Annotated in this window: 173 protein-coding genes, 2 tRNA genes and 3 pseudogenes; 96 read left to right on the top strand and 82 right to left on the bottom strand. The window is 72.1% G+C overall.

The features are described from left to right. Window positions 1-9: 9 nt before the first annotated feature. Window positions 10-84 (bottom strand) — tRNA-Gly (locus AB9M23_RS13690). Window positions 85-275: 191 nt separating this feature from the next. Here AB9M23_RS13690 and AB9M23_RS13685 point away from each other — a divergent pair. From AB9M23_RS13685 to AB9M23_RS13665, 5 genes are all read left to right on the top strand, one after another. Beyond that, on the top strand, window positions 276-857 hold the full coding sequence (locus AB9M23_RS13685; RefSeq protein ID WP_372425111.1) for a prolyl-tRNA synthetase associated domain-containing protein: 582 nt from the start codon (window positions 276-278) through the stop codon (window positions 855-857). 102 nt (window positions 858-959) lie between these two features. Beyond that, a complete protein-coding gene (trxA, locus tag AB9M23_RS13680; RefSeq protein WP_372425110.1) occupies window positions 960-1892 on the top strand; it encodes a thioredoxin in 933 nt (310 codons plus the stop codon). A 104-nt stretch (window positions 1893-1996) separates the two neighbouring features. Next, window positions 1997-2671 (top strand): LON peptidase substrate-binding domain-containing protein, encoded by a 675-nt coding sequence (locus tag AB9M23_RS13675; protein WP_372425109.1) that lies wholly within the window; start codon window positions 1997-1999, stop codon window positions 2669-2671. Between the two features lie 16 nt (window positions 2672-2687). Then, window positions 2688-2918: a Trm112 family protein gene (locus AB9M23_RS13670; RefSeq protein WP_372425108.1), complete on the top strand. Its 231-nt coding sequence runs from the start codon at window positions 2688-2690 to the stop codon at window positions 2916-2918. A 103-nt stretch (window positions 2919-3021) separates the two neighbouring features. Further along, window positions 3022-3306 carry a hypothetical protein gene (locus AB9M23_RS13665; RefSeq protein ID WP_372425107.1) on the top strand — a complete coding sequence of 95 codons (285 nt, stop codon included), beginning with the start codon at window positions 3022-3024 and terminating at the stop codon, window positions 3304-3306. 27 nt (window positions 3307-3333) lie between these two features. Here AB9M23_RS13665 and AB9M23_RS13660 read toward each other — a convergent pair whose 3' ends face one another. Further along, window positions 3334-4284, bottom strand: a complete 951-nt coding sequence (locus tag AB9M23_RS13660; RefSeq protein WP_372425106.1) for a DMT family transporter — start codon at window positions 4282-4284, stop codon at window positions 3334-3336. Window positions 4285-4325: 41 nt separating this feature from the next. Here AB9M23_RS13660 and AB9M23_RS13655 point away from each other — a divergent pair, with 41 nt between their 5' ends. Further along, window positions 4326-5189 (top strand): type 1 glutamine amidotransferase, encoded by an 864-nt coding sequence (locus tag AB9M23_RS13655; protein WP_372425105.1) that lies wholly within the window; start codon window positions 4326-4328, stop codon window positions 5187-5189. 28 nt (window positions 5190-5217) lie between these two features. Here the strand turns inward: AB9M23_RS13655 and AB9M23_RS13650 are convergent, their stop codons facing one another. The 10 genes from AB9M23_RS13650 to rpsA form a co-directional block, all read right to left on the bottom strand. Then, window positions 5218-6960 carry an ABC transporter permease gene (locus tag AB9M23_RS13650; protein ID WP_372425104.1) on the bottom strand — a complete coding sequence of 581 codons (1743 nt, stop codon included), beginning with the start codon at window positions 6958-6960 and terminating at the stop codon, window positions 5218-5220. 2 nt (window positions 6961-6962) lie between these two features. Further along, window positions 6963-7922, bottom strand: a complete 960-nt coding sequence (locus AB9M23_RS13645) for an ABC transporter substrate-binding protein (RefSeq protein ID WP_372425103.1) — start codon at window positions 7920-7922, stop codon at window positions 6963-6965. Further along, window positions 7919-9031, bottom strand: coding sequence for an ABC transporter ATP-binding protein (locus AB9M23_RS13640; RefSeq protein ID WP_372425102.1), 1113 nt, complete (start codon window positions 9029-9031; stop codon window positions 7919-7921). The genes AB9M23_RS13645 and AB9M23_RS13640 overlap by 4 nt, the downstream gene beginning before the upstream one ends. A gap of 120 nt (window positions 9032-9151) precedes the next feature. Next, complete coding sequence (locus tag AB9M23_RS13635) at window positions 9152-9964, bottom strand: phosphodiesterase (protein WP_372425101.1); 813 nt, start codon at window positions 9962-9964, stop codon at window positions 9152-9154. Then, window positions 9961-10962: an ABC transporter ATP-binding protein gene (locus AB9M23_RS13630; RefSeq protein WP_372425100.1), complete on the bottom strand. Its 1002-nt coding sequence runs from the start codon at window positions 10960-10962 to the stop codon at window positions 9961-9963. The genes AB9M23_RS13635 and AB9M23_RS13630 overlap by 4 nt, the downstream gene beginning before the upstream one ends. Beyond that, entirely contained in the window at window positions 10959-11810 is an 852-nt protein-coding gene (locus tag AB9M23_RS13625; RefSeq protein ID WP_372425099.1) for an ABC transporter permease, read from the bottom strand. Before AB9M23_RS13625 ends, AB9M23_RS13630 begins: the two co-directional genes overlap by 4 nt. Beyond that, window positions 11807-12619 (bottom strand): ABC transporter permease, encoded by an 813-nt coding sequence (locus AB9M23_RS13620; RefSeq protein WP_372425098.1) that lies wholly within the window; start codon window positions 12617-12619, stop codon window positions 11807-11809. The genes AB9M23_RS13625 and AB9M23_RS13620 overlap by 4 nt, the downstream gene beginning before the upstream one ends. 77 nt (window positions 12620-12696) lie before the next feature. Then, the gene (locus AB9M23_RS13615; RefSeq protein ID WP_372425097.1) at window positions 12697-13719 is read right to left on the bottom strand and encodes an ABC transporter substrate-binding protein; all 1023 of its coding nucleotides are present in this window, start codon (window positions 13717-13719) and stop codon (window positions 12697-12699) included. After that, complete coding sequence (locus tag AB9M23_RS13610) at window positions 13716-14813, bottom strand: LacI family DNA-binding transcriptional regulator (protein ID WP_372425096.1); 1098 nt, start codon at window positions 14811-14813, stop codon at window positions 13716-13718. Before AB9M23_RS13610 ends, AB9M23_RS13615 begins: the two co-directional genes overlap by 4 nt. A 275-nt stretch (window positions 14814-15088) precedes the next feature. After that, complete coding sequence (rpsA, locus tag AB9M23_RS13605; RefSeq protein WP_372425095.1) at window positions 15089-16789, bottom strand: 30S ribosomal protein S1; 1701 nt, start codon at window positions 16787-16789, stop codon at window positions 15089-15091. A 515-nt stretch (window positions 16790-17304) separates the two neighbouring features. Here rpsA and AB9M23_RS13600 point away from each other — a divergent pair. From AB9M23_RS13600 to rpsU, 12 genes and pseudogenes are all read left to right on the top strand, one after another. Further along, window positions 17305-18498, top strand: a complete 1194-nt coding sequence (locus AB9M23_RS13600; RefSeq protein WP_372425094.1) for an ABC transporter substrate-binding protein — start codon at window positions 17305-17307, stop codon at window positions 18496-18498. A gap of 62 nt (window positions 18499-18560) precedes the next feature. After that, window positions 18561-19424, top strand: a complete 864-nt coding sequence (locus AB9M23_RS13595; RefSeq protein WP_372425093.1) for an ABC transporter ATP-binding protein — start codon at window positions 18561-18563, stop codon at window positions 19422-19424. Beyond that, on the top strand, window positions 19421-20125 hold the full coding sequence (locus AB9M23_RS13590) for an ABC transporter ATP-binding protein (protein ID WP_372425092.1): 705 nt from the start codon (window positions 19421-19423) through the stop codon (window positions 20123-20125). Before AB9M23_RS13595 ends, AB9M23_RS13590 begins: the two co-directional genes overlap by 4 nt. Window positions 20126-20131: 6 nt before the next feature. Beyond that, entirely contained in the window at window positions 20132-21145 is a 1014-nt protein-coding gene (locus AB9M23_RS13585; protein WP_372425091.1) for a branched-chain amino acid ABC transporter permease, read from the top strand. After that, window positions 21142-22479: a branched-chain amino acid ABC transporter permease gene (locus AB9M23_RS13580; RefSeq protein WP_372425090.1), complete on the top strand. Its 1338-nt coding sequence runs from the start codon at window positions 21142-21144 to the stop codon at window positions 22477-22479. The genes AB9M23_RS13585 and AB9M23_RS13580 overlap by 4 nt, the downstream gene beginning before the upstream one ends. A 55-nt stretch (window positions 22480-22534) precedes the next feature. Beyond that, window positions 22535-23011: pseudogene (locus AB9M23_RS13575) on the top strand (HIT family protein); the annotation flags it as partial. 3 nt (window positions 23012-23014) lie between these two features. After that, window positions 23015-23374 (top strand): TA system antitoxin ParD family protein, encoded by a 360-nt coding sequence (locus AB9M23_RS13570; RefSeq protein WP_372425089.1) that lies wholly within the window; start codon window positions 23015-23017, stop codon window positions 23372-23374. Window positions 23375-23382: 8 nt separating this feature from the next. Then, window positions 23383-24093 (top strand): ATPase, encoded by a 711-nt coding sequence (locus tag AB9M23_RS13565; RefSeq protein ID WP_372425088.1) that lies wholly within the window; start codon window positions 23383-23385, stop codon window positions 24091-24093. Then, complete coding sequence (gene grxC / locus AB9M23_RS13560; RefSeq protein ID WP_372425087.1) at window positions 24090-24347, top strand: glutaredoxin 3; 258 nt, start codon at window positions 24090-24092, stop codon at window positions 24345-24347. The genes AB9M23_RS13565 and grxC overlap by 4 nt, the downstream gene beginning before the upstream one ends. 10 nt (window positions 24348-24357) lie before the next feature. After that, window positions 24358-25197, top strand: coding sequence for a carbon-nitrogen hydrolase family protein (locus tag AB9M23_RS13555; RefSeq protein ID WP_372425086.1), 840 nt, complete (start codon window positions 24358-24360; stop codon window positions 25195-25197). A gap of 52 nt (window positions 25198-25249) precedes the next feature. Further along, window positions 25250-25777: a DUF1178 family protein gene (locus AB9M23_RS13550; protein ID WP_372425085.1), complete on the top strand. Its 528-nt coding sequence runs from the start codon at window positions 25250-25252 to the stop codon at window positions 25775-25777. Window positions 25778-26041: 264 nt separating this feature from the next. Beyond that, complete coding sequence (gene rpsU / locus AB9M23_RS13545) at window positions 26042-26284, top strand: 30S ribosomal protein S21 (protein ID WP_372425084.1); 243 nt, start codon at window positions 26042-26044, stop codon at window positions 26282-26284. Between the two features lie 100 nt (window positions 26285-26384). Here rpsU and ubiG read toward each other — a convergent pair whose 3' ends face one another. Then, complete coding sequence (gene ubiG / locus AB9M23_RS13540) at window positions 26385-27161, bottom strand: bifunctional 2-polyprenyl-6-hydroxyphenol methylase/3-demethylubiquinol 3-O-methyltransferase UbiG (RefSeq protein ID WP_372425083.1); 777 nt, start codon at window positions 27159-27161, stop codon at window positions 26385-26387. A gap of 80 nt (window positions 27162-27241) precedes the next feature. After that, a complete protein-coding gene (locus tag AB9M23_RS13535) occupies window positions 27242-27505 on the bottom strand; it encodes a DUF1674 domain-containing protein (RefSeq protein WP_372425114.1) in 264 nt (87 codons plus the stop codon). A 156-nt stretch (window positions 27506-27661) separates the two neighbouring features. On the opposite strand from AB9M23_RS13535, the gene htpX reads away from it, so the two are divergent. Both htpX and AB9M23_RS13525 read left to right on the top strand, forming a co-directional pair. Next, window positions 27662-28573 (top strand): zinc metalloprotease HtpX, encoded by a 912-nt coding sequence (gene htpX, locus AB9M23_RS13530; protein ID WP_372425082.1) that lies wholly within the window; start codon window positions 27662-27664, stop codon window positions 28571-28573. Between the two features lie 75 nt (window positions 28574-28648). Then, window positions 28649-29986 carry an RsmB/NOP family class I SAM-dependent RNA methyltransferase gene (locus AB9M23_RS13525; protein WP_443726252.1) on the top strand — a complete coding sequence of 446 codons (1338 nt, stop codon included), beginning with the start codon at window positions 28649-28651 and terminating at the stop codon, window positions 29984-29986. Between the two features lie 96 nt (window positions 29987-30082). Here AB9M23_RS13525 and AB9M23_RS13520 read toward each other — a convergent pair whose 3' ends face one another. Then, window positions 30083-31468 carry a class II 3-deoxy-7-phosphoheptulonate synthase gene (locus tag AB9M23_RS13520; protein ID WP_372425080.1) on the bottom strand — a complete coding sequence of 462 codons (1386 nt, stop codon included), beginning with the start codon at window positions 31466-31468 and terminating at the stop codon, window positions 30083-30085. Between the two features lie 217 nt (window positions 31469-31685). Between AB9M23_RS13520 and AB9M23_RS13515 the strand changes: the two genes are divergently transcribed. Together AB9M23_RS13515 and AB9M23_RS13510 are read left to right on the top strand one after the other, a co-directional pair. Continuing rightward, window positions 31686-32318: a TetR/AcrR family transcriptional regulator gene (locus AB9M23_RS13515; RefSeq protein ID WP_372425079.1), complete on the top strand. Its 633-nt coding sequence runs from the start codon at window positions 31686-31688 to the stop codon at window positions 32316-32318. A gap of 83 nt (window positions 32319-32401) precedes the next feature. Next, a complete protein-coding gene (locus tag AB9M23_RS13510) occupies window positions 32402-33589 on the top strand; it encodes a DUF418 domain-containing protein (RefSeq protein WP_372425078.1) in 1188 nt (395 codons plus the stop codon). Between the two features lie 21 nt (window positions 33590-33610). Here the strand turns inward: AB9M23_RS13510 and gor are convergent, their stop codons facing one another. The 3 genes from gor to rpiA are packed head-to-tail and all read right to left on the bottom strand — an operon-like array spanning window position 33611 to window position 36320. Beyond that, window positions 33611-34993 carry a glutathione-disulfide reductase gene (gene gor, locus AB9M23_RS13505; protein WP_372425077.1) on the bottom strand — a complete coding sequence of 461 codons (1383 nt, stop codon included), beginning with the start codon at window positions 34991-34993 and terminating at the stop codon, window positions 33611-33613. 28 nt (window positions 34994-35021) lie between these two features. Continuing rightward, window positions 35022-35585 (bottom strand): DUF2059 domain-containing protein, encoded by a 564-nt coding sequence (locus tag AB9M23_RS13500; RefSeq protein WP_372425076.1) that lies wholly within the window; start codon window positions 35583-35585, stop codon window positions 35022-35024. Between the two features lie 36 nt (window positions 35586-35621). Continuing rightward, window positions 35622-36320 carry a ribose-5-phosphate isomerase RpiA gene (rpiA, locus tag AB9M23_RS13495; RefSeq protein WP_372425075.1) on the bottom strand — a complete coding sequence of 233 codons (699 nt, stop codon included), beginning with the start codon at window positions 36318-36320 and terminating at the stop codon, window positions 35622-35624. Between the two features lie 227 nt (window positions 36321-36547). On the opposite strand from rpiA, the gene AB9M23_RS13490 reads away from it, so the two are divergent. Together AB9M23_RS13490 and AB9M23_RS13485 are read left to right on the top strand one after the other, a co-directional pair. Further along, on the top strand, window positions 36548-37333 hold the full coding sequence (locus tag AB9M23_RS13490) for an SDR family NAD(P)-dependent oxidoreductase (RefSeq protein ID WP_372425074.1): 786 nt from the start codon (window positions 36548-36550) through the stop codon (window positions 37331-37333). A gap of 302 nt (window positions 37334-37635) precedes the next feature. Beyond that, window positions 37636-37848 (top strand): hypothetical protein, encoded by a 213-nt coding sequence (locus AB9M23_RS13485; protein WP_372425073.1) that lies wholly within the window; start codon window positions 37636-37638, stop codon window positions 37846-37848. 57 nt (window positions 37849-37905) lie between these two features. On the opposite strand, the gene AB9M23_RS13480 is transcribed toward AB9M23_RS13485, so the two are convergent. Next, on the bottom strand, window positions 37906-39135 hold the full coding sequence (locus AB9M23_RS13480) for an NAD(P)/FAD-dependent oxidoreductase (protein ID WP_372425072.1): 1230 nt from the start codon (window positions 39133-39135) through the stop codon (window positions 37906-37908). 169 nt (window positions 39136-39304) lie between these two features. Here AB9M23_RS13480 and AB9M23_RS13475 point away from each other — a divergent pair, with 169 nt between their 5' ends. The 4 genes from AB9M23_RS13475 to AB9M23_RS13460 all read left to right on the top strand — a co-directional run bounded on the left by AB9M23_RS13475 (window position 39305) and on the right by AB9M23_RS13460 (window position 43114). Beyond that, on the top strand, window positions 39305-39784 hold the full coding sequence (locus tag AB9M23_RS13475) for a UPF0262 family protein (RefSeq protein WP_372425071.1): 480 nt from the start codon (window positions 39305-39307) through the stop codon (window positions 39782-39784). Between the two features lie 4 nt (window positions 39785-39788). Continuing rightward, window positions 39789-40232, top strand: coding sequence for an arsenate-mycothiol transferase ArsC (locus tag AB9M23_RS13470; RefSeq protein WP_372425070.1), 444 nt, complete (start codon window positions 39789-39791; stop codon window positions 40230-40232). Between the two features lie 201 nt (window positions 40233-40433). After that, the gene (locus tag AB9M23_RS13465) at window positions 40434-42062 is read left to right on the top strand and encodes an HsdM family class I SAM-dependent methyltransferase (protein ID WP_372425069.1); all 1629 of its coding nucleotides are present in this window, start codon (window positions 40434-40436) and stop codon (window positions 42060-42062) included. Between the two features lie 2 nt (window positions 42063-42064). Further along, on the top strand, window positions 42065-43114 hold the full coding sequence (locus AB9M23_RS13460; protein WP_372425068.1) for a hypothetical protein: 1050 nt from the start codon (window positions 42065-42067) through the stop codon (window positions 43112-43114). Between the two features lie 141 nt (window positions 43115-43255). On the opposite strand, the gene AB9M23_RS13455 is transcribed toward AB9M23_RS13460, so the two are convergent. The 5 genes from AB9M23_RS13455 to galU form a co-directional block, all read right to left on the bottom strand. Continuing rightward, window positions 43256-43552, bottom strand: a complete 297-nt coding sequence (locus AB9M23_RS13455) for a nucleotidyltransferase family protein (protein ID WP_372425067.1) — start codon at window positions 43550-43552, stop codon at window positions 43256-43258. 45 nt (window positions 43553-43597) lie between these two features. After that, on the bottom strand, window positions 43598-43933 hold the full coding sequence (locus AB9M23_RS13450; RefSeq protein WP_372425066.1) for an AzlD family protein: 336 nt from the start codon (window positions 43931-43933) through the stop codon (window positions 43598-43600). Beyond that, window positions 43926-44645 (bottom strand): AzlC family ABC transporter permease, encoded by a 720-nt coding sequence (locus tag AB9M23_RS13445; RefSeq protein WP_372425065.1) that lies wholly within the window; start codon window positions 44643-44645, stop codon window positions 43926-43928. The genes AB9M23_RS13450 and AB9M23_RS13445 overlap by 8 nt, the downstream gene beginning before the upstream one ends. Window positions 44646-44759: 114 nt before the next feature. Next, the gene (gene rhuM / locus AB9M23_RS13440) at window positions 44760-45791 is read right to left on the bottom strand and encodes a RhuM family protein (RefSeq protein WP_372425064.1); all 1032 of its coding nucleotides are present in this window, start codon (window positions 45789-45791) and stop codon (window positions 44760-44762) included. A gap of 188 nt (window positions 45792-45979) precedes the next feature. After that, entirely contained in the window at window positions 45980-46840 is an 861-nt protein-coding gene (gene galU, locus AB9M23_RS13435) for a UTP--glucose-1-phosphate uridylyltransferase GalU (RefSeq protein ID WP_372425063.1), read from the bottom strand. A 163-nt stretch (window positions 46841-47003) separates the two neighbouring features. On the opposite strand from galU, the gene galE reads away from it, so the two are divergent. From galE to AB9M23_RS13415, 4 genes are all read left to right on the top strand, one after another. Beyond that, a complete protein-coding gene (galE, locus tag AB9M23_RS13430; RefSeq protein ID WP_372425062.1) occupies window positions 47004-48008 on the top strand; it encodes a UDP-glucose 4-epimerase GalE in 1005 nt (334 codons plus the stop codon). A gap of 97 nt (window positions 48009-48105) precedes the next feature. Next, window positions 48106-49401 carry a lytic murein transglycosylase gene (locus AB9M23_RS13425; protein ID WP_372425061.1) on the top strand — a complete coding sequence of 432 codons (1296 nt, stop codon included), beginning with the start codon at window positions 48106-48108 and terminating at the stop codon, window positions 49399-49401. Between the two features lie 38 nt (window positions 49402-49439). After that, complete coding sequence (locus AB9M23_RS13420) at window positions 49440-50687, top strand: SGNH/GDSL hydrolase family protein (RefSeq protein WP_372425060.1); 1248 nt, start codon at window positions 49440-49442, stop codon at window positions 50685-50687. A 50-nt stretch (window positions 50688-50737) separates the two neighbouring features. Next, window positions 50738-51160 carry a PilZ domain-containing protein gene (locus tag AB9M23_RS13415; RefSeq protein WP_372425059.1) on the top strand — a complete coding sequence of 141 codons (423 nt, stop codon included), beginning with the start codon at window positions 50738-50740 and terminating at the stop codon, window positions 51158-51160. Window positions 51161-51187: 27 nt separating this feature from the next. Here the strand turns inward: AB9M23_RS13415 and AB9M23_RS13410 are convergent, their stop codons facing one another. Next, window positions 51188-52309 (bottom strand): TadE/TadG family type IV pilus assembly protein, encoded by a 1122-nt coding sequence (locus AB9M23_RS13410; RefSeq protein WP_372425058.1) that lies wholly within the window; start codon window positions 52307-52309, stop codon window positions 51188-51190. Between the two features lie 145 nt (window positions 52310-52454). Between AB9M23_RS13410 and AB9M23_RS13405 the strand changes: the two genes are divergently transcribed. Next, window positions 52455-53264 (top strand): SDR family NAD(P)-dependent oxidoreductase, encoded by an 810-nt coding sequence (locus tag AB9M23_RS13405; RefSeq protein WP_372425057.1) that lies wholly within the window; start codon window positions 52455-52457, stop codon window positions 53262-53264. A 10-nt stretch (window positions 53265-53274) separates the two neighbouring features. Here AB9M23_RS13405 and AB9M23_RS13400 read toward each other — a convergent pair whose 3' ends face one another. Further along, entirely contained in the window at window positions 53275-53571 is a 297-nt protein-coding gene (locus tag AB9M23_RS13400; RefSeq protein ID WP_372425056.1) for a 4a-hydroxytetrahydrobiopterin dehydratase, read from the bottom strand. A gap of 232 nt (window positions 53572-53803) precedes the next feature. On the opposite strand from AB9M23_RS13400, the gene rpmF reads away from it, so the two are divergent. Beyond that, entirely contained in the window at window positions 53804-53989 is a 186-nt protein-coding gene (gene rpmF, locus AB9M23_RS13395; RefSeq protein WP_372425055.1) for a 50S ribosomal protein L32, read from the top strand. Between the two features lie 90 nt (window positions 53990-54079). On the opposite strand, the gene AB9M23_RS13390 is transcribed toward rpmF, so the two are convergent. The 4 genes from AB9M23_RS13390 to AB9M23_RS13375 form a co-directional block, all read right to left on the bottom strand. After that, window positions 54080-55060, bottom strand: a complete 981-nt coding sequence (locus AB9M23_RS13390; RefSeq protein ID WP_372425054.1) for a helix-turn-helix transcriptional regulator — start codon at window positions 55058-55060, stop codon at window positions 54080-54082. Window positions 55061-55092: 32 nt separating this feature from the next. After that, window positions 55093-57249 (bottom strand): xanthine dehydrogenase family protein molybdopterin-binding subunit, encoded by a 2157-nt coding sequence (locus tag AB9M23_RS13385; RefSeq protein ID WP_372425053.1) that lies wholly within the window; start codon window positions 57247-57249, stop codon window positions 55093-55095. Next, window positions 57249-57758 (bottom strand): (2Fe-2S)-binding protein, encoded by a 510-nt coding sequence (locus tag AB9M23_RS13380; protein WP_372425052.1) that lies wholly within the window; start codon window positions 57756-57758, stop codon window positions 57249-57251. Before AB9M23_RS13380 ends, AB9M23_RS13385 begins: the two co-directional genes overlap by 1 nt. Before the next feature lie 98 nt (window positions 57759-57856). Continuing rightward, window positions 57857-58057 carry a hypothetical protein gene (locus AB9M23_RS13375; protein ID WP_372425051.1) on the bottom strand — a complete coding sequence of 67 codons (201 nt, stop codon included), beginning with the start codon at window positions 58055-58057 and terminating at the stop codon, window positions 57857-57859. A 191-nt stretch (window positions 58058-58248) separates the two neighbouring features. On the opposite strand from AB9M23_RS13375, the gene AB9M23_RS13370 reads away from it, so the two are divergent. Next, window positions 58249-60033, top strand: a complete 1785-nt coding sequence (locus AB9M23_RS13370; protein ID WP_372425050.1) for an EAL domain-containing protein — start codon at window positions 58249-58251, stop codon at window positions 60031-60033. 24 nt (window positions 60034-60057) lie between these two features. On the opposite strand, the gene AB9M23_RS13365 is transcribed toward AB9M23_RS13370, so the two are convergent. Then, window positions 60058-60975 carry a LysR substrate-binding domain-containing protein gene (locus AB9M23_RS13365; protein WP_372425049.1) on the bottom strand — a complete coding sequence of 306 codons (918 nt, stop codon included), beginning with the start codon at window positions 60973-60975 and terminating at the stop codon, window positions 60058-60060. A 210-nt stretch (window positions 60976-61185) separates the two neighbouring features. On the opposite strand from AB9M23_RS13365, the gene AB9M23_RS13360 reads away from it, so the two are divergent. The 4 genes from AB9M23_RS13360 to AB9M23_RS13345 all read left to right on the top strand — a co-directional run bounded on the left by AB9M23_RS13360 (window position 61186) and on the right by AB9M23_RS13345 (window position 65332). Continuing rightward, entirely contained in the window at window positions 61186-61920 is a 735-nt protein-coding gene (locus AB9M23_RS13360; RefSeq protein WP_372425048.1) for an SDR family oxidoreductase, read from the top strand. A gap of 2 nt (window positions 61921-61922) precedes the next feature. Further along, window positions 61923-62909 carry a DMT family transporter gene (locus AB9M23_RS13355; protein WP_372425047.1) on the top strand — a complete coding sequence of 329 codons (987 nt, stop codon included), beginning with the start codon at window positions 61923-61925 and terminating at the stop codon, window positions 62907-62909. A gap of 215 nt (window positions 62910-63124) precedes the next feature. After that, entirely contained in the window at window positions 63125-64141 is a 1017-nt protein-coding gene (locus tag AB9M23_RS13350) for a fatty acid desaturase family protein (protein ID WP_372425046.1), read from the top strand. 93 nt (window positions 64142-64234) lie between these two features. After that, on the top strand, window positions 64235-65332 hold the full coding sequence (locus AB9M23_RS13345) for an ornithine cyclodeaminase family protein (protein WP_372425045.1): 1098 nt from the start codon (window positions 64235-64237) through the stop codon (window positions 65330-65332). Here AB9M23_RS13345 and AB9M23_RS13340 read toward each other — a convergent pair. Beyond that, a complete protein-coding gene (locus tag AB9M23_RS13340) occupies window positions 65260-66237 on the bottom strand; it encodes a LysR family transcriptional regulator (RefSeq protein WP_372425044.1) in 978 nt (325 codons plus the stop codon). The two genes, AB9M23_RS13345 and AB9M23_RS13340, sit on opposite strands and share 73 nt — an antisense overlap. A 223-nt stretch (window positions 66238-66460) precedes the next feature. Here AB9M23_RS13340 and polA point away from each other — a divergent pair, with 223 nt between their 5' ends. The 3 genes from polA (at window position 66461) to AB9M23_RS13325 (ending at window position 70755) form a co-directional block, all read left to right on the top strand. Next, window positions 66461-69466, top strand: a complete 3006-nt coding sequence (gene polA, locus AB9M23_RS13335) for a DNA polymerase I (protein ID WP_372425043.1) — start codon at window positions 66461-66463, stop codon at window positions 69464-69466. 76 nt (window positions 69467-69542) lie between these two features. Further along, window positions 69543-70070 carry a DUF488 domain-containing protein gene (locus AB9M23_RS13330; protein ID WP_372425042.1) on the top strand — a complete coding sequence of 176 codons (528 nt, stop codon included), beginning with the start codon at window positions 69543-69545 and terminating at the stop codon, window positions 70068-70070. Continuing rightward, window positions 69994-70755, top strand: coding sequence for a DUF8758 domain-containing protein (locus tag AB9M23_RS13325; protein ID WP_372425041.1), 762 nt, complete (start codon window positions 69994-69996; stop codon window positions 70753-70755). Before AB9M23_RS13330 ends, AB9M23_RS13325 begins: the two co-directional genes overlap by 77 nt. A 181-nt stretch (window positions 70756-70936) precedes the next feature. On the opposite strand, the gene cysK is transcribed toward AB9M23_RS13325, so the two are convergent. The 4 genes from cysK to coaBC form a co-directional block, all read right to left on the bottom strand. After that, window positions 70937-71917 (bottom strand): cysteine synthase A, encoded by a 981-nt coding sequence (gene cysK, locus AB9M23_RS13320; protein ID WP_372425040.1) that lies wholly within the window; start codon window positions 71915-71917, stop codon window positions 70937-70939. Window positions 71918-71994: 77 nt separating this feature from the next. Further along, complete coding sequence (locus AB9M23_RS13315) at window positions 71995-72450, bottom strand: RrF2 family transcriptional regulator (RefSeq protein ID WP_372425039.1); 456 nt, start codon at window positions 72448-72450, stop codon at window positions 71995-71997. 56 nt (window positions 72451-72506) lie between these two features. Next, a complete protein-coding gene (dut, locus tag AB9M23_RS13310) occupies window positions 72507-72959 on the bottom strand; it encodes a dUTP diphosphatase (RefSeq protein ID WP_372425038.1) in 453 nt (150 codons plus the stop codon). Then, window positions 72956-74194: a bifunctional phosphopantothenoylcysteine decarboxylase/phosphopantothenate--cysteine ligase CoaBC gene (coaBC, locus tag AB9M23_RS13305; protein WP_372425037.1), complete on the bottom strand. Its 1239-nt coding sequence runs from the start codon at window positions 74192-74194 to the stop codon at window positions 72956-72958. Before coaBC ends, dut begins: the two co-directional genes overlap by 4 nt. Window positions 74195-74412: 218 nt before the next feature. Here coaBC and AB9M23_RS13300 point away from each other — a divergent pair, with 218 nt between their 5' ends. From AB9M23_RS13300 to AB9M23_RS13290, 3 genes are all read left to right on the top strand, one after another. Then, window positions 74413-74922: a L,D-transpeptidase gene (locus tag AB9M23_RS13300; RefSeq protein WP_372425036.1), complete on the top strand. Its 510-nt coding sequence runs from the start codon at window positions 74413-74415 to the stop codon at window positions 74920-74922. Between the two features lie 324 nt (window positions 74923-75246). Continuing rightward, window positions 75247-75630 (top strand): hypothetical protein, encoded by a 384-nt coding sequence (locus tag AB9M23_RS13295; protein WP_372425035.1) that lies wholly within the window; start codon window positions 75247-75249, stop codon window positions 75628-75630. A 100-nt stretch (window positions 75631-75730) separates the two neighbouring features. Next, a complete protein-coding gene (locus AB9M23_RS13290) occupies window positions 75731-75982 on the top strand; it encodes a hypothetical protein (RefSeq protein WP_372425034.1) in 252 nt (83 codons plus the stop codon). Between the two features lie 25 nt (window positions 75983-76007). On the opposite strand, the gene AB9M23_RS13285 is transcribed toward AB9M23_RS13290, so the two are convergent. The 3 genes from AB9M23_RS13285 to aroC form a co-directional block, all read right to left on the bottom strand. Then, on the bottom strand, window positions 76008-77240 hold the full coding sequence (locus AB9M23_RS13285) for an MFS transporter (protein ID WP_372425033.1): 1233 nt from the start codon (window positions 77238-77240) through the stop codon (window positions 76008-76010). Window positions 77241-77343: 103 nt separating this feature from the next. After that, window positions 77344-78423, bottom strand: coding sequence for a 3,4-dihydroxy-2-butanone-4-phosphate synthase (gene ribB, locus AB9M23_RS13280; RefSeq protein WP_372425032.1), 1080 nt, complete (start codon window positions 78421-78423; stop codon window positions 77344-77346). Window positions 78424-78464: 41 nt separating this feature from the next. Then, window positions 78465-79589, bottom strand: coding sequence for a chorismate synthase (gene aroC, locus AB9M23_RS13275; RefSeq protein ID WP_372425031.1), 1125 nt, complete (start codon window positions 79587-79589; stop codon window positions 78465-78467). 229 nt (window positions 79590-79818) lie between these two features. On the opposite strand from aroC, the gene AB9M23_RS13270 reads away from it, so the two are divergent. After that, window positions 79819-80433: a LysE family translocator gene (locus AB9M23_RS13270; RefSeq protein ID WP_372425030.1), complete on the top strand. Its 615-nt coding sequence runs from the start codon at window positions 79819-79821 to the stop codon at window positions 80431-80433. Window positions 80434-80566: 133 nt separating this feature from the next. Here AB9M23_RS13270 and AB9M23_RS13265 read toward each other — a convergent pair. Then, window positions 80567-80641: transfer RNA gene (locus AB9M23_RS13265), tRNA-Thr, on the bottom strand. A 138-nt stretch (window positions 80642-80779) separates the two neighbouring features. Beyond that, entirely contained in the window at window positions 80780-82009 is a 1230-nt protein-coding gene (hemA, locus tag AB9M23_RS13260; RefSeq protein ID WP_372425029.1) for a 5-aminolevulinate synthase, read from the bottom strand. A 199-nt stretch (window positions 82010-82208) separates the two neighbouring features. On the opposite strand from hemA, the gene AB9M23_RS13255 reads away from it, so the two are divergent. From AB9M23_RS13255 to AB9M23_RS13240, 4 genes are all read left to right on the top strand, one after another. Further along, window positions 82209-82391, top strand: coding sequence for a hypothetical protein (locus tag AB9M23_RS13255; RefSeq protein WP_372425028.1), 183 nt, complete (start codon window positions 82209-82211; stop codon window positions 82389-82391). A gap of 84 nt (window positions 82392-82475) precedes the next feature. Beyond that, window positions 82476-83765 carry a UDP-N-acetylglucosamine 1-carboxyvinyltransferase gene (murA, locus tag AB9M23_RS13250; protein ID WP_372425027.1) on the top strand — a complete coding sequence of 430 codons (1290 nt, stop codon included), beginning with the start codon at window positions 82476-82478 and terminating at the stop codon, window positions 83763-83765. Window positions 83766-84124: 359 nt separating this feature from the next. Beyond that, window positions 84125-85141: a DUF1828 domain-containing protein gene (locus AB9M23_RS13245; protein WP_372425026.1), complete on the top strand. Its 1017-nt coding sequence runs from the start codon at window positions 84125-84127 to the stop codon at window positions 85139-85141. 14 nt (window positions 85142-85155) lie between these two features. Further along, entirely contained in the window at window positions 85156-85521 is a 366-nt protein-coding gene (locus tag AB9M23_RS13240; protein WP_372425025.1) for a DUF5367 family protein, read from the top strand. A 22-nt stretch (window positions 85522-85543) separates the two neighbouring features. On the opposite strand, the gene AB9M23_RS13235 is transcribed toward AB9M23_RS13240, so the two are convergent. The 5 genes from AB9M23_RS13235 to AB9M23_RS13215 are packed head-to-tail and all read right to left on the bottom strand — an operon-like array spanning window position 85544 to window position 90466. Then, the gene (locus AB9M23_RS13235; protein WP_372425024.1) at window positions 85544-86503 is read right to left on the bottom strand and encodes a DMT family transporter; all 960 of its coding nucleotides are present in this window, start codon (window positions 86501-86503) and stop codon (window positions 85544-85546) included. A 45-nt stretch (window positions 86504-86548) separates the two neighbouring features. Continuing rightward, a complete protein-coding gene (locus AB9M23_RS13230; RefSeq protein ID WP_372425023.1) occupies window positions 86549-87481 on the bottom strand; it encodes a spermine/spermidine synthase domain-containing protein in 933 nt (310 codons plus the stop codon). Beyond that, the gene (locus tag AB9M23_RS13225; protein WP_372425022.1) at window positions 87478-88350 is read right to left on the bottom strand and encodes an SAM-dependent methyltransferase; all 873 of its coding nucleotides are present in this window, start codon (window positions 88348-88350) and stop codon (window positions 87478-87480) included. Before AB9M23_RS13225 ends, AB9M23_RS13230 begins: the two co-directional genes overlap by 4 nt. Continuing rightward, the gene (locus AB9M23_RS13220; protein ID WP_372425021.1) at window positions 88347-89291 is read right to left on the bottom strand and encodes a spermine/spermidine synthase domain-containing protein; all 945 of its coding nucleotides are present in this window, start codon (window positions 89289-89291) and stop codon (window positions 88347-88349) included. The genes AB9M23_RS13225 and AB9M23_RS13220 overlap by 4 nt, the downstream gene beginning before the upstream one ends. Then, entirely contained in the window at window positions 89291-90466 is a 1176-nt protein-coding gene (locus AB9M23_RS13215) for a diaminopimelate decarboxylase family protein (RefSeq protein ID WP_372425020.1), read from the bottom strand. Before AB9M23_RS13215 ends, AB9M23_RS13220 begins: the two co-directional genes overlap by 1 nt. 218 nt (window positions 90467-90684) lie before the next feature. On the opposite strand from AB9M23_RS13215, the gene mmsB reads away from it, so the two are divergent. From mmsB to AB9M23_RS13190, 5 genes are all read left to right on the top strand, one after another. Then, entirely contained in the window at window positions 90685-91581 is an 897-nt protein-coding gene (gene mmsB, locus AB9M23_RS13210; protein WP_372425019.1) for a 3-hydroxyisobutyrate dehydrogenase, read from the top strand. 111 nt (window positions 91582-91692) lie between these two features. After that, window positions 91693-92565: a CAF17-like 4Fe-4S cluster assembly/insertion protein YgfZ gene (gene ygfZ / locus AB9M23_RS13205; RefSeq protein WP_372425018.1), complete on the top strand. Its 873-nt coding sequence runs from the start codon at window positions 91693-91695 to the stop codon at window positions 92563-92565. 71 nt (window positions 92566-92636) lie between these two features. Next, a complete protein-coding gene (locus AB9M23_RS13200) occupies window positions 92637-93452 on the top strand; it encodes a MipA/OmpV family protein (RefSeq protein WP_372425017.1) in 816 nt (271 codons plus the stop codon). Window positions 93453-93457: 5 nt separating this feature from the next. Next, window positions 93458-94066 carry a DNA-3-methyladenine glycosylase I gene (locus AB9M23_RS13195; RefSeq protein WP_372425016.1) on the top strand — a complete coding sequence of 203 codons (609 nt, stop codon included), beginning with the start codon at window positions 93458-93460 and terminating at the stop codon, window positions 94064-94066. 4 nt (window positions 94067-94070) lie between these two features. Further along, the gene (locus AB9M23_RS13190) at window positions 94071-94685 is read left to right on the top strand and encodes an HD domain-containing protein (RefSeq protein WP_372425015.1); all 615 of its coding nucleotides are present in this window, start codon (window positions 94071-94073) and stop codon (window positions 94683-94685) included. Window positions 94686-94695: 10 nt separating this feature from the next. Here AB9M23_RS13190 and AB9M23_RS13185 read toward each other — a convergent pair whose 3' ends face one another. From AB9M23_RS13185 to AB9M23_RS13170, 4 genes and pseudogenes are all read right to left on the bottom strand, one after another. Then, a complete protein-coding gene (locus AB9M23_RS13185) occupies window positions 94696-97317 on the bottom strand; it encodes a TIGR02302 family protein (RefSeq protein ID WP_372425113.1) in 2622 nt (873 codons plus the stop codon). A 28-nt stretch (window positions 97318-97345) separates the two neighbouring features. Next, a pseudogene (locus AB9M23_RS13180) lies at window positions 97346-97468 on the bottom strand (hypothetical protein); the annotation flags it as partial. A 64-nt stretch (window positions 97469-97532) separates the two neighbouring features. Next, entirely contained in the window at window positions 97533-99224 is a 1692-nt protein-coding gene (locus AB9M23_RS13175) for a glycoside hydrolase family 13 protein (RefSeq protein ID WP_372425014.1), read from the bottom strand. A 29-nt stretch (window positions 99225-99253) separates the two neighbouring features. Further along, window positions 99254-100153: a S49 family peptidase gene (locus AB9M23_RS13170; RefSeq protein WP_372425013.1), complete on the bottom strand. Its 900-nt coding sequence runs from the start codon at window positions 100151-100153 to the stop codon at window positions 99254-99256. A 187-nt stretch (window positions 100154-100340) separates the two neighbouring features. Between AB9M23_RS13170 and hutI the strand changes: the two genes are divergently transcribed. Genes hutI through hutU form a run of 3 tightly spaced genes read left to right on the top strand, consistent with a single transcriptional unit; the run spans window position 100341 to window position 104820 of the window. Next, window positions 100341-101591: an imidazolonepropionase gene (gene hutI / locus AB9M23_RS13165; protein ID WP_372425012.1), complete on the top strand. Its 1251-nt coding sequence runs from the start codon at window positions 100341-100343 to the stop codon at window positions 101589-101591. Beyond that, the gene (hutH, locus tag AB9M23_RS13160; RefSeq protein ID WP_372425011.1) at window positions 101588-103150 is read left to right on the top strand and encodes a histidine ammonia-lyase; all 1563 of its coding nucleotides are present in this window, start codon (window positions 101588-101590) and stop codon (window positions 103148-103150) included. Before hutI ends, hutH begins: the two co-directional genes overlap by 4 nt. Beyond that, the gene (hutU, locus tag AB9M23_RS13155) at window positions 103147-104820 is read left to right on the top strand and encodes a urocanate hydratase (protein WP_372425010.1); all 1674 of its coding nucleotides are present in this window, start codon (window positions 103147-103149) and stop codon (window positions 104818-104820) included. The genes hutH and hutU overlap by 4 nt, the downstream gene beginning before the upstream one ends. Window positions 104821-104873: 53 nt before the next feature. Here the strand turns inward: hutU and AB9M23_RS13150 are convergent, their stop codons facing one another. Together AB9M23_RS13150 and AB9M23_RS13145 are read right to left on the bottom strand one after the other, a co-directional pair. Beyond that, window positions 104874-105941, bottom strand: a complete 1068-nt coding sequence (locus AB9M23_RS13150; RefSeq protein WP_372425009.1) for an ABC transporter ATP-binding protein — start codon at window positions 105939-105941, stop codon at window positions 104874-104876. After that, entirely contained in the window at window positions 105938-106747 is an 810-nt protein-coding gene (locus AB9M23_RS13145; RefSeq protein ID WP_372425008.1) for an IclR family transcriptional regulator, read from the bottom strand. Before AB9M23_RS13145 ends, AB9M23_RS13150 begins: the two co-directional genes overlap by 4 nt. 163 nt (window positions 106748-106910) lie before the next feature. Between AB9M23_RS13145 and AB9M23_RS13140 the strand changes: the two genes are divergently transcribed. The 12 genes from AB9M23_RS13140 (at window position 106911) to AB9M23_RS13085 (ending at window position 119392) form a co-directional block, all read left to right on the top strand. After that, window positions 106911-108167 (top strand): ABC transporter substrate-binding protein, encoded by a 1257-nt coding sequence (locus AB9M23_RS13140; protein ID WP_372425007.1) that lies wholly within the window; start codon window positions 106911-106913, stop codon window positions 108165-108167. Window positions 108168-108246: 79 nt separating this feature from the next. Continuing rightward, window positions 108247-109194, top strand: a complete 948-nt coding sequence (locus AB9M23_RS13135; RefSeq protein WP_372425006.1) for a carbohydrate ABC transporter permease — start codon at window positions 108247-108249, stop codon at window positions 109192-109194. Then, entirely contained in the window at window positions 109194-109553 is a 360-nt protein-coding gene (locus AB9M23_RS13130; RefSeq protein WP_372425005.1) for an MmcQ/YjbR family DNA-binding protein, read from the top strand. Before AB9M23_RS13135 ends, AB9M23_RS13130 begins: the two co-directional genes overlap by 1 nt. A gap of 1 nt (window position 109554) precedes the next feature. After that, complete coding sequence (locus AB9M23_RS13125) at window positions 109555-110403, top strand: carbohydrate ABC transporter permease (RefSeq protein ID WP_372425004.1); 849 nt, start codon at window positions 109555-109557, stop codon at window positions 110401-110403. Next, window positions 110400-112460: an alpha-galactosidase gene (locus tag AB9M23_RS13120; protein WP_372425003.1), complete on the top strand. Its 2061-nt coding sequence runs from the start codon at window positions 110400-110402 to the stop codon at window positions 112458-112460. The genes AB9M23_RS13125 and AB9M23_RS13120 overlap by 4 nt, the downstream gene beginning before the upstream one ends. Then, complete coding sequence (locus tag AB9M23_RS13115; protein WP_372425002.1) at window positions 112457-113263, top strand: SDR family NAD(P)-dependent oxidoreductase; 807 nt, start codon at window positions 112457-112459, stop codon at window positions 113261-113263. The genes AB9M23_RS13120 and AB9M23_RS13115 overlap by 4 nt, the downstream gene beginning before the upstream one ends. Further along, window positions 113260-114216, top strand: coding sequence for a 2-dehydro-3-deoxygalactonokinase (locus tag AB9M23_RS13110; protein ID WP_372425001.1), 957 nt, complete (start codon window positions 113260-113262; stop codon window positions 114214-114216). The genes AB9M23_RS13115 and AB9M23_RS13110 overlap by 4 nt, the downstream gene beginning before the upstream one ends. Continuing rightward, complete coding sequence (locus AB9M23_RS13105; protein WP_372425000.1) at window positions 114213-114857, top strand: 2-dehydro-3-deoxy-6-phosphogalactonate aldolase; 645 nt, start codon at window positions 114213-114215, stop codon at window positions 114855-114857. Before AB9M23_RS13110 ends, AB9M23_RS13105 begins: the two co-directional genes overlap by 4 nt. Then, complete coding sequence (locus AB9M23_RS13100; protein WP_372424999.1) at window positions 114854-115141, top strand: hypothetical protein; 288 nt, start codon at window positions 114854-114856, stop codon at window positions 115139-115141. Before AB9M23_RS13105 ends, AB9M23_RS13100 begins: the two co-directional genes overlap by 4 nt. Window positions 115142-115147: 6 nt before the next feature. Continuing rightward, the gene (locus tag AB9M23_RS13095) at window positions 115148-117088 is read left to right on the top strand and encodes a beta-galactosidase (protein WP_372424998.1); all 1941 of its coding nucleotides are present in this window, start codon (window positions 115148-115150) and stop codon (window positions 117086-117088) included. A 29-nt stretch (window positions 117089-117117) separates the two neighbouring features. Beyond that, window positions 117118-118941: an ABC transporter ATP-binding protein gene (locus tag AB9M23_RS13090; RefSeq protein ID WP_372424997.1), complete on the top strand. Its 1824-nt coding sequence runs from the start codon at window positions 117118-117120 to the stop codon at window positions 118939-118941. A gap of 133 nt (window positions 118942-119074) precedes the next feature. After that, window positions 119075-119392 carry a DUF6916 family protein gene (locus tag AB9M23_RS13085; RefSeq protein WP_372424996.1) on the top strand — a complete coding sequence of 106 codons (318 nt, stop codon included), beginning with the start codon at window positions 119075-119077 and terminating at the stop codon, window positions 119390-119392. 31 nt (window positions 119393-119423) lie between these two features. Here AB9M23_RS13085 and AB9M23_RS13080 read toward each other — a convergent pair whose 3' ends face one another. The 4 genes from AB9M23_RS13080 to AB9M23_RS13065 all read right to left on the bottom strand — a co-directional run bounded on the left by AB9M23_RS13080 (window position 119424) and on the right by AB9M23_RS13065 (window position 124739). Continuing rightward, window positions 119424-120329 carry a DUF2865 domain-containing protein gene (locus AB9M23_RS13080; RefSeq protein WP_372424995.1) on the bottom strand — a complete coding sequence of 302 codons (906 nt, stop codon included), beginning with the start codon at window positions 120327-120329 and terminating at the stop codon, window positions 119424-119426. A 155-nt stretch (window positions 120330-120484) separates the two neighbouring features. Continuing rightward, window positions 120485-121846, bottom strand: a complete 1362-nt coding sequence (gene glcF, locus AB9M23_RS13075; RefSeq protein ID WP_372424994.1) for a glycolate oxidase subunit GlcF — start codon at window positions 121844-121846, stop codon at window positions 120485-120487. A 254-nt stretch (window positions 121847-122100) separates the two neighbouring features. After that, window positions 122101-123279 carry a glycolate oxidase subunit GlcE gene (glcE, locus tag AB9M23_RS13070; protein WP_372424993.1) on the bottom strand — a complete coding sequence of 393 codons (1179 nt, stop codon included), beginning with the start codon at window positions 123277-123279 and terminating at the stop codon, window positions 122101-122103. After that, on the bottom strand, window positions 123276-124739 hold the full coding sequence (locus AB9M23_RS13065) for an FAD-linked oxidase C-terminal domain-containing protein (RefSeq protein ID WP_372424992.1): 1464 nt from the start codon (window positions 124737-124739) through the stop codon (window positions 123276-123278). The genes glcE and AB9M23_RS13065 overlap by 4 nt, the downstream gene beginning before the upstream one ends. A 143-nt stretch (window positions 124740-124882) precedes the next feature. Between AB9M23_RS13065 and AB9M23_RS13060 the strand changes: the two genes are divergently transcribed. Continuing rightward, window positions 124883-125788, top strand: a complete 906-nt coding sequence (locus AB9M23_RS13060; protein ID WP_372424991.1) for a LysR family transcriptional regulator — start codon at window positions 124883-124885, stop codon at window positions 125786-125788. 174 nt (window positions 125789-125962) lie between these two features. Then, on the top strand, window positions 125963-126769 hold the full coding sequence (locus AB9M23_RS13055; RefSeq protein ID WP_372424990.1) for an SDR family oxidoreductase: 807 nt from the start codon (window positions 125963-125965) through the stop codon (window positions 126767-126769). A gap of 95 nt (window positions 126770-126864) precedes the next feature. On the opposite strand, the gene ileS is transcribed toward AB9M23_RS13055, so the two are convergent. Next, on the bottom strand, window positions 126865-130002 hold the full coding sequence (ileS, locus tag AB9M23_RS13050; protein ID WP_372424989.1) for an isoleucine--tRNA ligase: 3138 nt from the start codon (window positions 130000-130002) through the stop codon (window positions 126865-126867). A gap of 184 nt (window positions 130003-130186) precedes the next feature. Between ileS and AB9M23_RS13045 the strand changes: the two genes are divergently transcribed. Continuing rightward, entirely contained in the window at window positions 130187-131434 is a 1248-nt protein-coding gene (locus AB9M23_RS13045) for an allantoate amidohydrolase (protein WP_372424988.1), read from the top strand. On the opposite strand, the gene AB9M23_RS13040 is transcribed toward AB9M23_RS13045, so the two are convergent. Both AB9M23_RS13040 and AB9M23_RS13035 read right to left on the bottom strand, forming a co-directional pair. Next, window positions 131431-132027 carry an RloB family protein gene (locus tag AB9M23_RS13040; protein ID WP_372424987.1) on the bottom strand — a complete coding sequence of 199 codons (597 nt, stop codon included), beginning with the start codon at window positions 132025-132027 and terminating at the stop codon, window positions 131431-131433. The two genes, AB9M23_RS13045 and AB9M23_RS13040, sit on opposite strands and share 4 nt — an antisense overlap. After that, window positions 132020-133573 (bottom strand): AAA family ATPase, encoded by a 1554-nt coding sequence (locus AB9M23_RS13035; RefSeq protein ID WP_372424986.1) that lies wholly within the window; start codon window positions 133571-133573, stop codon window positions 132020-132022. The genes AB9M23_RS13040 and AB9M23_RS13035 overlap by 8 nt, the downstream gene beginning before the upstream one ends. Between AB9M23_RS13035 and AB9M23_RS13030 the strand changes: the two genes are divergently transcribed. The 4 genes from AB9M23_RS13030 to AB9M23_RS13015 are packed head-to-tail and all read left to right on the top strand — an operon-like array spanning window position 133517 to window position 136865. Further along, on the top strand, window positions 133517-134902 hold the full coding sequence (locus AB9M23_RS13030) for a DUF3422 family protein (RefSeq protein ID WP_372424985.1): 1386 nt from the start codon (window positions 133517-133519) through the stop codon (window positions 134900-134902). The genes AB9M23_RS13035 and AB9M23_RS13030 overlap by 57 nt on opposite strands. Then, on the top strand, window positions 134899-135219 hold the full coding sequence (locus AB9M23_RS13025; protein ID WP_372424984.1) for a YbaB/EbfC family nucleoid-associated protein: 321 nt from the start codon (window positions 134899-134901) through the stop codon (window positions 135217-135219). The genes AB9M23_RS13030 and AB9M23_RS13025 overlap by 4 nt, the downstream gene beginning before the upstream one ends. A 32-nt stretch (window positions 135220-135251) precedes the next feature. After that, entirely contained in the window at window positions 135252-135857 is a 606-nt protein-coding gene (recR, locus tag AB9M23_RS13020; protein ID WP_372424983.1) for a recombination mediator RecR, read from the top strand. A gap of 42 nt (window positions 135858-135899) precedes the next feature. After that, on the top strand, window positions 135900-136865 hold the full coding sequence (locus tag AB9M23_RS13015) for a CAP domain-containing protein (RefSeq protein WP_372424982.1): 966 nt from the start codon (window positions 135900-135902) through the stop codon (window positions 136863-136865). Window positions 136866-136890: 25 nt separating this feature from the next. On the opposite strand, the gene AB9M23_RS13010 is transcribed toward AB9M23_RS13015, so the two are convergent. Both AB9M23_RS13010 and mdoH read right to left on the bottom strand, forming a co-directional pair. Further along, on the bottom strand, window positions 136891-137637 hold the full coding sequence (locus tag AB9M23_RS13010; RefSeq protein WP_372424981.1) for an FkbM family methyltransferase: 747 nt from the start codon (window positions 137635-137637) through the stop codon (window positions 136891-136893). Continuing rightward, window positions 137634-139553, bottom strand: a complete 1920-nt coding sequence (gene mdoH / locus AB9M23_RS13005) for a glucans biosynthesis glucosyltransferase MdoH (protein WP_372424980.1) — start codon at window positions 139551-139553, stop codon at window positions 137634-137636. The genes AB9M23_RS13010 and mdoH overlap by 4 nt, the downstream gene beginning before the upstream one ends. 68 nt (window positions 139554-139621) lie before the next feature. Here mdoH and AB9M23_RS13000 point away from each other — a divergent pair, with 68 nt between their 5' ends. The 4 genes from AB9M23_RS13000 to AB9M23_RS12985 are packed head-to-tail and all read left to right on the top strand — an operon-like array spanning window position 139622 to window position 142956. Further along, complete coding sequence (locus AB9M23_RS13000) at window positions 139622-140611, top strand: zinc-dependent alcohol dehydrogenase (RefSeq protein ID WP_372424979.1); 990 nt, start codon at window positions 139622-139624, stop codon at window positions 140609-140611. 22 nt (window positions 140612-140633) lie between these two features. Further along, window positions 140634-141032: a 6-pyruvoyl trahydropterin synthase family protein gene (locus tag AB9M23_RS12995; RefSeq protein WP_372424978.1), complete on the top strand. Its 399-nt coding sequence runs from the start codon at window positions 140634-140636 to the stop codon at window positions 141030-141032. Window positions 141033-141034: 2 nt separating this feature from the next. Then, window positions 141035-142117 carry a glycosyltransferase family 4 protein gene (locus tag AB9M23_RS12990; protein ID WP_372424977.1) on the top strand — a complete coding sequence of 361 codons (1083 nt, stop codon included), beginning with the start codon at window positions 141035-141037 and terminating at the stop codon, window positions 142115-142117. Continuing rightward, window positions 142114-142956 carry a class I SAM-dependent methyltransferase gene (locus tag AB9M23_RS12985; protein ID WP_372424976.1) on the top strand — a complete coding sequence of 281 codons (843 nt, stop codon included), beginning with the start codon at window positions 142114-142116 and terminating at the stop codon, window positions 142954-142956. Before AB9M23_RS12990 ends, AB9M23_RS12985 begins: the two co-directional genes overlap by 4 nt. A 107-nt stretch (window positions 142957-143063) precedes the next feature. Here AB9M23_RS12985 and AB9M23_RS12980 read toward each other — a convergent pair whose 3' ends face one another. Further along, window positions 143064-143387 carry a DUF2293 domain-containing protein gene (locus AB9M23_RS12980; protein WP_372425112.1) on the bottom strand — a complete coding sequence of 108 codons (324 nt, stop codon included), beginning with the start codon at window positions 143385-143387 and terminating at the stop codon, window positions 143064-143066. A 219-nt stretch (window positions 143388-143606) separates the two neighbouring features. Here AB9M23_RS12980 and AB9M23_RS12975 point away from each other — a divergent pair, with 219 nt between their 5' ends. Next, entirely contained in the window at window positions 143607-144107 is a 501-nt protein-coding gene (locus AB9M23_RS12975) for a DUF427 domain-containing protein (protein ID WP_372424975.1), read from the top strand. A gap of 15 nt (window positions 144108-144122) precedes the next feature. Here AB9M23_RS12975 and AB9M23_RS12970 read toward each other — a convergent pair whose 3' ends face one another. Continuing rightward, entirely contained in the window at window positions 144123-144923 is an 801-nt protein-coding gene (locus AB9M23_RS12970; protein WP_372424974.1) for an SDR family NAD(P)-dependent oxidoreductase, read from the bottom strand. Window positions 144924-145031: 108 nt separating this feature from the next. On the opposite strand from AB9M23_RS12970, the gene AB9M23_RS12965 reads away from it, so the two are divergent. Next, complete coding sequence (locus tag AB9M23_RS12965) at window positions 145032-145472, top strand: DUF1810 domain-containing protein (protein ID WP_372424973.1); 441 nt, start codon at window positions 145032-145034, stop codon at window positions 145470-145472. Between the two features lie 22 nt (window positions 145473-145494). Here AB9M23_RS12965 and AB9M23_RS12960 read toward each other — a convergent pair whose 3' ends face one another. The 5 genes from AB9M23_RS12960 to AB9M23_RS12940 all read right to left on the bottom strand — a co-directional run bounded on the left by AB9M23_RS12960 (window position 145495) and on the right by AB9M23_RS12940 (window position 154250). Further along, window positions 145495-148665 carry an efflux RND transporter permease subunit gene (locus tag AB9M23_RS12960; RefSeq protein WP_372424972.1) on the bottom strand — a complete coding sequence of 1057 codons (3171 nt, stop codon included), beginning with the start codon at window positions 148663-148665 and terminating at the stop codon, window positions 145495-145497. Between the two features lie 4 nt (window positions 148666-148669). Beyond that, a complete protein-coding gene (locus AB9M23_RS12955; protein WP_372424971.1) occupies window positions 148670-149830 on the bottom strand; it encodes an efflux RND transporter periplasmic adaptor subunit in 1161 nt (386 codons plus the stop codon). Window positions 149831-149894: 64 nt separating this feature from the next. Continuing rightward, window positions 149895-150332, bottom strand: coding sequence for a universal stress protein (locus AB9M23_RS12950; protein ID WP_372424970.1), 438 nt, complete (start codon window positions 150330-150332; stop codon window positions 149895-149897). Between the two features lie 35 nt (window positions 150333-150367). Next, on the bottom strand, window positions 150368-153133 hold the full coding sequence (locus AB9M23_RS12945; RefSeq protein WP_372424969.1) for a TRAP transporter permease: 2766 nt from the start codon (window positions 153131-153133) through the stop codon (window positions 150368-150370). Window positions 153134-153260: 127 nt separating this feature from the next. After that, a complete protein-coding gene (locus AB9M23_RS12940) occupies window positions 153261-154250 on the bottom strand; it encodes a TAXI family TRAP transporter solute-binding subunit (RefSeq protein ID WP_372424968.1) in 990 nt (329 codons plus the stop codon). 273 nt (window positions 154251-154523) lie between these two features. Here AB9M23_RS12940 and AB9M23_RS12935 point away from each other — a divergent pair, with 273 nt between their 5' ends. From AB9M23_RS12935 to rnhA, 7 genes are all read left to right on the top strand, one after another. Next, window positions 154524-155282 (top strand): SDR family oxidoreductase, encoded by a 759-nt coding sequence (locus AB9M23_RS12935; protein WP_372424967.1) that lies wholly within the window; start codon window positions 154524-154526, stop codon window positions 155280-155282. Between the two features lie 46 nt (window positions 155283-155328). After that, window positions 155329-156312 carry a D-erythronate dehydrogenase gene (gene denD, locus AB9M23_RS12930; RefSeq protein WP_372424966.1) on the top strand — a complete coding sequence of 328 codons (984 nt, stop codon included), beginning with the start codon at window positions 155329-155331 and terminating at the stop codon, window positions 156310-156312. A 277-nt stretch (window positions 156313-156589) separates the two neighbouring features. Beyond that, window positions 156590-157117 carry a putative pterin-binding protein gene (locus AB9M23_RS12925; protein WP_372424965.1) on the top strand — a complete coding sequence of 176 codons (528 nt, stop codon included), beginning with the start codon at window positions 156590-156592 and terminating at the stop codon, window positions 157115-157117. Between the two features lie 4 nt (window positions 157118-157121). Further along, a complete protein-coding gene (locus tag AB9M23_RS12920) occupies window positions 157122-159101 on the top strand; it encodes a putative bifunctional diguanylate cyclase/phosphodiesterase (RefSeq protein ID WP_372424964.1) in 1980 nt (659 codons plus the stop codon). Between the two features lie 55 nt (window positions 159102-159156). Further along, window positions 159157-160116 (top strand): 4-hydroxy-3-methylbut-2-enyl diphosphate reductase, encoded by a 960-nt coding sequence (gene ispH / locus AB9M23_RS12915; protein ID WP_372424963.1) that lies wholly within the window; start codon window positions 159157-159159, stop codon window positions 160114-160116. Between the two features lie 2 nt (window positions 160117-160118). Further along, the gene (locus tag AB9M23_RS12910; protein WP_372424962.1) at window positions 160119-161084 is read left to right on the top strand and encodes a homoserine kinase; all 966 of its coding nucleotides are present in this window, start codon (window positions 160119-160121) and stop codon (window positions 161082-161084) included. Further along, window positions 161081-161539: a ribonuclease HI gene (gene rnhA / locus AB9M23_RS12905; protein WP_372424961.1), complete on the top strand. Its 459-nt coding sequence runs from the start codon at window positions 161081-161083 to the stop codon at window positions 161537-161539. Before AB9M23_RS12910 ends, rnhA begins: the two co-directional genes overlap by 4 nt. Here the strand turns inward: rnhA and AB9M23_RS12900 are convergent, their stop codons facing one another. From AB9M23_RS12900 to AB9M23_RS12885, 4 genes are all read right to left on the bottom strand, one after another. Continuing rightward, window positions 161540-162121 carry a winged helix DNA-binding protein gene (locus AB9M23_RS12900; RefSeq protein WP_372424960.1) on the bottom strand — a complete coding sequence of 194 codons (582 nt, stop codon included), beginning with the start codon at window positions 162119-162121 and terminating at the stop codon, window positions 161540-161542. It abuts the gene before it with no gap. Then, the gene (locus tag AB9M23_RS12895) at window positions 162118-163419 is read right to left on the bottom strand and encodes a TRAP transporter large permease (RefSeq protein WP_372424959.1); all 1302 of its coding nucleotides are present in this window, start codon (window positions 163417-163419) and stop codon (window positions 162118-162120) included. Before AB9M23_RS12895 ends, AB9M23_RS12900 begins: the two co-directional genes overlap by 4 nt. A 3-nt stretch (window positions 163420-163422) precedes the next feature. Further along, complete coding sequence (locus AB9M23_RS12890) at window positions 163423-163980, bottom strand: TRAP transporter small permease (RefSeq protein ID WP_372424958.1); 558 nt, start codon at window positions 163978-163980, stop codon at window positions 163423-163425. A gap of 178 nt (window positions 163981-164158) precedes the next feature. Beyond that, a complete protein-coding gene (locus AB9M23_RS12885) occupies window positions 164159-165133 on the bottom strand; it encodes a TRAP transporter substrate-binding protein (RefSeq protein ID WP_372424957.1) in 975 nt (324 codons plus the stop codon). 203 nt (window positions 165134-165336) lie between these two features. Between AB9M23_RS12885 and AB9M23_RS12880 the strand changes: the two genes are divergently transcribed. After that, window positions 165337-168999 carry a hydantoinase B/oxoprolinase family protein gene (locus AB9M23_RS12880; protein ID WP_372424956.1) on the top strand — a complete coding sequence of 1221 codons (3663 nt, stop codon included), beginning with the start codon at window positions 165337-165339 and terminating at the stop codon, window positions 168997-168999. Window positions 169000-169024: 25 nt separating this feature from the next. Here the strand turns inward: AB9M23_RS12880 and AB9M23_RS12875 are convergent, their stop codons facing one another. Together AB9M23_RS12875 and AB9M23_RS12870 are read right to left on the bottom strand one after the other, a co-directional pair. Continuing rightward, window positions 169025-169858, bottom strand: coding sequence for a cyclase family protein (locus tag AB9M23_RS12875; RefSeq protein WP_372424955.1), 834 nt, complete (start codon window positions 169856-169858; stop codon window positions 169025-169027). A gap of 83 nt (window positions 169859-169941) precedes the next feature. Continuing rightward, window positions 169942-170124, bottom strand: a pseudogene (locus tag AB9M23_RS12870) (cupin domain-containing protein); the annotation flags it as partial. Window positions 170125-170327: 203 nt separating this feature from the next. Between AB9M23_RS12870 and AB9M23_RS12865 the strand changes: the two are divergent. After that, window positions 170328-172100 (top strand): acyl-CoA dehydrogenase family protein, encoded by a 1773-nt coding sequence (locus AB9M23_RS12865; RefSeq protein ID WP_372424954.1) that lies wholly within the window; start codon window positions 170328-170330, stop codon window positions 172098-172100. A 58-nt stretch (window positions 172101-172158) separates the two neighbouring features. On the opposite strand, the gene AB9M23_RS12860 is transcribed toward AB9M23_RS12865, so the two are convergent. After that, entirely contained in the window at window positions 172159-172635 is a 477-nt protein-coding gene (locus AB9M23_RS12860) for a hypothetical protein (RefSeq protein ID WP_372424953.1), read from the bottom strand. A gap of 179 nt (window positions 172636-172814) precedes the next feature. Here AB9M23_RS12860 and AB9M23_RS12855 point away from each other — a divergent pair, with 179 nt between their 5' ends. Further along, the gene (locus AB9M23_RS12855) at window positions 172815-173654 is read left to right on the top strand and encodes an SDR family NAD(P)-dependent oxidoreductase (protein WP_372424952.1); all 840 of its coding nucleotides are present in this window, start codon (window positions 172815-172817) and stop codon (window positions 173652-173654) included. On the opposite strand, the gene AB9M23_RS12850 is transcribed toward AB9M23_RS12855, so the two are convergent. Then, window positions 173611-174240 (bottom strand): vitamin K epoxide reductase family protein, encoded by a 630-nt coding sequence (locus AB9M23_RS12850; RefSeq protein WP_372424951.1) that lies wholly within the window; start codon window positions 174238-174240, stop codon window positions 173611-173613. The two genes, AB9M23_RS12855 and AB9M23_RS12850, sit on opposite strands and share 44 nt — an antisense overlap. Window positions 174241-174355: 115 nt before the next feature. On the opposite strand from AB9M23_RS12850, the gene AB9M23_RS12845 reads away from it, so the two are divergent. The 3 genes from AB9M23_RS12845 to AB9M23_RS12835 all read left to right on the top strand — a co-directional run bounded on the left by AB9M23_RS12845 (window position 174356) and on the right by AB9M23_RS12835 (window position 175756). Beyond that, window positions 174356-174754, top strand: coding sequence for a methylglyoxal synthase (locus tag AB9M23_RS12845; RefSeq protein WP_372424950.1), 399 nt, complete (start codon window positions 174356-174358; stop codon window positions 174752-174754). A 227-nt stretch (window positions 174755-174981) separates the two neighbouring features. Then, window positions 174982-175170: a hypothetical protein gene (locus AB9M23_RS12840; RefSeq protein ID WP_372424949.1), complete on the top strand. Its 189-nt coding sequence runs from the start codon at window positions 174982-174984 to the stop codon at window positions 175168-175170. A 10-nt stretch (window positions 175171-175180) separates the two neighbouring features. Continuing rightward, window positions 175181-175756: a Fic/DOC family protein gene (locus AB9M23_RS12835; RefSeq protein ID WP_372424948.1), complete on the top strand. Its 576-nt coding sequence runs from the start codon at window positions 175181-175183 to the stop codon at window positions 175754-175756. Between the two features lie 134 nt (window positions 175757-175890). Here AB9M23_RS12835 and AB9M23_RS12830 read toward each other — a convergent pair whose 3' ends face one another. The 6 genes from AB9M23_RS12830 to AB9M23_RS12805 all read right to left on the bottom strand — a co-directional run bounded on the left by AB9M23_RS12830 (window position 175891) and on the right by AB9M23_RS12805 (window position 182823). After that, window positions 175891-176916, bottom strand: coding sequence for a class I fructose-bisphosphate aldolase (locus tag AB9M23_RS12830; RefSeq protein ID WP_372424947.1), 1026 nt, complete (start codon window positions 176914-176916; stop codon window positions 175891-175893). A 46-nt stretch (window positions 176917-176962) separates the two neighbouring features. Beyond that, window positions 176963-178168 (bottom strand): phosphoglycerate kinase, encoded by a 1206-nt coding sequence (locus AB9M23_RS12825; protein ID WP_372424946.1) that lies wholly within the window; start codon window positions 178166-178168, stop codon window positions 176963-176965. Window positions 178169-178256: 88 nt separating this feature from the next. Continuing rightward, complete coding sequence (gene gap / locus AB9M23_RS12820) at window positions 178257-179264, bottom strand: type I glyceraldehyde-3-phosphate dehydrogenase (protein WP_372424945.1); 1008 nt, start codon at window positions 179262-179264, stop codon at window positions 178257-178259. A gap of 95 nt (window positions 179265-179359) precedes the next feature. Then, a complete protein-coding gene (gene tkt / locus AB9M23_RS12815; RefSeq protein ID WP_372424944.1) occupies window positions 179360-181390 on the bottom strand; it encodes a transketolase in 2031 nt (676 codons plus the stop codon). Between the two features lie 351 nt (window positions 181391-181741). After that, window positions 181742-181909 carry a 50S ribosomal protein L33 gene (gene rpmG, locus AB9M23_RS12810; protein ID WP_372424943.1) on the bottom strand — a complete coding sequence of 56 codons (168 nt, stop codon included), beginning with the start codon at window positions 181907-181909 and terminating at the stop codon, window positions 181742-181744. 146 nt (window positions 181910-182055) lie between these two features. Beyond that, window positions 182056-182823, bottom strand: coding sequence for a protein phosphatase CheZ (locus tag AB9M23_RS12805; protein ID WP_372424942.1), 768 nt, complete (start codon window positions 182821-182823; stop codon window positions 182056-182058). Between the last annotated feature and the right edge of the window lie 406 nt (window positions 182824-183229).

Raw genomic sequence — 183229 nt, 5'->3', positions numbered from 1 at the left:
AGGAGAATTTGGAGCGGGCGAAGGGATTCGAACCCTCGACCCCAACCTTGGCAAGGTTGTGCTCTACCCCTGAGCTACACCCGCTCGCTCCGGACCGCGGGGCGCGCCCGCCGTCGAGGCCGGTGATATGAACCACCCGAAAACGGATTGCAAGCGGAAAAATGCGGGCTGCGCGGGACGCCCCGGGAGGCGCGCGCGGGGAGGGGTGGGGAGGCGCCTCCGGGTTCGTCGCGGACCCTTGAGCCTCTCCCCCCGGATCGCGTAGAACCGGCGGCATGGACGACACCGCCCCCCTTTCCTCGGCCCCGCCTCCTCCCGCGACGCCGCTCGACCCGCCGGCGCTGTTCGCGCTCCTCGATCGCCACGGCACGCCCCACCGCACCGTGGCGCACGAGGCGGTGTTCACGGTGGCGCAGTCGCAGGCGATCGAGCGGGATCTGCCCGGGGGGCACACCAAGAACCTCTTCCTCAAGGACAAGAAGGGCAGCCTCTTCCTCGTCACGGCGGAGGCGCACGCGGCGGTGGACCTGAAGCGGCTGCACGGTCCGCTCGGTGCGGCGAGCCGGCTGTCCTTCGGCTCGGCCGACCTGCTGCGCGAGACGCTGGGCGTCGAGCCCGGCTCGGTGACGCCGCTCGCGCTCGCCAACGACCGGGCGGGGCGGGTGCGCTTCTTCCTCGACCGCACGCTCGCGGCCTGCGACACGATCAACGTCCATCCGCTCGTCAACACGATGACGACGACGATCCCGACGCCGGCGCTCGTCGCCTTCCTCGCCGCGATCGGTCATCCCCCGACGCTCGTCGACCTGCCGGCGCCGCCGGACGCCGGGGCGACCGTCCAGGCGGGCGCACCCTAGGGAAATTCCTCTGGCGGCCCAGAGCGTCGCACCCCATCTTGAGCCCCAGACCCGCGGGCCGCGCGACGTGCGCCCGCAGACCCGAACCGGAGCCGAAGCCACATGCTCTCAGACGCGATGAACCCGGGCGGCGGCCTGCCCGAGAGCGCCCCGGCGGACCTGATCAAGGACGCGACGACGGCGAGCTTCCGCGAGGACGTGATCGCCGCGTCCATGCGCACGCCCGTCCTGGTCGATTTCTGGGCGCCGTGGTGCGGCCCCTGCAAGCAACTGACCCCCGTGCTCGAGAAGGCGGTGCGCGCCGCCAAGGGCAAGGTGAAGCTCGTCAAGATGAACATCGACGAGCACCCGGCCTACTTCCAGCAGATCAGCCAGGCGCTCGGCGTGCAGTCGATCCCCGCCGTGATCGCCTTCGTCCAGGGCCAGCCGGTCGACGGCTTCATGGGCGCCCAGCCCGAGAGCCAGATCAAGGCCTTCATCGACAAGCTCTCGGGCGCCGCCGGCCCCTCGCCGATCGAGCAGGCGCTGGAGGAGGCCGCGACCCGCGCGGCCGCCGGGGACGCGCAGGGCGCCGCCGAGCTCTTCGCCGCGGTGCTGCAGCGCGAGCCCGACAACATGGTCGCGCTGGGCGGCATGGCGAAACTGCACGTCGACATGGGCGACCTCGAGGGTGCCGAGCGCGTGCTCGCCATGGCCCCGCCCGAGAAGGCCCAGGACCCGGCGCTCTCCCCCGCCCGCCTGGCGATCGAGCTCGCCCGCCAGGCGGCGGCGCTCGGCGACGCCGCCGAGCTCGAGGCCCGCGTCGCGGCCGACCCGGACGACCACCAGGCCCGCTTCGACCTCGCGCTGGCGCTCAACGCCCGCAACGCCCGCGTACGCGCCGCCGAGGCACTGGTTGAAATCGTGCGCCGCGACCGTAGTTGGAACGAGGACGGGGCCCGCAAGCAGCTCGTGGAGTTCTTCGAGGCGTGGGGTCCCAAGGACGAGGCAACCCTGGCGGGCCGGCGCAAGCTCTCCTCGGTCCTCTTCCGCTGAGATCGCGGGCTCCGAGATCGCGGGCTTTCGCGATCGCGGCGGGGCGGCCGGCGCCGACCGTCGGAACACCAGAGCGCGGGGTAACCGGACATGGGTGAGCGGACATGGCGATGAACGCCACATATCGCGGGCCGCAGGACTGCCCGGGCACGTTCCCCGTGTTCCCGCTGCCCGGCGCGCTGCTGCTCCCGCGCGGGCAGATGCCGCTCAACATCTTCGAACCGCGCTACCTCGCGATGGTCGACGACGCGATGCGCACGGACCGCATCATCGGCATGGTCCAGCCGGACGCCGAGGCGGGCGGGCAGGGCGGCGCGCCCCGTCTCTACGGCATCGGCTGCGCGGGCCGGATCACCCAGCTCGCGGAGACCGGCGACGGACGCTACCTGATCACGCTCACCGGCATCGCACGCTTCCGCGTCGTGAGCGAGCTCTCCGCGATGACGCCCTACCGCCAGGTGGAGGCGGACTTCGCGCCCTTCGCGCAGGACTTCACCGCCCGCGCCGGCGAGGACGCGGTCGACCGCGAGGGCGTCCTGCGCACGCTGCGCCAGTTCGTCGAGGCGATGGAGGTCGAGGTCGACTGGCGTGGCGTCGAGCAGGCGCCGAACGAGGCGCTCGTGAACGCCCTGTGCATGATGACCCCCTTCGGCGTGCGCGAGAAGCAGGCGCTGCTCGAGGCCCCCGACCTGAAGAGCCGCGCCGAGGCGCTGATCGCGCTCACCGAGATCGAGATCGCCCGCTCGGGCGACGACGACGGCGAGCCGACCCTGCAATGACCGTTCGAGGGACACCATGACCGACGAGACCCCCGCCCCGTCCGCCGGCCCCGAGGAGGCGGGCGCGGCCGCGCTGCTGGCCATCGACCCCAAGCTCCTCGAGATCCTCGTCTGCCCGTTGACCAAGGGCCCGCTCGAGTACGACAAGGCCGCCCAGGAGCTGGTCTCCCGCCAGGCCAAGCTCGCCTACCCGATCCGCGACGGCATCCCGATCATGCTGCCGGAGGAGGCGCGCCCGCTCGGGTGAGGGGCGGGGCCTGTCCTTCGCCGGCTTTGCGTCTCGTCAATGCGCCGGGGCGCGGACGGGTGTATTCTCCTCGAAAATCAACGATGAACCGAGGAGACGACCCATGATCAGCCTGATCGACGCCATCGGCCTGTCGGACCTCACCGAGGAGGAGATCGCCGCGCTCGCCGAGCACGAGCACGTGCCGGAGATGGTCGCCGCGACGCTGGGCGCCTACCTGCTGCACGAGGCCCACGGCCCCGAGCGCATCCGCGACATGATCCTCGACGACGTGCGCGCCGCCGTCCGCCGCAGGGACGTCGGCCACGCCCGGCAATTGATGGGCGCGCTGCGCCATTTCCTGGCCGAGCACCCGGAGGCGGCGCTTCGCCCGCACGACGGGGCGTGAGGGGCCCGCGCCTCTGCCTGCCGGCTCTCAGCGCCCCTTGCCGCGCTCCGCCAGCGCGATGCCGCCGAGCACGAGGGCGAGCGCGGCGGCGTGGTAGAGCCGGAAGGGCTCCGACAGGATCGCCACCGCCAGCATCGCGCCGAACACCGGCACGAGGTTGACGAACAGCCCCGCGCGGCCGGGCCCGATCAGCTCGACCCCGCGCATGAAGCACAGCTGCGCGATCAGCGAGGGGAACAGCGAGACGTAGGCCAGGATGAGCCAGCCCTCCGGCCCCGGCCAGAGGACGCGGCCGGTGGCGATCTCGAAGCCGAGCAGCGGCAGCGAGGTGAGGAAGGCGATCGCCGCCATCGCCGTGAAGAAGGCGAGCTGCGGCATCGCCGGGCGCGCGCGCAGCGCCAGCGTGTAGCCGGCATAGGCGAGGCTCGCGACGATCATCAGCACGTCGCCCGGGTTGAAGGAGAGCGCCATCAGCGCCGCGAGGCTCCCCTGCGCCGCCACCACGGCGACGCCGGCGAGCGTCACCACCATGCCCGCGATCTGGAGGGGCGTGATGCGCGTGCCGTAGACGACGAGCGCGCCGACGAGCACGACGACGGGAATGCCGCCCTGGATGATGGTGAGGTTCACCGCGCTCGTGTAATGCGCCGCGACGTACATGAGCGAGTTGAACGCCGTGAAGCCGATCGCCGCCATCAGCGCGATGCGCCGCCAATGCGCCCGGATCGTGGGCCAATGCGCGACGAGGTCCCGGCGCGCCAACGGGGCGAGGATCGCCACGACGAGAAGCCAGCGCAGGGCCGTGAGCGCCATCGGCGAGATCTCGCCCACCGCGAGGCGCCCGGCGACCGCGTTGCCGCCCCACGACAGCGCCGTGATCGTCAGGAGCAGGTAGGCCCGGCCGGAGGCGCCCGCCGGCAGGCGGGACGCTCTCGCCGCGGGCGTCTGCGCTTCATTTCGCTTGCGGGCGTCCGCCATTGCGCTATGTCACCGCGTCTCACGGGAGCGTTCGTCAACTCATGGCTCTACGGTTTCTCGTCGTCGAGGGCAACGCGCGCGCCGAGCGCGAGATGCACGAGCGGGTTTTCGGAACCACCTATGCGGCCGGCTATGCCGCCCTGGTCGGGGCGCTGGTGCCCGGCTCGGCGTGCGAGATCGTCTGCCCGGCGGACGCGGACGCGCACCTGCCCGATTCCGGCGGGCTCGAGGGCTGGGACGGCGTCTTCCTCACGGGTTCGGCACTCAACCTCTACGACGGCGGGCCGGCGGTGACGCGCCAGATCGACCTGATGCGCGCGGTCTACGCCTCGGGCACGCCCGCCTTCGGCTCGTGCTGGGGTCTCCAGGTCGGCGCCGCCGCCGCGGGCGGCACGGTGGTGCGCAACCCCGCCGGCCGCGAGGTCGGCTTCGCCCGGCGTATCGTTCCGACCCCGGCGGGCCGGCAGCATCCCATGCTCGCCGACAGGCCCGCCGCCTACGAGGCGCCCGCCGTGCATCTCGACATCGTCGAGACCGCGCCCGAGGGCACGACCGTGCTCGCCGGCAACCGCCTCGCGCCGATCCAGGCGGCCGAGATCCGCCATGCGGGCGGCCTGTTCTGGGGCGTGCAGTATCACCCGGAATTCTCGCTGTCCGAGCTCGCCGCGATCGTCGATCGGCTGGCCGAGCCGCTGACCCGCGAGGGCTTCTTCGCCGATGTTCCCGGCGCGCGCGCCTATGCGGCGGACCTGCGCGCGCTCGACGCCGATCCCGCCCGCTGCGACCTCGCCTGGCGCCACGGCATCGACGCGCAGGTGCTCGATCCGACGCGCCGCACCGCCGAGATCACCCGCTTCGTCGCGCACGCGGTGGTGCCGACCAAGGCCGCGCGAGGCCGCCGGTGAGGCCGCCGGGGCCGATCTCGGCCTCCGCTCACCCCGCGAATGCGCCGCCGCCGCCCCGCGCGAGCCGGAGGTTGACGGCGAGCAGGATGCCGGACGTGATCGCGATCGCGATCACGCTCATCGCCATGCCGGTCTGCACCGACCCCTGCTCGAACTGCGAGAAGACGTAGGTCCCGACCGTGCGCATGCCCGCCGGAGCGAGCATGATCGAGGCGACGAGCTCCCGCGATGCGATGGCGAAGACGAGCATCATCGCCGCGATCAGCGAGGGCGCCATCAGCGGCAGGGTGATGTGGCGCATGGTGCGCGTCCGGCTCGCCCCCGACACCCGGGCCGCGTCGTCGAGCGAGCCGCTGATCTGGCGCAGGCGCGCGACCGCGTACCGGATCGGGTACGGCAGGAGGATGCCAACGTACGCCACGAGCAGGATCGCCGCCGTGCCGTAGAGCGTCAGCGGCAGGAAGGGGCTGTTCCACGCCAGGATGACGCCGACCGCCAGCACGATCGCGGGGATCGCGTTGGGCAGGACGGACAGCCCGTCCATCACGGCGCGCCCGCGCCCGGTCCCGCGCACGACGATGTGCGCGACGACGCCGCCGATCAGCGCCGTCGCGAAGGCGGTGGCGACGGCGAGCCAGCCGCTCGTCGCGAGCGCCTGCGCGGCCCGCGACCCCGGCGAGAGGATCGGCGCGTAGTGGCGCAGGTCGAGATTGCTCCAGGCCAGCCCGCCGGAGATCGTGCCGAGCATCGAGGTCGCGACGATGGCCGCGAGCGGGATCACGACCCCGACCGCCGCGACGAGGCCGAACAGCGCCAGGACCGGCCAGCGCCACGGCCCGAGCCGCGCCTTCTCGACCACGGCGGGCTTGCCGGTCTGGCTGACGTAGGAGCGCCGGGTCGCGATCCAGTTCTGCAGCACGAAGGCCGCGAGGACGAGCGCCATCAGCATCACCGATCCCACCGCCGCGCCCGACAGGTCGATCGGCCAGTCCGACAGCCGCGTGTAGATGCCCGTGACGAGGACCTCGAAGCCCGTCCGGGCCGCGAGCGCGGCGGGGGTGCCGAATTCCTCGATCGACAGCGCGAAGACGATCAGCAGGCTCGCCGCGATCGCCGGGATGCTCAGCGGCAGGGTGACGAGGAAGAACGCCCGCCAGGGGCCGGCCCCGTGGACGCGCGCCGCGGCCGCGAAACGTCCGCCGACGGCCTCGACGGCACGCGAGACCGCGAAATAGACGAGCGGGAACAGGTTGAGCGTCATCACGAAGGCGACGCCGACGAAGGTGAAGAGGAGGTCGCCGAGATCGACGCCGGTGAACTGCTCCAGGTAGCCGCGGGGCTGGAGGGTCATCATCCAGGCGATCGCGGCGATGAAGGGCGGGATCAGGAAGGGGACGAGGAACACCACGTCCCAGATCCGCGCGCCAGGCACGTCGAAGAGGCCGCGCAGGATGCCGATCGGCAGGCCGAAGACGACGCATCCGACGAGGACCGCGCCGGCGAGGAGCAGCGTGTTGCGCGCCTGCGTCAGGAGGCGGTCGTTCTCGGTGAGGATCGCCAGCCGCGAGAACGGCTCCGCCAGCGATCCGCGGGCGAAGTCGGGGAAGACCGCCTGCAGGAGGATGAACAGGACCGGGATGCCGACGAGCACGAGGAGCGCGAGCGCGGCCGCCGCGGTGACGACGTGCTCGGACCGGGGGAGCCGGCCGAGGATTCGATCGGTGCGTGCGACCCCGGCCGGAGGGCCGGGATCGATCGGTCGGGTGCGCATGCTCAGCGGCGCACGACGGTCTCGTCGAAGCGGGCGAGGATCTCGTCGCGGCGGGCGGAGACGGCATCGGCGTCGGTCTCGATGACCTTCAGCTCGGCGATGCCCGGGCGCAGCCCCTCGACGTCCGTGCGCGCCGGCATCAGGTAGGTTTGCGCGACGAGCATCTGGCCCTGCTCCGACAGCACGAAGTCGACGAACGCCTTCGCCGCATCGGCATTGTCGGTCGACTCGAGGATCATGATCGGGCGCGGCGCGATCACCGTGCCGCTCTCGGGCAGGACGACCTCGATGGTCTCGCCGCTCGCCGCCTGACCATAGCTGATGTAGTCCACGGCGCCGAACACGACCGCCTTGGCGCCCTGGAGGACGGGGTTCAACGCCGCGGCGTTCGGGCCGGGGACGATCATGCCGTTCTCGGCGAGATCCGCCATGAGGGTCCAGGCCTCGTCGCCCATCGACGCCTCGAGCCCGGCGACGAGATCGAAGGCCGAGCCGGACTGCGCGGGGTCGGGCATGGTGACGAGATCGCGGTACGCCTCGTCCGTCAGGTCCGACCAGTCGCTCGGGCGCGGCGTCCCGCTCTGCGTGTTCCAGGCGATCGCCAGCGCCGAGACGCCCTGGGCCGCGTAGTGGCTGTGCTTGAGGAAGTCGGGGATGGTCTGCGCCTGCGGCGAGACGTATTCCATCAGGAGCCCGCGCGCATGCATGTCCTCCGCGGAGCTCCAGCTCGCGGAGACGACCACGTCGGCCTGCGGGTTGGCTTCCTCCGCCTCCAGGCGGGCCATGACCTGGCCGGTCGTGCCCTGGAAGACGTCGACGGCGATGCCGGTCTCGGCGCGGAACGCCTCCGCCAGCGCGTCCGCGAGCCCGCCCGGGCCGGCGGTGTAGAAGGTCAGCGTCTGCGCCTGGGCGGAGACGGCCCCGAGCCCGAGCGACGCGACGAGGATGGCCGTGCGGATCATGATGCGTGTCCTTCTCGTAGTGGTTGCGATGTTTGCGGGAACAGGCGCAGGCGCGCGCGGTCCAGGGCGAGGGCGATGCGGGCGCCCGGCCGGGCCGGCGTATCCGACGGACAGACGAGACGGCGTTCGCCCGACCCGAGCTCGAGATGGAGGAGGTAGCGGTCGCCCTGGAACTGGCAGCGCGCGACCCGCGCCTCGAGCGGGCCGTCGGCCGCGGGGCCGACGGCCGTGCGCGGGATCAGCAGCTGCGCGGGGCCGTCGGCGCAGGCCTCGCCCGGCGTCTCGACGCAGATCGCGCCGGTTCCGCAACGGAACCGGCGCGCCGACACCTCGCCGTCGATCAGCGCGCCGATGTTCAGGAACCGCGCGACCTCCGGCGTCGCGGGATCGGTGAAGAGCGTCTCCGGCGTATCGAGCTGGGCGATCGCGCCGTTCAGCATCACGGCGACGCGGTCCGCGATCGTGAAGGCCTCGGCGTGATCGTGCGTGACGTAGACCGCCGACAGTTTCAGCTCGCGCAGCAGCGCCCCCATTTCGAGGGCGAGGCTCTCGCGCAGCTCGCGATCGAGATTGGACAGGGGCTCGTCGAACAGCACCAACGGAGGCTCCGCCACGATGGCGCGCGCCAGCGCCACCCGCTGCTGCTGCCCGCCCGAGAGCGTTCCGGGATCGCGCTGCGCCAGATGCGCGAGCCCGACCCGCTCGAGCGCGCCCATCGCGCGCCCGCGCCGCTCGCCGACGGCGACCCCGCGCATGCGCAGGGGGAACGCCACGTTCGCCAGGACGCTCAGGTGCGGCCAGAGCGCGTAGTCCTGAAACACCATCCCGATCCCGCGCGCCTCGGGCGGCAGGCCGTGGCGCTCGCCGTCGGCGACGAGGACGCCGTCGATCGACACCCGTCCGCTGCTGGGAGCGAGCAGTCCCGCGGCGATCCGCAACAAGGTCGTCTTGCCGCATCCCGACGGTCCGAGAAGCGCCAGGACCTCGCCGCGCGCGATGGTGAGGTCGATACCCCGCAGGACGGGTGCGTCGAAGGACTTGCCGACGCCGCTGGCCTCGAGGGCCCAGGCGCCCGTACGACAGCGATCGTCGGCGGCGATGTGTTCCATGCGGGCCCCGAGCACGACCGAACGCCAAGCCGCATCGGATATCGGAGCTGCGCAACGTTTCGATGACGGCGCCGCGGAATTCGGGCTCGGACCGTCGTGCGTCTCGCGCGGAGCCCGCCGTCACGACCCGACGAGCCGTCCGCCCTCCGTGAAGAAGGGGTGCGGCCCCGGGAAGGGGCCGACGAACGAGAGGTGGGTGACGAGACGGCCCCCCGAAACCGCGTGCAGCAGAACGCCCGGCGGGTCGAGATGGAAGGTCGACGGCGCGTCGGGCGCGAGATCGAGCGTCACCGCGTGGGCCGGCGAGGGTGCGACGATCACCGGCGCGTCGCCGAGCCGACCGACGATCATGCGGTGGATGTGCCCGCACAGGATCGCGAGCGGCGCCGGCCCGGCGGCGAGGGCCGCCTCGAGCCGATCGACGCCCGCGAGGCCGATCGCGTCCATGTGCGCGATGCCGGTGCGAATCGGTGGGTGGTGCATCACGAGGAGGGTCGGCGCGTCGCTCTCCGCCAGGCGCTCCGACAGCCAGCGCGCCCGCGTCTCGTCGATCGCGCCGCCGAGTGCGCCCGCGACCCGCGTGTCGAGAAGGACGATGCGGACGTTCCCGACGCGGGCGACCCAGCCGACGTCGGGCACGGGCGCGCGCATCCGGTCCGCGCACGCCACCCAGAAGGCGTCCCCGTCGTGATTGCCGGGGATCGGCAGCCACGGCATCGCCAGGCGATCGAGCTCGGCGCGCGCCACGGCGTATTCGGACGCCGTCCCCAGGTCGACGAGGTCCCCCGAGACGACCACCGCGTCGGGCCGGGGCGCGAGCGCGTTCAGGTGATCGACGGCGCGCGCCAGGAAGCCGCGGGTGTCGACGAGGCCGTAGGCGAGGGCGCCGCCCTCGCGGATGTGCAGGTCGGAGAGCTGGGCGACGAGGGTCAAGACGGTCGGGGCTCCGGCATGGGCTGCGTGGGAAAGGTCATCACCCGGCTCTCGTCGACGAGGACGCCGATCGCGTCGCCGGGCGCGAGGCGGCGCACCTCGTGGTCGAGGACGCGGATCGGCCCGGCCTCGCTGTCGAGGGTGACACGGGTCGTCGCCCCGAGATAGGTGGTCGACACCACGCGGGCGGCCAGGCCCTCGCCCGGGGGAACGAGCCGCATGTGCTCGGGACGCACGAGGCGGATGCGTCCGTCCCCGTCGGGCAGGCGGTTCGTCTCGCCGAAGAAGGTCGCGACGAAGAGGTTCTCGGGGCGCTCGTAGACCTCGCGCGGCGTGCCGATCTGCTCGATCCGCCCGGCGCTCATCACCACGATCCGGTCGGCGATCGCCATCGCCTCCGCCTGGTCGTGGGTGACGTAGACGGAGGTGACGGAAAGCTCCGCGAGGAGCGCGGCGATCTCCTCGCGCAGGGTCTCGCGCAGGCTCGCGTCGAGCGCCGTCAGCGGCTCGTCGAGAAAGAGCGCGCGGGGCTCGGCGGCCAGCGCGCGGGCGAGGGCGACGCGCTGGCGCTGCCCGCCGGAGAGCTGGTCGATGCGCCGCGCGCCGAGCGCCTCGATGCGGCACAGGCGCAGGTAATGCGCCGCGCGCGCCTCCCGCTCGGCACGCGAGACGCCCTTCAGGCGCAGGCCGTAGGCGACGTTCTCGGCCACGCTCATGTTGGGGAAGAGCGCGTAGGACTGGAACACCATGCCGACGTCGCGCCGCTCGATCGGCAGGTCGGTGACGTCGTCCGCGCCGAACAGCACGCGCCCGCCCGGATCGGGGCGGTCGAGGCCGGAGAGGATGCGCAGCATGGTCGTCTTGCCGCAGCCCGAAGGCCCGAGCAGGACGAGCCGCTCGCCGGGCTCGACGCCGAGATCCGTGGGATGCAAGGCGCGCGTGCCGTCGCGATGGGTGCGGGCGCAGGCCCGCGCCTCGATGCGGGTCGGGCCGATCATCGCGGCGCCCTCCCGCCGGGCGCGCCGAGGCCGCCGAGCCATTGGATGGCGACGAGGAGGGGTATGATCATGACGAAGAACACCAGCGTGTAGGCGGAGGCGACCTCGAGCCGCATCGAGGCGTAGGCATCGGCGAGGCCGACGGGCAGCGTCTTTGTCAGCGGCGTGTGCAGCATCCAGGTGAGGTTGAACTCGCCGACCGACAGCGTCGTCACCATGAGCGAGCCCGCGAGGATCCCCGGGCGGGCGTTGGGGACGATCACCTCGACGAAGCGCCGCCACGGCCCGGCGCCGAGCGAGGCGGCGCCCTCCTCCAGCGTGCGCGCGTCGATGGACTGGAGGTTGGCCGCGACCGCGCGCACCATGAAGGGCAGCGTGAACAGCACGTGACCGATCAGGATGAAGACCCAGGACCTGCGCAGGTCGCCCACCCCGCCCCAGACCAGGATCATGGCGAGCGCGATGGCGAGGCCGGGCACGGCGATCGGCAGGGTGAGGAGTTCCTCGATCGCCCGGCCGATGCGAGAGGGGTTGCGCACGAGGAACCAGGCCGCGGGCACGCCGAGCACGAGCGTCGTCGCCAGCGTCGCCAGCGCGAGGCCGATCGTGAGGACGAGGGTGTCGGAATACAGCGCCAGCACCTCCCCGACCCAGCGCAGCGTGAGGCCGGACGAGAGGCCGCGGAAGTAGTTGACGGTGACGCCGGCGAGCATCGAGAGGATCGCCGGCAGGATCAGGAAGCTCGCGATGGCGAGCGTCAGCGCGAGGCCGGCCGCGAAGGAGAGGCGCGAGCCGTAGCCCTCCCGTCGCCGCGCCGGCGTCTCGTCGGGGAACGGCGTGCCCGTCATCCGGCGGCCGCCACGCCGGCGCCTCCGAACGCGCGGGCGACGAGGAGTGCCGCCCAGGTGACGAGGCCGAGCACGATGGCGAGCGCGCCGGCGGTGGCGAAGTTCGCCTGCAGCGTGAACTCGGTGTAGATCAGCATGGGCATCACGTCGATGTTCGTCGCCAGCGTGAAGGCGGTGCCGAAGGCGCCCATCGCGGTCGCGAAGGCGATGGCGCCGGCCGCGACGAGGGCGGGCTTCAGAGCGGGGAGGGTTACGTCACGCAGGACGTGCAGAGGCGTCGCCCCCAGCGAGCGCGCGGCCTCCGGCAGCGCCGGGTCGATGGTTTCCACGCCCGACATCACCGTGATCAGCACGCGCGGCAGCGAGAAGTACAGGTAGCCCGCGAACAGCCCGGCCATGGAATAGGCGAAGACGATCTTCTCGCCGATCATCGCATCGCTCACCTGCCCGACGAGGCCCTGCCGGCCCGCCAGGAGGATGATCATGAAACCGATCACCACCCCGGGGAAGGCGAGGGGGAAGGTCAGCATCGCGACGAGCAGCCCGCGGCCGGGAAAGCGATGGCGCGCCAGGAACAGCGCGGCGGCGGTGGCGAGGACGAGCGTCGCGACCGTCACCGCCGTGGAGAGCGCGAGGGTGGCGAGCATCACGTCGCGATGGCGCGGATTCGTGACGACGGAGAGGTAGGCGCCCAGCCCCTCCGGCCCGGAGGCGCCCACGAGCGCGAGGCGCGCCATCGGCACGAGGAAGAAGGCGAGCGCGAACAGCCCGGCCGGCAGGATCAGGAGGAGGTCGAAGCGGGTGCGCATCGCGCGGCTCTCGGCGAAGGGTTCGGGAGGGCTCGCGGCGGAGCCCTCCCGGATGGCGATGGATCAGCGGACGTTCGTCAGCGCACTTCGGCGAGGTAGCGCTCGCCGAAGGCGGCCTGGACCCGCTCCATCTCGGCGTAGTCGACCGGCGTCGCGCGCTCGTACTCGGAGGCCGGCAGGAAGCGCGCCGCGACGTCCTCGGGCAGCTCGATCGGGCGCGCGGGGCGCAGGTAGGCGTTCGTCCAGATCGCCTGGCCTTCGTCCGACATGATGAAGTCGAGGATGCGCTTCCCGTTCTCGGCGTTGGGCGCGCCCGCGACGAGGCTCATCACGTAGGGCACGACCACCGAGCCCTCGCAGGGGAGGACGAACTCGAAAGTGCCCTCCTCGGTGTACTTGGCGCGGTAGGCGTTGAAGTCGTAGTCGAACAGGATCGGGATCTCGCCCGAGACGACGCGGGCGTAGGACGTCTGCTTGGGAACGATCGGGTCGTTCTCGGCGAGGCGGGAGAAATAGTCGATCGCGGGATCGAAGTTCGACAGGTCGCCGCCGAAGGCCTGGTTCACCGCCACCGCGCCGGCATAGCCGACGAAGGCGGAGGAGGGGTCGAGGTAGCCGACCATGCCGCGATACGCGGGATCGAGCAGGTCCTCGAAGCAGGCGGGCACCGGCGCTCCGCCGAGGGCGTCGACGTTGACGAAGAGCCCGAGCGTGCCCTGGTGGATGGTGAACCAGCGGCCTTCCGGATCCTTGAGGCCGTCGGGGATGTCGTCGAAGCCGGCGGGCATGTAGGGCTCGACCACGCCCTCGGCGCCGGCCTTGATGCCGGTCGTCACGCCGTAATAGGCGACGTCGGCCACCGGGTTGCCCCGCTCGGCCAGGAGCTGAGTCAGGGTCTGGCCGGAATTCTTGTTGTCGTGGGGCACGACGAGGCCGAGCTCGGTCTCGATGGCGGAGAGCATGGACGCCCAGTCCGCCCATTCGGGCGGGCAATTGTAGCAGATCGCGTCGGCGGCCTGCGCCGAGGGGGCGGACAGCGCGAGGAGCGCGCCGGCGGCGAGGCTCGCGGCGAGGTTCGCCTGGAGAAGCTTGCGGGTCATCTGGGGCTCCGGTTGGGCTTCGTTGGTCTGAGGACGTGCGCCGATCCGGCTCGCAACGGATCGGCATCCGCGCGGGCGGCTGCGAGCGTGCCCCCCTCGAGGAACGTGTGCGGCAGGATCAGCTGGCGGGGCGGCCCGCCGGCGATCAGGCCGAAGAGGAGATCGACGGCGGCCTCGCCCATGCGGCGCGCCGGCTGCGCCACCGTCGCGAGGCTCGGCTCGGCGATGCGCGCCATCGGCATGCCGTCGAAGCCGACGACCGAGAGGTCGCCCGGCACGGCGAGGCCATGGCGCCGCGCGGCCGCCACCGCGTGGAGGCCCAGCAGGTCGTTCGAGCAGATCAACGCCGTCGGTGCCGCGAGCCGCCCGATCAGGTCGCCGAGTGCGGCCTCGTAGGCCTCGTCCTGCGCGTCGAAGGGGATCTCCACCGCGTCCCAGGCCGGCAGCCCGGCCGCCGTCATGGCCGCGCGATAGCCCTCGTAGCGGGCGCGCGAGCGGTCGGACGAGGCGAACGCGCCGCCCAGGAAGGCGATGCGGCGATGGCCGAGCGCGATCAGCCGCGCGGTCGCCTCGAGCAACGCCGCGCGGCTGTCGACCGTCGCGAGCGCGAACGCGGGCGGGCCGGCGTTCGGCTCCGGCTGGTTGTAGGCGAGCACGAAGGGGACGCCCTGGCCGGCGACCGCGGCGATCCGATCCGGTCGCGTGTCCGTGAGGGTGAGGACGAGCCCCTCGACGCCGCGGGCCACCAGCGTCGCCACGACGTCGAGTTCGCGCGCCGGGGCGTAGCCGGAGCTCGCGATGATGGTCGAGAAGCCCCGCTGCGCGGCGGCTCGCTCGATGCCTTCGAGCGAGCGCGCGAAGATCGGGTTCGAGAGGGTCGGCACGAGGACGCCGATCGCGCGGCTCGCGCCCGAGCGCAGCGACCGCCCGGCGGCGTCCGGCATGAAGCCGAGGACCGCGATGGCCTCGCGGACCCGGGTCGCCGTCTGCGGGGCGACGGCGCCGGACCCGTTGAGGACGCGAGACACCGTGCCGACGGCGACACCCGCCGCCTGGGCCACCTCCCGGATCGTCGCCTTCTTCCGCCTCGACATGTCGCCGCCTATGGAACCGTTTCCATAGACGACCCTACGCCGTCCGGGTGACGCCTGGATGACGCTTCGGACGCTCCGGCCCCCGCGATGCCGGGCGCGTCGATCGAGCGGCGGTCGCGCAGGCGAGCCCCCGAGACGAGCGAAGGCCCGAGACGAGAGAAGCCCCGAGACGAGAGAAGCCCCGAGACGCGAAAAGCCCCGCGCGAGGGACGCTCGCGCGGGGCTTCTTCGCGTGGTCGAGGCCAGCCGCCGCGCCGGGGCGCGGCGGCGTCGGCTCACTTCTTCTCGCGGGCCTTGAGGGCGGCGCCGAGGATGTCGCCGAGCGAGGCGCCCGAGTCGGTCGAGCCGAACTGGGCGATCGCCTCCTTCTCCTCGGCCATCTCGAGGGCCTTGATCGACAGCTGGACGCGGCGCGCCTTGCGGTCGAACTGGGTGACGCGCGCGTCGAGCTTCTCGCCGGGGGCGAAGCGCTCGGGGCGCTGGTCGGCGCGGTCGCGGGCGAGTTCGGCGCGGCGGATGAAGGTGCCGAGATCGGTGTCGACGATCTTCACCTCGATGCCGGCCTCCTTCACCTCGACGACCTCGCAGGTGACCACCTGGCCCTTGCGGATCTCGCCGGCGTCCGCGAAGGGGTCGCCCGCGAGCTGCTTGATGCCGAGCGAGATCCGCTCCTTGTCGACGTCGACGTCGAGGACCTGGGCGCGCACCATGTCGCCCTTCTTGAACTCCTCGATCACCTGCTCGCCGGGACGGTTCCAGTCGAGGTCGGAGAGGTGGACCATGCCGTCCACGTCGCCCTCGAGGCCGATGAACAGGCCGAACTCGGTCTTGTTCTTGACCTCGCCCTCGACCTCGGTGCCCGGGGGATGCGCCTCGGCGAAGGCGTCCCAGGGGTTCTGGAGCGTCTGCTTGAGGCCGAGCGAGATGCGGCGCTTGACCGGATCGACCTCGAGGATCTGGACCTCGACCTCCTGGGAGGTGGAGACGATCTTGCCGGGATGGACGTTCTTCTTCGTCCAGGACATCTCGGAGACGTGGATCAGCCCCTCGATGCCCGGCTCGAGCTCGACGAACGCGCCGTAGTCCGTGATGTTGGTCACGCGGCCCTTGAAGCGGGCGTTCACGGGATAGCGGGCGGCGATGCCCTCCCACGGATCGGCGAGCAGCTGCTTGATGCCCAGCGAGATGCGGTGCGTCTCGTGGTTGATCTTGATGATCTTGACCTTCACCGACTGGCCGATCTGCACCACCTCGGACGGATGGTTGACGCGGCGCCACGCCATGTCGGTGACGTGCAGCAGGCCGTCGATGCCGCCGAGGTCGACGAAGGCGCCGTACTCGGTGATGTTCTTGACGACGCCCTCGATGACCTGGCCTTCCTCGAGGTTGGCCACCAGCTCCGAGCGCTGCTCGGCGCGGCTCTCCTCGAGCACGGTGCGGCGCGACACCACGATGTTGCCGCGGCGGCGATCCATCTTCAGGATCTGGAACGGCTGCGGCACGCCCATCAAGGGGGTGACGTCGCGCACCGGGCGGATGTCGACCTGCGAGCGCGGCAGGAACGCCACGGCGCCGTCGAGGTCGACCGTGTAGCCGCCCTTGACCTGGTTGAAGATCATGCCGGAGACGCGCTCGTTGGCCTCGAAGGCCTTCTCGAGCTTCACCCAGCTCTCCTCGCGGCGAGCCTTCTCGCGCGAGATCACCGCCTCGCCGAGCGCGTTCTCGACGCGGTCGACGTAGACCTCGACCTCGGAGCCGACCTCGATCGGCTCGTCCCGGCCGGGACCCATGAATTCCTTGAGGGCGACGCGCCCCTCGGTCTTGGCGCCGATGTCGATGACGGCGACGTCCTTCTCGATCGCGACGACCTTGCCCTTGACGACGGAGCCCTCGGCCACCTCGTTCTGCTGGAAGGACTCCTCGAGCAGGGCCGCGAAATCCTCGCGGCTGGGCGCGTTCTGCATGGAAGCGGACATTCAATCTCCTAGTGCCCTCGTCGGGCGTGCACCGGCGGGCTCGTGCTGCGTTGCGCCACCTACCGCCGCACCCGGGGGCGCGCGCTCTCGCGAAACCCGTCGGGCTGCCGCTCCTGCTTCATCAGGGAGCGGGCCGGCGCGACGACGGCGGGCGGTGACGATCTCTCGTCCGCGCGAACCGTCCGAGACGGTCCCGCGCCGGCGCGGGCGCCCTGCGGGCGGGCGCGACGCCGGACGGGTCCTCGCGGAGGTCCTCACGGATCGCGGCGTCTTAACGGAAAACACCTGGACAGGCAAGGCGCGGGCGTGCTCTTGCGTGCTCTCGGGCGCGACGGGCGGCGGCCGGGGCGCGGCTCCGGCCGTCCCGCCGCCGCGTGGTGCGAAAAACCGGGAGAATCCGGGCGTTGCGCCGTAGCGCCGGGCGAAGCCTTGCATTAGGACTGTTCCCGACCCCGTCGGAGCGCGTGGGAACGGCCGATGCCCGGCGGGAGAGAGAAACGTATGGGAGAGCCAACATGAAGAAGCTCATTGCGGCCACCGCCTTTGCCGCGCTGGTGACGGCGCCGGCCCTGGCGCAGGACGACGGCATCCCCGTCGGCATCATCCTCGGCTTCACCGGGCCGCTCGAGTCGATCATGCCGAACATGGGCAACGCGGCCGAGCTCGCCTTCACCGAGGCGTCCGAGTCCGGCCAGCTCCTCGGCGGGCGGACGCTGAACGTGATCCGCGCCGACTCCACCTGCATCGACGCGGCCGCGGCCACGGCGGCGGCGGAGCGCCTGATCACCTCCGACGAGGTGGTCGCGCTGATGGGTCCGGACTGCTCGGGCGTCACGACCGCGGTCGTCAACAACGTCTCCGTGCCCAACGGCGTACCCACGATCTCGCCGTCGGCGACCTCGCCGGCGCTGTCGACGATCGAGGACCAGGGCCTGTTCTTCCGCACGGCGCCGTCCGACGCCCGCCAGGGCCAGGTCATCGCCGAGCTCCTGAACGAGCGCGGCGTGAACCAGATCGCCGTCACCTACACCAACAACGACTACGGCAAGGGCCTCGCCGACTCGTTCGCCGCCGCCTTCGAGGCGCTCGGCGGCTCGGTGCTGATCTCCGCCGCGCACGAGGACGGCCGGGCCGACTACTCGGCCGAGGTGGGCGCGCTCTCCGCCTCCGGCACGGACACGCTCGCCGTGTTCGGCTACGCCGACGGCGGCGGACGCGGCATCGTCCAGGCCTCGCTCGACACCGGCGCCTTCGACCAGTTCGTCTTCGGCGACGGCATGTTCGGCGAGAGCATCATCGAGGCGATCGGCTCCGAGCTCGACGGCCGCGTCATCGGCGCGGTCCCGGGCACGGACAACGACGGCGCCCGGATCTTCGCCGAGATGACCGCCGGCTCCTCCGTCGACTCCACCGGCACCTACGCCGGCGAGAGCTACGACGCGGCGGCGCTGATCGTGCTCGCCATGCAGGCCGCGGGCGAGGCCACCCGCGCCGGCATCGCCGCCAACGTCATGAGCGTCGCCAACGCGCCGGGCGAGCAGATCGGCCCCGGCGAGATCGCCCGCGGGCTCGAGATCCTCGCCGGCGGCGGCGAGATCGACTACGTCGGCGCCACCGGCATCGAGCTGATCGGGCCCGGCGAGGCCTCCGGCTCGTACCGCATCTTCGAGATCGACAACGGCGAGATCGTCACGCTCGGCTTCCGCTGATCGCGACCGCGCGCCGGCCCGGGCCTTCCGCCCGGGCCGGCGTCGCTCGGAGCACCGCATTCATGATTCGCGTCGACGACCTGCATCTCGGCTTCGGCGGCATCAAGGCCGTGAACGGAGCGAGCCTGGAGATCGCCAAGGGCTCGATCACGGGGCTGATCGGCCCCAACGGCGCCGGCAAGACGACGTTGTTCAACGTCATCGCCGGGCACTACACGCCGACCGCCGGCCGCGTCACCCTCGACGGGCAGGACGTCACCGGCCTTCCCCCCCACGAGCTCTTCCGCCGCGGGCTCCTGCGCACCTTCCAGATCGCCCACGAATTCTCGACGCTCAGCGTGCGCGAGAACCTGATGATGGTGCCGCCCCGGCAGTCGGGCGAGACGCTCTGGAACACCTTCTTCCGCCGCGGACAGATCGCCGCCGAGGAGCGGGCCCTGTGGGAGAAGGCGGACGAGGTGCTGCACTTCCTCCACCTCAACCACGTCGCCGACGAGCTGGCGGGCAACCTCTCCGGCGGGCAGAAGAAGCTGCTCGAGCTCGGCCGCACGATGATGGTCGACGCCAAGATCGTCTTCCTCGACGAGGTCGGCGCGGGCGTGAACCGCACGCTGCTCAAGACCATCGGCCACGCCATCGAGCGGCTCAACCGCGAGCGCGGCTACACGTTCTGCATGATCGAGCACGACATGGACTTCATCGGGCGCCTGTGCGACCCCGTCATCGTCATGGCCGAGGGCAAGGTCCTGACCCAGGGCCACCCGGACGTGGTGCGCGCCGACGAGCGCGTGATCGAGGCCTATCTCGGCCGCGGGCTGAGGAACCGGCGCAGGGAGCCGGTCGGGCCCGACGCGCCGGCGGCCCGGTCGGCGGCGACCGCGGGGAGCACGGGAGAGCCCGCCGCCGACCCGGGAGCACCGGCATGAGCTTCCTCTCCGGTGCGCACATGACCGGCGGCTACGGCGGCGCCGACATCCTGCACGATTGCACGATCGGCGTGGAGAAGGGCGAGATCGCCGTGATCGTCGGCCCCAACGGCGCCGGCAAGTCCACCGCCATGAAGGCGATCTTCGGCATGCTCGGCCTGCGCCAGGGCACGGTGACCCTCGATGGCCGCGACATCGGCGGTCTCTCCCCGCAGGAGCGGGTCGTCGCCGGCATGGGCTTCGTGCCGCAGACGAACAACGTCTTCCGCGCGCTCACCGTCGAGGAGAACCTCGAGATGGGCGCCTACATCCGCACCGACGACCCGCGCGAGACCATGGAGCAGGTCTACGGGCTGTTCCCGATCCTGCGCGAGAAGCGCCGCCAGCCGGCGGGCGAGCTCTCCGGCGGCCAGCGCCAGCAGGTGGCGGTGGGCCGGGCGCTGATGACGAAGCCCAAGGTGCTGATGCTCGACGAGCCCACCGCCGGCGTCTCGCCCATCGTCATGGACGAGCTGTTCGACAAGATCCTCGACGTCGCCGCCACCGGCATCGCCATCCTGATGGTCGAGCAGAACGCCCGCCAGGCGCTCGAGATCGCCGACAAGGGCTACGTCCTCGTCCAGGGCCGCAACCGCTACACCGACACCGGCGCCGCGCTGCTGGCGGACCCCGAGGTCCGCCGCACCTTCCTGGGAGGCTGACGACCCGTGGAGAGCTTTCTCAACGCCCTCGTGGTGCTGGCGAACTTCGTGCTGATCCCCGGGCTCGCCTACGGCGCGCAGCTGGCGCTCGGCGCGCTCGGCGTGACGCTGATCTACGCGGTGCTGCGCTTCTCGAACTTCGCCCACGGCGACCTGATGGCCTTCGGCACGATGGCCACGATCCTCGGCACCTGGTGGCTGCAGTCGATGGGCGTCGGCTTCGGGCCGCTGCCGACCGCGCTGCTCGTCCTGCCGCTCGGCATCCTCGCCGCGGTGCTGCTGGCGCTGGGCACCGACCGGGTGGTCTACCGCTTCTACCGCCAGCGGCGGGCGGCGCCGGTCGTGTTCGTCATCGTCTCCGTCGGCGTGATGTTCATCTACAACGCGCTGGTGCGCTTCTTCATCGGCGTCGAGGACCGGCGCTTCGAGGACGGCGAGCGTTTCGTGATCCGCCCGCGGGAGTTCCAGGAGTTGACCGGCCTCGCCGAGGGGCTGGCGCTGCGCACGAGCCAGGTTCTCACGGTGGTCGTGACGCTCCTGGCGGTGACGGCGCTGTTCTGGTTCCTCCAGCGCACCCGCACCGGCAAGGCCATGCGCGCCTTCTCCGACAACGAGGATCTGGCACTGCTCTCGGGGATAGATCCCAAGCGGGTGGTGTTGATCACCTGGGCGCTCGCGGCGACGCTCGCGACGCTGGCGGGCGTGCTCTACGGCCTCGACAAGAGCTTCCGGCCGTTCAACTACTTCCAGCTCCTGCTGCCGATCTTCGCCGCGGCCATCGTCGGCGGCATCGGCAAGCCCTTCGGGGCGGTGATCGGCGGCTTCGTCGTCGCCTTCTCCGAGGTCGGGCTCACCTACGCCTATCGGCGCGTGCTCGGCCACGTCGTGCCGGAGGACTGGATGCCGAGCGGGCTCGCGCAGCTCCTGTCGACGGACTACAAGTTCGCCGTCTCCTTCATCATCCTCGTCCTCGTCCTCCTGCTCCGACCCACCGGCATCCTGCGGGGGCGCGTGATATGAGCCTGTCCGTCAAGACCGTCGTCTGCTTCGCCGCGATGGCCGCGGCGCTCTTCGCCGTGGGCGTCTTCCAGAGCTGGACGCTGGCGCTGGCGATCCTCAACCTGTCGCTGATCTCGGCGATCATGGCGCTGGGCGTGAACATGCAATGGGGCTACGCCGGCCTGTTCAACGTCGGCGTCATGGGCTTCGCGGCGCTGGGCGGCATCGCCGCGGTGCTGGTCTCGATGCCCCCCGTCCCGGGCGCCTGGGCGGCGGGTTCCTGGAACCTGCTCTTCGCGGCGCTCGCTCTCCTGGGCACCATCGCCGCCGCGATCGCCGTGCGGCGCATGCTGCCCAAAGGACCGCACAAGGGCCGGCGCACGGCGGCGACGATCCTCGTCGTCGCGGTGGGCTACTTCGTGATCCGCTATTTCGGCGACCAGGCCACCGACGCGATCGAGGGCTACGATGCCGCCGCGACCGGTTATCTCGGCGGGCTCGGCCTGCCGATCCTCCTCGCCTGGATCGTCGGCGCGCTGTTCGCGGCGGGCGCCGCCTGGCTCATCGGCAAGGTGGCGCTGGGGCTTCGCTCGGACTACCTCGCCATCGCGACGCTCGGCATCTCCGAGATCGTGATCGCGCTCCTCAAGAACGAGGCTTGGCTCACCCGCGGCGTGAAGAACGTCAGCGGCCTGCCCCGCCCGGCGCCGTACGAGATCGACCTCCAGCGGGAGGCCTGGTTCGTCGATCTCGCCGCCGATCTCGGCATGCGCGCGACGACGCTCTCCTCGGTCGCCGTGTCGCTCGTCTACACCGCGCTGTTCGCGACCGTGCTGATCGTCCTCGTGGTGCTCGCCGAGCGGGCGCTGAACTCGCCCTGGGGGCGGATGATGCGGGCCATCCGCGACAACCGCGACGCGGCCGCCGCCATGGGCAAGGACGTCACCCGCCGCCACCTGCAGATCTTCGTCATCGGCTCGGCGGTGGTGGGGCTGGCGGGCGCCATGCTGGTGACGCTCGACGGCCAGTTCACGCCCGGCACCTACAATCCGCTGCGCTTCACCTTCCTGATCTGGGTGATGGTGATCCTCGGCGGCTCGGGCAACAACCTGGGCGCCGTGCTCGGCGCCTTCGTGATCTGGTTCGTCTGGGTCCAGGCCGAGCCCGCCGGCCTGTGGCTTATGAACACGCTCACCGCCGGCATGGAGCAGGGCGACGCGCTGCGCCGGCACCTGCTCGATTCGGCGCCGCACCTGCGCCTCTTCCTGATGGGCGTGATCCTGCTCACGGTGCTGCGCTTCTCGCCGCGCGGCATCCTGCCGGAGAAGACCGGGGTCGCACGGCCGCCGGTGTGAGAGGAGGGAGTTCGATGACGACGGGCGACCGCACGATTCCACGTGCCTCTTCTGCCGCATCGCGCGCGGGGAGATCTGGGCGAGCATCGTGCACGAGGATGCGCGCCTCGTCGCCTTCCTCGACATCAAGCCGATCCGGCCCGGTCATGTGCAGATCGCCCCGAAGGCGCATTACGACACGCTCGAGGTGCCGCCGCCCGATCTCGCGGCCGAGATCCTCGTCCTCGGCCAGCGCCTGGCGCGGGCGATGAAGCGCCTCTACGGGGTGGACCGGTTGGCGTTCCTGTTCTCGGGCGGCGACAGCGCGCACGCCCACGCCCTTCTCGTGCCCATGCACGAGAAGACCGGACATCACCTCGCGCCGCTACATCGTCGACGCCGCGCCGACCTTCGGGAGCCTGCCGCGGGCGTCGTCGGAAGAGCTCGCCGAGACCGCGCGCGCGCCGCGCGACGCACTGGAGGGGGAGGGCGACGTGGCTCGCTGATGTTGACGTTCGGGTGGCGAAAGGCTACCTTTTGCGTTCGGAGGTGACCCATGGCTCGATCGGTGAAGTTCGCAGACGACGCATTCGTCGACGATGCGCGCGCGGCTGCCGAGATTCAGAGCAGGTCCCTCGCCGGCCAGATAACGCACTGGGCGCGGATCGGCCGCGCCATCGAGCGATCGGGCGGCATGGACCACGTGACGCTTTCTCGGGTGCTCGCGGGCGAGCTCGAGACGACTGCTCTCAATGCGGAGGAGAGAGCGGTCTGGGCGGACCGGTTTCTCGCGAAGATGTCCGAGCCCGGTATCGGCGAGGAAGCATTCTTCGCGGAACTGCGCGCGAGCGGCAGGGCCGTCGGTCTCGATCCTTCCGGGAGAATCGTCTACGCGGAAGCTCGGCCTGAAGAATGAGCCCCACGATGATCGTGCTCGCCGGCCCGAATGGAGCCGGCAAGTCGACCCTCTACCGGACCCGCGTGGCGCCCGCCTTCGCGGGTCCTTTCATCAGCGCCGACATCATCCAGCGCGAGGAGATGGGCGACGACAGTCCCGATGCCGCCTACAGGGCCGCAGAGATCGCGACGAGGTGGCGGAGCGAAATTCTGTCCAAGGGAGGCGACTTCGTCACCGAGACCGTCTTCTCGCATCCCTCGAAGCTCGACCTCGTACGAGAGGCGCGCGGACGGGGATATGCCGTCTGGGTGCTGCACGTCGGCGTCGATAGTCCCGACCTGTCGGTGGCGCGCGTCGCGCATCGGGTCGAGACCGGTGGACACGGTGTTCCCGAGGTCAAGATCCGAGAGCGATACGATCGTTGCGCGCCGCTCATCCGGGAGGCCGTCCGACTCGCCGCGATGGGCCTCGTCTACGACAACTCCGTAGCGGGTCGGCCCCCCCAAGCTCGTGCTGACCTTCGAGCGTGGAGTGCTCGTCAAGGTCCGGCCCGGTCCGCCGGAATGGATCGCGCGCGTCTACGCGCAGGACCTTGCGCTCTAGAGTCTCGTTGGGAGCGTCATCTCGCCCTGGAACTGAATTCCACTCGGCTGGATGATGCTCCAGGCCGCGCGCTTGGCGGACGGAGCGATGTTCCCCATATCGATGGCTGCGAACGAAGGATCGACACCCGATGAAGCCGATCGAGATCTACCTGCGCTCCTGGTGCCCCTACTGCACGGCCGCCCGGGCGCTCCTCGACGAGAAGGGCGCCGACTACACGGTCGTCGACATCGAGCGCGAGCCCGAGCGCCGGCGCGAGATGATCGATCGCGCGGGCGGCCGCACGACGGTGCCGCAGGTCTTCGTCGGCGAGACCCATGTCGGCGGCTTCGACGACCTCTCGGCGCTGGATCGCGCCGGGAGTCTCGACCCGCTGCTCTCCGCGTGAGGAGGCCCGCATGAGCCGTCTCGTCGTCGCCTGCGTCCAGATGCGCTCCGGGCGCGACCCCGTCGCCAACCGCGAGGCCGCCATCGCCGGCGTCGTCGCGGCGGCGGACGCCGGCGCGGCCTACGTCCAGACGCCGGAGATGACCGGCCTGCTCGAGCGCGACAAGGCCGCGCTCCTCGACAAGATCCGCACCCAGGACGAGGACGAGACCATCGCGGCGCTGCGCGCCGTGGCGCGTGCCCGCGCGCTCACCGTCCACATCGGCTCGCTGGCGATTCGCGTCGGCGACAAGGTGGCGAACCGCGCGGTGCTGATCGGGCCCGACGGGGAGATCCTCGCCACCTACGACAAGATCCACCTCTTCGACGTCGATCTCCCCAACGGCGAGACCTGGCGCGAGAGCGCGACCTACCTCGGCGGCGAGCGCGCGGTGCTGGCGCACACGCCGGTGGGCGCCATCGGGCTCGCGGTCTGCTACGACATCCGCTTCCCCTATCTCTACCGCGCCTATGCCGAGGCCGGCGCCGAGATCCTCACCGCGCCCGCCGCCTTCACCCGCCAGACAGGCGAGGCGCATTGGCGCACGCTCGCCCGGGCGCGGGCCATCGAGAACGGCGCCTTCTTCGTCGCCGCCGCGCAGGGCGGGCGGCACGAGGACGGGCGCGAGACCTTCGGCCACTCGATCGTGGTCGACCCGTGGGGGCGCGTGCTCGCGGAGGGCGACGCCGAGCCGGGGCTCGTCCTGGCCGAGATCGATCGCGAGGCGGTGGCGGAGGCGCGCCGGCGCGTGCCGAGCCTGCGCCACGGTCGCGCGGCCCCGCTCGTCGAGGTCGGCGGGGCGCCGGCATGAGGGACGCACGCCGCTTCAGGACCTGTTCGCCGACGTCGCGCATGCTTCCGCCATGATCCGCTACGCGTTGGCCTGCGCGTCCGGCCATCCCTTCGAGAGCTGGTTCCCCTCCTCGGAGTCCTTCGAGGAGCAGGCGGCGCGCGGGTTCGTGGCCTGCCCCGTGTGCGGGGAGACGCGGGTCGAGAAGCAGATCATGGCGCCCTCCGTCGCCCGCACCGATCGCGGGGCGCGGGAGACGGCGATCGAGCCGTCCGCGCCGGCGGTGCCCGCGCCGTCCGCGGACGCCACCCCGGCCGATGTCCCTCCCGCGCCGGGAACGCCGCCGCCCGCGCCGCCGGTGGTGCTCCTGTCGGAGGCGCAGCGCGAGATGCGCGCGGCGCTGAGGCGCCTGCGTGCCCACATCGAGGCGACCGCCGAGAACGTCGGGCGCGCCTTCCCGGACGAGGCGCGCCGCATCCACGCGGGAGACGCCCCCGAGCGGCCGATCATCGGCCAGGCCGATCGCGACGAGGTGGCGGAACTGATCGAGGAAGGCGTCCCCATCGCCCCGCTGCCGATCCTGCCCGACGAGCGGAATTGAGCGCGGGGCGTCACGGCTTGCATTTCCCGCCCGAAAGCCCATAATCGAGCTTTCCCGCACGGCCCGTCCCGCGCGGGTTTCGTGCCGGCTCGCTTCTCGCGGCCGGCTGGAGCCGTAGGCGGCTCCGATCCACGGGTCCGTCGGACCCCCGCCCGCGCCTCGACTCGTTCGCTCATCCGAGTCCGGCCGCCCGGCAGCCGCCGGGAGCGCGACCGTCATCGATTCCGTCGGCGCCCGGCGCCGCGCACCACGAGGAGAGAGTTTTTGCAGGTACTCGTTCGCGACAACAACGTCGACCAGGCACTGCGCGTGCTCAAGAAGAAGATGCAGCGCGAAGGCGTCTTCCGCGAGATGAAGAAGCGCCGCTCCTTCGAGAAGCCCTCCGAGAAGCGTGCCCGCGAGAAGGCCGAGGCCGTGCGCCGCGCCCGCAAGCTCGCCCGCAAGCAGGCCCAGCGCGAGGGGCTCCTGCCCGTGCGCAAGAAGGCTGCCGTCCCCGGTCGCCGCTGACGCGCCCGTTTCCCGGCGCCGTCGCGCCCCGCCGGCCCGGCCGGCGGCGCGGCGTCCCGGTGGCGGCGTCCCGGTGGCGGCGTCCCGGTGGCGGCGGGTCTCAGCCGGCGGAGCGCTCCGCGAAGGCCATGTAGTTCACGGCCGTGTCGCGGGAGAGGCCCCAGGCGTCCTTCAGCGGATCGTAGGTCACGCCGGTGACCTCGCGCACGGCGAGCCCGCCCGCGCGCATCGACGCCTCGAGTTCGGCCGGCGTGACGAACTTCTCCCACTCGTGCGTGCCTTTCGGCAGCCAGCCGAGCACGTACTCCGCGCCGACGATGGCGAGCCCCCACGCCTTGAGTGTGCGGTTGAGCGTCGCCATGAAGAGCAGCCCACCCGGGGCGACCGCCTGCGCGCAGGTGCGCACGAAGGCGTCCGGGTCCGGAACGTGCTCCACCACCTCCATCGAGATCACCACGTCGAAACGTTCGCCCCGGGCGACGACCGCCTCCACCGTCTCCTGCGCGTAGGAGACGGCGACGCCGGCGCGCTCGGCGTGGAGGCGCGCGACCTCGACGTTGGTCGGCGCCGGGTCGAGCCCGCGCGCCCGCGCCCCGAGCCGGGCGAGGGGCTCGGTGAGGAGGCCGCCGCCACAGCCGACGTCGAGCAGCGTGAGGCCGTCGAGCGGCGCGGCGTCCTTCGGGTCGCGCCCGAAATGGGCGGCGACCCGATCGCGGATGTAGGCGAGGCGCACCGGGTTGAACTTGTGGAGGGTGCGCATGGGCCCCTTCGGATCCCACCAGGTGCGCGCGATCTTCTCGAAGCGGGCGACCTCCTGCGGGTCGACGGCGGGATCGTGCGCCGCCTCGTGCGTCTCGTCCTGCGCGGCTCGGCTCATGATGGGATCTCCTGGAACGCGACCGCGCCTCGTCTCGCCCGCACGCCCCCCGCGGTCGAGGGCGCGCCGGATGCCGTCGGTCAGGAGAAGTCGCAGGCGATGCCCTTGATCTCCCAGTCGGCGTAGCGCACGGGCTCGAGGCCGCCGCGCCCGGCCGTCTCCGGCTGCGCGGCGATCTCCGCCGCGCGGGCGTCGATCGCCGCGCGCCGCGCCGCCGCCTCCTCCAGGGCCCGGCGCGCGGCCGGGGACAGGGCCTTGCCGGGAGCCGCGCCCGGTGGCTCCGCCGTCTCGACGGGCCTCGAATCGACCGGCCGCGTCTCGACCGGCCGCGCCTCGACCGGCATCGTCCCCAAGGGCGCCGTCTCGTCCTTCCCGTCCTGCATCGCTCTCACTCTCGCGCTCGGGGCCGGCCGCCCGAGGGGCTTGCCGGAACCGTCCCGCCGATACCACATTCTCGCTCTGGCCTGGATATAGGCGTCCGCCCCCGGAGGTACACCACGATGAACGTCGTGAAGACGGCTCTGCTCCTCGCTGCGCTGACCGCGCTGTTCGGCGTCGTCGGCTACTGGATCGGCGGCTCGGGCGGAATGCTGATCGCGCTCGGCCTCGCGGCGGCGACGAACCTCTACGCCTGGTGGAACTCCGACCGCCTCGCCCTGAAGGCCCACCGGGCCCGCGAGGTCGACGCGCGCACGGCGCCGGAACTCGTCGGGCTCGTCGAGGAGCTCGCCCGGCGCGCCGGCCTGCCGATGCCGCGGGTCTACCTCATCGACAATCCTCAGCCGAACGCCTTCGCCACCGGCCGCAACCCGGCGAACGCCGCGGTGGCGGCCACGACGGGCCTCCTGCGCGTCCTCTCGCGCGAGGAGGTCGCCGCCGTGATGGCGCACGAGCTGGCGCACGTGAAGAACCGCGACACGCTGATCATGACGGTGAGCGCCACGCTCGCCGGCGCGCTCGCCACGCTCGCGCAGTTCGGCTTCATCTTCGGCGGGCGCGAGCGCCAGAACCCGCTCGCCCTCCTCGCGATGATGATCCTCGCCCCGCTCGGCGCCATGATCGTGCAGATGGCGATCTCCCGGGCGCGGGAATACGACGCCGACCGGATCGGCGCGGAGATCTGCGGCAATCCGCTCTGGCTCGCCTCGGCGCTCGAGAAGATCGCCGGCGGCGTCTCGCGCACGGTCAACCAGGACGCGGAGAACCACCCGGCGACCGCGCCGCTCTTCATCGTCAACCCGCTGAAGGGCGGGGCCATCGACGGCCTGTTCTCCACCCATCCCGCCACGGCGAACCGCGTCGCGGCACTCGTCGCCATGGCCCGTGAGTCCGGAATGGGCGCGCCCGCGGCGTCCGCGGCTCCCGCGCCGGGTCCGTGGGGCGGGAGGCGCTCGCGCGGGCCGTGGGGATGAGGTAGAGGGCGGGGAGACATCGCCGCCGTGCCGTGCGCGGCATCGGCGCACGACCCATCCGAAGGAGACGGACCCATCGTGGCGGATACCCAGCCGGGCCTCGGCGCACGCCGGCTCGCCTTCTCGTCGCTCGAGGAAACCCTGCGCGCACGCCGTGCCCTCGACGACGTGCTCGCCGTCCGCGCCCCGGCGGCGGCGCTCGAGGCGCGCGACCTCGGGCTCGCCCGCGCCATCGCGGTCACGGCGCTGCGACGGCTCGGCACGATTCGCGCCGCGCTGGCGCAGTGCCTGTCGGCACCGGTGAGCGATCCGCGGCTCGAGGCGCTGCTCGTCGTCGGCGCCGCCCAAGTGCTGTTCCTCGACGTGCCGGACCACGCCGCGGTGGGCACCGCGGTCGACCTCGCGCGCGAGGAGAAGCGGCTCGCGAAGGCGGGCGGGCTCGTCAACGCCGTCCTGCGCCGCGTCGTGCGCGAGCGCGACACCATCCTCGCCGAGGCCGAGGCGGACGCGATGCGCGACGTCCCCGCCTGGCTCGCCGCGCGCTGGCGCACCGCATGGGGCGCGGAGACGGCGGCGGCGATCGCCCGCGCGCATCGCAGCGAGGCGCCGCTCGACCTCACGCCGAAGGCGGATGCCGCCGCCTGGGCCGAGCGGCTCGACGCGCGGCTCCTGCCCACGGGCACGTTGCGCGTCGGCGCCCGCGCGCCGGTGCCGGAACTCCCCGGCTACGACGAAGGCGCCTGGTGGGTGCAGGACGCCGCCGCCGCGCTCCCCGCGAGGCTGCTCCATGCCCGGGCGGGCGAGCGCGTCGCCGACCTGTGCGCGGCGCCCGGAGGCAAGACCGCCCAGCTCGCCGCAACCGGCGCATCCGTGCTCGCCGTCGACCGGTCGGCGAAGCGCCTCGCGCGCCTCTCCGAGAACCTCGCGCGCCTCGGGCTCTCCGCCGAGACCCGGGCGGTGGATGCGCTGGCGCTCGAGCCGGGCGACGGCTTCGACGCCGTCCTGCTCGACGCGCCCTGCTCCTCCACGGGCACCCTGCGCCGCCATCCGGACGTCGCCTGGACGAAGAGCAACGAAGACGTCGGCAAGCTCGCCGGCCTCCAGGCGCAGCTCCTCGACAAGGCGGCCGCGCTCACCCGGACGGGCGGGCGGCTCGTCTATTGCACCTGCTCGCTCGAGCCGGAAGAAGGCGAGGCGCAGATCGAGGCCTTCCTCGCGCGCCATCCGGGCTTCGCGCGCGACTCCGTTCGGGCCGAGGAGATCGGCGGCGCGGCGGCGCTCGTCGACGCGGCGGGGAACCTGCGCGCGCTCCCGCATCTGGGGATCGCGCCGGATGCGCCGGGGCTGGACGGCTTCTTCGCCGCCCGCCTGGTCCGCGCCACGGGCGCCGGCGGCTCCACAGAGCCGACGTGAAGCCGCGGGCGGCGAGCGGGCGCACCGGATCCGGCGCGCCCGCCGGGTTACGTCACACGCGAGGCCCCGCTGCGGAAGGCCCCGCTGCGGAAGGCCTCACTCGGCGGCCTCGACCCGCGGCCGCTCGCGGCCGAGCCGCTCGCGCTTGATCAGCTCCGCGGTCAGGAAAGCGATCTCGAGCGCCTGCTCGGCGTTGAGCCGCGGGTCGCAGTAGGTGTGGTAGCGATCCGACAGGTCCGCGTCGCCGAGCCCGCGGGCGCCGCCCGTGCACTCGGTGACGTTCTTGCCGGTCATCTCGAGGTGGATGCCGCCGGCATGCGTCCCTTCCGCCTGGTGGACGGCGAAGAAGTTGCGCACCTCCTGCATGATCCGGTCGAACGGCCGGGTCTTGTAGCCGGAGCCCGCCTTGACCGTATTGCCGTGCATCGGGTCGCAGGACCAGACCGGCGTGCGTCCGGCCTTCTTCACCGCACGCACGAGCGCCGGCAGGTGGTCGAACACCTTGTCGGCGCCGAAGCGGCAGATCAGCGTCAGTCGCCCGGGCTCGTTCTTGGGGTCGATGGCGTCCATCAGGCGCAGGAGGTCGTCCGCCGCCAGCGAGGGGCCGCACTTGAGGCCGATCGGGTTCTTCACGCCGCGTGCGTATTCCACGTGGGCGTGATCCGCCTGCCGGGTGCGGTCGCCGATCCAGATCATGTGGCCGGACGTGGCGTAGTAGTCGCCGGAGGTCGAGTCGACGCGGGTGAGCGCCTCCTCGTAGCCGAGCAGCAGCGCCTCGTGGCTCGTGTAGAACTCGGTGTTCTTCACCTCCGGATGGCGGTCGGCCTCGATGCCGATCGCCTTCATGAAGGCGATCGCCTCGGTGATGCGCTCGGCGACGTCGGCGTAGCGCGAGCTCTGCGGCGTGTCCTTCACGAAGCCGAGCATCCAGCGATGCGCGTTCTCGAGGTTGGCGAAGCCGCCGGTGGCGAAGGCGCGCAGCAGGTTGAGCGTCGCCGCCGACTGGCGGTAGGCGTCGAGCTGACGCCGGGCGTCGGGCTTGCGGCTCTCCGGCGTGAAGGCGATGTCGTTGACGATGTCGCCGCGGTAGCTCGGCAGCGTCACGCCGTCGACGGTCTCGTCGTCCGACGAGCGCGGCTTGGCGAACTGGCCGGCGACGCGGCCGATCTTCACCACCGGGCAGGACCCCGCGAAGGTGAGGACCACCGCCATCTGCAGGAAGACGCGGAAGAAGTCGCGGATGTTGTCGGCGGAGTGCTCGGCGAAGCTCTCGGCGCAGTCCCCGCCCTGGAGCAGGAAGGCCTCCCCGCGCGCCACCGAGGCGAGGCTCGCCTTGAGCTTGCGCGCCTCACCCGCGAAAACGAGGGGCGGAAACCCCGCGAGCTGACCCTCGACCTCGCGCAGCAGGTCCTGGTCCTCGTAGGCCGGCACCTGCCGAATGGGCTTGCCCCTCCAGCTGTCGGGCGTCCAGCGCTCGCTCATGGTCCTCGCTCCTCGAAATCCGCGCGTCCCCGCGCGTGCCGTGTCGTCCCTCGTGACGGGATGCGCCCGGCAGGTCGGGCGCCGCGGCGTTATAGCCGCTTTGGGAAGCCGACGCGAGCCTTCGTCGCGCCCTCGCGGAATACTACCGAGGGACGCAACATCCATGCGCGGAACGATGCTTATTTACAAGAGCGAGCGCTCATGTATATGAAGGCGCATGATCACGCCCGCCCCCACGCCGCGCCGCGGCCGCCCCGTCGACGAACGCGCCCGCGCCGAGCGCCGCGCCCGCATTCTCGCGGCGGCCCGGCGGCGATTCCTCGCGAGCGGCTTCCATGCCGCGAGCACGGCGGACATCAGCCGCGAGGCCGGGGTCAGCGTCGCCAACCTCTACCAGTACTTTCCCTCGAAGGAGGACCTCGTGCTCGCCATGGTGGAGGAGGACCTCCAGTCCGACCTCGCCTTCTTCGCGGAGCTGTTCGAAGGTGCCGATTTCCTCGCCAGCGTCGAGGCCGCCCTGGCGGCGCTGGCGCATGCCGGCCGCGAGCGCCGCGCGCTCGGGCTGCGGGCGGAGATCTTCGCCGAAGCCCTGCGCAACCCCCGGGTCCACGAGGCGCTGGCGGCGTCGCAGGAGCGGCTCGTGGCGGCGCTCTCGGAGCGGGTCTCGGACGCGCGGGCGCGCGGCGAGATCGCGCTCGCCGACGGTTTGGAAGCGCGCGACGTCGGCGTCCTCCTGTTCGCGCTGGCCGACGGGGTCTATTCCGCCGGCGGCCTCGACCTCCTCGACGGCGCGACGTCGGCGCGGCGCACCCGCCACCTCCTCGCCCGCGCGCTCGCGGCGGACGGGTGACACACGCGTCCGAAGAGAACGCCCGTCGCCAGATATGAGCGAGTCCTCGCTGATATCATTTCATCTCGAAATCGGAGCCTCCGATGTCGGCATTCGCAGTCCCGCCCGCCCCCGCCCCCGCCCGGGATCGCGGCATCGACGCCCTCCGGGGCTTCGCGCTGATGGGCGTCATCGTGGTCAATGCACCGATCTTCGCCATGCCGATCGACGCGGGCCCCGCGCTCGCCGCGCCGGCCGACCGGATCGCGGCCTGGGCGACGCTCGCCTTCGGCGCGGGCAAGTTCTTCCTGATCTTCTCCTTCCTCTACGGCTTCGGCCTCTCGGTCGCCCTCGACCGCGCGGCGCGCCCGGGCGGATCGGGCGCGCCGCTGCGCCGGCGGCTCGTGGCGCTCCTCGCCATCGGCGCGGCGCATGCGACGCTCCTGTTCTACGGCGACATCCTGATGCTCTACGCGCTGCTCGGGGTGGCGCTCGTCGCCCTGCGCGACGCGGCGCCGCGGCGGCTGGCGGCGATCGCGGCGGGGAGCCTCGCGCTGGCGGTCTGCGCCCAGGCGGGAATCATCGCGCTCGCGCTGGCGGAGGCCTCCGGGGGCGGCCCGGTGGAGCGGATCGCCGGCGTCGGCTATCTCGGCGGGCTCGGCGAGACGGTGGCCGCGCGGCTGGCGGACCTGCCGAGCGCCCTCGTCTTCCTGCTCGCCTTCAACGGCCCGGCCGCCTTCGCGATGGTGCTCGCCGGCAGGCTCGCCGCGCGCTCCGGCGCGTTCCCGCCGAGCCCCGAGCGGCTCGCCGCCTGGCGACGCCGCGCGCCCCTCGCGCTCGCGCTCGGCGGCCTCGCGAGCGCGGCCGCGGGGGCGGCGCTGGTATCGGCCCTCGTTTCGCCGGGGGCGCTCGCGCCGGCGGCGGTGGTCGCGGCGGCGGGCATCCTCGGGCTCGCGGCGCCGATCCTGTCGTTCGGCCTCGCCGTCGTCGTCCTCGACGCCGCGCGGCGCCGGCCGGACGCGCTCCTGGTGCGCGCCTGCGCGATCGTGGGGGAGAGCGCGCTGTCGGGCTACCTCCTCCACTCCGTCCTGCTCGGGGGCGTGTTCCTCGGCTGGGGGCTGGGCCTCTGGGGCGCCCTCGACGCGGCGGCGATCCTCGCCGTCGCGCTCGCGTCCTACGGCGCGATCGTCGCGCTCCTCGCCCTGTGGCGGCGCGCCTTCGCGCGGGGGCCGATGGAGATCGTCATGCGCCGGATCGTGCGCGGCGGCGCCCCGCGCGCCGCCGGATCCTGAAACCGCCGCGAGCCCGAGCCGTCAGCGGGCCCGCGTGCGCATGGTGACGAGCTCCTCCGCGGCCGTCGGATGCACGGCGACGGTGCGGTCGAAATCGGCCTTGGTCGCGCCCATCGTCACGGCGACGCCGGCGAGCTGGATCATCTCGGCGGCATCGCGCCCGAAGACGTGCAGCCCCATGACGACGTCGCTCGTCGCGTCGACCACGATCTTCATGTAGACTGGGTCGTCGCGGCCCGACAGCGTCGCGCGCATGGAGCGGAACGACGTCTCGTAGATGGCGACCTCCCCCGTGCGCTGGCGCGCCAGCGTCTCCGAGCAGCCGACGGTGCCGATCTCGGGCGTCGAGAACACCGCGGTGGGTATGATCTCGTGATCGACCATGCGGGGCCTGCCGCCGAACACCGTGTCCGCGAAGGCGTGCCCCTCGCGGATGGCGATGGGCGTGAGCGCGGCGCGGTTCGTCACGTCGCCCACCGCCGAGATCGAGGGCACGAGGGTGCGCGAGTAGCCGTCGACGACGATCTCGCCGCCGGCGCCGAGCGCGACCCCCGCCGCCTCGAGCCCGAGGCCCGCGGTGTTCGGCTTGCGCCCGGTGGCGACGAGCACCCGGTCGAACGTATCGCTCGACCCGTCGGAGAAGGTCGCGGCGATGGCACCGTCGGCGTCCTTCTCCAGTCGCTCCAGTGTCGTGCCGAAGCGCAGCGCGATCCCCTTGCGCCGGTAGGCCGCGCCGAGGCGGTCGCGCAGGTCCTCGTCGAAGCCGCGCAGCAGCTTGTCGCCACGCAGCGACATCGTCACCCGCGAGCCGAGCCCGGCGAAGATGCCGGCGAACTCGACGCCGATGTAGCCGCCCCCGACGACGAGGATGCGCCGCGGCTGCTCGGGCAGGTCGAAGATCTCGTTCGACGTGACGCCGAACTCGCCCCCCGGGATCTTCGGCTCGAGCGAGGGCCGTGCGCCGACGGCGACGAGGATGTGGCGCGCCCGGAAGATCTCGCCGGTCGCGGTCAGGCGTACGACGTGCGGCCCCTCGATCACGGCGCGGCCGTGGAGCACGCGCACGCCCGCCTTCTCGAGGTTCGTGCGGTACACGCCCTCGAGTCGGGTGATCTCGCGCTCCTTGGCGGCGACGAGCGCATGCCAGTCGAAGGTCGGGGTGCCCACGTCCCAGCCGTAGCCGGCGGCGTCCGCGAAGTCGTCCGCGAAGCGCGAGGCGAGAACCATGAGCTTCTTGGGAACGCAGCCGCGAATCACGCAGGTGCCGCCCCAGCGGAACTCCTCCGCGATCGCGACCGTCGCGCCGTGGCCCGCGGCGATGCGCGCCGCGCGCACGCCGCCGGAGCCGCCCCCGATGACGAACAGGTCGAGATCGTAGGCGCCGCCGTCGTGCTCGCCGCTCATCGCGTGGGTCTCCTCGCGTGCACGCCGCTCACTGGGGCGCCGGCGCCGCGCCGCCGCCGGCGGCCTGCGCCTCGCGGCGCGCGACCATCTCCGCCTGGACGCGGATCTGGAGGTACTGGTTGAGCTCCTGCGACCAGACCTGCATCTCGGAGATCAGCCCGTCGAGGATCGCCGGCTGGACCTCGACGTAGCGGCGCCCCGCCTCGCTCTCGAAGAAGGCGGCCACCGCGGTCAGCTCCTCCTCCGCGAGGCGCGAGGCGATGACGCGCGCGGCGCGGTTGAGCATGGCGCGGCGCTGGAGCTCCATCTCCGGCCCGAGGTCGCGGATCACCGCGCTCGCGTCCTCGAGGAGCGTGGGGTTGCGGCCGTACTGCCGCAGCAGCCCTTCCTGCATCTGCGGGATGACGGCCTCGAAGGAGCGCGTCATGCCCGAGGAGGCGACGACCTCGCGGGCGATCGCGAGGTGGCTGTCGGTGAACTGCGCCTGGGCGGCGGGGGTCGCCTCCGTCTGCGCGCGGGCGCCGGTCGTCGCCACGCCGGCGAGCGCGAGGGCGACGGCGAGCGTGGAAGCGGCGAGAAGGGGTCTCAACATGGTGCGGATGGCTCCGGATTGTCGGGATTGTCGGTGTCAGAGGTCGCCCAGGGTGACGAGGCCGTCCTCGGTCGCGATCACGGCCCCGGTGGCGAGCCCGAGGAAGAGGCCGTGCTCGACGACGCCGGGGACGGTGGCGAGCGCCGCGGCGAGCGCGTCCGGGGCGTCGATTCGGCCGAGCCGCGCGTCGAGGACGAAGTGGCCGCCGTCGGTGAGGTAGGGCGTGTTGTCCGTGGCGTTTCTGAGGCCGAGCGTGCCGGACGCGCCCGCCGCGGCGATCGCCCGCTCCACCGCACGGCGCGTCGCCCCGAGCCCGAAGGGCACGACCTCGATGGGGAGCGGGAAGGCGCCGAGCACGGCGACCCGCTTCGAGGCGTCGGCGATCACCACCATGCGGCGCGAGGCCGCGGCGACGATCTTCTCCCGCAGCAGCGCCCCGCCCCCGCCCTTGACGAGGTTGAGCGCGTCGTCGAGTTCGTCCGCCCCGTCGACGGTGAGGTCGAGCTCGGGGTACTCGTCGAGCGTCGCGAGGCGGATGCCTTCCGCCCGTGCCTGGGCCCGCGTCGCCTCGGAGGTCGGCACGGCGACGACGTCGAGGCCGCCGCGGACCTTCTCGCCGAGGAGCGCCACGAAGTGCTTCGCCGTCGAGCCGGTGCCGAGCCCCAGGCGCATGCCGGGCTCGACGAGGGCGAGCGCGCGCGCGGCGGCCTCGCGCTTGAGGGAGTCGGCGCTCATGAGGGCGCTCCTTTCGTCGCACGGAGGCTCGAGGGCATGGTGGCGGGCATCCCGGTCTCGTCCGGTCTCGTCGGATGCGGGTCCTTAACATGCGCGGGGGACGCGGGGAAAGCGCCTGGGGCGGTCGTCCGGCCCCCGCGCGCCCCCCCGCGCGCGCCACACCCGTCCGCACCCCCTTTTCCCGCACCCGCGCGCGGGCTAGACCGGGCGCGACACGGAGGATTTCCATGCAGCTCTCAGACGTCTCCGCCGCCATCGTCACCGGCGGCGCTTCCGGCCTCGGCGAGGCCACGGCGCGCCGGCTCGCGCAGGCCGGCGTGAAGGTCGCGGTGTTCGACCGCGACGCCGCCCGCGGCGAGGCGGTCGCCGGCGAGATCGGCGGCCTGTTCTGCGCCGTCGACGTCACCGACGAGGCGACGATCGACGCCGGCCTCGAGACGGCCCGCGCGGCGCACGGCGTCGAGCGCCTGCTCGTCAACTGCGCCGGCGTCGCCCCGGGCAAGCGCACCGTCGCCAAGAAGCGCGACACCGGCGCGCTCGTCGCCCACGACGTCGAGACCTTCGCCCGCACCGTGCAGATCAACCTCGTCGGCACCTTCGCGATGATCGCCAAGTGCGCCACCGCCATGGCCGGCCTCGACCCGGTGACCGCCGACGGCGGGCGCGGCGTGATCGTGTCGACGGCGTCGGTCGCGGCGCAGGACGGGCAGATCGGCCAGGCGGCCTACGCCGCCTCGAAGGCCGGCGTCGTCGGCCTCACCCTGCCGGTGGCGCGCGATCTCGCCGGGGTGGGCATCCGCGTCGTGACGATCCTGCCCGGCCTGTTCGAAACGCCGATGTTCGCCTCCGTGCCGGAGGACATCCGCAGGGCGCTGGAGGCGGGCGTGCCCTTCCCGTCGCGCCTCGGCAAGCCCTCGGAATACGCCGCGCTCGTCGCGGCGATCGTCGAGAACGACATGCTCAACGGCGAGACCATCCGCCTCGACGGCGCGCTGCGCATGCAGCCGAAGTGACGCACGTCGGGTGGCGGGCGCCGCGTCCCGCTCCTTCGAGGCCGGGGACGGCGAGCGCAGCGAGCCAGGGGCGGGGTCCCGCGGGAGGACGCGTGGGAGTTCGGCTGCCGCCGAAGCGCCTTTCGACGCACCCCCTCCGTCTCGCCGCTGCGCGCCGATCCACCTCCCCCGATGGGGTAGGAGCGCTCCCGCCCCATCGGGGCGGGGCCGCGTGCCCGAGCGCGGCTTGATCTCGCTCAACGCGCGGGGCGGCGAGCCTCGCCATGGTGATGTCGGGTTCGCCACCACTCCGTGAGGCCGCCATGCTCAAGCTCGCCGTGCTGATCTTCATCCTCACCGCCCCGACCTTCGCCGGGACGCTCGTCATCGGCGTCCTCACCGCGGACACGTCGCTCGCCAACGCGATCCCGATCGTCGCCGCCGCCGCCGTCGGCGTCCTCGCCGCGGTGCCGGCGAGCTGGGCGATCGCGCGGGCCATTCTCGCCGGCCAGAAGCCGCGCACGACGTCCGAGTGAGGCGGCGCCGCAGACCGACTCGCGCCTCCCGGCCGCCCGCCGTCGGACGGCGCGCCGTCAGATGACGTTGCGCTCGACGTCGCGCCGCCCGTCCATCACCCGCGCGTAGCCGAGGTCGGAGAGGTCGAGGGTCGCATAGCCGCCCTCGACGATCCATTCGGCGAGCCCGCGGCCGACAGCCGGGGCCTGCTGCAGGCCGTGCCCGGAAAAGCCGTTGCAGACGAGGAAGTTGCCCGGGCCGAACGGCGCCACCGGGCCGATCAGCGCGTTCGAGTCGAGCGCGCACATGTCGTATGGGCCCGCCCAGGCCGCGCCGGGGCGGATCGCCTCGAAGGCGGGGACGCGCGCGGCCAGGGCCGGCCAGATCCGCTCCTCGAAATAGGACCAGTCGACCGCCTGGGTCGCCGGATCGTCGTCGTGCCAGGCGAGGCCCTCGTCCTCCGCCCGGCCCGGCGAGACGCCGCAGATGAACCGGCGCCCCTCCGCGCTCTCGCCCTCCGGGCGCACGTAGACGCCCGACGTGTCGATCATCAAGGGGCAGTTCGGCACGTCGCCGCGGCAGGAGAAGGTGAAGACGTAGCGCGGGCGCGCGAACACCGGCAGGTCGACGCCCGCCATCGCCGCCACCGCGCGCCCGCCGGCGCCGGCGCAGTCCACCACCGTCCCGCAGGCGATCCGCTCCCCGTCGGCGAGCACGGCCCGGGTGATGCGCGAGCCGTCACGCACGAGGTCCACGACCTCGCCCGCGACGTAGTGCGCGCCGAGCGCCTTCGCCTTGCGCCGGAACGCCTGGAGCAGGCCCCAGCCGTCGAACCAGCCCTCGCCGGAGAGCCCGAGCGAGCCGAGCACCACGTCCTCCCCCGGGTTCAGCCAGGGGAAGCGGGCGAGGAGGGCGGTGGGGTCGAGCAGCGCCACGTCCGCGCCCTCGGCGCGCTGGAGCGCATGGGCCGCGCGCATCCCCGCTTCCTGCGCGGCGTTCGCGAGATAGAGGTAGCCGCCCTCCGTCAGCCCGATCTCCGGCGCCTCGCCGTCGACCGCGAGGTGCTCGCCGATCGACCGGAGGAAGCGGATGCCGTGGAGCGAGATGCGCACGTTCACCGCGCTGGTGAACTGGCTGCGGATCGAGGCGGCGGAGAGCGCCGAGGCCGAGCGGGCGTAGGTCGGGTCCTTCTCCACCACGACGACGCGGCCGGAGAACCCGGGATGGGCGAGGAGATGATAGGCCAGCGAGGAGCCCATGGCGGCTCCCCCGACGATGAGGACGTCTGCGGTCTGCGGGCTCGGCACGATGGGGCTCTCGGGGTCCTGTCCTGATTCTCGACGCGACGGGAACACGGAACGGGCGCGCCGCCAAGGCGCGAAAATCGCGCGTCCCGGTCGCCACGAGAGCGCGGGCCTTTGCGCGGGCGGCGCCGGCGCGCTAGGGTCGCCTCGCGCGAGGCGGGACGGAGCGACCATGGGCGACGGCAAGGGAAAGGGGCTCGTGCGCGTCGTGCTCGACGAGGCCTCGATCGGCCGCGGCAACCCCGATCAGGAGCACGAGCGCGCGGTGGCCATCTGGGACATCGTCGAGGCGAACCACTTCGCCGTGCCCGGGCGCGACGACGGGCCCTACGCGCTCAGGCTCGGCCTCGTCGAGAGCAAGCTCGCCTTCGAGATCCAGACGCAGGACGGCGCGCCGGTGATGACGCACCTGCTCTCGCTCACCCCGTTCCGGCGCGTGATCCGCGACTATCGCACGGTGTGCGAGAGCTACTACGCCGCGATCCGTACCGCCTCCCCGCAGAAGATCGAGGCGATCGACATGGGCCGGCGCGGCCTGCACAACGAGGCGGCGGAGCTGCTGGTGGAGCGCCTCTCCGGCAAGGTCGAGATCGACTTCGACACGGCGCGGCGCATCTTCACGCTGATCTTCGCGCTGCACTGGAAGGGCTGAGCCCGTGGCGTCGGCGGGCGAGCGCGTCCATTCCGTCCTGTTCGTGTGCAACTTCAATGCCGTGCGCTCGCCGATGGCGGAGGGGCTGGCGCGCCACTTCTTCGGCCGCTCGACCTACGTCCAGTCGGCGGGCGTGCGCAAGGAGGAGGAGCCCGACCCGTTCATGATCGCGGCGATGGACGAGCTCGGCATCGACGCCACCCGCCACAAGTGCCGCACGCTCGACGAGCTGGAGGAGTACGAGGGGCTGAGCTTCGACCTGATCGTCAGCCTCACCCCCGAGGCCCACCACGCCGCCCTGGAGCTGACCCGCTATCTCGCCGCCGACGTGGAATACTGGCCCACCCCCGACCCGACGCTGGAGACCGGCACCCGCGAGCAGCGGATGGACGCCTATCGCGCGACGCGGGACTGGCTGGTCGAGCGGGTGAAGGCGCGGCTGAGGTGAGGTGGGGCGAGCTGGCGGGATCAAAGCTTGCGAGGCCAAAAAAGGGTCTTGCACATTCCAGAAAAACGGGTTGCCCTTTTTTCGGCGTGCTCGTATCTATCTCGCAGAAAAGGGTGGCCCATGAAAATGCATTGTGAGGCTGAATCGCAAGGGGCGCATGCGGATCCCCGCCCGAAGCTAGAGGAGGCGGTTCGACAGAACGTGATAAAGGAGTTGCTCCGTTTGGGGTGGCTGGAAGCTCAGCTTCGATGGAAACCGGAGTGGCCGGTGCCGAAAACGCCGCACGATCTGACAAAGCGCGAGCGCGGCCAGAAATACGAGATCTGCGGCACAGCTGACTTAGTCGCCTTCGCTGATGCGAGCGGCGAGGCGCACGCGTTGCAAGTAATCTTCGAATTCAAGGAGCCCGATATCGACGCAGGCAAGACTCAGTTGATGCGCTACCTCAGCTCTGAGCCGATGGCCAGGATGGGTTTTTGGACCAATGGCTCCGAGACGTTGGCGATCTATAAGCGCCATACGGCAGAATGGGTCGAGGTACCGGGTGCGAAGATGCCCGACCCCGATGACGATTTCACTCAGGCGCCCGACGAGCCGCCAACCTGGAACTCCATCCGTGAGCCGACCGAGGCCGAGCTTTCGGCTGTGCTCCGGCGGATTGTTGCAACTGTTGTTGTTTCGGACTCGGCCGTCACGCGGCGCGAAGACCAGCTGCGCGAATTGCTGCACATCGTGCTGGTCAAGCTTGAAAATGACGCCATCTACAGCCGCTCAGCTCGGCAAAGTGACGAAATGGAGTTCCGTCTATATGGCGCGCCCGCCGAGCGCGTGACGCGCACGGCCGAGAAGATCCGCGCGCTGTTCAGGGATTATTTCAGGCGGCAGCGCACGCGCATCTTTCTCCCGCACGATCGCGACGAGCTGCTGCTGACCGATCAGACGATTCATGCGGTCGTCGCGGAGCTGTGGCCGTTCCGCATCATGGGCGACGGCATCGACATGCTGGCCAAGGCCTTCCAGACGTTTCGCACCTCGGCGCTGAAGAGTGGCGAGGGTCAATATTTGACGCCCTTGCGCGTGGTGCGGCCAGCGGTGATGGCGCTCGACATCACCTCTTCGGACAAGGTGATCGATCCGGCCTGTGGGACGGGGGGCTTTCTGATCGAGGCGCTGCGCCAGGTGGCGGCGAAGGAATTTCCGAACCCCGACGAGGCCTGGAACCTCGTGAAATGGGCGAACGACAACCTCTACGGCGTCGACAAGGACGATATCGGGGTGAAGCTCACCCGCGCGATGATGGTGGCGATGCGGGACGGCTCGACGCACGTCCTGCTTGGGGACGCCGTACGCGCCGGCGAGTGGGGGCGGCGCTACACCCCTCTGCGCGATCAGCTGGGTCAGCCGGGCGCGCCGTTCGTGCTGGGCCAGTTCACGGTGGTAATCACCAATCCGCCCTTTGGCGAGGACCTGAAGGTCAAGGCGGCCGACTGCAAGGCCTCGGCCTACACGATCTCGCAGCACGCGGCGATGAAGCCCGGCAAGTACGCCGATCTCGAGATCGGCCTCGTCTATCTCGAGCTAGCGCACCGCCTGCTCCAGGTGGGCGGACGCATCGGCATCGTGCTGCCAGAGACGTACTTCTTCTCCAAGCGCTACCGGTGGCTTCCGGGCTGGATGGAGGGAAGGCTCGAGCTGCGCGGGATGATGAACATCGCAATGGAGGCCTTCGAGGAGTTCTGCCGCGCCAAGACGAACTTTTACATCTTCGAAAAAGTGGGCGAGGGCTCGGACACGGTGCTGGCGCCGGCGGCGGACGACGAGGAGGATTGATGATGGCGATTCACAAACCGAAATGGTTTTCCAAGGACCATGTGATGGTCTCGACGGCGCCGACCTGTGGTCTGACCAAAGGCGGCCGGCTGCTCAAAAAGGTCGACCCGGTGACGGCGCAGCGCCTCCAGGTGGTCGACCCCGAGACGGGCGGCCTGGTCGATGCGGTCAACGATCAGCTGCTCGAGGACATGGAAGCCCTTGTAAAGCTGAAGGGCGTGCCGGACGGTGATGAAGAGGATCTCCCGGCCACCCTGACCTTCGTGCCGGCGGAGAAGGTAAGCCTGAAATGCGCGGTGCCGGTTTATTACGATCACCGCTATGACGATGCGTTCCAGGCGGCGCTCGCCGAGGATGAGGCGCTGAAAGGCTTCTCTTCGGCGACGCTCGGCGAGCTGGCGAAGACGAACCGGCTGCTGATCCGCGGCGGCCACGGCTCGCCCTCGCAAGAGCAGCGGATCGGCGAGATCCCCTACATCAAGGTCTCAGACCTGCGGGCGGGGCTGGTGAACATCAACCCGACGAATCGGGTAACGCGCACCGTGGCGGAAAAATTCTGGCGTGGAAAGTCTTCGGGGCTCCAAGCCTTCGATCTTGTGTGCCCGGAGCGCACCTCCAAGAACATCGGGGATTTCTGCTTGCTTATGCCGGGACAAGAGCAGGTGCTCACGACGAAGGAGATCATCGTCTTGCGGCCGGGGCGTGAGGCTCCGTTCGACATGTTCTACCTGCTGTGGGCAATGACGCTCAAGATCGTGCGCGATCAGTGGCGGCGGGTAATCTTCATGCAGACGAATCGCGAGGACGTGGGAAAGCGCTACCTCGAGATCTCGATTCCAGTGCCGCCGAGCCGTCAGCGCGCCGACGTAGTGTCCGCGCCGTTCAAGGCGTATTACGAGACGATCGCCAAGGCCCGCACGGAGTTACAGACCTACCTTGCGACCTCGCACGCACACCACTTCTTCGTCTCGGGCGCCGAAGAGCCCGACGACGAAGAGTACACCGGTGAAGCGCAGATCGACGAAAAAGCACGAGTTGAGGACGAAGATTGAGGATCTCCAAGCCTCGCTCCACCCCTCGGGCGAGAAGCCAGTCGGCCTCCAGATCGGCCGATGTCTTGCCACGGCAAGCCTCTTCGATGTGATCGATCGCGTCGAGCATCTCGTCGAGGACGATACCGATCGGCCGGCTCGTCAAAACACCTGCACCGCGTTCGCCTCGATCTCCCCGCGCAGCCTCGGGTGCAGGCTGTCGCGGGTGGTGACGTCCACCGGGCGCCGCAGGGCTTCCTCGAGATAGAGCTTGATGCCCACCAGATCGAAGAGCGAGAACCGGCTGTCGAGGTCGTAGTCCAGGAAGAGGTCGATGTCGCTGTCGGGCCGGGCGTCGCCGCGTGCAACGGACCCGAACAGCCACAGCGCGGACGCGCCGCGCGCCTTCACGGCGTCGGCGTGGCGCGACAAGTCGGCGATGATCGTGTCCCGCTCCATGCGGGCATCATGCCCAAGGACGGGCCGAAAAGGAAGCGTCGCCGCTCACAGCCCCGCGAGCCGCGCCAGGGACACCGCCGCGAGCCCCGCCGCCACGCCCGCGAGCTCGATCCGCACGAGCGCCATCGTCGCGATCGCGGCGGCGAGGCCGAGCACCGCCGGAAGGCCGGACTGGGCGGCGATCGGCAGGATCGTGGCCACCACGATCGAGCCCGGCAGGGCCCTCAGCGCCCGGTCGATGCGCGGCGTGATGCGCATGCGGCTCATGAACAGGATGCCCGACGCCCGGCACAGGTAGGTCGCGCCCGCCATCAGCGCGACGGCGAGGTAGTCCGCCGCCGGGTGGGCGAGGAAGGCGGCGGCGAGCGCGCTCTCAGCCATCGCGCAGCGCTCCAGCGGCCGCGCCGGCGAGCGCGCCGACGACGATGAAGGCGTAGCCGTCGACGAGCGCGCTCGTGGCGAGCGCCACCGCCCCGGCGACGATCCAGGGCATCGCCGGGGCGAGGCCCTTCCACAGCGGCACGAGCATCACCGCGAAGAAGATCGGCATCACGAGGTCGAGCCCGAAGGCCTCGGGCCGGGTCACCAGCGCGCCCGCGAGGAAGCCCGGGATCGTGGCGAGCACCCACAGCACCCAGAGCATCGCGCCCGCGCCGAGGATCACCCCGAGGTCGCGCCCGCCCTCGCCGTGGTAGCGCGTCGCGACGAGCCAGTTCGCGTCGACGAGCACGAAGAAATTGAGGAGCCGGATGCCGCGCGGCATCGCCTTCACGTGGGGGGCGATGGCCGCGCCCATCAGCACCATGCGCCCGTTGATCGTGGCGGTGACCGCGACGAGGTAGAGGAGCGTCGGCCAGGTCCAGACCTCCCGCCACAGTTCCAGAGCCACCATCTGCGAGGCGCCGGCGAAGACGAAGGCGGAGAGCGAGAGCGTCAGCCAGAGGTCGAACCCCTTCTGCGCCGCCGCCGCGCCGAAGGCGGTGCCGAACACGATCACGCCCGGCACGAGCGGCAGCGTGAGCCGCATGCCGGTGCGGGCGCCGGCGAAGGTGAGGGGCGGCGGGCCGGCCTCCCGCGGCGTGGGCTCGGGCATAGGGCTCGGGTCTCGGGTGCGATGGCGACGCACAGCCGTCTAGGCCGAGGATCGGGCGCGGGCAATCGCATCAGGCGCGCATCGGGCATGCGCGCGATCGGCGTAGCTCGGCGCTCACCCCTTCTTGGGACTGCGCACGGACCTTGCCTCGGACGCGAGGGCGGCGATGTCTCGGTCCGCCGCCCGCCGCCGTGCTAGTGTGCGCTGCGCGTGGAAGGCCTCGTAATGCCGCTCCGCCACCGCCTTGGCGTCGCCGGCGCTTACGCTGCCGCCGCTGCGGAGGACTGAACGGCCGAGTCGCTTCAGCTGATCATCGAGGAGTTGAGATGCGTCGCTCATGACAACGATACGGCCAAGATCGAGCTGGTCCTCGAAGATGTCCAGGAGGATGGTAGTCAAGCGATTCAATTCTTTCAATTCATTCTCGAATAAATAATTCTTCGAGACGAAGATGTCCTTCTTTCTAATATTTTCTGCGGGCCAGGTCTGCAGTCCCATGTTAGGCACATCCGAGTTCGCGCGATCTGAGACCAGTTCAGAAGGAGTCTGGCTAGCTACGGCATAGATGAGCTTGGCCTGTGTCCTCTGATAGAAAGTGCGTGCCGCTTCTGTAGATCCGTCGTAATCCTGACACAACGAGCAAATACGCTTCAATTCGCGATAGACGTTCGCTTCGTCGGAACGGATGTCCCGTATGATTTCCTTGAGTTCGGCGATGCGATCTGAACTCTCGGGAGCACGAAGCCGCGGCTTGTCGATAACAAAGCCCGCCTTCGCAAATTGCACGAGCACGCTCGTTGCCCACCTCCGAAAGGCCGTTGCCTGGGCGGAGGAGACCCGATATCCGACCGATATCACCATATCTAGGCTGTAAATCGTCGTGACCTTACCAGAGGTTGTTTGCACTTTTTGCAAAGACCCCTCTTCCTCGAGCTCGCCCTCCTTGAAGACGTTGGCGATGTGGCGGGAGATGCTCGACACGTCGCGAGCGAAGAGGGCGGCGATCTGCGCCTGCGTCATCCACAACGTCTCGCCCGTGAAGCGGATGTCGAGACGCAGCCCGTTCTCGGTGCCGTAGACGAGGAATCGGTCACCCGTCTCGGCGTCTTCGGTGAGCCTGATGGCATTGTCCGGCTCGTCATGCATCTCTGAGGCCTCCGCGAACGAACCGCGTACGAGTAGCAGCCCGCAGCTCGTTCGCCAACGGCAATAAGATGCGGCTCCACGAATGCTGGGCACTTGCGGCCATGCGTCGTGCGCCGCGCGGAAGCTCCCTCCGAGACCGCCCGCCTCAACCCCGCCAGCCTCACCCCGCCAGCCTCACCCCGTCCGCCTCAGCGCGTCAACCGCGCGATCTCCCGGCGCAGCGCCGGCCCCAGCTCCGGGTCCTCCAGACCGTAGGCGAGGTTCGCGACCAGGAAGCCGATCTTCGAGCCGGTATCGTGGGTGGTGCCCTCGTAGCGCATGCCGTGGAAGTCCTGGCTTTCCATCAGCGTCTTCATGGCGTCGGTGAGCTGGATCTCGCCGCCGGCGCCGGGCTCCTGGCGCTCGAGGACGTCGAAGATCTCCGGCTGGAGGATGTAGCGTCCGGAGATCATCAGGTTGGAGGGCGCCTCCTCGACCTTCGGCTTCTCGACCATGCCGGAGATCCGGAAGGTCTTGCCGTGGTCCTCGGCCACGGAGAGGATGCCGTATTTCGAGGTCTCCTCCATCGGCACCTCCTCGGCGGCGACGATGTTGCCGCCGTGGCGCTCGTAGGCCTCGAGCATCTGGGTCATGCCGCCCTTCGACAGCATGTCGGGCAGGATCACCGCGAAGGGCTCGTTCCCGACGATCTCGCGGGCGCACCACACCGCGTGCCCGAGCCCGAGCGGTGCCTGCTGGCGGGTGAAGCTCGTTCCGCCGGCCGTCGGCAGATCCGCCTTCAGGCCGTCCAGCGCCGGCCTCTTGCCGCGCGCCTCCAGCGTCGCCTCCAGCTCGTAGGCGATGTCGAAATGGTCCTCGATCGCGCCCTTGCCGCGGCCGGTGACGAAGACGAAGTGCTCGATGCCCGCCGCCTTCGCCTCGTCCACCACGTGCTGGACCACCGGCCGGTCCACCACCGTCAGCATCTCCTTGGGCACCGCCTTGGTGGCGGGCAGGAAACGGGTGCCGAGCCCGGCGACGGGAAGGACGGCCTTGCGGATGCGCTTCATGACGTTCGTTCCTCGCTGGTCTGTCGCGGCCGTCGGTTGCGCCGGCGTGCCGCGCCCGGTCGGCTTAACGGCTCCTCGAGCAGTCTCGTTGCATCATTCGCCGATCCGGGCTGCGCGGCACCATGCCAGAGGCCCGAGCGTGGCGTAAAGGCGGGAGCGGACGATGACGGTGCTGGTGACGGGCGGCGCGGGCTACATCGGGGCGCATGCGGTTCTCGCACTCGCGGACGCGGGGGAGGACGTCGTCGTCCTCGACGATCTCTCCACCGGCGTCGCCGACGCGGTCCCCGACGGGGTGCGCCTCGTCGTCGGCGACGTCGCCAACGCCGCGCTGGTGACGCGCATCCTGGCCGAGTACGGCATCCGCGAGATCATGCACTTCGCCGCCAAGATCGTGGTGCCGGACTCCGTCGCCGATCCGCTCGGCTACTACGACGCCAACACGGTGAAGACCCGGGCCCTCCTCGCGGTGGCGGTGGCCGCCGGCGTCGAGCGGCTCGTCTTCTCCTCCACCGCCGCCGTCTACGGCGAGCCCGACCTGCCGCTGATCGCCGAGGACTGCGCGCCCGCGCCGATCAACCCCTACGGCCGCTCCAAGCTGATGAGCGAGTGGATGATCCGCGACACGGCCGCGGCGCACGGTCTCGACTACGCGGTGCTGCGCTACTTCAACGTCGCGGGCGCCGATCCGCGGGGGCGGGCGGGCCAGTCGTCGCGCAGCGCCACGCACCTGATCAAGGTCGCCGCCCAGGCGGCGCTCGGCGCGCGCCCCGGCCTGTCGATCTTCGGCACGGACTACGCGACGCCCGACGGCACCTGCCTGCGCGACTACGTCCAGGTGAGCGATCTCGCCGACGCCCACGTGGCGGCCCTGCGCCACCTGCGCAGCGAGGGCGGGCGGCTCACGCTCAATTGCGGCTACGGGACGGGGGCCTCCGTGCGGGAGGTGGTGGACACGGTCCGGCGCGTCTCGGGCCTCGACTTCGACGTCGTCGAGGCGCCCCGCCGCGCGGGCGATCCCGCCGCGCTCGTCGCCGACGCGACGCTGATCCGCGAGGTCCTCGCCTGGGAGCCGCGCCATGCCGACCTCGACACCATCGTCGCCCAGGCGCTCGCCTGGGAGCGGCGGCTCGGCAACGGCGGGGAGCGGGTACGCGCGGCGGGGTGACGCGGCGGGGCGGGCGGTCCGGGTTAATCCCATCTTCACCATACTCTGGTGGCATCCGGCGCAACGCGTTAGTCTCGGTCCCCGAAAGCGATCGCCCATGCTCCGCACCGTCACACGACAACCCTTCCCGCGCCGCGCCCGCGCGCTCGCCGTCGCGATCGCGGCCACGGCGCTGCCCCTCGGCGGCTGCACCGTCGCCGGGGCGGGAACCGGGATCGGCGAGCCGATCGGGGTCGCGACCGCGAGCCTCGACGCGCGCGCCCCGCAGGAGGGCGTGCCGCAGGGGGAGTTCGGGAGCTTCGTCGCCGGCCTCTGGCCCGAGGCCCAGGCGCGCGGCGTCTCGCGCGCGACGTTCGACGGCGCCTTCGCCGGCGTGACGCCCAACCCGCGCATCATCGAACTGACGCAGCGTCAGTCCGAGTTCACCCGGCCGATCTGGGAATACATCGACAACGCGGTCTCCGCCGAGCGCATCCGCCTCGGCGAGGCCGCGCGCACGCGCTACGCCTCGATCCTCGCCTCCGTCGAGCGCACCTACGGCGTGCCGCAGGCGATCGTGCTCGGCGTGTGGGGCATGGAGACCAATTTCGGCGGCTTCACCGGCAACATGGACGTGATCCGGTCGCTCGCCACGCTCGCGCACGCGCGCCATCGCGGAGACTTCTTCCGCGGCGAGCTCCTCGCAGCGCTCGAGATCCTGGAGACGGGCAAGATCTCGCGGGGGGAGCTCCAGGGCTCCTGGGCCGGCGCCATGGGCCACACCCAGTTCATGCCCACGAGCTACCTGCGCTTCGCGGTCGACGGAGACGGCGACGGCAAGCGCGACATCTGGCGCTCGATCCCCGACGCGCTCGCCTCCACCGCCAACTATCTCAAGGAGCACGGCTGGCGGACGGGGCTGCCCTGGGGCGTCGAGGTGCGCCTGCCCGCGGGCTTCGACTTCGCCCAGCGGCGGATGCCCTTCGCGAGCTGGGCCGCGCTCGGGGTGACGCCCGCCGCCGGCGGCGCGCTTCCGGCGGGCGGCGCGGAGGCGACGCTGTTCCTGCCCGCGGGCGCGCGCGGCCCGGCCTTCCTCGTCACCGCCAACTACGACGTGATCAAGCGCTACAATTCCTCCGACAGCTACGCCATGGGCGTTGCGCTCCTCGGGCAGCGGCTGACCGGCGGCGGAGGGGTACGCGGCGACTGGCCGCGGAACGAGCGCATGCTCGACGCGTCCGAGCGCCGGGAGTTGCAGACCCGGCTCGCCGGGCTCGGCCTCTACGACGGCACGGTCGACGGCAAGATCGGCTCGATGACCCGCGAGGCGGTGCGCAGCTTCCAGCTTTCCAGAGGCCTGACCGCCGACGGCTACGCCGACGTCGCCGTGCTCGAGGCGCTGCGCGGGCGCTGACGGCGCGGCGCGGATGCGCTATGGTGTCGGACATGCCGATGCGCGCGCCCCGCCCGCTCGTCCGTCTCGCCCTTGCCTGTGCCGCGCTCGTCCTGGCGATCGCGGCGGGAACGGCGCCCGTGCGCGCCAACGACGACGAGCGCCGGATCTGGCTCGAGGTCCTGCGCTCACAGCCCACGGCGGCGGAGCCGGCGCCCGCAGCGCGCCAGCGGCCCCGGCGTGCGCCCCGGCCGGCACGGGCGCCCGTCTCCCCGCCGCAGGCCGAGACGGCGGCGGCGGTTACGCAGGACGTGCCGCAGGACGTGCCGATCACCCATCGGGTGGTCGTCTTCGGCGATTCGCTCGCGAGCAATCTCGGCGAGGGCCTCGCCGACGTCCTCTCCGACAAGCCGAACGTCACGGTGCAGACCCGCGCGCAGGGCTCCTCGGGCCTGGTGCGCGACGATTTCCACGACTGGCGCGCCGAAATCGATCCGTTCCTGACCGGCGAGGGCGCCTTCGACATCGGCGTCGTGCTCGTCGGGCTGAACGACCGCCAGGACATCGCGACGCCCGAGAGGCGCCTCGCGCGTCTCGGCCCGGAGTGGAAGGAGGCCTACGCACGGCGCGTCGACGCGATCCTCGCGAAGTTCCGCGCGGCCGGCGTGCCGCTCGTCTGGGTCGGCCTGCCGCCGATGCGTTCCTCGCGACTCTCGACGGACCTGCAGGCGATCAACGAGATCGTGCGCGGGCGCGTGACCCGCGGTGGCGGCATCTGGGTCGACATCTGGCAGGGCTTCGTCGACGACGACAACCGCTATTCCGACAACGGGCCGACGCTGGAAGGCCAGATCGGGCGCCTGCGCGCCGGCGACGGCATCCACCTCACGCCCGCGGGCGGGCGCAAGGCCGCGCATTTCGCCGACGTCGAGATCCGTCGGCTGCTCGCCCGCGACCGTCCCGCGCCGGTCTCCGCCGTCGCCCCGCCCCCCGCCGCGGACGGCCTCGCCGCGCTCGGCGACCTCGAGGCGCTCACCGTGGACGAGATCGTCGCGCGGCTCTCGGCACTGCCCGAGGCGCCGGACGCGGTCGCGATCGAGGAGCCCCCGCCCGCCATCGGCCCCGTCGTCCCCCTCACCGAGACCGCCGCGGCGGGAGGATCGGCGGCGCTCGTGCGTGCGCCGCCGCTCGCCGACCGGGCGACGCGGCTCCTCAACGAGCGCGTGCTCGCGGACGGCGTGGCGCCTCCCGCCGCGCCCGGACGGGCGGACGACTTCACCTGGCCCGCCGCTCCCGCATCGCGTTAACCGGATCTCAGCAGCCCGTCGCTATGCTGCGCGATCGGAAGGACGGAACCATGAGCACGATCGTGGAGACGAGCGAGCAGCGGACGGCGCCCCGGCGACGGGCGCTCGTGGCTGCGCGCATCCGCTACGGCGGCGGCGCCGTCACGATCGACTGCGTGGTGCGCAACATCTCCGAGACCGGCGCCAAGATCGACATCTCCGAGGGCGTGACGCTGCCCGGGCACTTCGAGATCGTCATCCCGCAGATGAACGTCGTACACCGCGCCGAGCTGCGCTGGCGCCGCGGCGGCGAGGCGGGCATCGCCTTCCTCGACGTGGCGGAGGGCGAGCCGCCGGCCGAGGCGGCCGCACCGGCGGCGGCGACTCTCGCCGTCACCCCGAGCGAGGCGGCGCTCAAGGCGCGCATCCGCGCGCTCGAGGCCGAGGTCGTGCGGCTGCGCGAACGCATCCTCGAGCTCGGCGGCGGGATCTGAGCCCGAGCCGCGTGCCCCGAGTGCGTCTCAGCGCACGATCATCACCTGCTTGTCGGTGACCCGCTCGCGCACGGGACAGTTCACCACGAGGCGGATGTCGTCGTAGTCCTGGTCGGTCCAGCCGAGGTTCGGCGGGCGATCCTCCCAGCCGAAATACATGTACATGCCCTCGGCGCAGGCCTGCGTGGCCGTCTGCGGCGTGCGACCCGTGCGCCGGTTGGGAATGATGCCCCCCTGCGAGACCGGCTTGCACTCGGCGAGCGTGGCGCAGCGGATCGTCTCGAGGATGGGGCTCACGCGCATGTCGAGCGACGTGCGCGTGGTGCCGTTCGTCACCCGATACCCGCGCACATCGTGGATCATCACCCGGGTCTCGGGGTCGAGCACCGTGTCGGCGTAGTACTCGTAGACCTCCTGCGTCGGGTCGTCCCACCGTGCCGGATTTCGACGGGCGCTGCGGACGTTCCGGAGCATGTAGCTCACCACCTCGCCGGGGCCGCAGGTCGGGAGCACGTGCCCCTGCGCCGCGAAGTCCGTCGGCGGCGAGCCGTTGTCGGCGATGGGGGTGAGCGCGCGGCGCCCGCCGTCCGGCTCGCCGGCGCGCTCGGGATCGTAGCAGTACATGGAGATGCGGTTGTAGTCCGCCGCCTCCGGCTCGAGCAGCGACTGGTGGGGCGGCGCCGTCACCCAGGTCGGCGGGATGCGCCGCGTCACGCTCTCCAGCGTGAACGGGATCTCGCGCGGCATGCCCGGCACCGCAGCCAGGATCCGCGTGTCGAGGGCGGCCTCGACGCGCACGGCGTAGTGCGCCGGGTCGAGCCAGCGGCCGGTGACCTCGATCGCCGTGAGCTGGTCGCCGTAGCGGCTCTCGATCAACGTCCGCGCGCCGGCGAGCGCCTGCGCGGCGATGTCGGTGTCCGCGGCGGCGATGCGCACCGCCGTGCCGTCGCTCACGCTGCGGGCGAACTCGCGGGCGGCGTTGACGCGGGTGTAGTCCACCGCTGCGCCGGTGATTCCCAGCGTGGGGATGAGCGTCAGCGCGAAGGCGATGGCGACGTTGCCGGCCTCGTTCTTCCGAAAGCCGATCTTCCCGAAGCCGATCGTCCCGACGGCGATCTTCCCGACGGCGATCTTCCCGAAATCGAACATGGTCGTTCTCCTCGCTGCGGGACTCCTTTAAGCATCGAGATCCGAAAGCCGGGTTTGCACGAACGCTCCATTTCGAGACGTGCGCGAACGACGTGCTTTACATAAGGGAAACCATACGGCCCGCCCCGGGCCCGGGAGGCACCTCATGCTCGACTTCACCGACCGGATCGTCCTCGTCACCGGCTGCGGCTCGCGGGCCGACGGCTCGAAGGGCGAGGGCTGGGGCAACGGCCAGGCCATCGCCACGCTGATGGCGCGCCGCGGCGCGATCGTCGTGGGCTGCGACCGCGACCCCGAGGCGGCCGAGGTCACGCGCCGGATCGTCTCCGGCGAGGGCGGCCGCTGCGAGGTCCATCCCTGCGACGTCACCGACCGCGCCGCGGTCGAGGCGCTCGTCGCCGACGTCGTCGCCCGGCACGGGCGCATCGACGTCCTCGTCAACAACGTCGGCCGCTCCGAGCCCGGCGGCCCGGTCGAGATGGACGAGGAGACCTTCGACGCGCAGATCGACGTCAACCTCAAGAGCGCCTGGCTCTGCTGCAAGGCCGTTCTGCCTGTGATGGAGCGGCAGGGGCGCGGGGCGGTCGTGAGCGTCGCGTCCGTGGCGGCGCTGCGCTACATCGGCAAGCCGCAGGTCGCCTACGCGGCGGCGAAGGCCGCGCTCCTGCAGATGACGCGCACGACGGCGGTGATCTACGCCTCCAGGGGGGTGCGGCTCAACGCCGTCGTGCCGGGGCTGATCGGCACGCCGCTGGTGCGGCGCCTCGCCGACAAGTACGCCGGCGGCGACTACGACGGCTTCGTCGCCACCCGCAATGCGCAGGTGCCGATGGGCTTCATGGGGGACGCCTTCGACGTCGCCGCCGCGGTGGCCTTCCTCGCGAGCGACGAGGCGCGCTACGTCACGGGGACCGAGATCGTGGTCGACGGCGGCTTCGTCGCGGCGACGCGTTGATCACGGCCGCTCACCCGGCGGCGAGCCGGTCCATCTCCCGGGCGAGCGTCACGTCCAGGCGGGTGAGGCCGCCCGCGTCGTGGGTGGAGAGCGTCACCTCCACGGTCTTGTAGACGTTGAACCATTCGGGATGGTGGTCGTGCTTCTCCGCCACGATCGCCACCTTCGCCATCCAGCCGAAGGCGGAGACGAAGTCGGCGAAGTCGTAGCGCTTGTGGATGGCGTCGCGGCCTTCCACGAGGCTCCAGCCGGTGAGCCCGGGGAGCATCGCGTCGCGCTCGGCGGCGGTGAGCGTCTCGGCGGCCATGCTGCGTTCCTCCTGTACGCGTCTCGTCGCTCCGAGGTAGGGCGCGGCGGCGGGTCGCGCCAGAGGCGCGGCGGGGGCTCCGCGCGGGGCGTGCGGAATTCGGCGCCGGCTCGTTTTTCGGGGTAGGCAACGGCGGCGCGAGCGTATATAGACCGCGCCTCGACCGACTTGCCCGCCGGCGAGCCGCGCACGCGTGCGCGCGCCGGCGTTGAGACCCGACCGGAGACGAACAATGGCCGTTCCGAAGAGAAAGACCTCGCCGTCCAAGCGCGGCATGCGCCGCTCCGCCGACGCGCTGAAGGCCCCGACCTACGTCGAGGACAAGGATTCCGGCGAGCTGCGCCGCCCGCACCACATCGACCTGAAGACCGGCATGTACCGCGGTCGCCAGGTGCTGACGGTGAAGTCCGAGGACTGATCCTCCTCGGGCGACCGATATCGGGCGCGCGCCGTCGCGTCGCCCCTCGTTCGGCAGGCAGCGGCCCTGGACCAGGGGCCGCTGTTCGCGTCAGCGGGCCCCCGCCCGCGTCGGCTTCGCCTTGATTTTCCGGTATTCCGATGGCGTGAAGCCCAGCCGCTTCCGGAACGCGCGGCTGAAATGCGGCGGGTCCGTATATCCGGCGAGCAGGCCGACGAGGCCGATCGGCGTCTGCGTCTCTGTCAGGAGGCGCGAGGCCTCCTGCACGCGCGCCTCTGCGATGGCCGTCGAGAGCGACAGCCCGTCGGCGGCGAGCCTGCGCTGCAGCGTGCGCTCGGCGAGCCCGAGGTCGTCGGCCAGGCCCTGCAGCGACCAGGGCCCGGCCGGGTCCTCGGCGAGGCGCGCGAGCACGCGTGCGGTCGATCCGCGCGCCGACGCCTGGGCCGCGCCGAGGGGCACCGTCGGCGTCGGGGAGGTGGGCTCCGCGCGCCAGCGGAGCCGCCAGCGGTGGGTCTGCACGGGGCCCCCGGTCGTGGCGATCCGCGCGGGGGCGATCTCGGTCCCGTCCTCCTGCACCAGGATCAGGTCCACCGGCCCGCAGCCGCGCTTGTCCAGGAGACCGACGAGGAGGCCGGCGACGAGCAGGTCCTCCGCCGGATCGGGCGGCTCTCCCCGTTCGGAGACGTGCGCCAGGACGAGGTCGCGACTGCCGGCCCGCTCCGTACGGACGCGGTGGCGGGAGTGGACGTAGCGTTCGAGGCGCTGCCAGCGCCCGATCAGGTCGGCCCCGGTCGGCGCGGCGAGCAGCATGTGCAGGATCGGGTCGAACGGCGCGTGGCGGATGTCCGTACCGATCGCATGGACGGTCCCGAGGCCGTGATCCTCCGCGATACGGCGCAGCAATCCGCGCTTCGCGTCCAGAGCGATCAGTGCGCCGGGCGCAGGCGGCTGCGCGTCCGCCACGTCGAGCCGGCGTCGCGCCAGCGAGGCGCGCACGAAGCCCACGAGGGACGCGCTCGCGAAATCCTCCACCTCGACCCCCTTCATTCGCCCGGCGGTCCGCTCGACCATCGGCCTTCCGACCCTAGCCGATCTGCGTGCGATCATCCGCGGCTCGGATCGTGAGGCAGCCGCGTCACGGTGCGGCCCGTGATCGCCGCGATGGCGTTGGTGATCGCGGCCGGCGCGGCGACGATGGCGGTTTCGCCCGCGCCGGAGGGCGGGTCGCCTTCGTCGACGAGATCGATCGTCATCGACGGCACGTCGGTCGAGCGTGCGATCGCGTAGTCCGTGAAGTTGCCGGCGGCCACGCGGCCGTCGGCGAGCTCCAGGCGCTCGTGCAGCGCCGTGCCGATGCCCCAGACGAGGTTGCCCTCGATCTGCGCGCGCACGCCGTCCGGATCGATCACGAGGCCGCAATCGTGCGCGCACCAGAGATGCGTGACGCGCGGCCGAACCCCCTCGAGCCTCACCTCGGCCACGACCGCGGCGAACGATTTCTCCTTGTAGACGCCGCAGGCGACCCCGTAGCCGAGCTCCGGTGTGGCGCGGCGTTCGCTCCAGCGCGACAGTGTCGCGACACGTGCGAGACACCGGGCGAGGCGCGCCGCATCGGGGCCGAGATTGGCGAGCCGGAACGCGAGGGTGTCCTGCCCTGCGGCCCGCGCCAACGCGTCGATCGCCGTCTCCACGGCCCAGACGTTCGGGGCCGCGCCGAGCCCGCGCCAGGGGCCGGTGTCCACCGGCAGGCGCACGTCCTCGAAGCCGACGTGGAGCGCGCCGATCGCGTAGGGGGGAACCGCGCCGCGCGCGACGCCCGGGTCGGCGACGAAGGAGGTCGCCCGCTGGAGCAGCGGCCCCATCGCCGCCGACGTGAAGACGACGTGCCCCGAGCGGAAGCGATGACGCCACGCGGCGATCCGTCCCTCCGGAGTCAGCCGGGCCTCGATCCGGTGCGTGGACGGCGGCCTGTGGAAGGCATGTCCGAACTCGTCCTCGCGGCTCCAGCGGACCTTCACCGGGAGCCCGGATGCGCGGGCGAGGCGCGCCGCTTCGAGCTCGACCGTGCAGATCGTGCGCCCGCCGAAGCCGCCGCCGAGGCGCTGCCCGTGAACCACCACGCGCGCCTCGTCGAGGTCGAGCGCATCGGCGAGGACGCGCCGGACGAAGGTCACGTCCTGCGAGCCGGTCCACACCTCCAGCCGCCCGTCCAGGAGGCGGGCGACGGCGCTGCGCGGCTCCATCGCCGCGTGCGCCGCCATCGGCACCTCGAGCCGCAGCGCGACGTCGAACGGCGCCTCGTCGTCGACGGGATCGTCGCGCAGGCCGTGCTCGGAGCCGCCGTCGGGATGATCGCGATCGATGTCGACCGCTGCGTCGATCTCCGGCTGCGAAGCCCGCGTCCCGCCCGACCATCGCGTCTCGACGAGTGCCAGCGCGCGTTCCAGAGTGCCCTGCGTGCGCGCGAGGATGCCGGCGAAGGCTCCGTCCCGCCGAAGGCCGATGTAGCCGGCCAGGTCCCGCGCCGCACCGTCGTCGACCCACTCGAGCCGCGCGCCGAGGCGGGGCGGGCGCAGGACCGCGCCGAAGACCATGTGCGCCAGGCGGACATCGTCGGCGAACAGCGGCCGAGCGCCGGTGATCAGGGCGCGGATGCCGTCCGGCTCCTGAGCGGTACCGATCACCGACCGGGCACTCGTGGGATCGAGGCTGCGCGCGGTGGCGCCGTCCACCGCCTCGGCATCGAGCACCAGCGGCGCCCGGGCGAGGTCTGCGAGGGGAACCGCGCGTCCGTCCTCGGCGAGGGCGGCGTCGCCCAGGATGCGGATCTCTCCGACCGGAACGCCCAGCGCCGCCGCAGCGCGCCGCCGCGCCGCCAGCGCCAGCGCCGCGCAGGCCTTCGCCAGCAGCGGCGCGAAGTCCGCGATCGAGTCGGACCCGACGGTGGCGCGGGACGGCGGCATGCGATCGGTGCGCGGGTGGACGAAGGAGACCCGGGCGAAGCCGACGCCCGTCTCCTCCGCCGCGATCCGGCGCAGGGCCGTCGCGATCCCCTGACCCATCTCGGCGCGGGGCGAGGCGATCTCGACCGTGCCGTCCGGCCTCAGGCTCGCCCAGAAAGCCGCATCCGCGGTCGTCGGCGGGCGCCTGTGCGGCAGCGGGGGCAGCCCGGCGCGGGCGCCGCCCCACGCAGCGACGGCGACGATGCCGGCGGCGCTCCACCCGAGCGCCGCGAGAACCCGGCGGCGCGACCACCCCATCACGCGCCCTCCCGCACGAGAACCCGGGCGCGGGCGATCGCGCGGCGGATGCGGTCGTGCGTCCCGCACCGGCAGAGCACGGTGTCCAGGGTCGCCGCGACCTCCTCGGAATCGGCCGGCGGTGCCGCGCCCAGGAGCGCGGCGGCCGTCATGATCTGGCCGTTCTGGCAATAGCCGCATTGCGGAACACGCTCCTCGATCCAAGCGCGCTGGACCGGATGCAGGCCGTCCGTCCGGCCGGCGCCGAGCCCCTCGAGGGTCACCACGCGACGGGCCGCGACGTCGCCGGCCGTGAGCAGGCAGGAGCGTTCCGCGCGTCCGTCGACGTGGACGGTGCAGGCGCCGCAGGCCCCTACACCGCAGCCGTAGCGCGGACCGCGCAGGCCGAACGCGTCCCGCAGGACCCAGAGGAGTCGATCCTCGCGCATGGCTTCTGGAATCGACGCGCGCGCGCCGTTGATCTCGAACTCCATCGTCACCTCCGGCGGGTCGCGGGCGGACCCGATCATCGAAGGCTACGGCGTTCTGCGGGCGGGGCTTGAACGATCGCGCCAGAATCGGACGCGTCGGGCTCCAGGCCGGTGTCGGGGTTCGGATGCGCCCGGGCTCAGAGGCTGCGCGACCAGCCCGGCCGTGCGCCGGGCGCCGCCGTCGCGCCGTACCGCGCCGCGCCGTCCGCCGGCTCGGCGCGGCGGCGCTCGCGATAGGCCGGCAGCCGCCGTTCGCAGGCGATGAGCTGGGTGAGGAAGCCGGCGTCGGGACGTCCGGCGGCCGCGCGCGACGTTCGCGCCCGCGGCTCCAGAGGCACGAGCGCGCGGCATTCGGTCCCTCGCGTTAATGTCTCGTTATGCAACGCCGCGGCCTCCGATGTGGACGACGCCTCCTTGCTAGCAAGTCTCGCGCCGTTCTTCACCCTTCGTTAACCCTCCGCTCCCATCGTCGTCGCCGAGAACCTGCGCGCGCGGGCTCGCGCGGCGACGGGCGGGGGACGGGGACGTCATGGAATTCGAGGGAGCACGCCCCGGCGGCGCGAGACGCGAGACCGGCCGCAGCGAGGCCGGAGCGAAGCCCGCCGCGTGCCGGCCCGAGCGTGCCCGCGGCCCCCTCGACCCGCGCTCGGTGCTCACCTCGATCGGCGAGGTCGTCTACGACTGGGACGTGGGAAGCGACGCGCTCGCCTGGAGCGCCAACGCCCCCGAGGTCTTCGGCCTGCCCGACCTGGCGCCCTTCGCCACCGGTGCGGCCTTCGGGCTCGCCTGCGAGGACATCGGCGGGCGCACGCGACACGACGCCGTGCTCGACGCCGGCCGGGTGGAGAGCGCGCAGGCTGCCTCCGGCGCGGGCGTGCCCTATCGCGCCACCTACCTGCTGCGCCTGCCCGCCGCCGCCCGCGGCACCCACGGCGCCGCCGCGGACGGCTGCGTCCAGGTGGAGGACACCGGCCGCTGGTACGCGGATTCCGAGGGCCGCCCGGTCTTCGCCCACGGCGTGCTGCGCCTCGCCCCGGTCGCGCGCGAGGCGCAGTCGGGTCCCGACACGCGGGCGGCCTTCCTCGCGCAGATCGGCCGTGACGTCACGGCCGCGGCGCGGGCGAACCGCCCGATGACGCTCCTCGTCATGTCGATCGAGGGCCTCGAGCGGCTCAACGAGGAGCACGGCTTCGAGGTCGCGGACCTCGCCATCGAGGAGGCGATGCGCCGCGCGGCGGTGGTGATGCGCCGCCGCGACGTGTTCGCGCGTTATGCCTCGAACCGCTTCGGCGTCGCGCTCCTGTCCTGCACCCTCGATCAGGCGCCGATCGCCGCCGAGCGCCTGCGTGCGGGCGTCGAGGGCGCGCCGCTGCAGACGCCCCGCGGCCCGGTCTCCGTGCGCGTCGCCATCGGCGCGGCGAGCGCCCCCGACCACGCGAGCGAAGCGGCGGGCCTGCTGCGCCGGGCCGAGGAAGCGCTCACCGCGAGCCGCCGCACCGCCGCCGGCTGGCAGATCTACCGCCCCGGCACGCTGCGCGGCGGGCCTGCGCCGCGGGCGGGGCGCGAGCTCGACGTCATCGCCGCGCTCAACGAGCGCCGCGTCGTCGCCGCCCGCCAGCCGGTGGTCGAGGCCGGCGGCACGCGCCGCGTCGCCTTCCACGAGGCGCTCGCGCGAATCCGCGAGGAGGACGGGCGCATCGTCGGCGCCGCCGACATCATCCCGCTCGTCGAGCGCGCCGGGCTCGTGCCCCTGCTCGACGCGCGCGTGCTCGAACTCGCGGCCCGCCGGCTCCTCGCCCATCCCGAGGAGCGCCTGTCGATCAACCTCTCGCCCCTCACGCTGGAGACGCCGGACTGGCTCGGCATCCTCGCCGCGACGCTGGGCGCGCATCCGGGCGTCGCCGAGCGGCTCATCGTCGAGGTGACGGAAACGGTCGCCGTGCGCGATCCCGACGCGACCCGCGGTCGGCTCGACGCGATGAAGGCGCTGGGCGTCGCCATCGCCCTCGACGATTTCGGGGCCGGCCACACCTCCTTCCGCCACCTGCGCGACTTCCCCGTGGACCTCGTCAAGATCGACGGCGCCTTCGTCCAGAACCTCGCCCGCTCGCCGGACGACCGCTTCTTCGTGCGCACCCTGATCGACCTCGCCCACCACCTCGGCATCCCCACCGTGGCGGAATGGGTCGAGACCGAGGAAGCCGCCGTCATGCTCGCGGGCTGGGGGGTGGACTACCTCCAGGGTGACCTGTTCGGGGCCGCGCGGGTGGACGCGCAGGCGGCGGATGTCGCGCCGAGGGCCGCGGTGGCCTGAGGGCGCCGCGAGGCCGGGCCGCGCTCACCGGGCGTTCTCGGCGGCCTCCTCGACGAGCCAGGCGCGCATCGCCTCGACGGGCTCGGTGCGCCGGCCCGGCGCGGCGACGACCCAGAGGCCGGCGGCGCTCGCGAGCACCCGCTCGGGGCCGAAGGGCGCCGCGAGGCGGCCCTCGCGCAGGTCCGAGGCGACGAACGGCTCGGGGGCCAACGCGACGCCCTGGCCGCCGAGCGCCGCGTCGAGGGCGAGCGTGGTCTGGCTGAAGCGCAAGCCCCGGCTCGCGTCGATCCCGCCCGCGCCGAAGGCGGCGAGCCAGGACGGCCACAGGGCGTGCGCGTCGTGCAGGAGCACCGCGCCCGCGAGCCGCGCCGGACCTCCGGCGAGCCCGTGCCGGTCGGCGTAGGCCGGGGTGCAGACCGGCACCAGCGGCAGGCTCTCGAGCCGGTCCGCCACCAGTCCCTCGAAGGGCGCGACCCCGTAGCGCACGCCGAGATCGGCCTCCCCGCGCGGGCCGATCCGCACGCGCCGCTCCACCGCGAGGATGCGCACGTCCACGGTCGGATGGCGGCGCGTGAAGCGCTCGAGCCGCGGGACCAGCCAGCGGGCGGCGAAGGTCGGCGGCACGCTCAGCGTCACCGCCGTGCGCCGGGCCGCGGGCGCCGCCGCGCTCGCCGTCGCCTGGCCGATCAGCTCGAAGGCGCGCCGCACGGGCTCGACGAAGGCCTCGCCCCGCGTGGTGAGCGCGAGCCCGCGGGCGCGGCGCTCGAACAGCGGCTCGCCGAGCACCGCCTCGAGCGCCCGCACCTGCTGCGCGACGGCGCCCTGGGTGACGCCGAGCTCCTCCGCCGCCGCCGCGAAGGCGCCGAGCCGCGCGCTCGCCTCGAAGGCACGCAGGGCGTTGAGCGGCGGCATCGGGCCGAAGGGCGAGGGCTTGAGCGTCATGGTGGGCTCCTCGGCTCCCTCTCGCCGGGGTCTCGGCGGCGGTCTCGGCGGCCGTCTCGGCGGCCTCGTCCCCGGCCGGGTTCCGGGCCGGGGGGCCGCCGGCGGCCCGACAGATAATCTCTCGCGCCGCATGCGTGCTTCTCTCGCGACAGGCGGCCGCGACGTACCCCCAATTGAACAGCACATCGAGATGCATGGAAAGAGGCCGTGATGACATCCAACGAAGCACGGGCGAAGGCAGCGGACGCTCCGGTCGCCATCGTCACCGCCGCGGGCCGCGGCATCGGGGCGGGGATCGCCCGCGAGCTCGCCGGCCGCGGCTGGCGGGTCGCCGTCATGTCTCCCTCCGGCGCCGCGCAGGCCGTGGCCGCCGAGATCGGCGGCCTCTCGGTCGTCGGCTCGGTGACCGAGCCCGACGACATCGAGCGCCTCGTCGCGGCCACGGTCGAGCGCTGGGGGCGCGTCGACGCGGTGGTCAACAATACCGGCCATCCCCCGAAGGGCGACCTCGTCGGCCTCTCCGACGAGACCTGGCGGCACGGCTTCGACCTCGTCGTGCTCAGCGTGACGCGGCTCGCGCGGCTGACGACGCCGCTGATGCTGAAGCGCGGCCGCGGGGCGATCGTGACGATCTCGAGCTTCACGGCGCGCGCGCCCGATCTCGCCATGCCGGTCTCGTCCACCCTGCGCGCCGCGCTCGGCGCCTGGACGCGCCTCTACGCCGAGCGCTACGCCGAGCACGGGATCCGCGCCAACGCGATCCTGCCGGGATTCGTGGATTCCTACCCGCTCGACGAGGCGCGCCGCGCGGCGATCCCGGCGGGCCGGTACGCCACCGTGGCCGAGGTGGCCCGCACCGCCGCCTTCCTCGTCTCGGACGAGTCGTCCTACATCACCGGCCAGAGCCTGCTCGTGGACGGCGGCCTCGTGCGCGCGAGCGCCTGACCGTGGCCGCCCCACTCTCCGCCGCGCCCGACGCGGCAGCCTCCGGGGGCATCCGCGTCGCGGCCGCCCTCGGCGTGACCGTCTTCCTCTGGGGATCGGTCTTTCCCGCCATCCGGCTCGCCATGGAGGCCTTCGATCCCGCGCAGATGGCCGTGGCGCGCTACGCGACCACCTCCCTCGTCCTCGTGGCGGCGGCCTTCGTCTGGCGGCCGCGCCTGCCGCGCGGCGCGACGGACGTGGCGCTGCTCGTCGCGCTGGGCTTCTTCGGCGTGTTCGGCTACGCGCTCGCCCTCAACATCGGCGAACTCACGCTCAGCGCCAGCGCCGCGAGCCTCGTCTACAACGCGACACCCGTCTTCACCGCGATCCTGGCGCTCGCCTTCCTGGGCGAGCGCATGGGCCGGCGCGGCTGGGCGGGGATCGGCCTCGCCTGCGTCGGCGTCACGGTCATCGCCACGAACGCGAGCGAGGGCGTGCGCTTCACCGCCGGCGCCTGGTTCGTGCTGCTCGCCACGTTCTTCCAGGCCATCGCCTTCGTTCTCACGAAGCGGCTCCTGGCGCGCGGATGGGGCCCCTTCGAGCTGACCGCCTACAGCATCTGGATCGGCACGCTGCTGCTCCTGCCCTTCGGCCACGAGGGCGCGAGCCTGATGCTGTCGGGGACCGTGCCGCTCCCGTCGCTGCTCGCGGTCCTGTACCTCGCGACGCTGCCGGGGCTCGCCGCATACGTGCTGTGGTCCTGGGCGCTGCGCTCCGTTCCGGCGGGTCGGGCGGCGGGGCTGCTCTACCTCCTGCCCGTCGTGGCGACGGCGCTCGAGGTGCTCTACTGGGGCATTCTGCCGGGATACGGCGTGCTGCTCGGCGGCATGGTCACCATCGCAGGCGCCGCGCTCACCAACGCCGCGCGCCTCGGCCCCGAGCGGGCGCCGCGGGAGCCCGCGCCGCCGCCCTCGCTGGCGGCCGCGGCGGCGCAGCCCTGGCGCAGCTAGCCGGGTCGCAGCCGAGCCGCAGCCGCGTCCCGCGCGCGAGCCGACGTCCCGCCCGAAGGCGGGGCGTCGGCTCCGCCGTGCGCGACGAGGAATACCGATCATTAGAAGCGCTGATGCGTAATATATAACTTCTGATTTTACATTGCGTGGTTTTACGTAGGTGATTCTACGTAGAGAGATGCGGGGTCCCACTCACCGCCGAGGATCTCCGAACCATGGCCGATACCGACCTTCTCGTCGCCGCGACCGCCGCGACCGCGCCCTCCGCCCGGACCGTCCCGGCCCAGGCCGCCTCCGCCGAGGCCGTCCGCGAGACCCGCCTCGCCGCGCTCCAGCGCACGCCCGCGCGCTTCCTGCTCGTCTACGGCTTCGCGCTCGGCGTCATCGTCGCCGCCGGGAGCGTGATCGCGCTGCGCGACGCGATCCCGGCGCCCTGGAGCGTCCCGGCCGTCCTCGGGGCGATGCTCGTCCTGGGGCTGTTCTACGCCCACTTCACGGAGCTGCAGCACGAGCTCCTGCACAACCACGCCTTCCGCTCGCAGGGCCTCAGCCGCGCGCTCGGCATCCTCTGCGGGCTGCCGATGCTGAGCTCCTACGCGCACTACCGCTACTCGCACCTGCGCCACCACGCCCGGCTCGGCACCCCGGAGAACGAGGAGTTCTTCGACTATCCCAAGCGCGGCCTCGACTCCCCGCTGAAACTCGCGCTCGCCGCGCTCTCGCCCGGCCGCTTCGTGGCGCTCGCCGGCCGCATCGTCGACGCGTGCCTCGGGCGTCCCGTCGAGGGTGTGCGCAACGAGCGCACCGCCGCGCAGATCCGCTCGGAGTACCGGCTGTTCGGCCTCGTGATCGCCGTCGCGATCGCCTACACGGTGCTCACCGGCGACCTGTTCTTCGTGCTCGCCTGGCTCGTCCCGCTCGTCCTCGTCGCCGAGCCGGCGCACTACCTCATCGAGCTGCCGGAGCATTTCGGGCTCGACGTCTACGGCGAGCCGGATCCGGCGCGCAACACGCGCACGATCGAGGCGAGCGCGCTCGCCCGCTGGTACACGAACGGCAACAACCTCCACACGATCCACCACATGGTGGCGGGCATCCCGATGGGCCGCTGTGCGCAGGCGCACGCGCGCCGCCGCGACGAGATGCGGGTCGTCGAGCCGTCCTACTGGTCCTTCTACCGCAAGGTGATGAGCGGCGAGATCCGCCCGATCGCCGCCGGCGACCAGCGCTGACCCGCCGCGGGGCGGCGCCCGCCGCCCTGCGCCTCCACGAACCCGACGGGCGCACCGAGACGGGCGCGCCGTCGCCACCAGAAAGGCTCCGACATGTCCCAGCGACCCACCATCATCCTCACCGAGCGCGACATCGGCGCGATCGTCTCGGCCGTCGGCCTCGACGCGCTCATGGACGAGACGATCGTCGGCCTGCGCGAGGCCTTCCGCACCTTCGGGGACGGCGCCGTGGCGATCCAGAAGCGGACCGGCTTCGTCTACGACACCCCGGAGCCGGGGCTCGTCGAGTTCATGCCGTGCTACCGGCGCGACCGGAACGTCTGCATGAAGGTGGTGGGCTACCACCCCGGGAATCCCTTCCGGCGGGGGCTGCCGACGATCGTCGCCACGAACAGCCTCTACGACGTGGTGGACGGTCACCTCCTCGCCATCGTCGACGGCTGCTTCGCCACGGCCCTGCGCACCGGAGCCGCCTCCGCGGTGGCGACCGAGATCCTCGCCCATCCGCAGGCGCGCACGCTCGGCATCGTCGGCGCCGGGGCGCAGGCCGTCACGCAGCTGCACGCGCTGTCTCGGATCCACCGCTTCGCGGAGGTGCGCGTCGCGGATCGCGATCCCGCCGTCCTCGCCGACTTCCCGCGCCGCGTCGCGCGGCTGGGCCTGCGGGCGATCCCCTCCTCCCTCGACGCCGTGCTCGAGGCGGCGGACGTGCTGGTGACGGCCACGTCGGTCGGCGTGGGTGAGGGTCCGGTCTTCTCCGATCGGCCGCTCGCGCGCCACCTGCACGTCAACGCCGTCGGCTCCGACATCCCCGGCAAGTTCGAGCTGCCGCGCGCCCTGCTGGAGCGCGCGTACATCACGCCGGACTACGCCGCGCAGGCGGTGGTGGAGGGCGAGTGCCAGCAGGTGCGCCCGGGCGAGATCGGCGCGGAGCTGCACAGCCTGGTGAAGGCGCCCGAGACCTTCGCGTCCCTGCGCGAGGCGACCACGGTGTTCGACTCCACCGGCTGCTCGCTGGAGGACCACGTCGTCACCGAGATCCTGGCCGCGCACGCCGCGCGTCTCGCGATCGGCGAGCGGCTCGTCATCGAATCGGGCAGCTGCGACCCGATGGATCCCTACGCCTTCCCGGACGCGGCGGTCTCGGCGCCCGCCTGGACCCCGGCCCTGGCCCGCCCGGCGGCGGCCTGAGGCGCCGCGCCCGGGGGCGGCGCGAAGGTGCCCTCGAGCCAGACGAGGAGCGCCGCGAGGCGCTCGTCCTTCGCGTCCGTCGTGCGCGTCACGAGGTGGTAGCCGTGCGTCCCCGGGATCGGCTCGTGGGGGAGCGCCACGAGCCGTCCCTCGGCCAGGTGCAGGGCGGCGAGGCTGCGCTCGATGAGGCCGATGCCGCGTCCGTTCAGGACGGCCCGCAGCGCGAGATGCTGCTGCCCGAGCTGCAGCCGCTCGCGGGCGCGACGCACGACGTCCGCGCCCGCGACGTCGTCCCAGCTCGGGTGGCAGCCGTCGCCGGCGGCGCCGCTGTCGACGAGGCTGTGCCCGGCGAGCCCCGCGAGCGGGTCCGGCCCCTTCGCGGGCATGCCCATCGCGACGACGTAGGCGGGGCTCGCCACCGGCAGGTAGAAGCTGCGGGCGAGCTCCACCACCTCGAGGCGACGGTAGTCGCCGCGGCCGAAGCGCAGCGCCGCGTCGTGGGCGCCGGTGTCGAGGTCGCGCACGAGGTCGGTGCCGTCGACGACGAGCCGCGCCGGCGCGATCCGCAGGAGATCGAGGCGCGGCAGCAGGATCTCCGCCGCGATGGCCCCCGTCGTGGTCAGGCGCAGGTCCGCGGCGGGCGTGCGCTCCGCGGCGGCGAGCGTCGCGGCGATCTCGCCGAAGCCCCGGCGGATGGCGGTCGCCAGCGCCGCGCCGCGCGGCGTGAGCACCACCGTGCGCAGGCCGCGCTCGAACACCTTGTAGCCGAGATGGTCCTCGAGCGCGCGCACCTGCTGGCTCACCGCCGCCTGCGTGACGCGCAGCTCCTCCGCGGCGCGGGTGAAGCTGCCGACGCGCGCGGCCGCTTCGAAGCTGCGCAGGCTGTTCAAGGGTGGCAGCCACATCGGCGTCTCCGGGAAGTTTCGCCAATATTACTATTATCGGTTTCTTTCAGGATCGGGAGGACTACGCATCGGGCGCGCGACGACGGAAACGGCGGTGCAACACCGGGAACGCCCGGGAGGCGGAGATCCTGCGCCGACCCGGAGCGACGCGATCTTCCGAGACGATCGCATCGGCTCGGAAGATGCTCTAGGGTGCGCGCCGCAGACCGCACGGAGCTCCGCCATGACCGCCACAGCGACCCCTCAGACCGGCCAGGACGCATCGGCCCCGCTCGGCGCCGGCGACACGCTGATCCTGGTCGACGGCTCGTCCTTCGTGTTCCGCGCCTTCTTCCAGTCGATGAACCAGGACGCGCGCTACAACTATCGCTCGGACGGCCTGCCGACGGGGGCGCTGCGCATGTTCTGCGTCAAGCTCCTGCAGTTCCTCGAGAAGGGCGCCGCCGGCATGACGCCGACGCACCTCGCGATCGTGCTCGACAAGTCGGAGGGCTCGTTCCGCCGCGAGGTCTACCCCGAGTACAAGGGCCACCGACCGGACGCGCCGGAGGACCTCAAGGCGCAGATGCCGCTGATGCGCGACGCGGTGCGCGCCTTCGGGCTCGAGCCGATCGAGCTCGAGCGCTACGAGGCCGACGACCTGATCGCCGCCTACGCCAAGGAGGCCGCCGCGCGCGGGGCGGACGTGCTGATCGTCTCGGCCGACAAGGACCTGATGCAGCTCGTCGGGCCGAGGGTGCGCTTCTTCGACTTCGAGAGCGGCATCAAGGGCAAGCCCGGCTACCGGCCCGAGCGCGATCTCGACGAGGCGGCGGTGACCGAGCGCTGGGGCGTGCCGCCCGGGCGGATCGCCGACGTTCTCGCGCTGATGGGCGACACCTCCGACAACGTGCCCGGCGTCCCCGGCATCGGCCAGAAGACCGCCGCGCAGCTCGTCGTCGAGTACGGCGACCTCGAGACGCTGCTCGCGCGCGCCTCCGAGATCAAGCAGCCCAAGCGCCGCGAGACGCTGATCGCCAACGCCGACGTGGCGCGGCTGTCCAAGCGCCTCGTCCTGCTCGACGACGCTGCGCCGATGCCGGTGCCGGTCGACGACCTGCGGCTCGGCGCCTTCGACGCACGCCGGCTGATCGCCTTCTTCAAGGCGATGGAGTTCACCACCGTGACGAAGCGCGTCGCGGCGGACCACGGGATCGACCTCAACGAGGTCGAGGCCGACCCGGCGCTCGCCCGTGCGGGAGGGGTCGCGCCCGGCGACGGTGCCGGCTCGGACGTGTCGGGCGGGGCCGAGGCCGCCGGGACGTCCGCGAAGCCCGCGGACGAGGACGCGACGCCCGCGCGGGTCGTGGCGCTGCGCCTGAAGCAGGCGACGGACGTGAAGGTCGACCGGGACGGCTACGAGCGCGTGACGACGCTCGACCGCCTGCGCGCCTGGGTCGAGGAGGCGACGGCGGCGGGCGTCGTCGCCTTCGACACGGAGACCACCGCGCTGGAGGCGCACAAGGCGGATCTCGTCGGCGTCTCGCTCGCCACCGGCCCGAGCCGGGCCTGCTACGTGCCGCTCCAGCACCGCGACCCGGAGAGCGACCTCTTCTCCGGGACCGGGCTCCTGCCCGACCAGATCCCCGTCGCGCAGGCGCTCGCGCTGCTGCGCCCGATGCTCGAGGACCCCGGCGTCCTCAAGGTCGCGCACAACATGAAGTACGACTGGCTGGTGATGCAGCGCCACGGCGTCGCGGTCGCGCCCTTCGACGACACGATGCTGATGTCCTACGTGCTCGACGCCGGGCGCAACAACCACGGCATGGACGACCTCGCCCAGCGCCATCTCGGCCACACCTGCATCGCCTATGCCGAGGTCGCGGGCTCCGGCAAGGCGCAGGTGTCGTTCGACCGCGTTCCGATCGACCGGGCGACGACCTACGCCGCGGAGGACGCGGACGTGACGCTGCGGCTGTGGCGGGTGCTGAAGCCGCGGCTCGTCGCGGAGGGGAAGGTCACCGTCTACGAGACGCTGGAGCGCCCACTGCCCGCGGTGCTCGCGCGCATGGAAGGCCGCGGCATCAAGGTCGACCGTCAGGTACTGAGCCGGCTATCTTCCGATTTCGCCCAGACCATGGCCCGGCTGGAGGAGGAGATCCAGCAGGACGCCGGCGAGCGCTTCTCCGTGGGCAGCCCCAAGCAGATCGGCGAGATCCTGTTCGGCAAGCTCGGGCTGCCCGGCGGCAAGAAGACGCCGTCCGGCCAATGGGCGACCCCGGCCGCCGCGCTGGAGGAGCTCGCCGAGGCCGGGCACGAGTTGCCGGCTAAGATTCTGGAATGGCGGCAGGTCCAGAAGCTCAAGTCCACCTACTCGGATTCGCTGCCGGGCTACATGGACGAGGCCGGCCGGGTGCATACCTGCTTCTCGCTCGCCGCCACCACGACGGGCCGGCTGTCGTCGTCGGACCCGAACCTCCAGAACATCCCGGTGCGCACCGAGGCGGGCCGCAAGATCCGCACGGCCTTCATCGCCGAGCCGGGATACCGCATCGTTTCCGCCGACTACTCGCAGATCGAGCTGCGGCTCCTCGCCCACATCGCCGACATCCCCCAGATGCAGGCGGCCTTCGCCGAGGGCGTCGACATTCACGCGACCACCGCGTCCGAGATGTTCGGCGTGCCGCTCGACCAGATGACGCCGGACCTGCGCCGGCAGGCGAAGACGATCAACTTCGGCATCATCTACGGCATCTCGGCCTTCGGGCTCGCGGCGCGGCTCGGCATCCCGCAGGGGGACGCCGCGGCCTTCATCAAGCGCTATTTCGAGCGCTTCCCCGGTATCCGCGCCTACATGGACGAGACAAAGGCCTTCTGCCGCGAGAACGGCTATGTCACGACCCTGTTCGGGCGGGTCTGCCACTACCCGGCGATCCGCGCCGGCAACCCGGCGGAGCGCGCGGGCGTCGAGCGCCAGGCGATCAACGCGCCGATCCAGGGCTCGGCCGCCGACATCATCCGCCGCGCCATGACTCGCATGGAGGACGCCCTCGTCGAGGCGAAGCTCTCCGCGCGCATGCTCCTCCAGGTCCACGACGAGCTCGTCTTCGAGGTGCCGGAGGACGAGGTCGAGGCCATGCTGCCGGTGGTGGCGAAGGTCATGGAGGACGCGCCCCACCCCGCACTGACGCTGAAAGTGCCGCTCGCGGTCGAGGCGCGGGCGGCGGGGAACTGGGACGAGGCGCATTGAGGGAGGCTCAATCTGTCGACCAGTACGCAAGGCTCTTGTAAACCTCGCGAGTGGATTGTCGAGACCCGGAGGCCGCATGCATACTCTGTTCACGATCGGCTATGAAGGGACCGACATCGATCGGTTCATTGAAACGCTGATCATTGTCGGCATCGAAACCGTCGCCGATGTCCGAGCCGTGCCCGTATCCAGAAAGAAGGGGTTTTCGAAGAACAAGCTGTGCATCGCATTGGCCGAGAGGGGCATCGCCTACAGGCACTTTCCCGAGCTGGGCGATCCCAAACCGGGGCGTGAGGCTGCGAGGTCCGGCAGGATGTGCGAATTCGAATCGATCTACCGGGCACACCTGGGGACAGCCGGAGCGATCGAGGGCTTGCGCGCTCTCAGGTCGCTTGCAAGCTGTACAGCGACTTGCCTTCTTTGCTTCGAACGCGACCCCAGGAATTGTCATCGGTCCATGATTGCTCACGAGTTGCGTTCGTGCAATATATCGTCATTCGACTTATTCGGAGACGAGCCGAATCGTTATGTCCGTCACGCTCATGCCTTGCCGAGTGGTCGTGCTCGTGAAAGCGATTCCGCACCCCAGCCGCAGATACGGTGAAACGGTTTGCTGTGCAGGCGTCACTGTCGACCGGTATTGGAAGCGGCTGTTCCCTATCCGCTTCCGCCGTATGAAGGAGAAATTCAGCCGGTGGGATTGGATAGATTTCCGGTATTCGGTCCCGCGAGACGATCGAAGACCTGAGAGCTGTCGTGTCGCTCACGAATCTCTCTTTGTCTCGGGGCGTCTTCCTTCCAAGGAACGAGCCGCATTTCTCGAACCCCTCGTTCGCCCATCGTGGAAACTCGCGGCGAATGCGGGCGAGACATTGGCGCTAATTCGCCCTACGAATGTGCGCTTCTATCATCGCAGAAAATCGCGCGACGCAATCGCGAACGAGCGAGAGGGATACGAGCGGGCGATCGCCCAAGGAGATATCTTCGAACGTGAGGATCTCACGGCGCTCGAACCGATTCCGTACGTGTTCCGATTTCGCTACTCCGACGCCGACGGCATTCACCACGGCACGTGTGAGGATTGGGAGACGAACGCCACATTCTGGAAATTTCGAAGGGAACGCAGTGAACAGGAAGCACTGACCTACCTTAATCAGGTATACAACGAAGAATATCCCCGTCGCGGGGTCGTGTTTGCCATGGGCAACACGAAGACGCGCCCGCAGACATGGTTACTGCTCGGTGTCATCCGCTTGGACGAGCCGAAACAGCTAGGCCTGGACCTTTGAGGTAAGTTCTGACTGTTGTCGGAAGCCGCCCAAGCCTCGGCTTTTCGCAGAAGTCGCGCCCACGCAATGAACGTATGCGCCGTAGCAGGAGTACCCGTGAACTCCCGTCCCCACTCGTCGCGTAATCCGGGGTGACGATCCTGTCACCCCGGATTGCGATACCAAACCCCGCGGCTCGCCCTCACAACCCCTCGAACAGTGCGCTCGAGATGTAGCGCTCGGCGAAGGAGCAGGCGAAGGTGACGATCGTCTTGCCCTTCATCTCGGGGCGCGCGGCGATCTCCAGCGCGGCGGCGACGTTGGCGCCCGTCGAGATGCCGCCGGGGATGCCGTCGGCGCGCGCCAGCGCGCGGGAGGTGTCGAAGGCCGTCTGGTTGCCCACGGTCACGACCTCGTCGATGAGGTCGCGCTCCAGGATGTCCGGCACGAAGCCCGCGCCGATGCCCTGGATCTTGTGCGGGCCGGGCTGGCCGCCGGAGAGGACCGGGCTGTCCTCGGGCTCGACCGCGATCACCCGCACGCCGGGCTTGCGCGCCTTGAGCACCTTGCCGACGCCGGTGATCGAGCCGCCGGTGCCGACCGCCGAGACGAGCACGTCGACCGCGCCGTGCGTGTCGTTCCAGATCTCCTCCGCCGTCGTCACCCTGTGGATGTAGGGGTTCGCCGGATTCGAGAACTGCTGCGGGATCACCGCGCCGGGGATCTCCTGGGCCAGCTCCCTGGCGCGGGCGACGGCGCCCTTCATGCCCTGCGGCCCTGGCGTGAGCTCGAGCTCGGCGCCGAGGAAGGCGAGCATCTTGCGCCGCTCGAGCGACATCGTCTCGGGCATGACGAGGATCAGCCGGTAGCCGCGCGCGGCGGCGACGAAGGCGAGCGCGATGCCGGTGTTGCCGGACGTCGGCTCGATCAGCGTGGCGCCGGGCGCGATGCGCCCCTGCGCCTCCAGATCCTCGATCATGGAGACGCCGATGCGGTCCTTCACCGAGGCGATCGGGTTGAAGAACTCCAGCTTGAGCAGGATGTTCGCCTCGATGCCGCGCTCCTGCGGCAGCCGCGCGAGGCGCACGAGCGGCGTGTCGCCGATGGTCTGGGTGATCGAGTCGTAGACGCGGCCGCGCCCGTGGGTGCGCGGCGTCTCGTCGGTGCGTGCGGTCTCGGCCATGAGAGCCTCCGTGTTTCGGTTCGGCCCCCTCTAGCCTATTTTACGCGTGAAGTCGCGCTTGTTTTCGAATTCACATGTCAGATGGCGAAATCGAGCGCGCCGTCGCTGCTGGCGCCGGGCTCCTTGATCGCGTCGGAGCGAGTGCACAGGTCCTCCACCGTGATGGCGTCGAGCTCGCCGAGGAAGGCCTCGCCCGCACTCCTGACCACGGGGCCGACGACCTCGTCGACGAGCTGGCTCTCGGGCAGCGGCGGCAGCCCGTCCTCGCCGGTGACGCTCATCGCCGCGCGCACGATGTCGCCGGCGGTGATCCGCCGGCGCTCCTTGGCCAGCTCGTAGCCGCCGCGCGGGCCGCGCACGCCCTTGAGGATGCCGAAGCGCACCAGCGCCTGGAGCACGGTCTCGAGGTGGCGCGGCGGCAGGTTGTGGCGCTGCGCCAGCACTTTCGCCGCCACCGGCGTCGGGCGTGCGTGGAGCGCGATGTCCACCACGGCGGCGATGGCGAGCAGCGAACGGCGTGACAGCAGGATCATGACGGCGAACCCCTCGTGCGGCCGTTCGGCCGTTCGTTTCCCCCGATCGCCGGCGCTCAGGCGCCGGTCGACCCGAATCCCCCGCCCGCGCGGGGCGTCTCCCCGAGCGCGGCGACCTCGATCAGCGTCGCCCGCGCAACCGGCGCGATGACGAGTTGCGCGATGCGCATCCCCCGGGTGATCCGGAACGGCGCGTCGCCCAGGTTGACGAGGAGCACCATGACCTCGCCGCGATAATCCGCGTCGATCGTGCCCGGGGCGTTGAGCACGGTGACCCCGTGATTCGCCGCCAGCCCGGACCGCGGCCGCACCTGCGCCTCGTAGCCTTCCGGCAGCTCGAGCGCGAATCCGGTCGGGACCAGGACCCTCTCTCGAATCCCCAGCTCGAGATACGTAGTATGACTGATCGCCGCCAGCAGGTCGAGCCCCGCCGCACCCTCGGTCTCGTATTTCGGCAATGAAAGATCGCCGCAATGCGGCAGCCGCTCGACGCGAATGGTCGCAGTCACGGGGTTCCCTCCTGTCGCGCCGCGAGCAGCGCCGCGATGCGGTCCACGAGGCGGCGTGCGACCTCGTCCTTGCCGGCGCGCGCCCAGCTCTCGACGCCGGCCGCATCGACGAGGTGGACCGTGTTGTGGTCCCCGCCCATCACCCCGCCGCCCGCGGCGGAGACGTCGTTGGCGACGACGAGGTCGCAGCCCTTGCGCGCGAGCTTGGCGCGGGCGTTGGCGATCACGTCGTCGGTCTCCGCCGCGAATCCGACGACGAGGGCCGGGCGTCCGTCCGTGCGCTGCGCGACGCCGGCGAGGATGTCCGGGTTGAGCGCGAGCGCGAGGGGGGCGGGTGCGCCGCCGTCCTTCTTGCGCTTGGACGGCGCCTCCTCGGCCGCACGCCAGTCGGCGACCGCGGCGGCGAAGATCCCGACGTCCGCCGGCAGCGCCGCCTCGACGGCGGCCTCCATCTCGCGGGCGGTCTCGACGCGCACGACGGCGACGCCCGGCGGGTCGGGAACCGTCACGGGGCCGGAGACGAGCGTCACCCGCGCGCCGGCGGCGGCGGCCGCGGCGGCGATGGCGTGGCCCTGTTTGCCGGAAGAGCGGTTGGCGATGTAGCGCACCGGGTCGATCGGCTCGTGCGTCGGCCCCGACGTGACGAGCACGTGCCGGCCGGCGAGCGGCCCGGCCGTCGCGGGAATGCGCGCGCCGAGGAGCGCTTCGAGAGCGTCGGCGATCTCGAGCGGCTCCGCGAGCCGCCCGGGGCCGCTCTCCGGCTCCGCCATCGGCCCCGCGTTCGGGCCGACGACGGCGACGCCGTCGGCGCGCAGGGTCTCGAGGTTTCGGCGCGTCGCCGGGTGGCGCCACATGGTGGGGTTCATCGCAGGCGCGATCAGGATCGGCGCCGTCGTCGCGAGCAGCACGGTGGTCGCGAGGTCGTCCGCCTGGCCGCTCGCCATGCGCGCCATCAGGTTCGCGGTCGCCGGCGCGACGACGACCGCGTCCGCCTCCCGTGCCAGCCGGATATGGCCGATGGCCGCCTCGTCCTCCCGGTCGAACAGGTCGGTGAAGGCGCGCTCCCCCGACAGCGCCGCCGCCGCGAGCGGCGTCACGAAGCGCTGCGCGCCCTCGGTCAGCACGCAGCGCACCCGCGCCCCGCGCTCGCGCAGGCGGCGGATCAGGTCGAGCGCCTTGTAGGCGGCGATGCCGCCGCCGATGACGAGGAGGATGCGGGTGCCGTCGAGGGTCATGTCGGCCGTGGCGACTGTTGTCGATCGATCTGTAGCACGCGCATGCACCCGAGCGGAACGCGGCCGGACGCGGATGCGCGCAATTCGACGCGTCTGGTGAACGCTCCGCCGACCATGCCGCGCGATTGAGCCTCTCTCAACCACGTTCCCTCACCCGCTGCTGGCGGCGATCGCGCGAGAACGCTCCCCCGTCACGCACCCGGGGGAGGCCCGACGCCATGCAGCGTCTCACCATGATCCTCGTTCTCGCCGCCTGGTTCGCCTTCGCGCCGGCGCCGCTGCAGGCGCGCGAGCGCGTCGCCTTCGATCTCGACGTGCCCGCCGGCACGATCGTGGTGCGCGCCTCCGAGCGCGCGCTCTATCTCGACCTCGGCGACGGCACCGCGATCCGCTACCGCGTGGCGGTGCCGCGCGCCGACAAGATGTGGACCGGCTGGCGGCGCATCGACGGCAAGCACGTCGCCCCGGCCTGGACGCCCCCGCCGGACGTGCGCCGCGACATGCCGCACCTGCCCGACCTCATCCCCGGCGGCCACCCCTCGAACCCGATGGGGGCCGCCGCCCTCACGCTGGACGACGGCCTCACGGCCATCCACGGCACGACGCGCACGATGCGCGCGTCCATCGGCTCGGCCGCTAGCTACGGCTGCATCCGCATGCGCGACGAGGACGTGCTCGACCTCATGCGGCGGGTGCGGGTGGGGACGCCGGTGGTGATGGTGCGATGAGGGTGGGCATTCATTCAGGCGCGGCGCCTTGCTCGCTCCTCGAAGCATCATGCCCGAGGGTGCCGACGTGCTCGCTCCAGGCAAGGGCTTCGCCCTCCTCCACTTCGTTCCGGCCCCTTCGGGGTGCCCTCCGCTGCGCGCGTCGGCCATGCTCAACGCATGACGGCTCCGAGGGAATGACGTGGCCCCGACTCTCCAAGGGAATTGCAGGTTTGGAGTTGCTTCTAACGTAAAGGGCTGGCAGTCGCATTCTCCGCTGTCTGCTGCATGCAAAGCTGGCCCGCTCACGCTATCCTCCCCCGGGACGCCGCAAGGAGATCGCCCATGCGACACGCTGTTCGCGCATGCATGACCGCCATCGCTCTTGGCGCTGCACTCGTCCCGGCCGTCGCCGACAGCCGCCCGGGAAACTGGCGTGAGCTGACGGTCCAGTACTGCACGGCGTTTCAGGCCGGGATGCTGTGCAACAGGCTCAAGTGGCGCGGCGACACCGAGACGGCATTCATGGCGAAGCACGGGTTCGCACCAAGAGGATACCCGCCGCAGCACGAGGTCACGCGCGTTTGCATCAGCGCGATGGTTGGCGTCGAGCCGGAGAACTGTGAAGACGCGTGGCGCCGGTTCGGGTGCTCCGGGACCGAGCATGCGCGCCTCATCCAGGAGAACGCCGCCACCGTCGCCGACCCGATCCTCTGTCGCTACGACTGATCCTCAGCTAGTCGCTCGGAGCATCAGGCTCTCGAGGAGACCTCGTCAGGCTGCTGGTGCTATGGTGCGGAGTCGATTTTCGATCCTGCGGGAGGGCGACATGAGCGGCGGATGTGTTGCGATCGAGCTGCCGTCCGAGGTGTTCGAGCTCGCTCGGCGGATGGCAGCGCGCGACGGTCTCGATGTCGTGGCCCTGCTCACCGAGCTCGTGACACGGCACGCCGAATACGTCGATACGCTTTCTGACGTGGAGTCGCCGAGGTGGCAGCCTAGCCCCGATCGATACGAGCTCCAGCGCGACCCCGGCGAAGGCGGCGAAGACTTCGAAGAGCGCCTGTCGCTCTTCAGGTGACGGTGGCGCAGCCGGGCGCCACCCCTCACGCCGCCGCGAGCCGTCTCCCGCGCCGCACGAGCAGCATCGCGATCACGCCCATGTTCAGCAGGTTCCAGGCGAGCCCGTTCAGGAAGGCCGGCGCGTAGTCGCCGGACGCGTCGAAGATCGCGCCCGAGAGCCAGCCGCCGAAGGCCATGCCGAGGATGGTGGCCATCAGCACGAGGCCGACCCGCATGCCGGCCTCGGCCGGTGCGAAGTACTCGCGCACGACGATGGCGTAGCTCGGCACGATGCCGCCCTGGAACAGGCCGAACAGGGCGGAGACGACGTACAGCGCCGCGAGCCCGTCGACGAGCATGTAGAGCAGGAGCGCGAAGGCCTGCAGCGTCGAGCCGATCAGCAGCGTCGCGAGCCCGCCGATCCGGTCGGCGACGAAACCGGACGCGATGCGGCTGACGATGCCGAACAGCATCATCAGCGAGAGCATCTGCGCCCCCACCCCCGCGCCGAAGCCGAGCTCGGTGCAATAGGCGACGATGTGCACCTGCGGCATCGCCATCGCCACGCAGCAGGCGATGCCGGCGACGAAGAGGAGCGCGGTGAGCGCGTTCGTCGAGAGCCCGAGCGCCGCGCGCCCGGCGGGGACGACGTGCGCCGTCCCCGCGTCGCCGAGAGGCGCACGGCGCCGCAGGGAGAGCGCGAGCGGCACCATGCCGACGAGGAGGATGCCCGCGATGACGAGGTGCGCCGTGCGCCACCCGGTCGTCTCGACGAGCGCCTGCACGATCGGCGGCCAGATCGCGCCGGCGACGTAGTTGCCGGACGCGCAGATCGCCACCGCGATGCCGCGCCGCCTGAGGAACCAGTGCGAGATCTCGGCGATCAGCGGCCCGAGCGTCGCCGACGCGCCGAGCCCCACGAGCCCGTGGGCGAGGATGAAGACCGGCAGGCTCGGCGCCGCCGCGCTCGCGACGTAGCCCGCGGCGAGAAGGCCCGCGCCGGCGAGCAGCGGCGGCACGATGCCGGTGCGGTCGGCGAGCCGCCCCATCGTCACGCCGCCGCCGGCGAAGGCGAGCATCAGCACCGTGTAGGCGAGCGACGAGGCCGCGCGGCTCGCCTCGAAGGCCGCCTCCACCGTGGGCAGCACGACGACGATCGACCACATGCCCACGCCGCCGAGCGACGACAGGCACACGGCGAGGGCGAGCCGGATCCAGGCTGGGCGGCCGTCGATCGCGTCCGCGGAGGCGCGGGTGGGGGTGGAGGGTGCCTTCATCCCGCGAGCGCTACCACGGGAACGCGCCCGCGGCGAGGGCGCCGCCTGCCGAGGCGGCCGTGCGCGAAGCCGCGCCCGCCCCCTGCGCGCCCGCCCCGCACGCTCATCCGTCGAGCGGCACCGTCTCCTCCAGCGCGATTCCGAAGCCGGCGAGGCCGACGTAGGAGCGCGACGAGCTCGCGAGATTGCGGATCGAGGTGACGCCGAGGTCGCGCAGGATCTGCGCGCCGAGCCCGACCTCGCGCCAGGCGGCGTTGCGTTCGGCCTCCGAGCGGCTCGCCTCCTCGGAATAGGAGGTGAGCGGCACGCCCGCAGTGCCCTCGCGCAGGTAGACGAGCACGCCGCGCCCCTCCGTCGCGAAGCGCGCGAGGGCGCGGTCGACGGCGCCGGTGGGGCCGAACACGTCGTTGACGACGTTGGCGCGGTGCAGGCGCGCGAGCACGCCCTTGCCGTCGCCGACGCGGCCATGCACGACGGCGAAGTGCTGCACGGCGTCGAAGGGCGTGGTGTAGGCGTAGCCCGTCATCGGCCCGTGGCGGGTCTCGACGGGGAACGTGCCCACCCGCGTCACCAGGCTCTCCCGGCGCTGGCGATAGGCGATCATGTCGGCCACCGAGACGCGCCTCAGGCCGTGGCGCTCGGCGAAGGCGACGATCTGGTCTCCCTTCATGACCGTGCCGTCGTCGTTGGCGAGCTCGCAGATCACGCCGACCTCGGGCAGGCCGGCGAGCCGGCACAGGTCGACGGCGGCCTCCGTATGGCCCGAGCGCATCAGCACGCCGCCCTCCTTGGCGACGAGGGGGAAGACGTGGCCCGGGCGCACGAAGTCCTCCGCGCCCATGTTGCCGTTGGCGAGCGCGCGCACGGTGTTGCAGCGCTGCTCGGCCGAGATGCCCGTGGTCAGCCCGTGGCGGACGTCGACCGAGACCGTGAAGGCGGTGCCGAGCGGCGCGTCGTTCGAGGCGACCATCGGGTCGAGCCGCAGGCGCTTCGCCTCTGCCGCCGTCACCGGCGCGCAGACGATGCCGCAGGTGTTGCGGATGATGAACGCCATCTTCTCGGGCGTGCACAGCGAGGCGGCGACGATGAGGTCGCCCTCGTTCTCGCGGTCGTCGTCGTCGGTGACGATGACGATCTCGCCGCGGGCGAAGGCTTCGATGGCGTCGGTGACCGATTGGGGCATGATGTCTGCTCGTCGGCGGGCGGATGTGCCGCGCGGGTGTCTTAGCCGAAGGGATGCTCCAGGGGCCAGCCGCGCACGGCGCCGACCTGTCCCCTGTGGCGCAGATAGTGGTCCGCGATCACGCAAGCCACCATGGCCTCGCCCACCGGCACGGCGCGGATGCCGACGCAGGGGTCGTGGCGGCCCTTGGTGACGACCTCCGTCTCCTGGTTCTCGCGGGTCACCGAGGCGCGCGGCGCGAGGATCGAGGAGGTGGGCTTGACCGCGAAGCGGGCGACGACCGGCTGGCCGGTGGAGATGCCGCCGAGCACGCCGCCGGCCTTGTTGGAGCGAAACACCGGCGCGCCGTCGTTGCCCGGGCGCATCTCGTCGGCGTTCTCCTCGCCGGTGAGCGCGGCCGCGGCGAAGCCTTCGCCGATCTCCACGCCCTTGACCGCGTTGATCGACATCAGCGCCCCGGCGAGATCCCCGTCGAGCTTGGCGTAGATCGGCGCACCGAGGCCCGGCGGCACGCCCTCGGCCACGATCTCGATCACCGCGCCGATCGACGAGCCCGCCTTGCGGATGCCGTCGAGATAGTCCGCCCAGCGCTCGGCCGCCTTCGCGTCTGGGCAGAAGAAGGGGTTGCGGGAGACCTCCTCCCAGTCCCACGCGTCGCGGTCGATCCCGTGCGGGCCCATCCGCACGAGGGCGCCGCGCACGACGAGGCCCGGCACGACCTTGCGGGCGATGGCGCCCGCCGCGACCCGCGCCGCCGTCTCGCGCGCCGAGGAGCGCCCGCCGCCGCGATAGTCGCGCACGCCGTATTTCACGTCGTAGGCGAAGTCGGCGTGGCCGGGGCGGTAGGCGTCGCGGATCTCGCCGTAATCCTTGGAGCGCTGGTCGACGTTCTCGATGAGGAGCGCGATCGGCGTGCCGGTGGTGACCTGCGCCGCCATCCGCTCGTCCTGGAAGACGCCGGAGAGTATCTTCACGGCGTCCGGCTCGCGGCGCTGCGTGGTGAAGCGCGACTGCCCGGGCCGGCGCCGGTCGAGCTCCGCCTGGATCTCCTCCGCCGTGAGCGGGACGCCCGGCGGGCAGCCGTCCACCACGCAGCCGAGCGCCGGCCCGTGGCTCTCGCCGAAGGTCGTGACGCGGAAGAGATGGCCGAACGTGTTGTGGGACATGGGACGCGCGCTCCTGCCCCGGTTTCTAGGGGAGAAGCGCGGGGAGGGGAAGGGGGAGGGGTAATGGGAAAGGGGTAAGGGGAATGGGGCGGGCGCGCCCGGCAGGCCCGGATGTGGTCCCCGTCGTACCATCGCGTGCGTCTCGGGCCGGCGACACGGAGACCGCGCTTGAACACCCGGAGTCGGCGGCCTAGGATCGCCGCAACCGGTTGCGGAGCGCGTCCCGTCCATGTCGATCGAATTCCTCCTGACCTCGCTGATCGTCGTCGTCTCGCCGGGCACCGGCGTGCTCTACACCCTCGCCACGGGGCTCTCGCGCGGCACCCGGGCGAGCATCGTGGCCGCCTTCGGATGCACGCTGGGGATCGTCCCGCACATCGCGGCGGCGATCACGGGACTCGCGGCGGTGCTGCACACGAGCGCGCTCGCCTTCGAGATCCTGCGCTATCTCGGCGTCGCCTACCTGCTCTGGATGGCCTGGCGCACGCTGAAGGAGCACGGCGCACTGACCGTGGACGAGAACCTCGCGCCGATCTCCGCCTCGCGTACGATCGTGCGCGGGATCCTGCTGAACGTCCTCAATCCGAAGCTGTCGATCTTCTTCTTCGCCTTCCTGCCCCAGTTCGTCAGCCCGACCGATCCGGCGGTCCTGTCGCGGATGCTGACGCTCAGCGCCGTCTTCATGCTGATGACCTTCGCCGTCTTCGTCGTCTACGGCGCCTTCGCCGCCTCCATGCGGCGCATGGTGGTCTCGAACCCCGGCGTCCTGGTCTGGATGCGCCGCACCTTCGCCGGCGCCTTCGCCGCGCTCGGCGCCCAGCTCGCGTTCTCGGCACGGCCGTGAGCCGGGTTCCACGGCACCTCGGGTCGCTGAGATGTCCGCGGCGCGGTCGGTGATCGGAACGCCCGCTTCGCGGGACGGGCGGAAGGAGAAGCTCGCAGGCCGGCGCGTCCCCGCCCGAGCGGTGGCCAGCGGCTGGTGCTGCCGGAGAGGATTGAACTCTCGACCTCTCCCTTACCAAGGGAGTGCTCTACCACTGAGCTACGGCAGCGGACGCGGCGCGTGCGCTCCCGGAGGGAGCGCGGCAGCATCGTGGGGTGCATAGAGGATCGCGGTCGGGGACGCAAGGCGCAAAAACGTCGTTCGCCCGGTAGGCCCGAACCCAGGCCCGAACCCCCGCCCGAACCCGCTATTCCGCCGCCTGCGCCCGCATCTCGAAGGGCAGGCCCAGCGCCGACCAGACCTCGACGAGCGCGTCGCGCAGGTGGCGGATGTCGGCCTCGGCGTGGAGCGGGGTGGGCGTGATGCGCAGGCGTTCCGTGCCGCGCGGGACGGTGGGGTAGTTGATCGGCTGGATGTAGATGCCGTGGCGCTCCAGCAGCCGGTCGGAGGCGGCCTTGCAGGCCTCGGCGTCGCGCACCATCACCGGGACGATGTGGGTGGGCGTCGGCATTACCGGCAGGCCGGCCTCGACGAGAACCGCCTTGGTGCGCGCCGCCTGGCGCTGCTGGCCCTCGCGCTCGGCACGCGACTGCTTGAGGTGGCGCACGGAGGTCGCGGCCGCGGCGCAGATCGCCGGCGGCAGCGCGGTGGTGAAGATGAAGCCCTGCGCGTAGGAGCGCACGGCGTCGATCACGGCGCCGCGCCCGGCGATGTAGCCGCCCAGCACGCCGTAGGCCTTGCCGAGCGTGCCCTCGATCACGTCGACGCGGCCCATTACCCCGTCGCGCTCGGCGATGCCTGCGCCGCGGGGGCCGTACATGCCCACCGCGTGCACCTCGTCGAGATAGGTCATGGCGCCGTGGCGCTCCGCGAGGTCGCAGACGCGGCCGATCGGGGCGACGTCGCCGTCCATCGAGTAGACGCTCTCGAAGACGATCAGCTTCGGGCGGTCCCCGGCCTCGCGCAGGAGCTGCTCGAGGTGGGCGAGGTCGTTGTGGCGCCAGATCCTCTTCTCGCAGCCCGACCCGCGTACGCCCTCGATCATCGAATTGTGGTTGAGCGCGTCCGAGAGGATCAGGCAGTTCGGGATGAGCCTCGCGATCGTGGCGATGCCGGTCTGGTTCGAGACGTAGCCCGAGGTGAAGACGAGGGCCGCCTCCTTGCCGTGGAGGTCGGCGAGCTCGCGCTCGAGGCCGACGATGGGGTGGCTCGTGCCGGAGATGTTGCGGGTGCCGCCCGCACCCGTGCCGCAGCGCCGCGCCGTGTCCGCCATCGCCGCGATCACGTCGGGATGCTGGCCCATGCCGAGATAGTCGTTGGAGCACCACACGGTGATCTCGCGCGGGCCACCCGGCGCGCCGTGCCAGGTCGCGCGCGGGAAGCGGCCGGCGATGCGCTCGAGGTCCGCGAAGACGCGGTAGCGACGCTCGGACTTCAGGGAGGCGACGGCGCTCTCGAAATAGTGCGTGTAGTCCATGATCTCACCGGGGGACGAACGGACGCGGGGGATGCGAGCCGGCACGATTGAGCCTCGTTTCTCGGCCATCTGCCTTGACGTTGATCAAATGGTCCAGAGCGAATATAGCCGCAGGGCCGGCGGATGCAGGACGGGTGCGGCGCCGTGACAGACCCCGGCGGACCCGCCCGCGGGATGCGCCGCCGACGAAAGGATGGGCATGGCCGACGACGAGCGCGCCCGGCGCCTCAAGGCGGCGCTGCGCGAGAATCTCAAGCGCCGCAAGGCGCAGAGCCGCGTCCGCGCGACGGGCGACGCCGCGCGGCAGGACGCGGGCGCGCCGGCCGCGCCGGATCCGGAGCCCTGCCCGGAGCCCTGCCCGCGGTCGCCGTCCGAAAATTGACACGGTCGTGTTACCTTTCCTTCAACCATCCGCCCCAGTTTCTCCGTGCGCAGCCGCGCACCCGCATGTGGGAAGAGACAATCGATGGATCGTATCGTCATCACGGGCGGCGCCCCGCTCACCGGCGTCCTGCCGATCTCCGGCGCGAAGAACGCGGCGCTCCCCCTGATGATCGCGAGCCTGCTCACGGGCGACACGCTGGAACTCGCCAACGTGCCGCGGCTCGCCGACGTCCAGCTCCTCCTGCGCATCCTCGGCAACCACGGCGTCGATCACACGGTGGTGGGCCGCCGCCCGGGCGAATCGGCCGAGACGGGGCAGACGCTGCGCCTGTGCGCCTCCACGATCATCGACACGACCGCGCCCTACGAACTCGTCTCGCGCATGCGCGCCTCGTTCTGGGTGATCGCGCCGCTGGTGGCGCGCTTCGGCGAGGCGAGGGTGTCGCTGCCCGGCGGCTGCGCCATCGGCACCCGGCCGGTCGACCTCCTCATCCTCGCGCTCGAGCGGCTGGGCGCCCGGATCGAGATCGAGGCGGGCTACGTCGTGGCGAAGACGCCCAAGGGGCTGAAGGGCGCGGAGATCGTCTTTCCGAAGGTGACCGTGTCGGGCACCCACGTCGCCATGATGGCGGCGGTGCTCGCCAACGGCACGACCGTGATCGAGAACGCCGCGCGCGAGCCGGAGATCGTCGACGTCGCCGATTGCCTGAACAAGATGGGCGCCAAGGTCTCCGGCGCCGGCACCTCGACGATCGTGATCGAGGGCGTGCCGCGGCTCGGCGGCGCGCGCCACGAGGTGCTGCCGGACCGCATCGAGACCGGCACCTACGCCATGGCGGTGGCGATGGCCGGCGGCGACGTGCTGCTCGAGAACGCCCGCGCGCCGCTCCTGCAGAGCGCGCTCGACACGCTCGTGCGGGCCGGCGTGACGATCGAGCCGACGAACGCGGGCATCCGCGTCGCCCGCAACGGCGCGGGGCTCTCCCCGGTGGAGGTGACGACGGAGCCCTTCCCCGGCTTCCCGACGGACCTGCAGGCGCAGCTGATGGCGCTGATGAGCCGCGCGAAGGGGACCTCGCGCATTCGCGAGACCATCTTCGAGAACCGCTTCATGCACGTGCAGGAACTCGCCCGGCTCGGCGCGAAGATCCGGCTCGACGGCGACCTCGCGACGATCGAGGGCGTCGAGCGCCTGCGCGGCGCGCCGGTGATGGCGACCGACCTGCGCGCCTCCGTCTCCCTCGTCATCGCCGGCCTCGCCGCCGAGGGCGAGACCACGATCAACCGCGTCTACCACCTCGACCGCGGCTTCGAGGCGCTGGAGGCGAAGCTGACGCGCTGCGGGGCGCGGGTGGAGCGGGTGCGGGGGTGATCAGAGGATCCGGGTCGATCGGCGCTTGTCAATATGGCGGGAACAATTGAAGATGGCGCGTGGGTAGCCTGCTGACCAGGGGCGGGGGATGCGTGTCAGGGAATTGATCCGCGAGCGAAAAGACTCGGTGTCGGACACGGGTTGGAGCGCGACAGACCTGCCCCCGAAGCACTCGGCAATCTACGCACGAACGAAGCCGATGCGAGCCGGTTGGCAGTGGAGATCGGTTCGCGCGCGATCCGTAGATCGCGACTTCGTGCTCTTGTCGGAGTGCAATCCTCGCCGGGGCAACTTCAAGGCTTCACTTATCCTGATCGATGGACAAGGCGCATCGGTGGTGTGCCGTTTCGAGTACCACAGTGACCATCCTGGCGTTCACGCGCGCGCCGATTGTCTGCGAAGCGGCGTCGAGACCGGGCCGACGAGCTTTGGTGGATTGGAACGTTTTCCTCCGGGAGGCCATAGGCACAGACGAACGAGCGCATGGACTCTCACGTCTTTCTGGCGGGCTGCGCGAGGTTTTTTCAGAATGCACGACGGACAGCAGGGGAGCTTGGACCTCGATGCACCCTGAAGAACTTCAAGAGATGCTCTGCAAAACCTTTTGCACGGGCTTCACAGTTACGCCGACCGCATCCGGCTTTGCTGTGGGTTCGACGTTTGCTGACGATTCTGGCGATCGTATCGGCTTCTTCCTGTCCTTCGACGAAGATCTTGCCTCCTTGGAGGACGACGGTTCTTATCTTTCGCACCTCGTCGCCAGCGACATCGCCATCGACCAAGGGACGAGAGGTCAATTGCTTGATTCGATCCTCGACGGCTGCGGTGCCTACTGGGATAGAGAAACGTATGAAATTCGGACGCTTCCATTTCTGTCAGATCAGGTGGGTCAGAGATGCGTGCGTTTTCTGTCCGGTCTCATCAGGGTGCGCGATCTCGAGCTTCTGACCAGAAATTTCGTTCGATCGACATTCCGCGAGGATGCACTCATCGCTGTTAAGGAACTGATGGGACATGCAGCCAACATCGATCAAAACGTGCCAGTTAACGATGAACTTCATGATTTTCCTGCAGATATCGTGATCAGGCCGAACGCCTCGCTTGCTCAATCGAGTGTCGGAGCAGTGTACCTCGTCAGTTCCAACGAAAAGTTGAATGAGGCGCTTCTTCTACGCCTTGAATTGATGCGGCTCGAACGCAACGATCTGGAGGTCATTGCTCTCTTGGAAAATCAGAACCCGAAAATTATCAGCTCTCGACATTACCAGCGGGCTCAAAACAGAGGTGTCGTGATGCCGATTTTTCGAATGGACGAACGCGAATCCATAGAACTTATGCGACGTAGCCTTCGAATTCCAAAGAAGAGCAGCATTTGATTTGTATCGCCCCCATGCGCCCCCTCCTCCTCGGCCTCCTCGTCACCGCCGCCCTCTTCGCCCTCTTCCACTACGCGGGCCACCTCTTCTTCCTCGATACGACGGAGGCCTTCCAGGCGAACTTCGTCGCCGGCGGCGTGCTCGGGCTCGCGATCGGGCTGGCGGCGCCATGGCTCGCCGGGCGTCCGCGGGCGCGGGCCGTGCGCGCGGCCGCGCTGATCCTCGTGCCGCTCCTGCTCGTCATGGCGGCGGTGGCCTCGCACTTCGCGGTGTTCTTCCCCGCCCTCGATCCGGCCCTCGACAAGGTCTTCGGCTCGTGGATGCTGTGGGTCGCGGGCTTCGCGCTCGTCGGCGCGCTGCTCGTCGAGGGGCGCCGCTGAGGGGCGCGGCCGAGCGACAGTCTCAGGCGGCCGCGAGGTCGCCGCGGCGCAGGGTGGCGCGGATGCCGAACACCACGCCCCCGAGGATCAGCGCGGCGCTCCCGAACTCGACGGGCTGGGGCCAGCGCCCGTCCGCCACGAAGGCGTAGACGAGGCTCGACAGCGTCTCGAACACGACGAGCTGCCCGGCCATGGCGACCGGCAGGACCCGGGCCACCCGGTTCCACAGCACGGTGGCCAGCCACGAGACCACGATCCCGAGGAACAGGCTCGCGGCGACCAGCGCGGCGAGCAGGCGCGCGTCGTCGAGCACGGCGAGATCGACCGCCGGCACCACGGCGTGCGCGGCGAGGACGAGGGGCAGGGCCGCGAGCGAGAGCCCCGCCGTGGCGAGCCCGATCGCCACCGACCAGGCGTTCGCGTCGATGTGGCGGTGCGCCTTCATGTATTGCGCGTTGCGGATGCCGTACCAGGTCCACAGGCAGAGCGCGCCGATCGCCGCGAGGAGGCCCCAGGCGGTGCGCGCGGCGGCGACGTCGTCGTCCGCGCGGGTCAGCGCGTGGCCGTTGAGCAGGACGAGCCCCGACAGGATCAGAGCGATCGACGGCAGGAGGACGCGGAACGGGAACTCGCGCTGCGCGAGGTTGCCGATCACCGCCATCGTCACCGGCAGCGTGCCGATCACGAGCGCGGCGATCGGCACGCCGCCGAGCTGGATCGCGACCACGACGAGGGCGTAGTAGCCGACGTTGCCGGTGAAGGCGAGGGCGAGCGCCATGCGCCAGTCCGCCCGCGTCATGAAGCCGAGGCTCGCCCCGCGCCAGGTCGCGAGGATCACGGCGGAGACGGCGCCATAGCAGAGGTAGCGGCCGAGCGTGAGCAGCACCGGGTCGACCTGCGAGAGCAGGTGGGGGACGAGGAAGGCGAAGCCCCAGATGCAGTTGACCAGGATGCCGAGCAGCAACGCGACGGGAATGGACATGGGGGTGATCGGGCTCATTGGGTCGGGTGGCGCGCGCCGCGGGGCTCAGCCCGCGACGACGACGTGCGCGGGCGCGTCGAGTCGGATCGGCTCGGCCGTCGGCGCCGCGCGCGCGAGCGCCTCGCGCAGGGCGCGCGGCAGCGCGAGCATGTGACGGTGGGTCTCCCCGTCGTAGGCGACGAGGGCGCCCGCGGGAAGCCGGGCGAGGCGCGCTTCGATCGTGGCCGGCTCGAGGGCGTGCAGGGCCGAGAGGTCCCCGCCCGCGATCGCGAAGCACCACGGCGTGCCGAAGCTCGGGACGTTGTGGGTGTAGAGCGCGACGTCCGCGAAGGCGCCGCGCAGGGTCGCCAGCACCCGCGCGGTGAAGCCGCAGGCGAGGGGGTGGGCCTGCCCCGCCTGCGTCACGAACAGCCCGCCGGGCGCGAGCAGGTCGCGGATCGCGCCGATCCGCTCGGCCGCGAAGAGGCGCGCGGAATAGCTCCCCTCGGTGGCATCCGGTGTGTCGGCGATCACGAGGTCGAAACGCGCGCCGGCGGCGGCGAGCGCCGCGACCTCCGCGTCCGGCGCGCCGAAGACGAGGTCGAGGCGCGGGTCCTCGAGGCTGGTGCCGTGCAGGCCCGCCCGCGCCGTGCGCGAGACCGCGTGCAGTTCGGCGTCGACGTCGACGAGGGTGACGTGCTCGAGCGCCGGCAACAGCAGGACGCGGGGCAGCGAGGCGCCGTTGGCGCCGCCGATCAGGAGCACGCGCCGCGCATCGGGACGCGCCATCTGCGCGGGCATGTGGAGGGCCTCGTGGTAACAGGCCTCGTCCCCCGCGGTGGACTGGATCGCGCCGTCGAGCACGAGCGCGGGGCCGTAGATCCCGAGCTCGAGCAGCTCCCAGCCCTGAATCGCGGTGCGCCCGTGCGCGAGCACGCGGTCGACGCGGTGCTCGTGCGTCTCGCCGGGCGCGAGCTGCTGCGGGAGACGGCGGGTCACGGCGTGTCCCCCGGCTCGGGACCGCGCGTGGCGACGACGAGCGCGTAGCCGAGCCCGCCCGCACGGGTGACGTCCGCCTCGTAGCGGGCGTGCGCGAGCGCGGTGCGGTGGTAGGCCTCCGACGTGCGCGCGACGATCGCCTCCGCCAGCGCCTCGCGGACGGTGACGGAGCGTTCCTGCCACGTCCGGAAGGTCTCCGTCATGTCGGTGACGCGCGCGTCCGCGAAGCCGGCGGCGGCGAGCGCGCGCTCGTACTCCGCGATCGTGTAGACGGAGGGGCAGCGCCATTCGACCGTCAGGCGGTGCCAGTCGTCGGGCGCGATCGCGCCGATGCGCACCCGCTCCATGAAGGCGATGCGCCCGCCCGGGCGCAGCAGCGCGCGGGCACGGGCGAACAGCCGGTCGGCCTCGAAATGGCAGAAGGCGCCCGTCCCGTAGATCCCGTCGAAGGGGGCGTCGAAGGCGTGGTCGTATACGTTGCCGGCCACGAAACCCAGCCGATCGGCCAGCTCCGGCGGGAGCGTCCGGCGCCGGCGCTCCGCGTCGGCGAGGGGGACGCCCGCGAGGTCGATGCCCGTCACCCGCCAGCCGAGGCGCTCGGCCAGGAAGGCGGCGACCGCGCCGCGCCCGCAGCCGACGTCGAGCACCCGCGCACCCGCCGGCAGCGCCATCGCCGCGCCGAGCGCGGCGAGCTCGCTCGCGCTGTTGTCGCTGAACTGGCCGACATACTCGTCGGCGCCGAAGACCTCCGGGTAGACGAGATCGTGGATGATCGTGTTGCCCGCCATCGCCTCGTCGTAGAGACGCCGCGTCGCGTCGAAGTCCTCCGGGGCGGCGGCGTGGCCGCCCGTCGCGTCCGCCGGGCTCATCGCGCCGCCTCCGTCGCGGGGCCGACCTTCAGGACGGCGGGGCCGGCGTCGCGCGTCGCGAGCCGGCGGCGGACGTCCTTGGGCAGGCTGAACATGTGGACGTGGGTCTCGCCGTCGTAGAGCATCGTCTCGCCCGCGACCCGCGCGGCGAGCCAGGCGTCTATCTCGGCGGCGGACAGCCGCCACGGGTCGAGCGGCGCGTGCGATCCCGCGACCGTGAGCCAGGAGGTGCCGTAGGCCTGCGGGTGGCAGAGCCAGCGCGCCGTGTGCGGCAGCCGGTCCGAGACCGCCCGGTCGATCGCCCGCGCGAGGTCGTCCGAGCGCGGCCCGGCCGACCCCGCCCAGGTGACGAAGACCCCCTCCGGCGACAGCAGCGAGGCGAGCGCGTCGAGCATCGGCGCCTCGAACAGGCCCGCCGCCGGCGTGCCCTCCATCGGCTCGCTGATGTCGTTGACGACGAGATCGAAGCGCCGGTCCGTGCGGCGGGCGAAGTCGCGGATGTCGGCGATGACGACCTCCACCCGCGGATCGTCGTAGCAGCCCTGCGCGACGTGGGCGAACCAGGTCCGGCACAGGTCGAGCACGGCGGCGTCGATCTCGACCTGGACGACGCTCTCCACGCCGCGGTGGCGCAGCGCCTCGCGCACGACCCCGCCCGGCCCGCCGCCGACCACGAGCACGCGCCGGCAGCGCGCCCCGAGCATCACCGCGGGCGGGTGCACGATCGCCTCGCTGTAGATGTACTCGTCCGCTTCGACGTGCTGCACGCGCCCGTCGAGGAACAGGCCGCGGCCGTAGCCGCCGGTCTCGACGACCTCGATCGTCTGCAGGCCGGAGCCCGCCCGGTGCAGCGTGGCGTCGATGCGGTGGCAGTGCATCTCGCCCTCGGCGAGATGCTCCTGCGTCCAGCGGCCCGCGGGCCAGCCGTCGGCCTGCGCCATCACACCGCCTCCTCGAGGAAGCGCTCGCCCTCCCGGATCAGCACGGGCGTGCCGTCCGGCGCCCGGAGGTATTCGGGGGGCATGTCCTGGCCGAGGAAGCGGGTGATCATCGAGTAGCAGTAGCTGCCGGCGTGGTCGAAGCGCAGCCAGTCGCCGATCCGTACCCGCGGCAGCGTCACGCCGCGCGCCATGAAGTCGCGCGAGTAGGTGGTCGCGCCGACGATGTCCACCGGCTTGTCGAAGGGCGCTTCGCCGTCGGGGAAGGCGGGGGCGACGGGGTTGTAGTCCTCGTAGAACATCGCCCGCGGGATCAGGCTCGCGCTCGCGTTGGTGCAGACGATCCAGCGGTCGGGCCGCTCCTTCACGTCCGTGACCTGGACGTAGAACCGGGCGGCGTCGCCGAACATCGCCCGCCCGGGCTCCAGCACGAGCTGGACGGCGCGCCCGCGCCGCTCTGCGAGGCACGTCATGCGCTCGTTCAGCGCCGCGTCGTAGGCCGCGAAGTCGAAGCGCTCCGCCTCGAGCGGGAAGCCGCCGCCGAGGTCGACGAACGCGAGCTCGGCGAAGGCGTCGGAGAGCGCGATCGTCCGGTCCACGCCCGCGACGAGGTCGGCGATGTCCGTCACGTCGGTCCCGAGATAGACGTGCGGACCCGTCAGCGTGACGCCGGCGGCGCGCGCGGCGTCGAAGGCGGCGTCGATCTCGCTCTCCATGACCCCGATGCGGCTCTCGGCGCCGATGAAGACGTTGTTCTTCGACTTCTCGTCGATGTTGAGACGCAGGCCCGCCCGGCCTCCCGGCGAGAGGCGGCCGAACAGCGCGACCTGGTCGACCGAATCGAGGTTGACCCACACGCCGCGCTGGACGAGCCGGCGCATCACGTGCTCCGGCACGCCGGTGCTGGCGAAGATCACGTCGTCGATCCCCGCGGCGTCCGCGAGCGCGAGATGCTTGAGGGAGTTGACGAACAGGCCGAAGCCGTTGTCCCGCAGCATCCCGAGGAGCACCGGGTTGTCGTTCGCCATGCTGGCGAAGTGGATCTTCGTGTGCGGATAGGAGATCGAGCGGAAGCGGCGGATGTTCTCCTCGATCCTCGTGCGATCGTAGAGGTAGAACGGTCTGTCGAGCTCGTTACACAGCGCGCGGACGGCGTCGGGGATGGGCGTCGGTTCCATCGGGATGGACCTCTCGGGGCATATCGCTACGGAAGGAAGTTACGCGCGCGTGAGTGATAACCGAAGATAGCAGCTCTGCTTTCGCCGTCAAGCTTCGACGAGCCGTCGCGCCGCCCGGGCGTCTCCCCGTGCGGATGCCCGCGTCCGCGCCCCGGCCTCGACACCCGCGCGCCGACGTGCTTCCTCTCGCCGCGGGTCGCGAACCGGGGAGACTTCTGATGACCGCCACCACGATCGCCTTCATCGGGCTCGGCAACATGGGCGCGCCGATGGCCGGAAACCTCGTGAGGACCGGGCACGCCGTCGTGGGGTTCGACCTCGCGCCGGCGGCGCAGGAGGCGGCGCGGGCCGCGGGCGCCACGGTCGCGGCGAGCGCCGAGGAGGCGGTGTCGCAGGCCGAGGTCGTCGTGACGATGCTTCCCGCCGGTCGGCACGTGAAGGCCGTGTGGGAGGCGATCCTGCCCGCCTGCGCGAAGGGGGCGCTCCTCGTCGACTGCTCGACGATCGACGTCGACAGCGCGCGCGCCGCGCACGCGCTCGCGCAGGCGCAGGGCTGCCTCTCGCTCGACGCGCCGGTCTCCGGCGGCGTCGGCGGGGCGAGCGCGGGGACGCTCACCTTCATGGCCGGCGGCTCGGACGAGGCGTTCGCGCGGGCGAAGCCGGTGTTGGACGCGATGGGGAAGAAGGTCGTGCATTGCGGCGGGCCGGGCGCGGGCCAGGCGGCGAAGATCTGCAACAACATGATCCTCGGCATCTCGATGATCGGCGTCGCCGAGGCCTTCGCGCTGGGCGAGAAGCTCGGCCTCTCGCACCAGGCGCTGTTCGACGTCGCCTCCACCTCGTCGGGGCAGTGCTGGTCGCTGACGACCTACTGCCCGGTGCCCGGCCCCGTGCCGACCTCGCCGGCGAACAAGGGCTACGCGCCGGGCTTCGCCGCCGACCTGATGCTCAAGGACCTGCGCCTCGCCCAGGCCGCCGCCAACGCGGCCGGCGCCGCGACGCCGCTCGGCGCCGAGGCGGCGCAACTCTACGCGCTGTTCGCCGGCCAGGGGAACGGCGGGCGGGACTTCTCGGCGATCATCGAGTGGCTGCGCGGCATGGACGATCGCGGGTGAGACGATCGCGGAGGGCGCCGATGGGGACCGCCCGCCTTGAGACGGCGGCCGGGACCGCCTAGATCGGGGGTGCCGCGAGCGTCGCCGCGGCACGCCCTGGAGCCGCCGCCCATGCCCGTCGCCCATCTCGCCGACCGCGCCGTGATCGAGATCTCCGGCCCTCAGGCGGTCTCGTTCCTCGACGGGCTCGTGACCTGCGACGTCGACGAGCGGGCGGACGGGCCGCCGCTCTTCGGGGCGCTGCTGACGCCCCAGGGCAAGATCCTGTTCGACTTCGTCATCCACCGCGTCGCCGGCGCCGAGGGGCCGACGCTGCTCCTCGACGCGCCGGGCGCGCAGGCGGCGGATTTGGCCAAGCGGCTCGGATTCTACAAGCTGCGCGCGAAGGTCGCGATCGCGGATCGCTCCTCGGAGCGTGCGGTGCTCGCGGGCTGGGACGCGCCGCCGCCTGCGGGCGAGGGCGTCGTCGCCGGCCCGGACCCGCGACTGCCCGCGCTCGGCTGGCGCGCGATCGTGCCCGCCGCGCAGGCGGCGGCGCTGGAGGATGCGACCGAGGACGCCTTCCATGCCCGGCGCATCGCGCTCGGCGTGCCGGAGGGCGGGCGGGACTTCGCCTTCGGCGAGACCTTCCCGCACGAGGCGCTGATGGACCAGCTCGCCGGCGTCGACTTCGCCAAGGGCTGCTACGTCGGCCAGGAGGTCGTCTCGCGCATGCAGCACCGCGGCACGGCGCGCACCCGCATCCTGCCGGCCCGCTTCGCGGCCGACGTCGCCCCCGCGCCGGGAACGGAGATCCGCGCAGGCGAGCGCGGGATCGGCACCACGGGCAGCGCGGCCGGTGGTCGCGGGCTCGTCATGGTGCGCCTCGACCGCGCCGCCGACGCGATCGCAGCCGGCACGCCGCTCGCCGCGGGCGGGCACGGGCTGACGCTGGAGCGGCCCTCCTGGATCGGGTTCGAGACGCCCGGTATCGGGGTAGATTAACGAAGGATTGACGGGTTTCCTTCAACTCTCGTCAACGCTCCCGCAGTCGCGTATTCCGGAGATCTCTCGTCATGCCCTCCCGCCCGCTCGTGCTCCTCGCAGGCGCCGCCCTCGGCGCGCTGGTCACCACGCCCGCCACCGCGCTCGACTTCCTGCGCGGGGACTGGACCGTGACGGTCGGCGCGCGCGGGGCGGCCGTGCCGGTGTTCGAGGGCTCGGACGAGATGCGCTTCCGGCCGCTGCCGATCTTCTCCGTGCGCCGCGCCGGCACGCGGTCGCAGTGGAAGGCCCCCGACGACGGGCTGCGGTTGGGTCTGCTGGAGCACGACCGCCTGCGGGTCGGGATCTCCGGCGGTTTCCGCGGGGCGCGCGAGGAGAGCGCCTCGGCGGATCTGCGGGGTCTCGGCGACGTGAGGTGGGCCGGCGAGATCGGCGTCTTCGCCGAGATCTGGGCGTCCGACGTGCTGCGCCTGTCCGTGGACGTGCGCCGCGGCTTCAACGGCCACGACGGCATCCTCACCGACCTCGGCGCGGACTGGGTGGTGCGGCCCGAGCCGTCCTTCGCCCTCTCGATCGGTCCGCGCGTGCGCCTGGCGAGCAACGACTACATGGACACGTATTTCGGCGTCGACGCGCTGCAATCGGCCCGCTCCGGCCTGCCGGTCTACGATCCCGATCCCGGCCTGCGCTCCATAGGCATGCTCGCCTCCGCCCAGGTGGCGCTCACGCAATCGTGGACGGCGATGGGCTACGCGCGCTACGATCGCCTCATGGGCGACGTCGCCGACGCGCCGCTCGTCCGCTTCCGCGGCTCGCGCGACCAGTTCGGTCTCGGCGTGGGCCTGTCCTACTCCTTCGACGTCTCGCCGTTCGGGCCACGGTACTGACCACGATGACCGACTCGCTCGTTCGCCACGACGACGGCCTCGACCGCTGCTGGTGGCCGGGCACCGACCCGCTCTACGTCGCCTACCACGACGGCGAATGGGGCGTGCCGGAATACGACGACCGGGCGCTGTTCGAGAAGCTGATCCTCGACGGCTTCCAGGCGGGCCTCGCCTGGATCACCATCCTGAGGAAGCGCCCGCGCTTCCGCGAGGCGTTCGACGGCTTCGCGCCCGACGCGATCGCCCGCTGGGACGAGGCGAAGGTCGCCGCGCTGATGGCGGACCCCGGCATCGTGCGCAACCGGGCCAAGATCGAGGCGACGATCCGCGGCGCCCGGGCCTGGCTCGCGATCCAGGAGCGCGGCTCCTTCTCCGCCTTCCTGTGGGACTTCGTCGACGGTCGGCCGGTGCAGCCGAACCTGCGCACGCGGGCCGAGGCGCCCACGAAGACGCCCGCGGCGGAGCGGATGTCGAAGGCGCTCAAGGCCGAGGGCTTCGGCTTCTGCGGCCCCACCATCGTCTACGCCTTCATGCAGGCGACCGGCATGACCAACGATCACCTCGTCGGCTGCTGCCGCCACGCGGCCTGCGCGGCCCACGCCGAGACCCGCTGAGACGATGGCACGCAAGGAGGCCGCCCCGCGCGCCTGGCAGCGCATGCTGTCGGGCCGGCGCCTCGACCTGCTCGATCCCTCGCCGCTGGACATCGAGCTCGACGACATCGCCCACGGCCTCGCCCGCGTGGCGCGCTGGAACGGGCAGACGCGGGGCGGCCGGATCTTCTCGGTGGCGCAGCACTCCCTCCTCGTCGAGGACGTGGCGCGCCGCCTCGCGCCGGACGCCCGCGACGACGAGCGCCTCGGCGTGCTCCTGCACGACGCGCCGGAATACGTCATCGGCGACATGATCTCGCCCTTCAAGGCGGTGATCGGCGACGTCTACAAGGAGGTCGAGGCGCGGCTGCTCGCGGCCATCCGCCTGCGCTTCGGCCTGCGCGCGATCCCGTCGCAGGCGCTCGTCAAGCTCACCAAGCGCGCCGACCGCACCGCCGCCTACCTCGAGGCCACGCGGCTCGCCGGCTTCGCCGACGCGGAGGCCCGCGCCTTCTTCGGCACGCCCGACGGCGCGCCGCGGGACGTCGCCGGCTGGCTCGAGCCCTGGCCCGCGAGCGAGGCGCAGGCGCGGTTCGCGGCTCGCTGCGCGGCGCTGGCGGAGCGGTGCGGGGGCGGGTGAGGCAGTCCCCTCAATTCGAGCGCAGCAGCCGCTCGAAATAGTCGAGCTCCTCGCGCGGGCGGGTCGGGTCGCCGAGCTTGTCGCGCAGCTCCTCCATGATGCGCCGGGCGCGCTGGGCCGCGCTCTCGCCGGCCTCGGGGACGCGCACGTCGCCGTCGGAGAAGTCGCGCCCGCGGGTCGGGCGGCCGAGCGGGTCGTCGGCCATCGCGTCGGCGCGTCCGCGCTGGCCGGGGCGGCCCGGCTGGCCGGCCTCGTCGCCCTGGCCCTCGCCCATCATCTCCTGCATCTGCTGGGCCATGCCCTGCATGCCGCGCTGGAGGCCCTCGAGCGCCCGGCCCTGGTCCTCGACCGCCCGGCCCTGCTCACCCTCGCCGAGCGCGCCCTCGGCGTCGCGCATCGCCTGCTCGGCGTCGGAGAGGCCCTGCTCGCCCTCCATGCCGAGTTCGCGCATCGACCGTTGCAGGTCCTCGAGCCGCTCGCGCAGCGCCTGCTGGCGCTCGGACAGCGAGCCGTCCTGCTGGCCTTGCTCTCCCTGCTGGCCCTGCTGTCCTTCCTGGAACGTCTCGTCCCGCAGCTCGCTCTGGCCGCGCATGAGCTCGTCGAGCTCGTTCATCTGGCGGTCCATCTCGCGGGCCATCGGGTCCGACATGCGGCTGTCGGGGCGGGCGGTCTGGAGGTTGCGCATGATGTCGCGCAGCTGGTTCATCAGCTCCTCGGCCCGCGCCGTGTCGCCTTGGCGCATGGCCTCCTCGAGCGCCTCCATCATCCGGTCGAGGTCCTGGCGCGAGAGCGTCCGCGTGTCGGCGTCGGGCGGCAGTTCCGCCTGCTCGCGGTTCTGCTCCTCGCGCATCATCTGCTCGGCGAGCTCGCGCAGCATGCGATCCATCGCCTCGCGCAGCTCGGCCATCAGCTGGTCGATCTCGTCCTGCGGCGCACCGCGCTCCATCGCCTCCTCGAGCCGCTCGGCGGCGGCGAGCGCATCGCGCTGCGCCTGGCTGAGGTCCCCGTCCTCGATCTGGACCGCCATCTCCCACAGCCAGTCGGCGAGGGCGACGAGGTCTTCGTCGTCCTGCGCCTCCCGCAGGCGGCTCGCCGCGGCGCGCAGGCCGAGGAAGACGCCCCATTCCGGCGTGAAGCGCGCGGGCTCGATCAGGAGCGCGTCGAGCGCGACCTGCACCCGGCGGCGGTCGTCGGGCGCGAAGACGAGGTTGCGGCGCTGCTCGACGAGGGCGCGGGCCAGCGGGTCGAAGAAGGGCCGCTGCGGCAGGATCAGCGAAACGGTCTCGCTGCGCCCCTCCTGGCCGGCGTCGTCGGTGGCGACGAGGGCGAGGTCGATCGGCGCGCCCGCCCAATAGTGCTCGGAGAGGTCGATCTCCTCGGAGACCGGATCGTTGGCGCCGGTCGCGGGGACCGGGAGGTCGAGGGTCGGCGGCGGTACCAGCGTGCGGCCGACGGCCGGGGCGTCGGCCCGCCGAACATCGCCCACGACACGGGCGATGCCGTAGTCGTCGCCACCCTCGTAGCGCAGCGCCAGGACGCCCCGCTGGCCCGGCTCCGGCGGCCCGGCGAAGCGAATCGTCGGCGGCGTGTCGGGGATCGCCTCGAGTGAGAGGATTCCGTCCGGCGCGAGCCCCGTGCGCACCGTCAGCTCGCCGTCGCCATCGAGGCGGAAGCGGCTCTCGACGATCGCCGGCGCGGCGATCGCGGCGCCGGCCGCCCCCTCGCGCAGGGTCACGGGCGCACGGGCGGCGGCGGCGTCGTCCTCGATGGCGACGAGATCGCCCACGGCCTCGATCCGTGCGTCGGCGCGGCCGGCGACGCGCACCACGACGCGCGAGCCCACCGGCACGCGCATGTCGGCGCCGCCGGAGGCGAGGTCGATCATCAGCGGCGGGCGGCGGGTGTAGAGCGGCGGGTCGATCCAGCCGTCGATGCGGTAGTCAGGCACCGCGGGCACGGGCGCGCGCCAGTCGAAGGCCGCGCCGACCCGCGCGCCGATCTCGGGACCCGCGACGAAGGCGCTCGCCGCCAGCACGAGAACGCCCGCCCCGCGCAGGGCGTAGCGGTCGCGCCGCGCCATGCCCGGCCGGGGCGTGCCGGCCTTGAGCGCGCCGAGCGCGCGCTCGGCGCGGGCGCGGTGCAGCGCCCAGAGCGCCCGCGAGCCCGGGTCGCCACCGCCGACCGCGAGTCCGTCCTCGAAGGTCGAGGCGGGGCGGTGGGGAAGGCCCGATTCGCGGTCGAGCCGCGCGAGCGCCGCGCCACGCCCGATCCGCCCGCCGGGCAGTGCGAGCCGCGCCAGCGGCACGAGCGCGGCGAGGAAGGCGAGCGCGAACAGGCCTGCGCCGGCCATGCGCCAGGTCGGCGGCACGCCGACCCACAGGCCGAGCCAGGAGACGGAGAGGAAGGCGATGGCGACCGCGAGCGGCGCCCACAGCGCCGGCCAGGCCCGCTCCCACAGGAGCGCGAGGCCGGCGCGGCGCACGAGACGATCGAGCCGATCGCGGGGATCGGCGGGCTCGCGGTCGGGACGAAGGCGGGAGAGGAAGCCGGCGAGGAACCCGCCGGCGCGCGCGCCTCCCGGCCGGCTCGCACGTCGGCGAGACGCTCGGGCCGCGGGCTCCGAGACGGGCATCTCGGAGCCGGGCCTCTCGGAGCCGGGCCTCTCGGAGCCGGGCCTCTCGGAGACGGGCCTCTCGGAGACGGGCCTCTTGCTGAGCCGGACCGGCTCGCGCTCGTCGCTCATGCGCACCTCGTCGCCGCGCGCGCCACGGGGCGCGCGTCACCCCCGCAGGAAGGAGCTTAGGCCGGCATCGTTCCCGCGCAAAGCGAGACGAATGCGCGCGCCCCTCACGACCCCGCGAGGTGCCAGATCCGCGATTCCCAGGGCTCGAGGTCGACGCTCCTGCCGAGCGGCTCGGACTCCCGCGGCGAGACGCCGTCGACGAGGACGAGCGCGGCGCCGGCGAACCCCTCCGGCGCGGCGAAGGAGGCGTCCTCCCCCGACATGTTCAGCGCCACGAGGCAGGCCTCGGCGCCGATCCGCCGCTCGTAGACGAACAGGCGCGGGTCGTCGGGCAGGTGGTCGCGGAAGTCGCCGTAGACGAGCGCGGGGCACGCCTTGCGCAGCGCGATCAGCCGCCGGTAGGCGTGGTAGACGGACGCGTCGTCCGCCCGCGCGGCGGCGGCGTTGACCGTGTCGTGATCGGGGTGGACGTGGAACCAGGGCGTGCCGGTGGTGAAGCCCGCTTTCGGCCCGTCGTCCCATTGCATCGCCGTGCGCGCGTGGTCGCGCGAGGTGCGCCAGAGGTTGTCCAGGAACTCGCCCGCCCCGACCTTCCCGGTCTCGACCCAGTCCGACCAGGCGCCCTTGCCCTCGACGTCGTCGTAGTCCTCGATCGTGGCGAAGGGGTAGTTCGTCATGCCGATCTCGTCGCCCTGGTAGACGATCGGCGTGCCCTTGAGCGTCAGCGTCAGCGTCGCCAGCAGGCAGGCGGAGCGCACCCGCCGGCGCGGCCCGTCGTCGCCGAAATGCGAGACGAGGCGCGGGTTGTCGTGGTTCGACAGCGAGACCGCCCGCCAGGCGGTGCGGCCGAGCAGCCGCTCCATGTCGGTGAAGACGCGCTTGAACGTGGGCAGCGGCACGGGCTTCCAGCGCCACATGCCGGCGCGGTCGATGCGCACCGCGTCGAAGTGGATGAGCATGTCGAGCGGCCCCGACCCTTCGGCGACGAGCCGTGCCGCGCGTGGCAGCGGCACGCCGAACGCCTCGCCGAGCGCCACCTCGTCGCCACCGCGATAGACCTCCCGGCGCATGTCGCACAGGTGCTCGAACAGGCGCGGGCCGTCCGCGTGGTAGTATTCCGGCGCGTCGCGGTGCTCGGGCGGGTAGTCCGGGAAGGCCGGATCCTTGGAGACGAAGGCGATGACGTCGAGGCGGAAGCCGTCGACGCCCTTGTCGAGCCAGAAGCGCATCGCCTCGAAGATCGCCGCGCGCGCGGGCGCGCTGTCCCAGTTCAGGTCGGGCTGCTTCTCGTGGAAGAGATGCATGTACCACTCGCCGGTCGCGTCGTCGCGCGCCCAGGCCGAGCCGCCGAAGAAGGAGCGCCAGTCGTTGGGCGGCGCGGCGCCGCCGTCGCGGCCCGGATGCCAGACGTACCAGTCGCGCCTCTCGCTCTCCGTCGAGGCGCGGCTCTCGACGAACCAAGCGTGCTCGTCGCTCGAGTGGTTGACCACCATGTCGACGATGAGCCGCATGCCGCGTGCCTTCACGGCGGCGAGCAGCGCGTCGAAATCCGCCATCGTGCCGAACTCGGCGCCGACCTTCCGGTAGTCGCGCACGTCGTACCCGTTGTCGACGTTGGGGCTGTCGTAGTGCGGCGAGAGCCAGATCGCGTCGACGCCGAGCGCGGCGACGTGGTCGAGCCGCGCGATGACGCCCGGGATGTCGCCGATGCCGTCGCCGTTCGTATCCTGGAAGGAGCGCGGCCAGACCTGGTAGAACACGGCCTCCTTCCACCAGTGGCGAACGTGGCCGTTCACGGTCTCCCGCGGGGCGTCGCCGGCCGCCGTCATAGCCCGAGCCTCGCCCAGAGCGCGCGCTCCTCCAGCGTCGCGAGCGCCGCGCGGGGATCGACGAGGCCGGTCCCGAGCGCGCCCCGCAGCCCCGCCAAGGGCTCCTCCTGCTGCGGCCCGCGGCGCAGGATCTGCGCGACGAGGCCCGGGCGCGGCGGCTGGACGAGGCGCAGGCGCACCTTCTCGCCGAGCTTCTCGCGCAGCGTCGTGCGGATCTCGCCGATGCCGTCGACGAGGCCCAGCGCTTTCGCGTCCTCCCCCGCCCAGAAGGCGCCGGAGAACAGCTCGGCCTCCTGCGTCCTGTCGAGCCGCGCGCCGCGGCGCTCGATCACGAGATCCTTGAAGCCCGTGAAGATCCGCTCCTGGATCGTGCGCAGGCGCGCGACGTCGGCGGGGTCCTCCGGCTGGAACGGGTCGAGGATCGCCTTGTTCTCGCCCGTCGTGTAGAGCCGCCGCTCGATGCCCCAGCGCCCGATCAGCTCGTGGAATCCGAAGCCGCCGGAGACGACGCCGATCGAGCCGACGATCGAGTTCGGGTCGGCGAAGATCTCGTCCGCGGCGCAGGCGACCATGTAGCCGCCCGAGGCCGCGGCGTCCTCGCAGAAGGCCCAGACCGGCAGCTTCTTCTCCGCCGCCAGCAGCCGGATGCGGCGGTGGATCAGGTGCGACTGGGTCGGCGAGCCGCCCGGCGAGTTGACGAGGAGCGCCACGCCCTTCGCGCCGGGCATGGAGAAGGCCCGCTCCAGCGCGGACGCGACACCCTGGAAGCTCAGTCCCTGGCGCAGGCCCACCCCGACCCCGATCGCGCCGGCGAGCCGCACCACCGGCACGAGCGGATGCGCGGCGCGGAAGCGCGGCGAGACGAGGAAGCGCAGGCGTTCGGCGAGGGAGGGCACGGGCGGTCTCCGGGTCCGGGGGATCGGCGGCGGGGGCTCGGGTGCGGGCGCGTTCACGCCGAAGGGGATCGCGTGCAAGGTAGGGGTGCCGCCGCCGACCGACAAGCGCGGGGCGGGGGCGCCCGCGATTCCGCTTGCACCAGAGCCCGATTTGTATAGACAATTGGGCCCATCAGGGAGGCCCGGCATGGCGGCAGACCAGCGTGCGCAGCAGACCCGCCCGGCGCGCCTGTGGCGCGACGCCCGGCTCGCCACGTTCGCCCCCGGCCGACCCGGGATCGGTGCCGTCGAGGCCGGCGCGGTCCTCGCCCGCGACGGGCGCATCGTCTGGGCGGGACCCGAGCGGGACCTTCCCGCGGAGGCGGCGCGCGGGGCCGAGGTCGTCGCCTGCGACGGGCGCTGGATCACGCCCGGCCTCGTCGACTGCCACACCCACGTCGTCCACGGCGGCGACCGCGCCCGCGAGTTCGAGATGCGGCTCGAGGGCGCGCGCTACGAGGACATCGCGCGGGCCGGCGGCGGCATCCTGTCCACCGTGCGCGCCACCCGCGCGCTCGACGTCGACGGGCTCGTCGCCGCCGCCCTGCCGCGGCTCGACGCCTTCCTCGCCGAGGGCGTGACCACGATCGAGGTGAAGTCCGGCTACGGCCTCGCCGTCGAGACCGAGATCGCCATGCTCGAGGCCGCGCGCCGGCTGGGGACCGAGCGGCGCGTGCGGGTCGTCACCTCCTGGCTCGCGGCGCACGCGGTGCCGCCCGAGTTCGCCGGCCGGGCGGGCGACTACATCGACGAGGTGGTCCTGCCGGGCTTGGAGCAGGCGCATGCCCGCGGCCTCGTCGACGCGGTCGACGGCTTCTGCGAGGGCATCGCCTTCTCGCCCGCCGAGATCGCCCGCGTCTTCGACGCCGCCCGCGCCCTCGGCCTCCCCGTGAAGCTGCACGCCGAGCAGCTCTCGAACCTCGGCGGCGCTGCGCTCGCGGCGTCCCGCGGCGCGCTGTCCGCGGACCATCTGGAGTACCTCGACGAGGCCGGCGTCGCCGCCATGGCGAAGGCCGGGACCGTGGCGGTGCTCCTGCCCGGCGCCTTCTACACGCTGCGCGAGACGCAGGCACCGCCGGTCGCGGCGCTGCGCGCGGCGGGGGTGGGGATCGCGCTGGCGAGCGACTGCAATCCCGGCTCCTCGCCGCTGACCTCGCTGCTGCTCGCCATGAACATGGCCGCCACCCTGTTTCGCCTCACCCCCAGCGAGTGCCTCGCCGGCACGACCCGCGAGGCGGCGCGCGCGCTCGGGCTCCTGGCCGAGATCGGCACGCTCGAGCCCGGCAAGGCGGCGGATCTCGCGATATGGGACGTCGAGACCCCGGCCGAGCTCGTCTATCGCATCGGCTTCGACCCGCTGCACGCCCGCGTCGTCGCGGGGGAGGAGGTGCCCCGATGAGCCCGACCGACGCGCCCCTCGTGCTCGAGCCCGGGCGGGTGCCGCTCGCCACGCTCGAGCGCATCTACCGCGCCGGCGCGCCCGCGCGGCTCGACCCCGCCTGCGACGCCGGGATCGCGCACTCCGCCGCGCGCATCGCGCAGATCGCGGCGGGGGACGAGCCGATCTACGGGGTGAACACCGGCTTCGGCAAGCTCGCCTCGATCCGCATCCCGGCGGGCGACGTGGCGACGCTCCAGGAGAACCTGATCCGCTCCCACGCCTGCGGCTTCGGCGCGCCGCTGCCGGCGCCGGTGGTGCGGCTGGTCATGGCCTCGAAGCTGATCTCGCTCGGGCGCGGCGCTTCGGGGGTGCGGCCGGAGATCGTGCGGCTGATCGAGGGCATGCTCGCCCGCGACGTGCTGCCGGTCGTCCCCGAGAAGGGCTCGGTCGGCGCCTCCGGCGACCTCGCGCCGCTCGCGCACATGACGCTCGTGATGATCGGCGAGGGCGAGGCCGTCGTCGACGGCGAGAGGCTGCCCGGCGCCGCCGCGCTCGCCCGCGCGGGGCTCGCGCCGGTGCGGCTCGCGGCGAAGGAGGGGCTCGCGCTCATCAACGGCACGCAGGTCTCCACCGCGCTCGCGCTCGCGGGCCTGTTCGAGGCCCACCGGGCGCTGCGGGCGGCGATCGTCACCGGCGCGCTGTCGACGGACGCCGCCATGGGCTCACCCGCGCCGTTCCGCGCCGAGATCCACGCGCTGCGCGGCCATCGCGGGCAGATCGACGTCGGCGTCGCGCTGCGCACGCTGCTCGAGGGCTCGGGCATCCGCGAGGCGCATCGCGAGGGCGACGAGCGGGTGCAGGACCCCTATTGCATCCGCTGCCAGCCGCAGGTCGCGGGCGCCTGCCTCGACCTGCTGCGCCAGGCGGCGGCGACGCTCGAGATCGAGGCGAACGCGGTGACCGACAACCCGCTCGTCCTCTCCGACGACAGCGTCGTCTCGGGCGGCAACTTCCACGCCGAGCCCGTGGCCTTCGCCGCCGATCAGATCGCGCTGGCGGTGGCCGAGATCGGCTCGGTGACGCAGCGGCGCATCGCGCTCCTCGTCGACCCCGCGCTCTCCTTCGGCCTGCCCGCCTTCCTCGCGAAGAGCCCGGGGCTGAACTCCGGCCTGATGATCGCGGAGGTGACCTCGGCGGCGCTGATGTCCGAGAACAAGCAGATGGCGCATCCGGCCTCGGTCGATTCGACGCCGACCTCCGCCAACCAGGAGGACCACGTCTCCATGGCCTGCCACGGCGCGCGACGCCTGCTGCCCATGACGGAGAACCTCTACGGCATCGTCGGCATCGAGGCGCTGACCGCCGCGCAGGGCGTGGAGCTGCGTGCGCCGCTCGTGACGAGCCCGGCGCTCGTCGAGGCGCTCGCGGCCATCCGGGCGGTCTCGCCGCCGCTCGAGGCCGACCGTACGCTCGCCCCCGACATCGCCGCCGCCCGCGACCTCGTCGCGACGGGCGCCCTCGCCGCGGTGATCGCCGAGGGCGTCCTGCCGGCGCTCCTGGAGGAGACGACACGATGACCGACCCGCGTCACAACGCCCGTACCGTCCGCGCGCCCCGCGGGCCGCAGCTCACGGCGAAGAGCTGGCTCACCGAGGCGCCGCTGCGGATGCTCATGAACAATCTCGACCCGGAGGTGGCGGAGAACCCGCACGAGCTCGTGGTCTACGGCGGCATCGGGCGCGCGGCGCGGACCTGGGGGGACTTCGACGCCATCGTCGCCGCGCTCACCGATCTCGGCGAGGACGAGACGCTGCTCGTCCAGTCCGGCAAGCCGGTCGGCGTCTTCCGCACCCACGCGGACGCACCACGGGTGCTGATCGCGAACTCGAACCTCGTGCCGCACTGGGCGACCTGGGCACATTTCAACGAGCTCGACCGCAAGGGGCTGGCGATGTACGGCCAGATGACCGCGGGCTCCTGGATCTACATCGGCACGCAGGGCATCGTGCAGGGCACCTACGAGACCTTCGTCGAGGCCGGGCGCCAGCACTACGGAGGCAGCCTGAAGGGCCGCTGGATCCTCACCGCGGGGCTCGGCGGCATGGGCGGCGCTCAGCCCCTCGCCGCCGTGATGGCGGGCGCCTCCTGCCTCGCGATCGAGTGCGACCCGGACCGCATCGATTTCCGCCTTCGCACCCGCTACGTGGACGAGAAGACGGACAGCCTCGACGAGGCGCTCGCGATGGTCGAGCGCTGGACGAAGGCCGGCGAGGCGAAATCGGTGGGCCTGCTCGGCAACGCCGCCGAGATCGTGCCCGAGCTCGTGCGCCGGGGCGTGCGCCCGGACGTCGTCACCGACCAGACCTCCGCCCACGACCCGATCAACGGCTATCTCCCCGCGGGCTGGACGGTCGCCGAATGGCGCGAGAAGCGCGAGAGCGATCCCGCGGCCGTGGAGCACGCGGCCCGCGCGTCGATGCGCACCCATGTCGAGGCGATGGTGGCCTTCTGGAACGCCGGCGTGCCGACGCTCGACTACGGCAACAACATCCGTCAGGTGGCGAAGGAGGAGGGGCTCGAGAACGCCTTCGCGTTCCCGGGCTTCGTGCCGGCCTACATCCGCCCGCTGTTCTGCCGCGGCATCGGCCCCTTCCGCTGGGCGGCGCTGTCGGGCGACCCGGAGGACATCTACCGGACCGACGCCAAGGTGAAGGAGCTCACCCCCGGCGACGGGCACCTGCACAATTGGCTCGACATGGCCCGGGAGCGCATCGCCTTCCAGGGTCTGCCGGCGCGGATCTGCTGGGTCGGGCTCGGCCTGCGCGACAAGCTCGGCCTCGCCTTCAACGAGATGGTTGCGACGGGTGAGCTGAAGGCGCCCGTCGTGATCGGCCGCGACCATCTCGATTCGGGCTCGGTCGCCTCGCCCAACCGCGAGACGGAGGCGATGAAGGACGGCTCGGACGCGGTCTCGGACTGGCCGCTGTTGAATGCGCTCCTCAACACGGCGTCCGGCGCGACCTGGGTGTCGCTGCATCACGGCGGCGGCGTCGGCATGGGCTTCTCGCAGCATTCGGGCATGGTGATCTGCGCCGACGGCACCGAGGCGGCGGCGAAGCGCATCGCCCGCGTGCTGTGGAACGACCCCGCCACCGGCGTCATGCGCCACGCCGACGCCGGCTACGAGGAGGCGCTCGACTGCGCCCGGGAGAACGGGCTCAGGCTGCCGGGGATCCTGGGGGGCTGATCGCCGTTCTGGGCCCCCGGGCCCGCTTCGCGACCCGCGGGTGACAGTGGCCGCTACCGCAACCGCGCCCCGCTCTGCGGATCGAACAGGTAGACGCGGGCGGGGTCGACGACGACGTCGACCCGCGCGCCCGGGCGCGGGGCGTGGGCGCCGCGGGTCTCGACCACGAGCCGGGCGCCGGCGCCCGTGCCCGTGCCCGTGCCCGCGTCGCAGTGCACGTGGCAGACGGAGCCGAGGTTCTCGACGATGTCGACGCGGAGCCCCTCGCCGGGCGCGAGCGTCAGGTCCTCCGGGCGCAGGCCCACCGTCACCGCGCCGTCGCGGGGCCGCACCGGCGTCTCCACAGTGCGCCCGAGCGCGGGAATCGCGACGCCGCCCGCCTCGGCGCGGCCGTCGAGGAAGTTCATCGAGGGCGAGCCGATGAAGCCCGCGACGAAGCGGTTGTCGGGGTCCTGGTAGAGCGCGAGGGGCGCGCCCACCTGCTCCACGCGCCCGGCGCGCAGCACGACGATCTTGTCGGCGAGCGTCATCGCCTCGACCTGGTCGTGGGTGACGTAGACCATCGTCGCGCCCATCGCCTTGTGCAGGTGGGCGATCTCGACGCGCATCTCGACCCGCAATTCCGCGTCGAGGTTCGAGAGCGGCTCGTCGAACAGGAACACGGAGGGGTCGCGCACGATGGCGCGGCCGATGGCGACGCGCTGGCGCTGGCCGCCGGAGAGCGCCTTCGGCTTGCGCGCGAGATAGGGCTCGAGCCGCAGCGTGCGCGCGGCCTCCGTCACGCGCCTCGCGATCTCGCCCTTCGGGTGCCCGGTCATCTTCAGGCCGAAGCCCATGTTCTGCGCGACCGTCATGTGCGGGTAGAGCGCGTAGGTCTGGAAGACCATGGCGACGCCGCGCTCGGACGGGTCGGCCCGGGTGACGTCCTCACCCGCGATGACGATGCGCCCGCCGGTCGTCTCCTCGAGGCCGGCGATCATGCGCAGGAGCGTCGACTTCCCGCAGCCCGACGGGCCGACGAAGACGCACAGCTCGCCCTCGGCGATCTCGAGATCGACGCCGTGGATCACCTGTGTCTCGCCGTAGCGCTTGATCACGCGCTCGAGGCTCACGCCGGTCATGCGCTCGTCCCTCCGTCGCTGGGGGCGCGTCGCGCGCCGGGAAAGGTGAAGGCGGCGGCCTCGCGGGCAATGGCCGCCGCGGTCTCGGCGAGGCGCGGCGCCAGCGCCGCGAGGTCGTCCAGCGAATGCCGCAGCGTCGAGGACGTCACCGACATCGCGCCGAGAGGGCGGCCGGCCTCGTCGAGGATCGGCACGGCGACGCAGATGATCGTGGGCTCGTGCTCCTCGCGGTCGAAGGCGACGCCGCGCGCGCGGATCTCCGCGAGCTCGGCGCGCAGTCCGTCCGGCGAGACCCGTGTCGCGGGTGTGTGCGGATACCAGCTCTGCTGCGCGAGCGCCTTCTCCAGCGCCGGCGCGTCGAGATGGGCGAGCATCGCCTTGCCGACGCCCGTGCAGTAGGCGGGGCCGATCTTGCCCGCGTCCGAGAACATCGGTATCGGCCGGCGCGCGTTGCGCTTGTCGACGTAGAGGACCTGGCCGTTGTCGAGCTTGGCGAGGTGCACGGTCTCGCCGATCGCCTCGGAGAGGCGGTCGAGATGCGGGCGCGCCAGAGGCGCCAGCGTCGTCTGCTGCCAGGCGGCGTGGGCGAGGCGGATCAGGCGCGAGCCCAGCGCGTAGGTGTGGTCGGCCTCGTCGTAGGCCAGCATGCGCTGGCTCACCAGCGTCTGGAGCAGGCGGTAGAGGGTGGCCTTGGGCAGGTCGGCGCCGGCGAGGATCTCGGCGAAGCGCACGGGGCGGCCGTAGCCGGCCACCTCGTCGAGCAGCGTCAACGCCTTCCCCACCGTGCCGTCGGCGGGCTTGTCCATGCCCGTTCCCTCCGCTCGTATCCATCCCGCGGCGCAGCATTCGCGGGCTGCGCTCTTCTGGTTGACAAGCCTAGCGAGGGGAGGCATCGTTTTCAATAATCAAAACACGGTTCCATTATTCGGAACAAATCCGATGTCGGAACCTCCCGGGAGGAGACCACGAATGCCGTCCGCCACGAAGACCACGCTCGCCGTTCTCGCCGCCGCGACCATGCTCGCCGGCGTCGCCGCGCCGGTGGCCGCGCAGCAGGACCCGCTCACGGGCGAGCTGCGTATCTTCCTCGACACGTCGAACCCGGCGCCCCGCGCCGCGATGGAGGGGATGATCGCGCGCTTCCAGGAGATGCATCCCGACCTCGAGATCCAGACGACGATCATCGACCGCGAGGCCTACAAGACGCAGCTGCGCAACTTTCTCACCGCCAACGCGCCCGACGTCGCCACCTGGCACGCGGGCAACCGCATGGCCCCCTACGTCGAGGCCGGGCTCTTCGAGGACGTCTCCGACCTGTGGGACGAGGAGATCTCGCGCGATCTCGCCTCGACCAAGGGCTCGATGACGATGGACGGCAAGCAGTGGGGCGTGCCCTACACCTATTATCAGTGGGGCGTGTACTATCGCGAGGACCTGTTCGCGCAGTACGGGCTCTCGGAGCCGGAGACCTGGGACGATTTCAAGGCGAACTGCCAGACGCTGCTCGACAACGGCGTCAAGTGCTTCGCCATCGGCACGAAGTTCCTCTGGACCGCGGCGGGCTGGTTCGACTACGTCAACCTGCGCACCAACGGCTACGAGTTCCACATGGACCTCACCGCCGGCCGCGTGCCGTGGACCGACGAGCGCGTGCGGGCGACCTTCGCCAACTGGCGCGAGCTCATCGACATGAACGCCTACATCGACAACCACACCTCCTATTCCTGGCAGGAGGCGCTGCCCTTCATGGTCCAGGGCGACGCCGCCATGTACCTGATGGGCAACTTCGTCGTCGCGCCGCTGCGCGAGGCGGGGCTCTCCGACGACCAGCTCGGCTTCTTCCAGTTCCCGGCGATCGACGCGAGCATCCCGATGGCCGAGGAGGCGCCCACCGACACCTTCCACATCCCGGCACAGGCGCGCAACAAGGACGCCGCCCGCGCCTTCCTGCGCTACGTCGCCGACGCGGAGAACCAGACGATCATCAACGCCGAGCTCGGCCAGCTGCCGATCAACTCGCGCGCGACGATCGAGGACGACGAGTTCCTGAACGAGGGGTTCGCGATGCTCTCCTCGGCCGAGGGTCTCGCCCAGTTCTTCGACCGCGACGCGCCGGCCGAGATGGCCAAGGCCGGCATGGAGGGCTTCCAGGAGTTCATGGTGCGCCCGGACAACCTCGACCGCATCCTGGAGCGCCTCGAGCGCGTGCGCCAGCGCGTGTACTGAGCCGGCGAAGTGCGCGTTCCCGGGCGGCCGTCCGGGAACGCGGCACCGCATCCTCAGCGACGAACCGAGGAGACCCGCCATGGTCGCCGTCGCGACCCCGCCGCGCGGGGCGAAGCGCAAGGCGAATGCGCCCTCCGCCTTCGGCGGGTACTGGCGCCGCAACCAGCTCGCGCTCGCGCCGTGGCTGTTCCTCGCGCCGGGCGCGCTCTTCTTCGGGCTCTACGTCGTCGCGCCGATCCTGCAATCCTTCCAGATCTCGCTCTACGAGTGGGACGGCCTCGGCGCGAAGGAATGGGTGGGGCTGCGCAATTACGAGGAGCTGTGGTGGGACGACGCGTTCTGGACGTCGCTGCGCAACAACGTGATCTGGCTCGTGCTCTACCTGCTGGCGATCCCGGCGGGGTTGTTCATCGCCTTGTTCCTGAACCAGACGGTCGCGGGCATTCGGATCTACAAGTCGCTGTTCTTCTTTCCGTTCGTGATCAGCCAGGTCGTGGTCGGGCTCGTCTTCTCGTGGTTCTACGACCCGACCTTCGGGCTCTTCAACGAGATGCTGGGCTTCTTCGGGCTCGGCCCCATCGCCGTGCTGGGGGACCCGGACTACGTCACCTACGGCATCATCGCCGCCGGCCTGTGGCCGCAGACGGCCTATTGCATGATCCTCTACCTCACCGGGCTCAACGCGGTCGATCCCGAGCAGATCGAGGCCGGGCGGCTCGACGGCGCCGGGGGCTGGCGCATGCTCTGGTACGTCGTCCTGCCGCAGCTGCGCCCGGCGACGTTCATCGCCTTCGTCGTGACGATCATCGGCGCGCTGCGCTCCTTCGACCTCGTCTCGGTGATGACGGCCGGCGGCCCCTTCGGCGAGAGCCGGGTGCTGGCCTACTACATGTTCGAGGTGGCGCTGTCGGAATACGGCTTCCGCATGGGTTACGGCGCGGCGATCGCGGTGGTGCTGTTCGCCATCATGATGATCTACATCGCCTTCTTCCTCGCCAAGATGTACCGCGACGAGAAGGGGGTGTGATGAGCCCCTCCCTCCGCGAGCGCGTCGCCGCGATCTGCGCGCCCCTTCCCGGGGCGGAGGCCTCCGATCCATGGGGCGGCGGGCACGAGGCCTGGAAGGTCGGCGGCAAGATGTTCGCCTGCATCGGCTCCGTGACGCCGGGCGTCGCCGTGAAGTGCGCCGACGTCGAGACCGCATCCATGCTGATCGAGGCGGGCGTGGGTGCGCGCGCCCCCTACTTCCACCGCTCCTGGCTGCTCCTGCCGGAGGACGTGCCCGAGGACGAGCTCGCGCATCGGCTCGTCGTCTCCTACGACCTCGTGCGTGCCAAGCTGCCCCGGCGGATCGTCGCGACCCTGCCCGCGCGGGAGGGCACCTGACATGTTCCCCACCCCCGTCGCGAAGTCGTCCGCCGCCTGGCGCGGCTCCTACCAGGCGCTGCTGCCGATCGCGCTCGTGCTGTGGCTCCTGCCGCTGATCGCGGTGGCGGTCTTCTCGATCCGGCCGGACGCGGACTTCGCCAACGCGAACTACTGGGGCTGGCCGTCGTCGTTCGACCTCGCCGAGAACTACGGCGCGGTGTTCTTCCGCTCCGACATGCCGCGCTACCTCCTGAACTCGGTGCTGATCACGGTGCCGACCGTCATCGGCGCGGTGGGGCTCGCCTGCATGACGGGCTTCGCGCTCGGCGTGTACAAATTCAAGGCGAACCTCGCCGTGTTCTTCGTCTTCGTCGCCGGCAACTTCGTGCCGTTCCAGATCCTGATGGTGCCGGTGCGCGAGCTCACCCTCGATCTGGGGCTCTACGACACCAAGACCGGCCTCGTGCTCTTCCACGTGGCCTTCCAGGCCGGCTTCTGCACGCTGTTCATGCGAAACTTCATCCGGGCCCTGCCGCGCGAGCTGATCGAGGCCGCGCGGGTGGAGGGGGTCTCCGAGATTCGGATCTTCTGGTACGTCGTGCTGCCGCTCATGCGTCCCGCGATCGCGGCGCTCTCGGTGCTGATCTTCACCTTCGTCTGGAACGACTATTTCTGGGCGATCGTGCTCACCCAGGGCCCCGACACGCAGCCCGTCACGGCGGGCATCACGGCCTTCAACTCGCAGTACCGCGCGGCCTATCATCTGATGAGCGCGGGTTCGATCGTCGCCGCGCTGCCGCCGGTCGTGATCTTCTTCCTGATGCAGCGCCACTTCATCGCCGGCCTCACCCTCGGAGCCGTCAAATGAGGCGGGCCTGGCGCCTCGACACGCCGGCGCAGACGCTCGTGCTCGCGAGCCGCGACGGCGGCCTGCCGGAGGTGGCGCACTGGGGCGCGCCCCTGCCCGCGGACGAGGACCTCGACGCGCTCGCCGCGGCGCTGCTGCCGACCGAGGTCACGGGCGGCATGGCGGACGTGCGCCCGCCGCTGACGATCTGCCCGCTCGCGGCCGACGGGCACGGCGGCGCGCTCGGGGCCGATCTCGGCGATGCGCGCCCGCGCCTGATGCTGGAGAGCGCGGACTATATGGAGGGCCGCAGCCTGCGCGCCGTCTTCGCCGGGGACGGCCATCGCTACGCGCTCGCGGTCGACGCCGACGCCGAGACGGACGTTCTGGTCCTCTCGGCGACGCTGGAGGCGTCCGCGCCGATCCGCCACCTCGCCGCGCCGGCGCTCCCCGGCCCGCCGCTCGGCGAGGCGGTGACGACCTTCGCCGGGCGCTGGACCTGCGAGTTCCAGCGCCGGGACGTCCCCTGGTCCGCCGGGCCGCACCTGCGCGAGATCCGCGAGGGGCGCACCTCCCACGTCGCCCATCCCGGCCTGCTGATGCCGGCGGGTCCGCTGAGCCACGAGACCGGCGAGGTCTTCGCCCTGGTGCTCGGGCAATCCACCGGCCACCGCCTCGTCGTCGAGGAGCTGCCGGACGGGCGCCGTCACGTCATGCTCGGCCCGGTGCTGCACCCCGCCGGCGCGACCCGCGTCGAGGCCGGCCCGCTCTACGCCACCCGCTCGGGCGCGGGCGCGAACGGCGTGCTCGACGCCTTCCACCGCCACCTGCGCGCGCGCATCGTGCGCTTCCCCGATCCGGCACGTCCGCGGCCGGTGCACTACAATTCCTGGGAGGCGGTCTACTTCCGTCACGACATCGAGGAACTGAAGGAGATCGCCACCCGCGCCGCCGCGCTGGGTGCGGAGCGCTTCGTCCTCGACGACGGCTGGTTCGAGGGACGCGCCGACGACACGACCAGCCTCGGCGACTGGATCGTCGACGCCGACAAGTATCCGGAGGGCCTCCACCCGCTCCTCGGCCACGTGCGCGCGCTCGGGATGCGATTCGGGCTGTGGGTCGAGCCGGAGATGGCGAGCCCGGCCTCCGATCTCGCCCGCGCGCATCCGGAGTGGATCCTCGGCGCCGCCGACCAGCCGCGCGCCCGCAACCAGCTCGTCCTCGACCTCGCGCGGGAGGACGTGCGCGACCACCTCCTCAGCCGGCTCGAGGCGCTGCTCGCCGAGTACGACATCGACTACCTGAAGTGGGACCACAACCGTGCGCTCCCCGGCCCGGACCATCGGCAGGCCGAGGGGTTCGCCGCGCTGCTGGCACGGCTGCGCGCCGCGCATCCGATGGTCGAGATCGAGAGCTGCGCGTCCGGCGGCGGGCGGCTCGACTGGGGGGCGCTGGCGCTCACCCAGCGGGTCTGGCTGTCCGATTCGAACGACGCGCTCGAGCGGCTGCGCATCCAGCACGATGCGCTGCCCTTCCTGATCCCCGAGGTCACCGGCAGCCATGTCGGTCCGCGCACCTGCCACACGTCCGGGCGCATCCTGCCGATGCGGCTGCGGGCCTGGACGGCGGCGCAGCGCCATTTCGGCTTCGAGATGGACCCCCGCGAGCTGACCCCTGAGGAAGCGGAGATCCTGGCGGGCGTATGCGCCTGGTGGAAGGCGCGGCGCGACTGGCTGATGCCGGCCCGGCGCCTGCGGATCGACACCGACGACCCGACCCGCCTCGCCGAGATCGCCATCGCGCCCGACGGAGCCCGCTTCGCGCTGTGGCTCGCGCAGGTCGCGACGCCGGGGCGCGCAATGCCTGTCCGCCTGCGCATCCCCGGCCTCGACCGCGACGCACGCTGGCGAGTCTCCCTCGCGGACCCGCACGCGGTCTCGCCGCTCTCGCGGGGCGGCCACCCGCTCGCGTCCGGAGCGATCACGCTCTCGGGCGCCGCCCTCGCCGGCGCCGGCCTCGCGCCGCCGCTCCAGGATCCGCAGAGCGTCCTCGTACTCGAAGGAGAGCGTCTGCCATGAATCCTCCCGCCATGACTGCAGCAACGACAGCCGAGACCGTCGTGCCCGCCCACCCCGATCTCGTCGGCGCGAGCGTCTTCGTCACCGGCGGCGGCTCGGGCATCGGCGCGGCGCTGACCGAAGGCTTCCTGCGCCAGGGCGCGAAGGTCGCCTTCGTGCAGCGCTCGGACGCCGCCGCCTTCTGCGACCGCATGGCGGAGGCGACCGGCAACCGCCCGCTCTTCATCCGCTGCGACGTCACGGACGCCCCGGCGCTCGAGCGTGCCATCGCCGACGCGTCCGCCGCGCACGGCCCGGTGACCGTGCTCGTCTCCAACGCGGCGAACGACGTGCGCCACACGATCGCCGAAACCGACGCGGCGGCTTGGGAGGCGAGCCTCGCGATCAACCTCACGCCCTACTTCGTCGCGGCGCGCGCGGCGGCGCCGGGCATGCGCGCGGCGGGCGGCGGGGCGATCGTCAACATGTCCTCGATCAGCTACATGATGGGCAACGCCGGCTATCCGGCCTACGTGACGGCGAATGCCGGCATCACCGGCCTCACCCGGGCGCTCGCCCGCGAGCTGGGGCCCGACGGCATCCGCGCGAACGCGCTGATGCCGGGCTGGGTGCTGACGGAAAAGCAGATTTCCCACTGGGCGACGCCGCAGGATCTCGCCGCCCATCTGGACAAGCAATGCCTGAAGCGGCACCTGGAGCCCGCCGACATGGTCGGCGGATGCCTGTTCCTGGCGTCCGGCGCGAGCCGGATGATGACGGGCCAGGCTCTGGTGATCGACGGCGGGGTCGTGGTGACGGGATGACGAAGACGATCGAGACGACGGCCAAGGGAACCGAGGCGGCCGCGGCGCCCGAGCGCATCGCGGCCGAGTGGATAGGCCTCGACTGGGGCACGACGAACCTGCGCGCCTACGCCATGGCGGGGGAGACCTGCCTCGCCGAGGCCCGCGCACGCAAGGGCATGAACACGCTCGCGACCCGCGACGACTTCGAGCGCGCGCTGTTCGACACGGTCGGCGCCTGGCTTCCGGAGGACCCGGAGGCCCGCGTGCGCGTGGTCGCCTGCGGCATGGTCGGCGCCCGCCAGGGCTGGCGCGAGGCGCCCTACCTGCGCGCGCCGACGAAGCCGATCGGCGAGCCCCGCGCCGTGCCGACCTCGCGACCGGGCATCCTCGTCGAGATCCTCCCCGGCATCAGCCAGGACGAGCCCCCCGAGGTGATGCGCGGGGAGGAGACGCAGATCGCGGGGCTGCTCGCCGCCGAGCCGAATTTCGAGGGCGTCGTCTGCCTGCCCGGAACGCACACCAAGTGGGTGCGCGTCGCCGACGGCTGCATCGTCGCCTTCCGCACGGCGATGACGGGCGAGATCTTCGGGCTCCTCTCGGAGCGCTCGGTGCTGCGCCACGTCATGGACGAGGAGTGGGACGAGGGCATCTTCGCCGCCGCGGTGGCGGAGGCCGCCGCCGATCCCGCGCAAGCGCCGCTCGCCTTCTTCCGCATCCGCGCGCAGAGCCTCCTGCACGACACGATCCCCGGCGAGAGCCGCGCGCGCCTGTCCGGCCTCCTGATCGGCGCGGAGCTCGCGGCGCTCGGGCCGTTCCGGGAGGCGGCGGCGGTGCGGGTCGTCGGCAACGCGGTGCTCGCGGGGCACTACGCCAAGGCGCTCGGCGCGCTGGGGCAGGGCGCGATCCTGCACGACGGCGCCGCCATGACCCGCGCCGGCCTCGCCGCCGCCTGGGCGGGAGGCGCGCCGTGAGCGAGACGCCCCTCGCCGGCCGGCGGCCGCTGATCGCCATCCTGCGCGGCATCGCGCCGTCCGCGGCGGTGCCGGTGGCGCGCGCCCTCGTCGACGCCGGCTTCGGCCTGATCGAGGTGCCGCTGAACTCGCCCGACCCGCTCGCCTCCATCGCCGCCATGGCCGACGCGCTGGGGGACCGCGCCGACTTCGGCGCGGGGACGGTGCTGACGCCCGAGGAGGTCGGCGCCGTCGCCGGGGCGGGCGCGCGCTTCGCCGTCTCGCCGAACACGGACACCGCCGTGATCCACGAGACGAAGCGGCGCGGGCTCGGCTCCTATCCCGGCGCCTTCACGCCGACCGAGTGCCTCGCCGCGCTGAAGGCCGGCGCGGACGCGCTCAAGATCTTTCCCGCCTCGATGATGGGACCCTCCGGCCTGAAGGCCATCCGCGCGGTCCTGCCCGCCGGCACGCGCGTCTACGCCGTCGGCGGCGCCGACGCCGACACCTTCCCCGCCTGGCTCGCCGCCGGCGCCGACGGCTTCGGCATCGGCTCGGCGCTCTACGCGCCGGGGCGCGACGCGCAGGAGGTGGGGCGACGGGCACGGGCGATCGTGGCGGCGTATGATGGGGCGATCTCAACCCCCATCGGAGGCGCATGATGATTCGTGTTCGGCTGCGCAGATTCCGCGCCGATCCCGGGAAGTACCTGTCGCGGGCGCGTCGCAGGCCCGTGAGGATCACCGGAGGTGTCGGGGACGACCTCGTTCTCCTGTCGATTGGAGAATACGAGCGGTTGAAGTCGTTCGACACGCGGCGGGTCTATCGCCCCGCCGACCTTCCCGACGACCTGCGCGCCGCGCTCGAGGTCGCCAAAGCCCCGGCCTGGACGGCCCGCTACAATCACGAGGTCGAGCACGGCCTTTCCTCCGAGTCCCGAGAGTAGAGGCACATGCCCACCCCGAAGCTCGGCGTCTGCTACTACCCGGAGCACTGGCCCGAATCGCGCTGGGCGCTCGACGCGCGGATGATGCGCGAGGCCGGCATGTCGCTGGTACGCATCGGCGAGTTCGCCTGGAGCCGGCTCGAGCCGCGGCCCGGCCAGCTCGATCTCGCCTGGCTCGACCGGGCGATCGCCACGCTGGGCGAGGCCGGGCTCGGGGTGGTGCTGGGCACGCCGACCGCGACGCCGCCGCGCTGGATGCTCGACCGGCATCCGGACATGCTCGCGGTGGACGCCGACGGGCGCCCGCGCAAGTTCGGCTCCCGGCGGCACTATTGCTTCGCCCACGAGGGCTACCGCGCCGAGGCCGCGCGCATCGCCGGCATCCTCGGGGAGCGCTACGGACGCGACAAGCGGGTCGTCGCCTGGCAGATCGACAACGAGTACGGCTGCCACGATACGGTCGTGAGCTACTCCGACGCCGCCGCACGCGGCTTCCGCCGCTGGCTGGCCGAGCGCCACGGCGGGATCGAGGCGCTCGACGACGCCTGGGGCAACGTCTTCTGGTCGATGGAATACGCCTCGTTCGACGAGATCGACCCGCCCAACCTCACGGTGACGCAGGCGAACCCGGCGCACGTGCTCGACTGGCGCCGCTTCCTCTCCGACTGCGTCGTCGCCTTCAACGCGGCGCAGGTCGCGGCGCTGCGACCGCACACGGACGCGCCGCTGTCGCACAACTACATGGGCCGGATCCTGTCCTTCGACCACTTCGCGGTGGGGCGCGACCTCGAGATCGCGACCTGGGACAGCTACCCCCTCGGTTTCCTGGAGGACCGCTCCGACCAGGGCGAGGACTGGCGCCGCCGCTTCGCGCGCCAGGGCGACCCCGATTTCCAGGCCTTCCACCACGATCTCTACCGCGCCGTGGGCAAGGGGCGCTGGTGGGTGATGGAGCAGCAGCCCGGTCCGGTGAACTGGGCGCCGCACAACCCGGCGCCGCTCCCCGGCATGGTCGCGCTGTGGACCTGGGAGGCGATCGCCCACGGCGCCGAGGCCGTGTGCTACTTCCGCTGGCGCCAGGCGCCGTTCGCGCAGGAGCAGATGCACGCGGGCCTGCTGCGCCCGGACGGCGCGCCCGCGCCCGGTCTCGCCGAGGCGCGTGCCGTGGCCGACGCGCTCGCCGACCTGCCGGAGACGGGCACCGCCCCGGTCGGCCTCGTCGTCGACTACGAGGCGTCCTGGGTGTGGGAGACCGAGCGGCAGGGGGCGGAGTGCGACTACTTCCGCCTCGTCTTCGACGTCTACCGCGCCCTGCGGCGCGCCGGGCTCTCCGTCGACATCGTGCCGCCGACCACCGCCGACCTCTCGCCCTGGGCGCTCGTGCTCGCGCCGGGCCTCGCGATCTGGCCGCCGGCGCTTCGCGATGCGCTCGCCGCCTACGAGGGCGTGTCGCTCGTCGGGCCGCGCACGGGCGCGAAGACGAGGGATTTCCGCATTCCCGACGCGCTGCCGCCGCAGGTGCCCGGCCTCGACGCCCGGGTCACCCGCATCGAGACCCTGCGCGCGGACTGCCCTGTGCCGCTGACCGAGGGCGGCGCCTTCCGGTTCTGGCGGGAACACGTGGAGGGAGCGGCGCCGGTGCTGGAGACCTGCGCGGACGGTACGCCGGCGCTGGTGGGCGACCCGCGCCGCGCCTACCTCGCCGGCTGGCCCGACGACGCGGCACTCGACCGGATCGTGCGGCGTGCCGCCGCGACCGCGGGTGTCGCGACGCTCGCGCTCCCCGACGGCCTGCGCGTGCGCGACCGCGGAAACGTGCGCTTCGTCACGAGCTACGCCGCCGAGGCGATCGCGTTGGACGGCGTCGTCCCCGGTGCGACGGGCACGCTCGCGCCCGCCGGCGTCCTGCGCCTCCCACGCGTGCCATCCGCGCCCGAACCGTGCTAGACGCGCCTGCCGGAGGCGCGCGCACCATCATGGCCGATACGCAGACCAAGCCCGACACGACCGAGCCCGAGACGAAGAAGAAGAGGCCGCCGCTCCTGTCCGGCGACACCTGGCCCGTCATGCGGCGGCTGTGGCGCGAGCGGATGCGGGCGCATCGGCGCACGCTCGCCGTGGTGCTCGGGCTCATCGCGATCGGTGCCGGCGCGACGGCGCTCTACCCGCTCCTGATCCGCGAGGCCTTCGACGCCTTCGACCGGCGCGACCTCGAGCTGATCTGGTGGGCGCCCGTCGTCGTCATCGTCGTCACCTCCATCAAGGGCTTCGCGCTGTTCGGCCAGACGACGCTGACCCAGCGGACCGTGGCGCGCATCGAGGCGGACATGCAGGCGGCGCTCTACGCGCGCCTCCTCTCCCTCGACCTCGCCCAGCTCGGCACCGAGAGCCCGGCCTCGCTGACCCAGCGCTTCACGACGGACTTCACCTACATCCGCGAGGCGATGGTGCGGATCTTCACGGTGTTCTTCCGCGACGTCGCCACGATCCTGGCGCTCGTCGTGGCCATGCTGATCATCGACCCGTGGATGACGCTGATCGCGGCCCTCGTCGCCCCCTTCGTCGCCCCGCCGATCGCGCGGATCGGCAAGCGGCTGCGGCGGGTCTCGACCGCGACGCAGGAGGAGATCGGCGACATGGCCGGGCTCGTCACCGAGAGCCTGGCGGGCGTGCGCATCGCCAAGACCTACCGTATGGAAAGCTGGCTCGAGGGGCGCGCGCGCGGCGCCTTCGACCGGGTGCGCGACCTCAAGATCAAGGCCGCGACCCAGCGCGCGCGGCTCGATCCCCTGCTCGAGATCGCCGGTGGCGCCGCGGTGGCCGCCGTGCTGCTGCTGATCGGCGTGCGCATCGGGGCCGGCGAGACCACGATCGGCGACTTCACCGGCTTCGTCACCGCCCTCCTGATGGCGGCCCAGCCGATCCGGGCGCTCGGCAACCTCAACGCCATCGTCCAGGAGGCGATCGCCGCGCTCCATCGGCACTGGGCGCTGCTCGACGAGGTGCCCCGCATCGCGGACGCGCCGGGCGCCGTACCCCTCGTCGTCGGCGCCGGCGAGGTCCGCTTCGAGGGTGTGCGCTTCCGCTACCGGGCGGACGCGCCGGCGCTCGAGGAGATCGATCTCACGGTCCACGGCGGCGGCGTCACCGCGCTCGTCGGTCGCTCGGGGTCGGGCAAGTCGACGCTCGTCGCCCTCGTGCCGCGGCTCTACGACCCGACGGAGGGCGTCGTGCGCGTCGACGGGCAGGACGTGCGCGGCGTCACGCTCGACAGCCTGCGCGACGCCATCTCGGTCGTCTCGCAGGACGCGGTGCTGTTCGACGATACGATCCGCGCCAACGTCGCCTTCGGCCGGCCCGACGCGAGCGAGGCCGAGATCGTCGCGGCCGCGCAGGCCGCGGCCGCGCTCGACTTCATCCGCGCGCTCCCGGACGGCTGGGAGACCCGCGTCGGTCCCGCGGGCGGGCGCCTGTCGGGCGGCGAGCGCCAGCGCGTGGCGCTCGCGCGCGCCTTCCTGAAGGACGCGCCGATCCTGCTCCTCGACGAGCCGACCTCCGCCCTCGATTCGCAGTCCGAGCGGCTCGTGCAGGACGCGCTCGCGCGGCTGATGGCGGGGCGCACGACGCTCGTCGTGGCGCACCGCCTCTCGACCGTCCGCGAGGCGGACGAGATCGTGGTGATGGAGGCGGGGCGCATCGTCGAGCGCGGCACTCATGCCGAGCTCGTGGCGCGCGGGGGCGCCTACGCCCGGCTCGAGCGGCTCCAGCGCGCGGACGCGCCGCAGGCGGTCGAAAGCTGAGGACAACCCGCGCGAGGGCGGCGGCGGCGCGCCGAATCCGACCTTCGAGCGACTGACCGGAGGTTTCGCGCCGCGCCGACTCACGCTATCCCTGCTGTGCCCTGGGAGGTGCGGGGCGCGAGGGGAGACGGGGATGCTCGATCAGCTGACCTACGAGGACTTCAAGGACGAGATCGGCAAGACGTTCGTGCTCGAGGGCGCGGGCGGGCGCGTGGAGATGGAGCTGATCGGTGCGCGCCTGTCGCCCTACCCGAGCCTGCCGGCGCGCCGGCGCGCCTTCGCCATCCTGTTCGTGACCCCGCCGACGCCGATCCTCGACAACCAGATGTACAACATCCGTCACCCGAAGAAGGGGCTGATGGAGGGCGTGTTCATCACCCCCGTGGTGCCCGCGATGCAGGACGTCGAGAAGCTCAACGGCAAGCGCGTCTACGAGGCCGTGTTCAACTGATCGCGCGCGGCCGGGTCGTTCACTCGCGCGCTCACTCGCCTTCGTCCTGCGTCGGGCCTTCGGCGATGCGCACGGGTTCCTGCGGGCGCGGCGGCGGCAGGGGGCTCGCCGCGGCGGAGGGGCCGGGCGCCGGCGCGGCGACCGGCATCGCGGCCGGGCGCGCGCGCAGCCAGGCGGCGCGACGCTCCTCGCGCGCTGTGAGCCCGAGCCGGTCGTCGATCTTGCGGCGCAGCGCCGGGCCGGCCGCGCGGCTGTCGCGGAAGTCGACGAGGCCGCCGCCGTCGAAGACGAGGGCGCCGTCCGCGGTGACCACGACGTCTCCCCGCCGCAGCGTGGCGTCGCCCTGCGCCCAGCGCGCGGCGGGCTCGGCGACGAGGCCGCAGCCGCAGCCGGCGACACGCTCGCGGCGATGCAGGAAGGCATTGGCCAGCGCGGCGTAGGGCCGGCCGTCGTCGATGGATCGGGCGTGCGCGAAGCCGGCGTTGCGCGAGCCGACGAAGAGCGCGGTCGGCGCGCCGGGGCAGGCGGCGGCGCAGGCGCGCCGGTGCAGATCCGCGTCGGCGCGACCGCGCAGCGTGCCCAGCGGGAAGGCGTAGCCGTCGCAGGTGCGCACGCAGAACGTCGTGCCGACGCCCGGGGCGGCGGGCGTCGCGAGGACGCCCGAGGGGCTCTGCGCCGGCGATGGAGTCGAGGCCGCGGGCGCGGGAGACGGCGGCGGTGCAAGCTGCGGCTCCGGCTGCGGGCGCAGCGCGCCGCCGCGGCCGAACAGGAACTCGATGAAGCCGCCGCCGAGCTCGGCGGTGACGATGGGGGCGGGCTCGCCGTCCCGGGCGGCGGCGGGGGTGATCGCGACGACGGCGGGCAGGAGCAGTGCGCAGACGACGAGCGCGGCCGCGAGCCGCCCCGTTCCCCCACGCCGTGCGCATCCCGCCCGCATCGCGTCCCTCCGCCCGCTCGATGACGGGCAGACGATGCGACGGTGGAGATTGCCGGGCGGTGAGTCCGGCGCGCGGGAGGGCGGGGTCGCGCGCAGTTCGTCGAATCAGGGTGAATCGGTGCTCGAGGAACGCGGTTAACGCCGCGTGTCGCGGGCTACTCGGCCGCCCGCCGCGGCGCGTCGGTCATCGGCCGGTCGGCCCAGCCGGCCTCCTCCAGCGCCCGCGGCAGCGGCCCGCCGGTCGCCCAGTCGATCAGCTCGGCGGTGTGGACGATGGGGATGTCCGTGCCCTTGCCGATCTGGGTCATGCAGCCGATGTTGCCGGTGGCGATGAGATCGGGCTTCGTCTTCTCGATGTTGGCGACCTTGCGGGCGCGCAGCTGGCCGGCGATCTCGGGTTGGAGCAGGTTGTAGGTGCCGGCCGAGCCGCAGCAGATGTGGCCCTCCGGCACGTCCTTCACGGTGAAGCCCGCCTTCTTCAGCAGCGTCTTCGGCTCGAGCCGGATTTGCTGGCCGTGCTGCATCGAGCAGGCGGAATGGTAGGCGACCGTGAGGCCGGACACGTCGCGCCCGGGCGCCACCAGCTTCAGCGTGGTGGCGTATTCCGTCACGTCCTTGGCCAGCGCCGAGACGCGCGCCGCCTTCTCGGCATAGGCGGCGTCCTCGCGCAGCATGAAGCCGTAATCCTTGATCGTGGTGCCGCAGCCGGACGCGGTGATCACGATGGCGTCGAGGCCCTCGCCCTCGATCTCGCGGGTCCAGACGTCGATGGCGCGCCTGGCGAAGCCGTGGCCCTCGTGCTCGCGGCCCATGTGGTGGACGAGCGCGCCGCAGCAGCCCTCGCCCTTGGCCTGCACCACCTCGATGCCGCTCCTCGTGAGGAGCCGGATCGTCGCCTCGTTGATGCCGGGGTCGAGCACGCGCTGGGCGCAGCCCTGCAGCAGCGCTACGCGCCCGCGCCGCTCGCCTTGCGCGGGAAAAACCTGCGGCCCGTCGATCGCCGAGCGCGAGGGCAGGCGCTTCGGCGCCAGATCCAGCATCCCCGCGAGCCGCGGTCCCAGCAGCGGGATCGCCCGCGCCACGGACTTGAACGGCGCGCCGAGCTTCGCCCCGATCAGCGCCAGCCGGAAGCGGTTCGGATAGGGCAGGATCGCGGCGAGCGTGGCGCGCAGCAGCCGGTCGTGCCAGGGCCGCTGGTAGGTTTCCTCGATATAGGCCCGCGCATGGTCGACGAGGTGCATGTAGTGCACCCCGGACGGGCAGGTCGTCATGCACGAGAGGCACGACAGGCAGCGGTCGATGTGCTTCACGACCTCCGCATTGGCCGGCTTACCGTTCTCCAGCATGTCCTTCATCAGGTAGATGCGGCCGCGGGGGCTGTCGAGCTCGTCACCGAGCAGCAGATAGGTCGGGCACGTCGCCGTGCAGAACCCGCAATGCACGCAGGTGCGCAGGATCTTCTCGGACTCGCGGGTCGCGGGATCGCGGAGCTGCTCGGGTGTGAAGTTGGTCTGCATGGCCCTGCTCTCACCCTACGCGTATGATGCATCGTCTCTCCTTCCCTGTAGGGGAAGGTGGCGCCGCGCGAAGCGCGGTGACGGATGGGGCGCGCGAAGCGCGTTCCGCGAAGCGGAAGCGGCGCGACGTCTGCCGGAGGTCGAGCCATTCTTCGGCTTCGCCGAACGCGCGTCCCGCGCGCCCCATCCGTCTCGGCTTCGCCGAGCCACCTTCCCCTACAGGGAAGGACGAGGAACGTCCCGCAGTCCCGTCCTCAAACCCCCGCATACATCCGCCCCGGTTCGAAGATCCCCCTCGGGTCGAAGCTCGCCTTGAGGCCCTTCGTCATCGTCATCATCGGAGCCGCCAGCGGCTCGAAGACGTCGACCGCCGCGCGCAGGTCCGCGGGGGCGCGGATCAGCGTCGCGTGGCCGCGATGGGCGCGGGTCGCGGCGCGCACGATCCGCGCCGCCGCCTCGTCGGCCGCGGTGGAGAGCCAGATCAGGCCGCCGCCCCAGTCGTAGAGCCAGCGCGCGTCGGTCTCGGCCGCGATCGCGGCGGCGAGCGCGGGGGCGCGGCCGGGCGCGGTGGAGATCTTCCACACGGCGCGCTCCGGCGGCGTCACCAAGGGCGCCACGTCGCGCACGCCGCGCCAGAGCGCCTCGCCGTCCGCGTCCTCGACGAGCGCCGGGTCGCCCCAGTCCGACAGGAGCGCCCGCAATTCGCCGAGCCGGTAGCGCACCGACGCCTCGAAGCCCTCGATGCGGATCAAGGTGCCCGCCCCGCCGCCCTCGCCGGGCACGTGCGCCGCGCCGGTCACCTCGTAGGGCGAGCCGAGCGCCGCCGAAAGCGCGGCGATCGCGCGGGCGTCGTCCAGCCCGGTATAGACCAGCGTCGCCGTGCGCTCCGGGATCGGCAGCACCTTGAACGTCACCTCGGTGAGCACGGCGAGCGTGCCCCAGGAGCCCGCCAACGTCTTCACCAGGTCGAGCCCGGTGACGTTCTTCATCACCCGCCCGCCGTTCTTCACGGCCTCGCCGCGGCCGTTGACGAAGCGCACGCCGATCAGCGCGTCGCGCGCGGCGCCGACCATGATCCGGCGCGGACCCGACAGGTTGGCCGCCGCCACGGCGCCGATCGTCGGCTCGCCCTCGGTGCCGAGCAGCGAGCGCAAGTCCGCCGGCTCGAAGGCGAGGCGCTGGTTCTTCGCGGCGAGCGTCGCCTCGACCTCGTCGAGCGGCGTTCCGGCGCGCGCGGCGATGACCAGCTCGGCGGGCTCGTAGAGCGTCACGCCGGTCAGGCCGCGGGTCGACAGCGTCTCCTGCGTCTGCGCCGGGCGGCCGACGCCGCGCTTCGTCGCGCCGCCGGCGATCGACAGCGGCACGGCGCGCGCGGCGGCGTCGGAGACGAGGGCGCGGACCTCGTCCTCGCTCGCGGGGCTGTGGGTCGTCACGCCGCCTCCCGCCCGTCGAGAGCCTGGTCGTCGAGGTCGCGTCCCTCGAGGGGGAACACCTTGGCCGGGTTCAGGAGCCACATCGGGTCGAACACGCCGCGCACCCGCAGCTGCTGGCGCAGATCCTGCGGGTTGTACTGCGTCGTCATCAGGTCGCGCTTCTCGATGCCCACCCCGTGCTCGCCGGTGAGGCAGCCGCCGACCTCGACGCACAGCCGCAGAATGTCCTCCCCCGCCGCTTCCGCCTTTTCCATCTCGCCCGGAGCGTTGGTGTCGAACATCACCAGCGGGTGGAGGTTGCCGTCGCCGGCGTGGAAGACGTTGGCGACACGGAGCCCGTAGCCCGCCACGATCTCGTCGATCCGCTTGAGGACGTGCTTCAGCTGGCCGGTGGGGATCGTGCCGTCCATGCAGATGTAGTCGGCCACGCGACCGGTGGCGCCGAAGGCGGACTTGCGGCCCTTCCAGATCGCAGCGGCCTCGGCCTCGGTCTGGGCGACGTTGAGCGTGCGCGGGTTGAACGGCGCGGCGATGGCGACGATGCGCGCGAAGGCGTCCTCGATCTCCTGCTGCGAGCCCTCCACCTCGATGATCAGCATGGCCTCGACGTCGAGCGGGTAGCCCGCATGCGCGAAGGCCTCGCAGATCTCGATCGCCGGCTTGTCCATGTATTCGAGCGCGACGGGGATGATGCCCGCCCCGATGATGGCGGCGACGCAGGCGCCGCACTCCTCGACCGAATCGAAGCCCATCAGCGCCGGGCGCGCGCCCTCCGCCGCGCGCAGGATGCGCACGGTCGCCTCCGTGACGATGCCGAGCTGGCCCTCCGAGCCCGTCATCAGGCCGAGGAAGTCGTAGCCGGGCGCATCGAGCATGTCCCCGCCGATGTCCACCACGGTTCCGTCGACGAGCACCACCGTGAGGCCGAGCAGGTTGTTGGTGGTGACGCCGTATTTCAGGCAATGCGCGCCGCCGGAATTCATGGCGACGTTGCCGGCGATGGTGCAGGCGAGCTGGCTCGACGGGTCCGGCGCGTAGAAGAAGCCCTCGTGCGCCACCGCCTGGGAGATGGCGAGGTTGGTGATGCCGGACTGGACCCGCATGGTGCGGTTCGCGAAATCCGTCTCCAGCACGCGCGCGAGCTTGGAGACGCCCACGACGATCGCGTCCTCCTGCGGAATCGCCCCGCCGGCGAGCGAGGTGCCCGCGCCGCGGGCGACCACCTTGACCCCGTTCGCGTGGCAGAAGCGCATCACGGCCGACACCTCCTCGGTCGAGGAGGGCAGCACCACCGCCATCGGAAGGCGGCGATAGGCGGTGAGCGCGTCGGTCTCGAAGGCGCGGCGCTCGTCCTCGGTGACGATCAGCGCGTCCGGCGCGACCAGCGGCGCGAGGCCTGCGAGGATGGCGTCGCGCCGCGCCAGGATGCCGGCGTCGGGGGGCGGGAAGGCGATCGACATGGCGCGTCCTCCTCGTCGGGCGGTCGGTTCCTCCCGTCTCGTTCGGACGGGTTCCAATCTCACAATAGGCGCAACGCTTCCCGCTTAACAGGGGCGTCGCCTGCGCTAGATTGTTTCCCCCCGTGACATAATCGAGGGCGACCATGGACCGGCTGGGTGATCTCGACGTCTTCGCGCGCATCGTCGCCGCGCGCTCGATGTCGGCGGCGGGGCGCGAGCTCGGGCTCTCGCCGGCGGTGGTGTCGAAGCGCATGCGGCGGCTCGAGGAGCGGCTCGGCGTGCGGCTCCTCCAGCGCACGACGCGCTCCCTCGCGCTCACGGAGGCCGGGCGCGGCTTCCACGAGCGGGTGGTGGCGATCCTCGCCTCGGTGGAGGAGGCGGAGGCGTGGGCGATGTCGGGGGCGGCCGAGCCGCGGGGCCTGCTGCGGGTCTCCGCACCGACCTCGTTCGGGCGCATGCACGTCGCGCCCCATCTCGTGCGCTTCCTCGACGCCCATCCGCAGGTGACCCTCGACCTCGCGCTCTCCGACGCCTTCGTCGACGTCGTCGCCGAGGGGCTCGACCTCGCCATCCGCATCGCGGACCTGTCGGATTCGAGCCTCGTCGCCAAGAAGCTCGCGCCGAGCCACCGGGTGCTGGTGGCGACGCCGGGCTACCTCGCCACGCACGGCACGCCCGCCGATCTCGACGCGCTCGCCCGCCACACGCTGCTCGTCCACGGCACGCCGGAATGGCGGCTCGACGGCCCGGACGGCCCGCGCACGGTGCGCATAACCTCGCCGCTGCGCACCAATTCCAGCGAAGTGGTGCGCGAGGCGGTGCTCTCGGGCGCGGGCATCGCGCTGCGCTCGACCTGGGACGTGGGGCCGGAGCTGAAGTCCGGCGCGCTGGTGCGCGTGCTCCCCGCCTGGCGCTCCTCCGCCCGCGTCGCCATCCACGCGGTGTATCCCAGCCGGCGGCATCTGGAGCAGAAGACGCGGGCGTTCATCGATTTCCTGGAGAGGCTGTATGGGCCGACGCCGTATTGGGATGCGGGGTTGGGGTTGTGAGGAGGGGGAGGTGCCGGCCGAGCCACGGTCCCGCCCCGCCATGCCCTCGCCATGCCTACGCATGCCAGCCTCCCCCCTCCCGCAACGCTCCCGCCTCGACCGGCGCGCGTGGAGCGCGTATGAGCGCCGGGCCACACGCACCGCCCCGCCGCAGGACACGCAAGGAGCCCGCCCATGCATCGCCTCAACGGCAAGGTCGCCCTCGTCACCGGCGCCGCGCGGGGGATCGGGGCTGCGATCGCGAAGGCCTTCGCCACGCAGGGCGCCTTCGTGCTCGTCACCGACATCGACGAGGCCGGCGCCGCCGCTCAGGCCGAGCAGCTCGGCCCTTGCGCCGCGCACACCAAGCTCGACGTGCGCGAGGAGGCGGACTGGATCGCCGCGGTCGACAATCTCGTCGCGGCGCGCGGCAAGCTCGACGTGCTCGTCAACAACGCCGGCATCACCGGCTTCGAGAACGGCATGGTGCCGCACGATCCCGAGCACGCCGCGCTCGCCGACTGGCGCGCGGTGCACGCCGTCGATCTCGACGGCGTGTTCCTCGGCTGCAAGCACGCGATCCGCGCCATGCGCCCGGCGGGGACGGGCTCGATCGTCAACATAGCCTCGCGCTCGGGGATGGTCGGCGTACCGGGCGCCGCCGCCTACGCCTCCGCCAAGGCGGCGGTGCGCAACCACACCAAGAGCGTGGCGCTCTACTGTGCGGCGCAGGGCCTCGAGATCCGGGCCAACGCGATCTGCCCCGCGGCGATCCTCACCCCGATGTGGGAGGTCGTGCTCGGCACCGGCCCAGAGCGCGCCGCCCGCGAGGCGGCGGCGCTGGCGGACTGCCCGATGAAGCGCTTCGGCCGCCCCGAGGAGGTCGCGGCGCTCGCTGTCCTGCTCGCCTCCGACGAGGCGCCCTACATGACCGGCGCCGAGCTCGTGCTCGACGGCGGCATCCTCGCCGGCGGCGCCGCGCCGTCGCCGGCGGACGGATGAGAGGCGGTCGGAGCCGAACACCGTCGTGCCGCGGGACCCCGCCCCTGATCCGCTTCGCGGATCGTCCCCGCCCCGATGGGGCGGGAGCGGCCCTCTCACCCCGCCTTGGCGACCCCGATCTCGATCTCGCCGCCCTTGAGCGGTCCCTGCGCGAGGAATCCGGCGGGCGTGCCGTCCGTCCAGCGCACGGAGGTGGCGAGCGTCTCGCCGGCGAGCATGTCCGCGAAGGCCGCGACCTCCTCGCGGACACCGGCCTGCCCACGGAGCTCGAGCACGATCCGGTCGGCGACGTCGAGCCCGGCGTCCTTGCGCGCGGTCTGGACGAGGCGGATCAGGTCGCGGGCGACGCCCTCGCGCTCCAGCGCGGCGTCGAGCGTCGTGTCGAGCACGACGACGCCGGTGCCCGACGCGAAGGGCATGGCGTCGACGCCGCCCTCGGCCTCGAAGCGGAACTCGAACTCGCCCGGCTCGACGATCGCGCCCTCGACGACGACGCGGCCGGCCTCGCCCGGCGTCCAGGCGCCCGCGAGCCCGGCCTTGCGCACGGCGCCGAGCGCCTTGCCGAGGCGCTTGCCGACCTTGGGGTCGACGGCGACCACGGTCTTGCCGAAGCGGCCGGGATCGTCGACGAGGCGGACCTCCTTGACGTTCACCTCGTCGGCGATCAGCGCGCGCATCGGCTCGAGCGTGGCGCAGTCCGCATAGGCCACGGTGAGCGACCGAAGGGGCTGGCGCACGCGCAGGCCCTTGTCGGTGCGGATCGACAGCGCCGCCGAGCAGACCTCGCGCGCGAGGTCCATGCGTCGCACGAGCTCGGCGTCCGCCGGAAGCGCGGCGGCGTCCGGCCAGTCGGCGAGGTGGACGCTCGCGTCGTCGCAGAGCACCGCGTGCATGTGCTCGGTGAGGAACGGCAGGAAGGGCGCCAGCGTCCGCGTCGCGGTGACGAGCACGGTGTAGAGCGTGTCGTAGGCGTCGCGTTTGTCCTGGGTGATCTCCGATCCCCAGAACCGGTCGCGCGAGCGGCGGATGTACCAGTTGTTCAGCGTGTCGATGAAGGGCAGGTAGGCCGCCGTGGCGCGGGGGATGTCGAGCGTCTCCATCGCGCTGTCGACGGCGCGCACGAAGTCGCCGGTCTTCGACAGGATGTAGCGGTCGAGCTCGCCCGTCGCGTCGGTGCGGAACGTGCCCTTCACGCCGTCGGTGTTGGCGTAGAGCGTGAAGAAGTAGAACGCGTTCCACAGAGGCAGCATCACCTGCCGCACGGTCTCGGCGATGGCGCGCCCGTCCTTGGGCATGGCGAGGTCGCCGCCGGCGAGCAGCGGCGAGGAGACCATGTACCAGCGCAGCGCGTCCGCCCCGTGGGTGTCGAACACGTCGACCGGGTCGGGATAGTTCTTCAGGCGCTTACTGAGCTTCTGCTTGTTCTCGTCGAGCACGACGCCGTGGCAGATGCAGCTCTTGAACGGCGCACGATCGAACAGCGCGGTCGAGAGCACCATCAAGGTGTAGAACCAGCCCCGCGTTTGCGCGACGTATTCGACGATGAAGTCGCCGGGGAAGTGGCTCTCGAACCAGTCCTTGTTCTCGAACGGGTAGTGCACCTGGGCGAACGGCATGGACCCGGACTCGAACCAGCAGTCGAACACGTCCTCGATCCGGCGCATCGTGGACTTGCCGGTCGGGTCGTCGGGGTTGGGGCGCGTCAGCTGGTCGATCATCGGGCGATGCAGATCCTCGAGCTTGACCCCGAAGTCCCGCTCCAGCTCCGCGATCGAGCCGTAGACGTCGACGCGCGGATAGTTCGGGTCGTCGGACTTCCACACCGGCAGCGGCGAGCCCCAGAAGCGGTTGCGCGAGATGTTCCAGTCGTGCGCGTTCTCGAGCCACTTGCCGAACAGCCCGTCGCGCACATGGTCCGGCACCCAGCGGATGTCCCGGTTCAGCTCCACCATCCGGTCGCGGAAGGCGGTGACCTTCACGTACCAGGACTGGACCGCCTTGTAGATCAGGGGCTGGTCCGTGCGCCAGCAATGCGGGTAGGAGTGGTCGTAGCTCTCGTGGCGCAGCACGCGGCCCGCTTCCTTCAGGTCGCGGATGATGTCCTTGTTGGCCTCGAAGACGTTCTTGCCGGCGTAGGGCGGCACCTGGTCGGTGAAGTTGCCGGCGAGATCCACCGGGTCGATCACCGGGATGCCGGCGGCGGTCGCCACCCGCATGTCGTCCTCGCCGAAGGCCGGGGCGAGGTGCACCACGCCGGTGCCGCCGCCGAGTTCGACGAAGTCGCCCGCGATCACCTGGAAGGCGTTCGGCGCGTCCGCGAAGAAGGGGAAGAGCGGCGTGTAGCGGCGCCCGACGAGGTCCGAGCCCTTCAGCGTGCCGACCTGCTCGTAGCCCTCCAGCTCCTTCTTGTACGCCTCGATCCGTGCCTGCGCGACAATGGCGCGCTCGCCCCCCTTGGCCAGCACGGCGTAGTCGGCATCCGCGTTCACCGCGAGCGCGAGGTTCGAGGGCAGCGTCCAGGGCGTCGTCGTCCAGGCGTAGAGCTTGGGCGCGATGTCCTCGCCGGGCGCCTTGTCGAGGGTGAAGCCCACCGTCAGCGCCGGGTCCTGGCGCATGCGATACGAGTTGTCGAGGCGTGTCTCGAAGTTCGAGAGCGGCGTCTGCACGGCCCAGGAATAGGGCACGACGCGGTAGCCCTCGTAGATCAGGCCCTTGTCCCAGAGGGTTTTGAAGGCCCACAGCACGCTCTCCATGAAGGAGCGGTCCATGGTCTTGTAGTCGTTGCGGAAGTCGACCCAGCGGCCCTGGCGGGTCACGTAGTACTCCCAGTCGTCGGTGAACTGCAGCACCGAGCGGCGGCAATGCGCGTTGAAGCGCTCGATGCCGTACTCGACGATCGACTGGCGGCCCGAGAGGTTCAGCTCCTTCTCGGAATGCAGCTCGGCGGGCAGGCCGTGGCAGTCCCAGCCGAAGCGGCGGTCCACCGCCTTGCCCTTCATCGTCTGGAAGCGCGGCACCAGGTCCTTCACGAAGCCGGTGACGAGGTGCCCGTAGTGCGGCAGGCCGTTGGCGAAGGGGGGCCCGTCGTAGAACACGAATTCCGGCGCGCCCGCCTCCTTGCGCTGCGCGATCGAGCGCTCGAACGTCCGCTCGCTCTTCCAGCGCGCGGCGACCTTCTGCTCGAGGTCGGGGAAGTTCGGGTTCTGCTCGACGGGCGGGTAGGCGCGGGTCACGGGGCGGCCTCGTTTCCTCAGCATGGGAGCCGGTGAATTAAGCGTTCCGGCGGCGCGATGCAACGGACTGCGGAACCCGGCCCGCGCGGGGCGGGCATGCGCCGGCCTCCGGGCGGTCGACAAGCCGGCCCGTCTCCCGCATCGTGCGCCGCGATCGATCGGGCGAGACGCGAGGGAGGAGAGCATGGCGGGGAACGCGAGGGTGGACGAGATGGGCACGCGGGCGATGGCGATGATCGCCGATCTCGCCCGCCACACCGACGAGCCGGGCCGGCTCACCCGCCTCTACCTCTCCCCCGCCCACGCCGCCTGCGCCGACGCCACCGCCGCCCTGATGCGCGACGCGGGGCTCACCGTGTCCCGCGACGCGCTCGGCACGATCGTCGGCCGCCGCGAGGGACCGACGTCCGACGCGCCGACGCTCCTGATCGGCTCGCACATCGACAGCGTGGTGAACGCCGGCATCTACGACGGGCCGCTCGGCGTCGTCTGCGGCATCCTCGCGGCCGATGCGCTGCGCGCGGAGGACCTGCCCTTCGCGCTCGAGATCCTCGCGTTCGGCGACGAGGAGAACGTGCGCTTCCCCACCTCGCTCGCCTCCTCCTCGGCGCTCGCCGGTGATTTCCGTCCGGAATGGCTCGACGGCGCGGACGCCGAAGGCGTCACCCTGCGCGACGCGCTTCGAGCGTTCGGCTGCGACCCGGCGGGCATCGGAGCCATCGCGCGCGACCCGGCGCGCACGCTCGGCTATCTCGAGGTCCACATCGAGCAGGGGCCGGTGTTGGAAGCGAAGGACCTCGCGGTCGGTGTCGTGACCGCCATCAACGGCGCGACCCGCGCGCGCTGCACGGTGGAGGGCATGGCGGGCCACGCCGGCACGGTGCCGATGGGCATGCGCCGGGACGCGCTCGCCGCCACGGCCGAGATGATCGCCCTCGTCGAGCGCGCAGGCAGCGCCGCCCGCGACGCGGTGGCGACGGTCGGCGTGTGCACGGTCGAGCCCGGCGCGCTCAACGTCATCCCCGCGCGCACCCGCTTCACCCTCGACATCCGCGCGCCGGACGACGCCGTGCGTGCGGCGCTGGTGGAGGAGATCGTCTCGGGCTGCCGCGCCATCGCGGCGCGGCGCGGCGTCGCCTTCGCCGAGGAGCGCTTCATGAACCAGGCGGCCACCGCCATGGACGCGCACCTCGCCGCGGCGCTGGAGACCGGCGCCGCCCGCGCCGGCGAGGAAACGATCCGCCTGCCCTCCGGCGCCGGCCACGACGCGGTGGCCATGGCGCGCCTGTGCCCCTCCGCCATGCTGTTCGTGCGCTGCGAAGGCGGGGTGAGCCACAACCCGGCGGAGCGCATCACGGCGGCGGACGCGGGGGCGGCGGTGCGGACGCTGGTGGAGGCGGTGCGGGTGCTGGCGGAGGGGGCGCGGGGCTAGGGGCGGCCGTTTTCGCGGATCAACTCCACGAGGACGTCGACGTCGGTATAGGGGTTGGTGGCGCCGTCCTGCTCGCGGGCCGCGCGCAGGCGGCCGGCGCGGATGACCGCGTCCTCATGGTGCGGCCGGATCGCATCGTAATCGAGGAGCTTGGCCCGGCGGTAGCCCGGAAAGCGTTCGCAGACGCGCTCGACCGCCTGCGCCGAGGTCATGGGGCCGAGCCCTTCCACCATGTGGAGCAGCGCCCAGACCTCGAAGCACGGCTCGGAGTAGGCGACGCGCACGTCGCTGGCCTCCGCCCGCCGGCGCAGCTCTGGGACGCCCGGGTGCTCGTCGCAGTCGAAGACGACCCAGATCTCGTGCGCGCCCGCGAAACCCTCCCCCTTCGCGGCGCGCCGCGCGGCGATCGCCGCCTCGACCAGCTCTGCCGGCTTGCCGCCCGCGCGCCGGATGTCGAGCTTGATCCGGACCTCCGCCGCGATATGGCGGAGATAGGCCGGCTCGGTCACCTCGCCTTCGCAGAAGAGCGTGATCTTGAGGCGCGGCGTCTCGCGCGGCGGCCGTCGCGACAGCCGGCCGCCGCCCCTACCCATCGGCGCTCTCCTCGCTTCTGCGCGCGAAGGCCTCGAGCGGCGCGAGATAGGGCACCGCCCCGAAGCGCCCGTCGAGATACCCCCGCTCGATGTCGTCCTCCCGCCGGGTGCGGAAGTCGGTGAGCGGGTAGAGCGTGGTCGCGCCCTCGCGATCCTTCTCCGTGAACCAGATCTGGTCGCGGCGCAGGATGTCGGAGGCGAGGAGGTTGGTGTCGTGGGTGGTGGCGAGGAGCTGGGCGCCCTTGGTGTTGATCCGCGGATCGGTGAATAGCGAGATGATCCGCAGGACGAGGTCGGTGTGGAGGCTGGCGTCGAGCTCGTCGACGACTAGTAGGCCGCCGATTGCCAGCACATCGTTTGCCTTCAGCACGAGAGAGCCCATTCGCAGCGTTCCGCGGCTCTCCTCCTCGATGCCCACCTCAAATGTCCGTCCATCGGCTCCCCTGTGGGCGAAGCCGTGGAACGTCAAGAAGGCCTCTTCATCGGTAGGCTCCAACCCTCCATCGACAATGCGGAAGACGGTCCCTCCTTTTGAGGGTTGCTGTCGCTCGTAGATCCGCTCGATGCCGACGTCCGCTTCACGCAGGAAGCGAGCGAGCCCCTCACCGTGCGGTGCGCTCAACCATTGCTCGATATCCGAAGCGTAGACCTGAATAGCGAGGTCGAGCACCGTCTCGCGTGTGAAGAACTGCTGGATCGCAGTCAACCCCCCATGCCCATGCTGCGCCGCTGTCGACAAGAACAACGCATTCGGCCGCAGAAACCCCTCGATCGCCCTGTTCGCCCCCTTCAACCCCTTCCCGAACCGCATCGGCCCCTCGGCGTCGCGCTCGAACCACACCTGCCGGTGGCCGTGCGGCCAGGCGTGGAGCCATTCGCGGGTGAAGGCCCGGTCGGTCACGTCGAAGCCGTAGGCGTAGCGCACGCCCCCGAGCAGGAGCTCGATCTCGAACGTCGTCGGCGCGTCGTTCCGCTCCGCGAGCGCGAAGGGCGTGCGGGTGATCCGACCCATCGGCTCGTTCTTGCGAAACGAGGCCACCACGTGCCGGCGCATCTCGGCGAGGGCGCCGAGCACGTTCGACTTGCCAGAGGCGTTGGCGCCGTAGATCAGCGTCGCCGGCAGCAGGCGCTGCTTGAGGGCGGGCGCATCGAAGGTCTGGCTCGTCCCGCCCTTGAGCGACGACGCGACGAAGGAGATCTCCTGGTATTCGCGGATCGAGCGATGGTTGGCGACCCCGAAGCGGATGAGCATGGCACCTTGTCTCCCGCGGCTCCCGGAGTGCCGTTTTCGGGCCAATCCTGCGGAAAATCCGCACGTATGGGGGCAATATGGATCATGATCGGCCCTCCGTCCATCTGCACCGGCGCGGGCGCCGCTTCCGCGCGCCGCCGCCGGACTTACCCATTGCACCCCGGCCCCGCTTCCCCCATCGTTGTGCGCCGCCGCGTGGCGCGGCGGGGCTGGCGTCCCGAGGGGCATCGAGGGTTCATGGCGGTCGATCTGACACCGCACGAATTGCGCGCGCGAGTGCTCGCCGAGGTCCACGCGCGGCCGTCCGCACCGATGGAGACGCCCCGGCGCATCCTGCACTACGCCTTCATGACGGACGGCGAGGCGGCGCAGCGCGATCGCGAGGCGCTCGCGGCCTTCTGCGCGCAGCTGGGCCTCGACGGGCCGGCGGCGGGGGCCAAGCACCACCGCGTCGTGTTCTCGGGCACGCTCCTGCGCTGGGAGAGCCACAGCGAGTTCACGACCTACTCGTGGGAGTTCGGCGACCCGAGCGTCACCGACGCGCCGGCGCCGCAACCCTTCCGCCCGGCGGTCGACGGGCTGATGGGCGTCATGCGGCTCGTCCCGCAGCCCGGACCGCTGATGGTGGCCGCCGACCTCCACCTCATCCCCGCGACGAGCCTGCCTAAGGGGCCGCAGAGCGTGTTCGGCGACGTCCACCTCGCCGCGGCGCAGGTCGAGAGCGGGGCGGCGACCATCGCCACGGACTTCCGCACCGATGCGCACGGCTTCGTGCGCATCCTCGTCGTCGACGAGGGCATGGAGCGCGCCCAGGCCGGCGCCATCGTGCAGCGCGTTCTCGAGGTCGAGACATACCGCACCCTGACGCTGCTCGGCCTGCCGGAGGCGCAGGCCATCGGTCCCTCGGTGCGGCGCATCGAGACCGAGCTGCCGCTGGTGATGGCGGCGATGGAGCGCTCGGACGGGCTCGAGCGCAATCGCGAGCTGCTCGACCGGATCACCCGGCTCGCCGCGGAACTCGAATCGGGGGCGGCGGCGGCGCTCTTCCGCTTCGGCGCGACCCGCGCCTATTCGGATCTGGTCCGGCTTCGCCTCGGCGCGCTGGAGGAGAAGGCGCTCACCGGCTTCGACTCCTGGTCGGAATTCCTCGACCGCCGCCTGCAGCCGGCGATCCGCACCTGCGCCTCCATGGAGGAGCGCCAGGCCAACCTCTCGCGCAAGCTCACCCGCGCCGCGCAGCTCTTGCGCACGCGCATCGACATCGAGCTGGAGAGCCAGAACCGCGACCTCCTGCGCGCCATGAACGAGCGCGCCCGCATCCAGCTGCGGCTCCAGCAGACCGTCGAGGGGCTCTCGGCGGCGGCGATCACCTACTACATCACGGGGCTGATCTTCTACGTCCTGCGCGGCCTCTCGGAGAGCGGCGTGCCGGTGGAGCCCTATGTCGGCACGGCGATCGCGGTGCCGATCGTCCTCGCGGTGATCCTCCTCCTGGTGCGACGGCTCAGAAAGCGCCATATGGACGACGACGCGGCCGAGGAGGCGGCGCTGCGCGACACCGTCGCGCGCCAGCGCACGGTCTCGCGAGAGGCGCCGGGCGAGCGAGAGGAGGGCACGCCATGAAGGACCTGATGGGGCTGATGAAGCAGGCCCAGGCCATGCAGGAGAAGATGCAGGAGACGCAGGCCGAGCTCGAGGAGATGATCGTCGAGGGCCAGGCCGGCGGCGGCGCCGTCACCGTGCGGCTCTCCGGCAAGGGTGCGCTCAAGGGCGTGACCATCGACCGCTCGCTGATGGTCCCCGACGAGACCGAGATCCTCGAGGATCTCATCGTCGCCGCCTGCAACGACGGGCGCGTCAAGGCCGAGCGGGCGATGCAGGAGCGCATGTCCGAGATCACCAAGGGCCTGCCGCTGCCCCCGGGCATGAAGCTGTTCTGACACCTCCGTCCCCCGTTCGAGAGCCCAGAGCCATGGCCCGCGGCGTCGCCGGCCCCGAGATCGAGCGCCTGATCCAGCTCCTCGCGCGCCTGCCGGGCCTCGGGCCCCGCTCGGCGCGGCGAGCGTCGCTGGCGCTCTTGCAGAAGCGCGAGGGGCTGCTCGTGCCGCTGGCGGAGGCGATGCGCGTCGCAGCCGAGCGGGTCGTCGTGTGCGCGACCTGCGGCAACGTCGACACCTCCGACCCCTGCGCGGTGTGCGCGGACCCGAGCCGCGACCCGTCGATCCTCGTCGTGGTGGAGGACGTCTCCGACCTCTGGGCGCTCGAGCGGGCGGGGGCGCTGCACGTGCGCTACCACGTGCTCGGCGGCGTGCTGTCGGCACTCGACGGGATCGGCCCGGAGCAGCTCGCCATCGCCGGCCTCCTCGCCCGCGCGCAGGACCCGGCCGTGCGCGAGGTGATCGTGGCGCTGCCGGCCACCGTCGACGGCCAGACCACGGCGCACTACCTCACGGAGGCGCTCGCCGGGCTTCCGGTGAGCGTCACCCGCCTCGCCCACGGCGTGCCGGTGGGCGGCGAGCTGGACTATCTCGACGAGGGGACGCTGTCGGCGGCGCTGAGGCGGCGGACGGCGGTTTAGTCGCTGCACGAACCGCCGGGGCGGTTCGACCGTTGACGCGCCATGACAGTCCCGACCGCCCAGCTACGACCCGCCACGCTCGCCGGCACTCTCCTCGCCGCCACTCTCCTCGCCGTTCCCCTCGTCCTCCCCGCCACCGCCCAGGACGTCGCCACCGGTGATCTCCCCGCCCTGCGGGCCGAGGCGCTCGCGGAGGTGAACGCCTCGCGGGAGGAGGCGGGCCTCGCGCCGCTGGAGCCCGGGGACACGCTCGACGCCATCGCCCAGGGCCATGCCGAGGACATGCTGGCGCGCGACTACTTCGCTCACGCCTCGCCGGAGGGCGAGACCGTCGGCGACCGCTTCCGCGCGGCGGGCGGGGCTACGAGCGAGATCGTGGCGGAGAACCTCGGTGTCTGCGAGGGCTGCCCGGTTCCGCCGGGCGAGGATCGCGTCGAGGCCATGCATCGCGGCTGGATGGAGAGCCCGGGGCACCGCGCCAACATCCTGCGCGAGGGGCTGACGCGCTTCGGCTTCGGCATCGCCGCCGATCCGGCGAGCCGGCGCACGCTGGCGGTCCAGACCTTCGCCGGGCCCGGCGGGCCCGGCGAAGCGGCCGGCGATCCGCTCGATCCACAGTCCGGTGTCGATGCCGCGGGGGAGACGATCGGCGCCCTGCGCGAGGCGGCCGGCGTGCCGCCGCTCCAGGCCGACGCGGCGCTGACCGCCGCCGCAAGCGACCTCCTGCCCGACGGCGGCGCGAGCCTGGAGCCGCCGGCGCTCGATCTCGGCGCGGCCCTGCGGGGAGAAGCCGGCGCGCGCTTCGCGCAGGTGCGCGCCCTCGTCGCCACCTGCTCGGGATGCGGCGCCGAGCCGACCCGCGACGACGTGGAGCGCTTCGTCGAGCAGTGGTCGGAGAACCGGCGAGACATTCTCGTCGACGCGGATCTCGACCGCTACGGTTTCGCGCTCGGCGCCGACGGGCGCGGCGCCAAGACGGCCATCCTGCTGCTGGCGCAGAGCCGCTGACGCGACCGATCCCGGCGTCGGCCCCTCAAGCCGGCGGCACGAGCGCGGCGTAGACGTCCCCCGAGTTGGCCGCGTGGGGCAGCCCGTCGAGCCGCTCGGCCATGGCCACGGCCTCCATCCAGCCCGGTGCCTCGAGCGTCGCGCTCTCCCCGAGCGAGAGGGCGAAGCGGTAGTTGCCGAGCCCGGCGAGGCGCGCGAGGCAGCGATGGGCGACGCCGCGGGCGATCGTCGTGAACTCGAAGGAGAGCGACGGGATCGCGAAGGACAGGCCGGCCAGCACCCGGTCCTCGAAGCCCTCGACGTCGATCTTGACGAAATCCGGCCGGCCGTGGGCCGCGACCAGCGCGTCGAGCGTCAGGCAGGGCACGACGATCTCCTCGTCCCAGGCCTGCCCCTCCCAGCCCGGCGCGCCGACGGCGGCCTCGACGAAGCCGGTGGAGGCGGTGGAGACGGTGGGGTTGGCGCTGTTGACCCGAAGCCGCACCTCTCCGCTCGCGTCCCCGCAAGCGGCGGCGACGAGCGTCACCCGCGGATCGCGCCCGTGGATCAGCCGCAGGGCCCGGAAGCACGCCGGCTGCGGCTCGAGCGCGACGGCGCGCGCCCCGAGCCGGCGGAAGGAGGCGGTCCGGTCGCCCACGTGCGCGCCGACGTCGAAGGCGAGCCCCCCCTCGGGCACGAACGGCCGGTAGAGCGCGTCCAGCGCAGAGGCACGCGCCGGATCGCCGTGATAGAGGCGCAGCGAGCGCCCGATCGCCTTGGCGCGGGGGCTCATGCGGCGACCCGCGACGGCGCCGGCCCGGCACGCGCCCCCTCTTGCGGCGAGATCTCCCCGCGCGCGAGCGCGGCGATCTCCGGCGGCGGCGCGATCTCCTCGGGGATCGCGCACAGACCGGCGCGGGCGAGCACGCGGCCGAAAGCGGGCTCGGCGGTGACGACGGCGAAGGGGACGGCGAGAAGATAGCCGGCGCACATCACCAGTGCGACCGGCCACGCGGCGGGGATCAGCGCGAGGACGAGCCCCATCACCGCGACGCCGAAGGCCGTCGTCGTCCAGAGGCCGCGCGCCGCGTCGCGCCAGGAGAGGCCGTGCGCGTCCCGCGCCTGGCCGTTCCAGACCGTGGCGCGGCCGAAGGCGAGCCCGATCATGAACAGCGTCAACCGCAGCGAGGCGGCGGCGCCGAGAAAGGCTGAGAACACGAATTCCAGCACCGCGCTCGCGAGGAAGCGCCGCCGCCCGCCATACGCCGCCATGCCTCCGGGGGTCAGCGCGACGTCGAGCACGCCGAGTGCGCGCGGCGCGAGGGACAGGGCGAGGAAGGCGGCGTAGAAGCCGAGCGCCGCGCCGACGGGGAAGGTCGCTGGATCCGTCGTCGCCGCGAGAACCGGCGCGAGCGCCAGGATCAGCGTCATCGCCGGCACGGCGGCGAACATCATGATGGCGAAGACGAGCTGAAGCCGGCTCGTCGGCGCGAGGCCCGTCATGCCGAGGAGCCTGGGATGGAGGTATTGCAGGTTCCCCTGGCACCAGCGCAGGTCACGCTTGGAGAAGTCGAGGAAGGTCGGCGGATTGTCCTCCCAGGAGCCGCCTTCCCGCGGCAGCACCCGCACCTCCCAGCCGGCGCGGCGCATCAGCACGGCCTCGATCTGGTCGTGCGAGAGCACGGCGCCCGCGAGCGGCCCGCGCCCGGATAGGGTCGGGAGGCGGCAATGCTCCCGGAAGGGCGCGACGCGCACCAGCGCGTTGTGGCCCCAGTAGGGTCCGCAGTCCCCCGTCCACCAGGCCGCGCCGAGCGTGAAGGGGCGCATGCCCTGGCGCATGCCGAACTGGAAGATGCGCGCGAACGCACTCGTGGAGGGCGCGCCGACGACGAGGCTCTGGAGGATACCGATCTCGGGATGCGCCTCGAGGATGCGCGTCATGCGGACGATCTCCGCGCCGGACATCAGGCTGTCGGCGTCCAGCGGCAGCATGAGGTCGTAGCGCGCACCCCACCGCTCCAGGAAGTCGCGCACGTTGCCGGCCTTGAAGCCGACATTGTGCGTGCGCCGACGGTAGACGATCCGCGTGCCGGGCCCGGCGGCGGCGCGCCAGGCGGCGACCTCGCTCTCCTCGCGCGCCGCGATCGTCGGGTCGGAGGTGTCGCTCAGCACGTACCAGTCGAAGGCGCCGCCCTCGCCCGTCGCCGCGAGGCTGTCGCGCACGATCGCGAGCCGCCGGATCGCCCGCGCGGCGTCCTCGTTGCGCAGCGTCATGAACACGGCGACGCGCCCGCGAATCGGCGTGGCGGCATCGCCGGCGGCGGCGAAGGGCGCCACGTGCGCGAAGGGGTCGCGCGCCAGCCGGGCGATCGAAAAGCCGATCCCGGCGTTGACGAGGCCGAGCACCGTCCAGGGAGCGGCGAGCGCGAAGGCGGCCAGCATCACGACGTCGAGCGCCCCGAGCCCGTCCGCTGCGAGGATCGCGATCGCGGGGATCGTCAGGGCGAGGAAGCCCGCGAGGGTGAGCCCCGCGACGACGAACCGGCGTCCCGCGTGCGTATCGGTCCGGATCGCGTTGGTCTGGATCGTGTTGGTCTGGACAGGCGGCTCGACCGTATGGGAAGGAACCGCGCCCGCCGCGCGGCCGTCCGCGCACCCCTCGAGGGCGCGGGATCCGGTCAGCAGGGTCGGGCGCACGAGATCGTTCATCGAGCCGTCCTCGGGAAGACGCTGGAGGTGCCATGCCGCGCGACGGCGAGACGAATGGGAGAGACGCCGTGACGGACGCGCCGCCGGAGGCGACGGCACGCGCTCTCTGGTACGTCGGTCGCGGGCGCGCGGTTCTGCGCGAGCGGGCGATTGCGACGAAAAAGCCCGGGGACCTGCGCATCCGCACGCTCTGGAGCGGCCTCAGCCGCGGCACCGAGCGGCTCGTGTCCGAGGGGCGGGTGCCCGCCTCGGAACACGCGCGCATGCGGGCGCCGCTGCAGGAGGGCGCGTTCCCGTTCCCGGTGAAGTACGGCTACAACGCGGTGGGCGTCGTGGAGGACGGCCCGGCCGGGCTCGTGGGGAGGATCGTCTTCGCGCTCGCGCCGCATGAGACCCTCTTCGACGCTCCCGAGGCCCTCGTCCAGCCCGTGCCCGATCACGTTCCCGCGCGCCGCGCGGTGCTCGCCGCCAACATGGAGACCGCGCTCAACGCGCTCTGGGACGGCGGCGCCGGCCCCGGGGACCGGATCGTCGTCGTCGGCGCCGGCGTCGTCGGCTGCCTCGTCGCGGCGCTCGCGGCGCGGCTGCCCGGTGCCGAGGTGACGCTCGTCGACGTCGACCTCTCCCGCCGCGCCGTCGCCGAGGCGCTCGGCTGCCGCTTCGCCAAGCCGCTCGATTCGCCGGGCGACGCCGATCTCGTGGTCCACACCTCGGCGACCTCGGCGGGGCTCGCCTGCGCCCTCGCCTGCGCGGGCGACGAGGCGCGCGTCGTCGAGCTGTCCTGGTACGGCGAGGCGACGACGGAGGTCTCACTCGGCGCGCGCTTCCACTCGGCGCGGCTCTCGCTCGTCTCGAGCCAGGTGGGGCGCGTCGCGCCGGCCCGGCGCGGGCGCTGGAGCCATGCGCGGCGCCTCGCCAAGGCGCTCGACCTCCTGGGCGACGATCGCCTCGATGCGCTGATCACCGACGAGGTCGCCTTCGACGACCTGCCGCGGGCACTGCCGCGCCTGCTCGCTCCCGGCGCGCCGGGGCTCGCCACCGCCATCCGCTATTCCTGAAACCGCACGACGAGGCTTCCCCATGTTCGCCGTCGAGGTCCGCGACCACATCATGATCGCCCACAGCTTCGAGGGGGACCTGTTCGGGCCCGCCCAGGCGCTGCACGGGGCGACCTTCGTCATCGACGTGGCCTTCTTCCGCGAGACGCTCTCGCCCGACGGCGTCGTCGTCGACATCGGCCGCGCCCACGAGGCGCTGAAGGCGACGCTCGGGCCGCTGAACTACAAGAACCTCGACGAGGTGCCGGAGTTCGCGGGCATCAACACGACGACCGAGTTCCTCTGCAAGCACGTCTTCGACGCCATGGCCGCCGCCGCCCGCGCGGGGGCGCTCGGGCCGGGCGGGGAGGCGATCGCGAAGATCCGCGTCTCGATCGAGGAGAGCCACGTGGCGCGCGCCTGGTACGAGGCGGCGCTCTGACGATGCCCTCCCCAGGCTCGGCCCCGCTCGCGGCGGCCTTCGCCATCCCCGGCGCGCTGGAGACGGCGACCGGGGGATACGCGTACGCGCGCGCGGTGCTGGCGCGGCTGCCGGATCACGGCGTCGAGGCGACCGTCCTGCGCCTGCCGGACGGCTTCCCGCATCCGACGACGCGCGACGTCGTCGAGAGCGCCCGGCTCCTCGCGGGCGTTCCCGCCGATGCGGCGCTCCTCGTCGACGGGCTCGCCTACGGCGCCTTGCCGGCGGCGACTCTCGACGCCCTGGCGCGACCCCTCGTGGCGCTCGTCCATCATCCGCTCGCGCTCGAGACCGGGCTCTCCCCCGGGCGTGCCGCGGCGCTCGCCGAGAGCGAGCGGCGGGCGCTGGCGCGGGCGACGCGGATCGTCGCGGCGAGCCCGACGACCGCGCGCACGCTCGTCGCCGACTACGGCGTGCGTCCCGAGCGCCTGAGCGTCGCCGTGCCCGGCACCGAGCCGGCAGCGCGGGCGACGGGGGCGCCGACGGGTGCACCACCGGCCCTGATCGCCGTCGGCGCGATCTCCCCGCGCAAGGGCTTCGACGTGCTGATCGCCGCGCTCGCCCGCCTCGCCGACAGGCCCTGGACCCTCGCGATCGTCGGCCCGACGGATCGCGATCCCGCCACCGCGGCGGCGCTGCGCCGGCAGGCGGAGGCGGCCGGCCTCGCGGAGCGCGTCCGCTTCACCGGCGCCGTCGACGCCGCGACGCGCGATGGACTGCTCGGGCGGAGCGACGTGTTCGTTTCCGCCTCCCTCTACGAGGGCTACGGCATGGTGCTGGCGGAGGCGATGGCGCGCGGGCTGCCGATGGTCGCCTCGACCGGCGGGGCAGCCGCCGAGACGGTGCCGGACGCCGCCGCGCTGAAGGTCCCCCCCGGCGACGTCGACACGCTCGCCGCGGCCCTGGCGCGGCTGATCGACGAGCCCGACACCCGCGCGCGGCTGGCCGCCGCGGCCTGGGACGCCGGCGCGGCCCTGCCGCGCTGGGACGACACCGCGGCGCGCATCGCCGACGCCTTGCGCCAGAGCCTGGAGACGGATGGATGAGCGGCTTCTCGCCCGATTGGCTCGACCTGCGCGAGCCCGCCGACCACCGCGCCCGCGACCGCGGGCTCGAGGCGCGCCTCGCCTCCTGCCTCGCGGATCGCGAGAGCGTCCGGGTGGTCGATCTCGGCTGCGGGCTCGGCTCGAACCTGCGCGGCCTCTACCGCGCGCTGCCGGCGCGGCAGTCCTGGCGGCTGGTCGACTACGACGCGGCGCTCCTCGACGGCGCCCGCGCCCGGCTGGCCGCCTGGGCGGACGTCGTCCGCGCGGACGGGGCGGACGGCCTGCGGCTCGAGAAGGACGGGCGGCTGGTCGACGTGACCTTCGCGCAGGCGGATCTCGCGGGCGATCTCGACGCGGCGCTCGGCGAGGCGCCCGACCTCGTCACCGCCGCGGCGCTGTTCGACCTGTGCGGGGAGGCCTTCATCGCCCGCTTCGCCGGGGCGGTCGCGGCGCGCCGCGCCTTGTTCCACACGGTTCTCACCTACGACGGGCGCGAGACCTGGGAGCCGGCGCATCCGCTCGACGCGGCGTTCCGCGCCGCCTTCGTGGCGCACCAGGGCGAGGACAAGGGCTTCGGCGTCGCCGCCGGCCCCGCCGCGACCCGCCATCTCGCCTCCGCCTTCGCGGGCGAGGGGTACGCCACGCATCTCGGATCGAGCCCCTGGCGGCTCGTGGCCCCGCGCGATGCGGCCCTGATCCGGGCGCTCGCCGAGGGGCAGGCGTCCGCAGTGGCGGAGACGGGGCGGCTCGCGCCGGCGGAGGTCGAGGTCTGGCGCGTCGCCCGCGTCGCCGCCACCGCGGCCACGATCGGCCACGCCGACCTGTTCTGCAGGCCGTGACGCTCCCGCCCCCTCGGGGCGGGGACGGCGAGCGAGCGAGCCAGGGGCGGGGTCCCGCGGCTCGACGCGTGCCGTTTCGGCTGTCGCCGGTGGGGAGGACCCCGGGGTCACCCCTCCAGTGGGCGGCGGCAGCCCCAGGACGCGAGGATCTCGGCGGTCTCGTCGGCGACGAAGTGGCGGGCGCTGTCGCGGTCGTAGCCCTCCGCCAGCAGCGCGTCGTAATCCGTCAGCACGTGGCGGACGTAGGAGACCAAGGAGAGCCAGGCGGCGGTCTCCGGGCTCGCGCCCGCCAGTCCGCGGCTGTCGAGCGCGTGGTCGAGGATCGCCTCGCGCTCGAATTCGGGGGCGTCCGGCGCGAGCCGGTCGAGCGCCTCGCCGATGCGGGTGCGCTTGCCGCTCACGACGCCCACCGGCGGGAGCGCCGCCCGCACGGCGCTCGACGGGACGAAGCTGCGGGACGGGGCGAAGGCCGCGCGGTCGAGCCGCGGGTCGAGCTTCGGGTCGGGCATGGGGACGCCTCCAGGTGCACGGGCGACGATCCGACCCGTTCACCGGAGGGAGGGCAACGCGCAAAGCCGCACGAGGCGGGGTTCGCCGATCCCCGGGAACTCCGATCCGATTCCAACGAATGATGAAGCGAGACGCGCACCATGCTCCAGCGACCCGTTCCCATTCCCCCCGCGCCCGGGCAGGAGAGCGTCTGGGACTTTCCCCGCCCCGCGATCTGCGAGCCGACGCAGTGCCTGATCGAGGTCGTCCTCGACGGGCGCCCCATCGCGCGCACGCGCCGAGGCTTCCGCGTCCTGGAGACCTCGCACCCGCCATCCTACTATCTTCCCCCGGACGATGTCGAACCGGGGGTGCTGGTGCCCGCCGGCGGCGGCTCGATCTGCGAATGGAAGGGTCAGGCGGCCTATTTCGACGTCGTCGCCGGGGGCGTGCGCGTCCCGCGCGCCGCCTGGTCCTACCCGCGCCCGACCGCCGCGTTCGGTCCGATGGCCGGCTACGTCACGTTCTATCCGGCGCTCGTGGAGGCCTGCTTCGTCGACGGCGAGCGGGTCGTGCCGCAGGAGGGCGGGTTCTACGGCGGATGGATCACGTCCATGGTGGTCGGCCCGTTCAAGGGCGGGCCGGGCACCCGGTTCTGGTGAAGGCGCGGACGCGGCTCAGGTCGTCGTCATCACCGAGCCGCCGTCGACGCGCCAGTTGGCGCCGACGACATAGCTCGCGCGCTCCGAGCAGAGGAAGGCGATCACGGCGGCGACCTCCTCGGGGCGCCCGCGCCGGCCCACGACGATGCCGGGGCGCTTCTGCGCGAGGAACCCCTCGATCGCCTGCGCGCGGTCGGTGCCCTCCTCGGCGGCCTTCCGGTCCATCATCGCGTCCGTCATCGGCGTCGCCACGAAGGCGGGGGAGACCACGTTGACGTTGACGCCGTCGGGGCCGAAGGCCTTCGACAGGCTCTTGCCGAGCGCGTCGATGCCGGCCTTCGCGACGTCGTAGGGCATCTCCTCGGGGTAGGGCTGCACCGCGTTCTCCGAGGAGATCAGCACGAGCCGGCCCCAGCCCTTGGCGCGCATGCCGGGGATGAAGGCGCGCGCGACGCGCACGGCGCTCATCAGGTCGACCTCGAGCACCTCCCGCCAGCCGGCGTCGTCGATCTCGAGGAAGTCGCCGGTGGGTCCGGTCGTGCCGGCGGCGTGGACGACGATGTCGGGCGCGCCGAACCGCTCCTCCACCCGCGCCTTCAGGCGCGCGACCTCGTCGGGCTTCGTCAGGTCGGCGGTGAAGGGCTCGCAGCGCCCGTGCGCCGAGAGCGCGCGGGCGGCGTCCGCCAGCTCGTCCCCCGTCTTGTCGCTCAGGGCGACGGCGGCACCCTCCTGCAGCAGGAAGCGCGCCGTCTCCCGGCCCATGCCGGAATCGCCGCCGGTGACGAGGGCGATCTTGCCGTCGAGGTCGAGCTTCATCGTGGGTCTCCCGTTCGTCGCATGCATGTATGCTGTGGGCGAGCGAACGCGGCGGCGGGCGATCGCGTTGCGGCGACGCGCGGTCGCGGGCACGGGAGGAACGAGCGGATGGCGGACGATCACGATCTCGAGCGCTTCGTCGCCGCACAGGATCGGGTCTGGGAGAACGTGCGCGTGGAGCTCGCGGCCGGCGCGAAGCGGTCGCACTGGATGTGGTTCGTCTTCCCCCAACTCGCGGAGCTCGGCCGCAGCGCCACCGCCCGGCACTACGGTGTCTCCGGGCTCGCCGAGGCGCGCGCCTACCTCGCCCATCCGCGGCTCGGTCCGCGCCTGCGCGAGGCGGTCGGCCTCCTCCTGCCCCACGCGGGCTCGGACATCCACGCCATCCTCGGCAGCCCCGACGACCTGAAGCTGCGCTCGTGCCTGACGCTGTTCCGCGAGGCGGCGGGGGAGGGAACGGCGGACGCGGCGCTGTTCCAGCGCGGGCTCGACGCGTTCTGGGGCGGGCGCGCGGACGGCGCGACGCTCGAGATGGTCGCGCGCGGGTGAGGTGCGCGGCCCGTGGAACGGGTCACTCGGCCGGGATGCGAACGGCTCCGTCGCCGCGCGCCGCGGCACGCTCCTCCGCACGCTCCGCCGCCGCGAGTTCGGCGTCGAGCCGGGCGGCCTCCGCGGCGCGGGGCTTGGCGAAGCGGGCGAGGAGAAGGTAGGCCACGGGCGTCAGGAACAGCGTGAACAGCACGGAGAGCCCGAGCCCGCCGACGACGACCCAGCCGAGCGCCGCGCGCGCTTCCGCGCCGGCACCGCTCGACAGGACGAGCGGCAGGCCGCCCAGCACGGTCGAGATCAGCGTCATCATCACCGGCCGGAAGCGCACGACGGCGGCCTCGAGCGCGGCGTCGCGCACGCTCATGCCCTCGTCGCGCAGCTGGTTGGCGAACTCGACGATGAGGATGCCGTTCTTGGCCATCAACCCGATCAGCATCACGAGGCCGATCTGGCTGTAGATGTTGAGGCTCGTCCCCGTCGCGGCCATGGCGAGCGCCGCCGCGCCGAGGCCGAAGGGCACGACGAGCATGATCACCACGCCCGAGGCGACGCTCTCGAACTGCGCCGCGAGCACCAGGAGCACGATGGCGAGCGCGAAGGCGAAGGTGATGGCGACGCCCCGCGACGTCTCCTCCAGCGCCGCCGCCTCGCCGAGGAACGCGATGGTCTGGCCCGGCGCGAGGAGCGGCGTCGCCACCGCGCGCACCTGCTCGATCGCCGCGCGCAGGGGCAGGTCGGCGGGGAGCCCCGCCTCGACGGTGACCGAGCGGCGCTGGCGCTCCCGCTCCAGGGAGGGCGACACGCTCTCCTCGGTGAGGCTGGCAAGCGCCGAGAGCGGCACGAGCGCGCCGCCGTTGCCACGCAGCAGGATCTGGGCGAGGTCGTCGGGCTGGGAGACCGCGCCCTCGGGCGTGCGCAGCCGCACCTCCACGGCCCGGTCGCCGACGAAGACGTCGCCGACGCGCCGCCCGTCGAGGGCGGTCTGCAGCGCGAGCGCGACGTCGGCGGGGTCGACGCCGAGATCGGCGGCGCGCGCCGTGTCGAGGCGGATGGAGAGCTGCGGCTGGCTGACGTCGATCGACAGCGAGGGGTTGGTGAGCGCCGGCAGCTCGCGCCGCAGCGCGCCGACGAGGGCGAGGCCGGTGTCGGTGATGGCGTCGTAGTCCTCGCCGAGCACCGCGATGCGCAGCCCCTGGCCGCCGCCGCGGATGCCGAGCGAGTTCGGCGAGATGGCGCGGGCGCTCACGCCGACGACGGCGCCGAGCCTCCCGTTGATCTCGGACACGATCGCCTGCTGGCCGCGCTCGCGCTCGGCCCAGTCGACCAGCGGGGCGGCGATGAAGGCACGGTTCGAGCGGCCCCAGGTGCCGATCACGGCCAGCACGCTCTCGATCTCGCCCGCCTCGACGTAGGGCTCCAGGATGGCCTCGATCTCGGCGACCTTGCCGTCGGTGTAGGCGAGCGAGGCGCCCTGCGGTGCGGAGACGACGAGGAGAACGAAGCCGCGATCCTCCGGCGGGGTGAGCTCCTCGGGCAGGCTCGACCAGGCGATCCAGGCGGCGACGCCGAACAGCGCGCACACGGTCAGCACGACGAGCGGCAGCGCGAGCGCGCGCACGAGGAAGACGCGGTAGAGCGCCACGAACCAGCCGCCGACCGTGCCGAGCGGGTCCAACCGCCGCCGCGGCGCGCCGTCCGCGCGCGGCGCCTCGTCCTTCAGCAGGCGCGACGCGAGCATCGGCGCGAGCGTCAGCGCCACGAAGGAGGAGAGCAGCACGGCGGCGGCGAGGGTGAAGCCGAATTCGGCGAAGAGCCGTCCGGCCTGCCCGGGCAGGAACGAGATCGGGATGAACACGGCCGCCAGCGTCAGCGTCGTCGCGACCACCGCGAAGAAGACCTGTCGCGTGCCGAGCACCGCGGCGGCGCGCGCACCCATGCCCTCCGCCCGGCGCCGCTCGATGTTCTCGATGACGACGATGGCGTCGTCGACGACGATGCCCGTGGCGAGGACGAGGGCGAGCAGCGTCAGCACGTTGACGGAGAAGCCCATCATGTAGATCGCCGCGAGCGTGCCGACGATGGCGATCGGCACGGTGACGGTCGGGATGAGCGTCGCGCGCCAGGAGCGGAAGAACAGCAGGATGATCACGACGACGAGGAGCGTCGCGATCACCAGCGTACGCAGCACCTCCGCCACCGCACTGCCGACGAAGACGGCGTCGTCGGAGCGCACGGCGACCTCGATGCCGTCCGGGAGCGAGCGGTTGAGCTCGTCCACCGTCGCGCGTACGGCGCTCGAGATCGCGATCGTGTTCGAGCTCGCCTGGCGCAGGATACCGGCGCCCAGACCCACGCGGCCGTCCGAGCGCAGCACCATCTCGTCCTCGGCCGGCCCGAGGGAGACGGAGGCGACGTCGCGGATGCGCGTGCCACGGTCCACGAAGGTGGCCTCGATCTCGTCGACGGAGCGTGCGGCGGCCCCCGCCTCGACGAGCACGGTCGAGGACGGCATGCGCAGGTCGCCCGCGGGCGCGTCCGACAGGACGCCGTCGAGGGCGCGGCGGACGTCGGCGATGGTGAGGCCCCGGGCGTTCAGCGCGGCGACGTCGAGCGTCACCCGGAAGACCGGCTCGCGCAGCCCGTAGACCTGGACGTCGGCGACGCCCTCCACCGCGGCGAGCCGATCGAACACGAGGCGCTCGGCGAGGGCCGAGAGCTCCTCGATGGCGTGGCGATCGGAGACGACCGCGAGGCGCAGGATCGCGTCGCCGTCCGCGTCCGCCTTCACCACGCGCGGCTCGGCGGCGTCCTCCGGGAGCCGGCCCACGATGCCGGAGACCGCGTCGCGCATGTCGTTGGCCGCGATGTCGAGGTCGACGCCCTCGCCGAACTCGGCGACGATGCGGCTGCGCCCGCGGGCGCTCGACGAGGAGACGGAGACGAGCCCGGGCACGCGGGCAACGGCGCCCTCGACGAGGCGCGTCACCTGCGCGTCGATGGCGGCGGGCGTGGCGCCGGGGAACTCGGTCGTGACGGTGACGACCGGGCGATCGACGTCGGGCAGCTCGCGGACCGACACGCCGAACAGCGCGGCGAGGCCGGCGAGTACGATCATCAGGCTCATCACCGCCGCGAGCGTCGGGCGGCGCACGCACAGGGAGGCGACGTCTGCGGCGCGGGAGTAGGCGCTCATGCGATCAGCTCCGCTGGCCGCCGGGGGAGGTGGCGCCGGGCACGACCTCCTCGGCGATCTCGACCTCGGCCCCGTCGCGCAGGCGCTGGACGCCCTCGAGCACGACCTGCTCACCCGCCGAAAGCGGCGCCTCCACGAGGACGACGCCCTCCGCCCGGCCGGCGAGCGCGACGCGCACCTGCGTCACCGCACCGTTCGCGACGCGCCAGACGTACGGCCCTTCCCGGTCCCATTGCAGCGCCTGGGCGGGCACCGCGACGCGGGCGGCGCCGGGGAAGGCGAGGGTGACGGTGAAGCTCATGCCCGGCCGCAGCCGGTCGTCGCCGTTGGCGATCTCCGCGCGCACGGGAAGCGCGCGGCTGTCGGGATCGACGCGGCTGTCGATCTCGGCGACCGTCGCGGGGAAGGTCTCGCCCGGATACGCTGCGGTTTGGGCGAGGACCGTGTCGCCGCGCGCGACGCGGGCGGCGAGCCGCTCGGGCACGGGGAAGCGCACGAGGATGCGGCCGCGGTCGTCGAGCGCCGCGACGGGCGTCTGCGTCGACACGCGCTGGCCGATCTCCACCTGGGACAGGCCGAGGCGCCCGGCGAAGGGCGCATCGAGCGTGCGGCGCTCGAGCGCCAGCTCGGCGGCGGCGACCTGGGTGCGCGCCTCGGCCAGCGCCGCCTGCGCCTCCTCCAGCTGTACGGCGGAGGCGGAGCGGCTCTCGGCGAGGCTCTGCAGGCGCGCGGCGCGATCGCGGGCGAGATCGGCGGCGATGGTGGCGCGCTCCAGCGCGATGCGCTGCTCGCGGTCGTCCAGCGACAGGAGCGGCGCGCCGGCCTCGACCCGGTCCCCGGGCGCGAACAGCACGGCGCGGACGAGGCCGTCGTCGGGGGCGAAGAGCGTGACGGACCGCGCCGCCTCGGCGGTGCCGATGACGTCGAGGCGCGTCTCCTCGCGCGACTGCGCGACCGAGCCCACCACGACGCGGCTCGGCCCGAAGCCGCCGCGGCGGGCCGCGCCGGCCGCCGGATCCGGCCCGGTCTCGGCCACGGGCAGGCCGACGCGCGCGGCGAGTTCGACGATCGCCGTCGGCGCGGTCGCCGGCGACAGCGTCGCCCATCCCGCGAGAGCGCCCACGACGAGCAGCATCGCGACGAGCGCTTGCTTCCAGAGTGCCATGAAACTCCCGCCTCGCAGCGCGACCGATGGGCGATGGGCCCGCTCGCGCCGAGCGACATCTATGTCACGCCGGCGCGGGCCGCACCACCAGTACGGACGTTCTCGCGTGCCGGACCACTCGGGCGGCATTGGGGCCGAGGAGATAATCCTCGAGCTCGGGTCGGTGGGCGGACATCACCACGAGATCCGCCTTCGTCTCCTGCGCCCAATGCAGAATCTCGCGGTAGATGCCGCCGTGGCCGACGATGGTCCGGTGCGGGATCTCGGCGGGGATCGCCGCGGCGGTGAAGGCGTTCAATTCCTCGTGAGCGCGCGCGAGCGCCTGCTTCTCGAATCCCTCCGGGAAGAAGCCTCCGACGAGCGCCATGCCGAAGTCGGGCACGACGTTGAGCACGTGGATCGTCGCGCCGAAGGCGCGCGCGTATTCCACCACCGTATCGACGGCGCGCTGCTCGGCTTCCCTGTGGCCGAGATCCACCGCGAGCAGGATGTTCCGGTACATCGTCGCACCTCCTTCGAGCTGTCGCTCCCGCGCCGTCAGGCGCGCACCCCCTCGCCTCCGGCCGCGGAGGTCGTCCCGCGCCCGTGCTTCGCCTCGTCGTCCTGCCGCTTCGCGCGCCGCGTCTGCGCGAGCCAGACGAGCCCGAACAGCAGCGCCGCCGGCAGGTAGGACCAGGCCCGCGCCGGCTGCTCCACGGGCACCTCGACGGCGGTGATCACGACCGCGTTGTCGGGATCGTAGAAGTCGAGGTGGCCGAGCGTGCGCCCGCCCGGGCTCCGGGGGTCGAACGGCTCCTCCAGGAGCACGCGCTCGCCCTCGATCAGGTAGACGAGGCCCGTCGCCTGCTCGAGCCGCGTCGCCGGGTCGAGGTCGGCGCCCGGCAGCGTGAAGGCGAGGGTGCGCTGCTCGACCTGGAGGTCGGAGAAGCGCGGGCCCGAGACGCCGAGACGGACGATCCCGCCCTCGGGCGTCGCCGCGATAGCGTCCTCGATCTGCGTCGCCGGAAGCGGCTCGTAGGGCGGCACGATCTGGTCGATCAGGAAGCCCGGGCGCAGCAGCAGGAAGGCGACGAGGAGGAGCGCCACCGTCTCCCAGACGCGGCTCTTGACGAGGAAGTAGGCCTGCGTCGCCGCGGCGAAGACGAGCATCGCCGCCGTCGCCTTGACGAAGACCCAGATCCCCTGGGCCCAGCCGACGTCGATCAGCAGCAGATCGGTATTGAACACGAAGATGAACGGCAGGAGCACGGTGCGGAAGCTGTAGAAGAACGCCGTGAAGCCGGTCTTCAGCGGATCGCCCCGCGACACCGCCGCCGCGGCGAACGACGCGAGCCCGACGGGTGGCGTCACGTCCGCCATGATGCCGAAGTAGAACACGAACAGGTGCGCGGCGATCAGCGGGATGATGATCCCGTTCGCCTGGCCCAGCTCGACGATGACCGGGGCCATCAGCGTCGCCACGACGATGTAGTTCGCCGTCGTCGGCAGGCCCATGCCGAGCACGAGCGAGATCAGCGCCGTGAAGACGAGGATGAGGAGGATGTTGCCGCCGGAGATGAACTCCACGAACTCGGCCATCACCTGCCCGACGCCGGTGAGCGTCACGGTGCCGACGATGATCCCGGCGGTGGCCGTGGCGCAGGCGATGCCGATCATGTTGCGCGAGCCGAGGATGAGGCCCTGCGTCAGGTCGGCGAGGCCCTCCCGCGCGGCTGCGATCACCTGCGCGCCCCGCATCCGGCGAAATAGCGCCTTGAGCGGCTTCTGGGTGACCAGGATGACGAGGAGCAGCATGACCGCGTAGAACGCCGAGAGGCCCGGCGAGCGCTTCTCGACCATCAGGAACCAGACCAGCACGACGATCGGCAGGATGTAGTGCAGGCCGGTCTTGAGCACCTCGGTGGCGATCGGCAGCTCGATCACCGGGGCGTCGGGATCGTCGATCTCGAGGTCCGGCCCCTTCGAGGCGAGCCAGATCAGCGCGACGTAGACGGCGCCGACGATCGCGAGCAGGACCGGCGTCGAGACGTCCGGCAGGACGGCCTGCACGCCGCGGATGCCGAAATAGACGAGCCCGGCGAGGATCAGGATCGAGGCGATGGTGATGCCCGCCCGCAGGAGCGCCGTCGGCAGCGGATGGACCACGCGCTTGGGCAGGGCCGGCATCGCGTTCTTGAGCGCCTCGAGATGCACGAGGTAGAGCAGCGCGATGTAGGAGATCACCGCCGGCAGGAAGGCGTGGGTGATCACCGCCGTGTAGGAGATGCCGACGTACTCGACCATCAGGAAGGCGGCGGCGCCCATGACCGGGGGCATGATCTGCCCGTTGACCGAGGACGCCACCTCCACCGACCCCGCCTTCTCCGCGGAGAACCCCACGCGCTTCATCAGCGGGATGGTGAAGGTGCCCGTCGTCACGACGTTGGCGATGGAGGAGCCCGAGATCACCCCGGTCATCATCGAGGACAGGACGGCGGCCTTCGCCGGCCCGCCCCGCAAGTGCCCGAGCAGGGCGAAGGCCAGCTTGATGAAGAAGTTCCCCGCGCCCGCCTTGTCGAGCAGCGAGCCGAACAGCACGAAGAGGAAGACGAAGCTCGCCGAGACACCGAGCGCCACCCCGAACACGCCCCCGGAGGTCAGCCACATCTGGTCCATCGCCCGCGAGAACGAGGCACCCCCCCATTGCAGGATGTCCGGCACGAACGGCGACGAGCCGAAGAAGACGTAGAGCAGGAACACGATCGCCACGATGGCGAGCGGCGGGCCGAGCGCGCGGCGCGTCGCTTCGAGCAGGAGCACGAGACCGAGGCCCGCGACGACGAGGTCCTGCGTGATCGACAGACCCGGACGGTTGGAGAGCTCGCGGTAGAAGACGAAGATGTAGAGCGCGCAGGCCGCGGCCGCGGCGGCGAGGATCAGGTCGAGGACGGGGATCCGGTCGCGCGGCGAGCGCGAGAGGGCGGGATAGGCGCAGTAGGCCAGGAACAGCGCGAAACCGAGATGGATCGGGCGGATCTGCGCATCGTTCAGGACGAGCGGGAGCCCGGTCAGCCGCGAGAGCACGAAGGGGAGAGGGGAGGCGATGTAGAGCTGGAACAGCGCCCAGGCCAGCGCCACGGCCGTGACGGCGATGCCGACGACGCCGTGCGGGTTTCGCGCGCCGGTGTCCGTCTTCGCGACGAGGTCGTCGAGCTCGCTCCTGCTCGGGCCGCCCTGTCTCGCGCCGCCCTGTCTCGCGCCGCCCTGTCTCGCGCCGCTCGCTGTCGCGGGGCTCTCCGTCGCGGGCCGGGTCTCGTCGGTCATCGTTTCGCTCGCGCTCGCGGCTCCTCCGCGAGGCTAGCCGTCGCGGGCGCCGTCGGGAAGCGTCTCCCGCCGGGGCGGCGGGAGACCGCGGGGCCGGCGCGCCCGCTCGGGGCGCGCCGGCCGCGTGTCACTGCATCCAGCCGCGCTCGCGGTAGTAGCGCTCGGCGCCCGGATGGAGCGGCGCCGACAGGCCGGCCTCGATCATCGTCTCGGGCTCGAGGTTGGCCAGCGCCGGATGCAGGCCGATGAAGCTGTCGAAATTGTCGAACACGGACTTCACCAGCGTGTACACCGCCTCTTCCGGAACCTCGGCGGAGGCCACGAACGTCGCGCCGACGCCGAAGGTCGTCGTCGTATCGTCGGTGCCGCGATACATGCCGCCGGGGATCTCCGCCGTGAAGTAGAAGGGGAATTCCTCGACGAGGGCGTCCACCTCCGGCCCGGTCACGTCCACGAGGACCGCGTCGCAGGACGAGGCCGCCTCCTGGATGGAGCCGTTCGGATGCCCGACGCTGTAGACGAAGGCGTCGACGTTGTTGTCGCACAGCGCCTGGGCCTGCTCGGCCGGGGCGAGCTCGGATGCGAGCGCGAAGGTGCCGGCCGTCCAGCCCTTGCGCTCCATCAGGATGTCCATGAGGGCGCGCTGGCCGGAGCCCGGGTTGCCGATGTTGACGCGCTTGCCCTCGAGGTCGTCGAAGCCGGCGATGCCCGCACCGGCCCGCGCGACGAGGGTGAACGGCTCCGGGTGCAGCGAGAAGACCGCCCGCAGGTTCTCCTGCGCGCCCTGCTCCGCGAAGCGGCCTTCCCCGTTGAAGGCCTGGTACTGCACGTCGGACTGGACCACGCCGAAGTCCAGGTCCCCCCCGCGGATGGCGTTGACGTTGAAGACCGAGCCGCCGGTCGATTCGACCGAGCAGCGGATGCCGTGGTCGCGGCGGGTCTGGTTCATCAGGCGACAGATCGCGCCGCCGACGGGGTAGTAGACGCCGGTGACGCCGCCGGTCCCGATCGAGACGAATTGCTGCTGCTGGGCGATGGCGCCGGTCGAGGCGCCGCCGAGCGCCAGCGCCATCGTGGCGGCGGCCAGCGTCGACTTCAGGGCGAATTGTGCGTGCATGTTCTCGTGTCTCCGTCTGTTCGAGGGAACGACACGCCCGCGTGGTAGGCGTTTTCGTCGTTTTGTCCACGCCCGGCAGTCTTAGCCCATACCTCCGTCGCTTGCCAAGGCGGACGCTCTCCAAGGCTCCGCTTGCTCCTCGCCCCTCGGCACCCGCCCGGGCTCCCGCCCGCGCGGGTGCGAAGACGCGGGAGGGCGGCTTGCCGGCTTTCGCCCACGCTCCGGCGCGCTACAGTGCGGGCGAGAGCGGCGGGACGCACCGGGGAGGGCGCGATGGCGGGACGGCTGGAGGGGAAGGTCGCGCTGGTGACGGCGGCGGGGCAGGGGATCGGGCGCGCCATCGCGGCGGCCTTCGCGGCGGAGGGCGCAGTCCTCCTCGCCACGACGCTGCACCCGGAGGATCTCGACGGCCTGCCCGCGGCGCGGCGGATCGGCCTCGACGTGACCTCCACCGCGGCGGTCGACGCGCTCGCCGCGCAGGTGACGCGCGATCTCGGCGGCATCGACGTGCTCGTCAACTGCGCCGGCTACGTGGCGCACGGCTCCGTCCTCGACTGCGATGAGGAGGCGTGGGACCTCTCCTTCGACCTCAACGTCAAGTCCATGCACCGCACGATCAAGGCCTTCCTGCCGGGCATGCTGGCGCGCGGCGGCGGCTCGATCGTCAACATCTCCTCGGGTGCCTCCTCGCTGAAGGGCGCGCCGGCGCGCTACGCCTACGGCGCCACCAAGGCGGCGGTGATCGGGCTCACCAAGGCGGTGGCGATCGACTTCATTCGAGAGGGCGTGCGCTGCAACGCCATCTGCCCCGGCACGGTCCAGTCGCCCTCCCTCGACGGGCGCATCGCGGCGCTCGCCGCCCGCACCGGGCAGGACGAGGAGGCCGTGCGGGCGAGCTTCGTCGCGCGCCAGCCGATGGGCCGCATCGGCACGGCGGACGAGGTCGCCGCCGCGGCCGTCCACCTCGCCGGCGACGAGAGCGCCTTCACCACCGGCACCACCCTCGTCGTCGACGGCGGCTGGACGCTGTGATCGACCCTCGCACGTGATCGACCCTCGCACAGGAAACGCGACCCCCATGCACGTCCTCGTCACCGGCGCCGCCGGCATGATCGGCGCCAAGCTCGCCCGCCACCTCGTCGCCGACGGGCGCATCGGCGCGCGCGAGATCGCCCGCCTCACGCTCCACGACGTCGTCGATCCGCCGGTTCCCGCGGGCGCGGGCCTCCCCGTCGAGACGATCGCCGCCGACATCGGCGATCCCGCGACCGCGACGCGGCTCGTCGCGGACCGTCCGGACGTGATCGTGCATCTCGCCGCGATCGTCTCGGGGGAGGCGGAGGCCGATTTCGAGAAGGGCTACCGCATCAACCTCGACGGCGGACGCGCGCTCTTCGAGGCGGTGCGGGCGCACGGCGAGGGCTATCGGCCGCGCGTGGTCTTCGCCTCCTCCGTCGCCGTGTTCGGCGCGCCGCTGCCGGAGCCGGTGCCGGAGGACCACGCGCTCACCCCGCTGACGAGCTACGGCACCCAGAAGGCGATCTGCGAATTGCTGCTGGCCGACTACACCCGCCGCGGCATCCTCGACGGCGTCGGCATTCGCCTGCCGACCATCTGCGTGCGGCCGGGGCGGCCGAACAAGGCGGCGTCGGGCTTCTTCTCGAGCATCGTCCGCGAGCCGCTCGTGGGCGAGGAGGCGGTGCTGCCCGTCTCCGACGACGTGCGCCATTGGCACGCCTCGCCGCGCGCGGCGGTGGGCTTCCTCCTGCACGCGGCCGCCCTCGACGGCGCGGCGATCGGCCCGCACCGCACGCTCGACATGCCGGGCGTCGCGGTGACGGTCGGCGAGCAGATCGAGGCGCTGCGGCGCGTCGCGGGCGACGCCGCCGTCGCCCGCATCCGCCGCGAGCCCGATCCGGCGATCGCCCGCATCATCGCCGGCTGGCCCCGCGCCTTCGCCCCGACGCGCGCGCTCGCGCTGGGCTTCCGGGCGGAGGACAGCTTCGACGAGATCATCCGCGTCCACGTCGAGGACGAGCTCGGCGGGCGGATCGCCGGATGAGGCGAAGCGCGGTGAGGCGGTGCGGCGCGCCGATCGCGCCGGCCCTCTTCGTCGTCCGGACGTGGTATGCTCGAGGCGCATGGCTCGTGTGCGCGGCCGGCGGCGGGCGCGGTCGAGTTGCGGCGTGCGCGCACCGGCGACCCTGAGCCGCCGCGGCTTCCCGGGGATGCGCGACTCGTCCCGGCTTCCGCTGCGTGATCCGCTTAAGCTCTTCGTCATTCCCCTTCGGTATGGCTCGTATCCACCGAGCCGCCCAGGCGGACCCGAGGAGAAAGCCGTGCCGCGCATACCCGTTCTCGTCGCAGCGACCGTCGCCGCGGTCCTCCAGCTCGCCCCGGCCACGGCCGCCGACGGCGCGTCGCGTGTCGCCGCCTCGGACGGCGCGCGTGCCGAGACCCGCGCCGAGACCCCCGAGATCCGCATCGGCCCTCCCGCCTCCGGCCGCACGGTGTCGATCGCCGACATCGAGCGTCTGCCGATGCACGAGGTGCCGGGCGGGCTGTCGATGGACCGCGAGGGCACGCACTTCCGGGGGCCTCTCCTCGCCGACGTCCTCGCGCTGATCGGGGCCGACGGCGAAGACGCGGTCACGCTCCGCGGCGCCGACGGTTACGGCGCGCGCATCCCACGGGAGGACTGGGAGCGCTGGCCGCTCGTCCTGGCGACGCGCGTCGACGGCGCGCCGCTCGGTGTCCGCGCACGCGGGCCGGCCCGCCTGCTCTATCCCGTGCACCTCCACCCCGAGCTCGACGACCGGATCTACATCGACAGGAGCGTCTGGCTCATCGCCGAGATCGAGTGGTGAGGGCATGCGGGTCCTTCGCCGCCTGCGCTTCGTGCTGGGGGACCGGGGCGGTCCGCTGGTCGGCACGCTGATCCTGTTCGCGGGCGTGATCGCGACCCTCGTCGCGATCTGGGGCGCGGGCAGCATCAAGCGTGGCGAGATCGACCTCGGCCAGTACATGGTCCGGCACCTGCGCTACACCTATGCCGAGATCGTCGCGCTCGAGGGCCTCCTCGCCACGGCGGCGACGACGCCGGGCGATCCCCGCGCGCACGCGGTGGTCGCGGACGCGGCGGACCGGTTCTACGTGCGTCTCGACATGCTGGATTCACTGAGCCGCGGCCCGATGACGGACCCGGGCACCGTCTTCGCGCCGCTCGCGCGGGATCTGATGGCCGGGCTCGACGCCCTCGTCGCTGCGGGCGCGCCGCTGGACGCGGGGCGCGTCGCCGCGACGCGCGACCTCGCCTCCGCGCTGGTCCGAGAGACGAACGACTACACGCGCGGAATCGAGACCCGCATCGACGAGGCCCTGCGCCGGCAGATCTCGGAGACGAACCGCGCCTGGGTCGGCGTCGTCGGCAGCGTCCTCATGCTCCTCGTGCTGTCGATCCTCTCGGTGGGACTGTTCAGCCGCAACCGCAGCATCGTCTCGCAGCTGCGCACGGCGAGCGGGCGCGACAGCCTCACCGGCACCGCCAACCGGCGCGGCTTCACGGAATGGGCGCGGCGCATGGAGGCGCAGGACGCGTCGCCGCACGCCGTGCTGATCCTGGACCTCGATCGCTTCAAGGCCGTCAACGATCGGCTCGGTCATCCCGCCGGCGACGCCATGCTGGAGGCCGCCTCGTCCTGGCTGCGCCGCGAGTTCGGCGAGGACGGCATCGTGGCGCGCTGGGGTGGCGACGAGTTCGTGGTCGCCGTGCCCCTCGGGCGCGGCGGCGTCGCCGACCTGCGCGCACGCCTGGACGCGCGACGGGCACGCCCGGTCACGGTCGACGTCGGCGGCGAGATCGTGCCGATCGCCTTCAGCTGCGGCATCGCCGTCTGGCCCGCCGACGCGCCCACGATCGAGGAGGCCATCACCTGCGCCGACGCCGCGCTCTACGCGGTCAAGGAGTCCGGTCGTGGCGCGACGATGCCGTTCGCCCCCGGCCTGATGACCAAGCGGCGGCGCGTCGAGGCGCTGCGCGACGGGCTCGCGCGGGCGCTCGCCGAGCACGAGCTCTTCCTCGAGTTCCAGCCGCAGGTCGACGTCCTGCGCGGCACGGTGGTCGCCGCCGAGGCGCTGGTGCGCTGGCGCTGCGGGCGCACGGGCCGGATCGTGCCCCCCGGCGAGTTCATCGCCATCGCCGAGCAGAGCGGCCAGATCGCGACCCTCGACCGGTTCGTGCTGGAGGAGGCCTGCCGCGCCGCCGCGCGCTGGCGCGAGGCCGGCCTCGCGCTGCGCGTCGCCGTCAATTTCTCGCCCCACGGCTTCCGCTCGGCGGTGCTCGCCCGCGAGGTGGCCGAGACGCTGGCGCGCTGGGGCCTCGCGCCGGAGGACCTCGAGATCGAGATCACCGAAGGCGTGCTGCTGGCCGAATGCGAGCAGGTCGGCGCGAGCCTCGCCGCGCTCTCGGCGATGGGCGTGCGCCTCGCGCTCGACGATTTCGGCACCGGCTACTCCAACATCGCCTACCTGGTGCGGCTCGAGCCCGACCTCCTCAAGATCGACCGGTCCTTCCTCGTCGAGGGCGACCCGGACACCCGCGCGAGCGTCCTCCAGGGCGTGCTGCGCCTCGCCGAGGCGCTCGGCGCGGAGACGCTCGTCGAAGGCATCGAGACGCCCGAGCAGCTGCGCTTCGCCACCGGCGCCGGGTGCAGCCTCGTGCAGGGCTTCCACTTCGCCCGCCCGATGGCCGCAGAGGCGATCCCCGGCTTCTGCCGCGACTTCGCGCAGCGAGCCCGCGCGGCCCGTACGGGCGCGCCGGCCGCGGGCGCGGCGGTGGCGCTCGCGTCCTGAGGCGCGCCCTCGCGCCGGCTTGACACGCGGCGCGTCTCGCCACAGACCGTACGCGATGACGAAGCCGCCTCTCGAGATCCTCCTGTGCGCCCCCCGCGGCTTCTGCGCGGGCGTGGTGCGCGCCATCGACGCCGTCGAGCAGGCGCTCGCCCAGCGCGGCGCGCCGGTCTACGTGCGCCACGAGATCGTGCACAACAAGTACGTCGTCGAGAGCCTGCGCAGGAAGGGCGCGATCTTCGTGCGCGAGCTCGACGAGATCCCGGACGGGGACGCGCCGGTGATCTTCTCCGCCCACGGCGTGCCGAAGTCGGTGCCCGACGAGGCGCTGCGCCGGCGCATGCACGCCATCGACGCGACCTGCCCGCTCGTCACCAAGGTGCATCGCGAGGCGCAGGTCCACGCGAAGAAGGGCCGCCACGTCCTGCTCGTCGGCCACGCCGGCCATCCCGAGGTCGTCGGCACGATGGGCCAGCTCCCCGCCGGCACGATCACGCTGATCGAATCGCTCGAGGACGTCGCCGCCTTCGCGCCGGCGGACGCGACGGCGCTCGCCTTCGTGACGCAGACGACGCTGTCGGTCGACGACACCCGCGAGATCGTGGAGGCGCTCAAGGCGCGCTTCCCCGCCATCGTCGGCCCGCACAAGGAGGACATCTGCTACGCGACCACCAATCGCCAGGAGGCGGTCAAGAAGGTCGCGCCTCAGGTGGACGCGCTCATCGTCGTGGGCTCGCCCAATTCCTCGAACTCGCAACGCCTGCGCGAGGTCGCCGAGCGCGCCGGCTGCAAGGTCGCCCGGCTCGCCAACCGCGCCGCGGAGATCGACTGGGAGGCGTTCTCCGGCATCCGCCGGCTCGGCATGACGGCGGGCGCGTCCGCGCCCGAGGTGCTGGTCGAGGAGATCATCGACGCCTTCGCCGAGCGCTACGACGTCTCGGTGGAGACCGTGACGACGGTGACCGAGGACGTGTTCTTCCCCCTGCCGCGCGGCCTGCGCGGCGAAGCCGCCGAATAGCCGTGGCGGTCTACACCGACGTGCCGGAGGAGGCGCTCGTCGCCTTCGTGGAGGGCTACGACATCGGCGCCGTGCTCTCCTTCAAGGGCATCGCGGAGGGCGTCGAGAACACGAACTACTTCCTCCACACGCAGGCCGGCTCCTACATCCTCACGCTCTACGAGAAGCGCGTGGCGGAGGCGGACCTGCCGTTCTTCCTCGGCCTGATGGAGCATCTCTCGACGCGCGGGATCGTCTGCCCGCTGCCGGTCCGCGACCGGCGCGGGGAGGCGCTCGGCCGCCTGGCGGGCCGCCCCGCCGCGATCGCGACGTTCCTCGAGGGCCTGTCGATCCGTCGGCCCTCGGCCAAGCGCTGCGGCGCGCTGGGCGAGGCGCTGGCACGGCTGCACGAGGCGGGACGCGACTTCCCGATCCGCCGCGCCAACGCACTCTCCCTGCCCGCCTGGCGCCCGCTCTTCGCGCAGGCGGAGGCGCAGGCGGACACGGTCGCCGCGGGCCTCGCCGCCCGCACGCGCGCCGAGCTCGACCACCTCGAGCGGCACTGGCCGGCGGGCCTGCCCGACGGCGTGATCCACGCGGATCTCTTCGTCGACAACGTCTTCTTCATCGGCGAGGCGGTGTCGGGCCTGATCGACTTCTACTTCGCCTGCAACGACCAGCTCGCCTACGATCTCGCCATCTGCCTCAACGCCTGGTGCTTCGAGCCGGACGGGTCCTTCAACGTCACCAAGAGCCGCGCGCTGATCGCGGGCTACGAGCGGGTGCGCCGCCTCGAGCCCGCCGAGGTGGCGGCGCTGCCGACGCTGTGCCGCGGTGCGGCGCTGCGCTTCCTGCTCACCCGCCTCGTCGACTGGCTCGACGTGCCGCCGGGTGCGCTGGTCAAGCCCAAGGATCCGCTCGAGTACGACCGCAAGCTCGCCCTCCACCGCCGCGCCGGGAGCGCCGCCGACTACGGGCTCGATCGATGACCGCCGAGACGACGGCCGGCGCGGGCGCGCCCCGCGTGACGATCTACACCGACGGGTCCTGCATCGGGAATCCCGGCCCCGGCGGCTGGGGAGCGCTGCTCCTCTTCGGCGAGCGCGAGAAGGAGCTCAACGGCGGCGAGGCGACGACGACCAACAACCGCATGGAGCTGATGGCCGCGATCCAGGCGCTGGAGGCCCTGAAGCGCCCCTGCACCGTCGACCTCTACACGGACAGCCAGTACGTCAGGAACGGCATCACCACCTGGCTCGCCGGCTGGAAGGCGAAAGGCTGGCGCACCGCCGCGAAGGCTCCCGTCAAGAACGAGGACCTCTGGCGCCGCCTCGACGAGGCACGTACCCGCCACGCCGTCAGCTGGCACTGGGTCAAGGGCCACGCCGACGACCCGCTCAACCACCGTGTGGACGCGCTGGCCAGGGCGGGCGTGCCGCGCTGATCATAGGCTCGCCGCCGCCCGCGCCGCCTGGTCGTAGTGCCCCGACAGCCCCCGCAGCATCGCCGCGAGCTCGGACAGCCGCGCCTCGTCGAGCGTCGTCGCCGCGAGCGGCTTCGTCAGCAGGGCGTCCCGGATCTCGCGGTAGCGCAGGCACATGGCCCGGCCCCGCTCGGTGATCTCCACGGTCTTCTCCTTGCCCGCGCGCCCGGAGGCGACGAGGCCCGCGGCCTCGAGCTTCTTCACGCCGTAGGAGACGAGGTGCGTGTCCTCGATCGAGAGAACGAGGCAGATGTCGGCGAGCTTCTTGGGGCGACCGCGATGGTTGACCGTGTGCAGGATGAGCACGTCGAGCGCCGAGACGTCCGGCACGCCCGCCGCCGCCATGCAGCGCACCATCCAGCGCTCGAAGGCGTGGCTGGCCAGGATCAGCCCGAATTCGAACTCGGAGAGCGCCGGCAGCCCGGTCTCGGCGAGATGGGCGGAGGAGACGACGGGGCCGACGCCTCGGGCGCCGGCTGCGGGTTCCTCGCCGGGGGCGGTCGTCGTGCGGGCGCGGCGGCGCATGGCGTCGTCTCCGCTCATTCGAGCATCGTCCGCGGCAGCCACAGCGCGATGTCGGGAAACAGCGCGAGCAGCAGCGCGGCGAAGCACATGATCAGGAAGAAGGGCGCGGTGTAGAGACCCAGGCGGAAGATGTCCCGCCCCGTCAGGGATTGCAGGACGTAGAGGTTGAAGCCCACCGGCGGGGTGATCTGCGCCATCTCCACGACGAGCACGATGAAGATGCCGAACCAGATCAGGTCGATCCCCGCCGCCGTGACGAGCGGCATGACGATAGAGGTGGTGAGCACCACGAGCGAGATGCCGTCGAGGAAGCAGCCCATGACGATGAAGAACAGCGTCAGGGCGAGCAGCAGCATCGCCTGCGAGAGGCCGAACGTCCCGATCCATTCCGCCAGCATCCGCGGAATGCCGGTGAAGCCCATCGCCGTGGTCAGGAAGGCGGCGCCCGCGAGGATGAAGGTGATCATGCACGAGGTCTTGGTCGCCGACAGGAGCGCCGTGCGGAAGGTGCCGAGGTTCAGCGTCCCCGCGCGCCAGGAGATGGCGAGCGCCAGGAACACGCCCACCGCCGCCGCCTCGGTCGCCGAGGCGAAGCCCGCGTAGATCGAGCCGATCACGCCGACGATGAGGAGGACGACCGGGGCGAGGCGCCGGAGCTTGGCGAGGCGCTGGCGCAGCGGCATGACCGGCTCGGGCGGAGGCATGCGGTGGCGGTTCAAGAGCGCCCAGACGACGACGTAGCCCATGAACAGCGCGGTCAGCATCAGCCCGGGCACGACGCCGGCGATGAAGAGCCGCGCCACCGACTGCTCGGTGGCGGTGGCGTAGACGATGAGGATGATCGAGGGCGGGATCATCAGCCCGATCGTGCCCGAGCCCGCGAGCGTGCCGATCGCCATCACCTCGGAATAGCCGCGCTTCTTCAGCTCGCCGAGCGAGATCCGCCCGATCGTGGCGCAGGTCGCGGCCGAAGAGCCGGAGACCGCGGCGAAGATCGTGCAGCCGAGCACGTTGACGTGCAGGAGCCGGCCCGGCAGGCGGGCGAGCCAGGGGGTGAGGCCCTCGAACATGTCCTCCGACAGGCGCGTGCGGAACAGGATGTCGCCCATCAGGATGAACATCGGCAGCGCCGTGAGGTCCCAGGAATTGAGCTGCTGCCACATCGCCGTCGCGAGGATCGCGCCCGGCGGCAGCGGCAGCGAGACGACGAGGGCGACGAAGCCGAGCGTCGCGAGCGCCACCGCGATCCAGACGCCGCAGGCGAGGATCGCGAACAGCACCGCGACGAGGAGGAGCATCAGGGTCGTCGGCTCCATGGCTCAGCCCTCCCGGCCCAGCGCGACCGCATCCTCGGCGGTGCGGAAGCTCGGGCGACCGGTCCTCAGCGTGCCCACGAACTCGTCGAGGAAAGCGATGGTCAGGAGCGCCGCGCCCAGGGTCATCGCCGCCTGCGGCCAGACGAGCGGCACCCGCACCAGGCCCGGCGAGACCTCTCCGAAGCGCCAGCTCTCCCAGGCGTAGCCCCCGATCGCCCAGGTGCCGAAACCCGCCGCGACCGCCCCGAAGGCGAGCGCCGCCGCCTCGATCGCCGTGCGCGCACGGGCGGGCAGGGCGTTGACGAGCATGGTGACGCGGATGTGCGCGCCGGCCTTGAGCGTCCCCGCCAGCGCGAGGAAGCTCGCCGCCGCGAACAGGTAGCCCGAGATCTCGGCGAGCGAGAGGATGACGAAGCCCGAGCGCGGCATGTCGAGCGCCTGGAGGAACGCGTCCCACACGCGCGCCACGACCTGGAGGCCGACGAGCGTCGCGATGACGAGGATGCACAGGGCCGACAGCCACAGGCCGGCGGCGTAGAGGAGATCGAGCGCGCGACGCATGCAGTCCTCCAGTCCCGACGTCGACGACGGCCGCCGACCCGTCATTGCACGGCCATCGCCCCGGACGAGCGGTCGACCAGCGCGGCGGGGCGGATGGGGCGAGCGGCGAACGGCTCGCCCCCTCCGGTCCGCTGCGGGACGCGGCCCCGCTCCCCCGTGGGGTGGTTTCGGCGGAGCCTCAGTTCGCGCGATAGGCCTGGAGCACCGCGGCCCCCGCGTCGCCGGCGCTCTGCGCCCACTCCTCGGCGATCTGCGCGCCGATCTCCTGGAAGCCGGTCGCGAGCCCCTCGGAGGGGGTGACGATCGTCATGCCGTTGTCGGCGAGCGTCCGCGTCGCGGCCGCGGTGTCGGCCTCCGACATCTCCCAGCCGCGGGCCTCCGCCGCCGCGGCGGCCTCGAGCAGCGCGGCGCGCACGCCGGGGTCGAGCCCCTCGAAGGCGGCGGTGTTCACGACGACCATGTTGCGTGGCAGCCAGGCCTGGGTGTCGTGGTAGTGCGAGACGAAGTCCCAGAAGGTCGAGTTCACACCCGTGGAGGGCGAGGTGATCGTCGCCTCGACACGGCCGGTGGCGAAGGCGGTCGGCAGGTCCGCGACCTCGACCTGGACCGGCGTGGCGCCCGACAGCTCGGCGATGCGCGCGGTGCCGGGATTGTAGGTGCGGAAGCGCAGGCCGCGCAGGTCCTCGATGGCGCCGATCTCCTGGCCGGCGTAGATGCCCTGCGGGGGCCACGGCACCGAGAACAGAAGCGTGAGGCCCTCCTGCGCGAGCGCCTCCTCGAGCGCCGGGCGCTGGGCCGCGTAGAGACGGCGCGCGTCCTCGTAGGACGTGGCGAGGAAGGGCACCGAGTCGAGCCCGTAGATCGGATTCTCGTTGGCGTGCAGCGAGATCAGCACCTCGCCGATCGGGACCACGCCGGAGCGCACGGTGCGCTTGATCTCGGGATGCTTGATCAGCGAGCCGGCGGAATGCACGGTGATGTCGAGCGCGCCGCCGGTCGCCTCGCGCACCGCGTCGGCGAACTCGGCGATGTTGACCGTGTGGAACGTCGCGTCCGGGTAGGGGGTCGGCATGTCCCAGCTCTGGGCCGAGGCCGCGCCGGCCACGACGGCCGACAGGGCGACGCCCGCGAAGACGCGTGCGAAGATGTTCATGGTGTCGCTCCCTTCTCGCCGCCGGCCGCGAGGCGCCGTGCGGCTCAACCGCGCATCCCTCGTTATCATGCGCATGCTGCAAGGGTGATCTGCGCTGAACACCGTGTCAATATCCTAACGTCAACTCATCGGAAAAATGTTGACGATTTGTCGATGTCGGCGATGATGACCCACGGGAACGGAGGAGCCGCGCCGCCGAGGCGATGCGCGCGGCCATCGAGGAGGCGACGATGAGCGGCGTGTGGGACTTCTGGATCGATCGCGGCGGCACCTTCACGGACGTCATCGCCCGCGATCCCGACGGGGGCCTCCATGCCCGCAAGCTCCTGTCGGAGAACCCGGACGTTTATCGCGACGCCGCCGTGCAGGGCATCCGCGACCATCTCGGGCTCGCCCGCGGCGAGCCGATCCCGGAAGGCACGATCGGCGAGGTGCGCATGGGCACCACGGTCGCGACCAACGCGCTGCTCGAGCGCAAGGGCGAGCGCACGCTGCTCCTCACCACGAGGGGCTTCCGCGACGCGCTGCGCATCGGCTACCAGGCCCGCGCCGACATCTTCGCCAAGGCCATCGTCAAGCCCGACGAGCTCTACGACGACGTCGTCGAGATCGACGAGCGCGTGCTGGCGGACGGCACCGTCGAGACGCCGCTCGACGAGGCGGGCGCCCGCGCCGCCCTGGAGCGGGCGCGGGAGGAGGGGCACCGCGCGCTCGCGATCGTGTTCATGCACGCCTACAGGCATCCCGACCACGAGCGCCGCGTCGCCGCGATGGCCCGCGCGATGGGCTTCGCGCAGGTCTCGGTCTCCCACGAGGTCTCGCCGCTGGTGAAGCTCGTCGGGCGCGGCGACACGACCGTGGTCGACGCCTACCTCTCGCCGATCCTGCGCCGCTACGTGGCGCAGGTGTCCGAGGAACTCGACGTCGCGCGCACCGGCGCGCGGCTGATGTTCATGATGTCGTCCGGCGGGCTCACCGCCGCCGAGCTCTTCCAGGGCAAGGACGCGATCCTGTCCGGCCCCGCCGGCGGGGTGGTGGGCCTCGCGGAGACCGGCCGCGCGGCCGGCTTCGGCAAGGTCATCGGCTTCGACATGGGCGGCACGTCGACCGACGTCGCCCATTTCGACGGCACCTACGAGCGCGCCTTCGAGACGGAGGTCGCGGGCGTGCGCATGCGCGCGCCGATGATGCTGATCCACACGGTGGCCGCCGGCGGCGGCTCGATGCTCAAGTGGGACGGCACGCGCTACCGCGTCGGGCCCGAATCCGCGGGCGCGCATCCCGGCCCGACCTGCTACCGCCGCGGCGGGCCGCTCGCGGTGACCGACGCCAACGTCATGGTGGGCAAGCTCCTGCCGGAGTTCTTCCCGCGGATCTTCGGCCCCGACGGCGACGCGCCCCTCGACGCCGATGCGGTGCGTGCGGCCTTCGCGGCGCTCGCCGCCGAGATCGGCGACGGGCGCTCTCCCGAGGAGGTGGCCGACGGCTTCCTGGAGATCGCGGTCGCGAACATGGCCGAGGCGATCAAGAAGATCTCGGTGCAGCGCGGCTACGACGTCACCCGCTACGCGCTCAACTGCTTCGGCGGCGCCGGCGGCCAGCACGCCTGCAAGGTCGCCGACGCGCTCGGCATGAAGACGGTGCTCGTGCACCCGCTCTCGGGCCTGCTCTCGGCCTACGGCATGGGGCTCGCCGACATCCGCGCCACGCGCCAGAGCGCCGTCGACGCCGCGCTCGACGCGGATGCCCCGCGGGCGCTCGGGGTGGCGGCGAAGCGCCTCGTCGACGAGGCGGTGGAGGAGCTGACCGGCCAGGGCGTGCCGCGCGACGACATCGCCGTGATCGTGCGCGCCCACGTGCGCTACGCCGGCACCGACACGCCGCTGCAGGTCGACGCGGCGACGCTCTCGGGCGACGCGCTCGACGCGCCGATCGCGCCGGCTTCGGCGGAGTCCATGCGGGCGGACTTCGAGGCGCGGCACGAGCGCCGCTTCGGCTTCGTCGACGAGGGCAAGGCGCTCGTGGTCGAGGCGGTGGAGATCGAGGCGGTCGGCGGCGGCGCGCAGTTCGCCGAGGCCGAGGGGCTCGCGACCGTCGAGGGCACGCCCGAGCCGGCGCGCCGCACGCGGATATTCTCGAAGGGCTGGCACGACGCGGGCGTCTACCTGCGCGAGGCGATCCGCCCGGGCCAGCGCATCCCGGGTCCCGCCATCGTCGTCGAGCCCAACCAGACCATCGTGGTCGAGGAGGGCTGGGAGGCGCGGCTGACCGAGAAGGACCACCTCGTCCTCGCCCGCGTCGAGGCGATGGCCACGCGCCATGCGGTCGGGACCGAGGCCGACCCGGTGATGCTGGAGATCTTCAACAACCTGTTCATGTCGATCGCCGAGCAGATGGGCGTGACGCTCCAGAACACGGCCTATTCCGTCAACATCAAGGAGCGGCTCGACTTCTCCTGCGCGGTCTTCGACGCGACCGGCAGCCTCGTCGCCAACGCCCCGCACATGCCGGTGCATCTCGGCTCGATGGACCGCTCGGTGGAGACGGTCATCCGGCAGAACCCGCAGATCCACCCGGGAGACGTCTTCGCGCTGAACGCCCCCTACAACGGCGGCACGCACCTGCCCGACATCACGGTGTGCACGCCGGTCTTCGACGCGGACGAGAAGACGATCCTGTTCTGGGTCGCCTCCCGCGGCCACCACGCCGACGTCGGCGGCGTGGCGCCCGGCTCGATGTCGCCGCGCGCGACGCACATCGAGGAGGAGGGCGTGTACATCGACAACTTCAAGCTCGTCGACCGCGGCCGCTTCCGCGAGGCGGAGCTGGTGGCGCTCCTCGAGGGCGCCAAGTACCCGGTGCGCAACGTCGTCCAGAACGTCAACGACCTCAAGGCGCAGATCGCGGCGAACGAGAAGGGCGTCGCCGAGCTCGAGAAGATGGTCGCGTCGTTCGGCCTCGACGTCGTCACCGCCTACATGGGGCACGTCCAGGACAACGCCGCCGAGAGCGTGCGCCGCCTGCTCGACCGCGTGAGGGACTGCTCGTTCGACTATCCGATGGACCAGGGTTGCGCCATCCGCGTCTCGATCACGGTCGACCGGGAGCGGCGCACGGCGCGGGTCGACTTCTCCGGCACCTCGCCGCAGCAGCCCGACAACTTCAACGCCCCCGCGCCGGTGACCCGAGCGGCGGTGCTCTACGTCTTCCGCGTGATGGTCGACGACGCGATCCCGATGAACGCCGGGTGCCTTCGGCCGATCGAGATCGTCGTCCCCGACGGCTCGATGCTCTCGCCGCGCTATCCGGCGGCGGTGGTGGCGGGCAATGTGGAGGTGAGCCAGGCGGTGACGAACTGCCTGTTCGGCGCGCTCCGGGCGATGGGCTCGTCCCAGGGCACGATGAACAACCTCACCTTCGGCAACGATACCTACCAGTACTACGAGACGATCTGCTCGGGCGCTCCCGCCGGCCCCGGCTGGAACGGGGTCGCGGGCGTGCATACGCACATGACGAACTCGCGCCTCACCGATCCGGAGATCCTGGAGCAGCGCTTCCCCGTGGTGCTCGAGGACTTCCACATCCGCGTGGGCTCGGGCGGCAAGGGCAGGTGGACGGCGGGCGACGGCACCTCGCGCACGATCCGCTTCCGCGAGCGGATGGACTGCGCGATCCTCGCCTCCCACCGCAAGGTGCGTCCCTTCGGCGCCGCCGGGGGCGAGCCGGGCGCGCTCGGCAGGACCCTGGTGCGCCGCCTCGACGGCCGCGTGGAGGAACTCGCGGGGAACGACCAGACGGTGCTGGAGGCGGGCGAGGCGGTCACCGTGATCACGCCGACGGGCGGGGGATACGGCACGGCGGAGTGATCCGCCGCGGGCGGCGCCGGAGCGATCAGGCGAAGGCCAGCACCCGCGCGGGGCCACCCGAGCCGCCACGGTGCTTCGGCGCGCCGAGGACGAGCGTCGCGCCCGCCGGCGGCAGCGCCTCGAGGTTCGCCACGCATTCGAGCCCCCAGCGGCCCTCGGGCAGCCAAGCGTAATGCGTGGCGAAGTCCGGCGAGGGGCCGTGGTCGAGGGAGAGCGTGTCCACCGCGATGCCGACGGCCGAGCTCTCCTCGAGCAGCATCCGCGCCGCCTCCACGTGGAAGCCTGGGAAGTGCATCGTGCCCTCGCCGTCGGCGTTGCGGAAGCGATCGTCGTCCACGTGCGCGCCCCAGCCCGACAGCATGGCGACGCAGCACCCCTCCGGCAGCGGCCCGTGCCGCGCGATCCACGCCTCGAGGTCGTCGGGCGTGACCTGCGCGTCCGCGTCCTGCGCCGCCTTCTCGCGGATGTCGACGATCGCGAGCGGGGCGACGAGGCTCGTGACGGGGATCTCGTCGACACTCGCGCCGTCCTGCGAGAAGTGAAGCGGCGCGTCGACGTGGGTGCCGGTGTGCTCGTTCACGCGCAGGACGTTGAGGTTGAACATGTGCTCAGCGTAATTGAACACGTTCTCGACGAAGAACTGCTGCTCGCCGAAGAAGGTCGGGAAGCCCTCGTGAAGCGTGTGCGTCAGGTCGACCGGCGCGCCCGCGATCTGCGCACGGGCGGGGCTCGTGCCGAGCGTCGCCGCGCCGGCGGACACCGCCGCGATCGCCGCCGCGCCGCCCGCCCCGCGGCGGAAGACGTCGCGGCGGCTCAGCATGCGGTCCTTGACCGCGTTGGTCACGCAGATGTCGCACATGATCGTCTCTCCCCTCGCACGCGGCCTCGCGCGTGAGCCGTTCGCATCGGGCAGGAGAGAGCTTAGCCGGGTGCGGCACCCCGTCAATCGTCGAAGATCGTCTCGGCGTCGGCGCGCTCGAAGCAGAGGTTGACCGTGCGCGTCGTCGCCCGCGTGCGATGGCGCACCCCCGCCGGCACGCGATGCGCCTGCCCCGGCCCGAGCACGATCGTCCCCTCGTCGAGATCGATCTCGAGCCGCCCCTCCACCACCACGAAGAGCTCGTCCGAGCGATGCGAGACCCGATCCTTCGTCGAGAATCGCGCGTCTACGCAACCGTAAAGGCGATGCTCCGCTCGCCCCGCGACCGCGCGGCCGCTTGCCGAAAGTTCACATCCGAACTACTCCTGGCCTTCGCCTTTCGTCGCATGAAGACGGTTCGCCCGAGAGCCGCCAGAGGAAACGCCAGAGACCTCCCGAGGAGCCCGCCATGGCCTATCGCGCCCCCGTGTCCGAGATGCTGTTTTCCATGCGCGCCGTCGCGGGGCTCGACGCCAAGGTCGCGGCCGGCCTCTACCCGGACCTGACGCCGGAGCTCGTCGCGCAGATCCTCGAGGCGGCGGGCGATTTCGCCGCCGAGCGGCTCGCGCCCCTCGACCGGCCGGGCGATCTCGCGGGGCTGCGACGGGAGGGCGCGCGCGTGCACACGCCCGAGGGCTTCCCGCAGGCCTATCGCGACTGGATCGCGGGGGGCTGGAACGCGCTGCCCGGTCCCGTCGAGCACGGCGGCCAGGGCCTGCCGATCCTCGTCAACACCGCCTGCGTCGAGATGTGGAACGCGGCGAACATGGCCTTCGCGCTCTGCCCCATCCTCACCATGGGCGCGATCGACGCGATCGAGGCGCACGCCTCGCCCGAGCTCAAGGAGCGCTGGCTCGGCAAGCTCGTGTCGGGCGAGTGGACCGCGACGATGAACCTGACGGAGCCGCAGGCCGGCTCCGATCTCTCGGCGCTGCGCACCCGCGCCGAGCGCGCGGACGACGGCACCTACCGCATCTTCGGCCAGAAGATCTACATCACCTACGGCGAGCACGACTTTTCCGACAACATCGTCCACCTCGTCCTCGCCCGCCTGCCGGACGCGCCGCACGGGACGCGCGGCATCTCGCTCTTCCTGGTGCCGAAGATCCTGCCCGACGGCACGCGCAACGACGTCGTCTGCGCCGGGCTCGAGCACAAGCTCGGCATCCACGCCGCGCCGACCTGCACCATGGCCTACGGGGAGCGCGAGGGGGCGATCGGCTGGCTCGTCGGCGAGGAGAACCGCGGGCTGGCCTGCATGTTCACGATGATGAACAACGCCCGCCTCGCGGTGGGGGTCCAGGGCGTCGCGATCGCCGAGCGCGCGACCCAGCGCGCGCTCGCCTACGCCCGCGAGCGCCGGCAGGGCCGTACCGCGAGCTACGGCGGCCAGGGCATGGTCGCGATCGCCGAGCATCCCGACGTGCGGCGCATGCTCGCGACCATGCGCGGGCTCACCGACGCCGCGCGCGGCATCTGCTTCCTCACCGCGGCGTCCCTCGACGAGGCGGCGCGCGCCCCCGAAGCCGGGACGCGCAAGGCGGCCTTCGAGCGCGCCTCGCTCCTGACGCCGCTGGCCAAGGCGTTCTCGACCGACATCGCGGTCGAGGTCGCTTCGCTCGGCATCCAGGTGCACGGCGGCATGGGATTCGTCGAGGAGACCGGCGCCGCGCAGCATTATCGCGACGCGCGCATCCTGCCGATCTACGAGGGCACGAACGGCATCCAGGCGATCGATCTCGTCACCCGCAAGCTGCCCGTGTCCGGCGGCGCCACGGCGCGCGCCGAGATCGCGCGCATCCGCGCGGTCGCGACCCGCGTGACGAAGGAGGCGCACGAGGGCTTCGGCATGCTCGCCGCGCGCCTGCGGGAGGCGACCATGCGCCTCGACGAGACGACCGCGTGGATGCTTTCGGCGCTCGCCGAAGGCCGCCAGGAGGACGCGCTCGCCGGCGCGACGCCGTACCTGCGGCTGTTCGCGCTCGCCCGCGGCGTCGCCTGCCTCGCCGAGGAGGCGCTCGCCGCCAAGGCCGCGCTCGACGCCGGCGACACCGATCCGGCGCACGCCGCGCGGATCGCGCGGGCGCGCTGGATGGGCGAGGCGCATCTGGGCGAGACCGAAGGCCTCGCCCGCGCCGCGGCGGCGGGGGCCGCGGCGCTGCCGGAAGCCGGCGCGCCCTGAGCCGAGCCGACGGGCTCGCCCGGCGCGCGCCGGCTCCTCGCCGTCGCGCGATCGGCGATCAGTCGCGCAGGAAGCCGCCCGCGCCGGGCAGGCCGCCGAAGCCGCCGGTGAGGGCGCCCGAGAGCAGCGAGCCGAAGTCGAAGCCGCCGCCGCCGATGGTGGTGAGCGCCGACTCGAGGGCCGGGTCGAGACCCGCCAGCGTCGAGAGTGCGTCCATGCCCGTCTGCTGGTCCATCTCGCCGCGGGAGACGGCGCCGATCACCTGGCTCGCCGGACCGAAGATCGAGCTCTGCGGGTCGACGCCGAGCTGCTCCAGCAGCGAGCCGGCCTGGAGGTCCGAGAGACCCTGGCCCTGCAGCGCGCCGTAGGCCATCGCTCCGACCTTGCCCCACGGCCCGAGCAGACCCGCCTCGCCCGCCTTGGCGGCGAGGCCCATGATCGTGCCCATGGGGTCGCTCCCGAGCTGCTCCATGAACGCGCCGGGGTTCGTGACGACGCTCGCGAACTCGCCGATGCCGGGCAGCATCTTGCTCATCAGCCCTCCGAAGAGCCCGCCCCCTTCGCCGCCGCCGCCGAGGACCTTGCTCCCGATATCCAGTGCTCCACCCAAGATAGCCATGTTCCACGCTCCTGCGGTAAGCTGTCGATAGATGGGTTATATCCAGCAGAATAGTGATGCGTCAAGATAGTTTTAAATGACTGGGAGTTATTGATATGTATCTTATCGATGCATCTTCGGCGGTCGCCCTCGTCGCCGGCGCCTCGCGCGGCGTCGGTCTGGGGATCGCGCTGGGGCTGGCCGAGGCGGGCGCGACGGTGATCGTCACCGGGCGCTCCTCCGAGGCCGGCGCGCGGACGGAGGGCCGGCCGGAGACCGTCGAGGACGCGGCGCGTGCCGTGGAGGCCGCGGGCGGGCGCGGGCACCCCTACGTCTGCGACCACGCGAACGAGCGCGAGGTGGACGGGCTCGTCTCCTGGGCGCTCAGGCGCTTCGGGCGGATCGACGTGGCGATCTCGTCGGTCTGGGGCGGCAACGAGGGCTTCGACGGGGAGACCTTCCCGGACGGCTCGCGCTGGGGCGCGCCGTTCTGGCGCCGCCCGGCGGGGCTGATGGGCCGCTTCCAGGAGACGGGTGTGCGCCCGGCGCTGCTGCTCGCGCGCGCCGTGGCGCCGGCGATGGTGGCGGCGCGGCGGGGGCTGATCGGCTTCGTGTCCTTCGACACGGGCGGGGGCTACCTCGGCGACGTGTTCTACGACGGCGCGAAGCACGCGCTCAATCGCCTCGCCTTCGCCTGCGCGCAGGAACTCGCGCCCCACGGCGTTACCGCGCTCGCGCTCTCGCCCGGCCACGTGGCGACGGAGCGGGTGCGCGAGGCGGGGGAGGCGGACGCGGCGACGGAGACGCCGCTCTTCGTCGGGCGTGCGGTGGCGGCGCTGGCGGCGGACCCGGCGGTCGCGCGCCACGCGGGCCGGGTCGTCGCCACCGCCGATCTCGCACGCCTCTACGGCTTCACCGATCGAGACGGGGGCGTGCCGGATCGCTTCCGGCCCTGAGCGGCGCCGGGCGCGGGGAGCGCCGGCGGCGCGACGGCGGGGCGCCCCGCCCGTCGGCGAGGCCGAGCGCCTTCGCCGTCTCGGGCAGCGACAGGCCGAAGCTCGCGAAGTGCGCGAGCGCGTCGACGACGCAGTACGGGCACCAGGCCCGGTCGACGAAGGGCATGCGCCAGAACAAATACTGCGCGGCCACCGCCGCCTGCGCGCCGGAGAAGGCGCTCGCGGCGACGGGGATCCACGGGCGCTCCCGCCAGCGCTCGGGCGGGCCGGCGGCGGCGAGCGACAGGTTCGCCGCGTGCATGGCGAGCGTCAGCGGCCCGTCGGGCATGCCGTAGGAATAGGCCTCGTCGGACGTGTTCACCGTCGCGGTGTCGAAGTTCGGCCGGCGCGTCGGCGGGTCCGGCAGGCGGCGCACGGCACCGGTCTGGAACAGCGTGACGAAGGCCATCGAGGCCATGCCGACGAGGGAGGTCGCGACGATCGCCCGGCGATAGGCCATCTCCCGCGAGCGGTCGTTTCGGATGCGCGTCTTCAGGCGCTCGCGCCCGTAGCCCGGGCTCGTCGCCTCCATGAGGTATCGCTTCATCGGGTGCCTCGCTGGTCGGATGCGTCGGCCGGCCAACGCGCGCGCCGCGGCGAGGGTTGCCGCCGATCGGGAATCGCGCGAGGTTGCCGACGCCCTCCCCGGAGAGACGATCCGCATGCGAAGCGAGCCCGCCGCCGACCCGCGCCCCATCGTCGCCCTCGTCGCCCACGACGAGAAGAAGGCCGATCTCGTCGAGTTCTGCCGCACGCATTCCCGCGAGCTCTCGCGCTTCCGCCTCGTCGCGACGGGGACGACCGGCGGGCGCATCGCCGAGGCGCTGCCGCAGCTCGAGATCACCCGTCTCAAGTCCGGCCCGCTCGGCGGCGACCAGCAGATCGGCGCTCTCATCGCCGAGGAGCGCGTGGCCGCCATGATCTTCTTCGTCGACGCCCTGACGCCCCACCCGCACGACGTCGACGTCAAGGCCTTGATGCGCCTCGCGATCCTCTACGACATCCCGTTCGCGCTCAACCGCGCGAGCGCGGAGCTGGTGCTGAAGGCGGATGGGGCGTGAACCGGGCGCGGCGGTTCGGGGGGACTGGGCCGACTCGAGCCGCCTCCGCAGCGTCGACGACCGCCGCGCCTCGGCGGTAGGCGACCTCGTGCCAGGTGTGGTATGGTTCGAGCATGCGCAAGACCTCGCAGCCCAGAAGCCCGTCCACCAAGGTTCTCGGAGCGGGGTGGCGCGTCGCTCGTACTGGAACGGGCGTCACCGTAGCCGTTCCTACCCGGGAAGCGGCCGTGAAGGCCGCCAAGGTGATGTCCAAGAGCATGGCGATCGGTCGCGCCGGCATGATGAAGATCAACGCCCTCGAGGGGATCCTCACCGGCGAGGACACGAAGGCGCGGCTGGCCGAATTCGATCGGAAGGGTCTCGGCCCCGCGGAGCGACGGGCCGAGATCATGAAGGCCTACAGCCGCGAGGGCTGAGGCCGCACGCATGTACGACGCCCAGAACGATCCCTACTGCTATCCGGGCACGACCATCCTCATCAACAAGCTGGACCTACGGGACCAGGCTGCGCTCGATGCCTTCGAAGAGGAGATGGTCCTCACGCGCGGCGAAGAAGCCCTACCAACGGGCCGATTGACGGTACGCCACTACTCGGCCGTCCACCGCCACCTCTTTCAGGACGTGTACGGTTGGGCGGGCGAGATCCGCACGGTACGCACCGGGAGGGATGGGAACTGGTTCTGCTACCCGGAGCACATCGAAAAACAGCTGAAGCACCTGTTCGGATGGCTCTCGGGCCAGAATCGGCTCGTGGACCTAGCGAGGGAGGAGTTCGTCTCCGGTGCGACCCATTTTCTCAGCGAGCTGAACGCCATTCACGCGTTCAGGGAGGGAAACGGCCGAGCACAGATGGTCTTCATGGCCGAGCTGGCACGACGTGCTGGTCACCCGCTGCATCTCGACCGGCTCGACCGCGAACGCTTCATCCCTGCGATGATCGCGAGCTTCCAGAGCGGCACCGAGCCCCTTGCCCTCCAGCTCGATGAGCTGACTAGGCCCTAGGGCGCGCTGTCGAAAAATGCGCGCATCGTCGAGCAGGATCGTCGACGTCGCGAGGCGCCCCACCCCCACACGCGAGAAGGGCGCCCGGTCTCCCGGACGCCCTTCCCCGATCGCATCGACCGCGCGCCTCGGCCTCAGCCCGCCTGCTTCTCCAGGTCCTTCGACCACTCGCCGGTGGAGGCGAGGCCGTTCATGCGGGCGCGGTGGTTGAAGGCGGCCTGGCCGGCGGCGACGTTCTCGGGCTTGCCGGACCACGCCTTCTGCGGGGCCGCCTGGAGGGCGCGGCCGTAGGAGAAGGTCATGTGCCAGGGGAAGCCGCCGATCTTGTTCATGGCGTCGAGATGCGCGGTCGCGTCCTCGTCCGACTGGCCGCCGGAGAGATAGGCGATGCCGGGCACCGCCACGGGCACGCAGCGCTCGAGCACCTGGATCGTGCGCTCGGCCACCTCCTCGACGGAGGCCTGCTTCGGCGACTTCTTGCCCGGGACGACCATGTTGGGCTTGAGCACCGTGCCCTCCAGCACGACGCGCAGTTCGTAGAGCTCCTGGTAGAGGGTCTTGAGCACCCACTCGGTGACCTCTGCGCAGCGCTTGATGTCGTGGTCGCCGTCCATCAGCACCTCGGGCTCGACGATCGGCACGATGTCGGCCTCCTGGCAGATGGCGGCATAGCGCGCCAGCGCGTGGCAGTTCGCCTTCACCGCGGTCCAGGTGGGGATGCCGTCGGCGATGTCGATCACCGCGCGCCACTTGGCGAAGCGCGCGCCGAGGTCGTAGTATTCCTGCATGCGCCGGGGCAGGCGGTCGAGGCCCTCGGTGATCGTCTCGCCCGGGCAGCCGGGGAGCGGGCGCGCGCCGGCGTCGACCTTGATGCCGGGGATCGAGCCGGACTGCTTGATCACCTCGACGAGGGGCGTGCCGTCCTTGGCCTTCTGGCGGATGGTCTCGTCGAACAGGATCACGCCCGAGATGTGCTCGCGCATCGCCGGCTGCGTCCGGAACATGAATTCCCGGTAGTCGCGGCGGTTGTCCTCGGTGTTCTCGACGCCGATCGCGTCGAAGCGCTTCTGGATGGTCGCGGTGCTCTCGTCGGCGGCGAGGATGCCCTTGCCGGGCTGCACCATCGCGTAGGCCACCTCTGTCAGCTGGTCGATGTTCATCGCGCCCGTTTCCTTTCCTTCGTTCCGGTCTCGTGCGGTTCGGATCTCAGCGACGCAGCGCCTCGACGCCCGGCAGGCTCTTGCCCTCGAGCCATTCGAGGAAGGCGCCGCCGGCGGTGGAGACGTAGGAGAAGTCGTCGGCCACGCCCGCGTGGTTGAGCGCCGCGACCGTGTCCCCGCCGCCGGCGATCGAGACGAGCGCGCCCTCGCGGGTGCGCTGCGCCGCCCAGCGCGCGGCCTCGACCGTGCCCTTGTCGAAGGGCGTCTTCTCGAAGGCGCCGAGCGGGCCGTTCCAGACGAGCGTCTTCGCGTCGCCGATCGCCGCGCGCACGCGGTCGACGGAGAGCGCGCCGACGTCGAGGATCATGCCGTCCTCGGGAATGGCGTCGATGCCGTACTCGTGGTGCGGCGCGTGCGCCTCGAACGTCTCCGCGACGGCGGCGTCGACGGGGAGCACGATGGCGCAGCCCGTCGTCTTCGCCCGGTCGAGGATGCGCTGTGCGGTCGCGGCGAGGTCGCGCTCGGCGAGCGACTTGCCGATTCCGACGCCGATGGCGTGGAGGAAGGTGTTGGCCATGCCCCCGCCGATGACGAGGCTGTCGACCTTCGAGACGAGGTTCTCGAGCAGGTCGAGCTTGGTGGAGACCTTGGCGCCGCCGACGACGGCGCAGACCGGCCGCTCGGGGTGCTCGAGCGCCTTCGTCAGCGCGTCGAGCTCCGCCTGCATCGCGCGCCCCGCGAAGGGCGGCAGCACGTGGGCGATGCCCTCGGTGGAGGCGTGGGCGCGATGGGCGGCGGAGAAGGCGTCGTTGACGTAGATGTCGCCGTTCTCGGCGATCGCACGGGCGAAGTCCGCGTCGTTCTTCTCCTCGCCCGCATGGAAGCGCGTGTTCTCGAGCAGCAGCACGTCGCCGTCCGCCATTTGCGCCACCGCCTCGCGGGCGGCGTCGCCGACGCAGTCCTCGGCGAAGGCGACGTCGCGGCCGAGCGCCTCGGCGAGGGCGGGCACGACCACCTTCAGGCTCTCGCTCTCGACGCGCTTCCCCTTCGGCCGGCCGAAATGGGCGAGGAGCACGACGCGCCCGCCCTTGTCGGCGATCTCGCGGATCGTCGGGACGACTCGCTCGATCCGGGTGGCATCGGAGACGCGCCCGTCGTCGACCGGGACGTTGAGGTCGACGCGCAGGAGCACGCGCTTGCCGCGTGGGTCGGCGTCGTCGAGGGTGCGGAAGGCGCTGGTCTGGTCGGCCATGGCGGGCACTCCGATCGGGAAACGCGGGACGGGCGGGACACGCCGGGCGATCGACGCGGCCCGCGCCGATCGCCCGGACGGCGCCGCGTCAGATCAGGCCCGCCATGTGGACCGACGTGTCGGCCATGCGATTGGAGAAGCCCCACTCGTTGTCGTACCACGACAGGACGCGCACCATGGTGCCTTCGAGCACCTTGGTCTGATCCATGTGGAAGATCGACGAGCGCGGATCGTGGTTGAAGTCCATCGAGACCAGCTTCTCGAACGTGTACCCGAGGACGCCCTGCATCGGGCCGTCCGCGGCCGCCTGGATCGCCGCGTTGATCTCCTCGACCGTCGTCGCGCGCTTGGCGACGAACTTGAAGTCGACCACCGAGACGTTCGGCGTCGGCACGCGGATCGAGACGCCGTCGAGCTTGCCGTTCAGCTCCGGCAGCACGAGACCCACCGCCTTCGCCGCGCCCGTCGAGGTCGGGATCATCGACAGGGCCGCCGCGCGGGCGCGGTAGAGGTCCTTGTGCATCTGGTCGAGCGACGGCTGGTCGTTCGTGTAGGAGTGGATCGTCGTCATGAAGCCGTGGTCGATGCCGACCGCGTCGTTCAGCGCCTTCGCGACGGGGGCGAGGCAGTTCGTCGTGCACGAGGCGTTGGAGACGACGAGGTGGTCCTTCGTCAACGCCCGGTGGTTCACGCCGTAGACGACCGTGAGGTCCGCGCCGGTGGCGGGCGCCGAGACGAGGACGCGCTTGGCGCCGGCCTCGAGATGCAGCGCGGCCTTGTCGCGCGCGGTGAAGATGCCGGTGCACTCGAGCGCGATGTCGACGCCGAGGTCCCCATGCGGCAGCTCGGCGGGGTTCTTCACCGCCGTGACCTTGATCGGGCCGGTGCCGACGTCGATCGTGTCGCCGTCGACCGTGACCGTGCCGGGGAAGCGGCCGTGCACCGAGTCGTAGCGGAGCAGATGGGCGTTGGTCTCGACCGGGCCGAGGTCGTTGACGGCGACGACCCGGATGTCCGTGCGCCCGCTCTCGGCGATGGCGCGCAGGATGTTGCGCCCGATCCGCCCGAACCCGTTGATGGCGACCTTCACCGTCATCTCGCGTCTCCCTGTGCTGCGCCGGCGCGCCGCGCCGGCTCGTCGATTGCGTCCTGTCCCGCCGCGCGACGGGCCGCCGAGACGGCGCGCGCGGCTCAGCCGTTGTGCCGCGCCGTGATCCTGTCGGCGAGCGCCTGCGCCGTGATGCCGAAGTGCTCGTAGAGCCGCTTGTAGGGCGCGCTCGCGCCGAAGCTCTCCATGCCGACGAACACGCCGTCGCTCCCGATCACCGCGTCCCAGCCGAAGCGCACGCCCGCCTCGATCGCCGCGCGGATCGGCGCGTCGCCGAGGATGCGCGCGCGCACCTCCTCCGGCTGGGCCAGGAAGAGGTCGAGCGAAGGCGTGGAGACAACGCGCGAGGCGATGCCGCGTTCGGCCAGCAGCGCCTGCGCCGCGAGCGCGATCTCGACCTCGGAGCCCGAGGCGAAGATCGTCGCCTCGGCCGCCGCGCCTTTCGCGGGAGAGAGCTCGTACGCACCGGTCTCGCAGAGGTTGGCGTCGCTGTGCGTCGTGCGCGCCGGGGCGAGGTTCTGGCGGGTGAGCGCGAGCACGCTCGGCCCGTCGGTGCGCTCGAGCGCGAGCTGCCAGCACTCGGCGGTCTCGACCGCGTCGCCGGGGCGGAAGACGCGCATGTTCGGCATCGACCGCAGCGCGGCCAGGTGCTCGACCGGCTGATGCGTCGGGCCGTCCTCGCCGAGCCCGATCGAATCGTGCGTCATCACGTAGATCGCCGGGATGCCGGCGAGCGCGGCGATGCGCATGGCGGGCCGCGCGTAGTCCGTGAAGACGAGGAAGGTCGCGCCCGCCGGGCGGAAGCCGCCGTGCAGCGCGATGCCGTTCATCGCCGCCGCCATGCCGTGTTCGCGGATGCCGTAGTGGACGTAGCGGCCGGCGAAGTCGCCAGGCTTCACGGGGACGGAGGTCTTCACCTTGACGTTGTTGGACGGCGTCAGGTCCGCGGAGCCGGCGACGAGCTCGGGCACCGCCGGCGCGACGGCGTTCAGGACCGCCTCGCTCGCCTTGCGGGTCGCCACCGCCGCGGGGCTCTCGACGAGCGCGCGCTTGTGGGCGGCGATCGCGGCGCCGAGCGCCTGCGGCGGCAGGCCGGCGAGGCGCCTCTCGAGGTCGGCACGGGTCTCGGCGGGGAGGCCCTGGAAGCGCTGCTCCCACGCCTTGCGGGCCGAGCGGCCCCTGCGGCCGGCCTTCTCCCAGGCCTTCTTGATCGCGGAGGGGATCTCGAAGGGCGCATGCGTCCAGCCGAGCGCCTTCTTGGCGCCGGCGAGCTCCTCGGCGCCCAGCGGCTCGCCGTGCGCCTTCGACGTGCCGGCGCGGGTGGGCGCGCCGAACCCGATGGTCGTCTTGCAGGCGATCAGCGTCGGGCGGTCGGACTTCTTGGCACGGGACAGCGCGCGGGCGATCGCGGCCTGGTCGTGTCCGTCGACGCGCATCGTCTTCCAGCCGCAGGCCTCGAAGCGCTTGCACTGGTCCGTCGTGTCCGACAGCGACAGCGGGCCGTCGATGGAGATGCCGTTGTCGTCCCACAGCACGACGAGCTTGGACAGGCGCAGGTTCCCGGCGAACGCGATCGCCTCGTGGGAGATGCCCTCCATCAGGTCGCCGTCGGAGGCGAGCACGAAGGTGTGGTGATCGACGATCTCCTCGCCGTACTCGGCGGCCAGCATGCGCTCGGCGAGCGCCATGCCCACGGCGGTGGCGACGCCCTGGCCGAGGGGCCCCGTCGTCGTCTCGACGCCGGGCGTCACGAAGTTCTCGGGGTGGCCTGGGGTCTTGGAATGGAGCTGGCGGAAGTTCTCGAGCTCCTGGATGGTCATGCCCTCGACACCGGTCAGGTGCAGGAGCGCGTAGAGCAGCATCGAGCCGTGGCCGGCGGAGAACACGAACCGGTCGCGGTCCGGCCAGGCCGGATCGGCGGCGTCGTACTTCAGGACCTTCGTGAACAGCACGGTGGCGACGTCCGCCGCCCCCATGGGCAGGCCGGGATGGCCGGACTTGGCCTTCTCCACCGCGTCCATCGCCAGCGCGCGGACGGCGTTGGCGAGATCGGACGGAGTCGGGGCCGCCTCGGCGGCTGCGGCGGCGCGGGCCGGGTCGAGCTGGTCGTTCACAGGGTCTGGTCCGTGGCTCGTGGGCGGGCCCCGGCACGCGGGGCCATGGGAGGTCGCCGGCTGATTAGCATGGCCCGCCCCCTTGTCAAAGCCGGGCCAGGGACTTTCGTCGCAATCCCGGCGGGCGCGTTCCACCGCTGCACCGTGCCGGCGTCGCTCGGGGACGTTCGCGAACCTCCTCGCGCACGGCGCACGCGAAAAAGGCGCCCGCGGGGGCGCCTTTCGCGAGAGGCCCGCGGGCGCGAGCCTGAAGTCGAGCGAGCCTGGATCGAGCGAGCCTGGATCGAGCGAGCCTGGATCGAGCGAGCCTGGATCGAGGAGGCGGGGCGACCGGAGCGGCGCCCGCGCGGCTCACTTGATCTTCGTCTCCTTGAACTCCACGTGCTTCTTCGCGACGGGATCGTACTTCCGCTGCGTCATCTTCTCCGTCATCGTACGGGTGTTCTTCTTGGTGACGTAGAAAAAGCCGGTGTCGGCGGTCGACAGCAGCTTGACCTTGATGGTGACGGCCTTCGCCATGGGATCGTCCTCGTGAGCCTCGTCGCGGCGCGCGGACCCGTGGGCCGCCGGCACGCCGCCAAAACCGAAGAGGCCGGGCGAGCCCGGCCGAAAGTCGCCTGCATATGCGCGATCGGGCGTCGCGCGTCAAGGCCGGATCGGGCGCGTCAATCGAACAGCGAGTCGATGTCGTCCTGCGAGACGTGGCCCGCGTCCTCCTCGAGCTTGGGCCCGTTGAGCAGCGCCTTCTCGTCGTCGACCTTGGGCCCGAGCACCTCGTGCTGGATCAGCTCCTGGAAGGCGTCGAGGCCGCCCCAGACGTCGATCATGCGGTCGAGGCGCTCCTCGACGAACTTGAGCACGTTGACGATCTTGGTGATGCGCTGGCCGGTCAGGTCCTGGAAGTTGCAGGCCTCGTACATCGAGATCACGCGGTCGAGGATGGCGCCGATCTCGTCGCCCGAGCCCTTCGTCCCGCCCGAGGCGCGCAGCATGTTCACGTGCGTCTCGATGTCCTCGAGGCCCGACAGGATCGACCCCGTCGCCTCCTCGGTCGCGGTCACGACGGCGTCGAGCTCGCCGGCGACCCGGCGCATGCCCTTGCCCTCCTCGTCGGACTTGTAGAGCGAGGCGATCTCGCGCTTGGTCTGCGTGATCGCCGCCTTCATGGCGTCGATCTCCTGGCGCAGCGCGTAGACCTCGGTGATCTCCTTGCGATAGGCGTCGATCACGTCCGAGGCCAGGCGCTGCGACGGGTCGAGGAACTGGCGCAATTCGCCGATGGCCTCGACGATGTGCGACAGCCGCGGGTCGGCGCAGCCCGCCCCTCCGGCCGCGTTCGGCACGGCGCAGCCGCCGTTGAGAACCGGCGGGAGCGTGATCGGCTCGTGCCGGAGGGTTTCCTCGATACGGTAGCGCTTCTGTGAGAAGGACATCTGTCGCCGACGCTGTTCTGGACACGGGAATGGCGCACATTCGCCCATCAAGTTTTACGATCGGGTGAACGGAACCGCCGTGCGGAGGGGCGTCCGTCGTACGCGCGGCGTTCACCACGTCGCTGCACGCGCTCTTAAGGTTAAGCTCAACGAGGCGTCGCGCGTCCACGAACCTTCAAGGCCGCGCGGTCTTCGCTCTGCGCGGGGCGTCCGTGCCGAGCGCGCGGCCGCCGGGGAACGGAGGGAGAGTGGATCATGCTCGCATCGCTCATGCGGCGCCCGCCTGGCGGCGCCCTCGTCGCGGCGGCGCTCGCCGCGCTCGTCGCGCTCGCGGCACCCGTGCCGCGGGCGCAGGCGCAGGATCTCGGCGGCGGCTTCCTGGAGCTGCTGCTCACCGGGCGGGACC

The sequence above is a fragment of the Salinarimonas chemoclinalis genome, assembly GCF_041514305.1.
GTDB lineage: Bacteria > Pseudomonadota > Alphaproteobacteria > Rhizobiales > Beijerinckiaceae > Salinarimonas > Salinarimonas chemoclinalis.
This window is presented reverse-complemented; position numbering and strand designations above follow the sequence as displayed.

Bases quoted from the DNA above. Each gene is read 5' to 3' on its own strand.
- AB9M23_RS13685 (WP_372425111.1), top strand. From the start codon at position 276: ATGGACGACACCGCCCCCCTTTCCTCGGCCCCGCCTCCTCCCGCGACG.
- trxA (WP_372425110.1), top strand. From the start codon at position 960: ATGCTCTCAGACGCGATGAACCCGGGCGGCGGCCTGCCCGAGAGCGCC.
- AB9M23_RS13675 (WP_372425109.1), top strand. From the start codon at position 1,997: ATGGCGATGAACGCCACATATCGCGGGCCGCAGGACTGCCCGGGCACG.
- AB9M23_RS13670 (WP_372425108.1), top strand. From the start codon at position 2,688: ATGACCGACGAGACCCCCGCCCCGTCCGCCGGCCCCGAGGAGGCGGGC.
- AB9M23_RS13665 (WP_372425107.1), top strand. From the start codon at position 3,022: ATGATCAGCCTGATCGACGCCATCGGCCTGTCGGACCTCACCGAGGAG.
- AB9M23_RS13660 (WP_372425106.1), bottom strand. From the start codon at position 4,284: ATGGCGGACGCCCGCAAGCGAAATGAAGCGCAGACGCCCGCGGCGAGA.
- AB9M23_RS13655 (WP_372425105.1), top strand. From the start codon at position 4,326: ATGGCTCTACGGTTTCTCGTCGTCGAGGGCAACGCGCGCGCCGAGCGC.
- AB9M23_RS13650 (WP_372425104.1), bottom strand. From the start codon at position 6,960: ATGCGCACCCGACCGATCGATCCCGGCCCTCCGGCCGGGGTCGCACGC.
- AB9M23_RS13645 (WP_372425103.1), bottom strand. From the start codon at position 7,922: ATGATCCGCACGGCCATCCTCGTCGCGTCGCTCGGGCTCGGGGCCGTC.
- AB9M23_RS13640 (WP_372425102.1), bottom strand. From the start codon at position 9,031: ATGGAACACATCGCCGCCGACGATCGCTGTCGTACGGGCGCCTGGGCC.
- AB9M23_RS13630 (WP_372425100.1), bottom strand. From the start codon at position 10,962: ATGATCGGCCCGACCCGCATCGAGGCGCGGGCCTGCGCCCGCACCCAT.
- AB9M23_RS13625 (WP_372425099.1), bottom strand. From the start codon at position 11,810: ATGACGGGCACGCCGTTCCCCGACGAGACGCCGGCGCGGCGACGGGAG.
- AB9M23_RS13620 (WP_372425098.1), bottom strand. From the start codon at position 12,619: ATGCGCACCCGCTTCGACCTCCTCCTGATCCTGCCGGCCGGGCTGTTC.
- AB9M23_RS13615 (WP_372425097.1), bottom strand. From the start codon at position 13,719: ATGACCCGCAAGCTTCTCCAGGCGAACCTCGCCGCGAGCCTCGCCGCC.
- AB9M23_RS13610 (WP_372425096.1), bottom strand. From the start codon at position 14,813: ATGTCGAGGCGGAAGAAGGCGACGATCCGGGAGGTGGCCCAGGCGGCG.
- rpsA (WP_372425095.1), bottom strand. From the start codon at position 16,789: ATGTCCGCTTCCATGCAGAACGCGCCCAGCCGCGAGGATTTCGCGGCC.
- AB9M23_RS13600 (WP_372425094.1), top strand. From the start codon at position 17,305: ATGAAGAAGCTCATTGCGGCCACCGCCTTTGCCGCGCTGGTGACGGCG.
- AB9M23_RS13595 (WP_372425093.1), top strand. From the start codon at position 18,561: ATGATTCGCGTCGACGACCTGCATCTCGGCTTCGGCGGCATCAAGGCC.
- AB9M23_RS13590 (WP_372425092.1), top strand. From the start codon at position 19,421: ATGAGCTTCCTCTCCGGTGCGCACATGACCGGCGGCTACGGCGGCGCC.
- AB9M23_RS13580 (WP_372425090.1), top strand. From the start codon at position 21,142: ATGAGCCTGTCCGTCAAGACCGTCGTCTGCTTCGCCGCGATGGCCGCG.
- AB9M23_RS13570 (WP_372425089.1), top strand. From the start codon at position 23,015: ATGGCTCGATCGGTGAAGTTCGCAGACGACGCATTCGTCGACGATGCG.
- AB9M23_RS13565 (WP_372425088.1), top strand. From the start codon at position 23,383: ATGATCGTGCTCGCCGGCCCGAATGGAGCCGGCAAGTCGACCCTCTAC.
- grxC (WP_372425087.1), top strand. From the start codon at position 24,090: ATGAAGCCGATCGAGATCTACCTGCGCTCCTGGTGCCCCTACTGCACG.
- AB9M23_RS13555 (WP_372425086.1), top strand. From the start codon at position 24,358: ATGAGCCGTCTCGTCGTCGCCTGCGTCCAGATGCGCTCCGGGCGCGAC.
- AB9M23_RS13550 (WP_372425085.1), top strand. From the start codon at position 25,250: ATGATCCGCTACGCGTTGGCCTGCGCGTCCGGCCATCCCTTCGAGAGC.
- ubiG (WP_372425083.1), bottom strand. From the start codon at position 27,161: ATGAGCCGAGCCGCGCAGGACGAGACGCACGAGGCGGCGCACGATCCC.
- AB9M23_RS13535 (WP_372425114.1), bottom strand. From the start codon at position 27,505: ATGCCGGTCGAGGCGCGGCCGGTCGAGACGCGGCCGGTCGATTCGAGG.
- htpX (WP_372425082.1), top strand. From the start codon at position 27,662: ATGAACGTCGTGAAGACGGCTCTGCTCCTCGCTGCGCTGACCGCGCTG.
- AB9M23_RS13520 (WP_372425080.1), bottom strand. From the start codon at position 31,468: ATGAGCGAGCGCTGGACGCCCGACAGCTGGAGGGGCAAGCCCATTCGG.
- AB9M23_RS13515 (WP_372425079.1), top strand. From the start codon at position 31,686: ATGATCACGCCCGCCCCCACGCCGCGCCGCGGCCGCCCCGTCGACGAA.
- AB9M23_RS13510 (WP_372425078.1), top strand. From the start codon at position 32,402: ATGTCGGCATTCGCAGTCCCGCCCGCCCCCGCCCCCGCCCGGGATCGC.
- gor (WP_372425077.1), bottom strand. From the start codon at position 34,993: ATGAGCGGCGAGCACGACGGCGGCGCCTACGATCTCGACCTGTTCGTC.
- AB9M23_RS13500 (WP_372425076.1), bottom strand. From the start codon at position 35,585: ATGTTGAGACCCCTTCTCGCCGCTTCCACGCTCGCCGTCGCCCTCGCG.
- rpiA (WP_372425075.1), bottom strand. From the start codon at position 36,320: ATGAGCGCCGACTCCCTCAAGCGCGAGGCCGCCGCGCGCGCGCTCGCC.
- AB9M23_RS13490 (WP_372425074.1), top strand. From the start codon at position 36,548: ATGCAGCTCTCAGACGTCTCCGCCGCCATCGTCACCGGCGGCGCTTCC.
- AB9M23_RS13485 (WP_372425073.1), top strand. From the start codon at position 37,636: ATGCTCAAGCTCGCCGTGCTGATCTTCATCCTCACCGCCCCGACCTTC.
- AB9M23_RS13475 (WP_372425071.1), top strand. From the start codon at position 39,305: ATGGGCGACGGCAAGGGAAAGGGGCTCGTGCGCGTCGTGCTCGACGAG.
- AB9M23_RS13460 (WP_372425068.1), top strand. From the start codon at position 42,065: ATGGCGATTCACAAACCGAAATGGTTTTCCAAGGACCATGTGATGGTC.
- AB9M23_RS13455 (WP_372425067.1), bottom strand. From the start codon at position 43,552: ATGGAGCGGGACACGATCATCGCCGACTTGTCGCGCCACGCCGACGCC.
- AB9M23_RS13450 (WP_372425066.1), bottom strand. From the start codon at position 43,933: ATGGCTGAGAGCGCGCTCGCCGCCGCCTTCCTCGCCCACCCGGCGGCG.
- AB9M23_RS13445 (WP_372425065.1), bottom strand. From the start codon at position 44,645: ATGCCCGAGCCCACGCCGCGGGAGGCCGGCCCGCCGCCCCTCACCTTC.
- rhuM (WP_372425064.1), bottom strand. From the start codon at position 45,791: ATGCATGACGAGCCGGACAATGCCATCAGGCTCACCGAAGACGCCGAG.
- galU (WP_372425063.1), bottom strand. From the start codon at position 46,840: ATGAAGCGCATCCGCAAGGCCGTCCTTCCCGTCGCCGGGCTCGGCACC.
- galE (WP_372425062.1), top strand. From the start codon at position 47,004: ATGACGGTGCTGGTGACGGGCGGCGCGGGCTACATCGGGGCGCATGCG.
- AB9M23_RS13425 (WP_372425061.1), top strand. From the start codon at position 48,106: ATGCTCCGCACCGTCACACGACAACCCTTCCCGCGCCGCGCCCGCGCG.
- AB9M23_RS13420 (WP_372425060.1), top strand. From the start codon at position 49,440: ATGCGCGCGCCCCGCCCGCTCGTCCGTCTCGCCCTTGCCTGTGCCGCG.
- AB9M23_RS13415 (WP_372425059.1), top strand. From the start codon at position 50,738: ATGAGCACGATCGTGGAGACGAGCGAGCAGCGGACGGCGCCCCGGCGA.
- AB9M23_RS13410 (WP_372425058.1), bottom strand. From the start codon at position 52,309: ATGTTCGATTTCGGGAAGATCGCCGTCGGGAAGATCGCCGTCGGGACG.
- AB9M23_RS13405 (WP_372425057.1), top strand. From the start codon at position 52,455: ATGCTCGACTTCACCGACCGGATCGTCCTCGTCACCGGCTGCGGCTCG.
- AB9M23_RS13400 (WP_372425056.1), bottom strand. From the start codon at position 53,571: ATGGCCGCCGAGACGCTCACCGCCGCCGAGCGCGACGCGATGCTCCCC.
- rpmF (WP_372425055.1), top strand. From the start codon at position 53,804: ATGGCCGTTCCGAAGAGAAAGACCTCGCCGTCCAAGCGCGGCATGCGC.
- AB9M23_RS13390 (WP_372425054.1), bottom strand. From the start codon at position 55,060: ATGGTCGAGCGGACCGCCGGGCGAATGAAGGGGGTCGAGGTGGAGGAT.
- AB9M23_RS13385 (WP_372425053.1), bottom strand. From the start codon at position 57,249: ATGGGGTGGTCGCGCCGCCGGGTTCTCGCGGCGCTCGGGTGGAGCGCC.
- AB9M23_RS13380 (WP_372425052.1), bottom strand. From the start codon at position 57,758: ATGATCGGGTCCGCCCGCGACCCGCCGGAGGTGACGATGGAGTTCGAG.
- AB9M23_RS13370 (WP_372425050.1), top strand. From the start codon at position 58,249: ATGGAATTCGAGGGAGCACGCCCCGGCGGCGCGAGACGCGAGACCGGC.
- AB9M23_RS13365 (WP_372425049.1), bottom strand. From the start codon at position 60,975: ATGACGCTCAAGCCCTCGCCCTTCGGCCCGATGCCGCCGCTCAACGCC.
- AB9M23_RS13360 (WP_372425048.1), top strand. From the start codon at position 61,186: ATGACATCCAACGAAGCACGGGCGAAGGCAGCGGACGCTCCGGTCGCC.
- AB9M23_RS13350 (WP_372425046.1), top strand. From the start codon at position 63,125: ATGGCCGATACCGACCTTCTCGTCGCCGCGACCGCCGCGACCGCGCCC.
- AB9M23_RS13345 (WP_372425045.1), top strand. From the start codon at position 64,235: ATGTCCCAGCGACCCACCATCATCCTCACCGAGCGCGACATCGGCGCG.
- AB9M23_RS13340 (WP_372425044.1), bottom strand. From the start codon at position 66,237: ATGTGGCTGCCACCCTTGAACAGCCTGCGCAGCTTCGAAGCGGCCGCG.
- polA (WP_372425043.1), top strand. From the start codon at position 66,461: ATGACCGCCACAGCGACCCCTCAGACCGGCCAGGACGCATCGGCCCCG.
- AB9M23_RS13330 (WP_372425042.1), top strand. From the start codon at position 69,543: ATGCATACTCTGTTCACGATCGGCTATGAAGGGACCGACATCGATCGG.
- AB9M23_RS13325 (WP_372425041.1), top strand. From the start codon at position 69,994: ATGTCCGTCACGCTCATGCCTTGCCGAGTGGTCGTGCTCGTGAAAGCG.
- cysK (WP_372425040.1), bottom strand. From the start codon at position 71,917: ATGGCCGAGACCGCACGCACCGACGAGACGCCGCGCACCCACGGGCGC.
- AB9M23_RS13315 (WP_372425039.1), bottom strand. From the start codon at position 72,450: ATGATCCTGCTGTCACGCCGTTCGCTGCTCGCCATCGCCGCCGTGGTG.
- coaBC (WP_372425037.1), bottom strand. From the start codon at position 74,194: ATGACCCTCGACGGCACCCGCATCCTCCTCGTCATCGGCGGCGGCATC.
- AB9M23_RS13300 (WP_372425036.1), top strand. From the start codon at position 74,413: ATGCAGCGTCTCACCATGATCCTCGTTCTCGCCGCCTGGTTCGCCTTC.
- AB9M23_RS13295 (WP_372425035.1), top strand. From the start codon at position 75,247: ATGCGACACGCTGTTCGCGCATGCATGACCGCCATCGCTCTTGGCGCT.
- AB9M23_RS13290 (WP_372425034.1), top strand. From the start codon at position 75,731: ATGAGCGGCGGATGTGTTGCGATCGAGCTGCCGTCCGAGGTGTTCGAG.
- AB9M23_RS13285 (WP_372425033.1), bottom strand. From the start codon at position 77,240: ATGAAGGCACCCTCCACCCCCACCCGCGCCTCCGCGGACGCGATCGAC.
- ribB (WP_372425032.1), bottom strand. From the start codon at position 78,423: ATGCCCCAATCGGTCACCGACGCCATCGAAGCCTTCGCCCGCGGCGAG.
- aroC (WP_372425031.1), bottom strand. From the start codon at position 79,589: ATGTCCCACAACACGTTCGGCCATCTCTTCCGCGTCACGACCTTCGGC.
- AB9M23_RS13270 (WP_372425030.1), top strand. From the start codon at position 79,819: ATGTCGATCGAATTCCTCCTGACCTCGCTGATCGTCGTCGTCTCGCCG.
- hemA (WP_372425029.1), bottom strand. From the start codon at position 82,009: ATGGACTACACGCACTATTTCGAGAGCGCCGTCGCCTCCCTGAAGTCC.
- AB9M23_RS13255 (WP_372425028.1), top strand. From the start codon at position 82,209: ATGGCCGACGACGAGCGCGCCCGGCGCCTCAAGGCGGCGCTGCGCGAG.
- murA (WP_372425027.1), top strand. From the start codon at position 82,476: ATGGATCGTATCGTCATCACGGGCGGCGCCCCGCTCACCGGCGTCCTG.
- AB9M23_RS13240 (WP_372425025.1), top strand. From the start codon at position 85,156: ATGCGCCCCCTCCTCCTCGGCCTCCTCGTCACCGCCGCCCTCTTCGCC.
- AB9M23_RS13235 (WP_372425024.1), bottom strand. From the start codon at position 86,503: ATGTCCATTCCCGTCGCGTTGCTGCTCGGCATCCTGGTCAACTGCATC.
- AB9M23_RS13225 (WP_372425022.1), bottom strand. From the start codon at position 88,350: ATGAGCCCGGCGGACGCGACGGGCGGCCACGCCGCCGCCCCGGAGGAC.
- AB9M23_RS13220 (WP_372425021.1), bottom strand. From the start codon at position 89,291: ATGGCGCAGGCCGACGGCTGGCCCGCGGGCCGCTGGACGCAGGAGCAT.
- AB9M23_RS13215 (WP_372425020.1), bottom strand. From the start codon at position 90,466: ATGGAACCGACGCCCATCCCCGACGCCGTCCGCGCGCTGTGTAACGAG.
- mmsB (WP_372425019.1), top strand. From the start codon at position 90,685: ATGACCGCCACCACGATCGCCTTCATCGGGCTCGGCAACATGGGCGCG.
- ygfZ (WP_372425018.1), top strand. From the start codon at position 91,693: ATGCCCGTCGCCCATCTCGCCGACCGCGCCGTGATCGAGATCTCCGGC.
- AB9M23_RS13200 (WP_372425017.1), top strand. From the start codon at position 92,637: ATGCCCTCCCGCCCGCTCGTGCTCCTCGCAGGCGCCGCCCTCGGCGCG.
- AB9M23_RS13195 (WP_372425016.1), top strand. From the start codon at position 93,458: ATGACCGACTCGCTCGTTCGCCACGACGACGGCCTCGACCGCTGCTGG.
- AB9M23_RS13190 (WP_372425015.1), top strand. From the start codon at position 94,071: ATGGCACGCAAGGAGGCCGCCCCGCGCGCCTGGCAGCGCATGCTGTCG.
- AB9M23_RS13185 (WP_372425113.1), bottom strand. From the start codon at position 97,317: ATGCCCGTCTCGGAGCCCGCGGCCCGAGCGTCTCGCCGACGTGCGAGC.
- hutI (WP_372425012.1), top strand. From the start codon at position 100,341: ATGGCGGCAGACCAGCGTGCGCAGCAGACCCGCCCGGCGCGCCTGTGG.
- hutH (WP_372425011.1), top strand. From the start codon at position 101,588: ATGAGCCCGACCGACGCGCCCCTCGTGCTCGAGCCCGGGCGGGTGCCG.
- hutU (WP_372425010.1), top strand. From the start codon at position 103,147: ATGACCGACCCGCGTCACAACGCCCGTACCGTCCGCGCGCCCCGCGGG.
- AB9M23_RS13150 (WP_372425009.1), bottom strand. From the start codon at position 105,941: ATGACCGGCGTGAGCCTCGAGCGCGTGATCAAGCGCTACGGCGAGACA.
- AB9M23_RS13145 (WP_372425008.1), bottom strand. From the start codon at position 106,747: ATGGACAAGCCCGCCGACGGCACGGTGGGGAAGGCGTTGACGCTGCTC.
- AB9M23_RS13140 (WP_372425007.1), top strand. From the start codon at position 106,911: ATGCCGTCCGCCACGAAGACCACGCTCGCCGTTCTCGCCGCCGCGACC.
- AB9M23_RS13135 (WP_372425006.1), top strand. From the start codon at position 108,247: ATGGTCGCCGTCGCGACCCCGCCGCGCGGGGCGAAGCGCAAGGCGAAT.
- AB9M23_RS13130 (WP_372425005.1), top strand. From the start codon at position 109,194: ATGAGCCCCTCCCTCCGCGAGCGCGTCGCCGCGATCTGCGCGCCCCTT.
- AB9M23_RS13125 (WP_372425004.1), top strand. From the start codon at position 109,555: ATGTTCCCCACCCCCGTCGCGAAGTCGTCCGCCGCCTGGCGCGGCTCC.
- AB9M23_RS13120 (WP_372425003.1), top strand. From the start codon at position 110,400: ATGAGGCGGGCCTGGCGCCTCGACACGCCGGCGCAGACGCTCGTGCTC.
- AB9M23_RS13115 (WP_372425002.1), top strand. From the start codon at position 112,457: ATGAATCCTCCCGCCATGACTGCAGCAACGACAGCCGAGACCGTCGTG.
- AB9M23_RS13110 (WP_372425001.1), top strand. From the start codon at position 113,260: ATGACGAAGACGATCGAGACGACGGCCAAGGGAACCGAGGCGGCCGCG.
- AB9M23_RS13100 (WP_372424999.1), top strand. From the start codon at position 114,854: ATGATGATTCGTGTTCGGCTGCGCAGATTCCGCGCCGATCCCGGGAAG.
- AB9M23_RS13095 (WP_372424998.1), top strand. From the start codon at position 115,148: ATGCCCACCCCGAAGCTCGGCGTCTGCTACTACCCGGAGCACTGGCCC.
- AB9M23_RS13090 (WP_372424997.1), top strand. From the start codon at position 117,118: ATGGCCGATACGCAGACCAAGCCCGACACGACCGAGCCCGAGACGAAG.
- AB9M23_RS13085 (WP_372424996.1), top strand. From the start codon at position 119,075: ATGCTCGATCAGCTGACCTACGAGGACTTCAAGGACGAGATCGGCAAG.
- AB9M23_RS13080 (WP_372424995.1), bottom strand. From the start codon at position 120,329: ATGCGGGCGGGATGCGCACGGCGTGGGGGAACGGGGCGGCTCGCGGCC.
- glcF (WP_372424994.1), bottom strand. From the start codon at position 121,846: ATGCAGACCAACTTCACACCCGAGCAGCTCCGCGATCCCGCGACCCGC.
- AB9M23_RS13065 (WP_372424992.1), bottom strand. From the start codon at position 124,739: ATGTCGATCGCCTTCCCGCCCCCCGACGCCGGCATCCTGGCGCGGCGC.
- AB9M23_RS13060 (WP_372424991.1), top strand. From the start codon at position 124,883: ATGGACCGGCTGGGTGATCTCGACGTCTTCGCGCGCATCGTCGCCGCG.
- AB9M23_RS13055 (WP_372424990.1), top strand. From the start codon at position 125,963: ATGCATCGCCTCAACGGCAAGGTCGCCCTCGTCACCGGCGCCGCGCGG.
- AB9M23_RS13045 (WP_372424988.1), top strand. From the start codon at position 130,187: ATGGCGGGGAACGCGAGGGTGGACGAGATGGGCACGCGGGCGATGGCG.
- AB9M23_RS13040 (WP_372424987.1), bottom strand. From the start codon at position 132,027: ATGGGTAGGGGCGGCGGCCGGCTGTCGCGACGGCCGCCGCGCGAGACG.
- AB9M23_RS13030 (WP_372424985.1), top strand. From the start codon at position 133,517: ATGGCGGTCGATCTGACACCGCACGAATTGCGCGCGCGAGTGCTCGCC.
- AB9M23_RS13025 (WP_372424984.1), top strand. From the start codon at position 134,899: ATGAAGGACCTGATGGGGCTGATGAAGCAGGCCCAGGCCATGCAGGAG.
- recR (WP_372424983.1), top strand. From the start codon at position 135,252: ATGGCCCGCGGCGTCGCCGGCCCCGAGATCGAGCGCCTGATCCAGCTC.
- AB9M23_RS13015 (WP_372424982.1), top strand. From the start codon at position 135,900: ATGACAGTCCCGACCGCCCAGCTACGACCCGCCACGCTCGCCGGCACT.
- AB9M23_RS13010 (WP_372424981.1), bottom strand. From the start codon at position 137,637: ATGAGCCCCCGCGCCAAGGCGATCGGGCGCTCGCTGCGCCTCTATCAC.
- mdoH (WP_372424980.1), bottom strand. From the start codon at position 139,553: ATGAACGATCTCGTGCGCCCGACCCTGCTGACCGGATCCCGCGCCCTC.
- AB9M23_RS12995 (WP_372424978.1), top strand. From the start codon at position 140,634: ATGTTCGCCGTCGAGGTCCGCGACCACATCATGATCGCCCACAGCTTC.
- AB9M23_RS12990 (WP_372424977.1), top strand. From the start codon at position 141,035: ATGCCCTCCCCAGGCTCGGCCCCGCTCGCGGCGGCCTTCGCCATCCCC.
- AB9M23_RS12985 (WP_372424976.1), top strand. From the start codon at position 142,114: ATGAGCGGCTTCTCGCCCGATTGGCTCGACCTGCGCGAGCCCGCCGAC.
- AB9M23_RS12975 (WP_372424975.1), top strand. From the start codon at position 143,607: ATGCTCCAGCGACCCGTTCCCATTCCCCCCGCGCCCGGGCAGGAGAGC.
- AB9M23_RS12970 (WP_372424974.1), bottom strand. From the start codon at position 144,923: ATGAAGCTCGACCTCGACGGCAAGATCGCCCTCGTCACCGGCGGCGAT.
- AB9M23_RS12965 (WP_372424973.1), top strand. From the start codon at position 145,032: ATGGCGGACGATCACGATCTCGAGCGCTTCGTCGCCGCACAGGATCGG.
- AB9M23_RS12960 (WP_372424972.1), bottom strand. From the start codon at position 148,665: ATGAGCGCCTACTCCCGCGCCGCAGACGTCGCCTCCCTGTGCGTGCGC.
- AB9M23_RS12955 (WP_372424971.1), bottom strand. From the start codon at position 149,830: ATGGCACTCTGGAAGCAAGCGCTCGTCGCGATGCTGCTCGTCGTGGGC.
- AB9M23_RS12950 (WP_372424970.1), bottom strand. From the start codon at position 150,332: ATGTACCGGAACATCCTGCTCGCGGTGGATCTCGGCCACAGGGAAGCC.
- AB9M23_RS12945 (WP_372424969.1), bottom strand. From the start codon at position 153,133: ATGACCGACGAGACCCGGCCCGCGACGGAGAGCCCCGCGACAGCGAGC.
- AB9M23_RS12940 (WP_372424968.1), bottom strand. From the start codon at position 154,250: ATGCACGCACAATTCGCCCTGAAGTCGACGCTGGCCGCCGCCACGATG.
- AB9M23_RS12935 (WP_372424967.1), top strand. From the start codon at position 154,524: ATGGCGGGACGGCTGGAGGGGAAGGTCGCGCTGGTGACGGCGGCGGGG.
- denD (WP_372424966.1), top strand. From the start codon at position 155,329: ATGCACGTCCTCGTCACCGGCGCCGCCGGCATGATCGGCGCCAAGCTC.
- AB9M23_RS12920 (WP_372424964.1), top strand. From the start codon at position 157,122: ATGCGGGTCCTTCGCCGCCTGCGCTTCGTGCTGGGGGACCGGGGCGGT.
- ispH (WP_372424963.1), top strand. From the start codon at position 159,157: ATGACGAAGCCGCCTCTCGAGATCCTCCTGTGCGCCCCCCGCGGCTTC.
- rnhA (WP_372424961.1), top strand. From the start codon at position 161,081: ATGACCGCCGAGACGACGGCCGGCGCGGGCGCGCCCCGCGTGACGATC.
- AB9M23_RS12900 (WP_372424960.1), bottom strand. From the start codon at position 162,121: ATGAGCGGAGACGACGCCATGCGCCGCCGCGCCCGCACGACGACCGCC.
- AB9M23_RS12895 (WP_372424959.1), bottom strand. From the start codon at position 163,419: ATGGAGCCGACGACCCTGATGCTCCTCCTCGTCGCGGTGCTGTTCGCG.
- AB9M23_RS12890 (WP_372424958.1), bottom strand. From the start codon at position 163,980: ATGCGTCGCGCGCTCGATCTCCTCTACGCCGCCGGCCTGTGGCTGTCG.
- AB9M23_RS12885 (WP_372424957.1), bottom strand. From the start codon at position 165,133: ATGAACATCTTCGCACGCGTCTTCGCGGGCGTCGCCCTGTCGGCCGTC.
- AB9M23_RS12880 (WP_372424956.1), top strand. From the start codon at position 165,337: ATGCGCGCGGCCATCGAGGAGGCGACGATGAGCGGCGTGTGGGACTTC.
- AB9M23_RS12875 (WP_372424955.1), bottom strand. From the start codon at position 169,858: ATGTGCGACATCTGCGTGACCAACGCGGTCAAGGACCGCATGCTGAGC.
- AB9M23_RS12865 (WP_372424954.1), top strand. From the start codon at position 170,328: ATGGCCTATCGCGCCCCCGTGTCCGAGATGCTGTTTTCCATGCGCGCC.
- AB9M23_RS12860 (WP_372424953.1), bottom strand. From the start codon at position 172,635: ATGAGCAAGATGCTGCCCGGCATCGGCGAGTTCGCGAGCGTCGTCACG.
- AB9M23_RS12855 (WP_372424952.1), top strand. From the start codon at position 172,815: ATGTATCTTATCGATGCATCTTCGGCGGTCGCCCTCGTCGCCGGCGCC.
- AB9M23_RS12850 (WP_372424951.1), bottom strand. From the start codon at position 174,240: ATGAAGCGATACCTCATGGAGGCGACGAGCCCGGGCTACGGGCGCGAG.
- AB9M23_RS12845 (WP_372424950.1), top strand. From the start codon at position 174,356: ATGCGAAGCGAGCCCGCCGCCGACCCGCGCCCCATCGTCGCCCTCGTC.
- AB9M23_RS12835 (WP_372424948.1), top strand. From the start codon at position 175,181: ATGTACGACGCCCAGAACGATCCCTACTGCTATCCGGGCACGACCATC.
- AB9M23_RS12830 (WP_372424947.1), bottom strand. From the start codon at position 176,916: ATGAACATCGACCAGCTGACAGAGGTGGCCTACGCGATGGTGCAGCCC.
- AB9M23_RS12825 (WP_372424946.1), bottom strand. From the start codon at position 178,168: ATGGCCGACCAGACCAGCGCCTTCCGCACCCTCGACGACGCCGACCCA.
- gap (WP_372424945.1), bottom strand. From the start codon at position 179,264: ATGACGGTGAAGGTCGCCATCAACGGGTTCGGGCGGATCGGGCGCAAC.
- rpmG (WP_372424943.1), bottom strand. From the start codon at position 181,909: ATGGCGAAGGCCGTCACCATCAAGGTCAAGCTGCTGTCGACCGCCGAC.
- AB9M23_RS12805 (WP_372424942.1), bottom strand. From the start codon at position 182,823: ATGTCCTTCTCACAGAAGCGCTACCGTATCGAGGAAACCCTCCGGCAC.